At 41.8% G+C, this 230,686-nt stretch carries 223 protein-coding genes, 1 tRNA gene, 6 pseudogenes, 2 riboswitches and 4 other annotated features (2 of these 236 cut by a window edge); of the genes and pseudogenes, 59 read left to right on the forward strand and 171 right to left on the reverse strand.

Features of this window, described 5'->3' with window-relative positions:
- The 6 genes and pseudogenes from dltA to GKC25_RS12240 all read right to left on the reverse strand — a co-directional run.
- On the reverse strand, window positions 1–1,195 hold the 5' portion of the coding sequence (dltA, locus tag GKC25_RS12215; protein WP_034661718.1) for a D-alanine--poly(phosphoribitol) ligase subunit DltA. 311 nt of this gene lie to the left of the window's left edge; the window shows 1,195 of its 1,506 coding nt (coding positions 1–1,195); the start codon lies at window positions 1,193–1,195; its stop codon lies off the left edge, out of view.
- Window positions 1,196–1,209: 14 nt separating this feature from the next.
- Window positions 1,210–1,359 carry a teichoic acid D-Ala incorporation-associated protein DltX gene (locus GKC25_RS12220; protein WP_024427820.1) on the reverse strand — a complete coding sequence of 50 codons (150 nt, stop codon included), beginning with the start codon at window positions 1,357–1,359 and terminating at the stop codon, window positions 1,210–1,212.
- Between the two features lie 252 nt (window positions 1,360–1,611).
- Complete coding sequence (locus GKC25_RS12225) at window positions 1,612–2,883, reverse strand: Kelch repeat-containing protein (RefSeq protein WP_342689814.1); 1,272 nt, start codon at window positions 2,881–2,883, stop codon at window positions 1,612–1,614.
- A gap of 241 nt (window positions 2,884–3,124) precedes the next feature.
- Window positions 3,125–3,601: pseudogene (locus GKC25_RS12230) on the reverse strand (DUF4241 domain-containing protein); the annotation flags it as partial.
- A gap of 18 nt (window positions 3,602–3,619) precedes the next feature.
- Complete coding sequence (locus tag GKC25_RS12235; RefSeq protein WP_342689815.1) at window positions 3,620–3,763, reverse strand: hypothetical protein; 144 nt, start codon at window positions 3,761–3,763, stop codon at window positions 3,620–3,622.
- Window positions 3,764–4,045: 282 nt separating this feature from the next.
- On the reverse strand, window positions 4,046–4,225 hold the full coding sequence (locus GKC25_RS12240; RefSeq protein WP_342689816.1) for a hypothetical protein: 180 nt from the start codon (window positions 4,223–4,225) through the stop codon (window positions 4,046–4,048).
- Window positions 4,226–4,415: 190 nt separating this feature from the next.
- On the opposite strand from GKC25_RS12240, the gene GKC25_RS12245 reads away from it, so the two are divergent.
- The 3 genes from GKC25_RS12245 to GKC25_RS12255 all read left to right on the forward strand — a co-directional run bounded on the left by GKC25_RS12245 (window position 4,416) and on the right by GKC25_RS12255 (window position 6,615).
- Window positions 4,416–4,604, forward strand: a complete 189-nt coding sequence (locus tag GKC25_RS12245) for a hypothetical protein (protein ID WP_342689817.1) — start codon at window positions 4,416–4,418, stop codon at window positions 4,602–4,604.
- Between the two features lie 94 nt (window positions 4,605–4,698).
- A complete protein-coding gene (locus GKC25_RS12250) occupies window positions 4,699–6,255 on the forward strand; it encodes a T7SS effector LXG polymorphic toxin (protein WP_342689818.1) in 1,557 nt (518 codons plus the stop codon).
- 21 nt (window positions 6,256–6,276) lie between these two features.
- Window positions 6,277–6,615, forward strand: coding sequence for a hypothetical protein (locus GKC25_RS12255; protein ID WP_341040711.1), 339 nt, complete (start codon window positions 6,277–6,279; stop codon window positions 6,613–6,615).
- A 258-nt stretch (window positions 6,616–6,873) separates the two neighbouring features.
- On the opposite strand, the pseudogene GKC25_RS12260 reads toward GKC25_RS12255, so the two are convergent.
- The 4 genes and pseudogenes from GKC25_RS12260 to GKC25_RS12275 form a co-directional block, all read right to left on the reverse strand.
- Window positions 6,874–7,242, reverse strand: a pseudogene (locus GKC25_RS12260) (HNH endonuclease).
- Between the two features lie 145 nt (window positions 7,243–7,387).
- Complete coding sequence (locus GKC25_RS12265) at window positions 7,388–7,681, reverse strand: hypothetical protein (protein WP_342689819.1); 294 nt, start codon at window positions 7,679–7,681, stop codon at window positions 7,388–7,390.
- A 548-nt stretch (window positions 7,682–8,229) separates the two neighbouring features.
- A pseudogene (locus GKC25_RS12270) lies at window positions 8,230–8,505 on the reverse strand (ArpU family phage packaging/lysis transcriptional regulator); the annotation flags it as partial.
- Window positions 8,506–8,616: 111 nt separating this feature from the next.
- On the reverse strand, window positions 8,617–9,348 hold the full coding sequence (locus GKC25_RS12275; RefSeq protein WP_342689820.1) for a hypothetical protein: 732 nt from the start codon (window positions 9,346–9,348) through the stop codon (window positions 8,617–8,619).
- A 97-nt stretch (window positions 9,349–9,445) separates the two neighbouring features.
- On the opposite strand from GKC25_RS12275, the gene GKC25_RS12280 reads away from it, so the two are divergent.
- Window positions 9,446–9,844 carry a hypothetical protein gene (locus GKC25_RS12280; protein WP_342689821.1) on the forward strand — a complete coding sequence of 133 codons (399 nt, stop codon included), beginning with the start codon at window positions 9,446–9,448 and terminating at the stop codon, window positions 9,842–9,844.
- Window positions 9,845–10,834: 990 nt separating this feature from the next.
- Window positions 10,835–11,815, forward strand: a pseudogene (locus tag GKC25_RS12285) (SDR family oxidoreductase).
- A 734-nt stretch (window positions 11,816–12,549) separates the two neighbouring features.
- On the opposite strand, the gene GKC25_RS12290 reads toward GKC25_RS12285, so the two are convergent.
- From GKC25_RS12290 to GKC25_RS12355, 14 genes are all read right to left on the reverse strand, one after another.
- Window positions 12,550–13,260 carry a DUF2290 domain-containing protein gene (locus GKC25_RS12290; RefSeq protein ID WP_251180567.1) on the reverse strand — a complete coding sequence of 237 codons (711 nt, stop codon included), beginning with the start codon at window positions 13,258–13,260 and terminating at the stop codon, window positions 12,550–12,552.
- On the reverse strand, window positions 13,253–15,400 hold the full coding sequence (locus GKC25_RS12295) for a DEAD/DEAH box helicase (RefSeq protein WP_342689822.1): 2,148 nt from the start codon (window positions 15,398–15,400) through the stop codon (window positions 13,253–13,255). Before GKC25_RS12295 ends, GKC25_RS12290 begins: the two co-directional genes overlap by 8 nt.
- A gap of 477 nt (window positions 15,401–15,877) precedes the next feature.
- Window positions 15,878–16,090 (reverse strand): recombinase family protein, encoded by a 213-nt coding sequence (locus GKC25_RS12300; protein ID WP_251180569.1) that lies wholly within the window; start codon window positions 16,088–16,090, stop codon window positions 15,878–15,880.
- 218 nt (window positions 16,091–16,308) lie between these two features.
- Entirely contained in the window at window positions 16,309–16,752 is a 444-nt protein-coding gene (locus GKC25_RS12305) for a GIY-YIG nuclease family protein (protein ID WP_251180570.1), read from the reverse strand.
- 446 nt (window positions 16,753–17,198) lie between these two features.
- Window positions 17,199–17,272, reverse strand: a tRNA-Arg gene (locus tag GKC25_RS12310).
- A gap of 120 nt (window positions 17,273–17,392) precedes the next feature.
- Window positions 17,393–17,917, reverse strand: coding sequence for a YfcE family phosphodiesterase (locus GKC25_RS12315; RefSeq protein WP_034661730.1), 525 nt, complete (start codon window positions 17,915–17,917; stop codon window positions 17,393–17,395).
- 14 nt (window positions 17,918–17,931) lie between these two features.
- Window positions 17,932–18,534 carry an XTP/dITP diphosphatase gene (locus tag GKC25_RS12320; protein ID WP_162839366.1) on the reverse strand — a complete coding sequence of 201 codons (603 nt, stop codon included), beginning with the start codon at window positions 18,532–18,534 and terminating at the stop codon, window positions 17,932–17,934.
- A gap of 10 nt (window positions 18,535–18,544) precedes the next feature.
- Window positions 18,545–19,273: a ribonuclease PH gene (rph, locus tag GKC25_RS12325; RefSeq protein ID WP_060596912.1), complete on the reverse strand. Its 729-nt coding sequence runs from the start codon at window positions 19,271–19,273 to the stop codon at window positions 18,545–18,547.
- Between the two features lie 151 nt (window positions 19,274–19,424).
- Window positions 19,425–20,486, reverse strand: coding sequence for a GerMN domain-containing protein (locus tag GKC25_RS12330; RefSeq protein ID WP_034661739.1), 1,062 nt, complete (start codon window positions 20,484–20,486; stop codon window positions 19,425–19,427).
- A 101-nt stretch (window positions 20,487–20,587) separates the two neighbouring features.
- A complete protein-coding gene (gene racE, locus GKC25_RS12335; protein WP_309416337.1) occupies window positions 20,588–21,406 on the reverse strand; it encodes a glutamate racemase in 819 nt (272 codons plus the stop codon).
- Window positions 21,407–21,413: 7 nt separating this feature from the next.
- On the reverse strand, window positions 21,414–21,854 hold the full coding sequence (locus GKC25_RS12340; RefSeq protein ID WP_003216546.1) for a MarR family winged helix-turn-helix transcriptional regulator: 441 nt from the start codon (window positions 21,852–21,854) through the stop codon (window positions 21,414–21,416).
- 149 nt (window positions 21,855–22,003) lie between these two features.
- Entirely contained in the window at window positions 22,004–22,228 is a 225-nt protein-coding gene (gene gerE, locus GKC25_RS12345) for a spore germination transcription factor GerE (protein WP_003184172.1), read from the reverse strand.
- A 205-nt stretch (window positions 22,229–22,433) separates the two neighbouring features.
- A complete protein-coding gene (locus tag GKC25_RS12350; RefSeq protein WP_187704003.1) occupies window positions 22,434–23,750 on the reverse strand; it encodes a CitMHS family transporter in 1,317 nt (438 codons plus the stop codon).
- A gap of 153 nt (window positions 23,751–23,903) precedes the next feature.
- The gene (locus tag GKC25_RS12355) at window positions 23,904–24,764 is read right to left on the reverse strand and encodes a LysR family transcriptional regulator (protein WP_095285545.1); all 861 of its coding nucleotides are present in this window, start codon (window positions 24,762–24,764) and stop codon (window positions 23,904–23,906) included.
- 136 nt (window positions 24,765–24,900) lie between these two features.
- Between GKC25_RS12355 and GKC25_RS12360 the strand changes: the two genes are divergently transcribed.
- The gene (locus GKC25_RS12360; RefSeq protein WP_106038044.1) at window positions 24,901–26,031 is read left to right on the forward strand and encodes a 2-methylaconitate cis-trans isomerase PrpF family protein; all 1,131 of its coding nucleotides are present in this window, start codon (window positions 24,901–24,903) and stop codon (window positions 26,029–26,031) included.
- Window positions 26,032–26,058: 27 nt separating this feature from the next.
- On the opposite strand, the gene GKC25_RS12365 is transcribed toward GKC25_RS12360, so the two are convergent.
- The 5 genes from GKC25_RS12365 to GKC25_RS12385 form a co-directional block, all read right to left on the reverse strand.
- Window positions 26,059–26,778, reverse strand: coding sequence for a biotin--[acetyl-CoA-carboxylase] ligase (locus tag GKC25_RS12365; protein ID WP_034661753.1), 720 nt, complete (start codon window positions 26,776–26,778; stop codon window positions 26,059–26,061).
- Window positions 26,779–26,856: 78 nt separating this feature from the next.
- Window positions 26,857–27,318, reverse strand: a complete 462-nt coding sequence (locus GKC25_RS12370) for an acyl-CoA thioesterase (RefSeq protein ID WP_034661755.1) — start codon at window positions 27,316–27,318, stop codon at window positions 26,857–26,859.
- Window positions 27,319–27,438: 120 nt separating this feature from the next.
- Window positions 27,439–28,203, reverse strand: a complete 765-nt coding sequence (gene sdhB, locus GKC25_RS12375; RefSeq protein ID WP_024427169.1) for a succinate dehydrogenase iron-sulfur subunit — start codon at window positions 28,201–28,203, stop codon at window positions 27,439–27,441.
- A 1-nt stretch (window position 28,204) separates the two neighbouring features.
- The gene (gene sdhA, locus GKC25_RS12380; RefSeq protein ID WP_034661758.1) at window positions 28,205–29,965 is read right to left on the reverse strand and encodes a succinate dehydrogenase flavoprotein subunit; all 1,761 of its coding nucleotides are present in this window, start codon (window positions 29,963–29,965) and stop codon (window positions 28,205–28,207) included.
- A 37-nt stretch (window positions 29,966–30,002) separates the two neighbouring features.
- Window positions 30,003–30,611, reverse strand: a complete 609-nt coding sequence (locus tag GKC25_RS12385) for a succinate dehydrogenase cytochrome b558 subunit (RefSeq protein ID WP_106038046.1) — start codon at window positions 30,609–30,611, stop codon at window positions 30,003–30,005.
- A gap of 280 nt (window positions 30,612–30,891) precedes the next feature.
- On the opposite strand from GKC25_RS12385, the gene GKC25_RS12390 reads away from it, so the two are divergent.
- Window positions 30,892–31,335 (forward strand): YslB family protein, encoded by a 444-nt coding sequence (locus tag GKC25_RS12390; RefSeq protein ID WP_034661763.1) that lies wholly within the window; start codon window positions 30,892–30,894, stop codon window positions 31,333–31,335.
- A gap of 163 nt (window positions 31,336–31,498) precedes the next feature.
- Here the strand turns inward: GKC25_RS12390 and GKC25_RS12395 are convergent, their stop codons facing one another.
- The 15 genes from GKC25_RS12395 to zapA form a co-directional block, all read right to left on the reverse strand.
- Window positions 31,499–32,734 carry an aspartate kinase gene (locus GKC25_RS12395; RefSeq protein ID WP_106031208.1) on the reverse strand — a complete coding sequence of 412 codons (1,236 nt, stop codon included), beginning with the start codon at window positions 32,732–32,734 and terminating at the stop codon, window positions 31,499–31,501.
- A gap of 140 nt (window positions 32,735–32,874) precedes the next feature.
- Window positions 32,875–33,052: riboswitch (Lysine riboswitch) on the reverse strand.
- Window positions 33,053–33,115: 63 nt separating this feature from the next.
- Complete coding sequence (gene uvrC / locus GKC25_RS12400; RefSeq protein ID WP_034661768.1) at window positions 33,116–34,888, reverse strand: excinuclease ABC subunit UvrC; 1,773 nt, start codon at window positions 34,886–34,888, stop codon at window positions 33,116–33,118.
- Between the two features lie 139 nt (window positions 34,889–35,027).
- Window positions 35,028–35,342, reverse strand: a complete 315-nt coding sequence (gene trxA, locus GKC25_RS12405; RefSeq protein WP_007501629.1) for a thioredoxin — start codon at window positions 35,340–35,342, stop codon at window positions 35,028–35,030.
- Window positions 35,343–35,587: 245 nt separating this feature from the next.
- A complete protein-coding gene (locus tag GKC25_RS12410) occupies window positions 35,588–37,066 on the reverse strand; it encodes an alpha-N-arabinofuranosidase (RefSeq protein ID WP_034661770.1) in 1,479 nt (492 codons plus the stop codon).
- A gap of 75 nt (window positions 37,067–37,141) precedes the next feature.
- Window positions 37,142–38,119, reverse strand: coding sequence for an electron transfer flavoprotein subunit alpha/FixB family protein (locus tag GKC25_RS12415; RefSeq protein ID WP_034661772.1), 978 nt, complete (start codon window positions 38,117–38,119; stop codon window positions 37,142–37,144).
- Window positions 38,120–38,163: 44 nt separating this feature from the next.
- Window positions 38,164–38,937 (reverse strand): electron transfer flavoprotein subunit beta/FixA family protein, encoded by a 774-nt coding sequence (locus GKC25_RS12420; RefSeq protein ID WP_034661774.1) that lies wholly within the window; start codon window positions 38,935–38,937, stop codon window positions 38,164–38,166.
- A gap of 31 nt (window positions 38,938–38,968) precedes the next feature.
- Window positions 38,969–39,748, reverse strand: coding sequence for an enoyl-CoA hydratase (locus tag GKC25_RS12425; RefSeq protein ID WP_034661776.1), 780 nt, complete (start codon window positions 39,746–39,748; stop codon window positions 38,969–38,971).
- Window positions 39,749–39,774: 26 nt separating this feature from the next.
- Window positions 39,775–40,359, reverse strand: a complete 585-nt coding sequence (locus GKC25_RS12430; protein WP_003216590.1) for a TetR/AcrR family transcriptional regulator — start codon at window positions 40,357–40,359, stop codon at window positions 39,775–39,777.
- Window positions 40,360–40,527: 168 nt separating this feature from the next.
- A complete protein-coding gene (locus GKC25_RS12435) occupies window positions 40,528–42,249 on the reverse strand; it encodes an AMP-binding protein (protein WP_034661779.1) in 1,722 nt (573 codons plus the stop codon).
- A gap of 101 nt (window positions 42,250–42,350) precedes the next feature.
- The gene (locus tag GKC25_RS12440; protein WP_106038051.1) at window positions 42,351–42,806 is read right to left on the reverse strand and encodes an immunity 63 family protein; all 456 of its coding nucleotides are present in this window, start codon (window positions 42,804–42,806) and stop codon (window positions 42,351–42,353) included.
- Between the two features lie 162 nt (window positions 42,807–42,968).
- Complete coding sequence (locus GKC25_RS12445) at window positions 42,969–43,373, reverse strand: DUF350 domain-containing protein (protein ID WP_007501637.1); 405 nt, start codon at window positions 43,371–43,373, stop codon at window positions 42,969–42,971.
- 14 nt (window positions 43,374–43,387) lie between these two features.
- Complete coding sequence (locus tag GKC25_RS12450; RefSeq protein WP_342689974.1) at window positions 43,388–45,745, reverse strand: endonuclease MutS2; 2,358 nt, start codon at window positions 45,743–45,745, stop codon at window positions 43,388–43,390.
- A 21-nt stretch (window positions 45,746–45,766) separates the two neighbouring features.
- Complete coding sequence (polX, locus tag GKC25_RS12455; protein ID WP_066030574.1) at window positions 45,767–47,479, reverse strand: DNA polymerase/3'-5' exonuclease PolX; 1,713 nt, start codon at window positions 47,477–47,479, stop codon at window positions 45,767–45,769.
- A 114-nt stretch (window positions 47,480–47,593) separates the two neighbouring features.
- Window positions 47,594–48,127, reverse strand: coding sequence for a CvpA family protein (locus GKC25_RS12460; RefSeq protein ID WP_034661786.1), 534 nt, complete (start codon window positions 48,125–48,127; stop codon window positions 47,594–47,596).
- Window positions 48,128–48,134: 7 nt separating this feature from the next.
- A complete protein-coding gene (gene zapA, locus GKC25_RS12465) occupies window positions 48,135–48,392 on the reverse strand; it encodes a cell division protein ZapA (RefSeq protein WP_012010831.1) in 258 nt (85 codons plus the stop codon).
- 179 nt (window positions 48,393–48,571) lie between these two features.
- Here zapA and rnhC point away from each other — a divergent pair, with 179 nt between their 5' ends.
- Window positions 48,572–49,450: a ribonuclease HIII gene (gene rnhC, locus GKC25_RS12470; RefSeq protein WP_045210067.1), complete on the forward strand. Its 879-nt coding sequence runs from the start codon at window positions 48,572–48,574 to the stop codon at window positions 49,448–49,450.
- A gap of 39 nt (window positions 49,451–49,489) precedes the next feature.
- Here rnhC and pheT read toward each other — a convergent pair whose 3' ends face one another.
- From pheT to GKC25_RS12485, 3 genes are all read right to left on the reverse strand, one after another.
- Window positions 49,490–51,904, reverse strand: coding sequence for a phenylalanine--tRNA ligase subunit beta (pheT, locus tag GKC25_RS12475; protein WP_187704005.1), 2,415 nt, complete (start codon window positions 51,902–51,904; stop codon window positions 49,490–49,492).
- 15 nt (window positions 51,905–51,919) lie between these two features.
- Window positions 51,920–52,954: a phenylalanine--tRNA ligase subunit alpha gene (pheS, locus tag GKC25_RS12480; protein ID WP_187704006.1), complete on the reverse strand. Its 1,035-nt coding sequence runs from the start codon at window positions 52,952–52,954 to the stop codon at window positions 51,920–51,922.
- Window positions 52,955–53,330: 376 nt separating this feature from the next.
- Window positions 53,331–54,074, reverse strand: coding sequence for a TrmH family RNA methyltransferase (locus GKC25_RS12485; protein WP_095285553.1), 744 nt, complete (start codon window positions 54,072–54,074; stop codon window positions 53,331–53,333).
- A gap of 113 nt (window positions 54,075–54,187) precedes the next feature.
- Between GKC25_RS12485 and sspI the strand changes: the two genes are divergently transcribed.
- A complete protein-coding gene (gene sspI, locus GKC25_RS12490) occupies window positions 54,188–54,409 on the forward strand; it encodes a small acid-soluble spore protein SspI (protein WP_003216243.1) in 222 nt (73 codons plus the stop codon).
- A gap of 41 nt (window positions 54,410–54,450) precedes the next feature.
- Here the strand turns inward: sspI and cstA are convergent, their stop codons facing one another.
- Window positions 54,451–56,247 (reverse strand): carbon starvation protein CstA, encoded by a 1,797-nt coding sequence (gene cstA, locus GKC25_RS12495; protein WP_034661799.1) that lies wholly within the window; start codon window positions 56,245–56,247, stop codon window positions 54,451–54,453.
- Between the two features lie 350 nt (window positions 56,248–56,597).
- Window positions 56,598–57,686: a M42 family metallopeptidase gene (locus GKC25_RS12500; protein ID WP_034661800.1), complete on the reverse strand. Its 1,089-nt coding sequence runs from the start codon at window positions 57,684–57,686 to the stop codon at window positions 56,598–56,600.
- Window positions 57,687–57,867: 181 nt separating this feature from the next.
- Here GKC25_RS12500 and GKC25_RS12505 point away from each other — a divergent pair, with 181 nt between their 5' ends.
- Window positions 57,868–58,272 carry a hypothetical protein gene (locus GKC25_RS12505; RefSeq protein ID WP_003216690.1) on the forward strand — a complete coding sequence of 135 codons (405 nt, stop codon included), beginning with the start codon at window positions 57,868–57,870 and terminating at the stop codon, window positions 58,270–58,272.
- A 17-nt stretch (window positions 58,273–58,289) separates the two neighbouring features.
- On the opposite strand, the gene GKC25_RS12510 is transcribed toward GKC25_RS12505, so the two are convergent.
- The 8 genes from GKC25_RS12510 to GKC25_RS12545 all read right to left on the reverse strand — a co-directional run bounded on the left by GKC25_RS12510 (window position 58,290) and on the right by GKC25_RS12545 (window position 63,865).
- Window positions 58,290–58,556 carry a DUF1294 domain-containing protein gene (locus GKC25_RS12510; RefSeq protein WP_034661803.1) on the reverse strand — a complete coding sequence of 89 codons (267 nt, stop codon included), beginning with the start codon at window positions 58,554–58,556 and terminating at the stop codon, window positions 58,290–58,292.
- Between the two features lie 63 nt (window positions 58,557–58,619).
- Window positions 58,620–58,979, reverse strand: coding sequence for a 50S ribosomal protein L20 (rplT, locus tag GKC25_RS12515; RefSeq protein ID WP_003216409.1), 360 nt, complete (start codon window positions 58,977–58,979; stop codon window positions 58,620–58,622).
- A 31-nt stretch (window positions 58,980–59,010) separates the two neighbouring features.
- Window positions 59,011–59,211 carry a 50S ribosomal protein L35 gene (gene rpmI / locus GKC25_RS12520; protein ID WP_003216324.1) on the reverse strand — a complete coding sequence of 67 codons (201 nt, stop codon included), beginning with the start codon at window positions 59,209–59,211 and terminating at the stop codon, window positions 59,011–59,013.
- A 24-nt stretch (window positions 59,212–59,235) separates the two neighbouring features.
- Entirely contained in the window at window positions 59,236–59,751 is a 516-nt protein-coding gene (gene infC / locus GKC25_RS12525) for a translation initiation factor IF-3 (RefSeq protein ID WP_024425720.1), read from the reverse strand.
- A 71-nt stretch (window positions 59,752–59,822) separates the two neighbouring features.
- Window positions 59,823–59,954, reverse strand: a sequence feature (ribosomal protein L20 leader region).
- A gap of 128 nt (window positions 59,955–60,082) precedes the next feature.
- Window positions 60,083–60,778, reverse strand: a complete 696-nt coding sequence (gene lrgB / locus GKC25_RS12530) for an antiholin-like protein LrgB (RefSeq protein WP_170938410.1) — start codon at window positions 60,776–60,778, stop codon at window positions 60,083–60,085.
- 14 nt (window positions 60,779–60,792) lie between these two features.
- Complete coding sequence (lrgA, locus tag GKC25_RS12535) at window positions 60,793–61,236, reverse strand: antiholin-like murein hydrolase modulator LrgA (protein WP_034661806.1); 444 nt, start codon at window positions 61,234–61,236, stop codon at window positions 60,793–60,795.
- A gap of 137 nt (window positions 61,237–61,373) precedes the next feature.
- The gene (locus GKC25_RS12540; RefSeq protein WP_095285554.1) at window positions 61,374–62,111 is read right to left on the reverse strand and encodes a LytR/AlgR family response regulator transcription factor; all 738 of its coding nucleotides are present in this window, start codon (window positions 62,109–62,111) and stop codon (window positions 61,374–61,376) included.
- A complete protein-coding gene (locus GKC25_RS12545; RefSeq protein ID WP_095285555.1) occupies window positions 62,108–63,865 on the reverse strand; it encodes a sensor histidine kinase in 1,758 nt (585 codons plus the stop codon). The genes GKC25_RS12540 and GKC25_RS12545 overlap by 4 nt, the downstream gene beginning before the upstream one ends.
- Before the next feature lie 175 nt (window positions 63,866–64,040).
- Here GKC25_RS12545 and GKC25_RS12550 point away from each other — a divergent pair, with 175 nt between their 5' ends.
- Window positions 64,041–64,820 carry an HAD family hydrolase gene (locus GKC25_RS12550; protein WP_034661814.1) on the forward strand — a complete coding sequence of 260 codons (780 nt, stop codon included), beginning with the start codon at window positions 64,041–64,043 and terminating at the stop codon, window positions 64,818–64,820.
- A gap of 56 nt (window positions 64,821–64,876) precedes the next feature.
- On the opposite strand, the pseudogene GKC25_RS12555 reads toward GKC25_RS12550, so the two are convergent.
- The 20 genes and pseudogenes from GKC25_RS12555 to GKC25_RS12650 form a co-directional block, all read right to left on the reverse strand.
- Window positions 64,877–65,024 (reverse strand): annotated as a pseudogene (locus tag GKC25_RS12555) (methyl-accepting chemotaxis protein); the annotation flags it as partial.
- Window positions 65,025–65,145: 121 nt separating this feature from the next.
- Window positions 65,146–67,086 (reverse strand): threonine--tRNA ligase, encoded by a 1,941-nt coding sequence (gene thrS / locus GKC25_RS12560; protein WP_034661816.1) that lies wholly within the window; start codon window positions 67,084–67,086, stop codon window positions 65,146–65,148.
- A gap of 45 nt (window positions 67,087–67,131) precedes the next feature.
- Window positions 67,132–67,379 (reverse strand) — a binding site (T-box leader).
- A 43-nt stretch (window positions 67,380–67,422) separates the two neighbouring features.
- Window positions 67,423–68,292, reverse strand: coding sequence for a putative sporulation protein YtxC (gene ytxC, locus GKC25_RS12565; RefSeq protein WP_034661819.1), 870 nt, complete (start codon window positions 68,290–68,292; stop codon window positions 67,423–67,425).
- Between the two features lie 60 nt (window positions 68,293–68,352).
- Window positions 68,353–68,991 (reverse strand): TVP38/TMEM64 family protein, encoded by a 639-nt coding sequence (locus GKC25_RS12570; RefSeq protein ID WP_034661822.1) that lies wholly within the window; start codon window positions 68,989–68,991, stop codon window positions 68,353–68,355.
- A gap of 33 nt (window positions 68,992–69,024) precedes the next feature.
- Window positions 69,025–69,954, reverse strand: a complete 930-nt coding sequence (dnaI, locus tag GKC25_RS12575; RefSeq protein WP_034662053.1) for a primosomal protein DnaI — start codon at window positions 69,952–69,954, stop codon at window positions 69,025–69,027.
- Between the two features lie 17 nt (window positions 69,955–69,971).
- The gene (locus GKC25_RS12580) at window positions 69,972–71,396 is read right to left on the reverse strand and encodes a replication initiation and membrane attachment family protein (RefSeq protein WP_187704007.1); all 1,425 of its coding nucleotides are present in this window, start codon (window positions 71,394–71,396) and stop codon (window positions 69,972–69,974) included.
- Window positions 71,397–71,498: 102 nt separating this feature from the next.
- The gene (gene nrdR, locus GKC25_RS12585; RefSeq protein ID WP_003216720.1) at window positions 71,499–71,957 is read right to left on the reverse strand and encodes a transcriptional regulator NrdR; all 459 of its coding nucleotides are present in this window, start codon (window positions 71,955–71,957) and stop codon (window positions 71,499–71,501) included.
- A gap of 4 nt (window positions 71,958–71,961) precedes the next feature.
- The gene (locus GKC25_RS12590; protein WP_034661829.1) at window positions 71,962–72,348 is read right to left on the reverse strand and encodes a hypothetical protein; all 387 of its coding nucleotides are present in this window, start codon (window positions 72,346–72,348) and stop codon (window positions 71,962–71,964) included.
- A gap of 185 nt (window positions 72,349–72,533) precedes the next feature.
- The gene (speD, locus tag GKC25_RS12595) at window positions 72,534–72,914 is read right to left on the reverse strand and encodes an adenosylmethionine decarboxylase (protein ID WP_003216492.1); all 381 of its coding nucleotides are present in this window, start codon (window positions 72,912–72,914) and stop codon (window positions 72,534–72,536) included.
- A gap of 234 nt (window positions 72,915–73,148) precedes the next feature.
- The gene (locus tag GKC25_RS12600) at window positions 73,149–74,171 is read right to left on the reverse strand and encodes a glyceraldehyde-3-phosphate dehydrogenase (RefSeq protein WP_034661831.1); all 1,023 of its coding nucleotides are present in this window, start codon (window positions 74,169–74,171) and stop codon (window positions 73,149–73,151) included.
- Between the two features lie 172 nt (window positions 74,172–74,343).
- Window positions 74,344–74,949: a dephospho-CoA kinase gene (gene coaE, locus GKC25_RS12605; protein ID WP_106038058.1), complete on the reverse strand. Its 606-nt coding sequence runs from the start codon at window positions 74,947–74,949 to the stop codon at window positions 74,344–74,346.
- 14 nt (window positions 74,950–74,963) lie between these two features.
- Entirely contained in the window at window positions 74,964–75,596 is a 633-nt protein-coding gene (ytaF, locus tag GKC25_RS12610) for a sporulation membrane protein YtaF (protein WP_034661833.1), read from the reverse strand.
- Window positions 75,597–75,770: 174 nt separating this feature from the next.
- Complete coding sequence (mutM, locus tag GKC25_RS12615; RefSeq protein WP_034661834.1) at window positions 75,771–76,604, reverse strand: DNA-formamidopyrimidine glycosylase; 834 nt, start codon at window positions 76,602–76,604, stop codon at window positions 75,771–75,773.
- Window positions 76,605–76,632: 28 nt separating this feature from the next.
- A complete protein-coding gene (gene polA / locus GKC25_RS12620; RefSeq protein ID WP_060596979.1) occupies window positions 76,633–79,272 on the reverse strand; it encodes a DNA polymerase I in 2,640 nt (879 codons plus the stop codon).
- A gap of 255 nt (window positions 79,273–79,527) precedes the next feature.
- On the reverse strand, window positions 79,528–81,270 hold the full coding sequence (gene pnpS / locus GKC25_RS12625) for a two-component system histidine kinase PnpS (RefSeq protein ID WP_106038060.1): 1,743 nt from the start codon (window positions 81,268–81,270) through the stop codon (window positions 79,528–79,530).
- Window positions 81,263–81,991 (reverse strand): response regulator transcription factor, encoded by a 729-nt coding sequence (locus GKC25_RS12630; protein ID WP_066030564.1) that lies wholly within the window; start codon window positions 81,989–81,991, stop codon window positions 81,263–81,265. Before GKC25_RS12630 ends, pnpS begins: the two co-directional genes overlap by 8 nt.
- Before the next feature lie 186 nt (window positions 81,992–82,177).
- Window positions 82,178–83,116, reverse strand: coding sequence for a malate dehydrogenase (mdh, locus tag GKC25_RS12635; RefSeq protein WP_034661844.1), 939 nt, complete (start codon window positions 83,114–83,116; stop codon window positions 82,178–82,180).
- 34 nt (window positions 83,117–83,150) lie between these two features.
- Window positions 83,151–84,422, reverse strand: coding sequence for an NADP-dependent isocitrate dehydrogenase (icd, locus tag GKC25_RS12640; RefSeq protein WP_008346060.1), 1,272 nt, complete (start codon window positions 84,420–84,422; stop codon window positions 83,151–83,153).
- Between the two features lie 149 nt (window positions 84,423–84,571).
- Entirely contained in the window at window positions 84,572–85,690 is a 1,119-nt protein-coding gene (citZ, locus tag GKC25_RS12645) for a citrate synthase (RefSeq protein WP_034661848.1), read from the reverse strand.
- Window positions 85,691–86,065: 375 nt separating this feature from the next.
- A complete protein-coding gene (locus GKC25_RS12650; RefSeq protein ID WP_007501699.1) occupies window positions 86,066–86,530 on the reverse strand; it encodes a DUF441 domain-containing protein in 465 nt (154 codons plus the stop codon).
- Window positions 86,531–86,630: 100 nt separating this feature from the next.
- Between GKC25_RS12650 and ytvI the strand changes: the two genes are divergently transcribed.
- Window positions 86,631–87,749, forward strand: coding sequence for a sporulation integral membrane protein YtvI (gene ytvI, locus GKC25_RS12655; protein ID WP_034661849.1), 1,119 nt, complete (start codon window positions 86,631–86,633; stop codon window positions 87,747–87,749).
- A 25-nt stretch (window positions 87,750–87,774) separates the two neighbouring features.
- Here the strand turns inward: ytvI and GKC25_RS12660 are convergent, their stop codons facing one another.
- The 7 genes from GKC25_RS12660 to dnaE all read right to left on the reverse strand — a co-directional run bounded on the left by GKC25_RS12660 (window position 87,775) and on the right by dnaE (window position 98,207).
- Entirely contained in the window at window positions 87,775–88,164 is a 390-nt protein-coding gene (locus tag GKC25_RS12660) for an FxsA family protein (protein ID WP_034661850.1), read from the reverse strand.
- 102 nt (window positions 88,165–88,266) lie between these two features.
- Window positions 88,267–90,027 (reverse strand): pyruvate kinase, encoded by a 1,761-nt coding sequence (gene pyk, locus GKC25_RS12665; protein WP_034661851.1) that lies wholly within the window; start codon window positions 90,025–90,027, stop codon window positions 88,267–88,269.
- Window positions 90,028–90,054: 27 nt separating this feature from the next.
- The gene (gene pfkA, locus GKC25_RS12670) at window positions 90,055–91,014 is read right to left on the reverse strand and encodes a 6-phosphofructokinase (protein WP_012010865.1); all 960 of its coding nucleotides are present in this window, start codon (window positions 91,012–91,014) and stop codon (window positions 90,055–90,057) included.
- A 341-nt stretch (window positions 91,015–91,355) separates the two neighbouring features.
- Window positions 91,356–92,333 (reverse strand): acetyl-CoA carboxylase carboxyl transferase subunit alpha, encoded by a 978-nt coding sequence (accA, locus tag GKC25_RS12675; protein ID WP_034661852.1) that lies wholly within the window; start codon window positions 92,331–92,333, stop codon window positions 91,356–91,358.
- Window positions 92,318–93,193: an acetyl-CoA carboxylase, carboxyltransferase subunit beta gene (accD, locus tag GKC25_RS12680; RefSeq protein WP_034661853.1), complete on the reverse strand. Its 876-nt coding sequence runs from the start codon at window positions 93,191–93,193 to the stop codon at window positions 92,318–92,320. The genes accA and accD overlap by 16 nt, the downstream gene beginning before the upstream one ends.
- A 304-nt stretch (window positions 93,194–93,497) precedes the next feature.
- Complete coding sequence (locus GKC25_RS12685) at window positions 93,498–94,730, reverse strand: NAD(P)-dependent malic enzyme (protein WP_034661854.1); 1,233 nt, start codon at window positions 94,728–94,730, stop codon at window positions 93,498–93,500.
- 141 nt (window positions 94,731–94,871) lie between these two features.
- Window positions 94,872–98,207, reverse strand: a complete 3,336-nt coding sequence (gene dnaE / locus GKC25_RS12690; RefSeq protein WP_342689823.1) for a DNA polymerase III subunit alpha — start codon at window positions 98,205–98,207, stop codon at window positions 94,872–94,874.
- A 137-nt stretch (window positions 98,208–98,344) separates the two neighbouring features.
- Between dnaE and GKC25_RS12695 the strand changes: the two genes are divergently transcribed.
- From GKC25_RS12695 to GKC25_RS12705, 3 genes are all read left to right on the forward strand, one after another.
- Window positions 98,345–98,686 carry a YtrH family sporulation protein gene (locus tag GKC25_RS12695; protein WP_034661856.1) on the forward strand — a complete coding sequence of 114 codons (342 nt, stop codon included), beginning with the start codon at window positions 98,345–98,347 and terminating at the stop codon, window positions 98,684–98,686.
- Window positions 98,683–99,186, forward strand: coding sequence for a sporulation membrane protein YtrI (ytrI, locus tag GKC25_RS12700; protein ID WP_034661857.1), 504 nt, complete (start codon window positions 98,683–98,685; stop codon window positions 99,184–99,186). The genes GKC25_RS12695 and ytrI overlap by 4 nt, the downstream gene beginning before the upstream one ends.
- A gap of 109 nt (window positions 99,187–99,295) precedes the next feature.
- Complete coding sequence (locus tag GKC25_RS12705) at window positions 99,296–99,481, forward strand: hypothetical protein (protein ID WP_003216400.1); 186 nt, start codon at window positions 99,296–99,298, stop codon at window positions 99,479–99,481.
- 51 nt (window positions 99,482–99,532) lie between these two features.
- Here GKC25_RS12705 and GKC25_RS12710 read toward each other — a convergent pair whose 3' ends face one another.
- On the reverse strand, window positions 99,533–100,474 hold the full coding sequence (locus GKC25_RS12710) for a DHH family phosphoesterase (protein ID WP_034661858.1): 942 nt from the start codon (window positions 100,472–100,474) through the stop codon (window positions 99,533–99,535).
- A gap of 147 nt (window positions 100,475–100,621) precedes the next feature.
- Here GKC25_RS12710 and GKC25_RS12715 point away from each other — a divergent pair, with 147 nt between their 5' ends.
- A complete protein-coding gene (locus tag GKC25_RS12715) occupies window positions 100,622–100,924 on the forward strand; it encodes a YtpI family protein (protein WP_003216665.1) in 303 nt (100 codons plus the stop codon).
- A 67-nt stretch (window positions 100,925–100,991) separates the two neighbouring features.
- Here GKC25_RS12715 and GKC25_RS12720 read toward each other — a convergent pair whose 3' ends face one another.
- From GKC25_RS12720 to sppA, 13 genes are all read right to left on the reverse strand, one after another.
- Window positions 100,992–102,314, reverse strand: a complete 1,323-nt coding sequence (locus tag GKC25_RS12720) for a CBS domain-containing protein (protein WP_034661859.1) — start codon at window positions 102,312–102,314, stop codon at window positions 100,992–100,994.
- Between the two features lie 145 nt (window positions 102,315–102,459).
- Window positions 102,460–103,143 carry a metal-dependent hydrolase gene (locus GKC25_RS12725; protein WP_342689824.1) on the reverse strand — a complete coding sequence of 228 codons (684 nt, stop codon included), beginning with the start codon at window positions 103,141–103,143 and terminating at the stop codon, window positions 102,460–102,462.
- Window positions 103,144–103,209: 66 nt separating this feature from the next.
- Window positions 103,210–103,965 carry an SDR family oxidoreductase gene (locus GKC25_RS12730; RefSeq protein ID WP_008343153.1) on the reverse strand — a complete coding sequence of 252 codons (756 nt, stop codon included), beginning with the start codon at window positions 103,963–103,965 and terminating at the stop codon, window positions 103,210–103,212.
- A gap of 177 nt (window positions 103,966–104,142) precedes the next feature.
- Window positions 104,143–105,516, reverse strand: coding sequence for an argininosuccinate lyase (gene argH, locus GKC25_RS12735; protein ID WP_187704010.1), 1,374 nt, complete (start codon window positions 105,514–105,516; stop codon window positions 104,143–104,145).
- On the reverse strand, window positions 105,513–106,724 hold the full coding sequence (locus GKC25_RS12740; protein WP_034661867.1) for an argininosuccinate synthase: 1,212 nt from the start codon (window positions 106,722–106,724) through the stop codon (window positions 105,513–105,515). The genes argH and GKC25_RS12740 overlap by 4 nt, the downstream gene beginning before the upstream one ends.
- A 174-nt stretch (window positions 106,725–106,898) precedes the next feature.
- Window positions 106,899–107,414 (reverse strand): MogA/MoaB family molybdenum cofactor biosynthesis protein, encoded by a 516-nt coding sequence (locus tag GKC25_RS12745; RefSeq protein WP_034661870.1) that lies wholly within the window; start codon window positions 107,412–107,414, stop codon window positions 106,899–106,901.
- Between the two features lie 106 nt (window positions 107,415–107,520).
- Window positions 107,521–108,705 (reverse strand): acetate kinase, encoded by a 1,185-nt coding sequence (locus GKC25_RS12750; RefSeq protein ID WP_034661872.1) that lies wholly within the window; start codon window positions 108,703–108,705, stop codon window positions 107,521–107,523.
- Window positions 108,706–108,934: 229 nt separating this feature from the next.
- The gene (locus GKC25_RS12755; RefSeq protein ID WP_034661875.1) at window positions 108,935–109,909 is read right to left on the reverse strand and encodes a class I SAM-dependent methyltransferase; all 975 of its coding nucleotides are present in this window, start codon (window positions 109,907–109,909) and stop codon (window positions 108,935–108,937) included.
- An 88-nt stretch (window positions 109,910–109,997) separates the two neighbouring features.
- Window positions 109,998–110,498, reverse strand: a complete 501-nt coding sequence (tpx, locus tag GKC25_RS12760) for a thiol peroxidase (protein WP_187704011.1) — start codon at window positions 110,496–110,498, stop codon at window positions 109,998–110,000.
- Window positions 110,499–110,610: 112 nt separating this feature from the next.
- Window positions 110,611–111,063, reverse strand: coding sequence for a GerW family sporulation protein (ytfJ, locus tag GKC25_RS12765; RefSeq protein WP_003216488.1), 453 nt, complete (start codon window positions 111,061–111,063; stop codon window positions 110,611–110,613).
- Window positions 111,064–111,077: 14 nt separating this feature from the next.
- Window positions 111,078–111,767, reverse strand: a complete 690-nt coding sequence (locus GKC25_RS12770) for a DUF2953 domain-containing protein (protein ID WP_223249898.1) — start codon at window positions 111,765–111,767, stop codon at window positions 111,078–111,080.
- Window positions 111,768–111,882: 115 nt separating this feature from the next.
- Window positions 111,883–112,404, reverse strand: a complete 522-nt coding sequence (locus tag GKC25_RS12775) for an RDD family protein (protein ID WP_095285568.1) — start codon at window positions 112,402–112,404, stop codon at window positions 111,883–111,885.
- Between the two features lie 14 nt (window positions 112,405–112,418).
- Window positions 112,419–113,420, reverse strand: a complete 1,002-nt coding sequence (gene sppA, locus GKC25_RS12780; protein WP_060596993.1) for a signal peptide peptidase SppA — start codon at window positions 113,418–113,420, stop codon at window positions 112,419–112,421.
- 445 nt (window positions 113,421–113,865) lie between these two features.
- Here sppA and GKC25_RS12785 point away from each other — a divergent pair, with 445 nt between their 5' ends.
- From GKC25_RS12785 to GKC25_RS12830, 10 genes are all read left to right on the forward strand, one after another.
- Window positions 113,866–114,669: an NAD kinase gene (locus GKC25_RS12785; RefSeq protein ID WP_003216672.1), complete on the forward strand. Its 804-nt coding sequence runs from the start codon at window positions 113,866–113,868 to the stop codon at window positions 114,667–114,669.
- 99 nt (window positions 114,670–114,768) lie between these two features.
- Window positions 114,769–116,211 carry a DEAD/DEAH box helicase gene (locus tag GKC25_RS12790; protein ID WP_342689825.1) on the forward strand — a complete coding sequence of 481 codons (1,443 nt, stop codon included), beginning with the start codon at window positions 114,769–114,771 and terminating at the stop codon, window positions 116,209–116,211.
- 189 nt (window positions 116,212–116,400) lie between these two features.
- Window positions 116,401–117,450, forward strand: coding sequence for a fatty acid desaturase (locus GKC25_RS12795; RefSeq protein ID WP_095285570.1), 1,050 nt, complete (start codon window positions 116,401–116,403; stop codon window positions 117,448–117,450).
- Window positions 117,451–117,566: 116 nt separating this feature from the next.
- Window positions 117,567–118,703, forward strand: a complete 1,137-nt coding sequence (locus GKC25_RS12800; protein WP_106042652.1) for a sensor histidine kinase — start codon at window positions 117,567–117,569, stop codon at window positions 118,701–118,703.
- On the forward strand, window positions 118,700–119,299 hold the full coding sequence (locus GKC25_RS12805) for a response regulator transcription factor (RefSeq protein ID WP_034661892.1): 600 nt from the start codon (window positions 118,700–118,702) through the stop codon (window positions 119,297–119,299). Before GKC25_RS12800 ends, GKC25_RS12805 begins: the two co-directional genes overlap by 4 nt.
- A 198-nt stretch (window positions 119,300–119,497) precedes the next feature.
- A complete protein-coding gene (locus GKC25_RS12810) occupies window positions 119,498–120,418 on the forward strand; it encodes an iron-hydroxamate ABC transporter substrate-binding protein (RefSeq protein WP_034661895.1) in 921 nt (306 codons plus the stop codon).
- Between the two features lie 110 nt (window positions 120,419–120,528).
- A complete protein-coding gene (locus tag GKC25_RS12815) occupies window positions 120,529–121,218 on the forward strand; it encodes a response regulator transcription factor (RefSeq protein WP_034662059.1) in 690 nt (229 codons plus the stop codon).
- The gene (locus tag GKC25_RS12820; RefSeq protein ID WP_034661897.1) at window positions 121,218–122,222 is read left to right on the forward strand and encodes a sensor histidine kinase; all 1,005 of its coding nucleotides are present in this window, start codon (window positions 121,218–121,220) and stop codon (window positions 122,220–122,222) included. Before GKC25_RS12815 ends, GKC25_RS12820 begins: the two co-directional genes overlap by 1 nt.
- A gap of 106 nt (window positions 122,223–122,328) precedes the next feature.
- Entirely contained in the window at window positions 122,329–123,090 is a 762-nt protein-coding gene (locus GKC25_RS12825) for an ABC transporter ATP-binding protein (protein WP_012010889.1), read from the forward strand.
- Window positions 123,080–125,017, forward strand: coding sequence for an ABC transporter permease (locus GKC25_RS12830; protein WP_309416349.1), 1,938 nt, complete (start codon window positions 123,080–123,082; stop codon window positions 125,015–125,017). The genes GKC25_RS12825 and GKC25_RS12830 overlap by 11 nt, the downstream gene beginning before the upstream one ends.
- Before the next feature lie 40 nt (window positions 125,018–125,057).
- Here GKC25_RS12830 and GKC25_RS12835 read toward each other — a convergent pair whose 3' ends face one another.
- Window positions 125,058–126,410, reverse strand: a complete 1,353-nt coding sequence (locus GKC25_RS12835; RefSeq protein WP_187704014.1) for an amidohydrolase family protein — start codon at window positions 126,408–126,410, stop codon at window positions 125,058–125,060.
- A gap of 104 nt (window positions 126,411–126,514) precedes the next feature.
- Window positions 126,515–127,102 (reverse strand): NAD(P)H-dependent oxidoreductase, encoded by a 588-nt coding sequence (locus GKC25_RS12840; RefSeq protein ID WP_268495828.1) that lies wholly within the window; start codon window positions 127,100–127,102, stop codon window positions 126,515–126,517.
- Window positions 127,103–127,219: 117 nt separating this feature from the next.
- Between GKC25_RS12840 and GKC25_RS12845 the strand changes: the two genes are divergently transcribed.
- Window positions 127,220–127,666, forward strand: a complete 447-nt coding sequence (locus tag GKC25_RS12845) for a MarR family winged helix-turn-helix transcriptional regulator (protein ID WP_034661910.1) — start codon at window positions 127,220–127,222, stop codon at window positions 127,664–127,666.
- A gap of 33 nt (window positions 127,667–127,699) precedes the next feature.
- Here GKC25_RS12845 and GKC25_RS12850 read toward each other — a convergent pair whose 3' ends face one another.
- From GKC25_RS12850 to GKC25_RS12885, 8 genes and pseudogenes are all read right to left on the reverse strand, one after another.
- Window positions 127,700–127,876 carry a hypothetical protein gene (locus GKC25_RS12850; RefSeq protein ID WP_162839365.1) on the reverse strand — a complete coding sequence of 59 codons (177 nt, stop codon included), beginning with the start codon at window positions 127,874–127,876 and terminating at the stop codon, window positions 127,700–127,702.
- 16 nt (window positions 127,877–127,892) lie between these two features.
- Window positions 127,893–128,144, reverse strand: a complete 252-nt coding sequence (locus GKC25_RS12855; protein WP_268495831.1) for a hypothetical protein — start codon at window positions 128,142–128,144, stop codon at window positions 127,893–127,895.
- Window positions 128,145–128,185: 41 nt separating this feature from the next.
- Window positions 128,186–128,644: a hypothetical protein gene (locus tag GKC25_RS12860; RefSeq protein ID WP_268495832.1), complete on the reverse strand. Its 459-nt coding sequence runs from the start codon at window positions 128,642–128,644 to the stop codon at window positions 128,186–128,188.
- Between the two features lie 253 nt (window positions 128,645–128,897).
- Window positions 128,898–129,519, reverse strand: a pseudogene (locus GKC25_RS12865) (LysE/ArgO family amino acid transporter).
- Window positions 129,520–129,650: 131 nt separating this feature from the next.
- Window positions 129,651–131,231 (reverse strand): acyl-CoA synthetase MbcS, encoded by a 1,581-nt coding sequence (gene mbcS / locus GKC25_RS12870; RefSeq protein ID WP_034661915.1) that lies wholly within the window; start codon window positions 131,229–131,231, stop codon window positions 129,651–129,653.
- Window positions 131,232–131,456: 225 nt separating this feature from the next.
- A complete protein-coding gene (locus tag GKC25_RS12875; protein WP_024424829.1) occupies window positions 131,457–131,669 on the reverse strand; it encodes an alpha/beta-type small acid-soluble spore protein in 213 nt (70 codons plus the stop codon).
- 89 nt (window positions 131,670–131,758) lie between these two features.
- On the reverse strand, window positions 131,759–132,964 hold the full coding sequence (thiI, locus tag GKC25_RS12880; protein WP_034661917.1) for a tRNA uracil 4-sulfurtransferase ThiI: 1,206 nt from the start codon (window positions 132,962–132,964) through the stop codon (window positions 131,759–131,761).
- 4 nt (window positions 132,965–132,968) lie between these two features.
- Entirely contained in the window at window positions 132,969–134,111 is a 1,143-nt protein-coding gene (locus GKC25_RS12885) for a cysteine desulfurase family protein (protein ID WP_034661920.1), read from the reverse strand.
- Window positions 134,112–134,311: 200 nt separating this feature from the next.
- Here GKC25_RS12885 and brnQ (GKC25_RS12890) point away from each other — a divergent pair, with 200 nt between their 5' ends.
- Together brnQ (GKC25_RS12890) and brnQ (GKC25_RS12895) are read left to right on the forward strand one after the other, a co-directional pair.
- On the forward strand, window positions 134,312–135,655 hold the full coding sequence (gene brnQ, locus GKC25_RS12890; RefSeq protein ID WP_034661923.1) for a branched-chain amino acid transport system II carrier protein: 1,344 nt from the start codon (window positions 134,312–134,314) through the stop codon (window positions 135,653–135,655).
- Window positions 135,656–135,865: 210 nt separating this feature from the next.
- On the forward strand, window positions 135,866–137,209 hold the full coding sequence (gene brnQ, locus GKC25_RS12895) for a branched-chain amino acid transport system II carrier protein (protein WP_106038067.1): 1,344 nt from the start codon (window positions 135,866–135,868) through the stop codon (window positions 137,207–137,209).
- 40 nt (window positions 137,210–137,249) lie between these two features.
- Here the strand turns inward: brnQ (GKC25_RS12895) and ezrA are convergent, their stop codons facing one another.
- Window positions 137,250–138,953 carry a septation ring formation regulator EzrA gene (gene ezrA / locus GKC25_RS12900; RefSeq protein WP_034661928.1) on the reverse strand — a complete coding sequence of 568 codons (1,704 nt, stop codon included), beginning with the start codon at window positions 138,951–138,953 and terminating at the stop codon, window positions 137,250–137,252.
- A gap of 340 nt (window positions 138,954–139,293) precedes the next feature.
- Here ezrA and hisJ point away from each other — a divergent pair, with 340 nt between their 5' ends.
- Window positions 139,294–140,109 (forward strand): histidinol-phosphatase HisJ, encoded by an 816-nt coding sequence (gene hisJ / locus GKC25_RS12905; protein WP_034661931.1) that lies wholly within the window; start codon window positions 139,294–139,296, stop codon window positions 140,107–140,109.
- Here the strand turns inward: hisJ and refZ are convergent.
- Window positions 140,079–140,744 (reverse strand): forespore capture DNA-binding protein RefZ, encoded by a 666-nt coding sequence (refZ, locus tag GKC25_RS12910; RefSeq protein WP_034661934.1) that lies wholly within the window; start codon window positions 140,742–140,744, stop codon window positions 140,079–140,081. The two genes, hisJ and refZ, sit on opposite strands and share 31 nt — an antisense overlap.
- A 126-nt stretch (window positions 140,745–140,870) precedes the next feature.
- On the opposite strand from refZ, the gene GKC25_RS12915 reads away from it, so the two are divergent.
- Window positions 140,871–141,368 carry a GAF domain-containing protein gene (locus GKC25_RS12915; RefSeq protein WP_342689826.1) on the forward strand — a complete coding sequence of 166 codons (498 nt, stop codon included), beginning with the start codon at window positions 140,871–140,873 and terminating at the stop codon, window positions 141,366–141,368.
- 299 nt (window positions 141,369–141,667) lie between these two features.
- A complete protein-coding gene (rpsD, locus tag GKC25_RS12920) occupies window positions 141,668–142,270 on the forward strand; it encodes a 30S ribosomal protein S4 (RefSeq protein WP_034661940.1) in 603 nt (200 codons plus the stop codon).
- A gap of 234 nt (window positions 142,271–142,504) precedes the next feature.
- On the opposite strand, the gene GKC25_RS12925 is transcribed toward rpsD, so the two are convergent.
- The 6 genes from GKC25_RS12925 to acsA all read right to left on the reverse strand — a co-directional run bounded on the left by GKC25_RS12925 (window position 142,505) and on the right by acsA (window position 149,852).
- A complete protein-coding gene (locus tag GKC25_RS12925) occupies window positions 142,505–144,364 on the reverse strand; it encodes a beta strand repeat-containing protein (RefSeq protein ID WP_342689827.1) in 1,860 nt (619 codons plus the stop codon).
- Between the two features lie 300 nt (window positions 144,365–144,664).
- Window positions 144,665–145,228, reverse strand: a complete 564-nt coding sequence (locus GKC25_RS12930) for a cysteine hydrolase family protein (RefSeq protein ID WP_187704020.1) — start codon at window positions 145,226–145,228, stop codon at window positions 144,665–144,667.
- Between the two features lie 71 nt (window positions 145,229–145,299).
- Window positions 145,300–145,509 carry a hypothetical protein gene (locus GKC25_RS12935; RefSeq protein ID WP_034665533.1) on the reverse strand — a complete coding sequence of 70 codons (210 nt, stop codon included), beginning with the start codon at window positions 145,507–145,509 and terminating at the stop codon, window positions 145,300–145,302.
- A gap of 100 nt (window positions 145,510–145,609) precedes the next feature.
- Window positions 145,610–146,197 carry an esterase/lipase family protein gene (locus tag GKC25_RS12940; protein ID WP_370876317.1) on the reverse strand — a complete coding sequence of 196 codons (588 nt, stop codon included), beginning with the start codon at window positions 146,195–146,197 and terminating at the stop codon, window positions 145,610–145,612.
- A gap of 310 nt (window positions 146,198–146,507) precedes the next feature.
- Window positions 146,508–147,776: a tyrosine--tRNA ligase gene (tyrS, locus tag GKC25_RS12945; protein ID WP_034665529.1), complete on the reverse strand. Its 1,269-nt coding sequence runs from the start codon at window positions 147,774–147,776 to the stop codon at window positions 146,508–146,510.
- A 53-nt stretch (window positions 147,777–147,829) separates the two neighbouring features.
- Window positions 147,830–148,068 (reverse strand) — a binding site (T-box leader).
- Window positions 148,069–148,127: 59 nt separating this feature from the next.
- Window positions 148,128–149,852, reverse strand: coding sequence for an acetate--CoA ligase (acsA, locus tag GKC25_RS12950; RefSeq protein ID WP_034665526.1), 1,725 nt, complete (start codon window positions 149,850–149,852; stop codon window positions 148,128–148,130).
- A 155-nt stretch (window positions 149,853–150,007) separates the two neighbouring features.
- Between acsA and GKC25_RS12955 the strand changes: the two genes are divergently transcribed.
- Genes GKC25_RS12955 through GKC25_RS12965 form a run of 3 tightly spaced genes read left to right on the forward strand, consistent with a single transcriptional unit; the run spans window position 150,008 to window position 152,478 of the window.
- Window positions 150,008–150,640 (forward strand): GNAT family N-acetyltransferase, encoded by a 633-nt coding sequence (locus GKC25_RS12955; RefSeq protein ID WP_034665523.1) that lies wholly within the window; start codon window positions 150,008–150,010, stop codon window positions 150,638–150,640.
- Between the two features lie 39 nt (window positions 150,641–150,679).
- Window positions 150,680–151,321 (forward strand): CBS and ACT domain-containing protein, encoded by a 642-nt coding sequence (locus GKC25_RS12960; protein ID WP_034665520.1) that lies wholly within the window; start codon window positions 150,680–150,682, stop codon window positions 151,319–151,321.
- A complete protein-coding gene (locus GKC25_RS12965; RefSeq protein ID WP_066030541.1) occupies window positions 151,318–152,478 on the forward strand; it encodes an acetoin utilization protein AcuC in 1,161 nt (386 codons plus the stop codon). The genes GKC25_RS12960 and GKC25_RS12965 overlap by 4 nt, the downstream gene beginning before the upstream one ends.
- Window positions 152,479–152,520: 42 nt before the next feature.
- Here GKC25_RS12965 and ccpA read toward each other — a convergent pair whose 3' ends face one another.
- From ccpA to GKC25_RS13020, 11 genes are all read right to left on the reverse strand, one after another.
- A complete protein-coding gene (ccpA, locus tag GKC25_RS12970; RefSeq protein WP_034665514.1) occupies window positions 152,521–153,522 on the reverse strand; it encodes a catabolite control protein A in 1,002 nt (333 codons plus the stop codon).
- A gap of 451 nt (window positions 153,523–153,973) precedes the next feature.
- On the reverse strand, window positions 153,974–155,050 hold the full coding sequence (locus GKC25_RS12975; protein WP_003217626.1) for a bifunctional 3-deoxy-7-phosphoheptulonate synthase/chorismate mutase: 1,077 nt from the start codon (window positions 155,048–155,050) through the stop codon (window positions 153,974–153,976).
- A 217-nt stretch (window positions 155,051–155,267) separates the two neighbouring features.
- Window positions 155,268–155,591: a bacillithiol system redox-active protein YtxJ gene (gene ytxJ, locus GKC25_RS12980; protein WP_034665511.1), complete on the reverse strand. Its 324-nt coding sequence runs from the start codon at window positions 155,589–155,591 to the stop codon at window positions 155,268–155,270.
- Window positions 155,592–155,624: 33 nt separating this feature from the next.
- Window positions 155,625–156,095 carry a YtxH domain-containing protein gene (locus GKC25_RS12985; protein WP_034665507.1) on the reverse strand — a complete coding sequence of 157 codons (471 nt, stop codon included), beginning with the start codon at window positions 156,093–156,095 and terminating at the stop codon, window positions 155,625–155,627.
- A gap of 26 nt (window positions 156,096–156,121) precedes the next feature.
- Window positions 156,122–156,541, reverse strand: coding sequence for a DUF948 domain-containing protein (locus GKC25_RS12990; RefSeq protein WP_187704021.1), 420 nt, complete (start codon window positions 156,539–156,541; stop codon window positions 156,122–156,124).
- Between the two features lie 225 nt (window positions 156,542–156,766).
- The gene (murC, locus tag GKC25_RS12995) at window positions 156,767–158,065 is read right to left on the reverse strand and encodes a UDP-N-acetylmuramate--L-alanine ligase (protein ID WP_034665503.1); all 1,299 of its coding nucleotides are present in this window, start codon (window positions 158,063–158,065) and stop codon (window positions 156,767–156,769) included.
- 303 nt (window positions 158,066–158,368) lie between these two features.
- The gene (locus GKC25_RS13000) at window positions 158,369–161,116 is read right to left on the reverse strand and encodes a DNA translocase FtsK (protein WP_342689828.1); all 2,748 of its coding nucleotides are present in this window, start codon (window positions 161,114–161,116) and stop codon (window positions 158,369–158,371) included.
- Between the two features lie 196 nt (window positions 161,117–161,312).
- Entirely contained in the window at window positions 161,313–161,918 is a 606-nt protein-coding gene (gene ytpR, locus GKC25_RS13005) for a YtpR family tRNA-binding protein (protein WP_034665498.1), read from the reverse strand.
- 16 nt (window positions 161,919–161,934) lie between these two features.
- On the reverse strand, window positions 161,935–162,747 hold the full coding sequence (locus GKC25_RS13010; RefSeq protein ID WP_080869489.1) for a DUF1444 domain-containing protein: 813 nt from the start codon (window positions 162,745–162,747) through the stop codon (window positions 161,935–161,937).
- 19 nt (window positions 162,748–162,766) lie between these two features.
- Window positions 162,767–163,087: a thioredoxin family protein gene (locus GKC25_RS13015; protein ID WP_034665496.1), complete on the reverse strand. Its 321-nt coding sequence runs from the start codon at window positions 163,085–163,087 to the stop codon at window positions 162,767–162,769.
- On the reverse strand, window positions 163,074–164,102 hold the full coding sequence (locus tag GKC25_RS13020) for a PTS transporter subunit IIC (RefSeq protein WP_034665493.1): 1,029 nt from the start codon (window positions 164,100–164,102) through the stop codon (window positions 163,074–163,076). The genes GKC25_RS13015 and GKC25_RS13020 overlap by 14 nt, the downstream gene beginning before the upstream one ends.
- Window positions 164,103–164,302: 200 nt before the next feature.
- On the opposite strand from GKC25_RS13020, the gene GKC25_RS13025 reads away from it, so the two are divergent.
- Complete coding sequence (locus GKC25_RS13025; RefSeq protein WP_034665492.1) at window positions 164,303–164,749, forward strand: YtoQ family protein; 447 nt, start codon at window positions 164,303–164,305, stop codon at window positions 164,747–164,749.
- 129 nt (window positions 164,750–164,878) lie between these two features.
- Here the strand turns inward: GKC25_RS13025 and GKC25_RS13030 are convergent, their stop codons facing one another.
- Complete coding sequence (locus GKC25_RS13030) at window positions 164,879–165,952, reverse strand: M42 family metallopeptidase (protein ID WP_034665489.1); 1,074 nt, start codon at window positions 165,950–165,952, stop codon at window positions 164,879–164,881.
- 199 nt (window positions 165,953–166,151) lie between these two features.
- Between GKC25_RS13030 and GKC25_RS13035 the strand changes: the two genes are divergently transcribed.
- Window positions 166,152–166,466, forward strand: a complete 315-nt coding sequence (locus GKC25_RS13035) for a PepSY domain-containing protein (protein ID WP_003217759.1) — start codon at window positions 166,152–166,154, stop codon at window positions 166,464–166,466.
- A 43-nt stretch (window positions 166,467–166,509) separates the two neighbouring features.
- Here the strand turns inward: GKC25_RS13035 and GKC25_RS13040 are convergent, their stop codons facing one another.
- The 3 genes from GKC25_RS13040 to trmB form a co-directional block, all read right to left on the reverse strand.
- The gene (locus tag GKC25_RS13040) at window positions 166,510–168,207 is read right to left on the reverse strand and encodes an NAD-dependent malic enzyme (RefSeq protein ID WP_106038073.1); all 1,698 of its coding nucleotides are present in this window, start codon (window positions 168,205–168,207) and stop codon (window positions 166,510–166,512) included.
- 73 nt (window positions 168,208–168,280) lie between these two features.
- A complete protein-coding gene (locus tag GKC25_RS13045) occupies window positions 168,281–169,129 on the reverse strand; it encodes a YtnP family quorum-quenching lactonase (protein WP_034665483.1) in 849 nt (282 codons plus the stop codon).
- Window positions 169,130–169,245: 116 nt separating this feature from the next.
- Entirely contained in the window at window positions 169,246–169,887 is a 642-nt protein-coding gene (gene trmB / locus GKC25_RS13050) for a tRNA (guanosine(46)-N7)-methyltransferase TrmB (RefSeq protein ID WP_187704024.1), read from the reverse strand.
- A gap of 188 nt (window positions 169,888–170,075) precedes the next feature.
- On the opposite strand from trmB, the gene GKC25_RS13055 reads away from it, so the two are divergent.
- Window positions 170,076–170,351 carry a YtzH-like family protein gene (locus tag GKC25_RS13055; protein WP_095286138.1) on the forward strand — a complete coding sequence of 92 codons (276 nt, stop codon included), beginning with the start codon at window positions 170,076–170,078 and terminating at the stop codon, window positions 170,349–170,351.
- On the opposite strand, the gene GKC25_RS13060 is transcribed toward GKC25_RS13055, so the two are convergent.
- The 4 genes from GKC25_RS13060 to thpR form a co-directional block, all read right to left on the reverse strand.
- Complete coding sequence (locus tag GKC25_RS13060) at window positions 170,348–171,148, reverse strand: phosphotransferase family protein (protein ID WP_170938436.1); 801 nt, start codon at window positions 171,146–171,148, stop codon at window positions 170,348–170,350. The two genes, GKC25_RS13055 and GKC25_RS13060, sit on opposite strands and share 4 nt — an antisense overlap.
- A 283-nt stretch (window positions 171,149–171,431) precedes the next feature.
- Window positions 171,432–172,361, reverse strand: a complete 930-nt coding sequence (locus GKC25_RS13065; RefSeq protein WP_034665473.1) for a YegS/Rv2252/BmrU family lipid kinase — start codon at window positions 172,359–172,361, stop codon at window positions 171,432–171,434.
- A 48-nt stretch (window positions 172,362–172,409) separates the two neighbouring features.
- Window positions 172,410–173,345: a hypothetical protein gene (locus GKC25_RS13070; RefSeq protein WP_034665469.1), complete on the reverse strand. Its 936-nt coding sequence runs from the start codon at window positions 173,343–173,345 to the stop codon at window positions 172,410–172,412.
- Between the two features lie 25 nt (window positions 173,346–173,370).
- Window positions 173,371–173,922 carry an RNA 2',3'-cyclic phosphodiesterase gene (gene thpR / locus GKC25_RS13075; protein ID WP_342689829.1) on the reverse strand — a complete coding sequence of 184 codons (552 nt, stop codon included), beginning with the start codon at window positions 173,920–173,922 and terminating at the stop codon, window positions 173,371–173,373.
- Between the two features lie 94 nt (window positions 173,923–174,016).
- On the opposite strand from thpR, the gene cysK reads away from it, so the two are divergent.
- The gene (gene cysK / locus GKC25_RS13080; RefSeq protein ID WP_425389364.1) at window positions 174,017–174,946 is read left to right on the forward strand and encodes a cysteine synthase A; all 930 of its coding nucleotides are present in this window, start codon (window positions 174,017–174,019) and stop codon (window positions 174,944–174,946) included.
- 48 nt (window positions 174,947–174,994) lie between these two features.
- On the opposite strand, the gene GKC25_RS13085 is transcribed toward cysK, so the two are convergent.
- The gene (locus GKC25_RS13085) at window positions 174,995–175,621 is read right to left on the reverse strand and encodes a Type 1 glutamine amidotransferase-like domain-containing protein (protein WP_034665461.1); all 627 of its coding nucleotides are present in this window, start codon (window positions 175,619–175,621) and stop codon (window positions 174,995–174,997) included.
- Window positions 175,622–175,644: 23 nt separating this feature from the next.
- On the reverse strand, window positions 175,645–177,045 hold the full coding sequence (gene pepV, locus GKC25_RS13090; protein WP_034665458.1) for a dipeptidase PepV: 1,401 nt from the start codon (window positions 177,043–177,045) through the stop codon (window positions 175,645–175,647).
- A gap of 94 nt (window positions 177,046–177,139) precedes the next feature.
- Here pepV and GKC25_RS13095 point away from each other — a divergent pair, with 94 nt between their 5' ends.
- Both GKC25_RS13095 and GKC25_RS13100 read left to right on the forward strand, forming a co-directional pair.
- On the forward strand, window positions 177,140–178,438 hold the full coding sequence (locus tag GKC25_RS13095) for an NCS2 family permease (protein WP_034665455.1): 1,299 nt from the start codon (window positions 177,140–177,142) through the stop codon (window positions 178,436–178,438).
- A 371-nt stretch (window positions 178,439–178,809) separates the two neighbouring features.
- The gene (locus tag GKC25_RS13100) at window positions 178,810–179,031 is read left to right on the forward strand and encodes a DeoR family transcriptional regulator (RefSeq protein ID WP_008356419.1); all 222 of its coding nucleotides are present in this window, start codon (window positions 178,810–178,812) and stop codon (window positions 179,029–179,031) included.
- Window positions 179,032–179,301: 270 nt separating this feature from the next.
- Here GKC25_RS13100 and GKC25_RS13105 read toward each other — a convergent pair whose 3' ends face one another.
- A complete protein-coding gene (locus GKC25_RS13105) occupies window positions 179,302–180,018 on the reverse strand; it encodes a pseudouridine synthase (protein ID WP_034665452.1) in 717 nt (238 codons plus the stop codon).
- Window positions 180,019–180,034: 16 nt separating this feature from the next.
- Window positions 180,035–181,657 carry a putative polysaccharide biosynthesis protein gene (locus GKC25_RS13110; RefSeq protein WP_034665449.1) on the reverse strand — a complete coding sequence of 541 codons (1,623 nt, stop codon included), beginning with the start codon at window positions 181,655–181,657 and terminating at the stop codon, window positions 180,035–180,037.
- Between the two features lie 175 nt (window positions 181,658–181,832).
- On the opposite strand from GKC25_RS13110, the gene GKC25_RS13115 reads away from it, so the two are divergent.
- From GKC25_RS13115 to GKC25_RS13130, 4 genes are all read left to right on the forward strand, one after another.
- Window positions 181,833–183,104 (forward strand): NAD(P)/FAD-dependent oxidoreductase, encoded by a 1,272-nt coding sequence (locus GKC25_RS13115; RefSeq protein WP_106031158.1) that lies wholly within the window; start codon window positions 181,833–181,835, stop codon window positions 183,102–183,104.
- The gene (locus tag GKC25_RS13120) at window positions 183,101–183,298 is read left to right on the forward strand and encodes a hypothetical protein (RefSeq protein ID WP_034665444.1); all 198 of its coding nucleotides are present in this window, start codon (window positions 183,101–183,103) and stop codon (window positions 183,296–183,298) included. Before GKC25_RS13115 ends, GKC25_RS13120 begins: the two co-directional genes overlap by 4 nt.
- 140 nt (window positions 183,299–183,438) lie before the next feature.
- Complete coding sequence (opuD, locus tag GKC25_RS13125) at window positions 183,439–184,971, forward strand: glycine betaine transporter OpuD (protein WP_034665441.1); 1,533 nt, start codon at window positions 183,439–183,441, stop codon at window positions 184,969–184,971.
- A 124-nt stretch (window positions 184,972–185,095) separates the two neighbouring features.
- Window positions 185,096–185,620, forward strand: a complete 525-nt coding sequence (locus tag GKC25_RS13130; RefSeq protein ID WP_187704028.1) for a CbrC family protein — start codon at window positions 185,096–185,098, stop codon at window positions 185,618–185,620.
- 44 nt (window positions 185,621–185,664) lie between these two features.
- On the opposite strand, the gene GKC25_RS13135 is transcribed toward GKC25_RS13130, so the two are convergent.
- The 7 genes from GKC25_RS13135 to GKC25_RS13165 all read right to left on the reverse strand — a co-directional run bounded on the left by GKC25_RS13135 (window position 185,665) and on the right by GKC25_RS13165 (window position 190,949).
- The gene (locus tag GKC25_RS13135; RefSeq protein ID WP_034665546.1) at window positions 185,665–185,847 is read right to left on the reverse strand and encodes a sporulation protein Cse60; all 183 of its coding nucleotides are present in this window, start codon (window positions 185,845–185,847) and stop codon (window positions 185,665–185,667) included.
- A gap of 103 nt (window positions 185,848–185,950) precedes the next feature.
- Window positions 185,951–186,262: a rhodanese-like domain-containing protein gene (locus GKC25_RS13140; protein WP_003217560.1), complete on the reverse strand. Its 312-nt coding sequence runs from the start codon at window positions 186,260–186,262 to the stop codon at window positions 185,951–185,953.
- A 54-nt stretch (window positions 186,263–186,316) separates the two neighbouring features.
- Window positions 186,317–187,000 (reverse strand): YesL family protein, encoded by a 684-nt coding sequence (locus tag GKC25_RS13145; protein ID WP_095286132.1) that lies wholly within the window; start codon window positions 186,998–187,000, stop codon window positions 186,317–186,319.
- A gap of 21 nt (window positions 187,001–187,021) precedes the next feature.
- Window positions 187,022–188,314, reverse strand: a complete 1,293-nt coding sequence (locus GKC25_RS13150; protein WP_187704029.1) for a Gfo/Idh/MocA family protein — start codon at window positions 188,312–188,314, stop codon at window positions 187,022–187,024.
- Window positions 188,315–188,331: 17 nt separating this feature from the next.
- Window positions 188,332–188,856 (reverse strand): lipoprotein YteS, encoded by a 525-nt coding sequence (locus GKC25_RS13155; protein WP_187704030.1) that lies wholly within the window; start codon window positions 188,854–188,856, stop codon window positions 188,332–188,334.
- Complete coding sequence (locus tag GKC25_RS13160; RefSeq protein ID WP_187704031.1) at window positions 188,853–189,965, reverse strand: glycoside hydrolase family 88/105 protein; 1,113 nt, start codon at window positions 189,963–189,965, stop codon at window positions 188,853–188,855. Before GKC25_RS13160 ends, GKC25_RS13155 begins: the two co-directional genes overlap by 4 nt.
- An 18-nt stretch (window positions 189,966–189,983) precedes the next feature.
- Window positions 189,984–190,949, reverse strand: coding sequence for an ABC transporter permease (locus GKC25_RS13165; RefSeq protein ID WP_187704032.1), 966 nt, complete (start codon window positions 190,947–190,949; stop codon window positions 189,984–189,986).
- A gap of 235 nt (window positions 190,950–191,184) precedes the next feature.
- Between GKC25_RS13165 and GKC25_RS13170 the strand changes: the two genes are divergently transcribed.
- Window positions 191,185–193,485, forward strand: a complete 2,301-nt coding sequence (locus tag GKC25_RS13170; RefSeq protein ID WP_187704033.1) for a helix-turn-helix domain-containing protein — start codon at window positions 191,185–191,187, stop codon at window positions 193,483–193,485.
- 37 nt (window positions 193,486–193,522) lie between these two features.
- Here GKC25_RS13170 and GKC25_RS13175 read toward each other — a convergent pair whose 3' ends face one another.
- On the reverse strand, window positions 193,523–193,894 hold the full coding sequence (locus GKC25_RS13175) for a winged helix-turn-helix transcriptional regulator (protein ID WP_003217763.1): 372 nt from the start codon (window positions 193,892–193,894) through the stop codon (window positions 193,523–193,525).
- A gap of 157 nt (window positions 193,895–194,051) precedes the next feature.
- On the opposite strand from GKC25_RS13175, the gene GKC25_RS13180 reads away from it, so the two are divergent.
- Both GKC25_RS13180 and GKC25_RS13185 read left to right on the forward strand, forming a co-directional pair.
- Window positions 194,052–195,239 carry an MFS transporter gene (locus GKC25_RS13180; RefSeq protein WP_034665544.1) on the forward strand — a complete coding sequence of 396 codons (1,188 nt, stop codon included), beginning with the start codon at window positions 194,052–194,054 and terminating at the stop codon, window positions 195,237–195,239.
- Between the two features lie 13 nt (window positions 195,240–195,252).
- Complete coding sequence (locus tag GKC25_RS13185) at window positions 195,253–196,092, forward strand: aldo/keto reductase (protein ID WP_187704034.1); 840 nt, start codon at window positions 195,253–195,255, stop codon at window positions 196,090–196,092.
- Between the two features lie 45 nt (window positions 196,093–196,137).
- Here GKC25_RS13185 and GKC25_RS13190 read toward each other — a convergent pair whose 3' ends face one another.
- The 6 genes from GKC25_RS13190 to GKC25_RS13215 form a co-directional block, all read right to left on the reverse strand.
- Window positions 196,138–197,637, reverse strand: coding sequence for an extracellular solute-binding protein (locus GKC25_RS13190; RefSeq protein ID WP_034665414.1), 1,500 nt, complete (start codon window positions 197,635–197,637; stop codon window positions 196,138–196,140).
- Window positions 197,638–197,662: 25 nt separating this feature from the next.
- Window positions 197,663–198,523, reverse strand: a complete 861-nt coding sequence (locus GKC25_RS13195) for a carbohydrate ABC transporter permease (protein WP_087976618.1) — start codon at window positions 198,521–198,523, stop codon at window positions 197,663–197,665.
- Window positions 198,524–198,742: 219 nt separating this feature from the next.
- Complete coding sequence (locus tag GKC25_RS13200; protein ID WP_187704035.1) at window positions 198,743–199,495, reverse strand: NAD-dependent epimerase/dehydratase family protein; 753 nt, start codon at window positions 199,493–199,495, stop codon at window positions 198,743–198,745.
- Between the two features lie 46 nt (window positions 199,496–199,541).
- Window positions 199,542–200,444: a dienelactone hydrolase family protein gene (locus GKC25_RS13205; RefSeq protein WP_034665408.1), complete on the reverse strand. Its 903-nt coding sequence runs from the start codon at window positions 200,442–200,444 to the stop codon at window positions 199,542–199,544.
- 130 nt (window positions 200,445–200,574) lie between these two features.
- On the reverse strand, window positions 200,575–202,989 hold the full coding sequence (gene leuS, locus GKC25_RS13210; protein ID WP_034665405.1) for a leucine--tRNA ligase: 2,415 nt from the start codon (window positions 202,987–202,989) through the stop codon (window positions 200,575–200,577).
- A gap of 97 nt (window positions 202,990–203,086) precedes the next feature.
- Window positions 203,087–203,308: a binding site (T-box leader), on the reverse strand.
- A gap of 103 nt (window positions 203,309–203,411) precedes the next feature.
- Window positions 203,412–203,741, reverse strand: a complete 330-nt coding sequence (locus tag GKC25_RS13215) for a DUF4257 domain-containing protein (RefSeq protein WP_223249904.1) — start codon at window positions 203,739–203,741, stop codon at window positions 203,412–203,414.
- 426 nt (window positions 203,742–204,167) lie between these two features.
- On the opposite strand from GKC25_RS13215, the gene GKC25_RS13220 reads away from it, so the two are divergent.
- Both GKC25_RS13220 and GKC25_RS13225 read left to right on the forward strand, forming a co-directional pair.
- On the forward strand, window positions 204,168–204,971 hold the full coding sequence (locus GKC25_RS13220; RefSeq protein ID WP_034665400.1) for a PAS domain-containing protein: 804 nt from the start codon (window positions 204,168–204,170) through the stop codon (window positions 204,969–204,971).
- An 84-nt stretch (window positions 204,972–205,055) separates the two neighbouring features.
- A complete protein-coding gene (locus GKC25_RS13225; RefSeq protein ID WP_034665397.1) occupies window positions 205,056–205,757 on the forward strand; it encodes a coiled-coil domain-containing protein in 702 nt (233 codons plus the stop codon).
- A 62-nt stretch (window positions 205,758–205,819) separates the two neighbouring features.
- Here the strand turns inward: GKC25_RS13225 and GKC25_RS13230 are convergent, their stop codons facing one another.
- The 7 genes from GKC25_RS13230 to GKC25_RS13260 all read right to left on the reverse strand — a co-directional run bounded on the left by GKC25_RS13230 (window position 205,820) and on the right by GKC25_RS13260 (window position 210,695).
- A complete protein-coding gene (locus GKC25_RS13230; RefSeq protein ID WP_034665395.1) occupies window positions 205,820–207,130 on the reverse strand; it encodes an ABC transporter permease in 1,311 nt (436 codons plus the stop codon).
- Window positions 207,120–207,818 carry an ABC transporter ATP-binding protein gene (locus GKC25_RS13235; protein WP_187704036.1) on the reverse strand — a complete coding sequence of 233 codons (699 nt, stop codon included), beginning with the start codon at window positions 207,816–207,818 and terminating at the stop codon, window positions 207,120–207,122. Before GKC25_RS13235 ends, GKC25_RS13230 begins: the two co-directional genes overlap by 11 nt.
- A gap of 21 nt (window positions 207,819–207,839) precedes the next feature.
- On the reverse strand, window positions 207,840–208,823 hold the full coding sequence (locus tag GKC25_RS13240; RefSeq protein WP_034665391.1) for an ABC transporter ATP-binding protein: 984 nt from the start codon (window positions 208,821–208,823) through the stop codon (window positions 207,840–207,842).
- Window positions 208,817–209,695: an ATP-binding cassette domain-containing protein gene (locus tag GKC25_RS13245; RefSeq protein WP_003217564.1), complete on the reverse strand. Its 879-nt coding sequence runs from the start codon at window positions 209,693–209,695 to the stop codon at window positions 208,817–208,819. Before GKC25_RS13245 ends, GKC25_RS13240 begins: the two co-directional genes overlap by 7 nt.
- Window positions 209,688–210,080 carry a GntR family transcriptional regulator gene (locus GKC25_RS13250; RefSeq protein ID WP_034665384.1) on the reverse strand — a complete coding sequence of 131 codons (393 nt, stop codon included), beginning with the start codon at window positions 210,078–210,080 and terminating at the stop codon, window positions 209,688–209,690. Before GKC25_RS13250 ends, GKC25_RS13245 begins: the two co-directional genes overlap by 8 nt.
- A gap of 17 nt (window positions 210,081–210,097) precedes the next feature.
- The gene (locus GKC25_RS13255; RefSeq protein ID WP_034665379.1) at window positions 210,098–210,277 is read right to left on the reverse strand and encodes a hypothetical protein; all 180 of its coding nucleotides are present in this window, start codon (window positions 210,275–210,277) and stop codon (window positions 210,098–210,100) included.
- A 142-nt stretch (window positions 210,278–210,419) separates the two neighbouring features.
- Window positions 210,420–210,695: a YtzC family protein gene (locus GKC25_RS13260; protein WP_034665376.1), complete on the reverse strand. Its 276-nt coding sequence runs from the start codon at window positions 210,693–210,695 to the stop codon at window positions 210,420–210,422.
- A 152-nt stretch (window positions 210,696–210,847) separates the two neighbouring features.
- Here GKC25_RS13260 and GKC25_RS13265 point away from each other — a divergent pair, with 152 nt between their 5' ends.
- Together GKC25_RS13265 and GKC25_RS13270 are read left to right on the forward strand one after the other, a co-directional pair.
- Window positions 210,848–211,813 carry a TIGR01212 family radical SAM protein gene (locus GKC25_RS13265; RefSeq protein WP_003217704.1) on the forward strand — a complete coding sequence of 322 codons (966 nt, stop codon included), beginning with the start codon at window positions 210,848–210,850 and terminating at the stop codon, window positions 211,811–211,813.
- Complete coding sequence (locus GKC25_RS13270) at window positions 211,810–212,385, forward strand: tRNA (mnm(5)s(2)U34)-methyltransferase (RefSeq protein WP_095286127.1); 576 nt, start codon at window positions 211,810–211,812, stop codon at window positions 212,383–212,385. Before GKC25_RS13265 ends, GKC25_RS13270 begins: the two co-directional genes overlap by 4 nt.
- Before the next feature lie 215 nt (window positions 212,386–212,600).
- Here GKC25_RS13270 and GKC25_RS13275 read toward each other — a convergent pair whose 3' ends face one another.
- Together GKC25_RS13275 and GKC25_RS13280 are read right to left on the reverse strand one after the other, a co-directional pair.
- On the reverse strand, window positions 212,601–213,680 hold the full coding sequence (locus GKC25_RS13275) for a tetraprenyl-beta-curcumene synthase family protein (protein WP_034665369.1): 1,080 nt from the start codon (window positions 213,678–213,680) through the stop codon (window positions 212,601–212,603).
- A 30-nt stretch (window positions 213,681–213,710) separates the two neighbouring features.
- Window positions 213,711–214,490 carry an alpha/beta hydrolase gene (locus tag GKC25_RS13280; RefSeq protein ID WP_034665364.1) on the reverse strand — a complete coding sequence of 260 codons (780 nt, stop codon included), beginning with the start codon at window positions 214,488–214,490 and terminating at the stop codon, window positions 213,711–213,713.
- A 45-nt stretch (window positions 214,491–214,535) separates the two neighbouring features.
- Here GKC25_RS13280 and GKC25_RS13285 point away from each other — a divergent pair, with 45 nt between their 5' ends.
- Window positions 214,536–215,051 (forward strand): gamma carbonic anhydrase family protein, encoded by a 516-nt coding sequence (locus tag GKC25_RS13285; protein ID WP_034665361.1) that lies wholly within the window; start codon window positions 214,536–214,538, stop codon window positions 215,049–215,051.
- Between the two features lie 142 nt (window positions 215,052–215,193).
- Here GKC25_RS13285 and asnB read toward each other — a convergent pair whose 3' ends face one another.
- Together asnB and metK are read right to left on the reverse strand one after the other, a co-directional pair.
- On the reverse strand, window positions 215,194–217,092 hold the full coding sequence (gene asnB / locus GKC25_RS13290; protein WP_066030514.1) for an asparagine synthase (glutamine-hydrolyzing): 1,899 nt from the start codon (window positions 217,090–217,092) through the stop codon (window positions 215,194–215,196).
- Window positions 217,093–217,241: 149 nt separating this feature from the next.
- Window positions 217,242–218,444, reverse strand: coding sequence for a methionine adenosyltransferase (gene metK, locus GKC25_RS13295; RefSeq protein WP_034665356.1), 1,203 nt, complete (start codon window positions 218,442–218,444; stop codon window positions 217,242–217,244).
- Between the two features lie 195 nt (window positions 218,445–218,639).
- Window positions 218,640–218,774, reverse strand: a riboswitch (SAM riboswitch).
- Between the two features lie 228 nt (window positions 218,775–219,002).
- Between metK and pckA the strand changes: the two genes are divergently transcribed.
- Window positions 219,003–220,589 carry a phosphoenolpyruvate carboxykinase (ATP) gene (gene pckA / locus GKC25_RS13300; protein ID WP_012010978.1) on the forward strand — a complete coding sequence of 529 codons (1,587 nt, stop codon included), beginning with the start codon at window positions 219,003–219,005 and terminating at the stop codon, window positions 220,587–220,589.
- Window positions 220,590–220,634: 45 nt separating this feature from the next.
- On the opposite strand, the gene GKC25_RS13305 is transcribed toward pckA, so the two are convergent.
- Genes GKC25_RS13305 through GKC25_RS13330 form a run of 6 tightly spaced genes read right to left on the reverse strand, consistent with a single transcriptional unit; the run spans window position 220,635 to window position 225,771 of the window.
- Window positions 220,635–220,877, reverse strand: a complete 243-nt coding sequence (locus GKC25_RS13305; RefSeq protein WP_003217584.1) for a DUF2584 domain-containing protein — start codon at window positions 220,875–220,877, stop codon at window positions 220,635–220,637.
- A 39-nt stretch (window positions 220,878–220,916) separates the two neighbouring features.
- Window positions 220,917–221,711 (reverse strand): alpha/beta hydrolase family protein, encoded by a 795-nt coding sequence (locus GKC25_RS13310; protein ID WP_034665354.1) that lies wholly within the window; start codon window positions 221,709–221,711, stop codon window positions 220,917–220,919.
- Between the two features lie 26 nt (window positions 221,712–221,737).
- Window positions 221,738–223,219, reverse strand: coding sequence for a phytoene desaturase family protein (locus GKC25_RS13315; protein WP_095286125.1), 1,482 nt, complete (start codon window positions 223,217–223,219; stop codon window positions 221,738–221,740).
- Window positions 223,216–224,343: a glycosyltransferase gene (locus GKC25_RS13320; protein ID WP_034665351.1), complete on the reverse strand. Its 1,128-nt coding sequence runs from the start codon at window positions 224,341–224,343 to the stop codon at window positions 223,216–223,218. Before GKC25_RS13320 ends, GKC25_RS13315 begins: the two co-directional genes overlap by 4 nt.
- Window positions 224,328–225,074: a lysophospholipid acyltransferase family protein gene (locus GKC25_RS13325; protein ID WP_106038087.1), complete on the reverse strand. Its 747-nt coding sequence runs from the start codon at window positions 225,072–225,074 to the stop codon at window positions 224,328–224,330. The genes GKC25_RS13320 and GKC25_RS13325 overlap by 16 nt, the downstream gene beginning before the upstream one ends.
- Complete coding sequence (locus tag GKC25_RS13330) at window positions 225,043–225,771, reverse strand: carotenoid biosynthesis protein (RefSeq protein ID WP_106038088.1); 729 nt, start codon at window positions 225,769–225,771, stop codon at window positions 225,043–225,045. Before GKC25_RS13330 ends, GKC25_RS13325 begins: the two co-directional genes overlap by 32 nt.
- A 173-nt stretch (window positions 225,772–225,944) precedes the next feature.
- Here GKC25_RS13330 and GKC25_RS13335 point away from each other — a divergent pair, with 173 nt between their 5' ends.
- Genes GKC25_RS13335 through GKC25_RS13345 form a run of 3 tightly spaced genes read left to right on the forward strand, consistent with a single transcriptional unit; the run spans window position 225,945 to window position 228,513 of the window.
- Window positions 225,945–226,946 carry an ABC transporter substrate-binding protein gene (locus GKC25_RS13335; RefSeq protein WP_187704038.1) on the forward strand — a complete coding sequence of 334 codons (1,002 nt, stop codon included), beginning with the start codon at window positions 225,945–225,947 and terminating at the stop codon, window positions 226,944–226,946.
- A gap of 15 nt (window positions 226,947–226,961) precedes the next feature.
- A complete protein-coding gene (locus GKC25_RS13340; protein ID WP_034665342.1) occupies window positions 226,962–227,732 on the forward strand; it encodes an ABC transporter ATP-binding protein in 771 nt (256 codons plus the stop codon).
- Between the two features lie 34 nt (window positions 227,733–227,766).
- Window positions 227,767–228,513 carry an ABC transporter permease gene (locus GKC25_RS13345; RefSeq protein ID WP_370876318.1) on the forward strand — a complete coding sequence of 249 codons (747 nt, stop codon included), beginning with the start codon at window positions 227,767–227,769 and terminating at the stop codon, window positions 228,511–228,513.
- Between the two features lie 33 nt (window positions 228,514–228,546).
- Here the strand turns inward: GKC25_RS13345 and ytkD are convergent, their stop codons facing one another.
- A complete protein-coding gene (gene ytkD, locus GKC25_RS13350) occupies window positions 228,547–229,023 on the reverse strand; it encodes an RNA deprotection pyrophosphohydrolase (RefSeq protein ID WP_034665337.1) in 477 nt (158 codons plus the stop codon).
- Window positions 229,024–229,271: 248 nt separating this feature from the next.
- Between ytkD and GKC25_RS13355 the strand changes: the two genes are divergently transcribed.
- Together GKC25_RS13355 and GKC25_RS13360 are read left to right on the forward strand one after the other, a co-directional pair.
- Window positions 229,272–229,925 carry a TerD family protein gene (locus tag GKC25_RS13355; protein WP_034665334.1) on the forward strand — a complete coding sequence of 218 codons (654 nt, stop codon included), beginning with the start codon at window positions 229,272–229,274 and terminating at the stop codon, window positions 229,923–229,925.
- Window positions 229,926–229,947: 22 nt separating this feature from the next.
- Window positions 229,948–230,686, forward strand: partial view of an AIM24 family protein gene (locus GKC25_RS13360; RefSeq protein ID WP_034665541.1) — the 5' portion only. It continues 53 nt past the right edge of the window; the window shows 739 of its 792 coding nt (coding positions 1–739); its start codon is at window positions 229,948–229,950; its stop codon lies beyond the right edge, outside the window.

The following is a 230,686-nucleotide window of genomic DNA, read 5'->3' on the forward strand; positions in this document are numbered from 1 at the left end:
TTTGATAGTCCAGACGGCCGTGGCATGTAATCAAACCATCCTGTGCCACACCTGCATCACCTGTACGGTAAGCAGGGCGTCCTTCGTATTCAAAGAACACTTTATCTGTTAAGGCTTGTTCACCTAAGTAGCCTCTCGTGACGCTTGGCCCTACGATGACAATTTCCCCTTTTTCACCATCAGGAAGGGTCTTGCCTTCTTCATCTAAAATGACGATATCTGTATCCGGTTTGGCGTAGCCGACTGGTAAAGAATCGTGCTGATCAAGAATCGCCTGCGTGACTTCAATCGATGTGATCGCAACAGTTGCTTCAGTCGGACCATACGTATTAAAGACCTGCGCCTTTGGAAAACGCTCAAGGAGCGCACTTGCTACAGATACAGGAAGTGCCTCTCCGCAGAACAAGAAGACTTTCAGCTCTGGTAAAAGCTCCCCTGTAAAGGAAGGATCCATTAAGCACATTTGCACAAAGGAAGGTGTTGATGTCCACACTTCAACGTCAGATTGACCGAGTGCTGCAAACATATCCTTCGGCTTATTCACTAGATCTTTCACTAAACAGTAAAGCGTACCGCCTGATTGAAGCGCTGGATACAAATCCATCACTGATAAGTCAAAAGAAAACGGTGCTTGATTTAAGAAGGTGCGCCCCCCGCCAATTGGGAAGTCTCGGCACATCCACTCTGTAAAGCTTTCTAAATTATTGGCTGTTACCTGAACGCCTTTCGGTTTTCCGGTACTGCCAGACGTATAAATGATGTAAAAGACATCATCATGTTGAACCCACTGCGAGGATGGCGGCGCTTCTTTTTCAAGTGCTAAAAGCGATGCCGCACTTTTCACCTCAATGTGTTCTTCTACATCTAATACATTCTGCTCATTTGCACAAATCAACAGGCTGGCTTTTGAGCTTTCAATAATTGAGACGATACGCTCGGCAGGTATTGAGATGTCGACCGGAATATAAGGTCTGCCTGATTTCACACTGCCTAAGAAAGAAATCAGCATCTCTGGCTCCATATGACCGTATACAATGACAGGTGCACTGCCATTTGCGACAGAATCGATCGCACCAGCCATTTGGTCTGATAAATGCCAAAGCTCATCATATGTGATCGAAGCATGTTGAGAAACAAATGCTGGCTGTGTCGGTTTCGTTTGTTGATATTCATGAATCGTGTGTAATAGTTTCATAGTCTAATCTCCAATTAAAAATCGTTGTAAATGAATGATCCCGTATTTGCTGTATGGAATCCGTAAATAAAGAACAATAATAGCAAAATAAGTAAGTAAAAACTTGTATATCCTATCCATTTTACAGACTTATTTTCTGATAGTTTTTTGAATAGCATATTGATAACCTCTTTTCTTTTGACACTTATAGAGACGCATGAATCATTAAAAGAGTTTCATATCAAAACATAAAAATTTTAAGAAATACTAAAAAAATGTCGAACCTTGGAACGTCTCTTTTGAGCAAAGCTGTCTTATTGTAACAAAGATTTAATACATTTGAAATGAAATCCGATCTTAAATTTGCCTTAAAATTGCTGAAAGCTGTTGAACTAACGCAAAAGCCACCTAGTCGGACTAGATGGCTTCGATTTCAATTACTTCTTATATTTATTGATTTCGAACATGAGAATGTTTTTAAACACCACATAATCCTTTTTACTTTCAAATGGACCTTTGTTATTGTCATGCTCGTCAATTTCATAAAAACCTGGTCCTTCTCCAGCGTCACGCTTTTTGTACCAGGATAGGAAGGCGTTGACTTCTTTCATGGAGAGGTCATACTCTTTTTGCAAACCATTGACCATTGTGATGATGAGTAGTGCATCGCCGTCTTCATTTGTTGCATCGTCTTTAGGCGGTGTGGTTGGTTCTGGGTCTTTGTCGCCAGGTGGTTCGGTCTCAGTGTTTTTTAGACTCTTTAACGAGATAGATAAATTAGTTTTGAAATTTGCTCTAGCGTTAGTAGGAGCACTTGAACTTTGTTCAACTCCTCCAATTACATAGAGTGTATCATCAACAAGTGCTGATACATGTCCCATTCGATAAGGTGCAGAAGTGTTAGGTATAGTTTTCGATTTCATAGCTTCTATATCAAAGAGTGTAACTCTAGAAGTTCCACCTGTTCTTATAATATAATCCTCAAAATTTAATGCATCATGATAAGGTGCAATTGCTCCCGATCCTAAAACTGTCCACTGATCTAATAATGGATCGTACTCAAACGTTTTTGGACCTATTAATTCTGATCCAGCTAAAACATAGAGTTTATTTTTTATAACCACAGCATTTCCAGCAGTAGCCTCATTGGTGAATTTTTTCTTTTTTGTCCATTCCTTTGTTTTTGTATCGTAACTAAATGTATTATTGTACTTCTCTGGCTTTAACGAACTATTATAACCAACAACATAGATTTTATTATCTATAACACCAGCGTATAAATTATATGCAGATATCTTCAATTCAAATGGAAGGTCTTCTGAATTCTCCCATGTATCCGTTTTGATATTATAAACTTCTACGCTATTCGTGGATCCTTGTTCTGTTCTACCACCCATTACATATATACGTTCATCTACTATTACACTGGCAGCACCCATACGGCCTGTTTTCATACCAGCTTTTTCTGACCATTTATCTAGTTTCGGATCATATACATAAGTAGTATTAGAATATGCCTTACTTGGACCCGTTCCACCTATTACATAGATTTTCCCATCATATACTTCACTTACAGCTCCTACTCTGGCATCTGACAACTCTGCCCGTTCTTTCCATTCAAGCGTATCTGTATTTTCCGCTTTTATCGATTGTGATGGATAACATAATACTGACAACAACAAAGTGAAAATAAAAATCCATTTTTTCAATATAACCACACTCCTTCAATTTGTTTACATAACAAATATCGGATAGTTATTTATTTTTTTCATGTTTTTGTTACTTATATATATTTATTAGTTATTTACTGTTTCCACAATGCGCCTATAAATTTCTAAAATCAGACTTCCGCATTAGAATTATTTCATATTAATATTAATTAATTGCAGGCATTACTTATATTTTTCTATTTCCCCATTAAAAAAACCATGATGATTCATAGGTTTCTTCTCAGTCCATTATTAGAAAATCCCTCACAAGGCAAGCCGATTCTCCGTTTTCATCTAGTCCCCAAAAGCTTGGGTACATCCCGTCACCGAAGCCTGTTGTAAACATGGCAATGTACACCTTGTCATGAAAACGGGTGACGAGCCAGTCCCATGTGTGCTTGTAGTTTTGCTCAAGCGCTTCTGCAAATTCCTCATAAAGATAAAAATCATTGTCCTCTTTATATCGCTTATCCTCATAAGCTTGGAGATATAGTGCTAACTCCGCATCCATAAAGCAGCCCATACCCGTATTTACTCCGTAGCCGAAGAACTCGCCTTCTTTCAATTGATTAAGTTCTTGCCCTATTCTTGTAGCAAGCTCCCAGTCTATTGCTAGCTCGTTTGTAAACTTGATCATTGCATAGGCTACTCGTTCGTCTCCGCTTTCCAACCGCTTAACTACAAGTATAATAGGATATTTTCCTAGAGTAACCTTCCTCGTAAAAGATTGGTCCCCTTATAAAACAAAAGGATCACAGGCAACGATATGACCGCTCGTGATCTCGATATAGCCTAACTGTTTAGCAAATAATTGATCACCCTCTTGATTGCTTGTCTCTCCATTGCTATATAGCAGGTGTGTTGGATTGATGTTGTACAAGTAATCATTCCTTTCATTATTTTTCTGAAGCGTTTGGAATTATATACTTTTCCCCCATTTAATCCGTCAATAAAAAGCTGCAACGAGATAAGCTTCATCTCCTTTCTCGTCGATAATACAAGTTCCTACTTAAAACTCGATTCATCTTCTCCTTCTACTATACACCTTACTTTTTTTAGTTGGAGAAAGAATATTCTCTCTTTTGAACATTTACTGCTTTGCAATGTCTTTTTCATTAGGAAGGTTAATTAAAAAACACCCTTCCAATGGAGGGCTGTGCTTTTAACTATTTTCTTTTGTGTATTTCTTAATCAATGCTTCGCTAATTCTGCTTACGATATAGATCGCAACCGCTAAAATCAGCATCAACGGAAACATGCTTAAACGATCGTCTGCAACATATACAATGATCCCCACAATGATAGCCACCACGATTGCCGTTAAAAAATGCTTCACCGCCATTTCACCCCTTTGTATAAATCATATACATTTTATTACACAAAAGGTTTAATTGAAATGATTTCCATAAAATCAGCAAGTTTCGTTTGTCCGCTCTTAAAGTAGATTGCTCCCCCTTATGTTGTTCGCACAATCTCCATATGTTAAAATCAACTAAAATATCTATTTAATGGATCAATCAGGAGGTCATTAAGTGTCACAGCAAAGCACGCCATCCAAAATGTTATTAATTACTTTACCCGGCGCTATTATTGCCCTTGTGATGATCTTAGGGAAAATTGATACACCTGTAACAAATATTTTATTTTATCTTGTGGCTTTTAGTGTGATGGGTTTAGTTGTTTCAAGCTTAGTAAAAGACTACAGAAAAAAGAAAAATTAACTCCTCATCTTGGGAGCTGTCGTTTATGCAGCTCCCTTTCTTTATGTGGAAGCTTAATTGCTACGAGTACTAACAGAAAGTAAAGGAGAACGGAATGAAAACCCTTGATGTCTTTGAGTTGAAGAATGGAATTGACCAAACGCTGAACAAGTTGAAGCAGCAATTACATAATGTGAAGTCCCTAGAAAAACAAATCAACCAAATCATCTCCTTAGATAGCGCATTAAAGGGAGAAGCTGGACAAGCTATAAAAGATTTTTATATGGAGTGTCACATTCCCTTTTTGCAATTCTTTCAGATCGTCATTGAAGAATACAGCGGTGCGCTAAAAAAGACAAAACAGGCACTTCATGCTTTTGAATCAAACCCGAATGGTTTTATCTCTCAATCATTCATTGAACACGAGCTTGACCAAGGGTTAAAAAAAGCCGAACGGACTATTTCTGATATTGTATCCGATGTGAATCAAGCCCTCAGCAGGGTCAGCCATATTGAGCATTTGCCTCATGTAGATGAATCTGCTTTTCAACAAAGCTATCAAAAAGCATGGCTTGAGACGTCCAAAACCATTGGACTACTTCATGCATTTGACAGAGAACAAACAAGTGCTCTAAATGAAACAAATAGTTCCCTTCACACAATGAAGCAATACATAGATACTTTAAGCAAGATGTTCACTGGCCCGAAAATTGAAATTACCAGTTATCAAAAAGGCTCTATCTTCAAAAATGGAAAAGAAGAAAAAATCAGCAGCAACATCAGCGGATTGAATGAAAAAATAGACAACCCTAAAGAAAACCCAATGATGATCATGCTGAACAAGCTGAATGATAAAGAGCAATCGAATGTGGATACTCTTGTGAAGAAGAAACCGTCTAATAAAATCAATCAAAACGCCGTGTTCGTAAATGGAAAAGTATATAATACAAATGAAAAGATTGACTTCGCAAATGCCAAAACAGTTGAAGTTATTCGAGATGGAATGCTATATCGGTTACGAATATCGGATCAAAACAAAGTGAATATTGAAAGCATCACAAAGATTTCTGACTTGAAAACGGGAGAACAAACCTCAAACATCTTAAATACAGCGGTTGAATTTACAGGAATAAATGATGCCATTCGAGCCATCACAGGGAGAGACCCTGTAACAGGTGACAAAGTCGCTGACATGGACCGTTTAGTATCAAGCTTGTACATGATACCCGGAGCTAAAATCGCTAAAGTTGGAAAATACGTACTTAAAATAATGAAAGGAGAGAAAGTAGCCAAGAAGATTTTCAAAACACCTTCCTTCGGCAAACATTCCGTACCAAAAGGTCCGTATCGTGAAGTAAATGGTTTCCCTGTAAAAGTAAAACCAGGCTCTCAAGAAAAACATATTCCTGATGCAACTAACTATAAACAGGAGATAGCTAATGGTAAAACAAAGAGTATCTTCTTTGGAGATAATAAAAAAGCACAAAAATTGCTTGATAAACATGCAGGTACTGGTGATATGTTAAAAACAAAAAATAAAGAAAGAGTGGATTTTGGTCAAGTCATAGGAAAGCATTACAATACAGAGACCAATAAGTATGAAGAGACTACAAGAGGTATTATACATTATAGTAAAAACGGCGCTCACATCGTGCCTTCACAACCATCATAAATATGAGAAAAGAGGATTGACATGGAACCTGATTCTTTATTTAAAACATTATCAAAATACAAAAATAGAGACCTTACATTGGAATATGAAAATGGATTAAGGCTAATCGGTAGAACTGATACATTTTTTGAAACTGATAACGGTCTAGAAGATGATGACATCAATTATAAAGAATATTACGCTACAGTCTTTCAAGTAAATAAGATTTTATCTCCTCCCCTTAATAATGAAAAAGACAGTTTATATACTTGGTTAATTGAGGGAAACACTTTGTTTGAGATTTCTCTTTATGAAGATACACCACGTGCAGTTTATATGGCAGACGGTCAAAAAATATGGGAATTGGCCAGTGATGAATAACAATGAAAAGCCCTCTATATCGGAAGGGCTTTTCATTTACTTCTGCTTTATTCCAACATAAGTCTTGGTAAGTAAGAAGGAGCTTTAGCTTTTCATCTGATGCCTTAATTTCCTGCTCTCTTCTTTTAGTAGGATGTGTACTCAGCTTTACACCCTGGACATACAAGAAGATGTCGTTTAATGTCACGTCCGATTTTCATAATCCTAGAACAGAACTTGATTATAAAGATAGTTCTGCATTGATCACATGTGCATTTTTTATAATCCATTTCCAAACCCTCCATCTTCTTTATCGGTCTTCCTACCGTGACAGGACGCACACAGCGGCTGCCAGTTAGAAGAATCCCAAAATAGTTTTTTATCTCCCTTATGCGGTTTGATATGGTCCACTACTGTAGCAGCAATCCGTTTACCTTGTAACATACAAGACTGACACAAAGGATGCTTTGTAAGATATCCTTCACGCGCCTTACGCCATCGGCTGTTATACCCACGACGTGATGATATGATTCACGGTATTGATCATAGAATGGCTTTGTACGCTTGGGGGTTGTCCTTTTCACAGTAGTCTAACCAAATAAGAATTGGACAGTTTGGTTCATTGCAGGGCTTTAACGATGTTTGCATTTGACACCCTCCCCTTCATATAAAAAAGACCTTTCTTTTAAGATAAGGTCTTCTTTATTTTAGTTAGAATCAAGTTAAATATTTAATAGTCTAATCATTTTGATATTCTACATAATGTCTTACAACAAATGATTCAGCTGAAATATTAAAACTCGCGAAAATATTTCCATGTTGTTGATTTTGAAAAATATTTCTTTTTTCTTTGAAAAAATCGAGATCGTACCAATTGATAAATTTTAAGACCTCTTCTAAGAGTGAATTGCCAATCATATGGTTTTGGATCCATTTTTAATTGTTCATCTGATTCTTTTAATGCTTGAACACATTTTTGAACATCATCTTCTTTTGAAAATTCAATTTCTACTTTTGTCATAGCCAATGGAATTCTATCAGTTTCTGTTCCAGGTAACACCAAAACTAATTCACTTTTATTTTCCATGTATAATCACTCCTTTGATATAACTATCACCTATTTATGGAATTCGTATACACGTTAAATAATCAAGTTAATATAAAGACAATAATAAAAGCACCCCGCAGGGTGCTCCTTAATCTAGTATAAAATTTCACCATCATCTTCATCAAAAGCAGATTCAGGGATAACTTCAAAGGAAGATATAGAACCAGCATTGATAAATATGGATCTTTTTTTGTCTAGCTGCAAAAAAGTTGTGTCTAAAGTTGATCCTCTCTCGTATCTCGTAGCTTTTCTTTAAAACTGAAAGGAAATCCGAAGGATCATTAAATATGGATCAACCGCTTTTCGAAGCGTCTTGTTTATTTTGATTCTTTTTTCTTACCTGTTTTTTCTTCTCTTAGCGACACATATTGCTTTCTTACATTTTTCACTCTCAATTGCAGCAGCTCGGATATACGCAGGCCTAGATTGATTCCGCCACAAACAGCAGCAAGTTCCTTTTGTTCCGCTCTCCAAGATATTTCTTTATATAATAGATCTGATCAATTCCATTATTGGCTGAACAAAATTCATGATTTATCCCCCTGCTTGTACACTTCTTCACTCAAAGCAAAGGCCAGTCTATAATATGCTTTATTTTTAACACGATAATAATTCCTTTGGCTGAGGCTAGATCATAACTAAGATACGTCACTCCTTTTGCGTAAGACGATTAATTGCACGCTGAATCCTTGATCGTTGAATGAAACTGGAACTTGGTGATGCAATAGAATAAGTTGTTGTGACTTTACGAGAAAGACTTCTGATGTTTGGAGGCTTAACATTTTGTATTTCTTTGTCAATCTGCAAAATGAATGTCTAGGCTACTTGTCTACTCCTTTCAGTCAAATAAAAAACGACTCGACGATCACCACTATAAAGGGTTGATTAGTGTCTGCAAACTCTTAATCTTGAACCTATTCTTTTTCTATATGCAATGTCTTTCCATATAAATCTTCCTTTTTGAGAAGCATAGTTCTTTGACATGAAATATAATCTCTATGATCTCCCACTAAAAATGAACTCTTATCTATTAGATGGATTAAGTACCATTTGTTTTTCTCATTATCTTCCCAATAAAGAACCCTATTTGTATACCAATTTAAAAATATTGAAACAGGCTTCATTATTAAAGGTACTGGCAATGTTAGAATAAATAACATTAATCCTATGACTAGAACCTCTTTGTATGACTGGTGGTCAAAATCAATCGCTAGAACCATATTATAAAATGTAAAATAAAAACATAGAAAACATGCAATAAACAAAATAATAACAAGAGATTTTAACCATTTATTTGATGTTATTGACTTCGAAACACTGGTTTCTTTATTTGTATAAGTTGAAACAATAAGCAACAATAAAAACTCCCCTAAATACAACAAAAAAATCATAAAATCCCCATTTATTTTTATCGACACAAATGTTGCTCCAATATATAGAATGATTGTACAAAATAATGTATGGATAATGTACTTACCAGTTTTAAAAATAAATAATTTTTCTTTAGAAAAAAACTTCTTTTCAAGAATACCTGCTGAAATAAATGAAATTGGTTTAATGCTTTTAAAAAGAAAAAAAATTGCAACTACAATACTTGGAACCTTATAATATTCTTTTATTACTTTGAGGACTTCATTGATATCCATTTAAATTCTCCTTTTTATTTTTAAATATGGGAGGATAGACAAAAAATATGTCAAATTATAGTTATTGTACCAAATAATTAAGAGAGAGGGTTATCGTATGAAAAGAATTCTTGTCGTAGCATTAACAGCAATTCTGTTTTTTTCAATACCGTTTGTAGCATCAACTCAAGCAGCAACTCTTGTTAGTTTATCAGCAAAAAAATCTGACAATGCCGCAAAAGAAATTGAATTCACCGGAAATGGTAAGTATATGAAATTCACATGTACTTATTCAGGAAGTACGTCTAAAGATAATATAGATGCTTTATGTGAAGTTAGAAGGAATGCTACACCATCTAATTCAGTACAAAGATTTTATGTTGGCGGATCAAAAGGCAATAAATCTGAGAGTACCGACGTTTGGCTAGACAAAGGTGTGAAATATTCTATCTATGTAAACGTAGAGACTCATGCTCCTTCCAATGCATCAGTTACTGGAGTCATAAAAGATCGCTAAAATAGATAACACCTATATGGCCTTCTTTGTCCAAACAATAGAGGAAAAAAATAAAAAAGCCAGAAACATTGTCTTATCAACGTTTCTGGCTTTTAACAGTTTTAAATCATATACGTCTCAGAAGAGATTCAAACTCCCGACCGACGGCTTAGAAGGCCGTTACTCTATCCTGCTTTAAACCTATTGATATCCACATCCATTAGCCATGTATAACGATCACTTTTCGAACTTAGACCGTATCCTCATTTACTATATTAATCAAGGGTGTTAAGGATTTCTCTACCTAGTGTAAAGAACCTTCAAATAGTTTAAACCGATTTAGGAAAAAGATCCAATGCAGTTTGGTCTGGATGTGGTCCAAACAGTTTGAAGTTTATTTGCTTGCAGCCTGGCTTAATCTTCAGCAACTTCCTGCCTTCATGCTCTTATCCAATGTGAAATATTCATTCAATTCGTAACTACTTCCTTCAATTAAAGCTTTCACAATTTTATTTTCGATATCCTTACGCATTTGTTTTCCAATCCGAGCAGGATTATATAAGCCAGGAACTGATGAAGTAACTCCAGGAGCATAGTCGGAAACTTCAAAAGTTTCTTTACCAATAAGAGAAAGGGAAACCAATACTGCGGCATTAGCTTTACATATTTAAAAAGTGGAGTCTGACCACCTACTTTGAAAATCTCATGAATAAAATTGGGATACCTAACAGGACCTGTAAAATACTCTTCTCCTCCTTCGCCTTCATACATTTCTCAACTTCCGATAAATTGGTATGCAATTTTTATTACTTCCCAACCTTGATTGCTGACGTAATACGTTGAATTACTTGTTTTTGAACATGTTCAATACCTTGAAATTCCAACCTACTTATGAAAGCTCTCTGAAACCCTTCAAATAACTCCTTCACAAGTTTATTCATTATTAATACTTGGATTAGCAGTAAACAACATAAACATTTAAAGGGAATTTGTACATTTGGAGGGAATTAAATGACACAAGAATCTGATGAGCGTAAGTTGCAACAAATAAAACAAATGCAACAGATGTTTTTAGAGAAAATGAAAACTCAACCTTATCCCATGTACCCTAATTACGGAAAAATCACACGCTATGAAGAAATCCCAATTAATTTACCTGAACAACGTCAACTTCGTCATCCTGGTGTAGAAGGTTTAATGGTACAACTTCCAATTATTGAAAATACAAATTACAAAGGGAGTGGTAAGTTAGCGGGAAAAGTTGCTCTTATTACATGAGGGGATAGTGGTATTGGTGCAGCCGTAGCCATTGCCTTCGCAAAGGAAAGTGCTGACGTTGCGATTGCATACTTAGATGAACACGAAGATGCTAATAGAACAAAAGCAAGAATCGAAGAACTCGGACAACGTTGTTTATTGATGCCAGGAGACTTGCGAGATAAACAACAATGTATCACCATTGTAGAGAAAACAGTAAAAACCTTCGGACGTCTAGATGTTCTATGTAACCACGTTGGTATCCAATTTCAACAACCAAGCCTTCTTGACATTACAGACGAACAATTCGATGACACCTTTAAAGTCAACATATACTCACATTTTTACGCAACCAGAGCAGCTCTTCCTTACTTAAAACCAGGCAGTTCTATTATCGGTACTTCTTCAGTCGTAACGTATGTAGGCGAGCAACAAATGATTGATTATACAGCCACAAAAGGGGCAATTGTTGGTTGGACACGTGCTTTGTCTAAAAATGTTGTAAAACAAGGAATTCGTGTAAACGCTGTTGCTCCAGGTCGAATCTGGACGCCACTCATTGCAGCAAGCTTCTCGTCAGACCAAGTGGGAGTATATGGAGCATTTAACCCAATGGAACGAGTTGCGCATCCATTTGAACTCGCACCAACATTTGTTTATCTCGCTTCTGATGATTCACGTTTTGTTACAGGTCAAGTGCTGCATGTTGACGGTGGGGAATCCACACATTCCTAATATAAGGAGGTCATTGGATTGAGATATGAATTTAACCCAGAAGTAGAGTTATTACTTGTGAATCATTCAATGGAAAAAGTCACTATGGTTTATATGGAGGATTCATGGCTAATGCCTGAAATTGGACGTAGACCGCCTTATTATTGCTACCCAAATTACGAACTGAATTATCCAGTAATTTAAATCAATCGCAGACAAAAAAACTTCCGAAACAACGACGGAAGTTTTTTCTTTATTTCAGAACGGGTAAATGGGCAAATGAGTAAAGGGTGGTTACTTTTCATAAAATCACAGTTTTATTAATCGTTGTGTAATGATGACTGACCGGCCCCTCTAGTAGCCCATTTACATCAACTTTAAATCTAATCGTCCTTTTCTTTTGATCACAACAAAAAACCTCCTATACCTTATACTGACCGTTTAACTATACAATATAGGAGGTTGATTTGACGGGTTTTAGCACCCGATTTAATTACGTCCCAGGAGAGATTCGAACTCCCGACCGACGGCTTAGAAGGCCACTATGGATTTCGCCACCAGCGCCCTATATATCGCTATTTGTTTACGTTCATGTGTAACGGTCACTTTCCAAACTTTGACCGATTGACTTAATTTCCACTATATTTGCTTACGTTAAATCCCCAATTTCTAATAAGAATCATAGACATATTAATTATAGCTTTAACAATAATCAACCAACTTTCTATGAATTTAAAACCCACGTAATACAAAGGCTAAACAAGATGTAAATCGCTTACTTCATCTTGTTTAAAATAATTGGAATCTAAACTTATACATGTTCTCTTAACACTAAGGTATTCTTGCAAATAATTATCATTAACCATGGCTTTTTTCCACTTCTTATAGTAGATATGTCTGACAACAAAGCCCATAAAAGCTTGTGGTGATAAAATCATTTTTATTGGAATTCTTATTTGATTTTCATGACCAATATGCAAATGAGAAGCAGGATGTGTTATACCTAAATACTGATCTGGACTATAGTCATATCTTATAGGAGTTACGCTATTTGAGATTTTTGCTTCCCCAATTAGTTGCTCGTAGTCCCTATAAAAAGGCTTTTCATCAGAGGGATATAGCAAATAATCACCATCAACGAATCCAAATTCCTCCATAAATTCTTCGTAAGTTATAATATCTCTCGATGATTGGTAGTACGCATACCTAATAGCACCCGTATAATCTTTGGAAAACTGAAATAGAGAATAATCATCTAGTATAATATCGTAATCCCCGTTTTCTAGAGCAGTCCTATGAATTTTATCATAATCTTTTTCTTGTGAAATCCTAAAGAAATCTTCTGAGAATTTATTAGGAGCAAGATTATCTGTTGGAAACATTGTATTCGTTGTGAATTCGATATTTGCCTTTTTTAAAAGCTTCTTTCCCCTTGAAATCCCATCCACTATTGCTCCGTTATTCATCTTTACCCCTTCTTTTTCTCATTATCTCTATAAGGTCATCTACATCTATTCCAAGTTTATCAGCTTCTTTACTGAACAAATCAGAAATTTTATCTATTTGCTTTGATTCTGTTGCATTAATTTCTGCTAAATCACGTTTAATTGCTTTCTCACTCTTATGCACAAATTTAAAGTACGGGAAGTTGGATTTTGCCTCTTCAATCTCACTAATAAGCATATCCATATTATCACCAGTTCCCGTCACCCTCAACCAAGCCTTCGCTCTAGTAAAAGCTGTAAATATCTTATTTCTTGTTGTACGAAGTAGCCTATTTTTCCCGAAAGTATCACATCCAATTACATATACTACAGGCGCTTCATTACCTTTAGCCCTATATACACTAGATAATGTAATCCTATTATCATCTTGGAATCCCTTTTGATAAGAATTTGATGATAAGTTATTCGTGTAGATATCTTGTTCAGCTAAAATTTCACTTATAGTTGAAAAGTAACTCTTAGCATAACGGTCATCTAAACTAATAACAACTATATCATCTGGTCTTAACTTATCAACTTGAATATTTTGAACTATCTCCCTACAAACCCATTCAATTTCGTCATCCATGGATGAAGCTTTATAATATTTTATGATCTCTTCAATATTCTGCTTTGTTGAAATAGAGAGTGGGCTGTTTTCCTCAGGTCGAAGAACATGCATCTCCTCCCCATCAATACACTCACCTTTGACCACCTCGTAACCTACATCATTCCAATGCTCATTGTTTTCTAATGTTTGAACAAGGGCAGGACCATAAAACCCGAAGCCTAGCGCATGTGCTATCACTAAAATCTCTCTGGGGTTACGATATGATTTTGGTAGTACTATATCATTTTTCATCTCTGGATGAGCAGCTTGTAAGGAAGCTAAATCGATTCCCTCCGCTCCGTATTTATTTTTAAAGATTTGTTCAGCATCCTGTCTCTTTACATCGAATATATTTTGCAAATCGTCATATGCCCAAACTATACAATCATCCTTAACAATTTCACGGCAGATTTGATAAAAAGAATCTGGAAAGTCTTGCGCCTCGTCCATCAGAACATAATCATACTTAACCTTCAATTTTCCTTGTTTTACTTCAAGTAAATTTTTACAAACATTATCAAAGGCATCCCCTTGCATTCTTGAAGCATCACCGTAGGATAACGGGTGGACTTGATTATCTCTGCAAGCCTCATAGTAAACTCCCCTTATATTCACTCCACCCCAAGAGTGTAATATATGGATCTTATCCATAAAATCTGGGTCTTCAGTGCTGTATTGTCGATAAAATCGGGTAATAAGTAACTTAACATAATCATATAAACTTTTGGTAAAGAAAGTATAAAGTATTCTCTTTTCTGGGTATTTTAAGTGGAGCAAAGCTGCTTTCATTGCTAGTATTATTGTTTTACCCGAACCAGCTAAACCTCTTATCCTTTGGGGACCATGCAGATGAGATAATGCAGCGTATTTTTGCCTCTTATCGAACTTAGCAATTTCTTTCTCTAATTCTTCCAATATTTTAGCCTTACTATTTAAACTATCCTCTTCAATATCTCTTTCCTTAGGCTTTATTATACCTTTTGATCCTTCTAAGACGGATAACACTATTTCAATTTTTTCATCTGAGAAGCCTTCATCCTCTAAATCAATAAACATCTTTTCAAATTGGCTAGTATTGGTAACAACTATACTGTCTATCTCATCCTGTATCGACTCATCAAACAATTCCCCATAATTAGGAATATATATAAGTGTATTCAGATTGAAGTTTAGACTAGTTCTGGATTTTTTTAATACCTTTTCCTTTATCAACTTCGAAAAAGTAAGTGAGTGAATATGTGAAATTTCCTCATCCAGCTTAATTACCTCTGACCCTTCCAGACTACGCTGAGTTCTTGAATCTGTCTGAATGAGAATGATGCCGTATAACTGACTAATTAACATAAAACTCGGATACCTTAAATCATCATCTATCTCCCTAAATAGTGGATAATTATAGTATAATTTTGCATTATCCAACTTATACTTTGCAGCATTAGACTCTAAATGATTCAATAGAAGCTTTGCCGCCTCATCACTATAAAACTCTTCTGCTGTAATATTTACTTCCATTATATAACCAACCTCTCTTCACTAGGGAAATGTACACGTAATTACTTCACTGTACTTAACATTAAAGTTAGTTTCACCTTTAGTCAAATAGTTATTAAGCATTTTCCTCTAACATGATACATCAAAAAAGTCATTTTCAAACAAACAATTGGAATAATTTCGAATCTCCAACAACTTTAGATCTCAAAATTATTACATTTGTGAAACATGTAATATGGAATGCAAATGACAACAAGTCAATATTCAATTGTATGTTATTTACTCATTTTTACATTCCGTTTTACTTCCTCTTATTTATATCCTTTTCAATTATATTTTTCACCCTTACTTTTGTCACATTTGAGTTCATTCAATAAACTTGAATTATACGAGTCGTGTGGATAAGGGTACATCTGGTCTATCTCGGCTATGAACTCAGTAAAAATGTGGAAATATCCTCCCCTTAACTAACTTGTTGATGTTCCTTAATTAACTTATCTAATGTTGGTCTTGATATATCCAATTCTTTAGCAAGCTGAGTCTTCGATACTTCTGCATATACCGTTTATAATGCTGGCCGAAGTCGGGGATGGATACTTCTTTTCTTCCTTTGTACTTTCCTTCCGCTTTTGCTATGGCAATACCTTCACGCTGTCTTTCGAGCATATTTTCACGTTCAAAATCATTAATGACACTAATCATCTTTAACATTAGTCTACCTGTTGCCTCTAACCACTCAGAATCGATATTACTACACTTCATTCTAAACCTGTGAATAATTTAAAAAGGCTCTGGCAACCATTTAAGGTGCTTCAGAGCCATCCCCTTCTTTTTCCGTTTTTACGTAATTAATCGACATAGTTGAAAGGTCAATTTCATCTTTGTTATAGGTTAATTTGCACTGCATTAACTTTTCATTTATTTTTTCACTACCTATTTCTAGCCCATCTTCCTTTTGCCGTATCCCAATTATCAAGTTCAGCTTTATTATATAGCTTTTCTTTTTCGCTATAAGTTTGGAGCCAACTTTTTTCAAACCTATGTAATTGTGATTTATTACAATATGTTAATATTTTAAATACAAGGCTATCCTTTCCGTATTTTTTAAAATCTTCATTTATTTCTGGATAACTATGCTTTCCTGATTTTATAGAGGAAGCATGGGATTTCAACCTGCCAAAAATATGATGTGAGCTACCTACATAAAATCGGTTAGTTTTAATGTTCTGAAATACATATATACCTATTAAATCTTGCGTATCGAATCTATATTTTTCTTTTCCTAACTCCCACACATCATCAAACGATAACGGTTGATTTAAATGTTTCAATTCCCATTCAGTATAATTTTTTCTCGTTGTTTTCATTCCCATTTTCCTTACTCCTTGTTCTATAAATAGTGATGTCATAATAAAAAATAAAAAATTTCTCAAATGAAACCTATCTTTTTTTTCTTTTAACCCTTTTAATTGTATCATAGCTTTCTTGCACTAAACTGGCTCATTAGTTAAGTACATTCTTTCACAATCCAATAAAGCTTATTGTGACAAACAGAATAGAACATTGTTTATTCTTATTAAAATCACAGTTTTATTAATCGTTGTGTAATGATGACTGACTGACCGCCCTTCGAGTAACCCATTTACATCAATTTTAACATCTAATCGTTCTTTTCTTTTGATCACAACAAAAAACCTCCTATACCGAAAGTGATATAAGCCAATAACAGGTGTAATTACTTACGTGACCGTTATACTGACCGTTTCACTATATGATATAGAAGGTTGATTTGACGGGCTTTAGCACCCGATTTATTATACGTCCCAGGAGAGATTCGAACTCCCGACCGACGGCTTAGAAGGCCGTTGCTCTATCCTGCTGAGCTACTGGGACATGTTGTTATGTAGTGTGCTGTGGTGTATTACCTCAGCGACAAGATTCATTATATTACTATTGTTCTTTAAAGTCAACGGTTTTTCGAAAGTTTTTTCATAAGGGGCAAATGCTGCACCCTTATGAAATACCTTCCAATGTGACAGTATTTTCGAGATCTTGTATGACCTGACCTTCGTCCGTGAAAAACTGTACGTTCGCTTCGCTTCCATCTAGTGTCAGTATAGCATAGCTGCGCTCTTTACGCATTCTTGGCAGGTGCACGCTGCCCGGGTTAATAAGCAGTTTTCCTCTTAGCAGCTCACTGCCTGGGATGTGCGAGTGGCCAAAGCAGATAATGTCTGCGCCTAGCTCTTCTGCACGGTAGTAGACTTGAAGCAAGGATTGTTTGATGCCATGCAGATGTCCGTGAGTGAGAAATAGTTTTCCGCCTCCATCAAGTGGGAGCAGGAGCTCTTCTTCAAAATCGCCCAAAAAGTCACAATTTCCTTTGACGACTTTGTATCCTTCGAGTGCTGGGTGGTTCGTTTCGAGTTCTGAATCTCCGCAGTGAATCATCATGTCGACTTCAGCCGCATGCCGTTTGGCAATGGTTTGAAGTTCGTCTGTGAGTCCATGACTGTCACTCATGATGAGTATCTTCATGGCTTCATTCCCCCTTATTCATTTGCGTCTAGCAGTGATGAAAGCTTTTGAAGCGCGACCGCTCGATGGCTGATTTTGTTTTTCTCCTCTGGTGATAATTCGGCCATCGTCTGATCTTTGTCTTTGACGATGAAAATTGGGTCATATCCGAAGCCGTTTTCGCCGATTGGTTCCTTTGCGATGAAGCCTTCTACTGATCCTTCTACCGTCTTTGTTTCTTTGCCCGGTATGCTGACAGCAAGGGCACATCTGAATCTAGCTGTGCGGTCTTCTTTTTCAATGCCTTGAAGTTCGCTCAGCACTTTTTCCACATTCTCAGCATCGTCTTTATGCTCACCAGCGTATCTCGCTGAATATACGCCAGGTTTTCCGCCAAGATAGTCAATCGACAAACCGGAATCGTCTGCAATGACCATTTCACCTGCTTTGGCTTGAATCGCCTCTGCTTTGATAATGGCATTTTCTTCGAAGGTTTGTCCTGTTTCTTCAATCTCTTCAGTAAAGCCAATGTCTGCTAGTGTTTTGACCGTGAATCCTTTTGGCTCAAGAATGGCTTTGAATTCTTTCGCTTTGCCCGCATTGTGCGTTGCAATGATGGCTGTTTTCATCCTGATCAAACCCTTCTTTTTATTCGATGACTTCTCCTGTAACCGCTTTTTGCTTTTCGATTAATTCTTTGATGCCCTTTTCGGCTAAATCAAGCAGTCCGTTTAGCTGTTCTCTTGAGAATGTCGCTTCTTCGCCTGTCCCTTGAAGTTCAACAAAGCGTCCAGCACCTGTCATGATGACATTCATATCTACTTCAGCTGAAGAATCTTCTTCATAATTTAAATCTAACAGAAGACCTTGCTGAGAATCAATTCCGACGGATATCGCCGCTAAATAATCAGTGATCGGGTTTTCTTTGATAACTCCTTCTGCTCGAAGCTTCTGAATCGCAAGTGTCATGGCGACAAAAGCACCTGTAATGGATGCTGTGCGTGTTCCGCCGTCTGCTTGAATGACATCACAGTCAATCCAAATCGTGCGTTCGCCAAGCTTTTCTAAGTCAACGACTGCGCGGAGTGCTCGTCCAATTAAGCGCTGAATCTCCATTGTACGTCCTGTAACTTTTCCTTTAGAAGATTCTCTCATCGTTCTTTGTGCGGTTGCTCTTGGAAGCATGCTATATTCTGCTGTAATCCAGCCTTTTCCTTCTCCTCTTAAAAAAGGAGGTACACGGTCTTCGATGGATGCGTTACAAATCACCTTCGTATTTCCCGATGAGATTAAGACAGAGCCTTCTGGATGCTTAATGTAGCCTGCCTCTATTTCAACTTTTCTTAATTCGTCATATTGTCTTTCATCTAATCTCATGATTTACCTCCATTACGATATACATTCCGCGCGGGTGCCAGCGGGGTTCTCCTACTAACTTTGACAACCTAGGCTCGTTCTAATCGCTTGGAATAAAAAAGAGGCAGCGAATATGCATGCCTCTTTTTCTCCATTATATCAATGTGTGCCGTTAAAAACTACCTGTATTCACTTGTTCTGGTCTTGAAACCGGCTTTGTCAGCTCTGCTCCTTTTTCGTTCACAAGCTCAGCCTTGCCGTTTACCTTAACCGATACGCTTTTGACGTCCGGCAGCTCTGTTAATGTGAGCACAATGCTATCAAGAACTTTTTGTGAAATGACCTTTTTCTTTTCATCTGCACTGCCAAAAATGGATTCGTTGAAATCAAGTGTCACATGTCCGTCTTTTACTTTCGGGACATCATTCAGCTTTACATCTTGATCAAAGTCTGTGAGCAAATGGCTTTTTTTGCTTGGTCCAGAGACGAGCTCATCAATGGCTGCTGTAATCGGATCATCCTCGTCTTTTGGCGCTCTTTTGGTCACAGGAACATAGTACGTCTGTTCATCAGATTCAGCTAAGTAGTAAACCGTCACTGGCTTTGTCGATGTCATATCAGCGGCAGCCTCGTGCTGAATATTTATACCGTCTTCTCTGCTTAAATCATCGGAGATCGGTGTACCGTTCACAGGCATTTCTTTTAGTTCATGTCCATTCATTTTCAATTTGACTTTGGCGACAGAATCAAACTGCGTTAACGTCCAAGTGACAGATTGCAGGATGCGCTGTTCGTCTTCTTTTTTATAGTTTTTAAATTCATTTGAAAAATCCACTACGGCCGTTCCGTCTTTAATGTCGACAGATACGCTCGTGTCGGCCGGCAAAACAGCTCGGAACCCATTTGGCATGAGGTTAGAAATCGGTCCTCCGTCCACGAGATATTCAAGGGTTTGTTTGGCACTTCCTTCGTTTTTCGGCAGCGGAATGGATTGAGAGACGACATACCCGTTTTTATCAATTAAATATAATTCTCTCATGACTGTATCTGCCTTCTTCTCTTCTTTTCCTTCTTTGGCTGTTTGTTTATCTTCTTTATTTTCTTTCACATATGTGACGTTTTGTGGCGGGTCAATCTCTGTTTTCGCTTGGTCTGTTTGAAACAATCCGCATCCTGACAAAAGCATGGCTGACGCGATACACGTCACAGCTGCTGTAGATCCTTTTTTCAGCATACTTCACCCTCCTCTAGTAGTTTGTACTACTATGTATACGAGCTCCTCATGTGGATTAGACCCTTTTCATAAAAAAATAACCCACCTCAAGAAGAAGCGGGTTATTGCTGATAGATGTGTTCAAGTGATACGGTTTCGACCTTCCCTGGGAGGTAGCCAAACCAGTCACGAGCGATGTTTTCAAAATTTTGCTGCTGCCCTGTTGTATAAAATGTATGAACAGGTGCTTCTTGAGAAGTGTTTAACAGCCCTTTATACGAAAGAATCGTACTGGCTTCTCTAGCTGTCTCATCCCCTGATGAAATAATGCTCACATCACTGCCCATAAAGCGCTGAATCGGCTCTTTTAAAATCGGATAGTGCGTGCAGCCAAGAATGAGCGTATCAATTCCTGTTTCTTTCATCGGTTCAAGGGAATCTTTCACCACTTCATCTGCTGTCTGATCTAAAAACGTACCGCTTTCCACAAATGGGACAAGCAGCGGACATGCCAGACTTTGAACCGCTAGTCCTGCTTTTAGGGATAGCAGTGCTTCTTTGTATGCCTCGCTTTTGATCGTATTGGCTGTACCAATGACACCAATCTGCTGATTGTTTGTCACCTTGATGGCTGTACGGGCGCCGGGCTGAATCACGCCAATGACCGGAATATCAAGCGTTGCTTTGATTTCATCAAGGGCAATTGCCGTCGCTGTGTTGCATGCGATGACGAGCATTTTAATATGATGATGTCTTAATAAGTAGTGTGCCATTTCCCAAGTATATTGAAGAACCTCTTCTTCTTTCCGCGGGCCATACGGACACCGTTTTGTATCGCCTACGTAAATGATCTTTTCTTTTGGCAGTTGTCTCATGATTTCCTTTGCAACGGTTAAACCGCCGACGCCGGAATCAATCACGCCGATTGGTTGATCCAACAAAATCGCCTCATTTTCTTTTCATTTGCTGCTGTAGTTTCGTTAAGGATTGGTTGAAAACGATGGCTTCTTCTTCTGAGAAAGCCCCTAGAAGTTCACTGACGTATTCTTGGCGTTTGACAATCACTTCTTGAATGATCCGCTCGCCTTCAGGTAATAAATGAATGCGAACCACGCGGCGGTCAGAAGGATCTTTTACTCGTTCAACAAGTTCACTTTTCTCCATTCGATCAATTAAGTCGGTGGTTGTGCTGCAAGCCAAATACATCTTTTGTGATAGCTCACCTATTGTCATATCTCCGAATTCATAAAGCCACTGAAGCCCTACAAATTGAGGAGGTGTAATCGTATATTGATTCAGGATTTCTCTGCCTTTTTGCTTAATAATTGCAGCAATATGGCGCAATGATTTTTCAATTTCTGCTACATGGTCGAACTCATTCGTTTCCATTTCATTGATACCTCACTATAGCATCTCACTTTGATTAAAACGTACATTCCTATTTTCCTCGTTTTTCAAAGAAAATGCAAGAAGAGACTCATGGAAACCATATAGAAATAACCGGCTCCTTCCCGATATGGAAGGAAAACCGGCTGACTTTAGAGCTCTAGCTCACCCATACGCAGAAGCTCGACTACGGCCTGTGAACGGCCTTTGACTCCTAGCTTTTGCATGGCATTCGAAATATGATTTCGAACAGTCTTTTCGCTAATAAAAAGCTCGCTTGCAATTTCTTTAGTTGTTTTATCTTGGACGAGCAATTCGAATACTTCTCTTTCTCTTTTGGTTAATAGCGGCTTGGATTGAAACTCTTTCTCCTTCAAGTATTGTAACCCTCCTTGCTAAGGTGAGAGCTCTAGTCTCTATAGAATGGGATTCTGTATAGTCGAGATATCATATGCCGAGTGCCCGAGGTAGGTGACGTTAAAATCGAGAATTCCCGCATATGAGCGTCCAATTTGTGCGCTTTTATCAGCACAAAAAAGGACGAGTCTCCTACCCGAGACATCGTCCTTTTCATACACGTATTTAAAAGATAGAAATGGCTCCTGTTAACAAAGCGATCAATGTTGTAAAAAGGGCTGTTAACACAGTCCACAGCAGTGCGTATTTTTGCAAATCGCCAATATCTTTGTTCAGCATACTGACAAGAAGCAGCGTTGAAGCCACAAGAGGGCTCAGCAGGTGAACAGGCTGTCCTATGATAGAAGCGCGCGCAATTTCCACCGGATCAATTCCGTAAGCTGCACCTGCTTCTGCCAAGATTGGCAGCACCCCGAAATAATAAGCATCATTAGAAAGAACAAATGTAAATGGCATACTCGTTAAAGCCACAATGAGCGGAAAAAATGAACTGTAAGAATCCGGAATTAAGTAAATCACCAAGTTGGCAATCGACTCCACCATTTTTGTCCCCGAAAAAATTCCTGTGAAAATTCCTGCTGCAAACACAAGGGTAATGACCGTTAAGGCATTTCCTGCATGCGATAAAATTCTCTCGCGCTGATCTTCAACCTTTGGATAGTTGATCATGAGAGCGATGACAAATCCAATTAAAAAGAGAACTGGAATCGGTACGATATCTAAAACAAGTGTCGCCATCACCGCAATCGTCAAGAAGAAGTTAATCCAAATGAGGTTGGGTCTTTTCATGTCTTCTACTCCATCTTCGATTGACGCTGCCAATTCAGGGGAGATCGAGGCCTCTTCTTTGTACTGAATCTCTGCAACCCCAATTCGTTTCCGCTCTTTTTTCCCAAGCACATACGCAGTAAAAAGAATAAAAAGACCGCCTCCAACCATTGTTGGAAGTAATGGAATAAAAAATTCACCAGCATCTAATCCAAGCGCCGCGATGGCACGGGTTGCCGGACCGCCCCAAGGCGTCATTCCGCTCATAATTCCTAAAGACAATAATGAAATCGTTCCTAAAATTAATGGGTTCATCCCAATTCTTAAGAAAAGTGGCAGCATTGCTGATACGGTAATCATATACGTTGTTGTTCCATCACCATCTAATGCAACAAGCATAGACAAAATTGCTACCCCAAAAGCAATTTTGACAGGATCACCTTTCACAATACGTAAAATGAGTTTAATCAGTGGATCAAACAGCCCAGCATCCAGCATGACACCAAAGAATAAAATCGCAAATAACAATAAAGCAGCTGATGGTGCAACAGTTTTAAGTCCATCAAGCATCATGTCCCCTAATCCGCGGTTAAAACCACCGATCAATGCAAATATGATAGGTACAACGGTTAGAGCCACCACCGGATGCATACGTTTTGTCATAATGAGAAATGTAAATGTCAAGACCATCAAGATCCCTAAAATAGCTAGCACTTTATATCCCTCCATCCTCTTCTTCACATGATCTGCAAGCGCCCCTTTGCACTTGCAACCTACATGTTAGCGCTTTCTATTTCAAGGATATAATAGCTTTTTTTATAATGAAAATATCGATTTTTTCGTATATTCAATAAATTTCTTTTATAATTAACCTTGCTGATTTCTTAAAAACTCAATGAATGCTTTCACAACAGATAAATGAAGGGAGTCTGGCTGGTACATAAGCCATGTATCTCTTAAAACGGGCTGTCCATCTTTATAGGAAAGACCTTTTACAAATAGCTCATCACTTGGTCTGAGGCAAATTTCTGGGACAATGGCATAACCTAAACCATGCTTGACCATCTCTTTTGATGTATCCTGGCGGTCTGTCTCCATCGTCACAAGTGGAGGCATGGTGAACGTTTCCTGCCACCATCTGTTAATCAATCGTTTTAATGAACTATCTGTATGATAGTCAATGAGCGGCAGCTTTGGGAGGTCTTTCAGCTGGATTTCTGATTTTGAAATGATACAAAGCCGCTCTTTATCGAGCAAAAACCGCTCTCCATTCCAGTCGTAATCCCCTCTTAAAATCCCTAAATGGACACTTGATGTGCCTAATAAGTCCATGACTTTTGTGCTCCAGCCTGTATTCACCATAAATTGAACATGTGGATACTGCTTAGAAAATTCTTTTAAAATTTCTGGCAGTTTATACTGGGCAAAGTTACTTGAGACCCCTAACCGAATTGTTCCTTTGACCTTTTTTTGCATATTGAGCATGCCATCTTTCGTTTGCTGGAGCTGTTTGAGCATGTCATTTGCGTATTTAGCCAAGTACTCGCCCTCTGATGTAAATTCAATTCCTCGTTTTCTTTTAAAGAAAAGCTTCATATCAAACTCCTCTTCAAGCTGTTTCAATCGATAGCTTAAGGCAGGCTGAGAGACAAATAATTTTTCTGCCGCTTTTGTGATGTTCTTTTCTTCATAGAGCACCTTTAGAAACCGCCAATCTTTTTCATCCATTATATTCCCTCCTTTTTTACTAATTATAAAATATTTTTATTGATTATTCTCAAAATAATGTATTTAACTTATTTCTTATTATACTTTACCATTTTGATTAGATAAACAGTTCATTAAAAAATTGAGGGTGAGAGCAATGAGAAAAGTTCCAATCACAATCATGCGAGGCGGTACAAGCAAAGGGGTATTCATTCAAGCAAATGACGCACCCTATGAACACGATGAGCTCGAGGCATTTCTATTAGACATTATGGGCAGTCCTGACCGGCTGCAGGTCGATGGGATCGGCGGCGGTAATTCTTTAACAAGCAAAGTGGCCATTATTGATAAAGCCACACGCCCAGATGTGGATGTGAACTATACGTTTGCACAGGTCAGCATCAATGAGAGATATGTCGACTTTAAAGGAAACTGCGGGAATATCTCATCAGCGGTTGGACCATACGCCATCATTAAAGGACTTGTTCAAGCGGTTGAGCCCATTACGACTGTACGTATCCTCAATACCAACACAAATAAAGTGATTACAGCAGAGGTCGAAGTCGAAAATGGAGAAGTAAAATTTGAAGGACAGGCAGAAATTCCAGGAGTAAAAGGGACAGGTTCTCCCATTTATTTATCTTTTGAAAATCCTGAAGGCGCAGTCACAGGTAAAACTTTTCCGACTGGAAACAAAATTGATACGATTCAAACAAAGTTTGGTGAGATTCCCATCTCGATCGTTGACATTGCAAATCCAATTGCCTTTATTCGTGCCAAAGATATTCAATTAAAAGGAACTGAATTGCCTGAGGAGTTTACAGACGAATTACTGGATGATTTAGAAGAGATTCGTTCCATCGCTGCTGAAATGTGTCACTTTGCGCCAAAAGACATGGCGACATTACAGTCTCCAGCCGTTCCAAAGCTTGCGCTCATTAGCGAGCCTGCTGATTATGTAGATACAAATGGAATCTTGAGAAGAGCAGCCGATATGGACATCATCGTTCGTATGCTATCGATGCAAAGACCGCACCAAGCACTTGCCATTACCGGCTCTGTCTGCGTATCAGCCAGCTGTTTTATGGAACAAACGCTTCCTGCACAGCTTTATCATGGACAACATGATACGCTTCGAATTGGGCATCCTGCTGGGATTATGCAAACGGACATTGACGTGTCTCAAAATAGAGTCAAAGTCATTCGAACCGCGAGAGAAATTCTAGACGGGGTTGTCTTTACGAAACAAGACTATATCGTGCAGCCTCATATTAAAAGAGAAGCCTAAAGCAGACGAGAACATCGTCTGCTTTTTTTAATGTTGAAGCGGGGCATCAATATCTCCAGCAGAATGAGCTTTTATCTGCCCTTTCTCATCTTTTAACTGGAGATGACCGTAGCGGTTGACCCCGCAGCAAATGCCTTCTTCCCAAGTTTGTTTTTCACGATCTAACGAAATGCGAAGGGGCTTGTTGAGACGATATAACCGTTTGTTATAGAGGGCAGTGAGTGCTTCAAACCCTTCATTCTGCCAGCGTGAATGGTATTTTTCAAAAGCCGCTGCCAGTTCTTTCACTAGCTGATCGGCTTTCACCTCTGTCAGCTCTGATAAGCAAATGGTTTTGTACGGGACATGCTCCGGCTTTGTCTCTACATTGATGCCAACACCGATATAAATGGAACTGCGGTCTGCTTCAATTAATGTGCCGGATACCTTTGCTTCATTAATGAGAATATCATTAGGCCATTTGATCGCCAGCTGATCCTCTGCTCTCATGAGTGGTTTCAGAACATCATAGATTGCTAGTGCTGTCAGCGGGGCGATCGTTGACTGGGTGGAGAGTTCTGCTGGCGGTAAGACTGTCATGGTCACCGCCACATTCCCTAAAGGTGTTTCCCACGGCCTGCCGAGTCTGCCTCTTCCTGCTGTCTGCTGGCGTGCATAGACAGCAAATGAGGGCTTTTCTCCTTGCTGCATGAGCCTTTTCGCTTCATTATTTGTACTATCAATGGTGTCATATTGAAAAATCTTCATGTGTTCTCCTCTTGTTTCTTCTTGATATGATGCTTTTATTATAACAAAATGAAGCGTGCATGTTGATGAGCCAGCATGTTACTCATTTCGCTGCGCCTGAAACGTCTCTTTTTCTTCCTCTGTAAACGGGACAGATGCGCCTGTGTCTTTACTAATTTGCACCATGGTGACTGAGCCTGTAAAGCAAGGTTCCTGCTGCTCATTTTCTCCTAAATAATGAAGGATGAGTGAGCTTGATCCGACCTTTTCCGGCTTGACATACACACGAAGCCTCTCCCCAATCTCTACCTGCTTGATGTAATCACATTGCAGGTTTGCGACGACTGTCATGGTCTCCCTCACACGTTTCATCCGTTTATCAACAATTCCCGTCTTTTGAAAAAAGGCAATTCGTGCCTCTTCAAAATACACAAAAGGGGTGACATTGTTCATATGGCCAAACATATCCGTTTCTGAAAAACGAACGGTGGTTTCGACATAAAATCGAAAGGATGCCCTCCACTCTTCAAACGGTTCTTCAATATATGACGGCAGTCTCACTTGATCATCTCCTTATTTGGAAACAAACGCCTCTCCCGTATTGGAAGAGGCGTTTGTTTATATGTTGCATCCAGCCCCTTAAACACTCATCATGATTGGCAAAGAGGACTGAATGTGATGTTATTCTGCGTGATCGCTTCCGAAGAAGTTACGGAATGCTTGTAAAGTTGTATCTCGGTTAAGTGCTGCAATTGACGTTGTCAGCGGGATTCCTTTCGGACAAGCCTGCACACAGTTTTGGGAGTTCCCGCAGTTCGCAAGACCGCCGTCCCCCATAATTTCTTCTAGACGGTCAGACTTATTCATCGCACCTGTCGGATGTGCGTTAAATAAACGGACTTGTGAAAGCGGTGCAGGGCCCATAAAGGAAGACTTATCATTCACGTTTGGACAAGCTTCAAGGCAGACACCACATGTCATACATTTAGAAAGCTCATACGCCCATTGACGTTTTTTCTCAGGCATTCTTGGTCCAGGACCGAGATCATATGTGCCATCGATCGGTACCCATGCTTTCACCTTTTTCAAGGAATTGAACATCCGGCTTCTATCAACCTGCAAGTCTCTCACAACCGGGAATGTCTTCATCGGCTGAAGACGAATCGGCTGATCTAACTGATCGATGAGTGCTGTACATGACTGGCGCGGTTTTCCATTAATGACCATAGAACAAGCTCCGCACACCTCTTCAAGACAGTTCATATCCCAGTTGATCGCCGTTGTTTTTTCCCCTTGTTTATTGACCGGGTTCCGTCTAATTTCCATGAGTGCGGAAATGACGTTCATATTTGGACGGTAAGGGATTTCGAATTCCTCATCATAAGACTTTCCATCTGCTGTATCTTGACGTGTGATAATGAAATGAATCGTGTTTTTTTCACTCATCTTATTTCTCCACCTTTTTCTTCGAGTAATCTCGTTTACGAGGTGCAATTAACGATACATCGACGTCCTCATAGTGGAATGCAGGCTTTTGATTTTTTCCTTTGAACGTAGCCATCGTTGTTTTTAGGAATTCTTCATCGTTTCTCTCTGGGAATTCCGGTTTGTAGTGTGCGCCTCGGCTTTCATTCCGGTTGTATGCCCCAATCGTAATGACTCTTGCCAGCTGAAGCATGTTGTCAAGCTGACGTGTGAAGGCAGCGCCTTGGTTGCTCCATGAAGCTGTATCGTTGATGTTAATCTGCTTGTAGCGCTCCATTAATTCTTCGATCTTCTGATCTGTTTTTAAGAGTTTGTCATTGTAACGAACCACTGTGACGTTATCCGTCATCCATTCTCCAAGCTCTTTATGAAGCACGTATGCATTTTCTGTTCCGTCCATGCTGAGGATGTTGTCCCATTTCTCCTGCTCTTTCTTCACAGCGCTGTCAAATGTTGCAGAAGATAGGTCTTCCGCAGATTTTTCAAGGCCGTTAATGTACTTGACCGCATTTGGTCCAGCGACCATCCCGCCGTAAATCGCAGAAAGCAGTGAGTTTGCACCAAGTCTGTTTCCGCCGTGCATAGAGTAATCACATTCTCCGGCAGCGAATAGACCTTTGATATTCGTCATTTGATCATAATCAACCCATAATCCGCCCATTGAATAATGAACAGCAGGGAAAATTTTCATTGGGAGCTTACGCGGGTCATCACCCATGAACTTTTCATAGATTTCAATGATGCCGCCAAGTTTAATATCAAGTTCTTTTGGATCTTTATGAGAAAGATCGAGGTATACCATGTTCTCTCCGTTGATGCCAAGCTTTTGTTCGACACATACGTCGAAGATTTCACGCGTTGCGATATCACGCGGTACAAGGTTCCCGTATGCTGGGTATTTCTCTTCAAGGAAGTACCAAGGCTTCCCGTCTTTATATGTCCAAACACGTCCGCCTTCACCACGAGCCGATTCACTCATGAGACGAAGCTTGTCATCTCCAGGGATCGCTGTTGGGTGAATTTGAATGAATTCTCCATTTGCGTAATGAGCACCTTGCTGATAGACGATGGATGCAGCAGATCCAGTGTTGATCATCGAGTTCGTTGATTTACCGAACACAATTCCAGGACCACCAGTTGCCATGATTACTGCATCTGAACGGAAGGATTCAATTTCCATTGTCGTCAAGTTCTGCGCGACTATGCCTCGGCATACTTCCTCGTCATCTAACACAGCGCCAAGGAATTCCCAGCCTTCATATTTCGTGACAAGCCCTGCTACTTCATAGCGGCGAACCTGCTCATCTAGTGCATATAATAGCTGCTGACCTGTTGTAGCTCCAGCAAATGCTGTACGGTGGTGCTGTGTTCCCCCGAAGCGGCGGAAGTCCAGTAATCCCTCTGGTGTTCTGTTAAACATGACACCCATCCGATCAAGTAAGTGGATAATGGACGGCGCTGCTTCACACATTGCCTTTACTGGCGGCTGGTTGGCTAAGAAATCTCCGCCATACACCGTGTCATCAAAATGCTCATAAGGTGAATCCCCTTCACCTTTTGTATTGACCGCTCCGTTGATTCCGCCCTGTGCACATACAGAATGCGAACGTTTCACAGGTACGATTGAAAATAGTTTAACAGCTGTTCCCGCTTCTGCTGCTTTGATAGTTGCCATGAGACCAGCTAAGCCGCCTCCGACAACGATGATGCTAGAATTACTCATTGTAGCCCCTCTCCCTCTTCTACTAATCTATTTCCTCTTAAACAAAAGCGAAAATTGCTCTTAGCCCTACATATGAAAGCGCTATAAATATACCTAATGTCACATATGTGGAGATTCTTTGTGAGCGTGGTGAAACAGTAATTCCCCAGCTGACAGCAAATGACCACAAGCCATTAGCAAAGTGGAAAATAGTAGATAAAACGCCGACAATATAGAAGCCTAGCATAAATGGAGAGCTTAAAATATTCGCCATCATGTCATAGTTCACTTCAGCTCCAAGCTGAGCTTGAATTCGTGTTTCCCATACGTGCCAAGTGACAAAAATTAATGTGATGATACCTGAAATCCTTTGCAGTCTGAACAACCAGTTTCTTAAGTAACTGAAGCGAGACGTGTTGTTTTGTGCCGTAAAGGCTATGTACACCCCATAAACAGCATGATAGATCAGTGGTAAGAAAATCACGAACAGCTCAAGTGCATATCTGAATGGAAGCTGTTCCATAAAGTGTGCAGCTTTGTTAAACGCCTCTGGTCCACTCGTCGCAAAGTGGTTCACCACTAAATGCTGAATTAAAAATAGACCGACCGGAATGACGCCAAGCAAAGAATGCAATCTCCGATAAAAAAATTCTTTGTTCCCCGACATTACTTTACCCCCTAGTAAAAAGTGCAATTGCTGAAAATTGTCTTACCCCCGCTTCTTTCAATTGTAAGCACTTTATTCAAATTTATTGACAATTTCATTTTACTCCTATGTCAAAAAAGCGTCAAGAAACCGCGTACATAAATTAAAATTTTCCGAAATTTAAAAGTTTTAAATCAAAATTCGTTTTACTACAATAAGAATTTCTTAGACTTCAGGGAAAACTCTGTCATCATATGCTTACATAAGCTATAATAAATTGTTGAAAGAGGGGAGCCGTACAATGAATAAATTCGAATCTAACTTAGAACAGCTAAAAGAAATTGAAGTCAATGGATTTGCCTACGAGCTGATACGCGAAGTTCTGCTGCCTGATATTTTGGGTCAGGATCATTCATCTATGATGTATTTTGCGGGTAAACTGCTTGCTCGTAAATTTCCTCAAGAGTCATGGGAGAAGATCCCCGAATTTTTCCATGATGCCGGATGGGGAACGCTCACGATGGTCCATTCGAAAAAACAGGAAATTGAGTTTGAGCTCGAAGGTCCACTTGTATCAAATCGAATCACCTATCAAAAGGAGCCATGCTTTCAGATGGAAGCGGGTTTTATTGCTGAACAAATTCAGCTTCTCAACGAGCACGTGGCTGAATCTTATGAACAAGTGAAAAAGCGTGCTGATAAAGTCATTTTAACCGTTAAATGGGATTTAAGAGACCCTAGCTAACACTCTTTATGAAAGGCGCGGACTTCAGGTCACGCCTTTTTGTAGTCTTCTTCTATCATAGCATACTTAGTGAATGGGTTTACGCACGTTTTCCTTTCTGGTATGCGGCGCTTTCCATTAAAAAAGAGGTGCACTCTTTCATGAGATACACCTCCCTGCCTTTTTAAGAGTGAGCAGCTGCACTCACCTTTGATAAATCAAACGCATCATGCAGCGCTTCAACTGCTTTGACCATATCATCTCGGCCAACCACTGTTGAGACTTTGATTTCAGACGTACTGACCATTTTCACTTGTATGTCTTTTTCCGCTAACACAGCGAACATTTCAGCGGCTACGCCTGGATTTGAAACCATACCAGATCCAACGATAGATACTTTGGCTAATTTACTTTCTGTCTCGATCTGCTCGTAGCCAAGCGCTCCTTTATACTCTTCTAATACTTCAACTGTTTTGGACAAATCATCCGTTTTCACAGAGAAAGAGATGGACGTCTGATTGGTGCTTGTGACGGACTGAATGATGATATCGACATTGATATTTTGCTTCGCAAGCGTCGTAAAGATGGTCGACAATGTGGTGAGGCCGCTTGAAAGACCGCACACCGTCACGCGTGTAATCTGATCCTCAAATGCAATGCCTCTGACGACTAAATTTTGTTCCATGGATGATTCCTCCTCGATTAACGTACCCGATTCATTTTCAATACTAGAACGGACTTCTAGTGGGACTTGATAATTTTTTGCAAATTCAACAGCTCTCGGATGCAAGACGCCAGCTCCTAAATTAGCCAGTTCGAGCATCTCATCGTATGAAATACCTGCAAGTTTCCGCGCGGATGGTACATAACGCGGATCTGTCGTAAACACTCCTGGTACATCTGTGTAAATATCACATTTATCAGCCTTTAATGCGGCAGCAAGTGCCACAGCCGTTGTATCTGATCCACCGCGTCCAAGTGTTGTGATATGTAAGTCATCTGCAATTCCTTGGAAGCCAGCTACAACAACGACTTTTCCCGCACTTAATTCCTCTTTTATTCTTGATTCATCAATATCCACGATTCTTGCGTTACCATGTACTTGCTCTGTTTTCATACCAGCCTGCCAGCCTGTAAAGGAAATGGCATCATAGCCTTTTGCTTGCAGCGCCATCGTTAATAAGGAAATGGTCACTTGCTCTCCAGTTGCGAGCAGCATATCCATTTCTCTTTTGCTTGGATGATCTGTGAGTTCTTTCGCTAGGTCTACTAGAACATCCGTAGATTTGCCCATTGCCGACACAACCACAACCACATCATGTCCGGCCTCGCGTTCAGCGATGACTCTCTCTGCGGCATTGCGAATTTTTTCTGTTGATCCAACGGACGTTCCGCCAAATTTTTGTACAATTAGTCCCATGTCTACCACCCTTTTTCAAAAGATCACGTGTGAGAGAAGAGGCAAGAAGCGGCTTTGGAGACTGCCTGCTCACTGCAAATAAAAAAGCAATGAGAGAACAGATCTCCCATTGCTTTAAAATCATCATTAAACGATGCAAACAATGAGATAGCCCTCCAAGAAATATATTCTTGACAGCCCTACATTTCTTCAATGTACAGCCAGCGAATAAAATGAGTGGATTTTATTCACTTCGGCGACGCTCCCCTTTCAGCCCTCTTCCTAGATCCCATCGATCTCTGAAGGCTTACTCTTGAAGTTCGCACCTCTATCTTCAACAAACAACACGTTCATTTATTAAATTTAGTCACAATCTTAACAGACTTTTGGAAAAAGTACAATCTATTTTTTTAATGCTTCCATTAAAAGTTCGGCCGTCTGTTTCGGGATGCCAGCCTCCTGAAAGTCTTGGATAGAGGCTTCTTTCATCTTTTTCACAGAGCCAAAATGTTTGAGAAGCTGTTTTTTACGCTTTTCTCCGATACCTGGTACATCGTCTAAAATAGATTGAAATGCATTTTTTCCGCGCAGCTGCCGGTGAAAGCTAATAGCGAACCGGTGCACTTCATCTTGAATGCGCTGCAATAAATAGAAGGCCTGGCTATTCCGCTCCAGCGCAACAATTTCAAGTGTATCTCCCATCATGAGATTCGAAGTTCTGTGTTTTTCATCTTTCACAAGACCTGCCACTGGGACAGACAGATTCAATTCATTTTCAAGCACATCTATCGCTGCATTGATCTGTCCCTTTCCTCCGTCAATTAAAATTAAATCTGGCAGCGGCAGCTCATCCTTTAACACGCGGGTATATCGCCTTCTAATGACTTCACGCATAGATGCATAATCATCTGGCCCTGTGACGGTTTTAATTTTGTATTTTCGGTATTCCTTTTTATACGGCTTCCCGTCCTGAAAGACGACCATGGCAGAAACCGGGTCTGCACCTTGAATATTCGAGTTATCAAATGCTTCAATCCGGTACGGCATATAAATATTTAGTGCATCCCCAAGCTGCTTCACCGCACCAATGGACCGCTCTTCATCACGCTCAATGAGTGAAAATTTTTCTTTTAAGGCGATTTTGGCATTTTGATGGGCAAGTAAAAGCAAATCCTTTTTCTTTCCTTTTTTCGGCTGATGAACGTTCGTCTCGAGCAATTGTTCAATCATCTCTTGATCTACGCTGTCTGGCACCAAAATTTCCTTCGGCAGAAAGTGATTGTTCTTTGCATAAAATTGCCCCATAAACGTGAGGAACTCTTCCTCAGGATCTTGATACATAGGAAACAGGCTGACATCGCGTTCAATCAATTTCCCCTGCCTGATGAAGAAGACCTGGACACACATCCAGCCCTTGTCATAGGCATATGCAAAGACATCTCGATCTGATAAATCACTCATCGTCATTTTCTGCTTTTCCATCGTTGAGTCGATGTAAGCGATTTGGTCTCTCAGTTCTTTTGCCCGTTCAAACTCTAATTGTTCGGCGGCTTCCTGCATCTTTTCGTTTAGTTCTTTTTTGATTTGCTGATGCCCTCCGTTTAGAAACCTTGTGATTTCGTCCACGAGCTGCTTATTCGTTTCTTCAGAAATGTCATATACGCACGGCGCGAGACATTGTCCAAGATGATAATATAGACAGACGCGATCAGGAAGGGTTGCACATTTTCTCAGTGGATATAAACGGTCGAGCAGCTTCTTCGTTTCTCTGGCTGCTTGTACGTTCGGGTATGGTCCGAAATATTTCCCTTTGTCCTTTTTCACATTGCGGGTGACGATCAGCTTAGGATGCCGTTCATTCGTAATTTTAATAAAAGGATACGTTTTGTCATCCTTAAGCATGACGTTGTATTTTGGGTCGTATTTTTTGATTAAGTTCAGCTCTAAAATGAGTGCCTCGATATTAGAAGAGGTGACAATGTATTCAAAGTCCTCAATTTCACTGACAAGCCGCTGCGTTTTGGCGTCATGAGATCCCGTGAAATAAGAGCGCACTCTATTTTTTAAGACCTTTGCCTTTCCCACATAAATGACTGTATTTTGTCGATCTTTCATTAAGTAGCAGCCTGGTTGATCTGGCAAGACCGATAGCTTTTCTTTGATCAGTTTGTTCATATTTTCATCCGTCCTTGTTTTCCTCTTTCACTCCTTCTAGTGTATCACGAACATTTGTTTTATACCATGTTGAAAGAAAAGCGGCTCTCGTCTTTACGAGAACCGCTTCATTGAGTATGCCGCTCAGGCATAGACAGGTTTATAGATGTTTGTTGACAAGTTCAGCAAGTGCTTCTTTTGGTTTGAAACCAACAGATGTTTCTACCACTTCACCGTCTTTTAAAACAAGAAGTGTTGGGATACTCATCACGCCGTATTTACCAGCAGTTTCTTGGTTATCGTCTACATCAATTTTTACAATTTTCATTTTGTCGCCCATTTCTTGATCAAGTTCTTCAAGAACTGGAGCAATCATTTTACATGGTCCGCACCATGGTGCCCAAAAGTCCGCAAGAACAACACCTTCTGCAGTTTCTTGTGAAAATGTTGCGTCAGTCGCTTTTACGATTGCCATTATTCATTCCTCCAATGTAAATTATGCTTTTTAGTATAGCATCTACCAATGTGACTTGCGAATGAAATGCTTACGAATCATTTTTTATGAAATGAATTAAAAAACAAACCGTACAATCGCACCAATGACAACAATTGCACCGATAATCATGAGAATCGTTCTAAGCATATAAATAACTCCCTTTCCGCTTCATTTACAATGTATGATGCCCCAACATCCTGCTCATCAAACATCTAAATATGCGATCAAGCCAGATCGACCGTGATCATCACCACCGACATTGGCGGCAGATCTATGGTTAATTCACCGGGTTTTACAGCAAATTGCTGAAACTCTGCTGGCTGGACAGCATGAGGATCATCAAATGTGTTGTGCGCATTCATGCGGTCCGCTGTCAGCACGCGGCCCGTGACTTTCGTTTGAGCATCCAAACCTTCAATGGCAAGGGATACTTCGTTTTGTTCATGCGGATTCAGGTGACAGAAGCTAATATGCATCTTATCTGACGAACGCGAAGCTGACACACTAACCTGAGGTATTTTTTCTCCTCTGCGTTCATAAGGCGTTGACACAAACTCCACTTCAAGTGCTTCTTCCTCTTGATGCACTTGAAACATGTGAAACACATGATACGTTGGCGTCAGGAGCATCTTTTCGTCTTCCGTTAACACCATTGCTTGCAGAACATTGACCGTCTGGGCAATATTCGCCATATGAATCCGCTGGCAATGACGATGAAATATATGAAAATGAAGGGCACAAACAAGGGCGTCTCTTAGTGTGTTTTGCTGATACAAAAACCCAGGATTTGTCCCTGGCTCTGGGTCATACCATGTTCCCCATTCATCAATAATCATCCCGATTCGCTTGTCTGGGTCATAACGATCCATGATCTCTCCATGATCCACGACAAGCCGTTCCATCTCATAGGCTTTTTTCAACGTGATAAACCATTCATCCTCATCAAATTCAGTCGCTGACCCTTTTTTCTCCCACGTACCAGGTACAGTGTAGTAATGCAAACTGAGTCCATCCATCCAAGGTGCGGCCCGCTCCATTAATATTTTTGTCCAATTCACGTCATTTGAATTTGCGCCGCACGCGATTTTGTATATCGTCTGACCCGCAAACTCTCTCACATACGTTTGATAACGTTTATATAAATCTGCATAGTATTCAGGCGTCATATTTCCGCCGCAGCCCCAGCTTTCGTTGCCTACACCAACATAGGTCAGCTTCCAAGGTTCTTGTTTTCCATTTTGAATACGCCAATCAGACATAGGTGTTCCCTTTGGAAATGTGATGTACTCGACCCATTCTGCTAATTCTTGAACAGACCCGCTTCCCACATTCCCGCAAATATAAGGCTCACATTCAAGCAGCTCACACAGCTTCATAAATTCATGCGTACCAAATGCATTGGATTCAACCGTGCCGCCCCAATGAGTGTTCACCATCGGCTTTCGTTCACTGAGATCACCTACACCATTTGCCCAATGATACTCGTCTGCGAAGCAGCCGCCTGGCCACCTAAGCACCGGAATATGTAATGCTTGAAGGGCCTTTAGCACATCGGTACGAATTCCCTCAATATGATCAATCGATGAATCTTTTCCTACCCAAATCCCGTCATAAATCCCTCTTCCTAAATGCTCTTGAAAGTGTCCATAGATGTGTTTAGAAATACGTCCGATCACGTCATTGACTTTTACTGTCCCCTTCACTTGTCAACCGCTCCTTTGTTTATTGATTACATACAAAAAAACCCAGAATACCTAGGCATTCTGAGTGTATGAGCGTTACGAGTGGATATTCATCTTTTTTAACTCTTCATTCAAAAGCGGTACCACTTCAAACAAATCACCGACGATTCCATAATCGGCAATTTTGAAGATCTCGGCTTCTGGGTCTTTGTTAATCGCAACAATGACTTTACTGTTAGACATTCCGGCTAAATGCTGAATCGCCCCTGATATCCCGCACGCAATATAGAGATCAGGTGTGACGACCTTACCTGTTTGCCCAATTTGCAGGGCATAATCACAGTAGTCTGCATCACAGGCGCCACGCGAAGCACCGACTGCTGCGCCCAGCGTTTCGGCGAGTTCATTCAGTGGTTCAAACCCTTCCTTGCTCTTGACCCCGCGTCCCCCGGCGACGATGACCTTTGCTTCAGATAAATCTACACCTTCTGACGTTTTTTTAATGACTTCCTTCACAATCGTTCGCAGGTTCTGAATATCGACAGAAACCGGTGTAATTTCTCCGCTTCGTGAGGCATCCCGCTCAAGAGGTGCCACGTTGTTTGGCCGTATGGTCGCCAAAAGCAGACGATCTGTTGAAATCACTTTTTCGAAGGCTTTACCAGAGTAAATCGGTCTAGTGAAAACGAGGTGTTCTCCGGTAACGCTTACATCAATCGCATCTGAAATTAGGCCAGTCTGCAAGCGTGCAGCTATTTTCGGCGACAAGTCTTTTCCGATAGACGTATGGCCAAAGAGTACGGCATCTGGGTCAACCTGATCTAATATCGCTTGAAGCGCCTGCGCAAAACCATCTGACGTATAGTATGAAAGGTGCGGATGCTCCACAATCATGACATGATCCGCTCCATAGTAAAGCAGTTCATCCGCTTGGTCTTTGACGTCATCCCCTATTAACACGCCAATGACTTCACCGCCATCTGCCACTTGATGAGCGGCAGCAATGGCTTCAAATGTCACATTTCTTAATTTACCGTCACGACTTTCTCCAAGTACAACAACTTTTTTACTCATCTTTCAAGTTCCCCCTTGTTCTCGTGATATCGTAAAGTGGATAGTTAGATGACCTTTGCTTCGTTTCTTAGTAGATCTGTCAGTTCTTTGACTTGATCCTGAAGCTCACCGCTGAGCACCTTGCCACCCTCTTTTTTCTCCGGTAAGAAACGTTCAATTGTTTTGATTTTATATGACACATCGTCTTCATCAAGATCTAAATCATCCAGTTCCACTTCTTCTAAAGGCTTTTTCTTTGCCTTCATAATGCCTGGTAATGATGGATAGCGAGGCTCATTGAGTCCTTGCTGGGCAGTGACGACAAGCGGGAGCTCGGCAGAAATCACTTCCACATCACCTTCTGCATCTCGTTCAATCGAAGCAGAGCCGCCGTCAATTTGAATACTTGTAATCGTTGTGACATATGAAAAACCAAGTAATTCAGCAAGACGCGGGGCAACCTGTCCAGAGCCCCCGTCAATTGCCACATTCCCTGCTAAGATTAAGGAAGCCTCTTTGTCTTTTAAATAGTGGTAAAGAATCGTAGAAGCTGAATATTGATCCCACTCTTCTAAGTCGTCTTCCACATTTAATAAAACGGCTTGATCGCAGCCCATAGCGAGCGCTGTTCTCAGCTGCTTCTCCGCATCCTCACTGCCAACTGTCACAACGGTCACTTCTCCCCCGTGCTCGTCACGAAGCTGGATGGCTTCTTCTATGGCGTACTCGTCATAAGGATTAATAATGAACTCTGCTCCATCTTCTTGAATTGCACCAGACTGAATGGAAATCTTCTCTTCCGTGTCAAACGTACGCTTCATCAAAACAAATATATTCATCCATTTCTCCCCCTTGTTTCGTTTGAATCCCTTATTCCCCTTTAAAGTTCGGTTTGCGCTTTTCGATAAAGGCTTGGATGCCTTCTTTGGCGTCATTCGATTGGAAAATTTCACCGAACTTTTTGGCTTCCAGCTTCATTCCGCCATCATATGAATACAATTTTGTTGCGTTCAATAAATCCAGCACATACTCGAGTGATTTTGGGCTTTTCGTTGCAAATTTTGCCGCAAGTGTTTTGGCTTCTTCAAGCGCCTCTTCCTCTGTTTCTGCCAGCTTTGAAACAAGTCCGCAGGCGAATGCTTCTTCACCTGTAATCGGTTCAGCTGTACCCATCATTTCCAGAGCTTTAGCCGAACCAACATAGCGCGGCAGGCGCTGCGTGCCGCCGAATCCTGGAATGATGCCGAGGTTTAGTTCCGGCAGTCCAAGCTTCGCATCTTTTGTTGCGATTCGGATATCACAAGACATTGCAAGCTCAAGGCCCCCGCCTAATGCAGCTCCGTGAATCGAGGCAATGACTGGTTTTGGACATTGCTCAATCCGTTCAAAGACCTGCTGCCCTCTGTCTGCAAGGCTTGAATAGTCAGACTCTTCCTGTAACGTCGTAAATTCCTTAATATCAGCACCTGCTGAGAAAAATCTTCCTTCCCCGTGGATCACAATGGCTCTTACTTCTTCATTCTGTTCGAGCTGATCAAACATGTCATTAAGCTCGGTGAGAAGTTGAGAAGATAAGGCGTTTGCTGGTGGATGCTGAATCGTGATGAGCGCTGTTTGCCTTTCATGATGTAAGCTAAGTATCTTTTCCATGTCAATCATCCTTTTTCACATTGTCTTTAAGATTGATGAATTCCGTTTAAGAGTAGATCACGTACGTTTTCTGCGAGTGCAGGAAGATCATACTTTTGATCATTCATGACCCATGTTGTCGCGGTTTCATCAATCGTCCCAAATACCATTTGTCTCGCTAAGCGGACATCTAGATTTTGTCTGAATTCTCCTGTTTTCTTTCCTTCTGCTAAAATCGACTCGAGCATATTTAAATACCCTTTCAGCACCTCATTGATTTTTTGCCGCAGCTCAAGGTTTGACTGCCTAAGTTCAAGCTGTGTCACAAGAGCCAAATGATGATTTTGCGCAAGCATACGAAAATGCTCCTCAATCAGCAGTAAAAGCTTTTCTTTCGCCGACGGTTTCTTTTGAATATCTGTTTCCATTCGTTCGATGAATTGTCCCATTTTTTCTTTGAACAATGAGATCAAAATATCCTCTTTATTTTTGAAATAAAGATAAATGGTTCCGTCTGCTACCCCTGCTTGTTTCGCAATCTTTGAAACTTGTGATTGATGATAGCCGTTCTCTGCAATCACCACAACTGCTGCATCAATAATTTGCATGTACTTCGGTCTTTTCTGCTTCAATGTGCTTCGTCCCTTTCTAAATTGAATGAGTATTCATTCATAACTTTATGTTAAAAAGAAACGGGCGATTTGTCAAGTGATCTTCTTCTTTCTTTTCCACCTTTAGCATAACAGAGCAGGCGGTCAACATTCAAATCATCCGGCCGGTGGACCGGATGATGCAGACCGTTATGTTTTCGGTTGATCGGCAGGCGTTTCAGATGAAGAAGCGTGCTTTCTTTTTTCTTCTTCAATTAATACTCTGCGCAAAATCTTCCCGACGGCTGTTTTAGGCAGTGATTCTTTAAATTCATACACGCGTGGTACTTTAAATGAGGCAATTCTCGTCCTGACAAAGCGATCAAGTTCGTCCTCTGTTAAGTAGGCATCCTTTTTCGGCACAATAAATGCTTTCACTGTTTCTCCTCTGTACGGATCTGGAATACCTGCGACGACGACTTCTTGTACAAGCTCATGCTCATAAAGGGCTTCTTCGACCTCTCTTGGGTAAATATTATATCCGCTCGCAATGATGACATCTTTTTTCCGGTCGACGATATAGAAAAAACCGTCCTCATCCATATACCCTATATCTCCGGTGAAAAACCAGCCATCTCGTAATACAGCCGCTGTCTCGTCTGGCTGATTCCAGTATCCCTTCATGATCTGCGGCCCTTTGACAATGATTTCTCCATGCTCATATGGTTCTTTGAGGCCTCCAGTTTCCTCGCAATAAATACCGGCATCTGTATTAGGCCACGGACAGCCAATGCTGCCTGTTTTGTTCGCTCCCCATAAAAAGTTAGCATGGGTGACGGGTGAGGTTTCTGAAAGACCATACCCTTCCACTAAGCGTCCTCCTGTTAATTTTTCAAAGCTTTGTTTGACTTCTACAGGAAGTGCCGCTGAGCCGCTTAGACATGCAGTGATGGACGACAGGTCATACTTTTCAATGTTCGGATGATGCAGCAAGGCGATATACATTGTTGGTGCGCCTGGAAATAGCGTCGGTTTCTGTTTTTCAATGGTTTTGAGGGTATCTGCGACATCAAAGCGTGGAAGAAGAATCAATTGATGCCCTTCTTTGACAGCAAGGTTTAAGACGGTCGTCATTCCGTATACATGAAAAAACGGAATGATGCCAAGGATGCGTTCTTTCCCCCTGGTCGTTTTGTACATCCAGGAAGCGCACATTTCAGTATTCGCTAAAATATTTTCATGTGTGAGCATGACCCCTTTTGGTAAACCGGTCGTTCCGCCTGTATATTGCAAAACAGCGACATCCTCTTTCGGCTCAAAGGCAAGTGCGGGAATTTGCTGTTCACCTGCCGATTCTTTCGTGATCTGCGAGAAGTGATGAATGGTGTCATTTTTCTCCACTTGGATGACCATTTTATTTTTTCTTCTTTGCACAATAGGAAACAGTATGTTTTTCGGGAATGGTAAATAATCTTGTAGTTTGGTAATGATTAAGTGTTCTATACTTGTCAGCGCTTTCATTTTATAAGCCTTTGGATACAACAGATCTAGCGTGATCAGCACTTTGGCGCCGCTGTCCTCCATTTGATATTCCAGTTCTTTCTCCGTATAAAGCGGGTTTGTTTGAACAACGATGCCGCCTGCTATTAAAACAGCATAATAAGAAATGACCGATTGAGGGCAGTTCGGCAGCATGATCGCTACTCTGTCGCCTTTTTTTACGCCAATTTTCATCAGATGACTGGCTAGTTTCAATACGTCTTTTTGCAGCTGTTCATAGGTGATGTTCTTTCCTAGAAAATGAATGGCTGTATGCTCAGGTGCAGCCTCTGCGGAACTGAATAAGTAAGATTGTAATGTTTCATTTGGGATGGTGAGTTCGTGGGGAATTTGATTCGGGTAATGCAGAAGCCAACGTTTATCTGACTGCATAAAAACCCTCCTTCCTGAACTTTCGTACTATTTTATTATAGCAAACTTTTCCTTAGGACAGTTTGCTTTTTTCTAATAGAGCTTGGTTCAATTGCACACTTTTACTTTTTCGCCGGTGTTTCTATAGAGGCTCTTTTTCCTTCATGATGCCACTGTTCATATAAACCGCCGATTGCACGAAATGACTTGTTGACTCTTTCCACGATCTGTTGATGGATACTAGGGTCATTCGGTAAATGCGTCTGGATGTTGTCGACTTGATGCTTCCTCATCATGTCAATGTAAACCGTGAGAAAAATGGTGTCTTCTAAAATCCAGTAAATAACTTCATCCGCCACTTTTGTTCTTTTATGCAGCATTTTCATCCCTCGTTCATATTGAATGAGGATATAACCACTCGAATCGATCTGAATATAGGGACTCAAATCATCAAAAAATCCTGACGTTTGAAATGGACGTGCAATATACGGTTCGTATATGTCTCTTGGAAGGGATGTCATTTGAAGACAAGTATCAATGCGCTTGATTAGTTCGCCTTTTTGCAGAATGTGCTTCATATCATTCGCCGCCTTTGATGAGATAAAAGCTGCCAAGGGGTTCCCTGACAGCTCTCTAACGTTGTTTTCTTCATTTCACAGGAACAGATAAACGGCACCAATGACCGCAAAAGTGCAGGCAACTACGATTAATACTTTTGCTAGCTTTTCCATGTCGTCTCCTTAAATGCCGGCTGCTACTACGTAAGACAGCCCAACTGAAATGATGAGTGAAATAAACCCGACCGCTCTATTATCATTTTCAATCTCTTTGTCTACTTTAAATCGCGGTGTTAAAAATTCAAAAATGAAATAGCTGACAAGCAGCATCACAAAGCCGTATACGCCCCATCCAACCATTTGAAGAAGGGAATTGTGCTGTGCGATGGAATGCTGAAACACATTCGCAATCCCAAAGATCTTCCCGCCTGTTGCCATAGCAACAGCTAAGTTCCCCCGCTGGATCTCTTCCCAGTTTTTATAGGAGGTGACGAGTTCAAAAATGGTTAGAAATAAGACGAGACATAGGACGGCCACGCTGTAATAGGCGGCAATTTCCACAAGTTCATTTTCCCAAAAGGCTTTCATGCGTTTTCTCCTTTTTACTTTAATTCGACGATGGTGACGCCTGATCCTCCCTCACCTTGTTCGCCAAAACGAGCATTTTTCACACTTCGGTGCTGTTTCAGTAATTCCTGAACCCCTTTTCTGAGGGCGCCAGTTCCTTTTCCATGAATAATCGACACGCGCGGATAACCAGCTAATACAGCATCATCTAAATATTTTTCGACTCTGCTTAAGGCATTTTCATAACGCTCTCCTCTTAAATCGAGCTCAAGCGAGACATGATAATCTTTCCCTTTGACTGCCGTGATGGCTTTTTCTTGCTTAAATTCAGGTGCTGATTTGATAAATTCCATGTCTTTTTCTTTTACTTTCATTTTCAGAATGCCCATTTGGACACTCCATTCTTTGTCACCTGTTTGTTCAAGCAGCGTTCCTTTTTGCCCGAAGGTGAGCACTTTGACTTCGTCGCCTGACTTCAGCTGTCTTACTGCTTTTTTCGCTGGCTCTGGCTTTTTCTTCCGGTCAAACTCAGGTACCGCTTCTTCAAGACGCTTTCTCGCATCGATGAGTTCATGCTCTTTGAATGAGCGGTGTTCACTTTTTATCGAACGGAGCTCTTGAATGATATCTTCTGCTTCTTTTGATGCTTGTTCAATTTTCTCTTTCGCTTTATGTTCAGCTTCTTCAAGCAGTTTGTCCTTTTGCTCATTCCATTCAAGAATTTGTCTTTGCAATTCTTTATGAAGCTTTTCTGCTTCTTTTCTATAGACTTCTGTCTCATGCAGTTCTTCTTCTGCTTGTTTCTTGCTATCTTCTAATGACGCAATCATTTGGTCTACTTCATTATGCTCTGCATGCATATCTGCTTTTGCCCGGTCTATGAGGTGGTCAGGCAAACCAAGACGTTTGGAAATTTCAAATGCGTTACTTCGTCCAGGCACACCGATGAGCAGGCGGTACGCTGGTGATAAAGTTTCAATGTCAAACTCCACGCTTGCATTCGTGACGCCTTCCCGGTTATACCCATATGCCTTCAGCTCGGGATAATGAGTCGTTGCGATGACGCGTGCATTAGTTTGATGCACTTCATCTAAAATGCTCATCGCAAGTGCCGCACCTTCAGCTGGGTCTGTTCCTGCCCCTAATTCATCAAATAACACGAGTGAGTTAGATGTCAAATGCTTTAAGATATCTACAATATTGACCATATGAGATGAGAACGTACTCAAGCTTTGTTCAATGGACTGTTCGTCTCCAATATCAGCAAAGACTTGGTCGAACACAGCCACTTCAGAGCCTTCTTCAACTGGAATATGGAGGCCCGCCTGTGTCATCAGCGTCAGAAGACCCAGCGTTTTTAAAGTAACTGTCTTCCCCCCTGTATTTGGTCCAGTGATCACGATCGTTGAAAAATCTTTGCCGAGCTCAATATCATTTGCGACAACTTGATCCCGAGGCAATAGAGGATGTCTTGCTCGTTTTAAATAGATCTCTCCTTGATCATTCACAGCAGGCTTTGTGGCTTTTTCTGCCTTTGCATATTTAGCTTTAGCAAAAATAAAATCTAGCGTCTGCAGCTCCTTTACATTGTGAAGCAGTTCCCCAATGTGCTCTGACACGCTCTCTGTCAGCATTTGGAGGATCTTTTCAACCTCTTGCTTCTCTTTTAAACGGGTTTGCTGCAAGGTGTTATTTACATCCACGACCACTTGCGGCTCAATAAAAAGTGTTGCCCCAGATGATGATTGGTCATGAACAATTCCGCCGTAATTCGAGCGGTACTCTTGTTTCACCGGAATAACAAACCGATCATTACGAATGGTGACAATTGTGTCTGACAGCATTTTCGAAGCCGATTGTGAACGAATCATCGATTCTAATTTATCACGAACCTTTGATTCTAGTGAGCGTAATTGAATGCGCAATGAACGAAGTGCAGGGGTTGCATGATCAAGCACTTCTCCATTATCACCAATACAGCTTTCGATTTCTTTTCTGATTTCAGGCAGTAATATCAGCGTCTCAGCATATGTATGAAGGCGCGGTATGTCTACTCCATCTTCATACATGGACGTGAGAAAGTGCTTCATATTTTTCACCGCATATAATAGTCCTGCGATTTCCATCAGCTCAGATGGGCTTAATGTACTGCCGATTTCTGCCCGTTTCACTGCGCGTCTAATATCCGTTAACCCGCCAAATGGCGCAGACCCCTTTAAGCGAATCACATCTTGTGCTTCTGCTACCTCTTCCAGCAAATGCTGAATGGTTTCTATATCCGTCAGAGGTGTTAAATCCTGCGCTCTTTCTTTTCCTAATGTGGATGCGGTATAGGACATCACTTTTTCTTTTACTTTATGAAATTCTAATGATGCTAACACTTTTTGTTGCAGCATGGTCCAGCCTCCTAACGACTACCTGTCACGCGTTAAAAACTTTTTGATCTCGTTTAGAGTAAAAGTATTCACGACATTTGCTTTTGGTGTCCAGCCTTTTCTTGCAGCTGTTACACCGACTTCCATATGTTCCAGCATGGCGATGTTGTGCGCATCTGTATTGATCATGATGTTCACACCCGCTTCATTTGCTTTCATTAAATGCTCTGTTTTCAAATCAAGTCTTGACGGATTACTGTTGAGCTCAAGTGCAGTGCCCGTTTTCTTCGCAAGCTCTATGAGCTGATCTATATTTAGGGCATAGCCATCCCGTCTGCCGATCAAACGGCCTGTTGGATGTGCAATTAAATCGACATGCTGATTTCGCAAGGCATTTTCAAGGCGTTCCATAATGACTTCCTCCGGCTGAGAGAAGCTAGAATGAATAGACGCAATGACAAAATCCATGTCTTTTAAAAAGTCATCATCATAATCTAACGATCCATCCGGCAGGATATCCATTTCGACCCCTTTGAAAATGTGAAAATGCTCGAATTCCTGATTAAGCTTGTCAATTTCTTTAGCTTGCAGACGCAAACGTTCTTTTGTTAAACCGTTGGCTACTTTTAAATATTGCGAGTGGTCTGTAATGGCCATGTATTCATAGCCTTTTGCGATACATGCTTCCGCCATTTCACGAATAGAGAATGCTCCGTCACTCCATGTCGAGTGCATATGAAGGTCGCCTTTGATATCTTTCAGTTCTACAAACTGCATACTTTCTTTATACGTATCAATCTCCGCTCCGGTTTCACGAATTTCTGGCGGAATGAGCGGAAGTTGAAAATGCGCATAAAAAGCGCTCTCGTCTTCAAACGTTTTCACTTCTCCAGTTTCAATCGTTTCCACACCATATTCGCTAATGCGCTCTCCGCGTTCCTTCGCAAGCTGACGCATTCGAATATTGTGATCTTTTGAGCCAGTGAAATGGTGCAGCGTAGTCGCGAATTGGTCTGATGTCACAAGCCGGAAGTCCACACTGATCTCAAAATCAAGGGCAAGAATGACAGATACCTTCGTATCACCGCTTGCGATGACATCTTTCACATCATCAAGTGCAACGAGCTGCTCTCTTACTTGCTCAGGATCATCTGTCGCAATGATATAATCTAAATCTTTCACAGTTTCACGTGCACGTCTTAAACTGCCAGCTCTTGAAAAACGGATGATACCTTTCGTCTCTTCAAGCGCATGATCAATCCGCTCTGCCACATCTAATGCAAAGCCAATTGGCAGTCGTTCCGGCTGCTTTCCCGCTTCCTCAAGAGCCGCGAGAATCTTTTCTTCTGTTTTTTTGCCAAAGCCAGCAAGTGCTTGTACCTTTTCCGCTTCGCATGCTTCTCTTAGCGACTGTGCATCGTGGACGCCAAGCTCTTGGTAAAGCTTAGCGATCTTCTTCCCGCCAAGTCCTGGTAATTTTAAGAGCGGGACAAGTCCTTCAGGCACTTCCTTTTTTAATTGTTCCAGTGTTTCTGATTGTCCTTTTTCGATATACTCAGTGATCACAGCAAAGGTTCCTTTACCAATGCCGGGTAATGCTAATAGATCATCTATTTGAGAAAGGCTGCGGTCATCTTGTTCCAGTGCCGCTGCTGCTTTACGAAAGGCAGAAATCTTAAAAGGATTATCTCCTTTCAGCTCCATATATACTGCAATTGTTTCAAGAAGTTTGATAATATCTTTTTTATTCATCTCTCATCCTCCAGCCGCTTTGGCATCTTCCTTTATAAATATACAAACTTTTCCTTCATCCTACAACTTTCTGTCATGGAATGAGAAAAAACTTCTCCAAGATAGGAGAAGTTTTTAAACTCCATACGTCGTCCATAAGTCTTTGACAAGACTGGACAGATAAGGGGTGTTGCCTACGATCACATCTGCTAATATGGATTTGCTCATCATTGTTTGCAGTGCATCGACTGGAAGTAATGCAGCGACAAACAAGAGAATAAACACAAATAGATAGGTTTCAAGAAATCCTAAAACACCGCCAAGCAGTTTGTTGACCTGCTTAATCACAGGTATACTCGCAATGGTTGTGAGCAATCCGCCAATGATGGCGAGCAGGATTTTGGTCAAGATAAACAGAATGATAAACGCAATGGTATTATAATAAGCTGTTTCTAGATTCCCACTAAAGAAAGCGAGCTGCGCTTGACCGCCGCTAAAATTAGGCGCTGGAATCCACGTAAGCTGTGGTGCAAGTGACTGATAAAACATGGAAGCCACTAAGATAGAAACAACAAAGCTGATCAATTTAATCAATTGAAGAATAAACCCACGTTTTAGACCGACAAGCGTTCCCATAAGAAGCAAAAACAAAATGATGATATCGATCACGGTAATTTCATTCCTTTTCTTTAAGCTGAATCTCTAGTTTTTCGTATTGCTCTTTTAATTTCAAGTAGTCGTGGACGACATTGACTGCTGTCAGTACAGCTAATTTGTTTATATCAAGGTATGGATTTTTTTCATTTATTTCTCTCATTTTATCATCAACAATTGAAGCAACGTGTCGCATATGCATCTTCGTTTCTTGACCGATGATCGTATAGGACTGTCCGTAAATCTCAACTGTTGTTTTCGTTTTACCGCCGTCAGACAACGTTTCTCCTCCATTCCACGAGAATCCTAGTCTCTATCATAACATGTTTAGACATTGAATGGAAAGACGAGCCCTTCCCTGTTATGGTACACTTTAGAAATCAATGATATCAAGGTAAAAAGGAGTTAACCACTGTGCCCCAATCCGTCTTAAAAGCAACATCAGAAGACCTTAAAAAGATGAAGAGCGCGTATGCGCACCACTTAACTGATACTTTACCACCAGGCGCCCTTTTTCAAGCAAAGGTTCCTGGCTGTACGATTACAGCCTATCGATCTGGAAAAGTGCTGTTTCAAGGACAAAAGGCAGAAGCTGAAGCCAGTCAATTCAGCCATTTAAAAGCAGCTGATACGAAAAGTCAAAAAGCACCTGCTGTCACAAAATACAGTCCGCCGTCAGGAATTGCTTCTATGTCCGTCATCGGTTCAGATGAAGTAGGAACAGGTGATTATTTTGGACCGATGACGGTCTGTGCCGCCTATGTTGATGCCAGCCAGCTTGCTCTCATGAAAGAGCTTGGCGTAAAAGACTCAAAAGGTCTAAAGGACCCGCAGATTATCAATATTGCCAAAGATCTCATCAAAACCATTCCGTTCAGCCTTCTCGTGCTCCGAAATGAAAAGTACAATGCGATGCAGGAAAAGGGCATGAGTCAAGGAAAAATGAAGGCGCTGCTTCATAACCAAGTCATTACCTCTGTGCTAGAAAAACTAGACGGGAAGCAGCCCGAAGCCATTTTGATTGACCAATTTGCAGAACCGGGCATTTATTTCAAGCATCTTGCAGGGAAAAAAATCATTCGGGAGCGGACGTACTTTAGCACAAAAGCAGAAGGCATTCATTTGTCAGTTGCTGCGGCTTCCATTATTGCAAGGTACGCCTTTTTAATTGAAATGGATAAGTTGTCAAAAGCAGCAGGCTTTGACATTCCAAAAGGAGCCGGTCCTCATGTGGACAAGGCGGCAGCGAAGCTCATCAAGCTGCACGGCGAAGATGCTTTACGTCAATTTACAAAGCTGCATTTTGCCAACACACAAAAAGCGAAAAAATGGTTATAAAAAAGAGCTAAGGCCCATAAGGCCATAGCTCTTTTTTCTTTAACCGCGCAAGACGGCTTGATACGTATCTTCTAATGCTTTCAATACTTTTGTATGAACAGCCGTCACTTCTTCCTCTGTCAATGTTTGCTCCGGATTTAAATATTGGAGAGAGAATGCAACGGATTTTTTGCCTTCTTCCATATGTTCACCCTCATACACATCAAAGACGGATAGGTCTGTCAATAAATCCCCGCCTGCCTCATAGATGACCCGCTCCAGCTGTCCGCTTGAGATATGCTGATCTACAACAAGTGCAATATCTCTTGTCACAGCAGGGAATCTCGGAATCGCTGTATATTTCATATCCTTCGATTCAGACGTCATCACATCTGTTAAATCAAACTCGAAGACATATGTTTCTTTTAAATCTAATTCTTTTTCAATGACTGGATGCAGTGCAGCAACAAACCCAATGACTTTTCCATTTAAATGAACTTCTGCTGTACGACCTGGATGAAGATCCTCACGCTCTGCTTGAACATATGTGATTTGGTCTGATACACCAAGCTTTTCAAATAGACCTTCTGCAATTCCTTTTGCTACATAAAAATCGACGGCTTTTTTCTCGCCCTGCCAAAGATTTTTATGCCATAAGCCTGTCAGCGCACCAGCGACATGCTCTTTTTCCACTGGTTTTTCTCCTTCAGCTTCTGCTAAGAACACAGAACCCGTTTCATAAAAGCCAAAGGAATCAGCTTGTCTTGCCAAGTTATATGCAACAGAATCAAGTAAGTTTGGCAGTAGACTTTGTCTGAGCACACTTCGTTCTTCACTCATTGGCAGGGAAAGTCTCGTTTTATAAGCTGGATTCAGTGCAAAAGCTGTAGACTTATGCTGATTTGTCAATGAATACGTGATCGCTTGAGAAAGACCTGCGCCTTCTAAGAAACGTCTGACCTTCCTGCGCTTCACTTGGTACGGCGTGAGACCGCCAACTGTACCAGCTGTCGCAGGCAGTGTAGACGGAATATTATCATAGCCGTATAATCTGGCAACTTCTTCAATGAGGTCTTCTTCAATCGTGATATCCATTCTACGAGAAGGAACCGTTACGACAAGAACGTCATTTGATTCGCCCACTGTAAAACCAAGTTTGTTGAAAATTTGCATCATATCTTCTTTTGAAATGCTCATGCCAAGCACCTTATTCACACGCTCAGTTGATACGTGGATGACATTCATACTTGCTTCAAGGTGGTTTTCCTCCACAGTCCCGCTTAGCACTTCACCACCTGCATAGAGACTGATCAATTGCGCTGCTCTTTCGGCTGCAGGTTTTGTACGCTGCGGGTCAAGTCCTTTTTCAAATCGTGTGCTTGATTCACTGCGAAGCCCTAAGTCTCTAGATGCTTGACGGACCGTTTGACCGTTGAAATATGCCGCTTCTAAAAGAATCGTTGTCGTCTCATCACGCACCTCAGATTCAAGACCGCCCATGACGCCTGCTACAGCGTGCGCTTTCGTCCCATTAGTGATCACTAGATGCTTTGATGACAATGTACGTTCTTGTTCATCCAGTGTTTGAATGATTTCGCTATCAGACGCTTTACGTACGACCACCTGCTTTGAACCAAAGCGGTCATAATCAAATGCATGAAGCGGCTGACCGTATTCAAGCAGTACAAAGTTTGTAATATCGACGACGTTGTTAATTGGTCGAATGCCTGCATTCATCAATCTTGTTTGAATCCAAAGCGGTGCTGGTCCAACCTTTACATTTTTAATGATCTTCGCTGCATAAAGTGGATTTGCTTCTTGATCCTCAATTTTCACAGAGATATAGTCTGCTGCTTTTTCTGAAGAGGTGTCATGTGCTGTATCAGGAAGTTTGATGTCTCTCCCTAAAATGGCTGCAACCTCATAGGCCACACCGAGCATATTCAGGGCATCCGCACGGTTTGGTGTTAAACCAAGCTCAAGTACCGCATCGTCTAATTGAAGTGCCTGAAGAGCATCATCTCCGGGTTTGACGTCATTTGGGAAAACAAAAATGCCTTCTGCATATTCCTTTGGTACGAGTTTGCTTTCTACGCCTAATTCTTGCAGAGAACAAATCATGCCATGAGACTCTTCGCCACGCAGCTTTGCTTTTTTAATTTTAAAGTTCCCTGGAAGGACTGCGCCAACCGTTGCGACGGCCACATATTGTCCTTTATCCACATTCGGAGCCCCGCAAATAATTTGCACTGGAGCGTCTTCGCCGATATCAACAAGACATTTGTTTAATTTATCCGCATTTGGGTGCTGTTCACGCTCAATGACATGTCCAACGACAACCCCTTTGATGCCTTCTCCTTTATATTCAACGGCTTCCACTTCAATTCCGCTTCTTGTGATCTTTTCTGCTAATTCATCCGGCTGAATGCCTTCTAAATCGACATAGTCTTCTAACCATTTATATGAAACAAACATGTTGATTTCCTCCTCTTAGTCCTGCTTGAATTGCTTTGTGAATCTAATATCATTTGTGTAGAAATGGCGAATATCATCAATGCCGTATTTTAGCATCGCAATACGTTCAACACCCATTCCAAAAGCAAAGCCTTGGTAAGTTTCTGGATCAAATCCGCTCATTCTCAGGACATTTGGATGAACCATCCCTGCTCCTAAAATCTCAATCCAGCCTGTTCCTTTACATACTGAACAGCCCTTTCCGCCGCATTTAAAGCAAGACACATCCACTTCGACAGATGGTTCTGTGAATGGGAAAAAGCTTGGACGCAGTCTAATTTCACGATCTTCACCAAACATTTTTCTTGCGACTATCTCAAGCGTTCCTTTTAGATCACTCATGCTAATATTGTGATCGACAACAAGCCCTTCAATCTGCATGAATTGATGTGAATGAGTTGCGTCATCACTGTCTCGTCTATATACTTTCCCAGGGCAGATGATCTTCACAGGACCTTGTCCTTTATATTTTTCGAGTGTACGTGCTTGAACTGGTGACGTTTGTGTTCTCATCAGTGTATCCTCGGTAATATAGAAGCTGTCCTGCATATCACGTGCTGGATGCTCCTTTGGAAGATTCAGCGCTTCAAAGTTATAATAATCCGTTTCCACCTCAGGACCTTCCTCAACGGTATAGCCCATACCAATAAATAAATCTTCAATATCTTCCACAACAATCGTTAATGGATGTCTTGCCCCCATTTTGATTGGACTTGCTGGCAATGTAACATCGATCGTTTGAGACGCAAGTTTCTTCTTCACTTCTTCTTTTTCCAGCTGCTCATTTTTTTCAGCAATAGCACCAGCAATCTGCTCTCTTACTTCGTTTGCGAGTGCGCCCATTTTCGGTCTTTCTTCTGCGGAGAGCTTGCCCATTCCACGAAGCACCTCTGTGATCGGGCCTTTTTTCCCTAAATATTGAACACGAATATCATTAACTTCTTTGAGCGAGCTAGCTGCTTCAACCTTCGCTATCGCCTCTGTTTCAAGCTGTTTTAACGTTTCTTGCATGAGTGTAATCCTCCTTTTGATATACAAAACCGCCTGGATAAACGGCTGTTTGATCGTTTGAAGACAATAAAAAAACCCGTCCCTCTAAAAAAGAAGGGACGAGTTGTGGTCGCGGTACCACCCTTGTTGAGCACAAATGCATGTGCGAATAAGCTTCATTGACATAACGGAATCAAACGAATCCGGTTCACCTTTACGCAAAGCTTGCGGTCCCGGTGACAACTCCAGAGGTGAATTCCTGTTTCAGCATTCCTTAAATGCACTTTCAGTCTACGATGCATTCTCCCTTTAAGGCCGCTTCTTGAAACAATCTTCCTCTATCATGGTTTTTAAAATATTATTTTCATTATAGTGAAAATAAGCGCATGTTGCAACACTATCCACGCAAATGATAGACGAGAACTGCCGCTGCAACAGCCACATTTAATGATTCTGCCTGACCATACATCGGCACATATAAATTCTGGTCTGTCATTTGCAGAATCTCTTGGTCAATACCTGCTCCTTCATTGCCAACAATTAATGCAAAAGGACCTTCTGCCGTTACGCTTCTATACGCTTTCGCATTTTTCAAGGCGCTTCCGTATACAGGTATGCCTTGCTCCTTACATGCTTGTATTGCCTGCTGAAGGGTTTGCTTTAAAATTGGCAGGTGGAAATGCGATCCTTGTGCTGAACGGAGCGTTTTTCCGTTAAACGCATCGACTGTTCCATCACCTAAGATCACAGCATCAAGACCAGCGGCATCTGCTGTCCGAATGAGTGTGCCTAAATTTCCTGGATCCTGTACTGCATCTAACAGAAGAAGTCGTTCATACTTCTTTTCTTCAAATACAGGAACTGTACAAACCGCCGCGATGTGCTGAGGCGTTTCCGTTTCGGTCATGGCAGAAAAGGCTTCTTCGCTCAGTTCATAAAGTTCAATGTCAGGATCGATATGAGAAGGAAGCTTATCAGGCGATGTGACCATTAATTCTTTCACAACTCCGCTCTTCAATGCTTCTTCGACTAAGTGTATTCCCTCAACGAGAAACAGCCCCGTTTTCGTACGTTCTTTTTTCGCATGGAGCTTTTTCCACTGTTTAATGTTTGTGTTTTTAGCTGATTCTATATATTTCAAGTGATTTTAACTCCTTTAAATATCATGAATTTATTATATCTCATGCACACTACATAATAAACCTGTCTTTGAGACAGAATAGGGCTATTACCATCAAAAAAGGAGTGTGGGCAATGGATTTTAATTTAAGAGGCGCAGTCATTCAAAACATCACTGGCCATAATCAAGAGCAGCTTGAACATACGATTTTAGATGCCATTCAAAGCGGCGAGGAAAAAATGCTGCCAGGCCTTGGCGTGTTGTTCGAGGTGCTATGGCAAGAAGCATCAGAAAACGAGAAGAACGAGATCCTCGAGACACTAGAGCAAGGCTTAAAGCCTCATCAGCAGCAATAAAAGAAGCCGGTTTGCTTATCATAGCAAACCGGCTTTTTCATTTAGCCAGTGATCGGTGTTTCCATCCGAAGCGCTGGATCACGCCAAATTTCGACCCATTTTTTAATCGCAAACACAATGATCACAAATCCTAAGATCAGCATGATAATTGACAGCACCGCATTCAGCACGCTGTAACCTGATGCCTCAGGATTAAGATATACATTTGCTACCATCCAATAGCCTGCATAATTCACTGTCACATATAAGTAAGCAAGTGGAATTAAACAAGTCAGCATATACCGCCTTTTATCTGCAATTTTTAATACAACGGTTGCTCCGATGATTAAGCCGACTGATGCCATTAACTGGTTCGATACACCAAACAATGCCCAAATAGACCCGATGTCTCCAGAGTAAAGCAAGTATCCCCACATAAAACAAGCAAGCGCACTTGCAAACACCGACCCAGGTACCCAGTCATTTCGTTTAAGCGGTTTATATGCTTCGCCAAAGAAGTCTTGAATCAAATATCGCGCCACACGCGTTCCAGCATCAATAGCGGTTAAAATAAAGACAGCTTCAAACATAATGACGAATTGGAAAAAATAAGACGCTAAATGACTAAAGAACGGAATTCCCGTAAAGATATACGCCATCCCTACAGCTAGTGTCACAGCTCCACCCGTTCTTCCTTCTAAATCAAGACCAATTTCCTTACTCAGCTGCGGAAGGTTCTCGACACTCACCCCGAGCGTTCGGAACACTTCTGGCGTACTGTTAATCGCAAAATAATCTCCTGGATGAAGAGCCGTAGCGGCAATTAACGCCATAATGCCAACTAGACATTCTACTAGCATTGCACCAAACGCGACAGGCTTCATATCGCTCCAGCGGTCAAGCATCTTAGGTGTAGTCCCTGACCCAACAAATGCGTGGAAACCAGATATGGCACCGCAAGCAATCGTAATCGAAATAAAAGGCCAGACAGGACCAGCTAAAACAGGACCTCCTCCATTCACAAACTCCGTAAAGGCTGGGAATTGAATCGTTGGATTGACGACAAAGATTCCGGCAATCAATGCGATAAAAACACCTATTTTCATAAAGCTGCTTAAATAGTCCCTCGGTGCGAGCAGCAGCCAAACCGGCAATGCCGCAGCAAAAAAAGCATAGATCGGCAGGGCAAGAGCAAGCGTTTTTGTATCAAGTGTTAAAAGATCACCAAGTGCCGTTCCTTGAATATTCGGCCCAAGGAATACACCAACCATCAGCAAAATAAATCCCGCAGTTGTGGCAAGTTTTAAATTGCCTGTCTTTTTATAATAAAGACCAACCCCCATCGCAATTGGAATCGTGATTCCGACTGCAAATGTTCCCCAAGGGTTACGTTCTAATGCATGAAGCACAACCATAGACAGCCCTGCCATTGTGATCGTAATGATAAACAGCATCGCAAGCCCTGTACAAAATCCTGCTACAGGTCCTAGCTCTTCCTTTGCTACCTCTGATAATGATTTCCCCTTTTTTCGCATCGACGCAAATAAGACGACAAGATCATGTACAGCTCCGCCAATCACTGCGCCAATTAACAGCCAAAGGAGACCCGGTAAATACCCAAATTGTGCGGCTAAAATCGGACCCACTAACGGACCGGCCGCTGCAATCGCAGCAAAGTGATGCCCAAATGTGACCCATTTATTGGTTGGCACATAATCTTTCCCGTCCTCTAATGTGTGAGCCGGTGTAGGATGATCGTCTGTCACCTTTAATACCTTGACCATCATAAATGTGCCATAAAGACGATAGGCAATCGCTAAAATACACATAGATCCTATGACAATTGTAACCGCATTCATTTAACCATCCCCTTCGCACAAACAATTTGTTACAAATATAACATAAATTGATTGATTTTTCTTTCTTTTAAAACCAAGTTGACAAATAAGAATAATATGTTTATTCTTAAGTTAGCTTCACCTACTTCCATAAACTCTCTTTTGACAGGGCGTTCTTTAGGCTCTGTCCTTTTTATTGCTTTCATCTTACAAAAATAAAAGCCAGATCACATGTGCCTTATTCACTAGAATATTTTTTCTTCTTCTGTTAAAAACAGTTCTTTTGACGTAATCAAAAAACAACGTTCATTTCCTGGGAAATTCAATGGAATAAAAAAGCCTTTCCCCTATACTGAGGAAAGGCTTACCTATTAAGAACCGTACGTGATCTGCTCAACCGTTTTTTGATCAAGTCTTTTGATCACTTCTGTTAAAAGCTTCACTGCATTTTCATAATCATCCCGGTGAATCATCGCTGCATGGGTATGAATATATCTGCTTGGTATACCGATAGATAGTGATGGCACGCCATGACCTGTTAAATGGATACCGCCAGCATCTGTCCCACCGCCAGGCATTGAGTCATATTGATAAGGAATGTTCAATTCATCCGCTGTTTGGACAACAAAATCCCGAAGCCCTTTATGGGATACCATCGAAGCATCAAATACAACAATCGTTGGTCCTTTGCCAAGCTTGCTTGTTGCTTCTTTTTCAGTGATGCCTGGCGTGTCTCCTGCTACACCAACATCAATGGCAAATCCAATATCAGGCTGGATCGTAGCCGCTGCTGTTTTTGCACCACGCAGGCCAACCTCCTCTTGTACAGTTGCAACACTGTAAGCAATATTCTCATGCTGAGCATTGTGTAAGTTCTTCATGACATCAATCGCTACTGCACAGCCGATACGGTTGTCCCATGCCTTTGCAAGGAGCATTTTTTCATCATTCATCACTGTAAACTCAAAATAAGGAACGATTTGATCTCCAGGCAGCACGCCCCATTCCATTGCCTGTTCTTTGCTTGATGCACCAATATCAATAAACATATCTGTAATCTCAATCGATTTTTTTCGAGCTTCAGGTGACAAGACGTGCGGCGGCTTTGAGCCAATCACACCTGTGATGTCTCCCTTTTTCGTTACAATGGTGACACGCTGCGCGAGCATGACCTGTGACCACCAGCCGCCGACTGTTTGGAAGCGAATGTAGCCTTTGTCATCAATTTTTGTCACCATGAATCCTACTTCATCTAAGTGACCAGCGAGCATAATTTTAGGTCCGTTTGCGTTTCCTTCCTTCTTAGCGATTAAGCTGCCAAGGCGGTCACTAGAGACTTCATCTGCATATGATTCTATGTATGTCTGCATGACTTTTTTGACATCACGTTCATTTCCTGGAATCCCTTTTGCATCCGTTAGGTCTTTCAGCATAGTTAATGTTTGATCTAGCTTTGTCATTCCATTTATCCTCCTTTATCTTCATGGTGCATTCTTATTATACAAAACCTCTTTCGTTCAATACGATCTTTTTATGAATATTTTTTCGTTTAACGAAATATTTTTTTAAAAAAAGTTGAAACCTTTTGGGCTTTTCATTCGTAGTACATCAGATAACGGTATATTGGAGGTGCATCCTGTCATGTTTGTAATCCTCATTAGACTTGCTCTTGTTGCACTGCTTGTCTACATCTTCTACATGGCGGTAAAATTCTTCTCAAATCCGAGAAGAAAGCTGAAACAAGCACAATTAAAAGAAGGCTTTTATTTTATGGACGAACAGCAAAATGCGCGCAAAAATTTTAATTTCGTCTATAAAGGTGTCTTGTTTGAAGGGGAGAAGCATGTTCCTTCTAAGGATCATCCTCTGTTTGTCCACTCCATTTACGTTTGGACGGAGTCACCCGAGAAGCTAAGTGAATTTACATTAGAAGACTTTGAAAAATTGGAGGAAAACATTATCGAACGTTATCCTCAAACAAAAATTGATTGGGATCAGCCCATTAAAAAAATCAAACAAAAAAAAGGAGCAGACACGCCGTCTTGATGGCGTCTGCTCCTTTTTTAGATGAACTTTATATATCCTAATATGATCAACTGCACCATGATTAACACCGGCATGCCCATTTGAAAGGCAGGATGCTTTGTTTTATGACGGAAATACTGCATCCCTAGATACGATCCAGCAGCCCCAAAAAGCACGGCAGCACTCCATAAGTGCGCCTCTGAAATTCTCCATTTATGCGCTTTTGCCCGGCGCTTGTCCTCTCCCATGAGAAAAAAACCATAGCCATTTACCAAGATCAGCAGTAGAATCAGCGCGATATTCATTCATTTCACCTCACATGATGAGCAAAAAAGATCACCCCTCGACGGAATGATCTTTTATATGACTTACTTGTCTAGTTGTGCTTTTGCAGCATCAGCAAGCTGATTGAATGCACTTAGGTCATTCACAGCAAGGTCAGCAAGCATTTTGCGGTTTACTTCGATACCAGAAAGCTTTAGGCCATGCATTAAACGGCTGTAAGAAAGACCGTTCATACGAGCTGCAGCATTGATACGAGTGATCCATAGTTTACGGAAGTCACGTTTTTTCTGACGACGGTCACGGAAAGCGTAGTTTCCAGATTTCATCACCTGTTGGTTTGCTACTTTGTATAATCTATGTTTTGAACCGAAATAACCTTTTGCTAATTTAAGAACCTTTTTACGACGCTGACGCGACACAGTTCCGCCTTTTACTCTTGGCATTGTAATTCCCTCCTATGATTCCTATTCCAAATTACTTGATGTTTGCAAGTTGTTGTTTGATACGTTTGAAATCTCCAGCACTTACGATTGCGCTCTTACGCAATTTACGTTTTTGCTTTGTAGATTTGTTAGCGAACAAGTGACTTGTGTACGCATGAGAACGTTTAAGTTTACCAGAACCTGTTTTTTTGAAACGTTTAGCAGATCCGCGGTGAGTTTTCATTTTTGGCATTGGATGTTTCCTCCCTCTGTTACTTTACTTTTCGACTTTTGGTGCAAGCATGAGGAACATGCTGCGTCCGTCCATCTTAGGTTTTGTTTCTACTGTTGCTACTTCAGCGCAAGCTTCAGAGAAACGGTCTAACACGCGCTGTCCGATTTCTTTATGCGTAATCGCACGGCCTTTAAAGCGGATAGAAGCTTTCACTTTATCTCCCTTTTCAAGGAATTTGATTGCATTACGGAGCTTCGTGTTAAAATCATGTTCATCGATTGTCGGGCTCAACCGAACTTCTTTTAAGCTAATGATTTTTTGATTCTTACGTGCCTCTTTTTCCTTCTTCTGCTGTTCGAATCGGAACTTACCGTAGTCCATGATTCGGCAAACAGGTGGTTTTGCATTTGCAGCAACTAACACAAGGTCAAGATTGGCTTTCGCAGCAATTTCCAGAGCTTCCTGGCGGGTTTTAATCCCCAGCTGATCGCCATTTTGTCCGATCAAACGAACTTCACGCGCACGAATACCTTCATTAACTAATTGATCTTTGCTAATAGTGAGCCACCTCCATGAGATTTTGAATTGAGTTCACAATTCATTTTGACCATTTCGTTGTATGTTTTACAGGCAAACAAAAAGTGTGGGCATATAAAACACCCACACTGCGAACATTTGCATGAAAAAATAAATGTACGGTCAACCTGTCAACTACAAACACGTGTCAATCAGGTGAGAAGCGGGTGCTTCTGCTTGTGATATCTATTCAATTCGTTAATTATTCTACACAATTTTCATTTGTCCGTCAAGTAACCGAACTCTTGAAACAACTTTTTCATTTTAGCACGATAAAACGAATTGGGCAAGGCTTTTTCAAACAATGACACCATCAAAGTATGAATTGCATAAAGATTGGGATGACAATGACGGTCACAACTCCTACGACCACAACGGCGATACTTGCCATGGCCGCTTCCACTTCTCCCATCTCAATCCCAACAGAGACGCCAAGCGCATGTCCTGATGTACCGAGTGCAAGCCCTTTTGCCACTGGATTTTTAATTCGAAACCATTTTAAGAAGAAAGCACCTAGTGCATACACAATGACTGCATTAAATATGACCGCAAAGGCTGTGATATCTGCGATTCCGCCAATATCCTTTGCAATCGGAAGAGCAATCGCTGTCGTCGCTGCTTGCGGAAGCATACTTTTCATCACAGCCATATCAAGATGAATCCCTTTTGCTACGACATACACGATCGTAATGGAACAAAGTGACCCTACAAAAATAGCGGATAAAATCTGCCACCAATATTTTTTAAGCAATGCGCGCTGCTTATAAAGCGGAATGGCGAAAGCAATGGTCGCAGGCTCTAAGAAAAACTTGATAATCTTGCCGCCCTCATTATAATCTGCATAGGAAAAACCGCCAATTTTTAAAAATAAAATGCCTAACACCATCGCCACAAAAAGTGGTGTGAATAAGAAGAAGCCTTTTGATTTTTTAAATAAGAATGTACCGATTCCAAAGGCGACTAATGAGACGACTATACCAAAATAAGGACTCATCGTACTTGTACCCATCCTGCATACCTCCTTTAATGCGTACTTGAAGCTGGTTTATTTGAATGAGAAGGAGTCGATTTGCTCTCCTTTGTCTCTTTACGTTTCTGTGGTTTTTCTGATAATTGCATGAGAAGCTGCGTGAATAGCCCTGTCGCTGCAAGTAACATAATGGTTGCAATGATAATGACACCGACAACTTGCACACCTACTTCTTGCATGACACCTAGTGATTGAATAACCGAGATACCAGAGGGAACAAATAGAAAGCTAATGAGCCCTGTCAATGATGTACCTAATTGCTCCACCTGCTCCAGTTTGACGATTTTCGTTGTCAGCAAAACAAATAATAGAACCAGACCAATCACAGATGCGGGCATCGGAATTGGTAAATACATTGAAATGAGATTAGAAACGAACATTACGGTTGCAAAGATAAATGCTTGAGATAGAAATCCATATACTTTAGTGGCACTCATGCCCCTTCACCTCTTTCTTCGACTGCCCTCAGTATACGGCATGAAATAAACGAATGAAGCGTTTACAATCAAACTCGCCGGATTCAATGAATGAAATGCAGAAAACGAGTATTGAAATACAAACAAAAAAAGCCGTCCTACTCTAGCAGGAGCGACTTCTTAAGTTCTTTGGCATATGTACGGCTGACAGGAATGATCGACCCGTCTGTCATATGCAGGTTATACGTCGAATTAAACCATGGCTGTACTTCTTTCATATGAGAGGTGTTCACGATATAGCTTCGATGAACCCTCATAAAGTAAGCCTCAGGCAGTTTCTTTTCAATGACCACAAGCGGTTCTGTGACCTCATACATGTGATCCTTTGTTTTCACGACCTTTTTCCCCTCACTGAGCCCTACATACATGATCTCTTCAACTTGCAGGATGACAATTGAGTCATCGACTGAGATGGCTAATTTTTGCTGATGGGGTATTTTCTCATCTGACAGCTGATGGTCATGCATCTCAACAGATTTCCACTTTTTAAACTTTTGGATCGTTTGCAAAAGCCGCTCTTCATCAAATGGTTTCGTTAAGTAATCAAGCGCACTTACCTCAAACGCCTTCAGCGCATATTGATCAAAGGCTGTCGCAAATACGATCGCTGGTGGATCAGACATCCGGTTGAGCCTTTTGGCAATATCAAATCCATTTTCACCTGATAAATCAATGTCTAAAAAGAGCAGGTCCGGCTTATGATCCACCATCCGGTCAAAAGCAGATTCTATATTTTCTGCTTCCTCTATTTGAACATCCTCTTTCGTTCTGCGTAATAAATATTTTAATTCGTCTCTTGCTAACACTTCATCATCTACGATTAATACGTTTATCAACGAAAATCATCCTTTTTTACATAGTCCATTGGAATGCGAAATGAGATGTCAGTGCCTTGGCCGCTATGAATGGCTAGAGCGGCTTGTCTGCCAAAAATCCCTCTTAACCGCTGATCTAAATTAAAAAGAGCCGTACCTGTTCCTTCTTTGGATTCAACAGGCGCTTTTAATAGCTGAGCCATCTTGTCATTCTCGATTCCTTGTCCATTATCCGTCACTTTCATATAAACATGCCCATCTTTCATCAAAGCAGAAACGACGACTTCACAACTCGTTTGATGTTTAGGAAAAGCGTGTCTCACTGCGTTTTCAACAAGCACCTGAAGCACAAATGGAGGAATCATCACCTGCTCCAGCTCCTTTTCAATTTGAAAGGCCACATGGTATTTATTTGGAAACCTCGCTTGTTCAAGCGACAAATATGCTTCTACATGCTGAATTTCTTTATGCAGCGGAATCAGCAGCTGGCGGGCGCCTTGCAAATTAGACCGGAAATAAATACTCAGCTGCAGCAGCAGCTTCCTTGCCATCTCTACATTCGTTCTGCACAAAACAGAGATGGTATTAATGGCGTTAAATAAAAAGTGCGGATTCACTTGCGCTTGAAGCGCTTTGATCTCTGCATCTTTTAGCAGGCGGCTTTGGGTTTCTGCCTCTCCAAGTTCAAGCTGTGTGGAGAACAGCATCGCCAAGCCTTCTGCAAGCTCCTCTTCCACCCTGCTTAATCCGACCGGAGAATTGAAATACATTTTTAACGTTCCGATCGTTTGACCATTGGAGGTGAGGGGCAGCACAATCGCTGCTTGAAGCGGGCAATGAGTGACTGAACAATTGATTTCGTCTTTCGAATGCGCCTTCATAATTTTGCCGCTCAACAATACTTGTTTCGACAGTCCTGTAATCAGGCTTTTCGATGGAATATGATGATCCGTCCCGTCTCCGACATGAGCTAAAATCTTTTCTGTATCTGTTAAGGAAACCGCATCTGTTTCTGTTAGTCGATGAATGATCTCCGCCACACTTTTACAGGACTGTTCATTTAAGCCTTGCCGGAAAAAAGGCAGCGTTTGATCGGCGATCGAAAATACACGGTGTGTCTGCATCGCCTTTGCCTGCTCTTCTTGCCGAATGACTGACTGTAAAATCGATAAAAAGATAAAGCTGCCAATTCCATTCACAAAAATCATCGGCAAGGCAATGATACTCACAAGCCCCCAAGCATCAGCCAATGGCCTTGCAAATAGAAGGATAATAATCATCTGCAAGGATTCCATTGCCACACCAAAAAGTGCGGCTTGGCGAGGTGTCACCATTCGATTCTTCCGTTTAAATCTGCTGCCGACATAGCCTGCAATCACACCGGCTAAAATCGAAGAAATCGCACAGCTGAGTGCCGTGCTCCCTCCGAGTGAATAGCGATGAATTCCAGCTAAAAGCCCTGCACCAATGCCAACAAACGGCCCTCCTATCAATCCGCCCATTTCGATCCCCATGATTCTCGTATTGGCGATCGAGCTTGATGAGCCAAGATGATAGGAAAACTCATGATTCATGACCATCTGCTGCTGGATTTCAATTCCTGTGTAATTGCTGATAATACTAAAAGAAGCAAAAATAAAGACAAGGACCGCCTTTTTTCGAAACCCTTCATTATGAAGCAATAGATTGCGAAAGCCCTTCACATGGGCAAGCACAAACCCTAAAATAACGATGATCCCCACACGCTCGATCATCATAATAATTAAATGAAGCAAACCGGCCACCTCAATTGATGTATGTATTATTTACTGTCTTTCTATTCTATCATGTGCGGTCAATGTTCAATTATCTCTCAAATCTTTTCTTTATTGCCCTCATCTTCTATTGTAAAATGAACATGAGCCGTCACTTGCAATTGAAGGTAACACATACATAACAAGGGAGAAGATCATGAAAGCCGTATTTTTCGATTTAGATGATACTTTGCTTTGGGATGAAAAAAGCATTCACACAACTTTTCAGGAAACATGCCGCGAAGCGGAAAAGAAATATGGACTGAATCCAGCAACATTTGAACAGATTGTACGTGAAGAAGCAAGAAAGCTGTACTCTTCCTATGAAACATATGATTATACTGTCATGATCGGAATTAATCCTTTCGAAGGACTGTGGTCAAATTTTAGTGAACCGATTAGCGAAGGCTTTCAAAAGCTGAATGCCCTTGCACCAGAGTATCGCAAGAACGCTTGGACAAATGGCTTAAAAGAAGCAGGAATTGACGATGAGGCATTTGGACAATATTTGGCTGATTTCTTTGCAGCCGAGCGGAGAAAACGTCCATTTGTCTATGAAGAAACGTACCCTGTTTTAGACCGCCTGAAAGGCAGCTATGAATTGCTCCTTTTAACAAACGGAGATCCTAGTCTTCAAAAGGAAAAACTGGCAGGTGTTCCTGAGCTTGCACCTTATTTTAATGAAATTGTGATTTCAGGAGATTACGGGAAAGGCAAACCTGACCCTGGCATCTTTGAGCACTGCCTTCAGCTGTTAAATCTAACAAAAGACGATGTGATCATGGTTGGAGACAATCCAAAAACAGATATTCTTGGGGCATCTCGCGTTGGTATTCAAACCGTTTGGATCAATCGACATGGCAAGAAAAATGAAACAGATGTAACGCCAGATTATGAAATCAAAGACTTACATGAATTGTTTGATATATTAAAATAGAACAAAAGAGAAAACACCCTTCTCCTGACGAGTTTGGGTGTTTTTGTGTTTTCAAACTACACAATGGCGGCTAGACTTTGCGCTTGCTTGTCTAAGCTGCGGGCTGCTTCTCCTAACTACATTCATAAATTCCTCGCTTGCCTGCTTTACAAGATCGCGATTTGTAAACACCGTTGTCTTGGCCCGGCTCGTTCCGCTGCTGACCATACTTTCGTACTTTCCAAACGTATCATTCAAGAAACTGGATCACCAGTGGGAAATTTTTCCCCATAAGAAAAAGCCAATGATCTCAAGAGAAAGATCACTGACTGCTTCATTGGAAGTATTATTTTTTCGCTTCTGCTACTGCATGTTTCACAAAGGCTTCAAGATCCATTGTTTCTGAATCTTGCTCTCCGTATTTTCTTACATTGACAGCGCCATTTTCTGCTTCTTGATCTCCGACGACTAGCATGTACGGGATCTTTTGCATTTGCGCTTCTCTAATTTTGTATCCAATCTTTTCATCACGGCTGTCAAGCTCTACACGAAGGCCTTCAAGCTGCAAACGTTCTTGCACTTTTTTCGCATAGTCTAAATGGACAGACGGTGAAACCGGGATGACTTGGAATTGTACAGGTGCCAGCCATGTTGGAAGGGCTCCTTTGTATTCTTCAATTAAGAAGGCAACAAAGCGCTCCATTGTAGAGACAACACCTCTATGAATCACGACCGGACGATGATGCTTGCCATCTTCTCCGATATAGGTGAGATCGAAACGCTCTGGTAGTAAGAAGTCAAGCTGTACAGTAGACAATGTCTCTTCTTTTCCAAGAGCTGTCTTGACCTGTACATCAAGCTTCGGACCATAAAATGCCGCTTCTCCTTCTGCTTCATAATAATCATGACCAAGCTCGTCCATTGCATCCTTTAGCATCGATTGCGCTTTATTCCACATCGCATCATCGTCGAAATACTTCTCAGTATCTTCTGGATCACGGTAAGATAAGCGGAATGTGTAGTCATTCAAGCCAAAGTCTTGATACACTTCTTCAATTAAGCGAACTGTACGAATGAACTCTTCTTTGATTTGATCTGGACGAACAAAGATATGTGCATCGTTTAATGTCATCCCGCGAACACGCTGAAGGCCGGATAAAGCACCTGACATTTCATAGCGGTGCATTGTACCAAGCTCTGCAATACGAATTGGCAATTCACGATAGCTATGCGGCTCGTTTTTGTAAATCATCATATGGTGCGGACAGTTCATAGGACGAAGAACAAGATCTTCGTTATCCATTTCCATCACTGGGAACATGTCTTCTTGATAATGCGCCCAGTGCCCTGAAGTTTTATACAATTCGACATTCGCAAGAACTGGTGTATACACATGCTCATAACCAAGACGTACTTCTTTATCGACAATGTAACGCTCAATAACACGGCGGATCGTTGCGCCTTTTGGCAGCCAAAGCGGTAGACCTTGACCTACCTTTTGAGAGTTCGCAAACAGTTTCAGCTCTTTTCCTAGTTTACGGTGATCGCGTTCTTTCGCTTCTTCAAGCAGGCGTAAGTGCTCATTTAAATCTTCTTTGCTGAAGAAAGCTGTACCGTAAATACGCTGAAGCATTTGATTGTTGCTGTCACCTCTCCAGTATGCACCTGCAAGGCTTAACAGCTTAAACTCTTTGATTTTCCCTGTTGATGGCAAGTGAATGCCGCGGCAGAGGTCAAAGAATTCACCCTGCTCATAAATCGTCACGGCTTCACCTTCTGGAATCGCCTCTAACAGCTCAAGCTTCAATTGATCACCAATCGCTTCAAAGCGTTTTTTCGCTTCTTCTCTTGTTACTTCAATTCGCTCAATTGGCAAATTGCTGTTAATGATTTTTTTCATTTCTTTTTCAATCTTAGGTAAGTCTTCAGGTGTGATGGCAACATCGATGTCGACATCATAGTAGAAACCATTTTCGATCACAGGACCTACGCCAAACTGGACATGATGCTCTTTTCCATAAAGACGTTTGATCGCCTGTGCTAGCAAATGTGCTGTGCTGTGGCGCATAATGTCGAGTGCTTCTTCACTTTTATCTGTGATGATCTCGATTGTTCCACTTTCTAATAGCGGCGTACGCAGATCTATTTCTTTGCCGTTCAATTTACCGGCAAGCGCTTTTTTCTTTAGGCCCGGGCTAATTGATGCCGCGATGTCTTCTGTTGTAGCTGTTTTGTCAAACTCCTTGACTGCTCCATCTGGAAATGTAAGTTGAATTTGTTCTGACATCTCTGGTCACTCCTTTTTTTGGCAATATAAAAACCCCGCCCCCTGGAAAGGGACGAGGTTGAATAAACGGAATCGTGGTTCCACCCTTTTTCCCGTATTTGCAGCTTACGTTTTCATAAGCAAACACGGCTTGTGGTTCGATAACGGGAATTCCCGTCAGCCATTACTAAAAAGTTCACAGCTGATGTTCAAAGGTGGTAAAGCAAATGGACCTCTGCTAGGAAGCTTTCAGCCGCGGCTTCCCTCTCTTTAAGCGGGTGTTCATTTGTTCATGTCCTTATCAATACGGTCTCTGTATGAAGTTACACCGTATTATAAAACGTTTTTTCGTGAAAATCAAGAAAGCTTTTCACTTTTCTGTTCCAAATGGTCATGTACAAATTGAACATTCTGTTCTTGAAATGAATGAGCCGGGAATACCTCGACCCTTTCTTGAAAAATATTTTGAATGGTCTGCACCATCGAGTGACCCGTATCATTTGTAAATAGGTCAATCTTTTGCGGCGCTATGGATACGAGTGGTGCAATCAGCTGCGAATCAATATACATTGGATGCTCTCTTACAAACTGTCTGTCTATGTATTGTTTTTGATCACGCTCAGAAGCGTACCGAAATTCCCAAATCATCAGGCGGTCCTGATGCACAACATGTACTTTTTCGAGCTTAGGTTCTCTTGCCATCACATAGTCTCGAAGGGATTGAATGAAGTTTTGATATTCTTGTTCCATTTTGTATTCTTCAATGGAGACTTCAACATAGTTCTTCAGCCTCCTGTCATACTCTGACAGTCTAAATGTCATAAATGAACCAATTGAAAAAATACCTTGCTGTAAAGAAATGGTCTCAAGCTCCTTTGTTAACAGGGCTTCTCTTGACGGTTCTTGATGAATGCCGGGAATATCATCTAAATCCCCGTTCATAATACTGTGGGCGATTGAAAGAATTTGGTGCTGCTCTTCAGGATCTTTAAATAAATAGGTGTTTTCAAGGATGCTGCGCATGCGCTCATTTTCTTTGCATTCCAAAAAAAAGTGAACCAGTAATGGCCGCACAATGGGCTCAAGTCCTTCTTCTGATTCCTTCGCCTCTATGAGAAGCCGGTCTTTCCCTTGTTGAATTGACATGTGATGCCGACTGTCCAAGTGTTCAGCAAGATGTAAAAAAGCGGCGGTATCATATTCATCTTCAAAGATTATTTCAAGCATGTTTGTCCCCCCTAACGACATCTGTTACATATATATGGGGAAAACATAAAAAATAGACGCCTAAAATAAATCAGGCATCTTTCTTTTTAAAATGAGCGGAACGGAGATAAAGATCAGATAAATCAAACAAACGATCACTAAGGCGGCATAATTGCCGCTGACAAAGCTTGAGCCAAGGACATTTAATGCAACTGTACCCGGTATTAAGCCTAAAAAAGTAGCTGCCGTGAATGCACGATAATTCGCACGTGAAACTGCTGCCGCATAGCTGACAAAGTCAAAATGGATCGGGGCAATACGCAATAACAAAATATAAAGAAACCCATGCTCCTGAATGCGGGATGTCACCGCTCTCAGCTTCCGGCTGCTTGATTCTCTGCCTTTCTTTTTTGCACGAAAGGTTGTGGCAAGCAGGAAGGAGCCTGTTGCTCCGGCGGTAGCACCAACGAGGGCATAAATCGTCCCAAGAACACTGCCGAATGCTAAACCTGCTGCCAGCGAAAAGACCGTAAGTGGGACGAGAACAAACGGGCGAAAAAGAGATAAGAACAGAAAAACAAAGGGAGCCAGCAGCCCAAATTGAAGCACCCAATTCTTCACATCTTTCGGCGCCAGCTGAAGGTGCTGTTTGTTCAGCCACCAAAGTAAAGCAGCGAGACCTGCAATCACGAGAAAAAGCAGCCATTTTCTTTTGTTCATTTCATTTGCTCCTCCTTCAGGTGATAGACGCTTTTATAAATGACGGCGGTTTTCTCCTTCGAGCAAGACTGCCTCTGCTAAATAAAGAATCCGTTCCATTAAACGAGCGGCTTTGACCTCTTCTTTTTCCCCGCGCTGTGAGTACGTAAAGTGGTGTTTCAGTTCACTTGGTGAGAAATTAGAAGAGAAGAAAGTCGGCAGCTGCTCTGCCATACGGTATTGTAAGATCGTTCCGAGCAGTTCATCTCGAACCCAGCTTGTCATCGACTCTGCCCCAATATCATCAAGCATTAAAATAGGGGTGGATTTGACCATGTTCAGCTTTGCTTCCAGTGTATGATCGGCTAACGAATTTTTTAACTCTCTCACAAATTCAGGCACGTACACTAGGAGAGATGGGTATTCCTTCTCCGCTAGCTGCTGCGCAATGGCTGCCAGAATATACGTTTTTCCTACTCCAAACTTTCCGTGTAAATATAAACCCTTCCCTTTGCCCGTCTCATCATAGCTTTGCAGGAATTGACCTACTTTTTGAATGACTTCCTGTCTTCCCACAACGTTCAGATCAGTGAACGTCGCTTGAAGAACATTTTGCGGAATGTACATGCTTTTCATAAGCTCTTGCTGTTTTTTCTGTCTATCGAGCCGCAGCTTGACTGGGCAGGGGGAATATTCAATATCAATACTCTGACCTTTGATCACAAGCTTCGGGTGATACCCGTCTAAAATCGCATTGACGTTCTCTTCATCTAAGCAATATGAACAACCCTTCGACTGCTGCACATATTCAAAAAGCCGGTTCAAACTACGATTGATCATGTCTTCGTGTATTTCTTCTTGATGCTCCTGTAAAAAGGCTCTTACATCTTCATCAGATAACACACTCTCTTTAATCTGATTGTATCTCACACGAAAATCTACTCGTCCTTTTAACTGTTCAAATGAACGACCGATCGGTTTCATCCCCATCTCACCTCACCTTAATGTGCATTGTACTTTTTCATATTTTTAAACTGATCTAACAGTTTTTCTTTTTCTCGTTCGAGGTCTTCTGTCGACAGACTGTCTAATTGTTCTTTTGCCGGCTGTTCTTTCGTTTCAGTTTCTTTCATCCAGTCAGGAAGCTTCTCTTCTCGGACAACTTTCCCTGATCCATATGTGCTGCGCTGCTTTTTCTGCTGCGCCCACTCTGTCATTTGCTTGTTCTCTTCTTTGGCAATTTTCATGGCTGCCGCTACGGTTTTAATTTTCTTTCTCACCCAATGAGCGGCGATTTTTTGCATATATGTTTTCGACAGCTTCATATCTGTTTTCAGTAATGTATAGTAGATCAAAACGTTCATGACACCTGGCTCTAGCTGCTGCTCGAGCATAATATCTTCGACAATTCTTAAGTCGGCATACGTTGGCTCAATGCCGTCAGCCATATCTTTTAGCAGCTCCCTAGGCGAAATATGATCGAGCTTTTCAATCAATTTCGCATCTGGCGTATCTGCCACTGGCGCCTTTGAAGCATCTTGACGCAAGTGTCTCGGCTGTTTTTGATCAATGAGTTTTGGCTGCTCGCCTCTGTATTCAATTTGGTACCAGTCTCTTGCGGCTTTTCTCAGCTCTTCTGTTGAGATCATTTGATCCGAACCGCAGGCACCTGCTACAATATTTTGCATTTGAAGCGGGGTGATGCCGTATACAACGGCTAACTTCTTAATGGTTTCTTTCACCTGCTTTGTCAAAGCCTTTCTTGGAATCATCATATCAGACATGCCCGCTAGCAATAGATCGAAATCAAAGGAATCGTCTGAGAGCGGAGCCGGCTGACTCGATCCAACGGTCACATATTCATAGCCCTGATCAAGTGACGACGCCTGATTGATTTCTTCTGTCATCCTTCGTTCACCTGGCTGCAATACGTGAAAGACTTCTTCAAACGACCGCGAGATGTTCTTTGCCTCTGCAGGAACACCTGGATAAGAAAAATAATCACGAAGCTGCTTATATTTTGCTTTCTCTACACGATGGTACAGCAGGACATTCAGCATACCATCCTGGAAAAACTCATCTGGTCTTAGCGGCGGCACAAGCTCATATGTAAACAGTCTGCCTTCTTCCGTTTCCTGTTCATATGTGCGGAGTAAACCAATCGCTTCAAGCTTTAAACGTTCCTCAAAAATATCATTTAAATTCGTTTGCAGCATGACCATGAGCTGCCGATGAGGTGCGGGTTTCCCCCACATACGATTTTGTTCCAGCTCTCCCCACAGCGTCATATATAAGCTGAAAGCGGACATGCCTATAAGCGGCTGATATAAAAGAGTAATGAGCTGTCTATCGATGTCACCGAGCAATGAAGCGCTTTTGACGACATACGGATCGACGGCTAGCACTTCCTTCCAATGCTCTGTCATATGCTGATCCTCCCCATGAATTGCAATTGTTTCTATTGTACACCCTTTTTGCGTTTTACGCTTTACGCAGGAAAAAGAGCGTGAAGAATCTTCAGCTCTTTTTTAGCGTTCTTTCTTTAATAAATCTTTTAATTCATCAATAAAGACGTTGATATCTTTAAACTGCCGGTAAACTGAGGCAAACCTGACGTAAGACACTTCATCAATTTTTGCCAGCTCGTCCATCACCATTTCACCTACAAGCTCGCTTTTCACTTCTGACATGCCTTGATTACGCAGTTCTTTTTCGATATTAAAGCAGACATCCTCCAGCTGCTTTAAAGCAACAGGACGCTTTTCACACGCTTTAATGAGTCCTCTCAGCATCTTTTCGCGGCTGAATTCTTCTCGAATCCCTTCTTTTTTCACCACAATCAGCGGTAATTCTTCTAATTTCTCAAACGTCGTAAAGCGATACTGGCAGCTTTCGCACTCTCTTCTACGACGGATGGATTTCCCTTCATCTACTGGTCTTGAATCAAGCACCCTTGTGCCAAGGTGCTGACATGTGGGACATTTCATTTCATCAGCTCCGATCTATTCTTGGAAGTTGTTTGTCTAGTTCATCATAAAGAGACAAAACGGCCTTCTGACTATAACCAAAATCTGTTGGCAGGACCGTTTCTGTTGTCACATTAAAATCGACAGCTGTTTCAAAAGGACGAATTGAAATGACAGTCGCTACGAGAAAGGCTTTTTTCGGCATTCTGATGTTTGCGCTGATTTCACCTCGTTCTGCTGAAACAGATGTCACTTGATAGGAATCGTTTCGGGAAAGCATGGCTTCCACCGCTTGAAAAACTTGTGCATTCGTCGTTTTGTAGTAATGGCTTTTCAGTTCTGACACTGGATGCTCGTCAGATGTTTCTGTATGGTTTGACATGAACCGTTTGAACTTTTGTCCTAAAGTCATATACGTATCCCCTTTGCCATAATGCCTCTTCTTTATTTTATAAAAAAAACCTTTGTTTTCCTAGAACAAAAGTATAGACAAGTTGGGGAATGTTGGATTTTGTATATCAAACAAATATAAAAAGGAGCATAACACAAAGGCATTTCAATGCTTTTGGCCAGCTCCCATTGCAATCTTTTTTATGTTTACAGTGCTTTGGCTTGTGCCTGTTTCACTTGTACAGGTCCCATGCCTCGAGGAATTTCGATGTTTTCTCTTGTTTCGGCACCTAATTCATCTCCGATATGATCTGCTGCGATATTCGGATCTAGGTCGCCGCAAGTATAAACATCTATGCTCGCATAACCATGTTCAGGAAAGCTGTGAATTGTCAGATGAGATTCAGAAATAATGACAACTCCACTTACTCCTTGAGGTGCAAATTTGTGAAAAGCAACCTCTCTTACTTCAGCTCCTGATTTCAAAGCTGCGTTTACAAACGTTTTTTCAATAAAATCCATGTCGTTCAGTTTATCACAGTCGCATCCCCATAGCTCGGAGATAACGTGACGTCCGATTGTTTCCATCATGGACCCCCCTTAAACAAGAATGAAAGAGTGAAGTTCTAAGCAGCCGGACCGGACATATACCACGGGGGAAAGTTAGTCCAAAGAGGTCCTAACCCTTTAAGTATACCCGAATGAGTCTGCGAACAAGAAGTTCACGAAAAATAGTATACTTTGTTTAGACCCATTTTGCAAGCTGTGTTTTTAGTGGGATTTTCTCTCATTTCTTGAAAAGGGACGTTCGTCTTCTTCATTTCAAACAGCAGAAAGCTCTTTCATCTGCGAACCGACAAACTTCACAAGATCCACCACTCTGCATGAATAACCCCATTCATTGTCATACCATGCAAGAACTTTTACTTTTCTATCCTCCATCACCATCGTTGTCAGTCCATCCACGACAGCTGAATAAGGGTTCGTGTTAAAGTCTGTAGAAACAAGCGGCTCATCCGTGTAATCTAAAATACCGGATAGAGAAGTTTTTGATGCATTTGAGAAGGCTGCATTTACTTCTTCTGCTGTGACATCTTTTTTCAAGTCGACGACAAGATCAACCATCGATACATTGGAAACTGGCACGCGCAGTGCAAGTCCATGCAATTTCCCTTTCATGTGCGGCAGCACTAAAGAAAGCGCTTTAGCGGCACCCGTCGTAGTTGGAATGATGGACTGGGCACACGCTCTTGCCCGGCGCAAATCCTTATGCGGGTTGTCGATATTTTTTTGATCATTTGTATACGCATGAACCGTTGTCATTAAGCCGTTGTCGATGCCGAATTCATCATCTAACAATTTAACAACTGGTGCTAAACAGTTTGTTGTACAAGATGCGTTTGAAATAATGACGTGCTTTTCAGGATCAAGATCATCTTCATTGACACCCATCACAATTGTAATGTCTTCATTTTTACCTGGAGCTGTGAGTATGACCTTTTTCGCTCCGGCATCTATATGGCCCATCGCTTGTTCTTTTGAATTAAATTTCCCTGTTGCTTCTATGACGATATCAATCCCAAGCTCTCCCCATGGAAGCTGCTTTGGGTCTCTGTCATTGAGCAAAAGCACTCTTTTCCCATTTACAATCAGTGCGTCATCTTCTGCTGTCACATCGCATTCGTAACGTCCATGATTTGTGTCATATTTAATTAAATGTGCTAGCGTTTCGGCAGGATAGCTTGCGTTCACCGCTACAATTTGAATTTGATCATCAAGCATTGCTTTTCTGAAGACCATGCGTCCAATTCTGCCAAACCCATTGATCGCTGCTTTTACCTTCATGAACAGGTCACTCCTCTATTATGTGTTATACTCAATAAATTTATTTATGAAATTAGTATATCACATTAGAATGTAATTGCCAGTATATAAACGTATATTTTCTAAAAAGGGCTGTTCTTTTCAAAGGAAATAAGAATAAAGCATAAAAAAAGAAGAGTACGTGTATGTACTCTTACTTATCTGTATGTTCCCATTCATTTAATATGTTCTGCAATTGCTTTCTGATAAAAGCGAGATCTTGTGTGTTTTCTATCACGCGGTCTGCTTTTTTACATTTCTCTCCAAGGGGCTGCTGAGAGTGAATCCGATTCAGCGCTTCTTCCTCACTGAGGTCGTTTCGATTCATGAGTCGTGATAGCTGCAATTCAGGTGTTGTATACACCACAATGATCCGGTCGACAAGACTTTCCAGCTGACTTTCAAATAAAAGCGGGATATCAAGGACAACGAATGTTTCTTGGCTGTTGATCCCTTCATCTCGCTGCCTGAGCATTTCCTTTCGCACTTCTGGATGAACGATCGCATTCAGCTGCTTTCGTTTCTCTTCATTAGAAAAAATAATGGCTCCCAGCTCCTGCCGGTTCAGCTCTCCATTTGGCAGGAGGACACCCTCACCAAAGGTTTGAACGATATGATGAAGGGCGGATGTTCCTTTGGAGACCGCTTCTTTTGCAATCACATCTGCGTCCACAACCCGAATGCCCTGCTCTTTTATCATCTGCGAGACTGTGCTTTTTCCGCTAGCAATCCCGCCTGTTAATCCAATGACAAGCGTCAATTGATTTCCTCCTTTTACAGCTTCCAAACCCCAATTAATATGAGCAGAAGCCCTGGTAAGCATGCGAGTTTATTGATCCAGCGCCAATTTGCCAAGTAATGACCGGCACGCAGCCCGATACACACAAAAAGTGAGCTCATCACTGCCACCGTGATACTCATAACAATTGGAGAAAAGCCAAGAATCGCTGCGCCAATCCCTGCGCCAAATGCATCAATGGATAAAGCAATTCCAAGAAGTACCGCTTCCATTCCATTAATCGTCCCAGATCGGTCAATATCTGCACTTGTCGGCTTTCTTAAAATGTGAATGACAAGCCCAAGCGATTGTACTTCCACATTGAGCAATGTCTTTTCATGAAGAAGCAAATCACGCTCTTTCGCTGGTTTGTAAAATTGATACAGGACCCAAAGGCCAATGGCAATTAAAATGCCTCCCCCCAGTTTATCGGTCACTGAGACAGGGAGAAATGTCGTCAGCAGGCTGCCAATCAGCATAGAAATGAGCAGCACAATCCCTGAGCAGCATGCAATAATGACGATGGCTTTAAATGGGATCCTCATTTTGCGAAGCCCATACGTAAAGCCTACAGAAAAGCTGTCGATGCTGACTGCAATAGCTAAAAACAGGAGCGAAATCGAAATCATACCTGAACTCTTCCTTTCTGTTCATGCAACGATGATCAAGAGTCTCTAGGCGTCCTTAGACTCTTCTTCACTATATGAAGAGCAGGTGGGCTGTGTGTCAGTCTACACCTTGCTGAAAAATGAATGTTTTTTATCGTATGCATAGCAAAAAGGAAGCATGCTCATGGCTAAACTTTATTGAGGACGTTTTTGGCAGGTCACACAAAAGTGCGTGCCGCGCCCTCCGACCACTGTTTTCTCGATGATGCTTCCGCATGTTTGGCAAGGCTCTCCCCGCCGGTCATATACAAGAAGCTGCAGCTGAAATGTTCCAATATCTCCTTGTGAGTTGATATAAGAACGAATCGTGCTTCCTCCCGCATCTACCGCTACTTGAAGCGTATCGATGATCTGTTTGTGAAGCACTTTGCAGGATTTCAGGCTGAGCTGATTCGCTTTCGTTTCTGGATGAATACCTGATTTAAACAGGACCTCATCTACGTAAATGTTACCAAGTCCTACGACAATCTTTTGATCAAGCAGTGCTGTTTTAACCACGCGGGTTGTTTTTTTCAATTGCTCCCATAAATACTCAGGAGTGAACTGTTCATCAAATGGTTCATATCCCAGCTGAGAAAGCGGGAGTTCCTTTTCCTCTTCACCCGGCTGAAATAAATGCATCGTGCCAAATTTACGCACATCATGGTACCGAAGCTCAGTACCATCTGTAAACGTAAAGACGACGTGTACGTGTTTATCATAAGGCTCATGCGCTTCATGTACACGGTATTTCCCTTCCATCCTTAAATGGGAGACCATCACATAATGGTCTAAATGAAAGAGGAGGAACTTTCCTCTTCTTTCAATGGTTTGTATGGTTTCTCCTACCATTCTTCTTGCGAACTCTTCCGGCTCCCCAGGACGTTTGATGATGTTTGGCCATTTGATATCGACCGTTTCAATCGTTTTTCCTTCGACTAACCGCTTGAGAGTGCGCCGGACGGTTTCAACTTCTGGTAATTCCGGCATGCTCCTCGCTCCTTTTTCTCTCTATTATTTATTTCGCATCGTACCAAGATGGACCTGAAGCAAAATCAACTTTTAGCGGCACATCAAGCTGAAGTGCGTTTTCCATGACTTCAGGAACAATCTTTTCAAGGATGGCGATTTCTTCTTTCGGCGCTTCGAAGATCAATTCATCGTGCACCTGTAATAAAAGATTTGCCTGCAGGTTTTCTTCTTTGAGCCTTCGCGCCATATCAATCATCGCTTTTTTAATAATATCAGCTGCACTGCCTTGGATCGGTGTGTTCATGGCTGTTCGTTCTGCAAAGCTTTTGATATTAAAATTACGGCTTGTGATATCCGGGATATACCGTCTGCGTTTGAGAAGCGTCGTGACGTAGCCTTTTTGTTTCGCTTCTTGGACGATTTCTTCCATATAGGTTTTCACGCCTTTAAAGCTTGTTAAATAGCGTTCGATAAAAGCGGCTGCTTCTTTTCTTGTGATCCCAAGGTTTTGAGAAAGTCCATAATCGCTGATTCCATATACAATACCGAAGTTTACAGCCTTGGCTTGTCTTCTCATAGCGGAAGTCACTTCTTCTTCTGAGACATGGAACACGTCCATCGCTGTTTTCGTGTGAATGTCCATGTCTTGCGTAAACGCTTCGATCAAATTCTCATCTTGTGAAATATGAGCGAGCACACGCAGCTCGATTTGTGAATAGTCTGCTGCAAACATGAGCCAGCCTTCTTTTGAAGGAACGAATGCTTGACGAATTTTCCGTCCTTCTTCTAAACGAATCGGGATGTTTTGAAGATTCGGATCTGTTGAGCTTAATCTTCCTGTTTGCGTGAGTGCTTGATTAAATCTTGTATGCACTTTATGTGTATCCTTGCGCGTAACTTTCATTAACCCTTCTACATAGGTCGATTGCAGCTTTCCAATTTGTCTGTAGTGCAGAATGGACCGAATGATTTCATGCTTATCTTCAAGCTTTTCAAGCACATCTGCAGACGTCGAGTAGCCTGTTTTTGTCTTCTTGATAATCGGCAGACCTAATTTTTCAAATAGGATGACGCCAAGCTGTTTAGGAGAATTGATGTTAAACGTTTCTCCTGCTAAGCGGTGAATGGTTTCTTCATATTCTTTGAGTTTTTTCGTTAATTCTTCACCCATTTTCTCTAGGCGCTCTATATCTACCTTTACTCCAAGAGATTCCATTTCACCTAAGATGAGAGCAAGTGGCAGCTCTAAATCTTCATACAGTTCGTGCTGATCATTTTTTTCTAATGCTTCAAGTGTTAAATCATGCAAGGCTGAGATCGCCGCTGCTTTTCGTCCAAGATGTTCTTTCAGTTCATCTTCAGGTGGAATCGCCTGCTTTGCTCCTTTTCCGTATACTTTTTCATCAGAAAGAGCGATATTCAGACCATATTCCTTCGCTACACTCGCGACGTCCTCATATGATTTCTGCGGGTTGACGACATAGGAAGCGAGCAGAACATCATTATCGACACCTTTTAGATCGACATCATGCCATCTCAGGGCGACAACTGCTCTTTTTGAATCAAAGACCCATTTTTTCTTTGTTTCATCCTGTACCCATTCTTTAAATGCTTCTGATTGAAGCGCATCTTCTTTCGTGATAAAAAACGCACCATTTTCATTATGGATCGCAAAACCGATCAAATCCGCTTCGTGATAATTATCTCCAAGCTGTTCTACCACAAGGGCTGCATGATCTGTCAGCATGTCGTCCGTTACAGCTGTCATTTTTTTCACTTCTAATGCATCTACTTCGACCTGTTCATCTGTTTCTGGTGCTTCTCCTAGACGCTCTAGCAGCGTTTGAAAGCCCAGTTCTTTATAAAGAGAGATCACTTGATCCATGTGAGGGCCTTCATATGCCAAATCTTTGCTTGACACATCAATAGGTGCTTCTACAAGAATCGTCGCCAGCTCTTTACTCATGACTGCTTGTTCTTTATATTCTTCAAGTTTTTCTTTTAGCTTTTTCCCGCTCACTTCATCAATATGTTCAAGCAGGTTCTCAACTGTTTCAAACTGCTTTAACAATTTAATCGCTGTTTTTTCGCCTACACCTGGGACGCCTGGGATATTATCTGAGGAATCTCCCATCAGCCCTTTCATATCAATGATTTGATCTGGTCGCAGGCCATATTTTTCTTCAATATGAGCAGGTGTGTAATATTCTACTTCTGTGATGCCTTTTTTCGTAATAGCCACTGTCGTATGATCTGTTGAGAGCTGTGTTAAGTCCTTATCTCCTGAGAAGATTTTGACTTCAAAGCCGTCTTTTTCTGCCTCGACAGCCAATGTACCGATAATATCATCTGCTTCATATTGAGGAAGCTCGTACCTTTTCACCTGATAGGCATCTAATAGTTCACGGATGAACGGCATTTGTTCTGATAGCTCTGGCGGAGTTTTTTGTCTTCCGCCTTTATATTCTTTAAATGTCTCGTGGCGGAACGTTGTTTTTCCCGCATCAAATGCGACGAGCATATGGGTAGGCTTCTCGTCCTCCAGCATCTTCATTAAGATCATCGCAAATCCATAAATAGCATTTGTATGTACGCCTTTATCATTTGATAATAGCGGCAAAGCAAAGAAGGCTCGATATGCGAGGCTGTTTCCATCCACTAACACTAATTTCTTTTTGTCTGTCATGTTTTAATCCTCCATCGGCTGAGCCATCTCAGCCGTCTCTTTCACACATTGTATCTTCATTTTATCAAAGTTTATTTTGAAAAGAAAATAGTCGAGCCTGCATAAAAAAGGGACGAAAACAACAAGTGTTTTCGTCCTTCCAAAATTGGCTCCTTGGATGAAGGGGTTCCTATTCATCCTATCAATGAATGTTTAACAAAACATGAATTCATTGTAAAGATCATGTAAATTTTAACGTGACTTTCCTTTTTTTCTCTAAGTCGATTTCAGACTCACTGTAAAAGTCGTCCCTTTACCTTGTTTGCTGTGGACAGAAATCGTTCCTTCATGCGCTTCCACAAGGTGTTTGACAATGGCAAGACCAAGACCTGTACCGCCTGAATTCCTGCTTCTATCTTTATCAATTCGATAAAATCTCTCAAATATTCTTGGAATCTCGCTTTTCTTCATGCCGATTCCTGTATCTGCTACATCAAATTCATAGGCACCTTTCCGCGGTCTTGCTGAGATGGTAACACTTCCTCCCTCTGGTGTATAGGTCAGGGCATTATTGACGAGATTGAGGAAGATTTGCTTTAACCTTAGCGGGTCTGCCATGACATAGACCGGTTCTTTTGGGACACGCACATGTAGTTGAATGCCTTTTTCTGTAGCCTTTTGACTTAACAGCACTTGAATCTCTTGGATGATTTCTGTCGCATTGGCTTCTTGAATATTCAGCTTGAATTGCTGCTGCTCAATTTTAGAAAGATCAAGTAAGTCTTGAATCAATGTTTCTAGACGGACACTCTCTTTTAAAATGATAGAAAGGAATTCTGTCAGTGCTTCTTTGTCATCAATTGCGCCATCAAGAAGGGTTTCAGAAAATCCTTTAATCGATGTAATCGGTGTTTTTAACTCATGAGACACATTGGCAACAAAGTCTTTTCGCATCTGCTCCAGCTGCTTCGTTTCTGTCACGTCATGAAACACGAGGACAATTCCTTTCCATTCATCGTCTGTACTTAAAATGGGTACACCATCCACTTGGAAGTAGCGGCGTTCAATGTCAACGGCTAGACGTAAAAACTTCCGCACCTTCGTTTCTGTCATGAAAATTTCGTCAATTAATTCGATAATCTCTTCATGTGTAAACGCTTCGTGATACAGCTTGTGCATGTAAATGTGCTTTTGTACCTTAAACTGCTTGCGGAAGGTTCGATTGACTAGGTGGATATAACCCATCTTATCAATCAAAATAATCCCCGCTCCAATATTTTCAATGACCGTTTGCAGCCGGTCTCTCTGCATTTCACCGGCACTTGTCATTTCTTGAAGACTTCCTGCCAAACGCTTCATGGAAGTATTCAGTTCACTTGTTTCAATCATCAACTCTTCATAGTTATTCGTATCATAGTTCCCGCGTTCCAGCTGTTTGGCTACCTTTGTAGCATAATCAATTGGTTTCACATATTTCATCGACATGCGGTACCCAAAGAAAACGATGATGATAATCGCCGAGCCAAGACAAAAGGCTAATGCAAGCCAGAGCTGGCCGTCAATTTCATTTAAAGGCTCGTATGACGCATGGAGAAATAAATAACCCGCTGGTTCGTTTTGTTTCAGGATCGGGACAGCATAATGAAACAGCGCATCCTTCTCATCGTCAATGACGACCCCTTTTGTTTGGAGACGTTCATTGTTCAGCGTGTTTCGAATGATGGCCCTTTGTTCTGCTTGACCCGTTGTATGTATGATATTCCCCTTCAGGTCCACAATCGACGCATTCATATCAAAATGCTGCTTTGCCTGATGGAGGACCTCCTTGTTTTGCTTCGCCTTCAGATCGTCACCATTCATGGAAGACATTAGGAAGCTCGATTCCTTTTCCATTCGTTCCGTTAATTTGGTTTCATAGAAAACATGGAACATGTGGTCCAAGAAAAGACCAAGTGCCACAAACACAATAAAAAGGAGAAAAATGAGTCCCGAAAACAGACGGGTTCTAATTTTACTCATTTGACTTTGGCTCCTCCAATTTGTAGCCTAAGCCGCGAATCGTTTTAATGTATGTTGGTTTTTTCGTGTTCTTTTCAATTTTGTCCCGCAAGTGGCTAATATGGACATCCACAATACGAGTGTCACCTGCAAAGTCATAATTCCAAACGGCACTTAACAATAAATCACGCGTGAGGACACGTCCTTTATGCTTCGCCAAATAAAGCAGCAGTTCAAACTCTTTTGGTGTGAGCTCTAGACGTTCTTCCTGGAAATAGACTTCGTAGTGTTCTGGTAAAATGCGCAGTTCACCAATTTTGATTTGGTCTGCAATGATCTCTTCCTTCTCCTCTTGCGTGGGGGCAGGCTGAGATTGCTGTGCTCTTCTCAAGATGGCTTTTACCCGAGCACCCACTTCTCTAGGACTGAATGGCTTTGTCATGTAATCATCGGCTCCAAGCTCAAGGCCTAGCACCTTATCAAATTCATCGTCCTTTGCTGTCAGCATTAAAATAGGGAACATCATTTTTTGAATTCTCAGTTGTTTGCACACTTCAATGCCGTCCATCTTCGGAAGCATTAAATCTAATACAATGAGATCAGGCTGTTCACTTGCTGCTTTTTCAAGCGCTTCTTCCCCGTCTCTTGCTGTGACGACATCATAGCCCGCTCTTTCAAGGTTATAGCTTAGAAGTGTTACAATCGATTCTTCATCATCCACAACTAATATTTTTTTATTCATGTTGTGCCTCCAATTAGTGATTTCCCCTGCATCCGTTTTTTGTATCTTATGTGAAAAGCGAGAAGTCATGCTTTCTCTTTCATTTTAACGAAAGCTTAACAAGAGGACAATTTAAAATTTCGACAAGATTTGTTTTGTAAACAAAAAGAAGACTCCTCATGAGAGAAGCCTTCTTTTTTATTCATATTAAGACAATACTTTCATGACATTCTTAACAGATTCAACAGAACGGTCAAGCTGACTTCTTTCTTCTTCTGTCAGCTCAAGCTCGATGATCTTCTCAAGACCGTTGCCACCTACGATTGTTGGTACACCTAGGTAAATGCCTTCGTAGCCATATTCACCTTCAAGGTAAGCAATCGTCGGCATGACGCGGCGCTGATCTTTAAGGATCGCCTCAACCATTTCGACTAGTGAAGCAGCAGGAGCATAATATGCACTACCGTTACCTAATAGGTTCACGATTTCGCCGCCGCCTTTTCTTGTTCTTTCAACAATTGCATCAATTCGATCTTTTGGAATCAATGTTTCAAGCGGGATACCGCCTGCATAAGAGTAACGAACAAGAGGAACCATGTCATCGCCATGTCCACCAAGTACAAAGCCCGTCACATCTTTAACAGATAGGTTTAATTCTTGAGCAACAAACGTACGGAAACGTGCTGTATCAAGAATGCCCGATTGTCCAATGACTTTTTCTTTTGGTAATCCTGATTCTTTATAAACTGCATACGTCATTGCATCAACAGGGTTTGTTAACACAACAATGATGGCTTCTGGAGAATATTTAACGATTTCGCGTGTCACACTGCGCATGATTTTTTCATTTGTTGACACGAGATCGTCACGGCTCATTCCCGGCTTTCTTGCAATTCCCGCCGTAATGACCACGACATCAGAACCGGCTGTATCTTCGTAGTTAGAAGTTCCTGTAATGTTTGCATCGAAGCCTTGAACAGGACTTGCTTCCAGCATATCAAGTGCTTTCCCTTTTGTTGGGTTCTCAAGCTGCGGGATATCGACTAATACGACGTCCGCTAATTCTTTTTGAGCCGTTAGAAATGCTGTAGTTGCTCCAGTAAAGCCTGCTCCGATGACAGATACTTTTTTACGCTTGTTTGCCATTTCCTTTTTCCCCTTTAACTTTAAAGTTTAAGAATCAAGACAAGTTTTTGATGAGCTCGTCAGCAAACTCAGAACATTTCACTTCTGTTGCGCCATCCATTAATCTAGCAAAATCGTAAGTGACGACTTTTGATGCAATTGTTTTTTCAACAGATTGAATCACTAGATCAGCTGCTTCCTGCCAGCCAAGGTGCTCAAGTAAAAGCACGCCTGATAGAAGAACAGAAGATGGATTCACTTTATCAAGACCAGCATATTTAGGTGCTGTTCCGTGAGTCGCTTCAAAAATAGCGTGTCCTGTTTCGTAGTTGATGTTCGCACCTGGTGCGATACCAATTCCACCAACTTGTGCTGCAAGAGCATCAGAGATGTAATCTCCGTTTAAGTTCATTGTTGCCACAACATCGAACTCAGCTGGACGAGTTAGGATTTGTTGAAGGAAAATATCTGCAATGCTGTCTTTGACAATAATTTTGCCAGCAGCTTCTGCTTCACTTTGCGCTTTGTTTGCCGCATCTTTTCCATCTTGTTCTACAATACGATCATATTGTGCCCATGTAAAGACCTTGTCGCCAAACTCTTTTTCAGCCACTTCGTAGCCCCAGTTTTTGAAGGCACCTTCTGTAAATTTCATGATGTTTCCTTTGTGAACAAGCGTCACAGACTTACGGCCTTGGTCGATTGCATATTGGATAGCCGCTCTGACAAGGCGAGAAGTTCCTTCTTCAGAAACTGGCTTGATTCCGATACCTGACGTTTCTGGGAAACGGATTTTGTTTACACCTAATTCATTTTTCAAGAAGTCAATTAACTTCTTCACTTCGTCTGATCCTTTTGCATACTCGATGCCAGCATAGATATCTTCTGTGTTCTCACGGAAGATGACCATATCTGTGTCTTCTGGACGTTTCACAGGAGACGGTACGCCTTGGAACCAGCGAACTGGACGTAAGCATGTGAATAGATCAAGCTCTTGTCTAAGTGCCACGTTTAATGAACGGATTCCTCCGCCGATTGGTGTTGTCAGTGGTCCTTTGATCGCGATTAAGTATTCACGAATGTCTTCAAGTGTTTGCTCAGGAAGCCATTCTCCAGTTTTATTGTAAGCTTTCTCACCTGCATATACTTCTTTCCAAGTGATTTGCTTTTCACCTTTATATGCTTTTTCTACAGCTGCTTCAAGTACTCTTGATGCTGCTTTCCAAATGTCAGGACCGATTCCGTCCCCTTCGATAAACGGGATAATTGGATTATTTGGTACATTCAATACGCCGCCAGTAACTGTAATTTTTTCGCCTTGTGACAATGATATTACCTCCCAGGTTATGTAGTGAATATTTGAAACTTCTTGGCTTGATGTCTGCAAGCGAAGAAGTTTTTCACGTGATTCGTTTTTTGTTGATATAGAGGCTGATTGGCCTTCCTGAGGATCAGCCCCCGCTTATTCTATAAACATTAGTCTCTTTCACTGATCGGAACAAAGGTTTGAAGATCAGGTCCAATGTAGTCAGCTCTTGGACGGATGAGACGGTTGTTGTCATACTGCTCTAGAATGTGAGCAATCCATCCAGAGAATCGGCTGATCACGAAAATTGGTGTAAATAAGTCATGATCAATCCCAAGACTGTGATATACAGATGCAGAATAAAAATCAACATTTGGTGGAAGATTTTTCTCTGATGTCACGATTTCCTCTGCGCGAACAGACATTTCATACCATTTCGGCTCGCCAGTGAGGTTTGTTAAACGCTGGCTCATTTCTTTTAGATGCTTTGCACGCGGGTCACCTTGACGGTATACGCGGTGGCCAAAGCCCATAATTTTTTCTTTCTTCTCTAGCTTACCATGAATATAGGAATCTACGTTTTCAACTTCGCCAATTTCTGAAAGCATCTTCATCACGCCTTCGTTGGCTCCGCCATGAAGTGGCCCTTTCAGCGCACCGATAGCCGCTGTTACACCAGAGTAGATATCTGATAGTGTAGCAACACATACACGTGCTGTAAATGTCGATGCGTTTAATTCATGATCCGCATGTAGAATGAGTGCCTTATCAATTGCCTCAATTTCTACTGGTGACGGCTCTTCGCCATTTAGCATATACAAGAAGTTCGCAGCATAGCTGTATTCTTCTTTTGGCTGTACAGGCTCAAGTCCCTTTCGAATGCGTGAAAACGTAGCGACTAGTCCAGAAATTTTCGCCTGTAAACGAATGGCTTTTCTGTAATTCGCTTCTTTGTCCATAATCTCTGATTCGTCATCGAGTAAACCTAGTAAGGATACCGCTGTACGAATCGCAGACATTGGATGAACCCCGTCCAGCGAATACGATTTAAAGTGCTCAATGATTTCTTGCGGAATGTGAGCATTTTCATTGAGCTGCTGTTTTAACTCACTCAGCTCTTGCTCATTCGGCAGCTTTAAGTGCCATAACAGGTAGACAATTTCTTCGAATGTAGCTTTTTCAGTTAAATCATCGATATTGTACCCTACATAAGTAAGAGTATCATCAATAATTGAGCTTACGGATGAAGTTGTTGCCACAATACCTTCAAGACCTCTTGTTGCTGTCATGTTCAATCTCCCCTTTTTAAAAAGATTCCCCTTCGTTGCAGAATTCTCGCTTTTTGAAAGCGCTATCCAATCCGAATAAGACGGCAGGTTCAGAAAAGAAAATGCTTACATTTACCTATACGGTTAGAGCGCTTTTAGCCTCATATCTCTTGTGTGATCAATGAGTTCAAAATTAAGCCTATTCCCATTATAAACAATAATCAGACATTTGTTAAATGTTTAACTATAATTTTTTTTGATATTTTTTTTTCCAGTCTTCCATATAAGGCATGGAATAAAGGGATTTTGCTTCTTTTATTATATTTAATTATGTTTTTTTGCAAAAGCTCACGCAAGAAAAAAATAAAAAAGAAAGTGGCATGAACCACTCTCTTTTCAACCGCTGAAAAATTTCACAGCCTGCATCGCCAAATAAGCAATTCCTGCTCCGATCAGCGGACCGACAGCTACACCTTTAAATAAGCTGACTGCCAAAATTGTCCCGAACACAAGCGCTGCCGTGATATGCGGATCATTTTCGAGTAGCACAATACCGTTTTTTGCGATTAATGCTACTAATATACCCGCCCCAAGTGCAATCCAAGCATAAGAAGATTTCATGGCTTCTCCAAGCTGCTTAAATCCAATGTCACCTGTTGCAATAGGAACAAGCACAGCAATTGTAATGACGGTGACACCCCAATTGATGCCTTTTGATTGGAGAACCGGGAAAATTTTTTGATCCAAACCAATCAGCTTAATCGCAATCAGCACAGAAACCGCTAAAATTAATGAATTGTTCTTTGCAATAAGTGCAATAACGAGTAAAAGAACCAAAAATAAATTTGCTTGAGTAAACATACGCCGCCCCTTCCTTTCTTTTTATTGCGACCTTTTCATATTACTAATCTTTTTGAATAAAATGAAGTATCGGACATGCTTGTTTTTTGGAGGGGATTGTGTGAATCACACCTATATGGCCATTTTTCTGCGAAGTTTGATGATGATCAGCATTGCTGTATTTGCGGTTGTCTTTTTATATCAGTCTTTTCCTTTTTTATATCCTTTTTGGATTGCACTTATTGTATCCTGCCTGATTCATCCTGCCGTATGCAAAATAGAAGAGATCACCGGAATGCCGAGAGGAATTGTAGTAGTCATTGTACTATTGCTCTTTTTAGTGGCAGCAGCCGGTTTCATCACACTCTTAGTAGCAGAAATTATTTCAGGAAGTGCTTATTTAGCAAAGGTTCTGCCTGGACACCTTGATCAAATGATTGGTATTGTCGAACGGTTTTTTACAGATAAGATTCTGCCTTTGTACCATGATGTCACCGCCCAATTTAATACGCTTCAAGCAGGTCAAAAGGAATCGATTTTAGGACAAATCCAAGCGCTAGGCGATGAAGCTGCCGCAAAAATAGGGACTTTTCTTTCAAAAACGCTCGAGCTTATCCCGGCTTTTTTAGGTCTTTTGCCTGATGCAGCCGCAACCCTTTTGTTTTCTGCACTGGCGACTTTTTTTATCACGAAAGATTGGTTTACGTTAAAAAAATATGGCTCTCGTATCTTTCCCGCAAAATGGAGGCAGCATACACGCGCCATTTTATCTGAAATCAAAAAAGCCATTACCGGTTTTATGAAGGCGCAGCTTCTGCTTGTTGCTATGACCATCGGCCTCGTCGTCATTGGGCTGATCATCTTAAAAGTCGAGCATGCCTTTGTCATTGCTTTATGTATTGGGTTTGTCGATTTACTTCCTTATATCGGGAGCGGTACTGTTTTTCTGCCTTGGATCATTTACTCCGCTATGACAGGAAACCTTTCACTCGCTATCGGGCTCGGCATTTTGTATATTGTCGTGCTCATTCAAAGACAAATTTCAGAGCCAAAAGTCTTAAGCAAGTCCATTGGGCTTAATCCTTTAGCAACGCTTGTGGCATTATTTGTCGGGTTAAAATGCTTTGGTTTTCTTGGACTTGTCATTGGTCCTGCTTCCCTTGTCGTGTGGCAGGCATTTCGTAATGCAGGTGTTTTTAGAGATATCTATCAATACATTCGGTACGGCATGCAAAAGTAAAAGAGACCTTGAGCTCAAGGTCTCTTTAGCGAATAATCGTATAGCGATTGCGATTAGACATGTTTCTAAGCCAGCGTTCAAAGAGCGGCTTGATTTGCTTTCTCGTCATCGGAATGAGTAGCAGCGCACCAATGATATCCGATAAGAAGCCGGGAATGAGCAGCAGCAGGCCGCCAATCAGAATGCAAAAACCATCGACAATCGTTACCCCTGGCATTTTGCCATATTGTAAATCTCTCTGCACTTTTTGAAAAGCTTCGATTCCTTGCTTTCTTGCAAAATAAGCACCTAGTGCACTCGTGAGTACGATCATCAGCATCGTTGGCAAAATGCCAATGATTTTACTTGATATTAAAAACAAACTGATTTCCAATGCAGGGAACAGAATCAATAATAGTAGCAAATATTTTTTCAACCATATCACCTCATGGGGTATCTTTCATCGAAAGCTGTTTTACTTTTTTTAGTGTAACATAAAAAAAGAGAGGAGTCAGATAACTCCCCTCGTGTGTATGATTTAAAGGACGCTTGCACGGCCTTTGTAGATCGCTCCGCGTGCCGGATCTACTGTGATCTCTTCGCCTTCTTTTAGCAGTGTTGTTGCGCTGTCAAGACCCACAATCACTGGAATACCAAGGCTGAGTCCAACGACTGCTGCATGGCTTGTTAAGCCGCCTTCTTCAGTGATCAAGGCAGATGCTTTTTCTAAAGCACCCATCATATCACGGTCTGTACAGTTTGCGACAAGAATCGCCCCATCGTACATTTTTTCGTCTGCTTCTTTTCCGCTTTGTGCAATGACAACCGGTCCAAATGCAGATTTACGGCCAATTCCTTGACCTTTCGCAATGATGTCACCAACAACATATACTTTCATTAAGTTCGTTGTACCTGTTTCACCAACTGGCACACCAGCTGTAATGACGATTAAATCGCCATGTCTCACATAGCCCGTTTCAATCGACTTCTCGACTGCATTCTCAAGCATTTCATCAGTAGACGTCGTTTTTGATCCGCTCTTTGCAAATACACCGAATACGAGAGACAGCTTTCTTGCTACTGATTCGTTTGCTGTGACCGCTACGATTGGTGCTTTTGGTCTATATTTTGAAATCATTCTCGCAGTATGACCGCTTTCCGTAGGTGTCACAATCGCTGCCACGTCAAGCTTCATCGCTGTATGTGCAACAGATTGACCGATGGCATCTGTAATGCTGACTTCTACTTCTTCGCTTCTGCGAGAAAGAATTGCTTTATAGTTGAGTGCATCTTCTGAACGTGATGCAATGTTATGCATCGTTTGTACAGCTTCCACTGGATATGTTCCTGCTGCTGTTTCACCAGAAAGCATAATCGCATCTGTGCCATCAAAAATGGCATTTGCCACGTCACTTGCTTCCGCACGAGTTGGACGAGGATTACGCTGCATGCTATCAAGCATTTGGGTAGCTGTGATGACAGGTTTGCCTAAACGATTGCATTTTTTGATCAGCATTTTTTGAACAAGCGGTACTTCTTCTGCCGGGATCTCTACACCAAGATCTCCACGCGCAACCATCAAACCATCTGATACCTCAAGGATTTCATCGATGTTATCAACACCCTCTTGGTTTTCAATCTTAGGAATGATTTGAATGTCAGCCGCATTATTCTTTTCAAGAAGCTCACGAATTTCAAGCACATCAGAAGCTCGTCTAACAAAAGAAGCAGCGATGAAATCGACGCCTTGTTCAATTCCGAACAGAATATCATTGGCATCCTTTTCTGTAATACCTGGCAGGTTCACACTTACACCTGGTACGTTTACACCTTTTTTGTTTTTGAGCGTGCCTGTATTCATGACCTTTGTGACGATTTCTTTGCGGTCCATGTTAATTTCTTTCACTTCTAAACCAATAAGACCATCATCTAATAGAATCGTTGAGCCCACTTCTACATCATCAATTAAATCTTCATACGTCACACTAATTTTTTCCGTATTTCCAACAATGTCTTCCATACTCACGATAAGATCTGCACCAGCGACTAGCTCAATTGAGCCGTTTTCAACTGTACGTGTACGGATCTCTGGACCTTTTGTATCAAGAAGGATCGCAATGTCCTTGCCTAATGTTTTACCTGCTTTACGAATGTTTTCAATGCGTGCACCATGCTCTTCAAAATCTCCATGAGAGAAGTTTAGTCTGGCTACATTCATTCCTGCTTCAATCAATTCAGTCAGCTTTTCAATGGTTTCACTTGCTGGACCGATTGTACAAACGATTTTTGTCTTTCTCATTACTGTTCCTCCTAAGGTCTTCTCGTTTTATATAGAGAGCTCTTGTGAAAGTCGGTACATATTTTGATCGACTGTATGTTTTTTATCTAAGATATCTAAAATATCGTGATGAACGAGTTCGTTGCTTTGAATGCCCACACAGCGACCGCCTTTTCCTTCAAGAAGAAGTTCTACTGCGTATGCTCCTAAACGGCTTGCCAGTACTCGGTCAAATGCGCTTGGAGAACCTCCGCGCTGAATATGTCCTAAGACAGATACACGGGTTTCAAGGCTTGTCTCCTCTTCAATCCGCTTACCAAATTCAACACCGCTGCCTACGCCTTCTGCGACGATAATGATACTGTGCTTCTTGCCGCGCTCGTGCCCTCTTCTTAACCTCGCAATAATTTCATCCATGTCATAGTCTGCTTCAGGAATCAAAATAGATTCGGCTCCGCCTGCAAGACCTGACCAAAGAGCAATATCACCAGCATGTCTTCCCATTACTTCCACTACGTATGTACGTTCATGAGATGTGGCTGTATCACGAATTTTATCAATGGCGTCAATGACTGTATTCAGTGCTGTATCAAAGCCAATAGTGAAATCAGTACCTGGGATATCGTTGTCGATTGTACCCGGGACACCTACACATGGAAAACCGAGCTCAGTTAATTTCTTCGCTCCCATGAATGAACCGTCTCCGCCGATCACAACAAGTCCTTCAATACCGAATTTTTTTAAGTTCTCAATGCCTTTTTCACGACCTTCAACTGTCTTGAATTCAGGGCATCTTGCCGTGTAAAGTTTTGTTCCTCCACGATGAATGATATCGCCAACTGAACCTATTTCAAGTTTCTCAATTTTACCGTTAATTAGACCTGAATATCCATTATAAATACCGTAAACTTCAACATTATGGTAAATCGCTTTCCTTACAACTGCGCGCACAGCTGCATTCATTCCTGGGGAATCCCCACCGCTCGTTAAAACTCCTATACGCTTCATCTTTTTCACCTCAGAGACCATATATGAATTAAACATACCATTTCCACTGCTTGAAAACAATCATGAGCAAAACCGGATGTTTTCAATACGTATTTCTAAAACCGTACTTATTATACAATTAAATAAACCGTTTTTAAACAAAAGTTAAGAAAGTCATGAAAGCAATTCTTTCAAAACCGAGGAAGATCGATCCTTCTAAAGCTTATCATATCAAGGTTTTCAGACGTTTCAAATTTTATGAAAACAAAAGAAAATTATTTTCAAATAGCGCTTACATGAGGACGGTTTTCATGAAAAAGGATGAAAAAAATAAACGCCAGCCAAAAAGGCTGTACGTTTATTTAGTTTACCCCAATATATTGATTTTCAACCGATACTTTCCCGATTGCTTTGTATTTTTGATATCTTTGTTCGACTAGTTCTTCAGGTGTTAGTTTGAGCAAAGATGTAAGTGACTGTTTTAATGTTTTTTTAATGTAGGCTGCTTGTTGTTTCACGTCTCGATGTGCTCCACCTTGCACTTCTTTAATAACATCATCTATAATATCTAATTCTTTTAGGTCTGGAGCGGTAATTTTCATTGTCTCTGCAGCTTTTTTCGCAAGTGATGAGTCCTTCCAGAGCAGTGCTGCTGCACCTTCAGGTGAAATCACTGAATACGTTGAATTCTCTAGCATGTATAGGTGGTTTCCTACGCCTAAGCCTAGTGCGCCGCCACTTCCGCCTTCTCCGATGACAATACAGACAACCGGTACACGAAGTCCTGCCATTTCGAATAGGTTTTTCGCAATTGCTTCACTTTGTCCGCGTTCTTCAGCTGCTTTCCCAGGATAAGCTCCTTTTGTATCAATAAAGCAAATGATCGGGCGATTAAATTTATCTGCTTGTTTCATCAAGCGCAGCGCTTTACGGTAGCCTTCTGGATGAGGCATTCCGAAATTACGGCGCAAGTTTTCTTTTGTGTCTTTTCCGCGCTGATGGCCAATGACTGTGACAGGAAGCCCTTTAAACGTGGCGATTCCTCCAACAATAGCTTCATCATCACCATAGAAACGGTCACCATGACATTCGAAAAAGTTGTCAAACAGCTCTTGAATGTAATCGAGAGTTGTTGGACGCATCGCATGACGAGCAATTTGCACTCTGTCCCACGGCTTTAAATTTGTATAAATGTCTGCTTCAAGCTTGCTCAGACGTGTTTCAAGGCGCTCAATTTCTGCACTTAAATCCATTTCTGAGTTTTGTGTGAACTTTTTCAGTTCATCAATTTTCGCTCGAAGTTCAATGACAGGTTTTTCAAATTCTAGTTCTCCAGCCACTCTCGTTCACCTCCTGTGCTGTGTAATGCTAAGATTCGGCCTAGTGTTTCTTTCATCTCTGCACGATGAATGACAGCATCCAGCTGTCCATGCTTCATTAAAAATTCAGCCGTTTGGAAGTCCTCTGGCAGGTCTTCACGGATTGTTTGTTCAATGATTCTACGGCCTGCAAACCCAATTAAAGCACCAGGTTCTGCAAAGTTGTAATCACCAAGAGACGCGAAACTAGCTGATACACCGCCAGTTGTCGGGTTGGTCATCACAGAGATAATCAAACCTTGGTCCTCGCTGAACAGTTTTAATGCTGAGCTTGTTTTTGCCATCTGCATGAGACTGAGGATCCCCTCTTGCATTCTCGCTCCGCCCGATGCAGTAAAGATGATAAATGGCACCTTGTCCGCTTTTGCTTTCTCAATCGCCAGTGTGATCTTCTCACCAACAACCGAGCCCATGCTGCCCATACGGAACGTGGCATCCATGACAGCGATCACAGCACGCTGGCCTTCAATTTCACCTTGACCTGTGACAATGGCTTCATTCAAAGACGTTTTTTCTCTGTCTTTCTCAAGCTTTTCTTCGTAGCCTGGGAATCCGAGCGGGTTTTCTGAGATCAGATGCCCGTTAAATTCTTCAAATGTGCCTTCGTCTACAAGGCTATCAATACGCTGCTTTGCATTCATTTGCAAATGTCTGCCGCAATTCATGCAAACACGTAAATTTTTATCTAATTCTTTGGTGAGCATTATTTTTTTACATTGCGGACATTTGGTCATGATGCCTTCAGGCACATCTTGGCTTGCCTGTTCAGAGGGTACAGATGCATATTTTTTCTTTTTACTGAAAATATTTTTGATTGACAAATGACTACCTCCCTTTTTGAAGGGTTTTTTCTTTACACGCACATCCACTATTATAGGACATGTCATAACTGTACCGAAACTATTGTACTTTTTTTGTCAAACGCTGTCATCCTTCATTCAATTTTTTCAATGGGGAATTGATGAGAAATGAGTATGTGTTTGGGGCGCTGAGCAGTTGATATATGTGAATTGTGAACGTCTACAAAAAAATATCATTCCGGATGAAAAAATTTTCGCGTAAGAGAGGAAATGGTGCACGTCTTTCCTCCAATTTCAGAAAGAACGTGCACACTTTTCCAATTGATTATTCGCCGATAATCGTTAATTTTCTTGTTTTTTCAGCGACTGCTTCTGGATCGACTTTGATTCTTGCAACGCCAGTTTCCATTGCTGCTTTTGCTACCGCTTTTGCTACCGCTGGTGCTACACGTGCATCAAATGGTTCAGGGATGACGTATTCAGCTGACAATTTCTCATCTGAAACAAGAGAAGCAATCGCTTCAACGGCTGCAATTTTCATTTCTTCGTTAATGTGAGTTGCACGTACATCTAATGCTCCGCGGAAAATTCCTGGGAATGCCAGTACGTTGTTCACTTGGTTCGGGAAGTCAGAACGGCCAGTTCCTACAACACTTGCACCTGCTGCATGTGCATCTTCTGGCATGATCTCTGGATTTGGATTCGCCATAGCGAAGATGACAGGATCTTTTGCCATTTTTCCAACCATTTCTTTTGTTAAAGCGCCTGCTACTGAAACCCCGATAAAGACGTCTGCGCCTTCAATGACTTCTTCTAATGAACCTTCTTTACGGTCTTGGTTCGTGAATTTAGCGACTTCATTTTTCACTGTATTCATACCGTTCGGGCGGCCTTCGTAAATTGCGCCTTTTGTATCGCACATGATGATATCACGTACACCGAAATGATATAGAAGCTTGATAATCGCAATTCCCGCTGCTCCAGCGCCGTTTGCCACCACTTTGATGGAGGACATTGATTTTCCAGACAGTTTCAGGGCATTTACAAGTCCTGCTACTGTGACAATCGCTGTTCCGTGCTGATCATCGTGGAACACTGGAATGTTTGTCTCTTTTTTCAAGCGCTCTTCGATAATGAAGCAGTTTGGAGCTGCAATATCTTCAAGGTTGACACCGCCAAACGTTGGCTCAAGAAGCTTTACTGTTTCAACGATTTTGTCTACATCGTTTGTCGCAAGCGCGATTGGGAAGGCATCAACGCCCGCGAAGCTTTTGAATAATACAGCTTTTCCTTCCATTACTGGTAGAGATGCTTCTGCCCCAATATTACCAAGCCCTAAAACAGCGCTTCCGTCTGTGACAACAGCGACCATATTGCCTTTCATTGTATAATCATACACTTTGCTTGTGTCGTCATAAATATCTTTACATGGTTCTGCAACACCAGGTGAGTAAGCCAAGCTCAAGTCTTTTGCATTTTTCACTTGTACTTTTGATTTTGATTCGAGTTTGCCTTGATTCTCTTTGTGCATATGTAATGCTTCTTCTCTTAATGACATGTGATGAACACTCCTTCAAGTGGAAAATGATTTAATGAATTGCTAAGTTGATAAGCACATACTGGCAGTTTTAAATACACAGAATCTTTAAAATGATAACACAATAGGTGAATTTGTAAAACATATTCAGGTGATTTGTCATCATTTAATCACAACGTTTTGTTCACCAAGCAGCTCTTTTAACTGGAAAATCACAGCATGATCTGCATGAACCTTGTATGCATCTGGAAGTCTCACTGTCTTTTTTTGCTTCTCATAATACAAATAGACATCTGCTTCTCCGCTGTGCATCGAGATCACCCGCTTTACTTGCTCTAGCAGTTCCTGCGTATGGTTTTCTTCTTTCACCCGAATGTAGACAGACTCTTTTCTTTGTGTGCCCATCTCTTCAAGCAGAACGGCTTCTTGCACGATGATTTGGCTGCTGTCATTTCTGACATCTATTCTGCCTTCAACATAAAGCATGGCGCCCTCCTCAAGTAAGGGGGACAGCTTTCTAAATTGCTCTGGAAAGACGACGCCTTCCATTTCTCCCGTTTCATCCCCAAATGTGACAAATGCCATCGATTGTCCATTTTTTGTCCGAATCGATTTCACTTTTGTCAAAAGACCACCCATTGAGACCTTTCGCTTTATATAGGAAGAAAGTCTGATGATTTCCACTGCACCATTCTCTCTTAAGCGATCTCGGTACGTTTGTACAGGATGATTTGATAAATATAACCCAAGTGCCTCCTTTTCAAATTGCAGGAGATCGACAAGCGGCAGTTCTTCTATCTCCGCATATTTTGGCTTAATGGAGAAGGTTGTATCCCCCAGAAAGTCCAGTTGATCATCTGGATTTAAAAATGACACGTGGTCTAATGCAATATCTATTGATGCCAATAACGAAGCACGATTTGGATAAAGCTCATCCATCGCCCCTGAAAAAATGAGCGCTTCAATCGTTTTTCGGTTGACACTCTTTGCTGATACTCTTGCGCAAAAATCAAATAAATCTTCAAACGGCTTTTCCTGTCTTGCCCTGTATATATCCTTTACAGCTGACACTCCGACATTTTTGATCGCTCTTAAGCTGTAGCGGATCTCCCCTTTTTCAACCGTAAATGGAAATTCACTCTTATTAATAGAAGGCTTCAACACAGATATCCCTTTTTCCTTTGCCTCATAGAAATATTGAGCGACTTTGTCTTCATTTCCAATCACACTCGTTAAAAGTCCGCACATAAAATATAACGGATAATGCGCTTTTAAGTAAGCAAGCTGAAAGCCAATCATGCTATATGCAACAGCATGGCTTCTATTAAAACCATAGTTTGCAAATTTGACGATTAAGTCATAAACGTCATTTGCAATGTTAACAGGATACTCCTTTTTTAGGCATCCTTCAACAAAATGGCTTCGCTCTTCATCAAGGACCTTTTTATCCTTCTTCGAAACTGCTCTTCTTAATAGATCTGCCTCGCCCAGCTGAAAGCCTGCCATCTTCGCCGCAATCAGCATGATTTGCTCCTGATAGACGATGACCCCATATGTGTCCTTTAAAATGTCATACAAATCAGGATGCGGATAAGAGACCTTGACTCTGCCGTGCTTTCGGTCGATAAAGAGCGGGATATTCTCCATTGGACCTGGACGGTAGAGGGCATTGACCGCCACGATGTCTTCTAAACTAGAGGGCTTCAGGCGTCTCAGCACCTGACGCATTCCTTGTGATTCAAGCTGGAAAATCCCAGTTGTATCTCCCGCTGATAACAATTCAAATGTTTTCTGATCTTCATATGAAATGTCACTAAAGCTAATGTGGACGTTTTCCTGTCTTTCAATCTGGTTTTTAATGGATTCAATTAAGGTTAAGTTTCTTAGTCCTAAGAAATCCATCTTTAAAAGTCCGAGATCTTCTAAATAATTCATCGCATACTGCGTTAAATACACACCATCATGGCCGTCTTGAATCGGAACGACCTCTGTCAGCGGCTCCTCGCTCAGCACAACGCCGGCTGCATGTGTCGAGGTATGTCTTGGCAAGCCTTCAACCTTTAAAGCGGTTTGAAAGACCTTTCGAAGCTCCTCGGATTGCTGGAGCATCGTTTTTAATTCAGGGGATGCAGTCACCGCTTCTTTCAGCGTCGTTCCTGGCTTTGACGGAATCAGCTTTGCAAGACGGTCCGCTGCCTTTGAATCAATCCCCATTACACGTCCAACATCTCTTAAGGCCGCCTTTGCTGCAAGTGTTCCAAACGTGACAATTTGTGCCACATGCATGTCTCCGTATTTGTCTTTTACATAAGAAATGATTTCATCTCTTCTCGTATCGGGGAAATCAATATCAATATCTGGCATACTGATTCGCTCAGGATTTAAGAAACGCTCAAACAACAGACCGTGACGGAGCGGATCAACATCTGTAATAAACAATACATACGCAACAAGTGACCCTGCTGCCGATCCACGTCCTGGCCCTGTGACAATGCCTTGATCATGGGCATACTTCATAAAATCCCACACGATGAGAAAATAATCACTGAAATTCATTTTTTGGATAATGCTCAGTTCGTACTCAAGTCTTTTCACATACGTATCATTTGAAGCAATCTTTCTTTGCTTCATCCCTTCTGCGCACACTCTGCGTAAAAACTGATCTGCTGTTGATTGATCAGGAGTCGGATAGGAAGGGAGTTTTGTCTGCCCAAGATTTAAATCGACTTCACAGCGGTCTGCGATCTCCACCGTTCTTGTCAGCAGCTCCTCATCTTGCGCATACCATTCCTTCATTTCTTCAAGGGTTCTGAAATGCTTTTCTCCTCGGTCTTCCTCAATCTCTGACAGCTGCTGCCCTGCTTTAATGGCTTTTAAACACGTATAGGCGGTTTTGTCTTCTCGATTGATATAGTGGACATCTCCCGTCGCAACAAGAGGAATCTCCGCACTTTTTGAGACGTCCCTGAGTTTACCGGCAAACGATTCGTCTTGCTGAAATGGCTGAAGTGCGATGTACACATGTCCCTCACCGAAAATATCTTTCAATTGTTTCGCCGCATCATGCGCTTCTTCTATCTGATCATGCTGAAGCAGCGTTTCAATGTAGCCAGAAGCGCCCGGCGTAATGGCAATGAGCCCGCGGTGATAGCTTTTCAGCCATTTTTCTTTCAGTCCAGCTTTTGATTTTGATTTCAGCACACTGCTGATTTTGATCAAGTTTTGATAGCCTTCATTGTTTTTGGCAAGGAGTACCAAGGGATAAGCCTCTGTCTCTTGTTCATCTATGAAGACAGAAGCTGTTAAACCGATGACCGGCTTGATGCCATGTTTTTTACATTCCTTATAAAATTCAACCGTTCCATACATCACATGGTCATCGGTAAGAGCGAGCGCCTTGCAGCCAAGTTCTTTCGCTTTCAGCACGAGCTCCTTTACTTTTGCCGCACTGCTTAATAAGCTGTATCCACTGTGGACCTGAAGATGAACATAAGACATGCTTAATCCACTCCTTTCGTCTAAAGTCATTCTTTCATTATAAAACGCGATGCGGTGAGAAACAAATGTTCTTTCTTTTCTGTCCGTTCATACTTGTCCCGCACACACCATATATTGAATAGAGTGAGGTGGACACAATGGATGTGAAGGAAGCTTTTATTCCGAATTTTATTAGCTGTTATTTTATTGCTCTTGGGGTCATTTTGGGCGGTGCCATCATAGGTGGTGTTGGTGCTTATTTATCTGGTCAGCCGCCTTTATCCATTATTACGAGTCTTGCCAACCGTTTAAAGATTTGGGCGCTTGTCGCAGCTATCGGTGGAACTTTTGATGCCGTTTATAGCTTTGAAAGAGGCATTTTCGAAGGGAACACGCGTGATATTTTCAAGCAGATTTTATTAATTGTCTCTGCCATGGGCGGTGCGCAAACAGGTTATCTCATTATTACGTGGCTCACACAGGAGCATGTGTCATCATGAGGGTGCCGGAGCTGTACAAACGTCCAGGCTGGCAGCGTTTTTTTGCAGGGATGATGTTTGGCGCGATTGTGAGCTGGCTCATTTTCCTCTTTACATACGGAACCTTTCAGGAAAAGCAGGTGACACAGCTTAGAAGCCAGCAGCACCATATGGACAGTCTGAAAGAACAAATCACACTCTATCGGGAAGATTTGCATAAGTTAAATGAGGATAATAAACAGCGGCTGCTGATCCAAAGCGTAGATGTCCATCTCGTCAATCGTGAGCAATATAAAATCCCAGAGCCAGATACGCTGAAATTTGAAGATCAGGTCAAAGAGGATATCTCAGAGGTCATTACAAAGGATATTGAAAGTGTCTATAAAACAAAGGAATTATTAAAACGGACAGTGGAAAACAAAGAATATACCATTCGGGAAAAGGCATACCGCGCCAAAGTGACAGAGCTGACGATTTATACGAAGCTTTCACTTGAAGTGCGCATTTCATTTGCTGAATAAATGATCATGTGGAATTTTTATGAATTTCTGCCCTCAATGATCGCTTTTCCCTCATTATTTTTATACACTAAAAGTAGAACGAGATCTAAAACAGAAAGAGGTGAGGACAATGGAGGTTTACAGCTATCGTCAAATGGCACGAGACAAAGCAAGCCGGATCAAGGACGGTATGTGCGCTTATGCTGAGACAGAAATGATGGCTCATTTAATTAAAAAAGAATTAAAGCATCAAAATCTCCAAGCCTATGAAGATTCAACTGACATCGGCTGCTGGTTTATCCCTGTATGCAAGTAACCCTTTTCTCCCTGACAAAAAAAGAGAGAGGGGACTTGAAGCCCCCCTCTCTCATGATGATGATTTACATACTTCTTCTAAATCACGCAAAATCTCATCTGCCACGGCCCAATCATAAATAGACGCACCAGCTGCAAGCGGGTGGCCGCCGCCATGATATTTTTTCGCAATGGTATTAATGACGACCCCTTTAGAACGGAATCTGACACGAATCTGATCGTTTTCTTCCACAAAAAAGACCCAAGCTTTAATTCCTGCAATATTGCCTAGTGTCCCAACAAGCTGTGAGGCTTGCTGCGCTGTTGTTTGGAACGATTCCAAAATATCGCGCTTAATGAAAACAGAGGCGACCCCATTCTCTGACAAAGAAATATGTTGAAAAATATAGCCATTTAATTTCACGACATTCAAGTCCGTCTCATACAATTGATTGAAAAGGTCTGAAGATGAAAATGGATATTCAATAAGCTCTCCAGCATATTTGAGCGTCTTTTTCGTCGTGTTTGGGAAAAGGAAGCGGCCTGTGTCTCCTACAATGCCGGCATAAATGAGTTCAGCCGCCTTTGTATTCAGCTGATATCCTTCTTCTTTCCCCTCTAAATACAATTCATAAATCATTTCGCTCACAGAGCTTGCCTCTGTATCCACCCAAAGCAAATCACCATACGGATCTTCATTTGGATGATGGTCAATTTTCATCAGCTTATCGCCCATTGAATAGCGCTGATCGTCAATTCTTGCTTGATTGGCTGTATCACAGACAATGACAAGGGCATCTTTGTACACGTCATCCGGAACCTCATCAAGTTCATACAAAAATGAAAGGGATGGCTCCGGGGTTCCTGTCGCATAAATATTTTTTTCTGGATAGGTGGCACGCAAGATTTCCGTAAGGCCGCACTGCGATCCATACGCATCAGGATCTGGTCTTACATGTCTATGAATGATGATGGTGTCATATAATGATATGGTTCTAATCAGTTCTTTTTTCATAAAAACTCCTTCTTATCCGATACTCTTTTTATTATTAAATCATAATCTATCCTGACGGAAAAGTGAGGAATAGACAATTTATTCTAGTAAGCAAGCCTATTTACGTTTAAAATAGGGTTGTAACCACTTACAATGGAGGCTTGGCACATGCTTGTTTTGATTGTGTTTATTATTTGTTCTGCCATGTTTTATTTATACTACAAAGCAAAGAATGTCCGTACGAACCGCCCAGTCGAAAAGAAATTCTGGTCGGCTAAATCCAGTATGGCACTTGGCTGCTTTGTCCTGCTCTTCGGTGTGAATCAATTATTTTTAAACCGCTCGTCACTCGCATTTGTCATTGGATTTATTTTTGTTGCTGTCGGTATCGGCAGTACGTGGGCTGGATATAAAGCCTACAAGCATTACCTTCCGCTCTTTTTAAAGGAAGGCGAAAAAGATCACGCATAATAAGAGAGAAGGGCTAAAATGATGTTTATTTTAGCCCTTTGTCATTTTCGTCATCGCCCTTTTACGATTATCCTCTCTCCATCAGCTGCACCATCAGCATCGCTTTCCCTACGATATTCGATTGATGATATACCTCCACTTCCAGCTTTCCAAACTTGCGGCCTACTTCTAAAATATTCGGCTTGATCTGTATCGTGGATTCCATTTGAACCGGTTTTAAGAAGTAGACAGAGAGACTTTCGACAATCAGCTCCCCTTTTTTATGAGACTTTAAGAAGCGGTTGGCGGATTCAATTAAAATTTGCGTGAACACTCCATATGAAATGTTTCCGAGCTGGTTTGTCATTTGGGGTGTGACCTCATATTGATACACCGCATTTGCCTTTGGCTTATCTGTATCGGTATCTTTAAACCCTCTTGAGACAACATCATCCAGTTTTTCGCCGACCTGCGGCTGCTTTTGAATCATTTGAAGCGCCTTCAGCACATCCTGACGACTGATCATCCCAATTAGTTTCGCATAATCATCTACGACTGGCAGCACCTCAATGCCTTCCCATACCATCATTTGAGCAGCAGAGGCGACAGAGGTTTTTCCAATGACTGTCAGTGGATTTTTCGTCATCACCTTTTCAATCGGTGTAGAGCGGTCATGCCCCGCGATATCCTTTGAGGTGAGGATTCCGTGAATTTTCATTTGGTCGTCTGCGACCGGAAAACGGCCATGGCCAGTTTCATAATTCTTTTCATACCATTTTTCAAGCTTATCCTCTGGTGATAAATACACCGTTCGTTCGATCGGCGTTAAAATATCTTCCACAAGCACAATCTCTTTTTTTATTAGTTGGTCATAAATGGCTCGGTTTATGAGAGCTGCTACGGTAAATGTATCGTAGCTTGTCGATAAGATCGGCAGCTCAAGCTCATCTGCGAGCTGAATGATTTCATCATCTGTTGAGAAGCCGCCCGTGACCAGCACAGCTGCTCCTGCCTCTAATGCTTGTCTGTGTGCATTGATCCGGTTTCCGACAATCAGCAGGTTTCCAGCTGCCGTGTAGCGCATCATCGCATCAAGCTCCATCGCACCGATGACAAATTTGTTTAATGTTTTATGTAAGCCCGTTCGTCCTCCAAGCACCTGTCCGTCAATGACATTGACCACTTCCGCATATGTCAGTTTTTCAATATTTTCTTTTTTCTTCTGTTCAATCCGAATGGTACCAACTCGTTCAATCGTACTGACGAATCCTTTATTTTCAGCATCCTTGATGGCCCGGTAAGCGGTCCCTTCACTCACTTTCATTTCTTTCGCAATACGCCGGACAGAAATTTTCTCTCCAACATCTAATGAATCAATATACGATAAAATTTGTTCATGCTTTGTCGCCAATCCCGTTCACCCTTTTTATTTTCAGCGTTTTCATCTATGTTTCATTATAAGGGCAGGAGGCTTTTAATAGCAATTTGTCTTTTTCAGCACGATACACGTAAACAAAAAAAGCCGGCATTGGAATGCCGGCTTTTTGCTAGGATGATTAAATCTCAATCGATTCTCCGCTGTTTAACACATGACCAACGCCGCCATGCAGGCTGTCTGCAAATGCATGCGGGTCCTGCTCAATCGGCGGGAATGTGCTGTAGTGAATCGGCACGACCTGCTTCGCCCGAAGCCATTCGGCTGCGATTCTTGCATCGTCCGGCCCCATCGTGAAGTTATCACCGATCGGAAGGAATGCAAGCTCAATATGATTCAGCTCACCGATCAGCTTCATATCTGAAAAGAGCGCAGTGTCTCCAGCATGATAAATCGTTTTGCCCTCTGCGGTAAATAAAATACCTGATGGCATGCCTGTATACGTAATCGTTTTTGCATCTTCATCAATGACAGCTGAACCATGGAACGCTTGCGTGAGCTTGACTTTACCAAATTCAAACTCACGTCCGCCGCCGATATGAAGCGGGTGCGTTTTCATCCCTTGCCAGCTTAAATAAACGGCAAGTTCGTTTGGCGCGACAACGAGCGCGTCATTGTTTTTAGCGATTTCAATGGTGTCACCGAGGTGATCTCCATGCCCATGTGTCAGTAAAATGACATCCGCTTTGACATCTTGCGGCTTGATATCTGTGTGTTTATTTCCATTCAAAAATGGATCAATCCAAATATGGTATCCGTTTGTTTCAATGTGTACGACTGAATGTCCGTGATATGTAGCTTTCATGTGAGTATATCCACCTTTCGAATTTGATCTCACTTCATCTATTCCCTGTATAAAAAGCTGGAAAACTTAATGTCTGTGAATGACGTTAAGACCACCTGTTGCTTCAATAACGGTCCCTGTAATCAGGTCTGAGCGGTCATCGCATAAAAATGAAATGATGCGCCCTATATCCTCTCCAGTACCAGACCTGCCAATAGGCGTTTCATCGTCTTTGATCTGGCGTGCTTCTTCTATTGTGGATTCTTTCATGTCTCCAACGATTTTGCCTGGGCAAACCATATTGGCTGTGATGCCGTTTTCGGCTTCTTCAATCGCAATGGTTTTCGTCAATGACGCAAGCCCCACTTTTGCCGCTCCGAAGGCTGATCTGTGCATCCAGCCTGGTGCATGGTCTGCTCCTTGGAAGCCATACGTGATAATGCGGCCAAAGCCTTGTTTTCTCATCATGGGGATGACCATTCGGAACAAATGGAACACTGCGGATAGGTTGCCTTCCATCATTTGATACCATTCATCTTCAGAGTAATCCGCTAGTTTCTTACGTTCAAAAATATAAGGTCCAGCATTATTAATCAAGGCATCAATCCGCCCAAATCGCTCTGCTGCCAGCTCTACCATGTTTTTTAAATCTTCTTTGTTTGTCACATCTCCTTGGACAAATTGAAGCTTTTCTTCGTATTCCTGCAGTTCTTCTTTCATCTGCCGGACAGCTTCATCATCACTTCGATAATTCACTGTCACAGAATACCCCATATTCAGTAAAGACTCGGTTACTTTCCTGCCAAGTCCTTTAGAACCCGCTGTTATTAATGCGTGTCGCACACAATCTCCTCCTAAAGCAAAGGTTGCAAGTTCACATGTTTCTTATCTTTACTTTACTACAAACCAGCATCTGGCGCACTTATGAACCCTTTCTGCTATCATGTTCTCCAAGGAAGAGGATTCTCCTTTCTGACAGCAAAAAAACCATCCGCATCATACGAATGGTTTTTTGACTTGTTACGCTAGGCAGGCTTTTGCTTTTTCTAAAGCGAGCTGAATTTGTTTAAATCCAGTTCCACCTGCACTTGTTCTTTTTTCAACAGCAACATACGGATCAAGAACGGTGTAAATGTCTTGTTCAAAGAGATCGCTTGCTTCTGTAAATGTTTCAAACGGAAGATCACTTAAGTAGATGCCTTTTTGAATGCACGTATACACAAGCTTGCCAACGATTTCGTGTGCTTCACGGAATGGCATGCCTTTTTTCGCTAGGTAGTCTGCCACTTCGGTCGCATTTGAGAAATCTTCTTTTGTTGCCTTTTTCATGACATCCTCGTTCACCGTCATGGTTTGAATCATGCCTGTGAAGATTTGCAGGCTGCCAGCAATGGTTTTTACTGTATCAAACATGCCTTCTTTATCTTCTTGCAGGTCTTTGTTATACGTAAGCGGCAAACCTTTCATAATGGTGAGAAGTCCCATCAGATTGCCATACACACGGCCTGTTTTCCCGCGGATCAATTCTGCCATATCCGGGTTTTTCTTTTGCGGCATCATGCTGCTGCCTGTTGCATATGTGTCATCAAGCTCAATGAATTTGAATTCTTGAGAGCACCATAAAATGATTTCCTCACAAAGACGTGAGAGGTGCATCATCACAAGGCTGCTATTAGACAAAAACTCTAAAATGAAATCCCGATCACTCACGCCATCAAGGCTGTTTTCGTAAATATGATCAAAGCCAAGCAGCTCCGCTGTATATTCACGATCAATCGGAAATGTCGTTCCTGCTAGCGCTCCGCATCCAAGTGGAGACACGTTAATTCGCTTCAACGAATCTTGAAAACGCGCTTTGTCACGTTCAAGCATCCAGAAATAGGCGAGCATATGATGAGCAAAGGAAATAGGCTGTGCACGCTGCAAGTGCGTATATCCTGGAAAAATCGTTTCAATGTGCTGTTCTGCTTTCTCTACAAGCACCTTTTGAAAAGAAGAGATCAGTTCAATGATATGCTCTACTTGATTATTCAAATATAAATGCATATCGGTTGCGACCTGATCATTCCGGCTTCTCGCTGTGTGCAATTTGCCGCCAAGCGGACCAATCTCATCAATGAGCATTTTTTCAAGGTTTAAATGGATGTCCTCATAATCCACTGAGAATTCCAATTCATCTGCCTCTGCCTTTTTCATGAGCGTATTCAGTCCATCTTTGATGGCAGCGGACTCGTCATCGCCCAGGATACCGCATGTATTCAGCATACTTGCATGAGCAAGGGAGCCGGTCAGATCTTCTTTGACTAATTGTTTGTCGAAATGAATGGACGCGCCAAACTCATCGACCCATTTTTCTGGTGTTTTTTGAAATCGGCCTCCCCAAAGCTTTTTCATGCTTTAACCTGCTCCTTTTTATTCACGATGCTGTTTACTTTTGTTGGTAAGCCCCAAAGATTAATAAATCCTACCGCAGCATCATGATCGAATTCATCTGCTTTTGTGTATGTCGCTAGATTTTCATCATAAAGTGAATATGGTGATTTACGTCCTTCTACAATGGCATGGCCTTTAAATAGTTTCACACGTACAACACCTGTTACGTTCTGTTGTGTTTCTTGTAAGAATGCATCTAGTGCTTCTTTAAGCGGTGAGAACCATAAGCCGTTGTATATTAATTCAGCCATTTTTTGTTCAACGATTGGCTTAAAGTGAGCGACTTCTTTCACTAGTGTTAAATCTTCAAGCTCTTTATGTGCTTTTAGAAGTGTGACAGCACCTGGGCACTCATACACTTCACGAGATTTGATGCCCACAAGACGGTTTTCAACGTGATCAATTCTGCCAACGCCATGCTGACCAGCGACTTCATTTAAATGAAGGATGAGATCAGATAATGAATACTGGATACCGTCAATGGCTGTTGGTTTTCCTTTTTCAAACGTGATTTCGATGGTCTTAGGTGTGTCAGGTGTTTTTTCAAGTGGAGTCGTTAGATCATATGCTCCTTCTGGCGGTGCAGCCCAAGGATCTTCTAAAATGCCGCACTCGTTACTTCTGCCCCAAAGGTTTTGGTCGATTGAATATGGGCTGTCTAAGTTAATCGGAATTGGAATACCGTGCTTTTGTGCATAATCGATTTCTTCATCACGGGACCATTTCCACTCACGCACTGGTGCAAGAACTTCTAGGTCTGGATTCAACGCTTTAATGGATACTTCAAAACGGACTTGGTCGTTTCCTTTTCCAGTACATCCGTGAGCAACCGCTACTGCATTTTCTTTCTCTGCGACTTCTACCAATTTTTTTGCAATAAGTGGACGAGATAGTGCAGATACAAGCGGATATTTTCCCTCATACATGGTGTGTGCTTGTAAGGCAGTCAGTGCAAATTCCTCTGCGAATTCTTCTTTTGCGTCAATCATGTAAGATTGAACCGCTCCGACTTGAAGTGCTTTTTGTTGAACGAATGCTAAGTCTTTTCCTTCACCTACATCCAGGCAGCAAGCAACGACTTCGTACCCTTGCTCTTGTAACCATTTAACTGCAACAGAGGTATCAAGACCTCCGGAATATGCTAATACGACTTTTTTATTTTGTGACATGATTGAAAAGCTCCTCTCGCTTGTTTTGATTCTGTGAATGTTTTTTTGCATAAAAATAAGTTTTTATTTATAAACATGCATTTAGTATGTATACACTGTAACAAGGAAAAATTGTTTTTTCAACCCCTTTATGAAAAAAACTCCGCCAAATTTTCTTGGCCGAGTCATTTTGGGCTATTTTTGATCCTTTTCAAGCTCTCGTAAGACGTGAGGAAGCTCTGGAATCATGAGTTTTGTCATGGCTAAACGAACAGCTCCAGTAGAGCCTGGTGTGGCAAAGACGGCTTTCTGGTTGACGACCCCTGCCGTTGCCCGGGACAAGATAGCGGCTGAACCGATGTCTTCTGTATAGCTCAGCATGCGGAAGATTTCGCCAAAGCCAGGCAGCTCCTTGGAGAAAAGTGGGGTGATCGCTTCAATGGTGACATCCCTTGCGGCAATCCCTGTCCCCCCGTTTAATAAGACGGCATCTATTTTCGGTTCGCTTGTTCCCTCTAGCACAGCGTCTTGGATCGCTCCAATGTCATCTTTTACAATATCGTATGCAAGAATGAGATGTCCCTGTTCTCTAAGCAAATCAATCATCAGGCGGCCGCTTTTATCTGTTTCTTTCGTTCTTGTATCACTGACTGTAATGACTTTTACATAAAGCCTCTCTTTCGCCTCACGTTTATGTTCTGTCACGCTCATTTTTCACACCGCTCCCTTTTGCTTCGTATTGGACAACATTATAGCATGCTGCTTTTAACAGAAAAAAGCTCTTTTCCTTATTGGAAAAGAGCTTCTTCATTTTTGATTACGCTAAGCGCATAACGTCTCTTGCAATCATTACTTCTTCGTTCGTTGGGATGACGATCACTTTTACAGGAGAGTGCGGGTAGCTGATGAATGCTTCTTCGCCTCTCATGTTGTTAAGAGAAGGATCCCAGTAAACGCCCATGAATTCTAGACCACGAAGTACACGTGCTCTTACTTCTGAACTGTTTTCACCGATTCCAGCTGTGAAGATGATCGCATCTACACCATTCATTCTCGCTGCATAAGAACCGATGTATTTATGAATACGGCTTGCAAAAATATCAAGAGCTACTTCTGCACGGTCGTTTCCTTCTTCTGTTGCTTCTTCGATATCACGAAGGTCACTTGATAGACCAGACACACCTAAAAGACCACTCTTCTTATTCAAAGTAGAAAGTACTTCTTCAGCTGTATGTCCTGTTTTCTCCATAATAAATGGAATAAGGGCAGGGTCAATGTTACCTGAACGTGTACCCATTGCAACACCTGCAAGCGGTGTGAAGCCCATTGAAGTATCGATTGATTTTCCGCCTTCAACTGCTGCGATACTTGCACCATTTCCAAGGTGGCAAGAGATCAAACGAAGCTCTTCAAGAGGACGGCCTAATAGCTCTGCTGCACGCTCTGTTACGAACTTATGGCTTGTCCCGTGGAATCCGTATTTACGAATACCAAAGTTTTTGTAGTAGTCGTACGGAAGGCTGTATAGGTAAGACTGCTCTGGCATTGTTTGGTGGAAGGCTGTATCGAACACAGCAATCGCTGGTACGTCAGGCAGAATTTGTTTGAATGCTTTGATTCCTACAACGTTTGCAGGGTTGTGCAGTGGTGCTAGCTCTGAAAGCTGATCAATGTCATTGATGACTTCATCAGTTAAAAGAACAGAGTCGCTGAATTTCTCTCCGCCGTGAACAACGCGGTGTCCTACGCCATCAATTTCATTAAAGTCTTTGATGATGTTAAATTCAATTAGTTTTTCAAGCAGCATTTTGACCGCTACTGCATGATCTGGAATATCTGTGATTTCTGTTTTCTTTTCTCCATCTACAGAAATCGTGAAGATACTGTTGTCCATTCCGATTCTTTCAACAAGGCCTTTTGTTAAAACGGTTTCTTCTGGCATGTCGAACAATTGGAATTTAAGAGATGAGCTTCCTGCGTTGATTGCAATAATTTTAGACATTCCTGTCGCTCCTTTTACTCAGTTGTTATATAAGGTTTCACGTTTTTTCCGGTGCTATATTCAACCTGTTTGACGGGTCTTTTATAGTTTAACGATAAGTCCGAAAAATATCTGACTTTTTCATTTAAACATTGAAAACTTTGCATTTCAAGTGCACCTTCAAACTGTTACCGCTTACATCGATAAGTCGTTATTTTCTGAATAATAAAATAGCCAGACATCACTCTGGCTATTCTTTCGTTTCTTTTTCTTCAATAAACCATTGATCTAATTTTCTCATCACACCCACCATGGCTTCCTTCTGTGAAAAAGACGGCAGATTGGCAAAGAGCATCCGTTTTGGTGCTTCCAAGCCTTCCTTTTTCTTTTGCATCACAAACAAGCTTTTGGCGTGCTTTTTGTCCTTGAACATGGAGACCGGGAGCTGAATTAACGCATTCATATATGCATGATCTTTGATAAAATCCTTTAATTGCACGCTTTCTTTTCCTTCAAACAAATCGTTTGGAATGATGAAGAATAAGAAGCCGCCTTCTTTCGTATAACGAAGGCTTTGTTCAATGAATAAATAATGGGCAAAGGCATGTCCTTCTTTTGCCTTCAAATCATAGTCTGCTGCACGCTCATCATTTGGGTAATAACCGACTGGCAGACTGCATACAGTGACATCTACTGGTGAGATCAAAAGCGGCTCAAGGCTGTCTTGATGGAAAAGCTCGACTTCCTTCTCTTCCAAGTTTGCCTGTGCCCATGCAATTTTAATGAGTACATCATCAATTTCAGACGCAAAGCCGCGCTTTGTTTCTGCAGTGAGATTGTTTAAGACAGCAAGCAGTAAGTTCCCTGTTCCCGCTGCTGGATCAAAGACAACAAGCTCTTTTTGTCCTTCTAAAAATTTATTCACCAAATAGCTGACAAACAGCCCGATCGTATCTGGGGTCATCTGACGATTTGGATGGGAAATATCCTTTTGTCCTTTCAATACGGCGAGCTGAAACGCTTTACGAATCTGCTCATGATCATAAGAAGCAAAATCTGCTTTCTCTATTAAATCCTTTAGTAAACCGTCTCGATCATTTGCTTGGAAAAAGGCTTCTCCTGCTTCAGCCAATGCTTCAATATAGGAAATGCTTTGGTCCTTTTTTAATCGAATAGAAGCTGTATCGAGCAGCTCGAAAATCGTACTTACTTGATCTTTCTGCAATGCTTTTCTCTCCTCGCTTTGTTAAAAGCTATATCTCCTCATTGAAAAGAGCCCCAGGATGAAGCCGGAGCTCTTGTCGATGCTGCTTTTATAACAGTGATTTTGCAGCTTCAATGGCTTTTTCATAATTTGGGTGATTCGTTGCTTCACTTACGTATTCAGTGTAAATCACTTTTCCGCTCGGGTCTAATACGAAGACTGCGCGCGCCAATAAACGCAATTCTTTCATATATACTCCGAATGCTTCACCAAATGACATATCTCTATGATCAGATAATGTTTCGACATTTTCAATTCCGTTTGCTCCGCACCAGCGTGCTTGTGCAAATGGAAGGTCTGCACTAATTGTATAGATATTGACCGGACCTAAACCGGCTGCCTCTTCATTGAAACGTCTTGTTTGTGCGTCACACACACCTGTATCAATAGAAGGAATCACTGAGATGATCGTCACTTTTCCTGTTAAATCTGAAAGTGAAACTTCCCCTAGTGAGTTCGTTAATACCGTGAAATCTGGAGCCTGCTCGCCTACTTTCACTTCATTTCCTACAAGCGTGACAGAACTCCCTTTAAATGTGATCGATGCCAAAACAATTCCTCCCTTATCAAATGTATGGTTCTATCATAGTAGAGAAAGCAAAAAACTGCAAAGCCTAATCGTCACTTTTGAAAAAAAAGTTAACTGCAGCGCAGCTAACTTTTTAAAGGTCTATGTCATCTAGTTTTCGTTCTTTATGACGGTTCTCCCGTTCATCCTTCTTAAACATGTGCTGAAGACGTTCAATTGCTTGAGGAGCAGAATCCAATATTTTATCAAGCAGATGTGTATGTTCATCCAAATGAAGCATTCGAACGCCGTTTGTTCCGACAATTAAGAAGGCGATTGGTGTAATAGACACACCTCCGCCGCTTCCTCCGCCAAATGGGAGTCTCGGTTCTTTTCGTTCTTGATCATCAGAACGTTTTTCTTTCTTTTGGTTCCCGTTAAATTCACTGCCGCCGGCTGCAAATCCAAAACCAACCTTCGACACAGTAAGAATGACACTGCCGTCAGGGGTTTCGACTGGATCGCCGATGATCGTATTCACGTCTATCATTTCTTTTAAGTTTTCCATCGCTGTCTTCATAAGACCTTGGATTGGATGATCTGCCATTTTCGGGTTCCTCCTTAAACAGATGATTCATTCTTCGTTGCTTGAAGAGAGGCATTTTTTCTCGCCTTTCTTCCTTTTAACCAATGGACAAGTAATCGAATGGCTGCAAGCATAGCATGTCCAATACGAAAATAAGCTATACATGTAAACTGGGTTTGTGACACATTATGCTGAAAGGCAGGAATGACTTCATATACCGGTTTATGCTTAAAGGTGAGATGCTCCTGCATAAAGGCAAGCAGTGCTCCTTTGACTGACCACACACCGCCGGCTGCTACACCTGTTAAAGCGGCGTCATGAAAGCCGATCCATGTTGACCAGTGAAACGATACAATTCTGATGTGAATGAAGAATTTACGCATGATCCGGTTTAAATCGACGATCTCTTTTGTGATGCGCTCCATTTGATGAAGGATTTGCTTCATATCACGTTTTCCCACTTTTTGATGTATGGATTCTTTTTCGTGACTAGGGGTTTTGGCGCTCGCCATCTTCTTTTCACGTATATCAATCGTTTGATCTTCTGGATTGACCCTCACCATCGGAATGTCTTTTTTGAGTCTGATGATTCCATATAAGGTGATGATCTTCAGTGCAAGGTGGTCATTGTCATTTGCATGTGAATAATCCAGTGAAATGGTCACTTTCATGAAGATCAATAAGATCCCAAGGAACAAAAAAGCTGCGATCCAAACGTAAAGCACTGTGCTCACTTCCTCCATAACAAATGATGCTTCTCTACGATTATGGCTCTCAATCTGGATTTTATACCCAATCATGAAAAAAGAGTTTGACCGGTACCCGGCCAAACTCCTCTGATTATACGTTTGCTTCTGTTTTTTCATATAGGTGTTCATGGACGACCACCGTATCGGCAAAGTAATCATGAACCCCTTGCTTTTTCGGTGTGAACCCAACAATAGCATAGAGAACAAAAAGCGTATTAATATAGCGTCCCACAATCTCTCTAAAGAAAATGACATCCCATGCCAGTTTCTTCTCAGGCTGAAGTGAGACCACTTTTATCCCAAACACCATTTTCCCAAGCGTTTGTTGAAAGATTTTCGTCATGATGGCGAAATAAAGCAGAAATACAATCGTCGTTGTGACGGAGAATGGAGAAAACCATCCTCCTCCTTTGGACCAGCCAAACAGACTAAAGATTGGAGAAACCGTCAAATGGTTGACACCCCAGACGACGAGCCAATCAAGAATAAACGCCCAAAACCTAATCCAAAAGCCTGCAAACGCCTGTGCTTCAATCACTGCACGTTTCGCAAGAGCCGGATTCGATTCTTCTTGGCTGCGGCTTTCGGTTACTTCATCGAATGTAGAATCCATCTATGATCCCTCCTTTATTTTGAATAGAGATACATCGGTTTAGACCCGTTTGAGCCAGCCAGTGTTTCTTTTAGATTGAGAAAATCAATTTCACTTTTAAAGAGTTTGCTTGCGCTCATATTGAAGAGAGAGTTCCAGCCAAAGCTTTGAGAATAGCTGATCACTGTCGCTCCTTTTAACCCTTTTTCATTTTTCTTCATTGCTTTGATTGCATCTTCATAATATCCTAGCTCATCGACTAATCCGTTCGATTTCGCCTGCGTTCCGTCATAGACCCGGCCGTCAGCAATTTTCTTGACGTCCTGTTTTGACATGCCGCGTCCTTCAGAGATGACTTTGACAAACCCTTCATACGAGTTATCAACCATGCTTTGCATGATGTCGCGCTCATCTTTTGTCATATCACGATTTGGTGACATGATGTCTTTAAATTTTCCGCTCTTAATTGTTTCGTATTTAATACCTAAATTATCTGCCAGCTTTGAATAGTTCAAGCTTTGCATGATCACACCTAACGATCCTGTTAATGTTTCAGGTGAAGCAAAGATTTTCTTGGCTGGAGTTGATACGTAGTAACCGCCAGAAGCTGCCATTGAGCCCATGGAGACGTAAATCGGCTTCTTCGCTTTTTTCACTTCTTCTAATTTTTTATGTATTTCCGCACTTTCATAGACACCGCCGCCAGGAGAGTTGACGCGCAGCAGTACACCTTTTACTGAAGCATCATCTTTCGCTTTTTCTAGTTCCTTGAGGAATGCACGATGATCATAACCTTCTCCGCCTAACAGACTTGATGCGCCGCCATTATCTTGAATGGTTCCATTAATCTCAAGAACCGCAATTTTTCCAGCACCGCTTCCATCCTCTAGTACCTTTTCTTCTATTTCATCCCCAAATTGATAGCTCATTTTATTGTCATTGAAGTTTTCGAACAAGGCCATCGTGACACTTATCACAATTGAAAATCCGAAAACACCTAGTGCAATGATTAACGCTACCCATCTTTTCGCATTCATCTTTTTCTCCTCCTTTTTGTCTCTCTTCATTGATACGAATATTCATATGAAATGTTTCACAGGAATTGTGGTTTTTTTACATTTCATTTCATCATATGATAGCACCTCTCTTCATTCACGATCAACTTTACATCGTCTCCTTTGAGATGCGCATGACGAAAAATTGGCTTTTTTATCCTCCCTCTGCACCTAATAGGCTAGTTCTACACCACAACGAAACACCTAAACCACTCTTTCATGAGAAAGAAGCTATTCAATTATGCTCAAATCCTGCCCTTTTCGAATCCCTTACATTGGCTCATTTCTAAAAACGAATGCCATCATCATGCAGGTTTTTCTAATGTTTTTACTTTCATATGAAAAAAGTGTAAAATGTGAGCAAGGGTTCACATGTAAGCCCTTTATTATTGGAAAACTATTTTTGACAACAAAGGGGAGAACGTCAATGACAGACAATCGTCGCAATGTATTTTTCTTTTACAAAAAAGATCATGAATTGGATGGACACATTTCTTCTCTGGAGAAGCTCGCTACCGATCAAGGCTTTCAAGTCGTCAAGCGTGCAGAGGATGCCCATATTATTGCTTCAATTGGCGGGGATGGCACATTTCTTCAAGCAGTCCGCAAAACGAATTTCCGGGATGACTGCTTGTATGTAGGGGTATCAAAAACAGAGAATTCGCATCTATACTGCGATTTTTCATTAGAGCATTTTGATAAAATGATTGATGCCATGAACACTGAACAGATTGAAGTGAGAAAATATCCGATCATCGATGTAAGCGTTGACAGTACCAATCAGTTCCATTGCTTAAATGAACTGTCGATCCGCTCAAGCATTATTAAAACATTTGTGATCGATGTGTATATAGATGATTTCCACTTTGAAACATTTAGAGGAGACGGAATGATTATTTCTACTCCGACCGGCTCAACAGCCTACAATAAATCGGTAAACGGCGCCGTGGTTGATCCGATGCTCCCTTGTATGCAAGTCACAGAGCTTGCATCGCTAAACAACAACTCGTACCGTACACTGGGTGCTCCTTTCATCTTAAGCAGTGACCGCAAGCTAACGCTGAAGGTTGTGCAGGACGGAAACGACCATCCAATTATCGGGCTTGATAACGAAGCGCTTGGCACGAAACACGTCAAACAAATTGACATCGGCCTTTCAGGAAAAGTCATTAAAACAGTGAAATTAAAAGACAACTCCTACTGGGAAAAAGTAAAACGCAGATTCCTTTAATCAAAAGCTCCTTTATGGGGCTTTTTTTCATGTCTTTTCATTCACGGTCATGGTTATGGTATGATGTCACAAGTATGAATGTACGAAAAGGAGAACACGATGACATTACAACAATTTGATCAATATCCATTAAGCAATGAATTAAAACAAGCGCTAAAAGCACTTCACTTCCATACACCTACACCTGTTCAGCACGAGACATTATCCGTTGCTTTTTCAAAGCAGGATCTGATCGTCAAATCTCAAACTGACAGCGGGAAGACCGCAGCCTATGGTTTGCCGATTTGTGAAATGGTCGATTGGGCTGAAAATAAACCTCAAGCCCTCATCCTCGTTCCAACACGAGAACTCGCCATGCAGGTCAAACAGGATCTCACAAGCCTTGGACGATTGAAACGAATCAAAGCCGCAGCCATTTATGGAAAAGCCCCTTTTCAAGTCCAAAAAGTAGAGCTTGCACAAAAAAACCATATTGTGTGCGGAACACCAGGACGAGTCTTGGATCACCTTGAGAAAGGTACTCTTTCATTAGAAAACCTCAAATTTTTCGTGTTAGATGAAGCGGATGAAATGCTGAACATGGGATTTATTGATCAAGTCTCTTCTATTATTCAGTATCTGCCGCCAAAGCGCATGTCAATGCTGTTTTCAGCGACCATGTCTGATGAGATGAAGAAATTGAGCGATCAGTTTTTACAATCACCAAAAGTGATTGAAATCGCACGTGCGGAAACGTCTGTACAACAAATCACCCACACCGTGATTGAAACGGAAGAAGAAGCAAAATTCTCCCTTCTTCAGCGTACGATCGTCATTGAAAATCCAGATAGCTGCATTATTTTCTGTAATACACAGGACCGAGTGAATGAACTCACAATGAAGCTGGACGAATGGGATGTGCCTTGTGACAAAATTCATGGAGGCATGAGACAGGAAGACCGCTTCGCTGTCATGGATGAATTCAAAAACGGTGAGTTCCGTTATTTGATCGCAACCGATATAGCAGCCCGGGGCATTGATGTCAGTGATATGACACATGTGATTCATTACGATCTGCCCTATGAAAAAGAGCGCTATATTCACCGAACAGGAAGAACTGGCAGAGCGGGGAAAAGCGGGAAAACCATTGCGTTTATGACCAAAAACGCAAAGCCTCTGATTGATGAATTAAAGCGGGAAGCAGGTATTGATTTCCAGACGCAGCCTTATCCAACAAAGGAAGACGCAGAGCAGCATGTAGAAAGCTTTGAAGAAAAGATTGAAACACCGATTCAAAAGGAAAATAAACAGGCAGGCGTTGAGAAGGATATTATGAAGCTTTATTTTAACGGCGGGAAGAAAAAGAAACTGCGGGCTGTTGATTTCGTTGGGACCATTGCCAAAATAGAAGGCGTTGCCTTCGATGACATTGGGATTATTACCATTCAAGACACGAAAACATATGTCGATATTTTAAACGGCAAAGGCCCTCTTGTGCTGAATGCCATGCGCCATACAACCATTAAAGGCAAGCAGTTAAAAGTTCATGAAGCACGTTCATAAAAAGTGAAGGCTAAGCGCCTTTACTTTTTTATTTAAAATAAAATAAGCTTACAAACCCTGATACCGTCAGCCTTTCCGGCGTCCAACATGACAAATGTCATATCGAATACATGATGGGTGCTACTATGAGCATGACACCTTTCCTTCTATACTTTGAAGTAGAAAGAAACGGAAAGGACTTGAACGTTCATGACGACTTCAACAAACACACAGCAGCAAGCCACTTTAAGAAAACAAGTTGGCCAATTCTCTGGTGCTAATTCTAAAAAAAGTATCATGCAGCTCTTTAATACATTTATTCCATTTTTGGGGCTTTGGTTTCTTGCCTATTATAGCCTGAACATCTCCTACCTTTTAACCCTCTTCTTTGCGGTTATTGCAGCTGGTTTTTTAGTACGTGTCTTTATTATTTTTCACGACTGCTGCCACCAATCCTTTTTCAAACAGAAGCAGCTGAATCACTTGTTCGGTTTCTTAACAGGTGTACTCACCCTTTTCCCTTATCTTCAATGGCAAAGAGATCATTCGATTCACCATGCCACAAGCAGTAATTTAGACAAACGAGGTACTGGTGACATTTGGCTCCTGACAGTCAAAGAATATCAAGAAGCATCAGTATGGACGAAATTTCGCTACAGATTTTATCGTAATCCTTTTGTGATGTTTATTTTGGGACCGATCTTTGTTTTCCTGTTTAAAAACCGTTTCAACGTCAAAAATGCTCGTAAAAAAGAGCGCTGGAATACGTATTTCACAAACATATCAATTGTTTTATTGGCAGGAGCGACCTATCTCCTTTTTGGCTGGCAAGGTTTGTTACTTGTCCAAGGTCCAATCTTCCTGATTTCTGGATCAATCGGTGTATGGCTGTTTTATGTGCAGCATACGTTTGAGGATTCTTACTTTGAAGCAGATGAACATTGGAATTATGTGCAGGCAGCAGTAGAAGGCAGTTCTTTTTACAAATTGCCAAAACTCCTTCAGTGGTTAACAGGCAATATCGGTTATCACCATGTCCATCATTTAAGCCCGAGGGTACCGAATTATCATTTGGAGCATGCACATGAGCATAGTGAGCCGCTTCAAAATGTTCCAACCATCACTTTAAAAACAAGTATCGAGTCAATGAAATTTAGACTTTGGGATGAAGAAACCAAAGCATTTGTTACCTTTAAAGAAGCACGTCAGACTAGAAGCACACCTGTCATCAAAGGAGACATTCTCAAGAAGAATGCGTAAACGACGCAAGCTCTTTCTTACAATAGAAGGAGCTTGTTGGTATTTGCAGGATGCGATAACGTGTTGAATTTGATAAAGTAAGGAAAAAGAACGAAAACGGAAAAGGTGGCACACGGATGAAAAAACAGTTTAAAATTCAAAAATTGCATGGGATTTCTCCCTATATATGGGCCATTTTTTTCATCCTGCCCTTCTATTTTATCTTTAAGACCCCATCGACTTTAAGCATTGTGATCGGTATCATTTTAAACGTCGTCTTTTTTGCCGTCTATCGTTTTGCCTTTGTCTCAAAAGGCTGGGCTTTATATGTATTCGGTCTTCTATTGATTGCGATTTCTACTGGCTATGTGATGCTCTACAGCTACATTTATTTCGCTTTTTGCATCGCCTATTTCAATGGGCATATTAAAAGAAAAGTACCCTTTTATATCTTATACTATATTCATCTAGGGAGCGCTGCTATTGCGGTGAACTTTAGCTTGATTTTAAAAAAGGGATGGTTTCTCACACAAATTCCTTTTGTTGTGATCACACTCATTAGTGCCATTCTCCTCCCTCTCAGCATTCGAAGCAGGAAAGAACGTGAACGGCTTGAAGAGAAATTAGAAAATGCCAATGAACGGATCGCCGATCTTGTGAAGCTTGAAGAAAGGCAGCGCATTGCACGTGATCTGCATGACACCCTTGGACAAAAGCTTTCTCTTATCGGTTTAAAAAGTGATCTTGCCCGCAAACTCATCTATAAAGATCCTGAACAGGCTCGTGCCGAGCTCAAAAGCGTCCAGCAGACAGCCAGAACGTCTCTGAATGAAGTGCGGAAGATTGTTTCCTCCATGAAGGGCATACGAATCAAAGATGAACTGTCGAACATACAGCAAATTCTCGAAGCAGCCGGAATTGAATTGATCTATGATGAAAAGGAAGCGCCAAAACACATCTCTCTTCTTAACGAAAACATTGTGAGCATGTGCATCAAAGAGGCAGTGACAAATGTCGTCAAACATAGTAATGCGACCATCTGTAAAATCACCATTCATCAAAAATCAAAGGAAGCCATCATCACCGTCGAGGATGATGGGACATTTAAAGGAGATCATCCCTCCTCTCAAACGAAGGGACATGGCCTTTTAGGGATTAGAGAACGATTGGAATTTGCAAATGGACGCCTTCACCTTGAGACAAAAGATGGGACGAAGCTGATCATGAGCATTCCAAATGATTCAGCAGCAAAAGAAAAGGAGGGAATGAAATGATCAACATCTTTATCGCAGAGGATCAGCAAATGCTGCTTGGTGCGCTCGGTTCACTTCTTGATTTAGAAGACGATATGAAGGTAGTTGGGAAAGGAACGAATGGCCAGGATGCCATCGATTTTGCCCAAAAGCACCCTGTTGATATTTGCTTAATGGATATTGAAATGCCAGGGAAATCCGGACTTGATGCAGCAGAAGAGCTCAAAGGGACAGATGTGAAAATCATCATTTTAACGACCTTTGCCCGCTCTGGTTATTTCCAAAGAGCGCTCAAAGCTGGCGTCAGCGGCTATATGCTTAAAGACAGCCCAAGCGAAGATCTGGCAAGTGCCATTCGGAGCGTGATGAAAGGGAAAAAGGTGTACGCCCCTGAATTAATGGAAGACTTATATAGTGACGAAAATCCTTTAACAGAACGAGAGAAATCGGTCCTAGAACTCGTCGCAGACGGCAAAAACACAAAAGAAATTGCTAAGGAACTCAGCATTAAAAGCGGCACTGTCCGGAACTACATTTCCATTATTTTAGATAAGCTAGAAGTGAAAAACCGCATTGAAGCCATTACACGCTCAAAAGAAAAAGGCTGGTTTAAATAAGAAAAAAGATCAGGACACATGTGCCTTGATCTTTTTTTCTACCAAAAATCCCCCTCTATTTTTTATCACCAACTATCAAAATGCAATTGACAACAGACCGCACTCCTATGATATGATATCCAAGTGATAATAATTATCATTATCACTCGTACAATCAAATACCCGGCTTATGTGCCGATTTCAAAGGAGTCTACATTCATGAAGAAAATATTGTTCCCTCTGATGCTCATCTTTGTACTTGCGTTGAGCGCATGTGGCAATAGCAGCAGCTCTTCCTCAAATAAAGGAAATCAATCAACATCATCAGACAAGATTACATATCAATCTGAAAATGGCCCTGTGAAACTGCCAGCGCATCCAAAACGTGTCGTTGTACTCGGTTCTTACACGGGTAATGTCATGTCACTAGGTGTGAACCTAGTCGGCGTCGACTCTTGGTCAAAAAAGAACCCTCGCTTCCAAAAGGAATTGAAAGATGTGGAAGAAGTGTCGGATGCCAATGTCGAAAAAATCATGAAGCTAAAGCCCGATGTCATCATTGGCTTAAGCAATACAAAAAATGTAGAAAAACTAAAAAAAATCGCGCCAACAGTCTTGTTTACGTATAACAAAGTCGATTACCTTCAGCAGCATATTGAAATTGGAAAAGTATTAAACAAAGAAAAAGAAGCCAAAGCATGGGTAAAAGATTTTAAAGAACGCGCAGCTGAAGCTGGGAAAGAAATCAAAGCGAAAATCGGTGAGGATGCGACGGTTTCTGTGTTTGAAAGCGGCACAAAAGATCTTTACGTGTTTGGAGATGCATGGGGCCGCGGCACAGAAATCCTCTACCAAGAAATGAAACTAAAAATGCCTGAAAAAGTGAAAGAAAAAGCATTAAAAGCTGGCTACTATGCGGTTTCACAAGAAGTGATTCCTGAATTTGCTGGAGACTATATGATCATAAGTAAAAACAGCGAAATGGACAATTCCTATCAAAACAGTGAAATCTACAAGTCCATCCCTGCTGTGAAAAAACATCGTGTGTATGAGGCAAATGCAGAAGAATTCTATTTTAATGATCCGCTCACGCTCGACTATCAACTATCATTCTTTAAAAAGCACTTTTTAGGTAAATAAACTGAAGCAAGGGAACCCTTCCCTTGCTTTTTTCTTGTCTGCTTCTAGCGGCAGCGCTTTTTTTCCGCTACAATTACATACAAGCGAATACAAAAAGTGTGGTGCTGGTTTTGTTTAAAATTTTACTGATTGAGGACGATACAACCCTCTTCCAAGAAATCAAAGAACGTCTAGTTAACTGGTCCTATGATGTTTATGGGATTCACGATTTTCAACAGGTCATGCAGGAATTCACTTCTGTTCAGCCTGATCTCGTCATTATTGATATACAGCTCCCAAAATACGATGGCTTTCATTGGTGCCGGATGATTCGGCATCATTCAAATGTACCTATTATCTTCCTCTCCTCTCGTGACCACCCTGCTGATATGGTCATGTCGATGCAGCTCGGTGCCGATGATTTTGTACAAAAGCCCTTTCACTTTGACGTGCTCATTGCCAAAGTCAGTGCTGTTCTTCGCAGGGTGCATGATTATAATGCAGAACCTGCCAGCTTAAAGGTATGGTGCGGGGCTGCCATTGACCTAGAAAAAAACACCGTCACAAATGACCATGGTGAAGTGGAATTAACGAAAAATGAACTATTTATTCTTAAGGAATTGATTCAGCATAAAAATCATATTGTCAGCCGTGAATCACTCATTCAAGCATTGTGGGAGGATGAACGGTTTGTCAGTGACAACACACTGACCGTAAACGTCAATCGCCTAAGAAAAAAACTAGATGAGATCTCCCTTGGCACCTACATTGAGACAAAAGTGGGTCAAGGCTATCTTGCAAAGGAAAAGGATGATCACTGATGCTGCAAGCATTTTTAAAAGAACGAAGAAGCTGGATCCTGTTCTTTCTTAGTTTGCAGCTCCTCATTCTGTTTGTTGCTTATTTGGATACGACCATTCCAATGGCGTCTCTTTTTTATATTGTGTTATTATCTACGTTTTTCATGATCGTCTTTCTCTTTTTCCGATATCGTAAAGAAACGGCGTATTATGAGCGGCTGAAAGAATGGGATGATCATATTGATCATCAAATGCGGCTCACTCCATCTTCCCCATTTGAACAGCTTGTACATGATGCGACGTCAGAGCAAATTGCCCGCTATCGGCAAATGGCAGCAGAACAGCAAATCGCCCTTGAAGAAGAGAAGGATGAATTGCTCTCATGGATACATGAAATGAAAACACCTCTCACAGCGATGCACTTAATGATTGACCGCTTAACAGAGCAGCCGCTGAAATCGAATATGACGTATGAATGGCTCAGAATTCATTTATTACTCGATGCCCAGCTGCACCAAAGCAGAATACGTCATATCGAAAATGATTTATTTATTGAACAGCTTGACCTGCAAAGCATCTTAGCGAAGGAAATCAAAGCGCTCCAATCATGGTGCATGCAAAAAGGAATCGGCTTTGAACTCACGCTAGAAGAACGTCACGTATTAAGTGATACAAAATGGTTATCCTTTATGATCAGACAGGTGCTCACAAATGCAGTTAAGTACAGTCATTCGTCCGATATTGCCATTGAAAGCAAGCGAATGAATGACCAAGTGATGCTGACGATCTCAGATCAAGGCAGAGGGATAGACCCAAGAGACCTGCCGCGTATTTTTGAAAAGGGTTTTACCTCAACAAGACATCACAATGACACCGCCTCAACAGGAATGGGGCTTTATTTAACGAAAAAAGGAGCAGACGCTCTTCATATCAAGATCGAGGTCAACTCCACGATAGATCAAGGCACAACCTTCACCTTTATTTTTCCGAAAAAGAATGATTTTGTGCATATTGCGAGCATGTGACAACAATGTCACATGCTCGTCTGTTTTGTTCGCCAAATCGAAGGAAATCCGGCGGGCTTCTTTTTATACTAGAGGTATCAATTAAATAGAAAAAGGGGATCGACAAATGAACATTTTAGAAGCTCGCAAAATATATAAAAGCTACGGAAATAAATTCAACAAACAAGAGGTGCTGAGCGGCATTGATTTGACCATTGAAGCCGGAGAATTTGTCAGCATTATGGGGCCATCAGGCTCGGGGAAAACAACCCTTCTAAACGTATTGTCCTCTATCGATCATGTATCCAGCGGATCGATTCGTATCGCAGATGCTGAGATGACACAGATGAAGGATCAGCAGCTCGCAGAATTCAGAAAAAAGCAGCTTGGCTTTGTTTTTCAGGATTATAACTTACTTGATACACTCACGGTCAAAGAGAACATCCTCTTGCCATTATCCATCTCCAAAACGCCGAAAAAAGAAGCTTTTGAACGTTTTCAACAGCTCGCGGAGGACATGGGCATCTATGAACTAAGAGACAAATATCCGAATGAACTCTCTGGTGGGCAAAAGCAGCGGACATCAGCGGTTCGCGCCTTCATTCATGAGCCGAGTCTTATTTTCGCGGATGAACCTACCGGAGCGCTTGATTCCAAATCTGCATCTGATCTACTCAATAAGCTGCAAGATTTCAATCGCAAACGAAAAGCGACCATAGTCATGGTGACACATGATCCTGTCGCAGCCAGCTATTCAAGACGTGTCATTTTTATCAAGGACGGACAGATCTATACTCAGTTGAATAAAGGTGCTTTAGAGAGAAAGATGTTTTTCGAGGATATTATGAAAACGCAAGGTGTCTTAGGCGGTGTGAAGCATGAACATTAATCAGCTCGTCTTCCGTAACCTGAAGAAAAATTTGAAGAATTACTATTTATATGTGTTTGCTCTCGTGTTTAGTGTGGCGCTCTACTTTTCTTTTGTCACCTTGCAGTACTCACCAGCACTTGATGATGTAAAAGGGTCCATTAAAGGCGGTGCGTCGATTAAAGCCGCTTCGGTACTGCTCATTGCCATTGTTGGGATCTTCCTGTTATATGCGAACAGCATTTTTATTAAACGCCGAGGGAAAGAAATAGGTCTCCTGCAGCTCATTGGCATGACGAAACAAAAAATTGCCAAACTGCTCAATGCAGAAAATTTCATCCTATATGTGTTCTCAATGGCTGTTGGTATCATAGCTGGATTTATCGGTTCAAAGCTCATGCTGATGGTGCTATTTAAAGTAACAGGCGTTAATGCCATCGCCCATCTGCATTTTTCAGGCATGGCCCTTCTGCAAACGCTCATTGTCTTTTTCATCATCTATGGATTAATTATGCTAAGAAATAGACGGTTTATTAGTAAACAGACAATTTTATCTTTGTTTAGAACCACGTCTTCTACAGAGCAGCGTGTGAAAAAGATCTCTGTGTTTGAAATCATCATTGGGGTTTTCGGTATTGTCTTGATCAGCTCAGGCTATTATATTTCTTCTCAGCTTTTTAGCGGCTCATATACGTCCATGCTTGAGTTATTTTCAGCCATGATTTATATTCTAGCCTCTGTCATTATCGGTACCTTTCTCTTTTATAAAGGCTCTGTTTCTTTCATTGCCAATATTGTACGTAAAAGAAAAAATGGCTATCTCGCCATTCATGAAGTCCTGTCTTTGTCATCTATTATGTTTCGATTAAAATCAAATGCACTGCTTTTAACGATTATTACAACCGTATCTGCACTTGCCATCGGGTTGTTATCTTTAAGCTACATTTCCTATTACTCAGCAGAAAAAACGGCTGAACAACAGATTCCATCACATTTTGTCATGGGCTCAGAGAAAGAAGCCAATACCTTCACTCGTGCACTTTCTGACAAACATATTGCGTATGAAAAAAAGCAGTTCAAGGTCATTCAAGCGGATTTTGATGCACATAAGATCATGAATTCGGAATTAGAAAGTTTGAATAAGAATCCAAGAGTCTTGACACTGCCTGTGATCAGTGAGAAAAATGCACCTAATATTCATGTAGAAAACAACGAAGTCATCTTAAGCGGCTACAGTGATTTATTGAAGAAATTCATGCCGATTCAAAGCTCAGGTGATGTGAAACTTCTCATCAAGAAGCCGCTTGATTTAAAAGTCATTGATATGAAGAAAGATTACATCATCTCTTACAAATTCACTTTTGGCGGTCTGCCTGTTGCCGTCGTCAGTCAAAATGTCTTTGAGAAGCTTGACCAGCAGAAAGATCCTAAACTGCAGCTTGAGAATAATCAATATAACGCGGTCAATATAAAAGATGATAAAAACCTTGAACAAGCCAATGATGTGTTTACATCTTTAAAACTAGGTGACGACAGCATGTCTCAATTAGCTTCAGCTCAGCAGCAAAAGCAAACAATGGGACTGATGATGTTTGTGGTTGGATTTTTAGGTCTAAGCTTCCTTGTGACATCAGGCTGTATTTTATACTTCAAACAGATGAATGAAAGTGAAGAAGAACAAAGCTCGTACACGATCTTACGTAAGCTTGGCTTTACAGAGAAAGATCTATTAAAAGGCATTCGACTCAAACAGCTATTTAACTTTGGGATTCCGCTCATCATCGGATTGCTGCACAGCTACTTTGCAGTTCAGTCTGGCTGGTTTTTATTCGGCGGTGAACTGTGGACACCAATGCTCATCGTCATGTCGATTTATACGGTTTTATATTCTGTCTTCGGATTCCTATCTGTCCAGTATTACAAAAAGGTCATTAAAGAATCCTTGTAATGAATTCCCCATAGGCCGCTGCCTATGGGGATATGTTTGTTTATGATGGAGTTGATTCAAACTTGTGCGATAGAATATGATCTCTTGCCGCATAAGCTTTGCGTTTGACCTCTTCTAGGTTCACACCAACAAGCTTTCCGCTTCGTTTCACTGCTTTTCCAGCCACATAGACAGAATCAACATTTGAAGGATGTGCCGTTTGGACAACCGCTCCAGCCGGATCTGTCATCGGCAGAAGATTCATGCTTGTCCGGTCGATCAGGATGAAATCAGCTTCTTTTCCAGGTGTGAGTGAGCCAATTTTATGATCAAGCTGTAATGCACGAGCCCCATTGATCGTTGCAGCTTCAAGCATTTGATGAGCAGAAATCCCAAGTTCAGGTCCTGGCATGATTCCCTCCATCAGCAATGATTGATTTTGAAGCGCGCGCTCTGCCTGAAGTCCGAATTTCATTTGAGCAAACAAATCTCCGCCTGTCGCTGTTACCACATCTACACCGAGCGTTGGAAGAACACCTTGTTCAATCGCAAGTCCTGTTACAGGATAACCGTGACCCATCATCATCTCAATTTCAGGTGTAATAGATATGGAGCTTCCGCTGTCTGCCAGCATCTTCATTTGATCCGCATCGATTGCATTGATATGCACCATGTTGAGGTCAGGTCCGAGTAACCCTGCTTTGTGAAGCCGCTCAATCGAACGATCCTCCGCTCCCCAATTCCCAAAGCCAATGTGCATACTGCATAAAGCATCTAGAGACCGGGCTGTTTCAATTTCAAATACTGAAGTCTCCCATGAGGAAAACTCTGGTCCACGAATCGCAAGCCCCATCGTCAAGAGCTGATCTGATGATTGAAAATGCGCTTTTTTCACGCGTGCTGCGTCCTCCATATTGGTGAGCGTGCTCTCCCTATCCCAATACTCAGCATCTCCAGAAGAGCCAAAAGCAAAAACAGCTCGAATGCCTGCATCTTTTAATCCTCCGATGAGCTCTTCTGTATGATCCATTGAATTGATCATCGTCCAGTCTAAAAATGTGGTCACTCCTGCATCTAATGCCTCTAATGCTCCTAAATAATTTGCGATTCGATCATCGGATGGGCGTCTCATCGCACCATAGTTACCATAATAGATTTTGCTCAAATATGTCTGCAAAGACCAATCTGTGCCTATGCCTCTGATGACAGACTGCCACACATGACGATGTGTATCCACAAGCCCTGGCATGATCACCATATCGGACGCATCGACAATGTCAGCATCATTTGCTTCAATTAAAGGTCCGACCTCTAAAATGTGTGTCCCTTCAATTAATAAATCTCCCTTTTCTAAAAAACCTAAAGTTGGATCAAGTGTTAAAATCGCTGCATCTTTAAACAATGTTTTCTTCATCCATATCCCCCTTTTCAAATGACGAGGAAGAGTTCCCCCACCCTCACTGTCATTTTAAAACATAAAAGGATCGAATTAGAAGAAAAGTGACTTCACCAACTGTTTTATGAGCTGATTTTTTTGAAATAGTTGTAGATACGTTTTAATTTGGCCTCATGTTTCCCTTTTGGGCTTTCCATCATGCCGAACTCAAAAAACTTCACAGGTTTGATTCCGACATATTGTAAGAGGGCTCTTTTCATTAACATCTTGTGTGCATTTTGCAAAAAGAATAAAGGGTAGTTGGTTGGCCCTTGCATTGTCGATACACAAACAGCACTTTTTCCTTTTAACAGTCCTTCTGGAAGCAGCCCGCCTGTTTGACGGTAAGCAAAAGTCGCAGCAAACATGCGGTCAATAAAGCCAAGCAGCATGGCTGGCGGCCGCCCCCACCAAATGGGATAAACGAACACGATTTTATCTGCCCATTTGATCTTTTCCTGATACACCCGAATGTCAGGGTCCTTATGCATATCACGCCTTTTTTTCTCTTCATTAAAAATCAGCACAGGATCAAATTCTTCTTTGTATAAATCGATGATTTCCACTTCATGAACAAGTGAATTTTCTTCACTGCCTTTCATTATTTCTTTTAAAAAAGCACCATTTAAACTATTGTGATGAGGGTGAGTATAAATAATGAGTAGATTCATGTGTTGCCTCCTTTTGTTATCATTTGATAACTAAATGATATACCCCTCTTAATTAGTTGTCAAATGATAATTGTTTTTTGATAATAATTTTGGTATGTTACATAGGAGGTGATAAACATGAAGCATCCCCATTTCTTCAAGGAATTCGTAGCATTTGCTTCTACTTTTTCAGAGCTGAAGCACGCCCTGATGAGCAAAGTCAAACCAGTTGACCTAACGACCTTACAATACTTAATTCTAGAGCAGCTAGCTGTCAGCGAACCGCTTACGCCTAGTGAAATTGCCGACTGTCAGCACATGTCTCTTCCAAATGTCAGCAGAGAACTAAAAAAACTGCACGAGAAACAATTCATTGCTAGAGAAGAAGACCGTGATGACAAACGAAAACATGTCATTAAGCTGTCTGACAAAGGCCGTGCTTGTATGAACGAAGTCTTCCAGCATATCGAAGGGATGCTATTAGACAGCCTATCTTCCACAGATACAGAACAAATGGATGACATCGTACAAGCTCTCCGCCTATTAAATCAAACGATTTTCAAAAAAGGACCTAAAAAAGCATGAGCGTATCGCTCATGCAAAGGATTTTTTATTTTATTAATCAAGAGATGCTAAAAAATACGTAATGAGACCGACAATGGGAATGATCGGGATCATGAATTTCAATGTGGTACTGGTATTCTTATATAAATTCCATAGCAACACTGGTATACCAAATGTCAACGTATCAAAAACAGCAAGAACTATTCCCTTGCGCTGTTCTTTATGAGCCATTCTAAAAACCCCCCATTTACCAAACTTTTTTCACACAATAACCGGCTAATCCTGCAGATATTCCTCCATTAATCACTGCGCATGCTATACAGCTAGCAGGTCCCGTTAAACAAATATAATAACACGCTCCTAAAACCATTGAACGTAGCGGAAGAGATTCATTCGGGCCGCTTTGCTTTTTTAAGCAGTTCCAAAACTTGTTCCAACTAAAACTCGTTTGAATTTCTGAATCATCTGCCTGGAAAATTTTTTTATTTAATTCCATCATATCTTGCTTTGCACCATTTTCACCATAGGTAAAAGATCCTTTTAAAAACCCCCTTTTTGGTTGATATGGAACTTATTTTTCAATTTTCCATTTTGGAAGAAATATGAGTGCAAATTTCCTTTCTCATCGTATTCTGCAAGTTGAATATAGTAAGCTTTTATTTGGCTCAATGAAACTGAAATGAAGGAAACATTGTCTAACAGCTGATTATCTGACTTCTTCTTTTTAAGATAAAAGTAAACAACATCCGTTTCAGCAGCGTTCAGATGAACCGCTGCACTTTCTCCATTTAATAGATAACCTTTCTTTTGGGCTAATTCTTTTGCCTTTAAAAATTGAGAGCTTTTTTTTGCCTTTTTTATGAGTTTTTCTTCTGTTTTAACATTTTGTATCTTTTTAAAAGGCTCCTCCTCCTTTATGGTAATAGCTTTTCCTACAGGAAATTGTCCGAATAAAAGTGCTATAAACAATAGCACACAAAACATTTTTCTTAACTTCATCATATATCCTCCTTTAGCAAATTTCATAAAAATTATAACCTCTAAAGGAAAATAATGTAATAAACATTTTTGCCAATAAAACCCACTAGTGGTAATGTATCATATATCCTATTTCTTATCATTTCCTATAGGCAATTGAATGTGATCTTCCTCTTGCGATGATAGTGACACTGGCTGAGGAGCCTTTCCAATACACAAAAAAAGCGCCGGACCTTACCTTCCAAGCGCTTCTTTGCTTTATCCTCTATGTATTTTATACAATCAATTGATACGCAATGTATAACGCGACAAGCCAGATCATGACCGCTGAAGCTTTATTGATACGGTTCATCCACTCGCCGTTTGTATCTAACTTCCCTAGCATCTTCCCTAAAAAAGCGTGCCCAATAAACCATAACCAGGACACGATGATACAGGCGAGTGTAAATGCCAGTTTTTCTGCCCCGCTATATTGAAGCGAATTTGTTCCAATCACACCAATTGTATCAAGAATGGCGTGGGGATTTAAAAGTGAAACTGAACAGGCAAAGAGAATTTGTTTTCTCGCAGGCATAAATTCCTGCTTCTCTTTAGCATCTGTTGATGAGCTTGTGTTCCACACGGACCATCCCATATAAACTAAAAAACAAAATCCAATGATATAAAGACCGATTTGCAGTACAGGAATGGTGAACACCACAACAGAAACCCCAATGACAGCTAATGCAATTAATAGTGTGTCACAAAGAGCAGCAGTGATAACGACAGGTAAGGCCTGATATAGGATATAATCGCGGCTGAAGCGCTCCTTGCTGAAACACAAATACATTTTGTGCGCCCAATGGTAAAATGAGACCAAAGGCAAGCACAATTCCATGAATGATGGCAATGAACATCTTCTAACATTCTCCTTTTCCAGCAATTCTTACACATTTTATCATAGAACATCATGACCGCTTCCAGCGGATTTGATTTTCCGTAAAAAAAAGCGCTGGATGCTTCCATCCAAACGCTTTTCGTTTATTCATCATGATCCTTTTCGTGCAAGCTCTCTTTCTCTCAGCTCGACACGGCGGATTTTCGCTGACGGTGTTTTTGGCAGTTCGTCAATGAATTCAATTTCTCTTGGGTATTTGTAAGGTGCTGTTGTGTTTTTCACATGTGTCTGCAGCTCTTTGATCAGCTCATCACTTTGTGCTGATCCATCACGCAGGACGACATATGCCTTCACAATTGATCCTCTGATTTCATCTGGACTAGCCACAACCGCACATTCTTTGACTGCTGGGTGTTTAATCAGTGCATCTTCTACTTCAAACGGCCCAATGGTATAGCCTGAGCTGACGATGATATCATCTCTGCGGCTTTCAAACCAGAAGTACCCATCTTCGTCTTTTTTCGCGCGGTCACCGGTAATAAAGTAATTTCCGCGGCGCTGCGCTTTTGTACGCTCTTCATCTTTGTAGTATTCCTTAAATAGCGCCGGCGTTTCGAGATGGACCGCAATGTCACCAACTTCTCCAGGAGCGCATACGCTGCCGTCCTCATCAATGATCTCGACTTCGTTGCCAGGTGTTGGTTTTCCCATACTGCCTGGCTTGATGTCCATTCCTTTTAGCACCCCTACGAGCAGTGTGCTTTCTGTTTGGCCATAGCCATCTCGTACTTCTATATCGAAATGCTTTTTGAATGTATCAATGACTTCACGGTTCAACGGCTCTCCCGCAGAAACGGCACTATGCAGCTTTGGCAGCTCGTACTGACTCAAGTCATCTACTTTCGCCATAAAACGATATTCTGTCGGGGTACAGCATAGGACATTGATTTCATTTTTTTGAAGCAGCTCTAAATACGTATTTGGATTGAATTTCCCTCCGTATACAAAGCCTTCTGCTCCACTTCCTAACACTGATAAGAGAGGGCTCCACACCCATTTTTGCCAGCCTGGTCCTGCTGTCGCCCATACTTTATCTCCCTCATTAATAGAGAGCCATGCTTTGGCAGCTGTGCGTAAATGTGCATACGCCCATCCGTGTGTATGAACAACCCCTTTTGGATGACCTGTCGTACCAGATGTATAGGATAAGAACGCCATGTCTGTACGTGTTGTTGGAGCCATTTGCAGCTCACTTGATTGTTGATCCTTTTGCGCTAGAATATTTGTCCAGCCATAATCGTTTTCACCGATTGAGAATGTTTTAAATTCGTTTGGCTGATTGGTTCCGTCGAACGATTGAATGAATGAAGAGTAAACAATCGCTCCCTTTGCTTCTGCATGTTCAATTCGGTAATCTAAATCTTTTGCACGCAGCATTTCTGAACAAGGAATGACGACCATTCCTGTTTTCAAAATTGCTAAATAAATGCTGTATGCCTCTAGCATGCGCGGCACCATCACAATGATTTTATCGCCTTTTTTAAAGCCTGCATTTAATAATACATGACCAATTTTATTTGCTTCTTCCACTAAAGCTGCATACGTCACATGCGCTTCGTGGCCATTTCCATCCTGCCAGTGCAGGGCCATTTTCTCCTTGTCATGACTGAACGCTTCAATCTCACTGACTAAGTTATATTGTTCTGGTGCAATTAAGTCTTCTCTTTTCATGGTACAGCTCCTTTTAGCCTCTTTCTATGAAACGAAACATGTTTCAATTTACCTATTCTAACACTCATAACTGAAAAATGCTTGAATTAGGACCTACTCCTAGTATTATGCCATAATTTTTTTCATTCGTCTTCTTTTTTAGAAATATTCAAACTATTTTTATGTACAAAAAGAAAAGAGCGGGAATGATCCCGCTCCTAAGCCATAACTTTTTAATTGTGTGTCTTAGAAAGATCCGCCACCCATATGTTGTTGAGCGTAAGATACAAGACGCTTAGTGATTTCTCCACCAACTGATCCGTTAGCGCGAGATGTTGTTTCTGCACCAAGGTTTACACCGAATTCAGAAGCGATTTCGTACTTCATTTGGTCGATTGCTTGTGCAGCGCCTGGTACTAGTAATTGGTTAGAACTGCTTTGTCTGTTTTGTTGAGCCATGTGTTCTCACCTCCTTGTGAATATAGAATGTGTAGAAACACATGACTTCATGCGGTTGATTTTATGGTAATTATTATGAAATTTTTGTTTTAGAATAAATCAGCGAATTCGTCTGCCGCTTTCTTCTCATTTGTGACGATGATCGTTTCCATTTGATCCACTGCCTCGTCGAGCATCGGCTCGAAATCAGCAAAGCTTTCGTAGCGTTCTACTTTCTCAAGCTTTGGTTTTGTTTTAGGAGATGGCGGCGTAAAGATCGTGCAGCAATCCTCGAAAGGCTGAATACTTGTCTCGTAAGTGCCAATTCGTCTCGCTTCATCAATAATGTCATTTTTATCAACAGCAATGAGCGGTCGAATGATTGGTGTATTGGTCACATGGTTAATCGCATACATGCTTTCCAGTGTCTGACTTGCGACTTGTCCAAGGCTTTCACCCGTAATAATCGCAAGAGCATCACGCTTCGCTCTTATTTTATCAGCTATTTTCAGCATCATTCTTCTTGTTGATGTCATCGTATAGTTTTCAGGTACTTGTTTGTGAATCAGCTCTTGAATTTTTGTAAAAGGAACGATGTGAAGCTTCACTTCGCCTCCGTATGCTGCTAAGCATTCTGTAAGATCAATGACCTTTTGCTTGGCACGTTCACTTGTATATGGGGGACTAAAGAAATGTACAGCCTCAATTTGAATCCCGCGTTTCATCGCTTGATAGCCGGCAACTGGGCTGTCAAAGCCGCCTGAAAGCATGAGCATCGCTCTTCCGCTTGAACCAACCGGCAGGCCGCCTGCACCCTTGACATCTTTAAATGTAATATACGTCGCATGTTCTCTTATTTCAATGCGCAAATGTACATCCGGCTGTTTGACATTGACCGTTAAGTTTTCCGTATTCTTCAGCACATGCCCGCCAATTTCGCGGTTCATTTCATTTGAATCAAGTTCAAACTGTTTATAAGAGCGTTTCGTTGAGACCTTAAATGTATTTCCTTGTTCATATACTTCCTGTACCGCTGTGAGTGACGCTTCTTTGATGGCATCGAGATTTGTCTCACATTTCACCGCAAGACTAAAGCTTTGAATGCCAAATACACCTTTAAGCTGTTCTGAAATCGGTTCAGGGTCTTCTCCGTTCAGCATGATCGTGATGCGGTCTCTGTCAGATGCGTACTTTAATGCATCAAAATCTTTTAATACAAATCGGATATGCTGTCTTAGTTTTTCAATAAATTTCTTTCTATTCTTCCCTTTTGTTGAGATCTCACCAAAACGGACTAAAATATGATCATATTTCATGTTGTTATCTCATTCCTTTTAATTTTTTCACACTTTGTGCGATCGTTGTGATGATATGCGGCGCTAGCTCTGGTCCTTGGCCATATGTCAAACTGATTCTCATACTGCTTTTGGCCGCTTCTTCCGGTTTCCCCATCGCTAGCAGAACACGGCTTGGCTCTTTTTTCTTGGCTGAGCAGGCAGAGGTTGTCGAGACATACATGCCTTCTTTTTCAAGCATATGGAGAAGAACCTCGATTTGAATACCTGGCACTGAAAAATTCACAATGTGCGGCGCACTTTGTGTCAGCGGTGTGTTGATGACAATACCTTCTATTTCTCCAAGCTGTTTTTGCAGCTGCGTTTTTAAATTCAGCATTTCATCATGGTGCTTTTCAAGCTGTTCAAATGATTGTTTCATGGCTTTTGCTAAGCTGACAGCACCAGCAGGGTTTTCAGTACCTGACCGTAGTCCTAATTCCTGCTCTCCTCCTGTGATGAAAGGGGCAAGCACAACATCTTTTTTTAAAAAGAGCGCTCCTGTCCCTTTTAAGCCATGAATTTTGTGGCCAGATATCGTCAAAAGATCCACATCCAGCTGTTTATTAAGTGCTACTCTGCACATTCCCTGGACCCCGTCGACATGAAAAAGGGCATTTTCGGCATGCTCACGAATGATGCCAGCAGCTTCTTCAATCGGCTGGATGGCACCCGTTTCGTTATTGACATGCATCATGCTGACCAGTACCGTATCAGGGCGTAGCACTTCTTTTAAATGATTCATATCAGCATGGCCATGCTCATTTACTTGAATATAGGAGATATCAAAACCAAATAAAGCCTTCAGCTGTTCAAACGATTCGATGACAGAGGGGTGTTCAATTGCTGTTGCCACAATATGTTTCCCCCGGTTCATTTTGGCTAGAGCTGCTCCTTTAATGGCAATGTTATTTGCTTCTGTTGCGCCAGAAGTGAAAATAATCTCATATTGTTTCAATCCTGTATAGTGAAGCATTTGTTTTCTCGTTTCACTTAGCAGCCGGCTGGCATCAATTCCGAGCTGATGAAGCGAAGACGGATTACCAAAAAAACGCTCACTCACTTGCTGATATACTTGTAAAACCTCTGGATAAGGCTTGGTTGTTGCACTATTATCAAGATAGATCATATTGTAACTCCTTACAAAAAGCTTAAAAAATAAATGCATTTATATGTTACCATAATGAAGTCAGACAGAGAATTTTCTGAAAATGGCAGTTGACAACTTTTCATTTTCACTATATCATCCATAGTGCAATTGTCACACGACCATCCGAATTGTCAGAATATTTTAATTTGACACACTACACTGATTAAGGAGGAACTATTTTGAAAAATAGTTTAAGTATAAAAGAGACGCTAGCCATTGGTCTAATGCTTTTTGCATTATTCTTTGGCGCAGGAAATATGATTTTCCCACCTGTTCTTGGACAATATGCGGGTGAGAATGTATGGCTTGCCATCGGTGGATTTTTACTCACAGGAGTAGGTCTTCCACTTCTAGGGGTGATTGCAGTCGCCCTTACAGGTACCGGTGCAAAAGGCCTTGCGGATAAAGCGCACCCAAAATTCGGGACCATCTTCACCGTTATTCTGTATTTATCCATCGGACCATTTTTCGCTATTCCGCGAACTGGTACGGTTTCATACGAGATAGGATTAGCTCCATTTCTGTCAGGGGCACAGTCCACTTCATGGGTACCACTATTCATCTTTACCGTTATGTTTTTCACTATTTCATACCTGCTTGCTTTAAATCCTTCAAAGCTGGTTGATCGAATTGGTAAAATTTTGACACCGATCTTATTAACTGTTATTGCCATTATTGTCATTAAAGCCATTGCTACGCCAATGGGAATGATCGGTGCTCCTGATGCAACATATGAAGCAAACCCGCTCTTCACTGGATTTTTAGAAGGCTATAAAACAATGGATGCTCTTGCTTCTATCGTATTTGGGATCGTCGTGGTGACAGCTGTTAAGGAAAGAGGCATCACGGAGCGTAAATCTCTTGCAGCGGCTTGTATTAAAGCAGGACTCGTGGCAGCTGTTGGGCTGGCATTGGTGTACATTTCACTTGCTTATGTGGGTGCTTCAAGTCCCGATGCGACGGGAATGGTTGGAGCAAATGACGGCGGCAAACTGCTTTCACTTTCTGCCAACTTTTTATTCGGTTCTGCTGGAAACATTGTACTTGGCGCAGCCATTTTATTCGCTTGTTTAACGACTAGTGTTGGACTTATTTCATCCTGTGGGGAATATTTTTCAAAGCTCTTCCCTAGCCTTTCTTATCGCACAGTCGTTCTAATTGTTTCTTTATTTAGTACACTGGTTGCAAACCTTGGTTTGGCACAAATTATCTCTCTATCTGTTCCAGTTCTTGTGACAATCTATCCACTGGCAATTGTTATTATTTTATTGTCATTCCTTGATCGCTGGATTAACGGTAGACGAGTCATTTATATCGTATCCCTCATCTTTACTGGTTTCTTTGCCATCATTGATGGATTATTAGCTGCCAAAATGAATCTCGGTGACTTGCCTGACATCTTGGGTTCAATCGTACCGTTTTACAATTTAGGCATTGGCTGGATCGTACCAGCCATTATCGGTGCTGTGGTTGGTTTACTTATTTCGATGTTTACCAGCCCGCCCAAACAGCTCGCCTCATAGTCATAAACCGAAACATCCCCTTCTTCATTGGAAGGGGATGTTTTTTATTGTTCTCCATATACTAAAATAGAAAAATTCATGACTTTTGTACGAAAACACATGTTGACATCAGGCGTACATCCTTTATAATTAGTGAATGTTAATGATGAACGGTTACTTAGCAACTAATTAACAGAATATTTCAACATAACAATGGAGGCTTTAAATGCAATGAAAGCAACTTTGTCGACGAAAGATACAGTTATTATCGGTTTTATGTTATTTGCTCTATTCTTCGGCGCCGGAAATATGATTTATCCACCAGAGCTTGGGCAATATGCTGGGCAAAATGTGTGGAAAGCAATGGGCGGATTTTTATTAACAGGTGTCGGTTTACCTCTTCTAGGGATTATTGCGATCGCTTTAACAGGTCGAGATGCGAAAGGATTAGCTGATAAAGCTCACCCAGCTTTTGGAACAGCGTTTACCGTCATTTTATATTTATCTATTGGGCCGCTTTTCGCTATTCCTCGTACAGGAACGGTTTCATATGAAATTGGTGCATTACCCTTTTTAGCAGGTGTACCAGCTTGGCTCTCACTTCTTTTATTCACACTTGTCTTTTTTGGTATTACATATTATCTTGCTCTAAATCCAACGAAGATTGTGGATCGTGTAGGGAAAGTGTTAACACCAATTAAATTTACGATTATTTTTATTATTATTGTCAAAGCCATTTTAACGCCGATGGGCGCCGTTGGCACACCTGATGTATCCTATAGCAGCGGATCATTTTTCAAAGGATTTCTAGAGGGCTATAAAACAATGGATGCTCTTGCTTCTATTGTGTTTGGGGTTGTTGTCATCAATGCCATTAAAGGACGCGGTGTGACAAGTAAAAAGGCACTGACTTCTGCTTGTATCAAAGCGGGTCTGATTGCAGCTTGCGGATTAACATTTGTTTATCTATCTCTTGCTTATTTAGGCGCTTCAAGTACACACGCCATTGGTTTTGTTGGAGATGGCAGTAAAATCTTGGCTCAGTCTTCTCAATTCCTATTTGGCAGTTTAGGAAATATTGTGTTGGGTGCCGCGATTACGGTTGCTTGTTTAACAACAAGTATCGGTCTCGTTACATCATGCGGAGAGTATTTCTCAAATTTATTACCTAAACTTTCTTATAAAATGGTCGTTACACTAGTGACATTATTCAGTTTTATCATTTCAAATTTTGGACTTGCTCATATTATCGCTTTCTCTGTACCAGTTTTAACTGCCATTTACCCGCTAGCGATTGTCATCATTGTGTTATCGCTGGCAGATAAATGGCTTGGTCAAAGAAGACCTGTTTATGTCCTTACTCTGATTTTAACTGGCTGCGTCAGTTTGTTTGACGGCTTAGTAGCAGCGAAACTCCCGATTGGACCAGTGGAGGAACTCTTTCAAACGATATTACCTTTATATGACCTTGGTATTGGCTGGGTTGTTCCTGCTATTTTCGGAGTGGTCATTGGGTTCGTTCTTTCTCTTTTCACTTCTTCTGCTTCCCAAAAGCGGGAGAAACAAGCATCTTAACAGAAAAAAGCTGAAGTCCTGTAAATGGACTTCAGCTTTTTTATTGGTGCTGATACTCTTTTTCTTGCTGAGCTAACAGCTTTTGGACAGCTCCGGGTGATGTTTTTTCAACAGCCGCAGCTGCTATATCAAATGATCCGTTGTAATCGTAAGCGTAAAATCTTCGTTCCGCCTCTTTTAGTTGTTCTGAAAGAATGTGGTTTTGGCTTCTAAAACGATTGCCGTATTGAATGATTCGTTCAATTTGATCCACTTTACTGAGCATTTCTTCTGTCTCATCCACAACATTTCTGACTGTGTCAGAGGCTTCTTTTAATTGTTGATTCACTGCCGGCATGTTGAGCGGCAGGTTTTCCAGCTGCTCATGCACTTGCTGGATCATCTCCTGCGCTTTTTCAGCCCGCTCTTTCATCTCAGCAGGTACACCTGGGATATTGCTTTTATGCAGCTGGCGGACTGTATCTGTCAGCATGGTTTTGAGCTCAGCCAGTGTTTCTCTCGCTTGTAATTCTTCTTTTCTTAATGATTGTAGATGACCTTTAAATGTGTCATGCAATGCTTTTGCATCATCGATAAACGTCTCCAGCTGATTGATTTCATCCATTAATAATGAATATGCCACGTGGTCACGATCAAGCTTCTCGCGGATTTGTTTCATCAGCTTTTCAATTTCTTCTAAACGTTTTTCGAATGCTTTCTGTTGATCGAGCTCTCCTGCTGTCAGCTTGTAGCTTTCTTTCACAAGAGCCGTTTCTGCCTTTGTTTGTGTGTGATCTTGTTCGATCTTCTCGAATGCTTCTGTGAGCTCAGGCATTTTGCTTTTGATTTCCTGACCTGCTTCTACTTCCGCCTCCAGCTGATCATACAGCGTCTCAATCGCATCATTGATCATTTGCAGAATGCTTGATGCCTCTTCTAAATTGAGTTCATCAATGAGCAATTTTTCCGCTCTCGCAAGCTGTTTGTTTAAAGTCTCCAGCTCTTTCGTGATCTGGATATGCTCCAGCTTGTAGCCTTTTTCTGTCATTTCTTGATATCCGTCTTTCAGCTTCGTCAGCTGACCTGGTACGGTCTGTTTGCAGTCTGCAATAAGCTTTGGTACATCATTGATATATAGCTGAAGCTGGTCGAGTCTGCGGTCTTGCTCAAGCAAAATCTTTCTTGCTTTCATGTAGTTTCCGTTTTCTGTTTCTTCCTCGTACTGCTTGATCCCTTCCCAGGCCTCATCTAAGTCCTGCTCCATTTTGTCATATAGGGTGCCATATAAATGGCTGTACGCAAGCAGATTTTTTCGAACCGTTTGATATTGCTCTTTGACCTTTTCAATGTCCTTGCGATTTTGCTCCTCGCTTGTGACAAGGTCTGCAATTTCTTTTAAAATGTCTTCAATGTTCGAATCAGCAGCACTCAGCAAGTCCTCAATATGCGTAAGAACCTGCTTGGCTTTGGAGAATCGATATTTATCAGAATACTCTTCTGCATCATATAATAGCTCCTCTACCTTTGGAAGATGGGCTGTGACGATATCGTCCCACTCTGCACGCCATCTTTCAAAAAATTGCTCTGTTTCTCCGGTCATTTTTAAATGTTTGATTTTTGAAATTTCTTCTACAATTGATCTGTTTAAAATTTCAATTTTCCATGCTTCCAATCGGTCAATCTCTTTATATATATTTTTTCGCAGGAAATAACCGACTGAAAACAAAGCAAGCAAAATGACAATTAAACCGATGATAAACTCCATAATGAGCCCCCTTGTTGTGATCTAAGTGATGTCAGGGTAAAAGTGTCCCGAGTAGACCTGAGAACCCTTTCGTGTCCGCTTTGCATTTGTCTTTTTATAAACAGGATCGTATGTTTTCCAATACCATCCATTCACGGTTTTATGTATGTTTTTCAAGAAAGTATTTGAGCGCTTTCTATCATTTGATCACACGTATCCATGTGACCTGCTTTTATGTATGCGGAAGCTGTCGTTTTCATTGTTATTATGATACCATGTAACCAGCATTTTTGGTCATGATTTTTCATTATTTTCGCTGATAAACATCACGTTTTTCAAAATATCGACAAGAGGTGACGACATGCTGAAGCAGGATGCACATCTACATACACCGTTTTGCCCGCACGGCTCGCTTGATTCATTTCATTCTTATATTGAAAAAGCCATCAAAAAGGGATTTGATTCCATAACCTTTACCGAGCATGCCCCTCTGCCTCCATCGTTTCGAGATCCAACACCAGAGCAGGATAGTGCCATGAAGCTCCAAGAACTTGACTCGTATATAACGAAATTAGATCAGCTGAAACAGGAATACAAAGGCCAATTAATAGTAAAAACTGGGCTTGAGGTTGACTATATCAAAGAGTATGAAGAGGAAACAAGTGCCTTTTTAGACTGCTACGGTCCAGAACTAGACGATAGCATTTTATCTGTTCACTTTCTTCCTGCTGGCGATGATTATATTTGCCTTGATTTTGACGAGCATGCCTTCAAGCAGCTAATAAGCGCCTATGGCAGCATCGAACAGGTCTATCAAAGCTACTATGACCAAATTCATTCTTCTATTCTATCATCTTTAGGTCGCTATAAGCCAAAGAGAATCGGTCATATCACCCTTGTGCAGAAATTCAAACAGCTTTTCCCATTTGAGATGACACCTGAACTTTGTCAAAAGGTCACCCTTTGTCTTGAAGAAACGGCAAAAAAAGGCATGTCCTTAGATTTTAATACATCAGGTCTTCGTAAAACATATGCCAGAAGTATCTATTTAGATCAATGGATGATTGATCTTGCAAAACAGAAAAAAATTCCGCTCATATTCGGGTCTGATGCCCATCAAGCGGAAGATCTCGGATATGCTTATGATCAATTCGAAGACATCATGAGTTTTAAGTGAGAATCTAATGCCGGCTTTTTTGGTTCTAGTAAATGATGAAGCGAGCGGCTTAGTTCCTTAAAATACATTTGATAGAAATATGGCTCATTTGGATTCAAATAAAGCACCTCTGTTAAATATTGCGGCTGTAAATAGGGCATCATGAGTAGTGATTTCAGTTGAATCATAAACGATGAGAGTGAGAGCTGCTCACAAATCACATGGGTGTTTTTCCCTTTTTCAATGATGAGCTGAAACAAATATTTTTCTTTTGTTAAATAGGTCGACATAATTTCTCTAATGAGCGTCGAATCAATCGTCACCTCTCGATAAACAAAACGGGTTAATTGACGGTGTTCGTGCTGATAAGATAAAATATCAAAAACCACATGAAGTAAACATTCTTTTGCGTGACGAGTTTCCATGTGATGGATATGTGATTCAATCATGTGAATATAGCCTTCATAAAAATCGGATACAAGCTGCTCAAGCAGCCCTCCTTTTCCTTGAAAGTAATAAGATATGTGGGCAACGTTGACGTTTGCTTCCTTCGCAATCTCACGGACAGAGGTTCCAGAAAATCCTTTTTGGTTAAAAAGTCTGATGGAAGCTTCAATAATACGGTCTTTTGTTTGCACGGTTGTTGATGTTTTCATCCGCTCACCCCTCTTCATGTGTACATACTTCAAGATGAAGGCGGAAGTTCCTTTTACAATTGCTCGACAAATCCCACATGCGAGACGCAAGTTATGTATTTTTGAGATAGAAAGTAGGAGATTTTCATGTTTCATGTCGAAAAACAGTCTGGCGATCCATCAAAAGACTATCAATTGCTTGTTAAACAGGTTGAAGCCATTACAGATGGTGAGCCTGATCTGATTGCCAATTTGGCAAATGCTGCGGCGCTATTGTACCATTCACTCCCAGAGGTCAATTGGGCTGGATTTTATTTGGCTAAAGGGGGCGAGCTTGTGCTCGGACCGTTTAACGGACTGCCTGCATGTGTGCGAATCCCGTCTGGAAAAGGCGTTTGCGGTACTGCGTTTGCAACAGGTGAAGTCCAGCGTATCACTGATGTGCATGCATTCCCTGGACATATCGCATGTGATGCAGCATCGCAATCTGAAATTGTCGTTCCGCTCAAGGTAAATGGACAGATCATTGGGGTACTCGACATTGACAGCCCCGTGAAAGACCGTTTCAGTGAAATAGATGAAACCTACTTAATTCAATTTACCGAGGTGCTCCAAAAGGCGTTATCCATCTCTACAGATGCGTAATCTTGCAAAAAAGCAGGCACATTGTCTGCTTTTTTATTTTCTTCGCATGATGTGAAGCGTCACGTCTGCCTCTAAATAGGTTGACTTCTCCTATCCAGCGTCATATAATAGAATTTGTGTGAAATATGGCAGCCTTTTTGTTCGGCTTTTTTGTATCATTTTGTTCCTTCTATTTGAAGGTGCATCTTGTAACTCCCTGCTGCTGGAGCGAGGATGCATGAAAACATAATGACGGAAAAGACAAAGAACAGACGGTTTTTATTTTTCACAAATAAAAACAAATAAGGAGGAGTCACATTATGGCTCGCTATACAGGTCCAAGTTGGAAGATTTCCCGCCGTTTAGGCATTTCATTAAGCGGAACAGGTAAGGAACTTGAAAAACGCCCTTACGCTCCAGGCCCACATGGTCCAGGACAACGCAAAAAACTATCTGAATACGGTTTACAATTACAAGAGAAGCAAAAGCTTCGTCACATGTACGGTGTCAATGAACGTCAATTCCGTACACTATTTGACAAAGCTGCTAAACTTCCTGGTAAACAAGGTGAAAACTTCATGATTCTTCTTGAAACTCGCCTTGACAACCTAGTATACCGTCTTGGCCTTGCTCGTACTCGCCGCCAAGCTCGTCAGCTAGTCAACCATGGTCACATCCTTGTTGATGGAAGCCGTGTAGACATCCCATCTTTCTCTGTGAAACCAGGTCAAACGATTGCTCTTCGTGAGAAATCTCAAAACCTTGCAGTTGTGAAAGAATCAGTTGAAGTAAACAACTTCGTTCCTGAATATCTTTCTTTCGATGCTGAAAAGCTTGAAGGAACTTTCACTCGTCTTCCAGAGCGTTCTGAATTAGCACCTGAAATCAGCGAACAACTAATCGTTGAGTTCTACTCTCGTTAATTTCATTACTCTCTTAAAGAGAAATCAAACAAACCCTAGAGACCTTGATTGTTCAAGGTGGTCTAGGGTTTTTTGTTTGTATTCTCGTATGAACAAATGAATTTAAAACATATAATGGGAAACAGACTATGCACAAGACGAGCACCGGGCAAGACTTCCAAGAAACGGCTGAAAAAGATATTCAAATGAAAAGGTCCTTTTGAGTGCTTCTATAAGCATCTCTAAACATTTAAGTTAGTCTAATTTTTTAATAACAATAGAAGCGTTCACGTTTGTTTGAGTCCCTCCTGCTAGGGTTTGAAGAGTAACTGCTGCTGCGGAAGTATGGTTTACAAGAGTAAGCGTGTCACCCGCTGCTAGAGCGAGGATTGCCTGGCCGTTATTCTGTTGAGTACCAGCTCCTGACCCATAAACTGTGTTCGTCACAGGAGCTCCATTTACAAATAGGGTGAATTGATTTGGCTCTACGCCAGAAACTGAAAAAGTAACCTCATAGTTTCCTGGATTGGTCACTATAATTTGAGAAGTTCCAGGGGCATGTGTAATACCAGGAGTAGTAATTCCAGTTGAGTCAAAAATCACCGGGGCTTCTAAAGCTACTGTTTGAGCACTTAGATTGTATACATATGCAAATTCAGCTAGCCCTGCACCTGTGACTCCCGTGGCTCCTGTTGGACCGGTCGCTCCGGTATCTCCTGTAGCCCCTGTCGGACCAGTGGCTCCGATATCTCCCGTGGCACCCGTTGGACCAGTGGCTCCGATATCTCCCGTGGCTCCTGTTGGACCGATTGCTCCCGTCGCTCCGGTATCTCCTGTAGCCCCTGTCGGACCAGTGGCTCCGATATCTCCCGTGGCTCCCGTGGCTCCTGTTGGACCGATCGCTCCCGTATCTCCTGTAGCACCTGTCGGACCAGTGGCTCCGATATCTCCCGTGGCTCCCGTGGCTCCGGTGGCTCCGATATCTCCCGTGGCTCCTGTTGGACCGATCGCTCCCGTCGCTCCGGTATCTCCTGTGGCACCTGTTGGACCGATTGCTCCGGTATTTCCTGTGGCTCCTGTTGGACCAGTGGCTCCGATATCTCCCGTGGCTCCTGTTGGACCGATTGCTCCCGTATCTCCTGTAGCCCCTGTTGGACCGATCGCTCCCGTCGCTCCGGTATCTCCTGTGGCACCTGTTGGACCAGTGGCTCCGATATCTCCCGTGGCTCCTGTTGGACCGATTGCTCCCGTATCTCCTGTGGCACCTGTTGGACCAGTGGCTCCGATATCTCCCGTGGCTCCTGTTGGACCGATTGCTCCCGTATCTCCTGTAGCCCCTGTTGGACCGATCGCTCCCGTCGCTCCGGTATCTCCTGTGGCACCTGTTGGACCAGTGGCTCCGATATCTCCCGTGGCTCCTGTTGGACCGATTGCTCCCGTATCTCCTGTAGCCCCTGTTGGACCGATCGCTCCCGTCGCTCCGGTATCTCCTGTGGCACCTGTTGGACCAGTGGCTCCGATATCTCCAGTGACACCCGTTGGACCAGTGGCTCCGATATCTCCCGTGGCACCCGTTGCTCCAGTGGCTCCGATATCTCCCGTGGCTCCTGTAGCCCCTGTTGGACCGATTGCTCCGGTATCTCCTGTGGCTCCTGTTGGACCAGTGGCTCCGATATCTCCCGTGGCTCCTGTTGGACCAGTGGCTCCGATATCTCCCGTGGCTCCTGTAGCCCCTGTTGGACCGATTGCTCCGGTATCTCCTGTGGCTCCTGTTGGACCAGTGGCTCCGATATCTCCCGTGGCTCCTGTTGGACCAGTGGCTCCGATATCTCCCGTGGCTCCTGTAGCCCCTGTTGGACCGATTGCTCCGGTATCTCCTGTGGCTCCTGTTGGACCAGTGGCTCCAGTGGCTCCTGTAGCTCCGGTGGCTTCTGCGGCCCCTGTAGGTCCAGTGGCTCCTGTAACTCCTGTAGCTCCTGTAGCTCCTCGAATCCCTCGTAATCCCCGTAATCCTCGTCGCCCTACAATTACTTTTGTTTCACAAATGATGCAACAGTTTGATTTTGATAGTTTCTGTTTACAATAAGGGCATTTTTTATACTTATCACAACCCATCAGTTGTTCATCTCCTTTATCATTATTCATATGTTACATCTGTAAATAGGTGCAGATAAGTAAAACGTACAAAGAATAAAGATAAGCGTAGAATAAATATAAATTTCTATAGTATTCCAAAAGTCTTTTGGTTGTGAAAATTTGATTGTATTTTGCGCTAAACTTTTTCATGATGACTAGCCTGTCTCAAGAAGCTATCCAAAACTATATAATCTATCATGAAAAAAATCCCCTAGAATTCCAGAGGATTTTTTTGTTCCATGGTTCACTCAAGTATTATTAAGCGTATAGCGATATCTTTTATTTTACCATCCAATTACTAATCAATTGATCTGTTGTCATGACAGTAGCAAATTCATCATGCAATGTAGCAAGTGATAGCCGATGAATCATTTCGGGATCATAATATGTACCGTTTTGATCTGTTAGTCCAAAGGCAGCAGATGCATCAGAAATGAGATATGTATCAAAGCCTAGATTGCCGCTCATTCTTGTTGTTGTAGATACGCAGTGCGGTGTTGTTAATCCTGCGATTACAACAGTGTCGATCTCGTTTGATCTTAGTTGTTCCTCCAAGTTTGTGCCAATAAAGCTGCTGTTGACTTTCTTTCGTATCACCGTTTCTTCCTCTAGCGGTTTGGCGATATCTTTGAAAAGATGCCCTTCATTTGCCGGATGAAATAAGGAGTCCGGCTTGTCAGATGTATGCTGAATATGAATCACTGTCCAGCCTTTCTCTCTCCAAAACGTCAATAAACGACTGATATTTTTCTCTGCATCTAGATTATTTCGTTCTCCCCATTTTTCATGCTCGAACGCCTTCTGTACATCCACAATGAGCAAAGCCTTTTGATTCTTTTGCACAAACGCCCACCTCCGTAGATTCTCATTTACTACATGTAGTGTAAGGAATGGTGATCCATTTGTACATGCTTTTAATGATGTTTTGCCTGTTTTTGCATCAAAAAAACAAACCACACACTGGCAACGATGTAATAGATACCAATGATTGATGTACAGTTGGACATCACCTCGCCTATTTGAACTGATTTAACAAACTTCATCCAGATGAAATAAATGAGGAGAAATGAGCACGGATAATAGAGGAAATATCCTAAAAAATATTGCTTGAGTTTTTGTGTCATCATTTTACCTCCATTATAACCTTCTTTCATCATCTAGCAGCTGTCATATGTCCGATGACATCAAAAAAAGACAGCACAAGTCGCTGTCTTTTTTCATTTTTTAATTCGTATTCTGTCCCCCGCCATTCAGTCCTTCTTTGATATAGCCTTTGACTTGGCTTGAAGCTAATAGACCGATGTGACCAACGCCGTGAATGAGGACGTTTCTTGCGCCAATTAAACGCGAGAGGCTGTTGACGACGATAAGATCGGCTGAGCTATAGACAGAGGTGTAAAGGATTTTTTGATTTGGATCGGTGCCTGGTAATGCTCTGAGTGAAACGAGTCCGTTCGCTCCACCAAGTGTAACGACGTTTTCTATTTTATCGCCGCCGTCTAGATTCTTAATATAGTATAACGTGTTCGCTCCGCCCATACTATGAGCCACAATATCAACTTTTTTGGCACCTGTTTTGGCTAGCACATCTTTGACGAATCTGGATAGACGCGGACCATTGTTGCGGTTATTACCTGTTTTGTCTATGAAATCGATAGCAAATAATTGGTTTCGATCCCATCCTTGTGATACCAAGTAACTTTTAATCGAAGCAAAGTTATAAGACGCACCGCCCATGCCATGTACCATCACAACCGGATTATGCTCAGCCGCTCTGATCTCTTTTGGCTGGATGAAGGCCATTGAACCCATCACCAATGCAAGCACAACAAGAATTTGCAAACTCCTTTTCTTAAAACGAATCACTTTCATTCCCCCTTATTCATCTTATTCGACTCTATTTTATACAAGAAAAATATGTAAAAAAAGTGAACAAGGCACTGTTTGTTCAATCAATTTATAGAAAATAAATAATGAAAAAGCACCTTTGACTCTCTCAACGCCAATGCCAAAAGACTAGACAAAGTCTCTTTGAACAGTCTATTAGACTCTTCAAAGAGCACTCATCTCTCATTTTGCATAAAAAAAGCAGCCGGTTATCGCAGCCGGCTGCACATCGTTCTTATTTGTAATTCACAAGGAAGTATTTCTTTTTCCCTCTTCTTAAGACGGTAAATTGGTTTTCAATTCGATCTTCAGCTGAAAGGACGTAGTCTTTATCGGTTTGTCTCTCTCCGTTGATGGAAACTGCACCATTTGTGATGTCTTCACGTGCTTGACGTTTTGATGGAGACAGCTTTGATTCAACAAGGACATCGACAAGTGTTAATTCTTCTGTGCTGCTTTTCTCCATTGATGGAACATCTTTAAAGCCTACTTTGACTTCTTCGGCTGAAAGAGATTTGATCTCGCCTTTGAATAGCGCATTTGAGATGTTGACAGCCTGTTCTAGTGATTCACGTCCATGTACAAGTGTTGTGACTTCCTCTGCTAGACGGCGCTGTGCTTCACGCTTTTCAGGTGCTGTTTGTACTTTTTCTTCGTACGATGCGATCTCTTCTTTCGATAAGAACGTAAAGTATTTTAAGTATTTCACGACGTCACGGTCATCTGTGTTGATCCAGAATTGGTAGAACTCATATGGAGACGTTTTTTCTTTATCTAACCAGATGGCGCCGCCTTCTGTTTTACCGAACTTCGTGCCATCTGCTTTAGTGACAAGCGGCATCGTTAGACCGAATGCTTTTGCCCCTTCTGCTTCAGACTTACGAATCAGCTCAAGTCCAGATGTGATATTTCCCCACTGGTCACTTCCGCCAATTTGCAGCTTACAGTTTTCATTTCTGTAAAGGTTTAAGAAGTCTAAAGATTGCAGGATGACGTAGCTGAACTCTGTGTACGAAATTCCTGTCTCGATACGCGAGCTGACGATATCTTTTGCCAGCATGAAGTTCACACCGAAGTTCTTTCCAATATCACGAAGGAACGTGATGACATTCATCTGGCTGATCCAGTCGTAGTTATTCACGATTACGGCTGGGTTCTCGTCTGCTTCAAAATCAAGAAATTGCGACAGCTGTCCTTTGATTTTATCTGACCACTGCTCTACGATTTCTGCTGGGTTTAGTGAACGTTCTGCTTTTTTGAAGCTAGGATCGCCGATCAGTCCAGTCGCGCCGCCAACAAGAGCAATCGGGTGATGGCCCGCTTCCTGGAATCTGCGTAATGTTAAAATTGGCAATAGATGACCAATGTGCAAGCTGTCAGCTGTCGGATCAAAGCCGGAGTAAAGCTTGATTTTTTCTTCTGCTAATAATTTTGTTAAACCTTCTTCATCTGTTTGCTGCTGAATTAATCCTCTGAACGATAACTCTTCCATCAATTGACTCATATCCAATTCTCCTTTTTTTACAATTCAACATAAAAAACGCCCCTTCGAATGAACGAAGGGACGATATATATCGCGGTACCACCCTGCTTAAAAGACAACAAATCACGTCTTTTCACTTACACTGATAACGGACAGATCCGTTCTTTCACTAATCAGGGCAGCATGCATGCTCCTTTTCGTAAAAGCGGTTCGTGAGGGTAATTCGAATATCTCTTTGTACCGACTCGCACCAGCCGTCAGCTCTCTTGGACAGGGAAAGATAATTCTACTGAATCTCAGTCAAAACCTTTACATATTCAACTAATGTCATTTTAAACATACTTTTGGTATCAAGTCAACTGATGAAAAAAATTAATCTTCCATTGTCGATAGGTCGCCAGCCGGTAAATTCAGTTCCCACGCCTTTAGCACACGTCTCATAATTTTTCCGCTTCGCGTTTTAGGTAGTTTGTCTTTAAACTCGATTTCTCTCGGTGCCGCATGTGCAGCGAGTCCTTTTTTCACAAACGTACGAATTTCTTCTTTCAGCTCATCTGTCGGCTCATAACCGCTTCTGAGCGCAATGAATGCTTTAATAATTTCACCGCGGACTGGATCTGGTTTTCCAATGACACCAGCCTCTGCAATGGCCGGATGTTCGACCAGCTTACTTTCCACCTCAAAAGGACCAACCCGCTCTCCTGATGTCATGATCACATCATCGACACGTCCCTGGAACCAAAAGTATCCGTCTTCGTCCATATAAGCTGAATCTCCTGAAACATACCAATCTCCCGGCATAAAGTAAGATTCATATTTTTCAGGATTGTTCCAGATCGTATGCATCATAGACGGCCAGCCTTTTTTGATGGCGAGGTTGCCCATCCGGTATGGCGGGAGTTCATTTCCGGCATTATCGACAATCGCAGCTTCTACGCCTGGAATCGGTTTCCCCATTGAACCTGGTTTGATGTCCATGCATGGATAATTACAAATCAGCTGTGCACCGGTTTCAGTCATCCACCAAGTGTCATGAATTCGTTTACCAAATACAGCGTCTCCCCATCGGATGACTTCTGGATTTAGAGGCTCACCTACACTTAACACATGACGGAGCGAGCTGAGATCATATTTTTGAATAAGGTCATCTCCTGCTCCCATCAGCATTCTAAAGGCAGTCGGAGCACTGTACCAAACGGTCACACCTAGTGATTCAATGGTTTCATACCACGTATCAGGGTTAAACCTGCCGCCTAAAATGACATTCGTCGCCCCATTTAACCACGGTGAAAAAATGCCGTACACTGTGCCTGTTACCCAGCCTGGGTCAGCTGTACACCAGTAGACGTCGTCTTCTTTCAGATCAAGCACCCATTTACCGGTCTGGTCTTGCTGCACCATTGCGCCATGGACATGCAGCACACCTTTTGGCGTACCTGTGGACCCTGACGTGTAATGAAGCAGAAAGCCGTCTTTTTCATCCATCCATTCAATCTCAAGGTCCTTTGCTGCCTGCTCAAACGCCTCTTCGTAATGGATTGTCCGAACGCCATCGACGTCTTCCTTTTCACCGCCGACAATGATGACGGATTCAAGCTTCGGAAGCTCTGCAAACGGAATGCGTTCAAGCAGATCCGGCGTTGTCACAATGACCTTCGCCTCACTATTTTCTAAACGGTCTTTGACCGCTCCTTCCATAAATGCCTCAAATAACGGACCAACGATCGCACCAATTTTGACTGCGCCAAGCAGAAGAAAATAGAGCTCAGGTGATCTTGGCATAAAGATAAATACGCGATCCCCTTTTTGCACATGCGCCTTTTCTCTGAATAGATTTCCCGCTTTATTTGTGTTGATTTTCATATCCCTGAACGTATACTTTTCATCACGCTGTGAATCTTTGTAGTGAAGCGCCACCTTGTTCTTACGAAACGAGTCCGCATGTCTGTCAATCGCTTCATAGGCTGCATTTATGTTTCCTGTTTCATACCACGAGAAGTTTTTTCTTGCTTCCTCCCATGAAAATTCTTTGTATGCCTGCTCATAATCATTTAAATGATAGTCCCCTTTTACTGATGGCAGCGTTTCCAATTTCATCAAACAGTCCCCCTTTGCATACGTTTACAATGACCATTATAGTATAGATGACTTTTTTTCTCAATTTTTAAAAAACTTATGGTGAAACCGTTTTAATTCTTGCAAGTTTTAAGATAAAATAGAGACGACTCACTAGAATTTGAGGCGGTGGATACGTGGAGCATCCTAAAACTTATTATTCAAAAACCATTGAGCAAGAAACAGGTTCCATCCTTATTGAAGGTCCGGTACCTGCACCAGAGCTTGCGAACTATACCTTTCATGAAGGACTGACGGCATTTCGCACGCCTGAGGAACAGAAACAAGCACTTGTTGAAATAGCAGACCTTCCAGAAGGACGTATTATCATTGCAAGAATGGATGAGCTTGTCGTAGGCTATGTCACGTATTTGTATCCTGATCCGCTTGAGCGCTGGTCAGAGGGTAAAATGGACAATTTAATCGAGCTTGGCGCGATTGAGGTCGCTCCTCCATTTAGAGGCTGCTCACTTGGCAAGCATTTACTTGATGTGAGCATGATGGATGAGCAAATGGAGAATTATATCATCATTACAACTGAATATTACTGGCATTGGGATTTAAAGGGGACAAAGAAAAACGTGTGGGAGTACCGCAAAATGATGGAGAAAATGATGAACGCAGGCGGTCTTGTCTGGTTTGCAACAGACGAGCCAGAGATCAGCTCACATCCAGCCAATTGTTTAATGGCCAGAATCGGGAAAAATGTGAATCCTGATTCGATTGAGCGTTTCGATCGTCTTCGCTTCCATCAACGCTTTATGTATTAACGTTCAATTCGTTTTTTTGGCAAAGGGGATTGGTAAACAATGATGATTGAACAAATTATGGAGCGTGATGTGATCACGCTGCGAAAAACCGATACGATTGAAGAAGCCATTCAAAAAATGAGTGCACATCACATTCGGCATATTCCGATCGTATCTGATCAAGGTTCTGTCATTGGGATGGTGACAGACCGGGATATTAAAAATGCCAGTCCAAGTATATTTGAAACAGAAAAAAGGCAGCTCTTTATTCAGCGTCCTGTTGAAGAGATCATGGTATTAGAGACGATCACTGCTCATCCGCTTGATTTCGTTGAAGAGATTTCAAGTGTCTTTTTTGAACACGGAATTGGCTGCCTTCCAGTGGTGAGACGAGGCAAGCTCGTAGGCATTATCACAAAGACTGATTTGCTTCGTACGTTTGTCAGACTGACAGGTGCAGATCAGCCTGGGTCACACTTAGAGGTTGAAGTGGACCAGATGACAGAAGGCCTCGCAGACATTACGGCCATTTTAAAGGAGCAGCATATTCAAATGCTGAGTGTGCTCGTGTATCCGCATGCAAATGAAGCCTCTAAAGTGCTCGTATTCCGCCTTCAAACCATTCATGCAGATCATGTGACGAAGCTGATTCGTGCAAAAGGCTATAAGGTGCTGTGGCCAATGGAGCAGACGATCAAATGAAGGAAGCGACCTTTGTTTTTTCACCCTCTTTTCAAACGTACCAATTTCACCAAGACCATCCCTTCAATCAGCTTCGTGTCTACTTAACATATGATCTTCTTCAAAAAATGAAGGCGTTAACAGATGATGAGATCGTCGCACCGCGTATGGCGACACTGGAGGAATTAAAGCTCGTCCATACAGCCGATTATATTCAAGCTGTGCAGCGGGCTAGTGAAGGAAAGCTCTCTACAGCAGAGGGTGAACGCTACGGCCTTGGCACGGAGGATACACCGATGTTTGCAGGTATGCATGAGGCAGCTTCTCTCCTTGTTGGCGGGACATTAACAGCCGTTGACCAAGTAATGATGGGACACTCGCAGCATGCACTCAATCTTGGCGGCGGACTTCACCACGGGTTTAAAGGACGTGCATCTGGCTTTTGTATATATAATGACAGCTCCGTGGCAATACAATATATTCAAAAGACATATGGTGCAAGAATTTTATATATTGATACAGATGCCCATCATGGAGATGGTGTACAATTCAGCTTCTATGACGACCCAGAGGTCTGTACGGTCTCTATTCATGAAACGGGGCGCTACTTGTTCCCTGGAACTGGACAAGTACAGGAAAGAGGTCACGATAAAGGCTATGGCTACGCCTATAATATTCCGCTTGATGCATTTACAGAAGACGAATCGTTCCTCGAAGCATACCGAACAGCAGTGACTGAAATTGCTGCTTTTTTTAAACCAGATGTGATTTTGACGCAAAACGGCGCGGATGCACACTACTATGATCCGTTAACCCATTTATCTGCCACCATGAAAATATATGAGGAAATTCCTAGACTTGCCCATGAGTTAGCGCATCAATATTGTGATGGCAAATGGATTGCTGTTGGCGGAGGGGGATATGATATTTGGCGTGTCGTTCCAAGGGCATGGAGCCGGATTTGGCTTGAGATGAAAGGCATCACACCGCCGGCTGAACTGCCTCAGGACTGGGTTCAGGCTTGGCATAAACAATCGCCTGTCAGCCTGCCATCGACATGGGGGGACCCTGACGATTTATATCCACCGATCCCAAGAAAAGCAGAAATCACAGAAAAGAATGCTCAAACTGTAGAAAAAGCACTTATGCCTGTAAGAAGAGAAAAGAAAAATGCATAAGAAAAGCAGGCATTCACTAATGTGTAAGCCTGCTTTTTCGTTTTATTTTGTTGATTGTCTTTCTTCAATTCTGTGCGGAAGCTCAACAATTTGATCGTCCACTTGTTCTTTGTTCATCAGCTTTGTCAGCAGTCTCATTGCGACAGCGCCAATATCATAGGTCGGCTGAACAACTGTTGTCAGCTGAGGACGCACCATGAGAGAAAGTCTCGTGTTATCAAAGCCAATCACTTCTAAGTCCTCAGGAATCGATACGCCTCTATCTTGTGCTCCGTGAATGACACCTAGCGCCATTTCATCGGTAGCCGCAATAACAGCTGTCGGCTTGTCAGACTGCTCAAGTAAATGAGCAAGTGATTCAATTCCAGAATCATAGGAGTAATCGCCTTCAGCGACGAGCGCATCGTCAAATGCGATGCCCGCTTCTTCAAGCGCACGCTTATAACCTGCAAGCTTTCTCATAGAGTTAATCGGTTCTGACATTGGGCCAGATACGAAGGCAATTCGCTTATGTCCTTTCTCAACTAAAAGCTGAACTGAATCATAAATCGCTTGCTCGTAGTTGATATTGACAGATGGTGTTTGAGCCTGCTCTTCAACAGATGCTGCAAGAACAATTGGCACAGGAGAGCGCTTAAATTCTTCAACAAGCACATCTGTGATGTTTCCGCCCATAAAGACAATCCCATCTACTTGTTTACCTAGCATTGTATTTAATAGATGAAGCTCTTTATCGGTATTTTGATCTGAGTTGCTTAAAATGATGTTGTACTTATACATCGTGGCGATATCTTCAATTCCGCGAGCAAGCTCCGAATAGAAGATACTAGAAATATCAGGGATGATCACCCCAACTGTTGTAGTTTTTTTACTTGCAAGGCCTCGTGCCACAGCATTCGGACGGTAGCCAAGACGATCAATCGCTTCAAGTACCTTTTTTCTTGTTGTTGGTTTTACATTCGGATTACCATTCACTACGCGTGATACCGTTGCCATACTTACATTTGCTTCTCTTGCTACATCATATATTGTAACATTATTCACATAAATCACTCCTTCAAATACACTTCATATCTATAGCATTCACCAATTGGATAGAGACATGTCAGATACGAGGAAAATAATATCCTATTTGTCATTAAAACGATGAAAAGAGACACATAATTTTTCAATCTACATCAAAATGACATTCTTTTATGAAATTATACACGTTTTTTCACCATATGAAAACGTTCCCTTTCTTTTTATAACTAAATTAAACAAACTTTAATGAGCTTGTTACCTGTAAATTGAATCATATTTCATGAAAAATCGTCGAGAACGTCAGCTATGACAATGATCTTAGCAGATTCTATCGAATTTTAAAAATGAAAACATTGTGAACAAGCACTTTTGAGGCTTGTAATGTGCTCTTTTCCTTTCATTCCCAATCTCCATCATATTTTATCCATAGAAAAACCGCCGGGCAGTTATCCGGCGGCTTTTCTATCTATGATTACGCGTGAATGTTAACAAGTGGTCTTAACGCATCTAACCATTTTTCGAATTGAGGAATGTCCATTTGCTGCGCTGAGTCAGATAGAGCAACAGATGGATCTGGGTGCACTTCTGCCATAACACCGTCTGCTCCAATCGCAAGAGCTGCTTTCGCTGTTGGAAGGAGAAGATCTCTACGTCCAGTTGAGTGCGTCACATCAACGAAGACTGGTAAATGTGTCTCTTGTTTCAAGATTGGCACAGCAGAGATATCTAGTGTATTTCTTGTCGCTGTTTCGTATGTGCGGATACCGCGCTCGCAAAGGATGATTTGGTCATTTCCTTGGGCGATGATGTATTCAGCTGCATTGATGAATTCTGAAATTGTCGCTGCAAGACCACGCTTTAAAAGAACTGGTTTCTTCACAGATCCGGCTGCTTTTAATAGCTCAAAGTTTTGCATGTTTCGTGCACCAATTTGGATGACATCGATATGCTCAATCGCTTCTTCAATATGAGCAGGATTGACGATTTCACTAATGACAGCAAGACCGTATTCATCCGCTACACGCTTTAGAATTTTTAGACCGTCTACACCAAGTCCTTGGAAATCGTATGGACTTGTGCGAGGTTTAAATGCACCTCCGCGAAGTAGTTTTAGTCCTTGCTGTTTCGCTGCTGCCGCAACTTCTGCGACTTGCTCGTAGCTTTCAACAGCACATGGTCCAACGATGAAGCGCTGTTTCCCATCACCGATCGCTTCTCCATTGATGTTCACGATTGTATTTTCCGATTTTTTCTTACGAGAAACAAGAAGTGCTTTGCTGTGGTCATCTTCTTGAAGCTCTAGACCTGCTTTGAAAATCTCTTTGAAAATATGCTGAATCGTTGAGTTTTCGAACGGTCCATCATTTGCTTCAAGAATTTGGTTCAGCATTGTGCGCTCTCTGACAGGATCATAACGGTTGACACCTTGCGCTTCTTTCGCCTTTCCAATTTCTTTTACTATGCTTCCTCTTTCATTGATCAGTTTTAAGATTTGAAGATTTAGTTCATCTGCCTGCTGTCTCAATTGTTCTAGTTCATTGTTGCTCATTTTTGTCATCCTTTCCTCTGCCTGTTCTCGCTTTTTATTTTTTCATTCTCTCATGATAGGGTTTATTATAAACAAAGATTTCGGAATTGTCACGAAAATTTTCTTTATTACCCAAACGCTTTTAAGCGATAAAGTATTATGTGTAAGATTATAGCATACTTTTAGTTGAAGTAAACCTTTTTTTATAAAAAAACGTCAGCAATTGCTGACGTTTCTTCTACAGATTATGTTCAAGCGCTTCTTTTGTAATGCTTGAGTGAGATGCATGCCACTTCACTTTTCCACCGCTAAAGACGAGTGCCTGGGGACTTTCATGCTTTACCCCCGACTTTTCAGTCACATAGGATGAAAGCTCTCTTGTGTTTTGGATTTGCAAGAAATAAGTAGGCACGTCTTCATGTGCAGACGCAAATGCTTCAAACTCTTGAAAAGCCGCTTGACTGATCGGACATGTCAAACTGTGCTTAAAAAAGACAAACGTCCCATCTTGATTCGTTAGTTGATCAAACTGTTCTTCTGTTTCAATGAGTTGTTTTGACATGATGTTCTCCTTCTTCACTCCGAGCAGTGAGAGTTAGCCTTTAGTCGATTGTTCTACTTTTTCTTTGACATCTTTGATGCCATCTTCAATTTCTGATTTCGCTTCTTGTGCTCGTACTTTTGCTTCGTCTGCTACATCTGAAGCTTCATTTGCTAGGTCAGCTGCTGCATCTTCTGCTTCACTTTTCACATGATTAGCTTTTCCAGCTGCACGCTCTTTTATGTCTTTCACTTTGTCTAAAATCTGGTTTGACTGTTCTGCTACCAGTTGGGACAATTCAGACGTTTTATCTTTCGCAATCGTCACATATTCAGTGCCTCTTTCTTTTGCATCTGTTGTGAGGCGATCTGTTTTTTCTTTTAAAACATTCGCTTGGGTGTTCAAATCATCGCGAAGCTCTTTCCCTGACTTCGGTGCTAAAAATAAGGCTGTTGTTGCACCAACAATTCCACCAATAAGTGTTCCGATCAAAAAGTCTTTGCTATTGATTCCGTCTTTGCTCATGATTATTCCTCCTATGCGAAAATGGTTTATTTTTGGTGCTTTCGTTGTTTCCATTTTTTATAAATTTCAAGTGCTGCGTTACTCCAGCTTACCACATCCGTGACTTTTTCTTGATTTCGTTCAACGGATGAAGAAACTGCACCAGCTGCCTGCTTTATGCTTGTATTAAATTGGTTGATCGAGCCGCCAATTCCCTGCACCGCATCCACAACTGTGTTGAGTTTTGCCGATTTGTCTTGAATATCTTCAGCAAGCTGATTCGTCTTATGTAGCAACTGTGTCGTCTCTGTGGTGATCCCTTGCATCTGACCTTCAAGACCTTCTAAAGTTGATGCAACATTCTTTAATGTCAGCTGTAAGGATTTTAATGTTTTGGACAAATGGATGACAAGAATGAGGAAAGCAATTGCGATCAGTGCAACGCTTAGATATAGAATAATAATCATCTGATACCTCCTTTGCTGCGGGCATATGCAATTCATTACCCTCTCGTTGTATCATTCAAACATCGCCTAGAATGACCGATTGAATAATAATTCTACACTTATTCGCTGATTCCTGTCCACAGCGAACGAAAAAAAGCGGCAGATGTTGACACATTTAGCCCCTTTGTCACATTTTATTCAAAATAAAAAAAGTGCCGACCAAAACGGCACTTTTCCTTTAAGCATTTATACAGCGACTTTCTCATAAGCACGCAGATATTTTTGAATGTCTCCTGCTCCCATAAAGATCAGAATCCCATCTTCGTGCGCTTTCAGCACAGATGTATCTTCTTCCGCAATCAATTGGGCCTGCGGGATTTTTTCTCGTAAATCTTCGATACTCAGCTTCCCAATGTTTTCACGGGCTGAACCGAAAATATCGCATAGGTATACATAGTCCGCTTTTTTCAGACTGTCAGCAAATTCACTTAAGAATTGCTGTGTACGTGTGAAGGTATGCGGCTGGAAGACAGCGACAATATCACGGTCTGGATATTTTTGACGTGCTGCTTCAATGGTGACTTCAATCTCCGTTGGGTGATGGGCATAGTCGTCAATTAAAACCTGCTCACCGACCACTTTTTCATTAAAGCGGCGTTTCACCCCGCCAAATGTCATTAGTGCCCCTTTGATGAGCTCTACATCAATGGCTTCATAGTGACATAATGCAATCACAGCTAATGAATTGAGGACATTATGATTTCCGTAGGCAGGAATGTAGAAGGTATCATAAAACGTATTGCGTACAAATACATCAAATGTAGTGCCTTCCGTGTTTTTCACAACATTGCGTGCTTGGAAATCATTTTCTTCATTGAAACCGTAGTACACAACAGGTACCTTCGCTTGAATCTTGGGCAGATGCTCATCATCACCGCAAGCGATAATGGCTTTTTTCACTTGAAGCGCCATGTTTTGAAATGCATCAAACACGTCGTCAATGTCCGAGAAATAATCAGGATGATCAAAATCAATATTGGTCATGATCGCATAGTCTGGATGATAGCTAAGGAAGTGTCTGCGGTATTCGCATGCTTCAAATACAAAATACTCGCTGTTTTCTTTCCCCATACCAGATCCATCACCGATTAAGTATGAAGTTGGTTTCGCTGATTGCATCACATGGGCAAGCAGTCCTGTTGTCGACGTTTTACCATGAGCACCAGTAATCGCAACGTTTGTGAATGAATCCATGTATTCTCCAAGGAATTTATGGTAACGAATGACAGGAATCCCTTCAGAAAGGGCACGTTCAATCTCAGGGTGCGTATCAGGAAATGCATTACCTGCAATCACGGTCATCCCTGGCTGAATATTATCTGGGTCAAATGGAAGAATTTTAATATTTCGTTCTTCTAATGCTTTTTGTGTAAAGATATGTTTTTCGATATCCGATCCTTGGACAGTATACCCAGTATCATGAAGAATTTGGGCCAGTGGACTCATACCTGTCCCTTTTATTCCAACAAAATGATAAACAGTCATAATTGTACCTCCAACAAACGTCTATCTGACTTACAGTATATGACGCTCATTTCAATTTGCAACTTGTGATTTTCGCCTCTAGCGGCTCACAGATCGCAGCTCCAAATAAAGATTTTTTTCCGATCTTCCTATTCTAATCAATATTAACTATGATTAGTATCCGACAACTTTCCTATTTCTAACACCTGCTTTCGCTCATTTTACATAAAAAAGCGTTCTGACAGGCATACGAAAAGCGTCCAATTACAAAATTGCACCTATGTGCTATCATACCATGTTTATAAAAAAAATGAAGTGGTTTGTTTAGATCAGCTGTTCTAAGTCACTCAGTGTCATGAGGACTTCCCTTGGCTTACTGCCTTTTGCACCAGAGATCATGCCCTCGCGTTCCATCATGTCGATCAATCTGGCTGCACGATTGTAGCCAATTCTAAATCTTCGCTGCAAACTCGATGTACTAGCGCTATTCTGCTCAATCGCAAAACGGCAGGCATCCATAAACAATTCGTCTTCATCTGTAATCGCAGAGCCTTGGAGCATTAATTCCTCCTGTTCGAAAAGGAACACTGGCTTACGCTGTTTTCTTACATGTGCCACTACTTGATCAATCTCACGGTCTGATACAAAGTTCCCTTGCAGCCTCGTCGGCTTGCCGGAGCCATTTTCTAAGAAAAGCATGTCTCCTTTTCCGAGAAGCTTTTCTGCACCTGCCATGTCAATGATCGTTCTAGAATCTACCTGACTTGAGACAGAGAAAGCAATTCTTGTTGGGATATTGGCTTTAATGAGTCCTGTGATGACATCAACAGAAGGTCTTTGTGTCGCAATCAATAAATGAATGCCGCATGCTCTTGCTTTTTGTGCGATTCGGCAAATGCTTTCTTCGACTTCATTTGGTGCGACCATCATTAAATCAGCGAGCTCATCGATCACAACGACAAGATAAGGCAGTTTTTCACCCATTTGTTTTTCTTTGACAAGCTCATTGAATCGTTTAATTTCTCTCACGCCAGAGTGCGCAAACAGTTCGTAGCGCCTTTCCATTTCATCCACTACCCATTTCAGAGCGGCTGTCGCTGTCTTGGCATCGGTGATGACAGGACTCACGAGATGCGGAATGTGATTATATGGCGCTAATTCAACCATTTTAGGGTCGATTAAGAGCATTTTTACTTCATCTGGTGACGCTTTAAACATTAAGCTCACTAAAATGGTATTGATACAGACACTTTTTCCTGACCCTGTTGCTCCAGCAATTAAGCCATGCGGCATTTTTTGCAGATCAACCACAACAGGCTGGCCAGATATATCTAATCCGAGTGCTGCTGTTAAAGGTGATGGATTTTCTCTAAATGCACTGCTTCTGATCATCTCTCGTAAGAAAACCATTTTACTGTGAAGGTTCGGCACTTCGATCCCGATCGTGTTCTTACCTGGAATCGGTGCTTCGATTCGAATATCTTTTGCGGACAAACTGAGTTTAATATCATCTGATAGGTTCGTGATTTTGTTCACTTTGACACCTGGTTCTGGATGTACTTCAAACCTTGTCACAGAAGGGCCTTGCGTGACATGAACCACACTTGCTCTGACATTGAAATTTTTCAGCGTGGCATTGAGCAGCTCTGCCCGCTCTTTCACCCATGTCCCGTCCTCTTCTTTTTGAGCTGGAGGTACGTCTAAAAGGGCGAGACTTGGAAAAACATACCCTTGTGCATCTGCTGCTTTCTTTTGCCCTTGCACACGCTGATCACTTTTTAACATCATGACGTTAAAAGGTACCGTTGAGGTTTGTCCGCTTGTACGTTGCGTCTGCGGAGCTGCTTGTTTCGGTTTTTCTTCCATCACTTCATGCACTTGTTCTTGCTTTTCTTGCTGCTCTATGACAGGTTCTGCTGGTTCAGTAGCGGTCTCATCGTCTGCTACTTGTTCTATTGGCATCATTTGATCTTCTACTATTTCAGCTTCTTCCAACAATTGGTCTTCTTGCAGATCATGCTTGGCGACTGGCTCAGCTTCTTCCAATGCTGCCGCTGGCACTTCTTCTTGATGATCTTCTATGGAATCAGCTTCTATTTCCGCGACCGGTTCTGCTGTGATGTCTTCTGTTACCTCAACTTCTTCTGCCGGCATGTCTACTTCCATTTCAATTGCGGGATGTGTGTCTTCTGCTGTTTCGAATGTAAACGGTTCTATTTCCTCCGTATGATCTACAAACTGATGTACCGGCTCGCCTTTTATTTCTTCGTCATCGCTTGAGACATCCTGTTCCGGCTCAGCCTCTACCGGCTGTTCTTGATAAGCTTCGGCCTCCTGATTATGTAAGTCAGCTTCAATATGGTCTTGAGGCTCAGAAAAGGCTGGCTCTTTTTCCTCTGTTTGAATGAAAGGCTCGTCATTTAAACGCTCCATCGTCGATTGAACGTGATCCTGATAAGCGAGTTCCTCTTGCAAAGTGAGCGGGGTCACGTCTGTTTGCATGTCCACTTTTTCTTCTGCTGGGGTTGAAACCGTTTCTTCCATACGATTTTCTTTCCGTATTGACGGAATGTTCATTTGCTGTCTGACATTTCGTACACGCTCTGCCTCTTCTGATAACAGGGTGACACGCTGCGCTGTTTCTGCTGCTTTCATTTGAACAGGAGATGATTCTTCTTTCGCTTCTGTTCGTTTTGGACGCATATCCTGATGATAGCCATAGATCGGTGATGGAATTTGCTCTGTTTTGAATGGCTTTTTATTGATGTCAGGCTGCACCGTTTGTTTTGGCTCATAGGTCTTCTGCTTAGCCTTTGGCTTGCTTGGCTTTGCGCGTCTTCTTTCCTGCTTCACTCCGTCACGCAGAGGTTCATCTGGAACGAGCGGAAAGCGGAAGTTGCCTTTCGGATATTCATAATAGACTTTTGTATCTTCAATTTTCTTATATTCTTTATGCTGTTCAAAAACTGGCTGGGCTGGTGCAGCTGGACCTTCCTCAGGTCTCACAGCTTTTTCTTCTTTCTTTTCTTCTCCTAAAAATACACTAAAAAATTTATCTAACCAACTCATCATTTATCACTCACTTTAACTCCCCTTACGTTTTCTTGGGCGATTTTTAGTATACCATTGCTTTTTCATGCAGAAAAGCGAGAAAAGTGCTGCTCTTTGCTATTTGTGCTGTCTGTAGATGAAAAAAAGTCACTAAGTACGTACTTAGTGACTTTTGGTATAACACATTCTTCGCTCCTATATGCCCGTTTATGGGAGGTTACGCTTTAAAGGGTTCGCCAGCTTGGTGGCTTCCCTCTAGAACAAGAATCCCTTTTTCAGCAGGCGCGTCTGGAAGATCTAGTTCTTTTGCTGAACAAATCATTCCGCTTGATGGAACACCTCTTAGCTCAGCATCTTTAATGACCAAACCGCTTGGCATCACCGCACCAACCTTCGCAACCACGACATATTGCCCTTGATCAACATTTGGTGCACCACACACGATTTGTAATGTTTCATCGCCAACATCTACTTGGCAAATGTTTAATTTATCTGCATTCGGATGCTTTTCTTTTTCCTTCACATAACCGACAACAAATTTTGGTGATAGATCTACAGTCAACGTTTCACTTACACCGTTGCGGTTTAAAATTTCGTTGATATCTTGAACAAGTGTTTCAGATAGCGGTACAGATCCGTTTTCTTCAATTTTCATGTAAGTGGATGCGTTGAAGATATTAAAACCTGTTGTTTCTTTTGTTTCTTGATTGAAGATTCTTACGACATCTCCAAACGTCTCATGACCTACTTCTTCTCTCGTCACATCTTTCAATGAAATAAGGAGTGTGTCGCCTACACCTTCTGCATTATAAAAAACGTTCATTCTTCAAAATTCCCTTCTACTGCTGTTTTGGTCTGCTTTTAGCAAGAATAAAGATCGGTTCAAGCTTGCCCTCGTCATATAAAAATGACAATGCGGTAATCGGAACCGTGCCGCTGGCGAAGAAACTCATCGACATCTGTCCTAAAATATCATAGCCTGATTCATTGCGAACATCTGCAATGATGAATACATCTTGATGGGGAACAGAAATGGCCATCTGTCCTTCTATTTTTTGCGCGTATTCTTGTAAAATCGATTCATTTAAAAGTCTGCTGGCATCATATCCGTCATTCGCACGGAAGAAATAAAACCGATTGCCTGCAACTTCATCCATTTTCACCACAGTTTCAAGTGAGCGGACATTGAAGCTTGCAGTTTCCCTAATTCGCTCTTTTGTCCAGTTTTCCTTTTGAAGCATTTTCTCATCAATTAATCTGTAGGTGCTTCCAAGGTCAAGTGCGTAGAAGATTCTCGTTTCAGCTGTATGCTCATCAAAAACTAGAGGAATGCCATCACTTGATGCCTCAGGAAAGGAAGTGGAACGAATGACAGGATAGATCTGCTTTTCTTTTCCTGAGATGTGCTGCGCTTCGCCTTTCATGGCACTTAGCGCCTCTTTCACATAGTAAACGATCTCATCTAATGTTTCATCAGGCTTTACTTCCCACTTTGCAATGATTGGCGGGAGCTCTAGTGTAATACCTTTACTTGTTTGTTTATCTTCAATACGAAGCGTATCTTTTTCTCGGTCAAACTGGTGTGACCAGCTGTCATTTGTCAGACGGCTTTTGAGTTCGTTCGCAAGCTGTCTTGATGTCATTTTTGTCATGATTTAGACTCTCCTTTCATTATTTAGAAAGAGAATCTGTTAAAAATGCTTCAATCTCTTCCTTCGTCTTACGATCCTTGCTGACAAAGCGGTTAACCTCTTGTCCATTTTTAAAAACTAAAAAGCTTGGAATGCCGTAAATTTCCCACTCTGCGCAAGTGTCAATGAACTGATCTCTATCCACATAGAAGTACTCAAATTCTGGGTAGTTTGCTTCAAGCTCTGGCAAGAATGGTTCGATAAAGGTGCAGTCCGGGCACCAGTCAGCTGAAAATAGCAATACTGTTAAGTCTTCTTGAATCACTTTTTGTAATTCTTCGTTTGATTCAATTTTTTTCATGTTTCATTCCTCCAGTTTGTATGGTTAAATCTCCGAATTGTATATAGCCTTTCTTTCTCATCCATTCTGATACTACCAAACTAATCACTGCCGGGCCAACGATATGCAAAAGAGCGATCGCCAGAAAAACGGATGGATGAAATCCCATAACGGTCAGTGTCATGAGCTGTCCAACGAGGCCGCTCGTTCCCATACCTGCCCCTGCCGCATTATTGACCATCCCAAAGCCAATAATACCAATTGGCGCGAGAATGAGGCCCGCAATCGTCGGCGGAATAAGGATAAGGGGATTTTTCACAATGTTCGGCAGCTGCAATTTTGACGTGCCAATGCCGACAGCAGCAAGACCGCCAAAACGATTTTCTCTAAAGCCTGCAGCGGCAAAGCCGACCATTTGAGCGCAGCAGCCAATCGTTGCAGCACCAGCCGCTGTTCCGCTTAAGTCAAGCATGAGCGCAAGCGCCGCACTTGAAATCGGTGAGCTGAGGGCAAGTCCAACAATGGTCGCTACTAGCATGCCCATGATGAGCGGACTTTGGTCAGTCCCCCACATGATGAGTCTGCCAAGCCCTGTCATCATGGCTTCAATCCCAGGACCGATCAAAGCGGCGGTGAAAAAGCCAGTAATAATGGTGACAAGCGGCGTTAAAATAATATCAATTCTTGTCTCACCACTGACCAGCTTGCCGAGTTCCACACCAATTAATGCTGTGACAAAGCTTCCAGCAGGTCCACCAAGCTCTGCTCCTGCAGCACCTGAGACAACACTTGCAAAAATGATCAAAGGAGATGCATGTAAGCGATACGCAACGGCTACACCGATTGCTGGTCCCATGAGCCCCATCGCAAGTGTTCCCATTTTGATGATGAGCGGAAGTGATAACAGACCGCCTGCTGTTTTTAAAATCAGCCCTACCACTAATGTAGCAAATAGACCTAAAGCCATATAAGAGAGTGCATCAATGAAATACACTTTTGGCGAAAGGGAGATCCCCTTTCTTTTCAAATAAGTCATCAACGTCGTCTTCCTGCTTTCTCATAGGAAAGACGAAGAGGCCTGTCCTTCCCATTATATGTAGTATTCTTACGATGAAAAATAGTCTCTACCATGAATATCATAATCATATTTTTTTTGCTTTATCAAGCACTTCTTGTGTAACATGAAAAGAAACAGGGCAAACCTTTACTAAGTTTGTACAAAAGGAGGAGATCGTTATGCAATTAACCGTCTATTTAGCAGGAGAAATTCATAGCCAGTGGCGTGATGAAATCAAGGAGAAAAGCCAATCGTTGAAACTGCCGGTGACGTTTGTTGGTCCAATGGAGAATCATGACCGCTCAGATCACATTGGTGAGGACATTTTAGGTGAGCAGCCGAATGCCATTTTCAAAGATGATGCGGCTTCTGATTTGAACAATTTCCGTACTGAGATCTTATTAAACAAGGCAGACGTCGTCATTGCTCGCTTTGGTGAGAAATATAAACAGTGGAACACGGCAATGGATGCATCTGCTGCCATCGCAAAAGGAAAACCTCTCATTTTGATCCGCCCAAAAGAACTGCACCATCCGTTAAAGGAACTATCAAACAAAGCGAATATCACTGTAGAAACCGTGAACCAAGCGATCAAGTCGTTATCTTACGTGTTTGAACAGCAATAAAAAAGGTGAAACTGCAACCTTTTTTCCTCTTTTCGAAACCTTTGCAGACCTGGCAATGAATGCGAGGTTTTGTCTACATATACACACTAAAGGCTGCTCTCATGAAAGAGGCAGCCTTTTCTATTACATTTACACCTGTTGATAAATAGAATCCACTGTACTTTGATCACAGTTTTTCACAAGGCGGACAATTAATTCTTTTGCCGCTGCGTAATCATCCACATGCAATACTGAATGACTTGTATGAATGTAGCGAGCGCAAACCCCAATGACAGCAGAAGGCACGCCTTGGTTTGACACATGCACACGCCCAGCGTCCGTACCACCCGGTGATACGAAGTATTGGTATGGAATGCTGTTTGACTCAGCAGTATCGAGCACAAATTCTCTCATCCCGCGGTGCGTAATCATTGTTCGATCAAAAATACGCAGAAGTGCACCTTTCCCAAGCTGGCCGAATTGGGTTTTGTCACCTGTCACATCGTTTGCAGGACTTGCATCTAAAGCAAAGAACAGATCCGGCTGAATCATATTGGCAGCTACCTCTGCCCCTCTAAGCCCTACTTCTTCTTGAACCGTTGCACCTGAATACAGGTGACATGAAAGGGGTTCGTCTTTTATTTCTTTTAATAACTCAATCGCAAGTCCGCAGCCATAGCGGTTATCCCAAGCCTTCGCTAAAATCTTTTTGGGATTCGCCATTGGGGTAAAGACTGTTGCAGGCACGATTTGCTGTCCTGGGCGAACGCCAAGCTCTTTTGCCTCTTCTTCACTGTCTGCACCAATATCAATCAGCATGTCTGATGGTTTCACAGGTTTGCTTTTTTGTTCTGGCGTGAGAAGATGAGGTGGTGTACTAGAGACGACACCAGGAATTGGCCCGTGATCGGTATGAACGTCCACACGCTGCGCCAGCATGACTTGACTCCACCAGCCGCCGAGTGTTTGGAAACGAATCATCCCATTTTTCGTGATGGATGAAACCATGAATCCCACTTCATCCATATGACCAGCCACCATAATTTTAGGTGCGTTCTCCGGCCCCTTGCGTACGCCAAACACACCGCCAAGACGATCCTGAATGAGTTCATCAGAATATTTCTCAAGTTCCTTTTTCATAAAAGCACGCACATGGTGCTCATTACCTGGAGTTCCCTGTAATTCTGTTAAATTTCGGAAAAGCGACAATGTTTCTTCATTCATTCTACGGTTTACCTCGTTTCTATGTAATGACCATATATATTCCTATAAAAATAACACTCACTTTATACTATAAGAATTCTTTCGGTTTTCCAAGTATCTCTCCAGAAATTTTGAATATGCTTTCAAGTATTCGGATTCCTTAACATCAATGGACAAGTTTTGTATAATGGAAAAAACAGCAATACGGAGGTGCAGCACGTTGAAGTTAAAACATGTTCTGATTGGTGCGAGTATTGGCGTAGCCGCTGCAATTGTTGCAAAGAAAGTATTTTTCCCTACGTATATCTCGTCTGAAAAAGCATTAAAAATTGTGAAATCTGCTTTTAAACAGCGCGGCCCGATTGATGGCTCTTGGATTTATACTGTACCAGAACCGTATACCGTAAATGGTGAAACGATTGATGTGTACAAATCTGGCATTACTCGCTCAGCCTTTGGCGAGCTTGAACAGTACGAAGTCATGATTGATGCCAAAACAGGCATGATCGTTGATGTCATTGATTCTGTGGCTTGATAAAGAAAGCTTCGCAAAGGCGTGTCCTTGCGAAGCTTCTTTTTTATATGGCTTTGATTTTTTTGTACACAGGATGCCACATGGCGTCCTGTACAGCCTGAATGAGATCCTCAGGCGTTTCCTCTGCAATTCCTTCATCGATCGCTGCTTGCGCCACACGGACAGCCACTGTCGCTGAAACAGTTCGAAGCTGATCCACACTTGGCAGCATCGCTGCACCCGGCTTTCCGACATTGACCATGCTGGCAATCGCTTCAGCACTCGCAACAAACATGCTGTCTGTTATAAGGCGGGCTTTAGACACAATCGTTCCAAGACCAAGCCCTGGGAACACAAGTGCATTATTCGCCTGACCAATTTCATATGTCACGCCGCCATATTCGACAGGATCAAATGGGCTTCCCGTTGTCACAAGGGCGCGTCCTTCTGTCCACTCGATGAGATCTTCAGGCTTTGCTTCTGAAAGAGGTGTTGGGTTCGACATCGGTAAAATGGCTGGGCGCTCCACGTGTGACGCCATTTCTTTCACAATTTCCTCTGTAAATGCTCCTCCTACCGTCGAGGTGCCAATTAAGATGGTTGGTTTCGCCTGTTTGACGACCTCTAATAAATCAATGGAATGCTTAGGACCGTTACGAGCATAATCCTTTACTTCGTCAGAACGTCTTGCATATGGCTTTTGAAATGGCTGAATGTCAGGCGAATCATCTGTAAGCAATCCTCTTTTATCAATACACCAGAAATGATCATATGAATCCTCTTCTTTGACACCGTCTCTTACGAGAGCATCACGGATCTGCTCCGCTATGCCAATCCCTGCCGTACCCGCTCCGAAAATGACGATTCGGTGATCTTTCAGCGGAACCTTCGAAGCTTTTGCACATGCCAGAACCGCAGCAAGTGAAACAGCTCCAGTACCTTGAATGTCATCATTAAATGTACAAATACGTTCCTTATATTTTTCCAATATGGCTCGGGCATTTTTTGTCCCAAAGTCTTCCCAGTGAAGGAGTGCATTTGGAAAAGTTGCGCGGGCAAGCTCTACATATTGATCAATGAACTGATCATAACGTTCTCCTCGAACGCGAGAATGCTGATTTCCAACATAAAGCGGATCATTCAAGAGACTTTCCTGGTTCGTCCCGGCATCAAGCACAACGGCCAGCACGCGGCTAGGATCAATGCCTGCTGCGGCTGTATAAACAGCAAGTTTCCCGACTGAAATGGCAATACCGCCAACACCCCAGTCTCCAATACCTAAAATGCCTTCTGCATCTGTCGCAACGATTAAGTCAATTGATTCATCAACACCGTAAGAGGCAAAAATCTCTTCCATGCCTTCCAAATCATCAATCGATAAATAAAGCCCCCTTGGCTTTCGATACTCGTGGCTATAACGCTGAATGGCTGTTCCAACAGTCGGCGTGTAGACAATCGGCAGCATCTCCGCCAAGTGCTCATTTAGTAATTTGTAAAAAAGCACTTCGTTTCTGTCATGAAGTGATGTTAAATACACATTTTTCCCCAGTTCATCCGGCTGTGCCTTGAACTGCTCATATGCACGCTTTGCCTGATCCTCTAATGTTAAAACCTTAGGCGGTAGAAATCCCTTTAAACCAAGCTCTTCCCGCTCTTCCTTAGTAAATGCAACCCCTTTGTTTAAATAAGGGACGGACATGACTTCCATCCCTCTTAATGGTGTTTCAATGACATCACCATGTACACGATAAAATTGGTTCACCTGCACTCTTCCTTTCACAAGTTCATTTTGTCGTTATTTTGTGTGAAAGGCGAAAAAACATGCAGATGATCTTTTATCTTCCTGTTTCTCTTTTAACTTCATGTGTGATTTGCCCGTCTTCATCCCACTTTACAGCGCGGTAAATCGCATCATGATAAAACAAGTACCACGCATTTTTTTCTTCTGCAAATGCCTGCCATTTTTGCTTAGCTGGAATCGAAGTCATTGGGTAATCATCATAAGCCAAGACCCATAATGGATTTTTATGAGCGTGTGTTGGCATGATATCAGCCAAATGAATCGCTGTTTCGCCCTGACTTGTGAGCGTTAAGATGCTATGGCCATTGCTATGACCGCCTGTATGATGCAGCCCAATGCCTTTTGTTACTTCGATGCTTTCTTCAAATGGCACCACTTGATTTGCTATAGGCTCCCAGTTTTCTTTCCAATATGTATTTCTTGAGCGGATGTTAGGCGCCCTCATTTCATCCCATTCGATTTTGGATGTGATGATTTTTGCCTGCGGAAAAACAGACACGAGCTCTTCTCCCTCACGTTTTGTCAGCCCGCTTGCATGATCGAAGTGAAGGTGTGTCATTAAAACGTAATCAATATCAGCTGGTTGCAGGCCGAGTGCCGCTAGCGATTGTTCCAATTTCGTCTCTTCTGTTACGCCGTAATTGCGTTTTTGTTTATCTGTCAGCTTCCCTGATCCGATGCCGGAATCCACTAATAAATGAAGACCATTCCACCGAATGAGGATCGGATCACACCGCAGTTCAATTTGATTGCGATCGTTCACCGGGTATTTTTTTGACCATAACGGCTTTGGCACTACACCGAACATCGCACCGCCGTCCATGTGTGTATCTCCCCCATTTAACCAGAACAGTTCCATGTCACCTATTTTCATTGTCTCCATTGCTGTCATCCCTCCTTTTTCTATCGTAGCAAATACAGCTGAAAATCGCATGCATCAATCTTTTCATGAAAAAAGCTGACTGCAATTTTTCTTTGCAGCCAGCTTGATGTCACTTGTTATTCTGGAAATTTTACTTCTGATCGATAGATGGGTTGTCCCATAGACGAGAATTTCTCTTCGTATTCAGTCATCACATTTCCTTCTAATCCGTCCTTATGCAAATCTAGACTGACATACGTTAAAAGAAGGCCATATGCAGAAAAACTCTTTAAGGAATATTCAAATAATCCGCGGTTATCTGTTTTGAAATGCAATTCACCACCTGGACGGAGAATATGTTCATATCGCTCTAAAAAGGCCTTAAACGTTAATCTGCGCTTTTCATGCCTTGCTTTTGGCCACGGATCAGAGAAATTCAAATACACCCGGTCAATTTCATTTTCCGCAAACACATCTGTCAGCGTTTCAGCATTAATGTTCAAAAGCTTTACATTTTCAACATCTGTCTCTTTGATTTTATCTACTGCTGTCACAATGACACTTTTAAATAATTCAATGCCAATATAGTTGATATCAGGATGAAGCTTGCCCATTCCAGCGATAAAGCTCCCTTTTCCTGTCCCAACTTCGATATGGATTGGATGATCATTTCCAAACAGCTCATGCCATTTCCCTTTATATTGCTCGGGGCTAGCTAAGGCAATATGAGCATTTTCAGCTAAGTAATCATCAGCCCATGGTTTATGTCGCATTCTCAATTTGATACACCTCTATTTTCTTTACATTTTATCAAGATACCATGAAACATAAAGACCCGCAAGACAGCATCTTTATGCGCATATGAAAAAGACCAGCCCTTCGCTTGAGCTGGTCTGCCGCATGTATAAATTGGGCGCTGAATGCACAGTTTAACCACATAAATGACACGCAGAAAAGGAGCATACGTATGGGATTAAACCGTCAACATCAGCTTCAATTAATCAAAGATATTTTAACCGATCACCAGTTGGATTGCTGCGGGACTGTTGCAGAATATGAACAGGTGGGACGTGTGATTCAATTAATGCTGGCAAAAGAAGACCTTGATGCCGACATTCGTCAATTATTAACAGATATTTATGATTACAGCCAAAAGGGCACTTCTGTCAGTTCAATTGATGCACATATCGAGGAGCATCAATCGCATTTGTCAGAGTGGGTCGAGAATATTCCTATGTCTTAATGGATGTTTAACCGCTTTAAGAGTGCGCTCAGCTCCGCTTGCACTTCTTGCTGCGCTTTTTCATTTCCTTTTCTTTTATGCCACACGACAAACGATACGGTTTCAGCGAGGACGTACCAATCCATGCGTTTTCGCAAATTGTCCGTCAGCGGGGCACCGTACATCGAGAGCCAGCTTTCCCAGTTCTCTTCTTCAACATAATGGTATAAAAGTGGTCCAAGATCAATGGCTGGGTCAGCAATCATCGCCCCATCCCAATCGATCAAGTAAAGCTGATTTTCATCTGTCAGCAGCCAATTATTATGATTGAGGTCACAATGACACACGACCTTGTCCTCAAATTGGACTGCCTCCACATGCTTCTCTAAGTACTGGATGGCACGTGTAATGTCTTGTGAATCGATTTGCTCTTTTAATATGGACTGTTTTAAATGCTTCAAAATGGATTCTGGGTGTAGAGCGTGCTTCTCTAATCTTTTCAGCATATCAAGCAATTCTTTAGATGTATGAATTTTTCTTAGCTGCTCTGCTACAGGACGGTCATTCATGTCCTTTGGCTTCAGCTCTCTGCCGCTCAGCCAGTGCTGCGCAGTGATGACATCCCCATTTTCCATTCGTTTTGTCCAGACAAGCTTCGGCACAATGCCTTCAGCTGACAAAACCGCAAGAAACGGTGACGTATTGCGTTTTAAAAATAGCTTTTGGTCATTGTGTGTTGCGAAGTACGCATCTCCCGTAGCGCCTCCAGCAGGAGAGATGTGCCATTCGCTACCTAATATTTGTCCCAACCAGTTCATATCAATTTTCAACCCATCATTTCTTAAAATATTTTAAATCTTGCTTTTTTAGTCGACAAAATTCAGCCGATTGAAGATCAATTGGCTGTTTCTTTTTTATTTATATGATCATAAAAACAAAAAGGACAGCTATTGAGAATGAGATGCTAAACAATAGCCGTCCTATAGATTTTATCGTTACCTTCTTATACTCGTCAAGCAAAACTAGAAAATCAGGACAAGAACCTTATGAAAAGGAAGGCTTTTTTCATGGTTTTTGACTAGGGCATTCACGAGAAGCCATTTAAGCACGTAATTTTAAGGAGCGCTCACTCGCCTTCACAAAGACAGGCGTTGCGCCGATCACTTCTCCATCTGCATGAAATAAGATTTTTGCATCTGCCTCCAAGTACGCTTCCTCGTGCTGATACAGGGTAACGCCCTTCATTCCAAGATGCTTTCGAAACACCATCGCACTTAAAAACAAGAGCACTTTGAATGGATTCAAATCCGTGACAACGATCGTTTGAAAGCCTGGCTGCCTCGCGCTCACTTCCGGTGCTGCTTCCAGCCCGCCTCCGTAATAGGGGTGATTGCATACAATCACAAACCATACTTGGCGAAAGACCTTCTTCTCATTTTCAATAAACAGCGCAAGGTCAAACGGCTTAAAGGACCATAAAGAATGGAGAAATGACAGCGGGTAGATGATAAACCCAAGCCCCAGCCGTTTCAGCCACTTTTTTCCTCTGAAATGCACTGTTTTCCTTAGCACATGCGCATCAAACCCAGCACCGATATGATTGAGAAAGAGAACGGATTGCGGGCTTTCTGCATGATCTTGAAAGGAGCCGAGAGAAAATGTTTTGGTGAGCATTCTCTTTTGCTTTCTCACTTCTTTTAGGACATCTTGACGATGGATGCCGAGGCCCTTCGCCGCATCATTCCAATGACCGGCGGGAACAAAGCTTAACTGCACATGATCCATTTCCTTTAAGCCATTCAGGACTTCATGAATGGTGCCGTCACCGCCAATGACAATCAGGCGCTTCAGCCTGTCATCTTGCATGGCGCTAATTTGTCTTGCCAATACTTCTGCATGACCTTCATGCTGGGTGAGAAACGATCGATAAGAGATCTCCACCTTTTGTAATTCTTTCTCTATGCTCCTCCATGTACGAAGTCCTTTTCCATGTCCTGCTGCTGGATTAACGATAAAGTACCATTCATTCATATATTAGCTCCACTCAGGTCTCATTTTTCGTGACCTTCCATTATGCCTTTAATCGAGCCATTCCTGCCTTCTTTTGCTGTCTGATTCACCATAAGCAAGCAATGCCTTTGTCGCCTTAAATTGCTGATGCTTTGTCGGCGCGGTATTTTTCCGCTGCTTTTCAAACCAATCTTCCGCCTTCTTCTTATCGACAACCTCCATCCCGTATGGAACTTCCGGTAAGTCAATATAAGAGGTTCTGCTGATCAGGATTTTTTTCACAGGAAGATCGACACCGCTTTGCTGTAAGATCTTTGACACGACGGTGCCAGAGCGCAGAAGGCTTGCGCAAGGATTCAAAACGGACTGAACAGCTTTCCCATTCGCCCGCTTTTCCCAAAAACGTTCCTTCGTTCCGATATATACGCTGTCAGGCTCTGCCTCTAAGAAGGATAAACAAATCACTTCCAGCGGCGTAATAAGTACTGAACATAATTCCATCTCTGCTTTTTGAATGAGCAGCACCGGCTTATACATCACAAAATATGAATCCGGAAGCTGCCTAGCAAGCATACGCAGCTTTTCATCATACCGAATATGATGGGAGACGGTTGAAATGTGGGAAATCGTCGAGCTCGCCCATTTTAATTGAACATCGTATAGATGATCCTTAAAAAAATGAATGAGCTTCGTTTCATCGGTAGGAACGTTTGTAAAGACACCTTGCTCTATATCTGTCGGCTCGTTAAAAAGACTCAGGTCCCGTTCCTTTTTCATATCGGCTTCTTTTTGCTTTCTTTTTAAGGAGAATTTCTTTCTCTTTTCTTCCTCTTGTTCAGGCACTTGTTCAGAGATTTGGTCAAATGAATGCTGCGCCTCCTGTTTTGAAGCCTTTTTTAACTCGTCCCACCTTTGCTTTTTCAATCGAATGAATTGATTGATGTAGTGATGCGGGTCTTGTTCATATCGTGATATATAATCTTGAATTTTGATAATTTGCGCCATCTGCTGCTCACTCCAACTTTTAGAATCATTTATGTAGTGCAAATTGTTTGATTGCGTGATAACGCGGGGTTTCTTTCGGACGTATTTCAAATAGAGTCATACAAGAAACCTCTATCACGTATGGCTCTTTGCGTAAAGGCGCTTGTTCTGCAAAAGAGTGAGCCGCGTTCCATTTTCGCGCAATCGTCATATGCGGATGAAACGGTCTCTTTTCAACAGGATGTCCTGCTGACAATACGGCTTCTTTCACCTTTTCTCTTAATTGCATGAGCGGTTCACTTTCATTAGGTTTTGCAAAAAAGACTCTCGGGCGCTCCTTCATGCCAAACTGTCCTACCTCATTCAGCTCTAGTGAAAATGCAGCGGCTTCATTTGAAAGGATATCAAGCAGCTCGATGATCTTTTTTAAACGCTCATCTGGAATGGCACCTAAAAAGATCAGGGTCACATGATAATCATCTGGTGCTGTCCACTTTTGAAAGGATAGTCCGCTCCTTATATCCATGTCTTTTTTGATTTGATGCGCAAGTTGTTCAGGGATGTGAATCCCTATAAAATAATGACGGTTTTCTGCCACAATATCACCTGTCCTTTTTTAACAAACTTTACGAATCCCCATTGATGATAGTATAACTAAAGAAATGCAGAATGAGAAGAAAGGGTGTCACATGATGAAGGTTGCACAAAATATAGCTGAGCTGATTGGCGATACACCACTTGTTAAATTACAGCGGCTTCAGCCAGGCAATGCGGCAGCTGTTTATTTAAAGCTGGAATCATTTAATCCTAGCGGCAGTGTGAAGGACCGCGCTGCTTACAATATGATCGTCGAGGCTGAAAGGCAAGGAAAGCTTACAAAAGGAGCGACCATTATTGAACCAACGAGTGGGAATACAGGGATTGGTTTAGCCATGAACGCAGCAGCAAGAGGCTATAAAGCAATCCTTGTCATGCCAGATACGATGACAAAGGAAAGAATCAATATTTTGAAGGCTTATGGGGCGCAGGTCGTTTTAACCCCAGGAGAAGAAAAAATGCCAGGCTGTATTCGCAAGGCAGAGGAACTGGCGTCTCAAATTCCTCATAGCTTTATCCCGATGCAATTTGATAATGGGGCGAACCCAGATGCACATAGAGGCACAACGGCTGTTGAAATCATGGAAGCTGTAAAACAACTTGGAAAGCCCCTTGGAGCCTTTGTCGCAACAGCAGGAACTGGCGGAACCATTACAGGCACCGGAGAGGAATTAAAGAAGGCATTCCCTCATTTGACCATACGTGTGGCAGAGCCAAAGGGATCTCCAGTCTTATCTGGCGGGAAACCTGGCAAACATAAACTTGTTGGCACAAGCCCAGGATTTATTCCCCATATTTTAAACGAGCATGTCTATGATGAGATCGTGCAAGTAAGCGATGAGGATGCGTACACAATCACACGTCAGCTTGCCCGGCTTGAAGGAATTTTAGTTGGTCCATCATCTGGTGCAGCCTGCTATGCTGCGATTGAAACAGCCAAGCAACTGCCGGCAGAACAAATCGTGATCTGTATGACAGCAGATACAGGCGAACGATACTTATCAAGTGATGTTTTTCAAGATTAAAAAAGGAACAGGGTCATGAATCCCTGTTCCTTTTTCTTCGTTTCAAGGTTAGGACGATTTGTCGGACTTCACCTCAGCCTGCTCCCCTGTGATGAGTAAAGCCTGCTCATCAGTAAGCGGGCATAAATCAAGCGTCTGCTCAAACTGTTCCATGATTTGCTGCGCAGCCTCGCCTAAATAGGTATTGTACATATGCGGTACCGGATAGTAGCTTATCTCATTGAATCCTTGACATGATGAAAGTTCTGCTGCCTTCTGCCGATCATCCATCACGGAGATATATTCAATGCTTGGTGCCATGATGATACTCCCTGCGGACTCTCCGATGTACAGCTTGCCTTTATTGATTTCTTCTTTCAGCACGTCATCAAGACGATGCTTTCTTAATTCCTGCAGCAAATAGAAGGTGTTGCCTCCTGATACGTACATCACATCATTTTGTTCAATCATCTTTGTGATTTCTTCAGTAGACTGCTCAGCTATCTGAACGGTCTCTAGATGCATACCTAGTTGATGAAAGGCTTCTTTCGCTGCCTCCACATAGTGCGTGACTTCTTCCACAGCACTGGCTGTTGGAAAAAATGTCACGCGTTTTCCTTTTAATGATTCACCCGCAAAGTCAGATAAGAGAGAATAGCTGTCTTTGAATGAAGAGCATAAGAACATTTTTTTCACTGTGAATCCCCTCTTCTCTTTTTCTATTTTGCCAATTCATACATGGCTTGTGCATATAGAGCGGTTGCTCTTAGTAGATCATCGATTTCGATATATTCATCCTTCTGGTGTGCGCAATCTGGTCTGCCAGGGAATAGAGGACCAAAGGCAACGCCCGCTTCTAAAGATCTCGCATACGTTCCTCCACCAATCGCAATCAGATTAGCTGGATCTCCCGTTTGTTCCTCATATACCCGCTGCAATGTTTTCACAAGCGGATGATCTTTTGAGACGTGATGCGGAGGACTGTCGTCAAATTTCAGAAGGGTGGCCCCTTTGATGCCTTCGATCCCTTTTTTAACGTCCTTGCCGTCTGCTGTCACTGGATAGCGGACATTTAATCCTAGCTTCGCTTCCTCGTTTTGTTTATAGCGGATCGTTCCAACATTTAAAGTCAAATCTCCGCTAATCTCATCTTTACAAGCAATCCCCAGCTTTTTCCCTCTTGTATCCTGATCAAATAAAGCGTTGATTTGGGAGGTAAAAGCAAGCCCGTCTTCATCTAACTCTTGTCCACATAGGAAATTGGCCATATGAATGCCCGCATTGATGCCATGCGCCGGCTCCATGGCATGAACTGATTCACCTTTTAATGTGAGATGCAGTCCGTCCGCTGCATTCTTTACCTCACCTGATAAATGATTGTGAGCAAGATAAGCTTCAAAAGCTGTTTTTAATGATTCATCATCGTGATCTTGTGCAGCTGTCACAGTGGCAGCTGCCTCATCCGGCACCATATTCAGCCGCATACCCGATGTGAATTGCTTGAGCGTATAGCGCTGATGATTTTCTGTATGTTGATATGTAAATGACACGATGGCATCAATGATCCCTTTTTCAGCATGAATAATCGGAAAATCGGCATCTGGCGCAAATCCAATTTGCGGCATCGCCTCATGCTTGAAATAATGGTCCACACAGCGCCAATCACTTTCTTCATCCGTTCCAATGATCATTCGAATCTTTTTTGACAGCTTCATCCCTGTATCTTTTATCATCTTTAGCGCGTAGAAAGCCGCCATGGTTGGACCTTTATCATCAATGGCCCCTCGTGCAAATATTTTATTTTCTCTTATGTCCGCTGAAAATGGCGGGGTTGTCCAGCCGTCACCAGCAGGCACAACGTCCACATGGCATAGCACACCTACAATGTCTTCGCCTTCTCCATATTCAATATGACCTGCATAGCCATCGACATTCTTGACTGTGAATCCTTCGTCTTCCCCTTTTTTCAGCATATACTGAAGGGCCTGATCGACTTTTTCACCAAATGGCTTTCCTTTTTTTCCACCTTCTTCATCAAGGACGCTTTCAATTTGCAAAAAAGATTGTGTGTCCTTAATTAAGTCGTCTTTTTTTCGTATCACTTCAGCTTCCCAATTCATTTTTCCATTCCTCCTTGAAAAAAGGTTGCAATCCATCCTTAAAACGAATATTATATTAATTGTTTTGTAATAATGTTCGTAAATGGAGGATTTTATGTTTCAGTTAAAAGAAAACCAAACCAACATAAAGAGAGAATTAATCGCTGGTATGACGACATTCTTTACCATGGTATATATTGTTGCCGTTAACCCAGGAATTCTTTCAAAAGCAGGCATTCCTTTTGACCAAGTCTTTACTGCAACAATTATCGCTGCTGTCGTCGGTACGCTCTGGATGGCACTATTTGCAAACTATCCGATTGCTATTGCACCAGGCATGGGGCTGAATGTCTATTTCACCTTTACAGTTGTCGGTGGTGGCGGCATCAGCTATCAAACAGCGTTCAGTGCGGTATTTGTTGCTGGTATACTCTTTATTATTTTATCGTTAACATCCCTTAGAAAACAACTGATTCAAGCCATTCCAGATAATTTAAAGTACGGCATTACAGCAGGAATCGGGCTTTTCATTGCATTTATCGGCCTCCGTCAGTCTGGGATTATCGCAGCTGACCCTGAAAATCTAGTGAAGCTTGGCAACTTAAACTCGCCTGTTGTCATATTAACGCTTGTCGGCTTAATGATCTCTGTTATTTTAATGGTTCTTCAAATAAATGGCGCTCTGTTTATCGGCATGTTAGCGACGACACTGATTGCGCTCGTAACAGGCCAGCTTCATTTCCCTAAAATGCTGATGGACATCCCTGCACTACCCGAAGGCATGCTGATTACAAATCCATTCGCTGCTTTTGGCGATGTATTCTCTCATCATTTATATGCTGTCGTCTTCTCCTTCTTACTAGTGACGATTTTTGATACAACGGGCACAATGATCGGAGTGGCTGAACAAGCAGGACTCATGAAAAAAGGCCAGCTGCCAAAGGTACGCAGAGCTCTGCTCGCTGACTCTGCTGCAACGACGATAGGTTCTATGTTTGGGACAAGCCCAACAACAGCTTATATTGAATCATCATCTGGGGTTGCTGCTGGCGGAAGAACTGGACTAACGTCTTTAACGGTCGCTGCACTGTTTATTGTGGCATTGTTTTTCGGCCCGCTCGTTCAAGCCATTTCTTCTTTACCATCCATCACATCACCTGTTCTCATCATTGTCGGGTGCTTGATGATGAACTCAGTGTCACGCATTCGCTGGAACGAGCTAGACGAAGCATTCCCTGCTTTTCTTGTGATCCTTTCCATGCCGCTGACATCTAGTATTTCTACAGGAATTTCACTTGGATTTATCTCATATCCCCTTGTGAAACTGGCAAAAGGGAAATGGAGAGAAGTACATGTACTTGTTCTCATCTTTGCCATTTTATTTTTCATTCAGCTCTTTTTCTTAGAAGGATAACAGAAACAAAAAAGGCACATTCTAACAAGGGATGTGTCTTTTTGAGATGAGTGAATTTTTTATTTTGTAAATTTTCTGTGTTTATTTTTTGGATGTTTGAATGTGACGGTATGCTCCATACCCCTTACGCCTATTGGGTTGTAACCGAATTCAAAACATGGTATATACCATGTTTCGATTCATGAAGACAAGTTAAAAAACACGTAAAGTTGACTTTTTGGTGGAACTAGATGCATAATAACGTGTATAATAGAATAAAACATTAAGAAACACGAACATTTACCATTGTTGCATGTCCTTATTTCGCAGTTTTAGTGTAGTAAGTTGTGGTTAGTCAAGTCCATCCGATCTTATTGATAGGGAGTGGTTTTTTGAAACCTTCAACAAACCGTATGATGACTCGAATTAAATCAGTTTATATGTTCATTCAAGAGAAAGGTCTTGTGACGACACAAGAGCTGGTTGATGAATTCGGGATCACACCTAGAACCATTCAAAGAGACTTAAACGTGCTTGCCTATAACGATCTTGTTCATAGTCCAAGCAGAGGCAAATGGGAAACAACGAGAAAAAAAGTGAAAATATCATCTTAAGCTTATAATGAACTGTCCATATAACAAAAAGAACCGGCGATATGCCGGTTCTTCAGATTGTTGACAAAGGGCTAAAATGATCTTCATTTTAGCCTTTTGTCTTCTTTTCAGCGTGATAGAAAACCTTTGCAGTCTAGGAAGGACGAGTACCGGAGCGGAGCGAATTTGACATTCGTGAGCACCGGAGCGCAGACCTGACACCGAATGCGAGGGTTTGTCTACACGCTGAAAGAACCGGCGATATGCCGGTTCTTTTCTTTTATTCTACATTTATGGTCGATTGATTAAGCTGTCTAATTCTTCATCCGTCAATTCACGGTACTCCCCAGGCGCTAGATCTTCATCTAAAGAGACAGCCCCCATCGAGAGTCTTTTTAAAAAAATGACTTCATTTCCCACTGCTTGCGCCATCAGCTTCACTTGATGGTACTTTCCTTCAGTAATCGTTAAACGGATGCGTGTATCTTCGTTTTCATTCGCATCTACTTCTACCTTCGCCGGCTTCGTGCGGTAATCATCTAAAATGACAACGCCCTCTTCAAGACGCTTGATGTCTTGATCTCCTAATGGGTATTTCAAATGAACTTCGTACGTTTTTGGCACATGCTTTTTTGGAGAAAGTAATTGATGAGCAAGCTGTCCATCATTTGTGAGGAGGAGAAGACCGACTGTATCCTTATCCAGTCTCCCCACAGGAAATGGCTCCCTTGCGATATCCTCCGGCTCTAGTAAATCGACGACCGTTTCATCCCGCAGATCTTCAGTTGCTGAGATGACCCCGTCCGGTTTGTTCATCATTAAGTAAATGAATTCTTTATACTCTACACGCTCTCCGTGTACGAGCACTTCATCATTCGATGGATCAACATGATCTTTCACCTGCTTCGCCACTTCTCCATTCACTGTGACCGCCCGTGCCTTGACCAGCTTCTTCACATCTTTTCTTGAACCAAAGCCGCTGCTAGCAAGCAATTTATCAAGCCTCATGAATATCCACCTCTTCTTAACTCTTTTTTCTTAAAAATTTCGGCATACGGCTGCCGAGTACACGCTCAAGTAATCCTACCTTATAAGACAAGAACAGATACACACCGCCGCCAGTGATCATTGAAATCAAAATGACGATACCCGCTTGTACAATTCCACCCTCATACGAAATCACTTGGCTCACAAGCTGACAAGTCACATACGCCACAACAGCCATAATCGCCGTTAAAATACCAATGAGAATAAATCGTTTGAAAATCCTGCGGAACGAGTAGCCGGCATGGCGCTTAATCATGATAAACATATACAAGATGGACGCGCTATAGCCTAACGCAGTCGCAAGCACAGAACCATTTCCTTGCAGCCAGCTGATTAGCGGAATGTTCAGAACCGTTTTAATAATGATCCCTAACAACAGACTGACAATGGCGAATTTTTGTTTGTTAATTCCCTGCAAAATTGCTGCATTAATGGTGAATAAGGAAAACAATAACGCAACAGGTGCATACCAGAACAAAATTGACATCCCAATCTCAGGATGAACGGACGGATAGAAAAACCAATAAACCGGTCCAGCCAATGCCGAGATACCAAATGAAGCAGGCAGTACGAAAAATAAAATGACCTGCATCGTCTGATCAATTTGTCTATTGAGAAGCTTGTAGTTACGAGCTGTAAATGATTCCGTAATCGTCGGGATTAAGGTTAAGCCAAACGCTGTTGCAAGCGACACAGGAATCATCACGAGCTTCGGTAAATATAACGTCACGATAGACAATACCGCTGTACTAATATCCTGATGTCCTGATGCAATCATAGCTCTGTTAATGGTGTTTGTATCAATATAAGAATAAATTGGAATCGCAAGTCCAACAAACACATACGGTGCCGCATAGCTAAACAGCTCTGTAAACATTTGTTTATAAGATAAGTCAGAGGAAGCACCTGTATTCGGCTGCATAGATAAGAGCCGGTCCTTGCGCTTCAGCCAATATAAATAAAGCGTGAATAAACCCCCAAATGCGCCGATAAGTGCTGCAAATGTGGCATATCCGACAGCGATGACAAGCCCGCCGTCAAGCACTTTTAAAATAATAAACGTTGCAGTTAATAGGAAGATGATTCTGACAAGCTGCTCAATCACTTGGGAAACAGCTGTCGGTCCCATCATGGAATGTCCTTGGAAGAACCCCCGCACAAGACTCATAATAGGTACAACCAAAAGACCTAAACTGACCATCCGAATCACATATACCACTTGATCGACAGTCAAACCGCCTGTTTCATTCGATCCGCCAAGCTGAATCTTGGCAAAAATCGGTGCGGTCAAATATAAAATAGAAAAGGCGATAATCCCGGTGACAAGCATGACCGACATACCCGCCCTGAACATTTTCCTTGTTGTCTCATAATCGCCGATTGCATTATATTTAGAAACAAATTTTGATACCGCTGTTGGAAAACCAAGCGTAGCAATACTTAAAAAGATCGTATACTGATTGTATCCATATTGAAATAGCGCTCCACCAGTAGCTCCAACCATTGCGCTAAATGGAATTAAGTAAATCATACCAAGAATACGAGAGAGATAAGTCCCTATCGTTAAAACCAACGTACCACGAAGCAGTTTATTAGACATGCGCTTAACCACCATTTTTCTAATGAATATTCAACTTAACTATTTTACCACATCATTTCGACGCACAGGTAACAAATCCAATACAGAAGGCACAAAACCAATCAATTCATATTTCAGCCTTCCCCAATTTTCGTTATAATAGATGAATGACTGAAAGTAGAAAGAGGAATGTAACATGAAACATTATGATGTCATTGTCATTGGCGGTGGACCTTCTGGACTGATGGCCGCGATTGCATCAGCAGAGCACGGAGCGACTGTTCTGTTAATTGACAAAGGAAACAAACTTGGCAGGAAGCTCGCCATTTCTGGCGGTGGACGCTGTAACGTCACCAACCGCCTTCCAGTAGAAGAAATCATCAAGCATATTCCCGGAAACGGCCGTTTTTTATATAGTGCATTTTCTGAGTTCAATAACGAGGATATTATTTCGTTTTTTGAAAACCTCGGCATTGAACTTAAAGAAGAAGACCATGGACGTATGTTCCCTGTCTCAAACAAAGCACAATCTGTTGTGGATGCCCTTTTAGACAGGCTCCGCAACCTCAATGTCACCATTCGAACGAATGAAAAGATTAAAACAGTTCTGTATCAAGACGGACAAGCAGCTGGAATTGTTACAAATAATGATGAAAAAATTTCAAGTAACGCCGTTGTCATTGCTGTTGGCGGAAAAAGTGTGCCGCATACTGGTTCTACTGGTGACGGCTATGCATGGGCAGAAGCCGCTGGTCATACGATTACAGAGCTCTTCCCAACAGAAGTACCGGTCACATCAGATGAGCGCTTTATTAAAGAAAAAGTGCTACAAGGTCTTTCTTTAAGAAGTGTGGCTGTCAGTGTTTTAAATAAAAAGGGGAAACCCGTCGTCACACATGTCATGGATATGATTTTTACTCACTTTGGCTTATCCGGCCCAGCTGTTCTTAGATGCAGCGGATTTGTTGTGAAAGAATTGAAAAAACAGCCGACTGTTCGTCTGCAAATAGACTTATATCCGAAGCTTAATGACGAGGAGCTGTTTCAAAAGCTTCATCGAGACCTAAAAGATGAACCCAAAAAAGCCATAAAAAATGTCCTGAAGTCTTGGATGCAAGAACGCTATTTATTGTTTCTGTTAGAACGGAACGGCATAGATCCGCAAGACACATTTTCTGGTCTTGCTAAGGACAAACTGCGCGCATTCGTAAATGATTGCAAACACTTTATCGTTCATGCGAACGGCACTCTTTCCTTAGACAAAGCGTTTGTCACAGGAGGCGGCGTTTCTGTGAAAGAAATTGAACCGAAGAAAATGGCGTCTAAAAAAATGCCCGGTCTTTATTTCTGCGGAGAAATTTTAGACATTCACGGTTATACAGGCGGATACAATATCACGTCAGCACTTGTGACAGGCAGGCTTGCCGGTATGAATGCTGCACTCGAAGCAAAGGAGAGATTTTCATGATGAGACGTGCACTTCCAATTATCCTAGCGGTTGTGATTAGTTTGACAGCCGCTGTTTTCTTGAAGCTATCAATTACCCCGTTAAAAGTCGCCATTGTTTTGGCGTTTACCATCTTCGCTGTTTGTTTAAAAGAATACGTCTACCGTCTTCGTAAACGAATTGAAGAAAAATCATCTTCACATATCGATAGTTGATTAATGGAAGCAAAACATGTTACGGTAAAGTAGAGGTCGAGTGAGAAGCTCGCCTCTTTTTGTTTGAAATTAGTTGAGTTAGGGGATATTAAGCAAAATCCTCTGCTTAAACGTGTAGAACAACAGGAGAGTGAGATGGTGTGAAAAACGTATCAAGTGTATTTTGGATTGTGATTGCGATCACATTTGTTGCCGTTATATGGGGAGCTTTTTCTCCAGAAACACTGCAAAATGTCACTGATCAAATTCAAACATACATTACAAATGACTTTGGCTGGTATTACTTGTTAGTGGTGTCACTGCTCGTCGGCTTTTGTCTATTCTTTATCTTTAGCCCAATCGGTAAGATTACACTAGGAAAACCAGGGGAAGAGCCTGAATTCGGCCTATTTTCTTGGTTTGCGATGCTATTTAGTGCCGGTATGGGAATTGGTCTTGTTTTTTACGGAGCAGCTGAACCGATCAGCCACTATGCCATACAGTCACCAACAGGTGAGACTGAAACGGCGCAGGCCTTCCGAGATTCCCTTCGATATACATTTTTCCATTGGGGGCTTCATGCATGGGCTATTTATGCCATTGTTGCACTTTGTATTGCTTACTTTAAATTTAGAAAAGATGCACCTGGCTTAATCAGTGCAACGTTGCAGCCAGTTTTAGGAAATAAAACGAATGGATGGATCGGAAAAACCATCGATTGTATTGCGGTATTTGCAACTGTAGTTGGTGTTGCGACAAGCCTAGGATTAGGTGCGGCACAAATAAACGGTGGATTGAATTACCTGTTTCAAATTCCGAATGCTTTTAGCACACAATTGATCATTATCATGATTGTGACAGTGCTTTTCCTTGCATCTGCTCTAAGCGGGATTGGAAAAGGCATTAAATATTTAAGTAATATCAACATGGTATTGGCAGCTGTTCTGATGTTTTTCTTACTTTTGGTAGGTCCAACTGTTTTTATCTTAAATTCATTTACTGACTCGATTGGGCAATACTTATCTAACATCGTTCAAATGAGCTTCCGTCTATCTCCAAATGATCCTGAGAAGAGAGAATGGATTAATGGATGGACAATCTTTTATTGGGCATGGTGGATATCTTGGGCACCATTTGTCGGAATCTTTATTGCAAGGGTGTCACGCGGACGAACGATTCGAGAATTTTTAGTAGGTGTCTTAGTGGCTCCTTCTATCCTGGTATTCCTATGGTTCTCGATTTTCGGTGTATCTGCGATGGATTTACAGCAAAAGAATATTGTCGATGTTGCAGGTCTTTCAACAGAAACAATGCTTTTCGGTGTACTAAATGAATATCCGCTGGCGATGATCACATCGATTCTAGCACTTATTTTAATCGCTATATTCTTTATTACATCGGCTGATTCAGCTACATTTGTGCTTGGAATGCAGACAACCTACGGATCATTGAACCCTTCTGGCGGTGTCAAAGTTAGCTGGGGTATCATCCAATCTTCTGTTGCTGCCGTGCTTTTATTTTCAGGGGGACTTGAAGCCCTGCAAAATACAGCCAAGCTCGCAGCCTTGCCGTTTTCCGTTGTCATTATTTTGATGATTGTCTCACTGTACAAGTCACTGAATGATGAACGAAGAGCCATCAAGCAAGCCAATAAAGTCAGTAAACCACGAAGTCCAAGAGTAAAAAAAGCATAATCTCAAGCGAAAAAAGCCGTTCCTCATAAGAACGGCTTTTTTATATATACAATTTAAGATTGTTGCAAGCATGAGGATTCCTGTAAAATAATGATGAAATCATTTCTACATAATGGAGGTTTATATGACGCTGCCTACATTCAAGTACAACCCAGATCCAGTTTCGTTAAACGTGATCAAAAAAGAGCCTACGACATGTCCTGTTTGTGAAATAGAAAGAGAATATGTGTATCATGGTCCATTTTATTCTGTTGAAGATGTGAAAGGAATTTGCCCTTGGTGCATTAAAGATGGATCAGCCGCTAAAAAATACGATGGCATCTTTCAAGACGATGTAAGCTGTGATGACGTCGATCAAGAGGAATTTATAGATGAACTGATCTATAGAACACCAGGCTATCGCGGCTGGCAGCAGGAATATTGGTTAAGCCATTGCGGAGATTTTTGCGCAATCGTCCAGTATGTCGGATGGAAAGAGATAGAACATTTAGAGGAAGAACTCACAGAAGATATCGAAGACATTTGCAGCGGCGGAGGATTAACGAAAGAGAACCTAAAACAATGGCTCGTCAACGGCGGAGACTTGCAGGGCTACCTCTTTCAATGTGTTCACTGCAAAACGCATCGTTTATATATTGACGCTAGCTAATCAAACAAAAAGGGCCCTTCAAACAGGTCCTTTTTTGATGCCGTCTATTTTTTATATAAAATGAGTGCAGAAAAACAGTAGAGCTGTTCTCCTCCCTGCTCACAGATCACCGCTACATCGTACTTGATATCAATAATTTGGTCGTCATCCATTCCTTTTAAAAAAAGATTGATTTCGCTCTGCAAATCTTTTTCGTGTTCTTCATCAAATACAGCTACCTTTAGCACATATGCCACTCTCCCTTCTCTCGCTACTCTATCTTTATGCATATAAGGGCGGGCATATGAACAAAAAAGCCTTTCATCTCAAAGATGAAAGGTCGGACTTCTTTTACAGCTTCGGTTTTGTTTCTCCTGTCCAAGCAAGCATTCCGCCAACGACATTGGTCGCTTGATAGCCTTGGTCTTCTAGGAAATAGCAGACATTTTCACTACGTTTTCCGGAGCGGCAAATAATATAATATTCCTGCGTTTGATCGAATGCATCCAGTTTCTCAGGAATATCTCCCATTCGAATGTGGACAGCTTCTGGAATCATTCCTTCTGCTACTTCCTCGTCCTCACGCACATCAACAAGCTGAATGGCTTCTTCTTGCTCTAGCTTTTGTTTTAATTCTTCTATTGAGATTTCTTTTACTGACACGACGCTCATCTCTCCTTTTAATCACGGTGACACCATTATAGCAAATGATACACATCACTGTGTATTCACCCGCTTCGATTGAAGGAAAGACGACAGCTGTTTCTTCACTTCGGCTGTCTGCTGCTCACTTTCAAACTCTACCTTTTTGAATACTTGATAGGCCAGCCACATGTGGCCATAGGCGAGTATACTCACACTAAAGAACGGCACGATTCCCGGCAAATAAGCAAAGAGAACAAACAGCAGAGCCGAGAAAACGAGCATACAGAGTGTATATTGCAAATATGAGATACCAAGCAAAAGAGAGAATTTCAGATAGAGACGTTTTTTCCAATCATAATGAGCCAGCAGCGGAAAAATATAAAACAAGCTTACAACAAATAGAAAACCAAAGATATAAATGGCAAAACGAAGCACATGCAAAAACCAGCTCGTTGGATAAATATACGCAAGGTCTACATATATAATCGTCCCTATGATAAATAACGTCACTCCAATCAAGTTAGAGCGTACAAACTCCTCACGGTACACCTTCCAAAAAGTGCGGAAAACGCTGACTTGCTCATGCCCTTGTATCCACTTTCTCATCACCGAAAATAACGCAGTGGTCGCAGGCATCAATCCAAAGATCCCAAGCCCCAGCATGGTGAACAGCAGCCACAGCAAATTCGTATAGGCAAGTCTCATCACCCACTCACACATTCGAAGCATTCTGCTCATTGAACCATCATGATCCATCTCTTTCCCCTCCTCTCTTTCTTATAACACCGTCTCTTTATGAAGCAACTCTTCTATGTCAATTGGACGTTTCTCTGAAACAGACCGCCACATGCCTTCCCCAAGTGCAATCGAATAAGCACCAGCCTCTGCTCCTGCTGATATGTCATAGTGAATTAAAGGATCTTTTCCTATAAATAAATCGGCCAGAAGCAGAGGGTCTCCGCCGCCATGTCCCCCTGGCTGTTTCACGACTTCAATTGTCTCTTTTGCCCCAAACATCGGATAATAAGAAATCGTCTGTTCTGGGAATTGAAAAGGAATTCTTGATGGCACATGAAACTCATTTGTTTCAATACGTCCCTTTGTCCCATTAATGGCAAGCCGGTATCCTTCATATGGCGCTGAGAATTGAATTGAATAGCTGAGCAGAGCCCCTTGGTCATATGCCACTGATGCCACATATGTATCCTCAATGTCAATTTCCTGATCAAAAATACAGGCGTCTGGGCGATAATTTGAGTACTGCTGAGACTGCTCCTTACTGGATTCGATATGGTCGTCCTCGACCTTTGAGCGTTCTACCCGCGGATTCCACCTTGCTTCATAATGACATGTATCCTTCACATGACATGTTCCGCAATATCTGTTTTCTCCCCCCTGCAAGGGATTCCAAGGACTTTCATTTCCGTAATAGTTCAGCGCCCCATAGGCAAATACTTGCTTCGGCTTTTGATTGATCCACCAATTGACCAAATCAAAATGATGCGTCGATTTATGAATGGATAGTCCGCCAGAGAATTGCCTCGTTCGGTTCCACCTTTTGAAGTAACTAGCACCATGATACGTATCAATAAGCCAGCTCAGTTCAACAGATGTGACCCTTCCAATCTTTCCTTCTAAAATGAGTTCTTTGACCTTTCGATGAAATGGATTGTAGCGATAATTAAAAGTGACTGTGACCTTCCCTTTACTTTTCTTTTCTTTTTCCATCACTTTTTTGGCGTCTTTTGCTGTTGTGACCATTGGCTTTTCAGTGATGACATCGAGATCATGGTCAAGTGCTTGCAAGATATATGTGACATGTGTGTCATCCCGGCCTGCCACAATGACGATATCTGGCTTTGCTTCCTTCACCATTTGATCAAATGCCTCTTCATGAAAAAACGAGACGCCTCGCAGTGATGGAAAACGCTCCTGACAAAGTGTATACCGATGATGATCTATATCTAGAAGCCCTGTAATCTTGTAATGCTCATTGAAATCCTCTGTGAGCGGTTTAATAAACATATTGAACGCACGATGACTGAGTCCGCAAACCACGACCCGTTTCACAGGCTCCACCCCTTTTTCTATCGATTTTCACGAAATTGTTTCATGAGAGACAGCGCCTCATTGGACTTGTCAGCATACACGGGAATAAAAGCGACCATATCTCGGTGTAATTGAAAGGTATAGCCATTTAGCTTTTTCGTGCCTTTATTGACTTGAACCGCATAATCGACCGTTTTCCCTGTCTTTTTGTCCTCGACCGTATATGGCCCTGCCGCTTGATCATCTATGCCCATTTCTTCAAGCAGCTGAAAGCTTTCAGGATCATCATATGTTCTAAACATTTCTTCTGGGACAAGCATGATGTCCCCCTCTTTTGCGGTAATTTCAACAAGAAGCTTTTCAGGAATCGCCGGAAAGATGTGGACGCTATAAGTTTCATGTTCCGTCTGAAAAGCCTTCTCGACTAATTGATCCTTCATCCCCTTTGACATGTCAGAAAAAATCAGAACATCAATACCGTTTGTTTTCCCTTGGCAGGCTGACAAACAAAGGGCAGCGATGAAGCTGAGGAGCCATACCGCACCACTTTTTCGCCTCTTCATGCCTTCTGAAAAACAGACAGCTTCTCTAGCTCAGTTAACGCCATAATAAAAGCGCCTGCCCCGTGCAAGTCATTTGTGCTTCGCTCTCTTTCAACGTAGTAATCATAAAATCCAGCAGATGTTCCGATACAAATATCATTGATGGTAAAATCACCGTTTTCTGTCTCAGCCGTCTTATGATGAATTAAGCCTTGGTATGCTTTCACCACATGATCGACATAACGGAGGCTGACATACCCTTCATTCATGGCTTTTGACATGGCATACATGAATAAACACGATCCTGAGCTTTCAAGCCAATTGTCGCTATGAGTACCTTTATCAATGATTTGATGCCAAAGACCTGTGTCTTGATCCTGGTACTTGGCTACACTTTCCAGCATGTCTGTCAGCGTTTCCTTCCAAACCTTTCGTCCCTCATGCTCTTCTGGCAGATCCTCGATCATATCTGCTAATGCAAGGACATACCAGCCAAACGATCTTGCCCAAAACTCGGGGGAACAGCCTGTTTTTTGATCAGCCCATGGCATCACTTTTCGTTCGTCCCACGCGTGATAGTACAGACCTGTTTTTTCATCTTTTGTATGCTTTCTCATGAGATACTCTTGATGGATCACCATATCCACCAGTTCCTCTTCACCTCTCAGCTTTGCATACTTTAAGGCAAAAGGTCCTCCCATGTAGAGACCATCCAACCACATTTGATAGGCATAATTGTCTTTATGCCAAAACCCGCCCTCAGATGTGCGATTCAATGTACGGTAAAGCCCCCGAAGCTTCTCCGCTGCCAGCACATACCGCTTCTCTCCCGTCCGTTCGTAAAGAGGGAATAAAATGAGCCCTGCTTGGATCGCATCAAGCTCATCTCTGCGAAATAACAGGTTTCCATACTCATCAATGAGCGAATCTGCGTAGCTTTTCACATAATTGAAATACGTCTCGTTCTTCGTTGCCTCATATAGCTTCATCACACCGCAAAGAAAAACGCCTTGATGATAATGCCATCTTCCAGCTGGAGGCAGCTCAATTGGTGTATGCGCTTTCATAATTGTTTGTGCTAATTTCTCTGCATGCTCAAGTGGTGATCCCTTTTCAGTCGATAATGTCATTCTTCTTCATCTCCCTTTTTAGTAAATACCTTCTTCCCCGAATTTCTTCGCTAAACGGTTCGCCAGCATGACCAAAATGAGTCCAACGGCTGCTTTAAATAGACCAACAGCGGTACTATAGCTGAATTGTCCTTGCTTAAGACCAGCTGTATAGACGTACGTATCAAAGATTTCTGCTACTTCCCGGTTCGTTGCATTGAGTAATAAGTAGACATGCTCAAAGCCAAGCTCTAATGTGTCACCAATTTTCAAAATAAGCAGAACGACAATCACACTTTTAATGGCAGGAAGAGTGATGTGCCACATTTGTCTCAGTCTGCCGGCTCCATCCATTTTTGCTGCTTCATATAGCTGCGGATCTACCGCTGTAATCGCCGCAAGGTAAATGATCGTCGACCAGCCTGCTTCCCGCCAGATCACCTGTAAAATGTACATGGGTCTGAACCATTCCTGACTAAGGAGGAAGTTAATCTTTTCCCCTCCAAAGAAAGCAATCAATTCATTGATTAACCCGCCATCTACTGTTAACAAAACAAAAGATAAGGACACGACAATCACCCATGACATGAAGTGAGGAATGTATATCATCGTCTGGACAAATTTCTTAAACAATGCCAATCTGACCTCGTTTAAAAGCAGGGCCAATAAGATCGGAATCGGAAAGAAAATCACGACATTCATGGCAAATAAAATCAGTGTATTTTTTAATAAGATGAAAAATGTTGGTTCTGTAAACAATCGAATAAAGTGTTTGAAGCCAACCCACTCACTCCCAAGAATACCGAGAAACGGCTGGTAATCTTGAAAGGCAATGATAAGCCCCCACATCGGCACATATTTAAAGACAAGAAAATAAATGAGCCCTGGCAAAATCATTACATACAAAAACTTTTGACTAATCAATTGATTAAGTAAGCGCTTTCTCCTTTCTTTTTTCAAAGCTGCCGCAGGCATACCCTTGGCAGTGACATCCTCTGTTTTCATAGATAAAGCCTCCCCTCATGCTGATTGATGCATGTGTTAACTGTATCTTAAGGATGAAAAATCCGTCTACAATCATATCATCAGATCATATTTACTTAGGGGAAGCTACTCAAAACGTTACATAAAACATAAGAAAATGATCCTAATCTCAGAAAATGATTATTGACAAACCTACCAAATTTTTGGATTAATAAATTAAGGGGAAAAGATTGTTCCGTTTGAAATGGGGGGTTTTATGAAAAGAAGGCAGTATAAATTTTATTACAAGCTTGTGACGTTTTTTTTCATGCTTAGTACAATTCCTGTCATCATTGTCGGTATTTTTTCTTATCAGCATTCGCAAAAAACCGCACTCGAAAATATCTCAAATGAAAAGCTGGACAGCGTCAAACAAACGCAATCCAATATTGAGCATATTTTAAAAACAGTGGATCATTCTCTCACTCACTATGTCAGTTCGCCGCCTCTCCTTCAAACACTGGCAGAACCTTTAAATCCAGACCAATTCCAGCTTTATAATCAAGTACAGCAGGAACTAAACTACCTGCAAACCTTTGACACCGCTCTTTCCAATATTACACTCGTGAGTAAAATGGAAGACTGGTACATGAACAATTCGGGACTTTATCATGTCACAAGCGGAGACCAAGAGAAAGCGCTCACCTCTTACCTCAATATACCGAGTCATTCCAGCTGGGCACTTGAAGAGAATAATCCACTTGTTGCGACAAAAGAAGGAAAGTCCTCCTTTTGCAAATACAATGTGAACTTAATCAAACAACTCCCTATGAACAGTGTCCAGAAAAAAGGGATCGCTGTCGCCAGCATTCCGAGCTGCACGATTGCTGACAATATGCCTGACTTCTCTCAATCTGACAGTATGTTTGTCATTGATACAAACGGAAAAGTGCTGCTACATAACCGCAAAGAACAAATTGGTGAATCCTTGAAGAATCAAGAGCTCGTCAAGCATGTCCTATCACGTGAAGAACGATCAGGTCAATTTAACATGAAGATCGAGGAACTAGACTATCAAATTACGTTTCAAAAATCAGACTATAACGAATGGACGTACCTATCCTTTGTTTCCATTCCAGAACTCAAGGCACAAACGAAATCAATTGGGTGGATCACTTTTATTATCTGCTTTATTTTGTTAGCGCTTTCATTACTATTTTCATGGTTTGGGTCCAGACATTTTTATAAACCAATCCGCTTGTTATATGAGTCCTTTGCACGCAATGAATCCTTTTTGCAAAAACAGCCTTTTCAAAATGAATTTGAGTTGATTGAGTCGAGTATTAAACAAATGAAGGATCAAAACAATGATTTAGAGGAACGTATTGAGCAGCAAGTCACGCACCTTCAGCAATACTTTATGGTGCGGCTATTGCTCGGTAAGCTGACAGAAGAAGAGATTAACAACCGGTTCCAAAGTTTGGGATTCCCTCAGGGCTGGTCTCATTTATCCATGCTTGTGACCCAAATCGATACGTTAAAAGGAACACCTTATGAAAAAAAGGATGCTGACTTGCTGTTATTTGCCATCAATGGACTGATCGAGCAGATGATTCCGCAAGATGAGCACCTTCAGCCAACGGTTGTCAATCAGCATCAAACGACGATTATCCTGAATCACTCAAAGTCAGATGAAGAGTTTACTGAATATTTAAATCAATTAGCGGAAACTATTCAGCAGCGCATCGAGGAAGAGCTTGGTTTATCGATCAGCATCGGGATCAGCCGCCAGTTTAAGGAGCTCACGATGGCGAAACAGGCTTACATTGAAGGAAAAGAAGCCTTAAAATACAGGCTCAAAGCAGAGAAAAAATCCATTATCTTATATGAACATATTCAGCAAGGAAAAACGTTTAAAACCCATTTTCCAAAACAGCTGCAGCATGATTTATTCGATGCGATGAAAGCAGGTGATCAAGGCAAGGCGGATCATTATTTACATGTGCTCCTGCAATCCATTTTCTCTAAAAATGCAGGACCGCATGAATACCATATCGCTCTCGCCCGTTTTTTAAACAATTTGATTGAGCTGATGCATTTGCTTGGCATTGAATTATTTGAGGTCGAAGACAACAAAATGCTGTATGATACGATTTTTGAATTTAAAACCTTTGAAGATACCGAAGCATGGCTGAAACATGAGATCATTCGGCCGATTATTGACCAGCTAGGTGCACGTGAGGACTCACAATACAAAAACATCTCAGAGAAAATCATTCATATCATTCATCAAGAATTCGACTCAGATCTTACATTGGATGAAATCGCCACACGCCTGCATTACAACCCCAATTATTTAAGCAGTATTTTTAGAAAGGAAATGGATATCTCCTTTAGTGAATATCTCTCGTCCTACAGACACCATGTCGCCAAAAACTGGCTCGTGGAAACCGATATGTCCGTCAAAGAAATTTCGGAAAAACTGAAATATAAAAATCCGCAAAACTTCATCCGTTCCTTCAAAAAACTAGAAGGCACGACCCCTGGCAAATACCGCGACCACAAAAAAGGCACATAAGACAAAAAGTCCCGCTCGCACAGGAAGCGGGACTTTTTTATTTAAATTGTTCATTTAAAATGCTGTCTTCCAGCACTGAAAGCGGCTCTCCGTACACACGTTCAATATGAGCTGCTCCCCAATCACAAAGCGCATTCAGAATTCTTTCGAGCGACTGTCCGTATTCACTTAATTCATATTCCACTTTAGGCGGTACTTGCTCATACACAATTCGGTTAATCACCCCATCACTTTCAAGCTCTCTCAGCTGTTGTGTAAGCATTTTTTGTGTGATGTTTGGCATGAGCCGCTTCAATTCACTCGTGCGTTTTTTTCCATGTGTTAAATGACATAAAATCACGCACTTCCACTTCCCGCCAATGACCTCAAGGGTCGCTTCCACTGAGATATTATATTTTTTCTTTTCCATCAAATCCTCACTCCTCTTTGTGCGAACAGGCACTTTTTAGTACCTATATTACAAAAAAGTACGTACTTTTTTTTTCGTCATCTATGTTAGATAATAACTCTTGCCGATCGGCTTCGTCTATCAAAATGTCATCATAGAAGGATGTGAACACTTATTCATGAAGAAAAAGCAAAACCACTTTGCCCTTCTCGCACTAGCCATTAGTGCTTTTGCTATAGGAACCACTGAGTTCATTAGTGTCGGTCTTTTGCCGATGATTTCAGAGGACTTTGGAGTGAGCGTCAGCCAGGCGGGCTGGACCGTCTCTTTATATGCACTTGGTGTGACATTCGGCGCGCCTATTTTGACTTCTCTGACTTCAACGATGAAAAGAAAGACATTGCTATTGCTCATTATGCTCGTCTTTTTGATTGGAAATACACTAGCCACGATTGCTCCGACTTTTTCAGTGCTATTAATCGGACGGGTCATTTCAGCCTTATCCCATGGAATCTTTATGTCCATCGGCTCTACGATTGCTGCAAGCCTTGTAGTGAAAGAAAAACGGGCAAGTGCGATTGCCTTTATGTTCACTGGATTAACAGTTGCTACTGTGACGGGCGTGCCATTTGGGACATTTCTTGGCCATGAGCTCGGCTGGCGGACGTCATTTGGTGTGATTGTCATCATTGGTCTGATCGCACTGATATCCAACTATTTTCTTGTTCCATCTCAATTAAAGCAAGGCGTGAAAACATCATTTAAGGATCAAGCTGTCTTATTAAAAACAAAAAGAATCTTGCTTCTATTTGTCATTACAGCAACAGGATACGGAGGAACCTTTGTCGTCTTTACGTATTTATCCCCTCTCTTACAGCATGTGACAGGTCTTGCGCCTGGGGCGGTGGCCTTGATCCTGCTTTTATACGGGATCACGATCGCAGCCGGAAATGTCATTGGCGGAAAGGCTGCTAATGAGCAGCCAATGAAAGCACTGATTTACATGTTTATCATCCAAAGCATCATTTTGTTTACCCTTAGCTTGACTGCTGGATTCACGGTGCTAGGCATTGGAACCGTCATGCTGATGGGACTGTTTGCTTTCATGAATGTTCCTGGATTGCAAGTAGCTGTCGTTGACTTTGCAGAAAGATACACACCAGGAGCAGTCGACGTCGCTTCCGCTATGAATATCGCTGCCTTTAATGCCGGTATCGCCATCGGCTCATTTTTAGGCGGCATCGTGACAGATACTCTTGGGCTTGTGCATACAGGCTGGGTCGGCGGCATCATGGTCCTTATCGCAGCAATTCTCACGATGATTAGTTTTCGAATGGAACAACAAGAACAAAATCAAACCATCTAAAGGAGTTTTCAATATGAACCATTTACAAAGTACAAAAACATTAAACAATGGGATCCACATGCCAGGATTTGGTCTTGGTGTATTCAAGGTTGAAGATGGCGCAGAATTAATAGACGCCGTCAAAACAGCCATTCAATTAGGCTATCGCAGTATTGATACAGCGGCTATTTATGGCAATGAGGAAGGGGTTGGACGAGGCATACAAATTGGTCTAGCAGAAACAGGACTTCGCCGCGAAGACCTCTTTGTGACATCAAAAGTGTGGAATGCCGATTTAGGATATGAATCCACCCTACAAGCATATGAGGAAAGCTTGAAAAAACTTCAGCTTGACTACCTTGATCTATATTTAATCCATTGGCCGGTTGAAGGAAAATATAAAGACGCTTGGCGTGCGCTTGAAACCTTGTATCGTGAAGGAAAGGTCAGAGCCATTGGTGTGAGCAACTTCCAGCCGCATCATCTAGACGAACTATTAAAAGATGCAGACATCATACCAGCTATTAATCAAGTGGAGTTTCACCCAAAACTGACGCAGGAAACACTCTTTACGTATTTGAACACACATGGCATTCAAATGGAAGCTTGGTCACCGCTAATGCAGGGGGAACTGCTTCATCATCCGGTGATCAAAGAGCTCTCGGACACATACGGCAAAACACCTGCTCAAATTATTTTGCGCTGGGATGTGCAAAAAGGCGTCATCACCATTCCAAAATCAACGAAAGCCCATCGTTTAAAAGAAAATGCAGACATATTTGATTTTGCCTTATCTGATGAGGATATGAAGCGCCTTTCTGACTTAAATGAAAACAAACGTATCGGTCCAGACCCAGACAACTTTGACTTTTAATAAAAACACCCCCGCTTTTTAACTGTGCGGGGGTGTTTATGTTGATCATTTTGATTTTTTAAAGGAAGCTTCATATTCTTCTATGATTTTATGACCACCGTTTGATTTCCACTTCTCTACATCTTTCTTAAATTGATCTTCACTGATGTCTCCAAGAATGAACTTATAAGTCGCATCATCGATGATTTTTTTCAATTCGTTTCCTCGCTCTGAGGCTGTTTCTGAATACAGGCTTTCAGCAGGATTGGCGACGATGATGTTTTGATTGTCTTCTTCTAGCTCTTCATATTTTGTACGAACCGCATCTCCTTTATTTTTCAAGTAACGTTTATCAATTCCTACTAGACTGACAAGCGGCTGTACGTCTGTCTGCCAGCTTTTCACTTGGCTTTCTTCTCTGACAAATGTATTCCCTTCTTCTTTCTTATAATGCTCGCCATCTATACCGTACGTCATGAAACCATATACATCTTCTTCTGCAATGCGATCAAAGAAGGCCAAAATCCGTTTTAATTCTGCCTCTGATTTCACGCTTGTTTTAGGGAATGCAAAGATGCCATTATGACCACCTGATGCCCACACACGTTCTTTGCCATCTGGGCCTTTGATTCGGTTGATGATATCTACTTCCATGTTTTTATCTGTCGCGTCATCTCTCAAGTTCACTGCGTCTACCATATTCCCAACATAGATCCCTGCTTTTCCTTGTGAGAATAATTCCTGCTGCTGTGTTTTGCTTGTAACAGGGAAGTCTTTGTTGATATAGCCATTGTCACGCAGTTTCTTCATGTATTTCATTGTATTCATGTACTCATCTGTCATGAAGTCTGGCGTGAATTTGCCATTTTCTTCTTTCCAGTCTGTCGGCATTCCCTCATATGAACCGAGTGTTTTAAATGCCCCATAAATCAAATCGTTCCGATCCGTAAAGCCAATTGTATCCGCTTTTCCGTTTTGATTCGGATCTTTTTCAGTAAAAGCTTTAGCTACCTCATAAAGATCATCCAATGTTTTTGGTGTATCCAAATTTAAATTTTCAAGCCAATCCTTTCGAATGACAATTCCTTGTCTTGAAAGTGGTCTCTCTCTATAAATGCCATAAAGCTTACCGTCTATAGAGGCGTTTTTATTAATCAGTTCGTTCATCTTACTTAAATTTGGATAATCCTTTAAATACGGACCGACTTCCCAGAACATGCCTGATCTGAACGCATTAATAGCAGACGAATTCTTAATGTCTTGAATCGTGACAATCTGCGGCAGATTCCCTGCGGCAAGTGCGGAATTTAAACGGTCTTCCTTCACGGCATCAGGCACCCATGTAATATCAAGCTCTGTATTTGTGAGCTTCTCAATCTCTTTTATGACGGAATCCTTCGGCGGCTGCTGATGATACAAAATAGCCATCCAGGTCAGCTTTACCTTTTTATCTAAATCAACCTTTTCATCTGATGAACTTGTGCCTTTGCTTGAACATGCGGATAGAATACCGCTTGCTGCAAATAACAGGACAAACGCAATCAACCATAATTTCTTTCTCCCCATAAGATCCCTCCGTTGTTCCATCTTTTTAACCTTTTACAGAACCTAGTAATGCCCCTTTGTTAAAATGCTTTTGAATAAATGGATAGACAAGCAGAACTGGAATGGTCGCTACCACAATGACAGCCATTTTAATCGTTTGGTCTGGCGGTGGTGTGGATGATCCCATATCCGACATATCTCCCTGCATTCCGCTTGAGACAATGACAATCTGCCTTAGCAGCACCTGAATCGGCCATTTCACTGAATCATTTAAATACAGGATGGCGGTCATGTACGTATTCCAATACGTCACGGCATAAAAAAGTGAAATGGTCGCAATAGCTGGCAAAGAAAGTGGCAGCACAATTTTAAAGAAAATCCCTAAATCGTTACAGCCATCCATCTTCGCTGATTCCTCAAGGCTTGCCGGGATGTTTTGAAAGAAGTTTTTCAAAATGATCAAATTGAACGCATTGATCGCAACCGGTAGAATAAGTGACCAATAGGTATCAAGCAGACCAAGTGTTTTCACCACAATAAACGTCGGAATCATACCTCCACTAAACAACATCGTGAAGACAACGAGAAACATCAATGTTCTCCGGCCTTTTAGCTCCTGACGAGACAGCCCATATGCCATGAGTGAGGACAAAAACATGCTGACAGCTGTTCCAACGAGCGTCACAAGAATGGACACAATGAGGCTACGATACACAATATCCGTAGAGAAAATATATCGATAGGCCTCTAAAGAAAACGTGGTCGGGAACAAGATAAACTTCTTCGTGATGACCTCTTCTACTGTAGCAAAAGAGGCTGCAATGACATGGATGAACGGAAGCACACATATTAATGCGAACATGAGTAGAAAAGAGTAATTAAATAAGTTGAACAATCGGCCTTTAATAGAACGATCTATGTTCATCACGCCCTTTCTTTGAAAGCGTTATCATTTCGTCCGAAAATAAGCTGCAGCCTGTGACGATATCGTGATTAAAATGTAACAAACGGGGGAAGAAAGCGTCTATAATCATCTTGACAGACCAACTGGATGGATCATGTCAATCGTGCTTTTATGCTCATGAAACAAAAGAATAAGATCATCAGCTAATGACATGATTATGCCCTATGCCTGATCATTTTCTTCTAGGATTTCCGTCGTATTCACATCAGGTCTGTAGCCTAACTCCTGCTTTATTTTTTCCGTAGACCAGGGCTTTTCTTCGTTTTCTGATACGGCATAATATGTCCCAAAGGGGACGGTCGTTTCAATCGCTGCCTTTGTCATCCCTATAAGATCTTCATGTGACAGAAGTGTTCGTTTCGTTCTTCGTTTCTTGTGTAATGCCTCCATCTCATCCGTTACAACCGTTCCAATCCGTAAATTGATAACAGACATCCCCGTTTGATCGTGGAACAAACGGCCTAGCTGTTCTGAAGCAAATTTTAAAATACCATAGACATTTTTAGTCGCTGGCACATCGTCTGTTGTAATATTTCGCCCTAGTAAGGAGCGGCCATCCTCTTCATAACGATCGGTCACATGATTGCTGCTTGCAAAAATGACTTTTCGTATGCCGAGACGTGCAGCTGACCGAAACATATAATAGGAGCTCCTCCAAAAAATATCATTCATTTTTTCAAACTCCTCAAGATTCATCACATCATGCGTCATATCCATGTTTAAAAGGTGCATGATGACATCTGTATCTCTCGGAATCGCCTCATATAATTCCTGATCATTCGCTGCATCTGCTAAAATGGCTCCTTTTACACAACTCGTTTGATCAATGATGGTGATCTCGTACTCAGAAGAGAGCGCTTTTGTTAATATACGGCCTATCACACCGCATCCGCCAATGATCGTGATCTTTTTCATCTGTTTCCTCCTTTCTATTGACGTAGTATGTCCAAGCCTTTATGGGTTACAGCCATTTTTTCAAAAATCGAGTGGCCTCGTGACGCATAGCGGCTGTTTCAAAATGACCTGCATGAAGACCAACAAGCTGATACCGTTCTTTCAATGAAGCAGTTTGATAGGTTTGGCTCAATCCCTTTTGAATGCGTGCGACGCCTTCAGCAGGCGTGAGTGGATCAAGTTTTCCCACTAAGCTTAAATGCGGCCTTGGAAAAATCATTTCCTGAATTTCAGCTGCTGTAAAGTGCTTTGCTAAGCTTGGTACATAGTAATAATAGCCATGCCTGTCTAAATTGTTCGTTTCAATTAATGTGTGGTGATCGACCTGTGCGCAAAGATCAATACACACACTGACCCTCTCATCAAGCGCAGCAGTCCACCAGGAAAGAAGCCCTCCCATTGACATTCCAAAAACAGCTAACCGGTCCGGCAGCACATCAGATCGAGACAGCACATAATCAATCGCACACATGCTTTCATACAGCATCATGCCCCACATCACTTTTCCTGTTAAAAGCATCTCCTTAAAAATTTCACTTTCTGTTCTTCCTCTTCTCTCACCAAACCCTGCATGATCGATAGCCAGGACACTATAGCCTTTTGATGTGAACTCTTTCGCATATGAAGGCGCTTGCAAATAATGAGCACCTTTGATCAGCTCTTCCTTCCCATCCACGTAGTTCCCGCCATGAGAGTGCTGGAACAGCACAACAGGTCTTTTTTTCACCGTATCCTTTGGCTTTACAAAATAAGCGGGCACTTCCTCTACACCATGAATCGAAAGAATGAGTGTTTCGACTACATACGATTCACGTTCCTCGATCTTTAACGTATATGCCTCCACGCGATGGCGTTCTGGCATTTCTCCTAACAGACTGAGCAGTTGTTCACGTTTGCTTTCCTTTTCCATTGACGTCACTCCTCATTTTCTTGATCACCTGTTAAAATACGAGGTCGATGAAGTAATCACCTTGTTTTCGACAAAATTATGTCCCGGGAAATAAAGAACACCCACCGGTTCATACCGATGGGTGTCATCATTAGTTCGCAACAATATTGACAAGCTTCCCAGGAACCGCAATCACTTTGCGAATGGTTTTCCCTTCAAGCTGTTCTTTTACGCGTGCATCATTTTTCGCAAGCTCTTCTAACTGTTCTTTTGTTGCATCAGCAGGAACGGTTAATTTTGCTTTCACTTTTCCATTCAACTGTACGACAATTTCTACTTCATCGTCGACAAGCTTTGACTCGTCATATTGCGGCCATGCTTCATAAGAAATAGACCCTTCATGACCAAGTTTATTCCAAAGCTCTTCCGCTAAATGCGGTGCAATTGGAGAAAGAAGTTTCACAAAGCCTTCTGCATATTCTTTCGGCAGTGTATCAGCCTTGTAGGCATCATTGATAAACACCATTAATTGTGAGATCCCTGTATTGAAGCGCAGGCCTTCATAATGGTCCGTTACCTTCATCACGGTTTCATGATAGCTGCGTTCTAATGCGCCTCCAGTTTGCTCCGTCACTTTATCACTGATTGTGCCATCTTCATTTGTGAATAGACGCCATACACGATCAAGGAAACGGCGAGCACCATCAAGTCCTGTTTCAGACCAAGCGATTGATGCATCTAAAGGTCCCATGAACATTTCATAAAGTCGTAATGTATCCGCACCATGAGATTCTACGATATCATCTGGATTGACAACGTTCCCTTTTGATTTACTCATTTTTTCATTATTTTCTCCAAGAATCATTCCTTGGTTGAACAATTTCATGAAAGGTTCTTTTGTAGGAACAACACCAATATCATACAAGAACTTATGCCAGAAGCGCGCATATAGAAGATGCAGTACAGCATGTTCTGCTCCGCCGATATATACATCAACAGGAAGCCATTTCTTTAGCTTCTCAGGAGATGCAAGCTTTTCTGAGTTATGCGGGTCAATATAACGTAAGAAATACCAGCAGCTGCCTGCCCATTGCGGCATTGTATTGGTTTCACGGCGTCCTTTTTTACCTGTTACAGGATCTACAACCTCAACCCACTCTTTGATATTGGCTAAAGGTGATTCACCTGTACCACTTGGCTTAATCTCAGTGGTTTTAGGCAAAATAAGTGGAAGCTCTTCCTCTGAAACGGCTGAAGAAGTTCCGTCCTCCCAATGAATAATTGGAATTGGCTCACCCCAGTAACGCTGGCGGCTAAATAGCCAGTCCCTTAAACGATAGGTGACTTTCTTTTCGCCTTTTTGATGTTCTTCAAGCCATGCAATGGCTTTTTCAATCGCTTCTTCTTTTCCTAATCCATTGAGGAAATCAGAGTTAATGTGTTTTCCATCACCTGTGTAAGCTTCTTTTTCAATGTCTCCGCCTTCTACAACTTCCTTGATTGGAAGATCAAATGTTTTGGCGAATTCATAGTCACGCTCATCATGGGCAGGTACCGCCATAATCGCGCCTGTTCCATAAGTAGCCAGCACGTAATCTGCAATCCAGATCGGCATCTTTTCACCATTTAATGGATTGATGGCATAAGCGCCTGTGAAAATACCCGTCTTCGTTTTTGCAAGATCTGTCCGCTCTAAGTCGCTCTTTGATTGAATTTCTTTGATATATGCTTCGACTGCTTCTTTTTGAGCAGCTGTTGTAATTTTTTCAACAAGTGCATGTTCTGGTGCAAGTACCGCATATGTTGCACCAAATAATGTATCCGGACGCGTTGTGAAAACAGTAAACTGTTCGTCATGTCCTTCTACTTCGAAATGAACGTGTGCACCTTCTGAACGTCCGATCCAGTTACGCTGCATATCTTTGATGCTTTCAGGCCAATCAATGTCTTCTAAATCTTCTAACAGCCTGTCCGCATAAGCCGTAATCTTCAGCATCCATTGCTTCATCGGACGTCTTTCAACTGGATGCCCTCCGCGTTCACTTTTTCCATCAATGACTTCTTCATTTGCAAGAACTGTACCGAGCGCCGGGCACCAGTTCACTGGTACTTCATCGATATACGCCAATCCCTTTTCGTACAATTTCAAGAAAATCCATTGTGTCCATTTATAATAATTCGGATCAGTCGTGTTGATTTCTCGATCCCAATCATATGAGAATCCTAGTGATTGAATTTGGCGGCGGAAGTTATTGATGTTCTCTTCTGTAAAGACCGCTGGATCATTCCCTGTATCTAGTGCATACTGTTCTGCTGGAAGACCAAATGCGTCCCATCCCATTGGATGAAGAACATCATATCCCTGCATACGTTTCATGCGTGATAAAATATCCGTTGCTGTGTAGCCCTCAGGGTGCCCGACATGAAGCCCTGCTCCTGATGGGTATGGAAACATATCAAGCGCATAGAACTTTGGTTTATCTTCCGAGTCAGATGTGGCGAATGTTTTATGTGTCAGCCAATAATCCTGCCACTTCTTTTCAATTTCCCGATGCTGAAAACTCAATGTGAAAACCTCCTTTAATATGTACGGCTGTATCTGCTCAGATGACCACTGCAAGAATTCAGATTTTTCTAAAATCAACAAAAAACCCTCATCCCTGGAAAGGGACGAGAGATTTTTTGGTTCCCGCGGTACCACCCTTGTTAGCGTCACTTTCTGTTTGTACGCTCACTTAATATCTTTAACGCAGACATGCGACAGAAGCTTTAACGCAACTGCAACTCTGAGGCGAGTTCAGAAGCAGATTTGATTGACTTTCACCAGCCGTCAATTCTCTAAAGACAAATACTGCTTTCCTACTACTCCTCTTCACTGTTCTTATCGTAACCGTCATCTAAGTAGTATTTTATAGAATTATGATCATAAGTGCAAGCAGGTTTGTATACAATGGGAATGTACCCTAGATCAGGGTAAAGTAGAGGATATTATTCGTGTGGAGATCGGTTATGACGGTTGGAGTCTGCATCCTGTGAACGCTGTTCTCTTACAAAATCAAAGCTTCGCAGAACTGCTTCTCCTCCGTAACCTGAAATAATTGATAAGATGACCAAGTGCAGACTAGAATCGGGATTTGAGGATAAGACAAGCAGTGTAGCGGCAATCATCCCAACGAGCCAATCTTCAATAAACCCTAAATAAATAAACTTTTTTGTCATTCTGGGCTTCTCTAGCCTGCCTTTTTTCTTTACGTGACCGAGAATGCCCATGACCCCTCCAATGGCGCAAGCAATAATGACTTGTTGCAGCATTTTCATCACCTTCCTAAAGCCCTTAGAATAGTAAAGCGACTTCAGGCTGTCCAGCCCCCTGTAATGCCATTCTGCTGTTCCGTCATAATCCATGTAAAAGGTCTATTCTCTCTAACGAAGAAAAAAAGCTTGTTTCTTCCATTATATGTGAATGACCCAAAAACAATCTTGATGCATTGGAATCATTTTTGCCTAATCCATATTAACTATTTTTGTCATTTTATGAATTATGAGCAATTGATTCCTTCTTTTTCTAAAGAAAAGTCCCCTTACTTACTATATTCTAATGGAGGACAAACTATGATGACAAATTTAACAAAGCCATTGCAATCATTGAAACAGAACATATGTTATGTTACTTTAGTAAGGAATACCTTTGGTTGAAAAAACAGCCATTTGATATGTCTGCTAGTAGCAGCAAAGGAGGGTAATATGGTCAGCTCGAACATCTTCGGCTTGCAAAAACAGCTTGAACTCATAAAAAAAGCGCTAGATCATGCGCGGATCGGTGTTGTCATTACAGACCCTTCTTTAGAGGATAACCCTATCATTTATGTGAACCATGGCTTTACACACATGACTGGATACAAACCAGATGAGATTCTTGGGCGTAATTGTCGATTCCTTCAAGGAAAAGACACAGATCAAGAGCAGCTTGATTTAATACGTCATGGAATACAGAATAAAATACCTATTACCACACAGCTAAAAAATTATAAAAAAGACGGTACTTTTTTTTGGAATGAACTCAATATAGATCCTCTATACATTGAACAAGATGATAAAACATTTTTCATTGGCTTTCAAAAGGATATTACGAAACAGAAAGAATATGAACAACTCCTAGAAGATTCCTTACAGGAAGTCACCTCTCTTTCGACGCCAATCGTCCCAATCAAAAATGGTGTATCTGCTCTACCACTCATTGGAAAACTATCTGAAGAACGCTTTGATGCCATTGTTGCGAAGTTAACTTGTATATTAGATGATTCAAAGGATGATTATTTAATTGTCGATCTTTCTGGCTTAATCGATGTCGATGATTCCGTTGCAGGACGCATTTTCAAGCTGCATCATCTTCTCAGTTTAACTGGAACCGAACTGATCATCACAGGGATCAAACCGCAGCTTGCGATGAAAATGAAAGACTTGGATACAGATTTCCAGGATACGATCACATATTTGACGGTTAAGGAAGCAATCAAAGGATTAACATTAGCTGAAAACCCTGTGTAAACAGGGCTTTTTTAGTTAAACCGCCCCTAAAAATGGAAAAATGAGGTATGATAGGAGTAAATAAAGATTTAGGGGGGCTTCTAGATGATGATGTTACTCATCATAGGTCTTTTATGTGTTTGTTTCGCCATAGGATATGCCGTCAATTTCTTATTACTCAAACACCAGAACGAGCATATCTTTTCAAAGAAACTATTTTATCCTTTTTTGATCTTCGGTCTCGTCTTTTCCATTATGTCATTACCGTTTGCTGCCACAGATGCACCGAAGGCACAAGCAGATCCATCTTCAGAACAGCTGTTAAAGGATCAAAAGCAGCTCACATCTGACATAACGCGCTTAAAAGCTGATAAAGAGGAGCTTACCGCCTCTTTAGAGGACGCAACAAAGGATAAAGAAAAACTAGCTAAAAAGCTAGAAACCATCACCTCAGAAAAAGAAACAGTCAAAAAGCAAGAAAAGACCATTCAAGTGCTTGAAGAGAAAATAGACAAGCTTGCCTCGAGCAATGAAACACTCAAAAAAGAGAACAAGAAAAGCAGCAGCGATACGAAGTCTTCCACTGTTCAGCGCTCCGCTCCTAAAGATGAAGGAAAAAGTACAGGCGGTCATGAATCGCAGAAGGAAACAAAAAAAGAATCAGCAGCCTGTAACATCAAAGGAAGTGTCAATGGCATTTATCACACACCGAGCAGCAGATACTACTCTAGAACAAAAAATGTAACCGAACTATTCTGCTCCGTAGAAGAGGCAGAACGTGCAGGGTACCGGGCACCTAAGCAATAGCCATGTGTCACAAAAAAAGAACCTCCTGTCAGCCCAATCGGGTGTCTTAGGAGGTTCTTTTTTTAGATTTCTCTTCTTAATGCTGCTAATACATTCGTTTTTGTTGCTTTACGTGCTGGGTTAAGCCCTGAAAGGATCGCTACCCCTGCGCTAATCACTGTTGCTGTGATCACAAGGCTGAGCGGAATATAGGAGAAGGTGATCGAGAATTGATCGCTTGACCCTCCCTCTGACATGGACGACAAAATGGCTGGAATGATTAAATTGACGGCGAAACTAATGATATATGAGATGATAATACCGATGATCGACCCAATCACCCCAATATAAGCACTTTCCATGAGGAACATTCGCTTGATAATCGATGGATTCGCACCAATGGCTTTCATAATCCCAATCTCTTGTGTTCGCTCTGTTACTGCCATTGTCATCGTATTAAAAATACCAATTGCAGAAATAATGACTGCGATACAGCCGACAAAAATGAGTCCAATTTTGAAGACAGTAAAGAACATATCCATACCTTCGAGCTGATTCGTCACAGAGATGACTTGGTAGCCCTCATCTGTCAGCTTATTCGTGAGTGCACCGACATTGTCGAATTTATCTGCATAGACAGAGGTCATTTTCTCGACATTTCCTGCTTCAGGAGATAGATCAAGTATTTGACCAAATTCCTTTTCATACGCATTCGGAATGAGAATTTTATGATCCTGCTGCCACTCCAAATTTGGCTTTTTCATGACTCCTACTACACGGAAATCAAATGTTTTTTCTTTGACGACTTCATTTTCTTCGTTGAGTTTTGGTACCTTGATTTGAATCACTTTATTTAAAATATCTTTCGTGTAGCCTTTTGGCTCTTTTGGTTCTTCTTCACCGTTTGACGTTTGATTTAATTCTTTTTCATAGGCTTTGCGCTCTTTTTTTGTCCACAGTTGTTCTGCCATATGGTACCCAACCACAATTTCGTTTGCTGATGTTGGGACTTTCCCTCTGTCTAGTTCAAGCCCTGCTTCTTTTTCCTCTTTCATATCGGTCAGAGCAGCCTGCGTTTCACTTGAGCGGTCATCGAGCTCGACGTTTACCGATGGAACGAGAGACGTTCTTGAGACGACAGATTTCACATGATCATATTTCTTTAAATCATCTACCTTGACGGCACCTTTTTCCTTGCCTAACACTTTCACTTCTGTGATGATTTGCTGTTTCATGATTTCATCTTGCGCCGATTTTTGCAAACCAAAACCGACAGATGCTAGAACGATTAAGAAAGAGCATGCCATTGTCGTCGCAAGAATGGTCATAAACACACGCAATCTATTTTTCTTCATGTTTCTTCTAATGAATTTGACCTGATCTCTAAATTTCAATGGTCTGTTCCCCTTTCTTTAATACACCATCATGAAGCTGGAACGTTGTATCTGCGATTGAAGCGACTTCATCGTCATGTGTAATGATGACAAACGTGATTCCTTTTTCACGATTGAGCTGCTGGATAAAGGCTAGAATTTCTCCTTCGGTTTCTGAATCTAGACTGCCTGTTGGTTCATCCGCTAATATAATAGATGGATTTAAAATCAAAGCTCTTGCAATACTCACACGCTGCTGCTGCCCGCCGGACAACTCATTCGGGTAATGCCCTGCATGATGTTCGAGACCTACTCGTTTCAGCATTTCATTTACTTTCGTCTTTCGTTCAGACGGCTTCACACCTTTTAAAGTGAGCGGAAGTTCAACATTTTCATACGTCGTTAAGCTCCCGATCAATTGAAAGCTTTGAAAGATAAAACCAAAGTGATCTAAGCGGAAGTCCGCCCATTCTTTTTCATTAAAGCCGGTCACATCGGTACCATCAATGACAATTTGTCCACCCGTTGGCGTAATATATCCTGAAATTAAGTTCAATAGGGTAGATTTCCCCGAGCCACTTCGCCCCACAATACAAGCAATGTCGCCTCTTTTGATAGATAGGTCAATCCCTTTCAGCACAGGAATCTCATTCTCTCTGCCCTTTTTACCAATTTTAAACACATGATCTAACGCTTGAATCTGAATCATCTCTACTCCCCTACTCTCTGTTTATCTTTTTCGATATATTAAGAAATAACTCGTTAGTGCGCCTACAGCACCGCCGATTATCATGCCAGCGATATAACCAAACATGGAATTGTCTGAGGAGAATCCACCCCAGCCAAAACCTAAAACACCAAAAGCAATGACCATAATTTGAATAGGCCGATCCATTTTTGGGTAAAGGAAAAAACGGCCACTTCGTTCAATTGGATGTTTGATGAAGCTAAACAAACCAATGAAATAAAATAAAATCATCATGACAATTGGTACGATGAATTCTTCACCGCTGAACCAAATCGTATATTCATACTGATTAAATTCAGCTATATAAGTGATTGGAGAAATTGCCAAGATAATATGATTAAGCCACTGATCAACCCACTCCCCATTTGTTCTCAATATAAATTCTAAATGAACCAATGGTAGACCAATTAGTAAAAAAGGTAAAATGGCTGTACTGAATGCAACGATTGCTTGGGCAATTGCACTTCCTGTTAAAGTGCCTGCTGCAAAAAACAGGGCATATATCATCAAGGATGACACCAAAGCATATAAATACATACTGTTAAATCCAGGTGTCTCAACAGGTTTGATGCCTAATATAAGTAAGTAAGTTAAGGCATATGAGAATGCATGAATGAGTGCAATGATCCCGGCACCCAAGAAAAATTTTGTCTGATAGATGGTACTTCTACTAAAAGGCAAGGCTAAGGTGAAATCCATTTGCCCTTTATTTCTCTCAAAGCCAAGCTGAATTATGGCAAAAAGGATTCCCATTAACCATGAAAGAGCGAGAAAAGCATCTTTCTTAAAACTATAGGAAAAATGTGATGTATCCAAAATACATGTGGGATCCTTTAAACATGTTTGAAAGGATGAATATCCCATTAGGAGGGATAAGGGCGTCGCAAGCGCCGCAACCAGCATCACTAAAATAAATGTCAGCTCTGATTGCTTCCACTCCTTATATAATAATTGCCGCTTTACCATCTCCGTTTCCCTCCAAACTTTGCAATGAATACTTCTTCTAAATTCACAGGCAGTTCATGCCATACTTTTGGCTGCAGCGACTTCAAGTACTCTTTAGCCTCTACATCGGTTTTAAGAACAAGCGCTGTATAAAAAATGCCCGCTTGATCTAATATAGCAACGCCATTTTTCCGTATACTCAAGTTCATATCTTCTTCAAAAGCCATCTGTATTTTGACATAATCATTCTTTAACTCATCTAGATCCATGACACTTGTAAGCTGATTTCCTTCTAAAAACCCGATTCGGTTACACATACGCTCAATATCCTCTAATCGGTGCGATGTAATGAGAATCGATGTTTCACGTTCCGCTACCTCGTCGATCATGAGCTGAAGAACATCATTTCTTGTGACGGCATCAATTCCATCTGTCGGTTCATCTAACAAAATCACCGCTGGCTTGATCGCAAAGCTTAGAATTAATGACAGCTGTTTTTTTAACCCTGTCGATAGTTCACGATATTTCACTTTTTCCGGAATTTCATAGCGGTTCACAAGCTCATTGGCATATGTCACGTCAAACTTCGGATAAATATGCTTTAACAGCTGGACAAGCTGTCCGTAATTGTATCTGTCAAAGTAGGGATTTACGACTGGCATATACACAATATTTTGCTTCACTAACGGGTGGTCTTTCACAAGCACGTCTTTAAAATAAATCTCTCCTTCATCTGGAAGAAGAATTTGCTGAATCAAGCGGAGAAGTGTTGTTTTTCCTGAGCCATTCCTGCCAAGCAGACCGAAGATCTCACCTTCGCCTATTTTGAAGGAAACGTTACTGAGTACTTCACGTCCATTTAATGTCTTTGATACATTTCTAACCTCAATCAACTTGTTTTCCTCCCTCAAGACTTGAGCCGATCTCTTCTATCCATTCCTTCAGTTGTTGAATATCAATACCGGCATAATGAGCTTCTATGATGAGTTGTTTTAATTGCTCCTTCATCTCCAACACCTTCCCTTCATTCAGCTTTAACTGAGCCCCTTCTGTTACATACGTACCGCGGCCTCTTAGTGTTTCAATAATCCCTTCCCGCTCAAGCTCTTTATATGCTTTACTGACGGTGTTTGGGTTGGCGATGATAATGGTGGCGAGCTCTCTGACAGAGGGCAGTTTGTCACCAGGTTTCATTACACCTTTTAGACATAAAATTTTGAGTTGCTCAATGATTTGTTCATATAATGGCGCAGCGCTTCGTGGATCTATTTGAATCATGATGGCTCCCTCTTTCCTCATTCATGCTTTTGCAGTCCTATCGCTTGTTCATGCCCTTGCATTAAAGGGATTGAATTAGGTATCAAATCTTTTTGAACTTCAAAACCAATGAAAACGAGAACGAAAAAAAATGTACATGCTAACGCAACAGCCAGCACCATCCACTTCAAATTGATTGGTTTTTTTTCTTTTTTCATGGTTGAACACCTTTCTTCACTTTTTAAGTGTCTTTAGTGTATTAGTTGTTGTAGTACACTTAACACAATAAATACACTCAGCCAAAAAGTCAATAGCCTTTTAAAAAATAAAAAACAGATCCTTAAAAAAAGGATCTGTTCATCATTCGTTGTCGTAAGAAATACCTAAAATCATTTGATTTTGCAAGCTTTGAATTTGAACACGCGCCCTGTCTAATCGCTCTCTTTGCTGGTCATTGGCGACATCTTTTAATTTTTCTAATTCGTTCACCGCATCTTCAAGCATAAGCTGCGCCTTAGAAAATTCGTCCTCATTATAATGCTCTTGGCGTAAGTTCAAATCAAATTGCTCATTTGCAAACTCAAGGGTTTCAGTACTTTTTTGGATAAATTCATCGATCGACTGCCTTGTTGCCATCTTGCATTCCCTCCATTTCATCATTGTTCCCGCCTATTTTGCCCACGTAAAGCTTTTTCACTAAAGAAAATGTTGGACAGATTCAATTGTCCTCCTTCATGATTTTTGTTAAACTTTAAGGATGCCTATTATTACGCAAGGAGGTTACTGACTTGGATCAGCATAACCCTTTTTTATATTCAAACAGCGAAAAACGCTATCACACATGGAACTATCATTTGCGAGAGCACTTTGGTCATAAAGTATTTAAAGTGGCCTTAGACGGCGGCTTTGACTGCCCAAACCGTGATGGTACTGTAGCCCACGGAGGCTGTACATTTTGCAGTGCAGCTGGGTCTGGTGATTTTGCAGGAAACCGGGCTGATGATCTCATCACTCAATTTAACGAAATCAAAGACCGGATGCACACAAAATGGAAAGACGGAAAATATATGGCGTATTTTCAAGCGTATACAAACACACACGCCCCGCTTCCTGTTTTAAAGGAAAAATTTGAAACCGTTATGAATTTGGATGGTGTGGTTGGTTTATCTATTGCGACAAGACCTGACTGCCTGCCAGATGACGTGGTGGAGTATTTAGCCGAATTAAATGAGCGCACTTATCTCTGGGTAGAGCTTGGTCTTCAAACGGTTCATGAACGGACAGCAATGCTCATTAACCGTGCCCATGATTATGAATGCTACGTAGAAGGTGTAGAAAAACTGCGAAAACACGGAATTCGTGTCTGCTCGCATATCATCAACGGACTGCCTCTAGAAAACCGGGACATGATGATGGAAACAGCAAAAGCTGTCGCAGATTTAGATGTGCAAGGAATTAAAATTCATTTACTTCACCTTTTAAAAGGAACCCCAATGGTCAAGCAATACGAAAAAGGCAAATTGGAGTTTCTAAGCCAGGAAGAATATGTTCAGCTTGTTTGTGATCAACTGGAGATCCTGCCGCCAGAAATGATTATTCACCGCATTACAGGGGATGGCCCAATTGAATTAATGGTTGGTCCGATGTGGAGTGTAAACAAGTGGGAAGTACTAAATGCCATTAATGCTGAGCTCGAAAGACGTAACAGCTACCAAGGCAAACGTTTCGTCAGATTGGAAGAAGCAGCCAAATGATTTTGAAACGCATGCTCCCTTTTAGTAAAGAGCTGTTAGAACGGGCTTGTCAAAAAGGCGACATCGTCATTGATGCAACGATGGGAAATGGCCACGATACACGCTATTTAGCTGATCTTGTAGGAAATGATGGACAAGTTTTCGCATTCGACGTACAAGAGGAAGCCCTACAGCAGACGAGAAAAAGGCTTGGCGAGGGATATCCTTACGTTCATCTGATCCACGATGGGCATGAAAAACTGGCTCATCACCTGCCAAAGGATGTTTATGGACATATTTCTGGTGCGGTGTTTAACCTTGGATACCTGCCCGGAGGCGATAAAGCCGTCACCACTCAGGCTCATACAACCATCGAAGCCATCGAGCAGCTCCTCGACTGGCTTAAACCCGGCGGTCTGATCGTCCTTGTGATTTACCATGGACACTCCGCAGGAAAAAGAGAAAAAGAAGTACTTCTCGACTATTGCAGATCACTTCCTCATGAAGAGGTACAAGTTTTATCATATCAATACATGAATATTCAAAACGACCCGCCTTTTGTGGTCGCCATTGAAAAAAAGCTCAAATCCTAATGATTTGAGCTCAGATTATTGACAAAGGGCTAAAATGATTTTTATTTTAGCCCTTTGTCTTCTTTCAGCGTGATAGAAAACCTTTGCAGTCTAGGAAGAACGAGCACCGGAACGGAGCGAATTTGACATTCGTGAGTACCGGCGCGCAGGACTGACAAAGAATGCGAGGGTTTGTCTGCGCGCTGAAGCTCAAATCCTAATGGATTTGAGCTTTTTTATGAGGATTTCATCCAAGGCATTTTCTGATAGGTCCGGTAAGCTCTTCCGTTGATATAGAAAAAGAATGATGTTTTCCCGCTTGATTTGATCAGCCGTTTTGCCAGCTTATTCATCTCTTTTTGAGCTGTCACTTTTTCATCGGACAAATAGACTGCCAGTAACCCTCTGTTAATCAATTTGTGAAAGTTTTCGTGCGGAATGCCTTTCAGCTGCTCATCCGCTTTTTCAATAAAATGCTGAAGTCTATCCATCATCTCATGATGAGAAGCATAGTAGGAGCAAAAGTTCAGATCTCCCCCAAGCCGGTCTTCTTCTTGGTCAATTAAGTAATCAAGTAAAATGTGCAGACCTTGGATATAAGGGAAATAGCTTTCGTAAATTTGCTTCGCCTGCTTTTCTGTAAAATCCGGCTGCAGCGCATACGCCACAAGACAGAAAATCCCTAACGTTGATCCTGCACAAGCTGAAAATTCATACCATTCCATCTTAGGCAAATCCTTTTCATATTGGCGAAACCACGATTCTAGACGCGGGACCCGTTCATGAGGAACGACATGTTTATGTACTTGCAAATCACTGTAGTAATCACACAGCGTGTGTAAATATGGCTGAATGATCGGATAATGCTTAAGGCGCGTAAGCACGTCTTGGCATGTGCGGACAAGCGCATGTAAATACCCATGATCCTCTTGATCATCACGGAATTGATAGTAAGGCTTGAGCTCAGCATGAATATCAAGCGCATCTCTCATCGCTTGATGCAGCATATGAAAATCTTTTGGATCCAGCGACGTGCTGCGGTCACATAGGTTATCTAAGTAATCACTGATGGTTTGATACGCCACAATGAATTCAATACACGTTTCTTTCGCCTCACCTGCTAGGAGAGATAAAATGCCTCCGCCTTCACAGTGAAAGGTTTTACTCGATATGCTCGCTAGTGCCTGCGTTCGCAGTTCTTCATTTTCAATCATTTCTGCATGAGCCCGCCACTTTTTCAGCTCCTGATGAACAAGCGGAAAAATATCTTTATACACCTTTGTCATCAGTGCAAAAGGACGCTCTGGTACTGACAAATCAATCCACCCCCAACTTAAAGCTCACCATCAAATATATTGATCTGTAAAGGCTCTTGCTGCCTTAAACACATCTTCTCTTTCCGGTTCATTAAAAATTTCGTGATACAGTTCTTCCCATTCACGGTATGATTTATTGGTTGATTCAATGCCATTGAACCATTTGATCACCCTCGTTTTATCCACGATCTTATCATCGCCCGCCTGCATTAAAAGGAGCGGAATCGATTTAAAGACATTCGTTGGCTGCATGGCCGCATCAATATTTTTGATCAGCTCTCGGTACCAGCGAACCGACACCTTTGTTACGTAAAGAGAATCATTTGAGTCTGCCTCAATCACAGCCTGATTCCGTGTGGCTAGTTCAATCGACAGCCCTGACTCGACTTTAAAGGACGGTGCCAGCACATTTAGACCTTTTGATGCAAAATCCATTAGCTTCTTCGGTTTAAATTGCAGACCTAAACAAGGTGATGATAAAATAAGGCCATCAATCTTCGTATGGGTATACTGCTTGATCCACTCAATTGAAATGAGTCCACCCATACTGTGTCCAAGTAAAAAAGTAGGAAGCCTGAATGATTTCGCATGTTCGATCCATTCATCTATTGTATCAATGTATTCCTGAAACGAGCGAATGTGGCCGCGCGCACGTGTCGATGTCCCTTGCCCAGGGAGGTCACCCATAACGACGTGATAGCCTGCATTTCGCCACATTTCGATCAGCCATTTATATCGGCCGTGATATTCACTCGCACCATGTACAATTACAATTGTACCAACTGGTCTTTCAGCATGCCAAGTCCACAAAGTAAACACCTCACAAATGTTGTATTAAGAAAGGAAGTCGAAAAAGTGATTTATCCATATCATCAGTTTACACCTGAGATTCATGAATCGGTCTTTGTCGCAGATAACGTCACCATTACTGGTAATGTCACGATTGGAGAATATTCGAGCGTGTGGTTTCAAACCGTCATCAGAGGCGATGTCGCTCCTGTGAGAATTGGAAAAAACGTCAATATTCAAGATTTATCCTGTCTGCATCAAAGTCCTGGAAAAACACTTCTTATAGAAGATGGTGCTACCATTGGACACCAAGTCACATTACATAGCTCAATCATTCGAAAAAATGCCCTCATTGGTATGGGGTCCATCATTCTCGATGGTGCAGAAATTGGCGAAGGTGCCTTTATCGGTGCAGGTAGTCTTGTCCCTCAAGGAAAGGTTATTCCAAAAGGATCACTCGCTTTTGGCCGTCCAGCCAAGGTCGTCCGTCAGTTAACAGATGAAGATATCCAAGACATGGACAGAATCCGTAGAGAATATGTAGAAAAAGGACAATACTATCGTTCCCTTTTATCCCGTTAACATCATACGTGTATCTTCACTTTATCATGTTTTTTTCAGGATATTAAGCAATAACTATGAACCGCTTGTTATTTTACCCTTTTCCACTGCTTTCTATCATGACAAAAAAGGTTTTCAGCACAAAGCTGAAAACCTTTTTTCATTAACTAAAGATGACTTCTTTCGGTTGATGATTCAACTGCTCTGGATCAATGCTGCGCTCCACATAAATGCTGTGCCAGATCATAAAGATGAGGACGGTCCAAATCTTACGGCTATGATCTGCTTTGCCAGCACAATGCTCATTTAATAAATCAAGCACATACTCTTTGTTAATGTATTCATCTGTTTGACTGTTTTTGATGATGTCTTTCGCCCAAGCATTCATCTCATTTTTCAGCCAATGACGAATTGGCACAGGGAAACCAAGCTTTTTACGGTTTAACACATGGTCAGGCACAATGCCTTCTGCTGCTTTACGCAATAAATATTTCGTTGTGCCATCTTTTGTTTTCAGCTCTTCTGGAATTTTAGAAGCCGCTTCAAAAACGACCTTATCAAGGAATGGAACACGAAGCTCAAGAGAATTCGCCATCGTCATCTTGTCTGCTTTCAGTAAGATGTCTCCGCGCATCCACGTATGAATATCAACATATTGCATTTTGTTAATATCACTATAGCCTGCGCTTTCCTCGAAGTATGTCTTCGTTACGTCACGATACGTGATGCTTGGATCATAATGTTTTAAGAGGTTTTTCTTCACTGGCTCTTCAAAGATTTTCGCATTACCGATATAACGTTCCTCTAATGGCGTACAGCCGCGAACGATAAAGCTCTTCCCTTTCATTCCTTCTGGCATTAATCGCGCCAGACGAAGAAGAAGCTTTTTCAGCATAGATGGTACAGATTCAAATGGTTTAAGAGAAAGAGGCTCACGGTAAATATTATATCCGCCGAACAGCTCGTCCGCTCCCTCACCTGAAAGAACAACCGTCACTTGTTTCTTCGCTTCTTTTGCCACAAAATACAATGGAATCGCCGCCGGATCAGCTAAAGGATCGTCTAAATGCCAGACAATCTTCGGAAGCTCGTTCATATATTCCTCTGGAGAAATAACGGCACTGAAGTTTTGTAAGCCTAGCTTATCAGCTGTTTCCTTCGCGACATCGACTTCACTAAAGCCATCCTGCTGGAAGCCAACAGAGAATGTCTTCAGCTCAGGGTGTAATTCCTTTGCGACAGACACGATGAAGGAAGAATCAATACCACCTGATAGGAATGAACCAACAGGTACATCACTTCTCATGTGAACTTTCACAGAATCATAGATTGCATCGCGTACTTCTTCTATTAATTTCTGTTCTTGTGTTTGTTCAGGCTTGAATTGAACCTTCCAGTATGTCTTAAATTCGATCTCCTGTCCTGGGCGTAAAATAAACTGATGACCAGGCTCAACTTTGTGCACCTTTTGATCAAGTGTATTTGGCTCAGGAACGAACTGGAACGACATGTACTGCTGCAATGAAGTCTCATCAAATAAAATGTTCTCGTTCACAGCCATCAAGCTTTTGCGTTCAGACGCAAAGTACACTTGCTCATCCATTTGTGTAAAATAAAGCGGTTTGATGCCAAAAGGATCTCTCGCGCCATATAATTGCTGCGCTTCTTTATCCCAAATTAAAAATGCAAACATGCCGCGAAGTTTAGAAGCCGCCTCTTCTTTATAATGACGGTATGTGGCAAGCAGTACTTCCGTATCAGAATCTGTGCTGAACGTATAGCCCTTTTTCACAAGCTCTTCCTTCAGCTCCACATAGTTATAAATTTCTCCGTTGAAAATAATCCAATACTTTTCATCTTCATAAGAAAGCGGCTGCTTTCCGTGCTCAACATCTATAATACTTAAACGTCTAAATCCAAATCCTACATGCTCGTCATGAAAGTAACCCTCATCATCGGGACCACGGTGAACGATGAGACGATTCATTTGTTTAATTAACTCTTCCTGCTCAGTAGTTTCGGACAATGGACGGTGATTAAATACACCAACAAACCCACACATATTATTGCCTCCACGTTATGTTATTTCTTAAAAGTAGACCTATAATTAGACAGTATTTTGTCCGATTTTGTTTCACATTTTTTCACTTTTTGTAGAATTTTTTTTTAATCAAAAGGAAAACCGCTTAAAATAAGCGGTTTTCTATGTTGTTATTGTCCTAATGCTTCTTTACGAAGTGTATCGGCTTTATCCGTTTTTTCCCACGGAAGATCTAAATCATGACGGCCGAAATGTCCGTATGCAGCTGTTTGTTTATAGATCGGACGACGCAGGTCAAGCATTTTAATAATGCCAGCTGGACGAAGATCAAAGTTCGCACGAACCACTTCAATTAATTTTTCTTCAGAAGCTTTTCCTGTTCCGAATGTATCAATTGAAATCGATACAGGCTGCGCAACACCAATTGCATAAGCAAGTTGTACTTCACAAGAATCTGCAAGACCGGCAGCTACAATGTTTTTCGCTACGTAACGAGCAGCGTATGCCGCAGAACGGTCAACCTTTGTTGCGTCCTTCCCAGAGAAAGCACCGCCGCCATGACGAGCGTACCCGCCATACGTATCAACGATGATTTTACGTCCAGTTAAACCAGCATCTCCTTGAGGTCCGCCGATGACGAAACGGCCTGTTGGGTTAATAAAGTATTTTGTCTCTTCGTCAATGAGTTCGCTTGGAACCACAGGGCGGATGACATGCTCTTTTAAGTCGCTTTGAATTTGTTCAAGCGTCACTTCTGGTGCATGCTGCGTAGAAATAACCACTGTGTCAATACGAACAGGTTTATTTTGCTCATCATATTCTACTGTTACTTGTGTTTTTCCGTCTGGACGAAGATAGGCAAGTGTTTGATCCTTGCGCACTTCTGTTAAACGCAGAGATAATTTATGCGCTAGTGAAATCGGCAGCGGCATGAGCTCTTCGGTTTCGTTGTTGGCAAAACCAAACATCAATCCTTGGTCACCTGCACCGATCGCATCAATTTCTTCTTCAGTCATTGTTCCTTCACGTGCTTCAAGCGCTTTGTCTACACCTTGCGCAATATCAGCAGACTGTTCATCAATGGATGTGAGCACTGCACATGTTTCCGCATCAAAACCATATTTCGCACGTGTGTAGCCAATTTCCTTAATCGTGTCACGCACCGTCTTTGGAATATCGACATAAGTAGACGTTGTAATTTCACCGCTTACTAATACGAGACCCGTTGTAACAGAAGTTTCACAGGCAACACGTGCATTTGGATCTTTCTTTAAAATTTCATCCAAAATGCTGTCTGAAATTTGATCACAGATTTTATCCGGATGTCCTTCTGTTACTGATTCTGAAGTAAATAAACGACGATTTTGACTCATAATGGCTATTTCCTCCTGTACAAGACCACATCATCCCAAGATGAGGCCTCCAATATGATACGGAACTCGTTCCCTCTTATATTTGAAAACGTTTCTATTAGAGATGTTATTGGCAATTTGTTCATATGATATCCCAAAAATAAAAAAACCATTTCCTTCATTGCGAGGAAAGGGTCTGAGATCGCATGCCTTTCACTCTTATCGCTCAAGGTGTTCTTGTACCTTGCATCAGGTTAGCACCTTGGTTTCTCAGCATATTCATGCCTTTTTCACAAGAAACCGGTTGCTGGGCTTCATCGGGCCTGTCCCTCCACCAACTCGGGATAAGAGTATCCGTTCAATAAGATATCTTATCTCAAACCCTTGCATCATGTCAATGCTTCATCAGAATTATCTCCCCTCTTTTTTCACCTCACACTTAGCATCACCAAAAAGCATATTTTCATAGCAGAAATGAAAAAACACACACAAAAACATTTAAATAGTATAGACTATTATTATGAATGTGTTATACTAATCAAAACAAACAAATTCAACGGTAAAGGAAGGGTTTTTTTTATGAACTCAGTGGATTTAAAAGAAGATTTGCAGTCATTGCTCTCATTAGAAAATACGCACCAAAATTTATCTGTTCCGAAACTTGTTGAAAAGATTTTGGCACGTGATGAAGGCGTTTTAACATCAACAGGAGCTGTCCGCGCTACAACTGGTGCCTACACAGGACGTTCACCTAAAGATAAATTTATCGTCAAAGAAGAAAGCTCTGAACATAAAATTGATTGGGGTCAAGTCAACCAGCCGATCTCTAAAGAAGCATTTGACCGTTTATATACAAAGGTTGTGTCATACTTAAAAGAACGTGATGAACTATTCGTCTTTGAAGGATTTGCCGGCGCTGATGAAAGATACCGTATGCCAATTACAGTGGTAAACGAATTTGCATGGCACAATCTCTTTGCAAAGCAGCTATTCATCAGACCTGACGGATCAACACCTTCTTCAAACGAAAAACCATTCACCATCTTATCTGCACCGCATTTTAAAGCAGATCCTGAAACAGATGGCACAAACTCTGAAACGTTTATTATCGTTTCTTTTGAAAAACGCACCATTCTGATCGGTGGTACAGAATATGCAGGAGAGATGAAAAAGTCCATTTTCTCTGTCATGAATTACCTGCTTCCTGAGCAAGATATTTTATCCATGCACTGCTCAGCAAACGTCGGTCAAGAAGGCGATGTCGCATTATTCTTCGGCCTTTCAGGTACTGGGAAAACGACGCTTTCTGCAAGTGCAAGCCGCAAGCTGATCGGTGACGATGAACACGGCTGGTCTGGCTCAGGAGTCTTCAATATTGAGGGCGGATGCTATGCGAAATGTGTGAACTTAAGCGAAGAAAAAGAACCGCAAATCTACAAAGCCATCAGCTTCGGATCAGTTCTTGAAAATGTTGTGCTTGATGAAGAAACACGTGAAGCGGATTATGATGACACATTCTTCACTGAAAACACACGCGCTGCTTACCCAATCGAAATGATTGATAACATCGTGAAGCCAAGTATCGCAGGACACCCATCTGCCATTGTCTTCTTAACAGCTGATGCATTTGGCGTTTTACCTCCAATCAGCCGTTTAACAAAAGAACAGGCGATGTACCATTTCTTGAGCGGTTACACAAGTAAATTAGCAGGAACTGAACGCGGTGTCACATCACCAGAAACGACATTCTCTACTTGCTTCGGTTCACCGTTCTTGCCGCTTCCAGCTCACGTCTATGCTGAAATGCTTGGCAAGAAAATTGATGAGCACGGCGCAAAAGTATTCCTTGTGAATACAGGCTGGACTGGCGGAGGCTATGGTACAGGCAAACGCATGAACCTAGCGCATACAAGAGCAATGGTGCAAGCAGCGATCGAAGGCGATCTCGACAACGCCGAAATGATCACTGACGACATCTTTGGATTACACATCCCGCTTCATATTCCTGGCGTACCAGATGAAGTGCTTCAACCTTCTAAAACATGGGATGACCAAGAGGCTTATCAAGAAAAAGCACACTTCCTTGCCAATGAATTTAAAAAGAACTTCCAAAAATTCAGCCACGCAGCAAGTGACATTGAAGCCAAAGGCGGACCACTCGTATAATCAAATGACAAAAGCTGAGGGGAATCATTCCCTCAGCTTTTTTTGTTAGTTCGTTGAATGTAATGACACGAGACGGTAAGTTACCTTTGTCACATTGTCTGTCAGCTCCAGTTTTTCAACGTGTGCTGTCCCTGTTTTTTCTCCGTCTTTCGTTTTACGTACCTCAAGCGGAATATTTAATGGATAAATGCGGTACCCTTCCTTCATGAGCTCAAATACATTCTCTTCAATTCTTGTCTCTTTTCCCTTCGTGACAATCATTGTATTAAATTCAACAGGCATTCCCATATTGAAAATCCCCCTACTTTCTAAATTTCGTTATACTGCTTATTTTACCACATTTCCGCTTTTCCGGCTGTGCATCCACGTCGTCAGCCTTCTGACAATTTCCCGATTATGCTGCGGCGGGAAATAATGGTTGTATCCGTGAAAATACCAAGTCTCCACTGACTTTCCGTGCTGGCGCAGCGCATCTTCTAGTAAATACGCATGCTCAATCGATACATTCTGATCCTCTTCTCCGTGGATGATGAGAACAGGCGCTTCAATTTTGTCCACATCATTTAAAGGCGTTCTGTCCTCATAGGCCTCTGGCACCTTGTGCGGGGGACCGCCAATCACACGCTTCATCATTCTTCTCATATCCACACGCTCTTCGTAGGTGAGCTTCATATCACTGACGCCTCCCCATGTCACAAAGGAAGCCGCCTCTTGTTTCATTTCAACAGCGGTCCAAATGCCCATAATCCCTCCGCGCGAAAAACCAAAGATATGAATACGATCCTGCTTCACCTTTTTGTGGTGCTTTAACAATTGAAAGGCAGCAAAAGCATCTTTCCGGTCCTCTCCGGCAAAATCTTCGTTCCCTTCGCCTCCCTGATTTCCTCGGTAAAAGGGAGCAAATACGACAAAGCCCTGCGCTGCAAATTGCACAATCCGGCCTGGTCTCACCATCCCCACATTTTTAATGCCGCCTCGTAAATACAAAAAGCCGTCATAGAGACCTTCTCCGGCCGGTTCAGCGAGCAGTCCTTTGATCCGAAGCCCATCTGCCTCATAGGTCACTGTAAATAAGTGAATATGCGGATGGGGGGACGGAAACCTTCTTTTTTCCACAATCACTTGATTTCTCTCCTTTTCATCTGTTCTTACATCAAATGCTTCATGATCGCTTCTGCGACGAGCTGGCCTGATTTTGTCACTATCGGCGTGCCGCCGCCTGGATGACTTGTTCCTCCAACAAACCAAAGCCCTTCAATGTCCTTTGACTGATTATTGATTCGGAAGAACGCCTGCTTGAACGAGTTGGAAGACATGCCATAAATGGCGCCATGATATGCTCCTGTTTTCTGCTGCAGATCAAGCGGAGTTTGAACCGCTTCATATTCGGCAACCTCATCCATATCAAAGAGACCCTTTTCCTTTAATTTTGTTTTCAAATGCTGCCGATACGTCTCCTTTAGCATGTCCCAATCTTGCTCTTTTGTCACATAAGGCGCATTCGCCAGTACAAAAAGGTTGCTTCTTCCCGGTCCTCCGCTTAAAGCTGGTTCTGAATGACCTGAATAACATATGTAAAGCGTTGGATCCTGAGACAGTTGTTTTTTCTGAAAAATATCTTTGAATTCTTGCTCATAATTCTCTGGGAAAAACACATTGTGATGGGACAGCTGTTCATAGACTTTAGGTACACCTAATAAGAGAACAAAGCCAGATAATGACGGTTCAATATTAGCCAGCTTTTGATTTAAAAAGCTTGGGCGGTCTTTTTCATCTATGAGATGGCGGTAGACAGTCAGCGCGTCCGCCCCTGCAATGACTTGATCTGCTTCATACATCTGGTGAGCCGTCTCTACTCCTTTGATTCGCCGGTCCTTCACATGAATCTTGTTGACTTGTTCATTGAGGTGAATCTGTACGCCTAATTCCTTTGCCAAAGTCTCAAATGCTTCAACTAAACGATATGTACCGCCCTTTATTCCATAAATCCCTTTCTCCCCTTCTAAATACGCCATCATATTAAATATAGCCGGTGCCTCATAGGGAGAAGAGCCGATGTATGTAGCATACCGTCCAAACATCGCCAATGTATGCGGATGACGGAAATATTGACGCAGCAGGCGTTGAACGGTTGTAAACGGTTTGACAGAGAGAAGTGCTTTCATGAGCTTTACATCCGCCTTATCCTTCCACGTCAATAACAAACGATTTAAAAACTGCTCCTCAGCCTTTTGAAAAAACATCTTTGATTCATGTAAAAATGCACGGTATTGCTTCGCATCTTCAGGACTGAATGCTGCAATTTGAGATTCCATTTGCTCAAAATTGGGCGTAAATTCGACCGTATGTCCATCTGAAAAAACGTTTTTGGTCAGAGGAGAAATCGGATAAAATGTGACATAATCCTCCATCCGTCTATGACAGGAAGCAAACACTTCCTCGAAGTATGACTTCATTGTAATGGTACTCGGTCCTAGATCAAAAGAGTAGCCAGCTCCCTGATGGCGCTGCAATTTCCCGCCTAAAGCCGCTTCTTTTTCTAATATGGTGACCTGAACCCCGCGTGACTGTAAGCGGATCGCTGCTGATAATCCGCCAAGCCCGCCTCCGATGATGATCACTTTTTTCATTCGTACCTTCTCCCTTTCCATTCATACCCTTCTTTTTTCAGCCCGATTTTCATAGAAGCAAAGCCAATGGCGATCAAACTTAATATGCTGACCGGCAATAAAAAGGCCATTGCAGATGTTCTCCCGTTCTCGATATCAATTGCCGCTTTGATCGACACACCCAGCCCGTAGCAAAGAATGGCTAAGCATATACTGAGCACATCCAGCTGCAGCAAAGCCATCATCAAACAAATGACAGGAGCCAAATAAAGCAGAGTGTATAAACAAAAGACACTGCTTAACAAAGCAATGCTTCGATTGACACCTGGGAATAAATTTTTCCGGTAGCCTTTCCAAACCTCTTGTCCACTCTCATACATTCTCATATACACAAATGGATGAATGCTTGCAAGTGTGAACGGAAAGCCTTTTTCCTTCACCCGTCTAGCCAAGGCCATATCATCCACTAGCGAATCCTTAATCGCTTCATGCCCGCCAATGTCGTGGTAGCAATTCTTTTCAATGGCAATAAAGCCTCCATGTGCTGCGGCAAAAGCGGGGTTCCTTGAATTCCTTACCCACTTCACTGGCAGATGACAGCCTATGGTAAACATCATCATGGGAACCACAAGATGCTCAAAGAATGTACCTGTTTTTTGTTCTGGGAAGCCTGACAGCATGCCCGTATTTTGCGTGCATACCTGCTGATACACTGCTTCAATTGCCCCTCTTTTTAACCGGACATCCGCATCTAAAAATAGCAGCCAATCAGAAGCTGCTGCCTCAGCGAGCTGAGAACAGGCAAATGATTTACCTAGCCAGCCTTGCTTTAACGCCTGGCCTGACTGGACACGAATCCACGGATACGCTTCTGCAAAGCGCTCCACAATCGCTCTTGTCTGATCTGTCGAATGATCATCAAGTACAATAAGCTCTTTCGGATAAAGGCGTTGATCAACGATCGACTGAAGACAGGCTTCTATCCGCTTCTCCTCATTTCTAGCCGGAATCAGTATCGATAACGAAATGGGTTCATCTGGCGAAAAAGAAGCGGACTTTATCACGGGAAACTGCTTCATATTCCATATGGTGAACATAAACTGACAAAGCAGCAGCACACTGATCACGGTTAAGAAGAGCGCCATGTTTTCACCCACTTTTTAAAAGAATCAAACGCATCACTTGTTGACTGACTTGTCCTTGTCATCTGTTTAAATTCTTCGTTTAATGAAAAATCAGGATCAGCGATGACCTGCGCTTGATGTCGGTTTAACTGCGTTTCAAGCAGATCTCCAAGCATACGCGTCACGTCCTTGCTTCGTAGTGCCCCGCCAGATACTAAGGCATCTTCGCCGAACACAACAGAAACTGTCGGCTTTTGAAATTGATTAAATGTATACTGCAAGGTCACAGGCTTCACCACGACCTGCTCAAATTGCCTCACTAAAAAAGAAGCTCCTCCTTCCAGTTCAAGCGGCCGCATATCCTGATGCATAATTTCCCCCTGTGGAAAAAGCCATACAGCCCCGCCAGCCTGCATGTTCTCTCTTGCTGTCATCAATGCTTGTTTGACACTTTTCAGGTTCTCTTTATGAACCGGAAACGCTCCAAGCTTACGGAAAAAAGCATATTGCTTCAGCTGCTTCTCTTCCATCATCATGTAGTGATCAAGTTCAGACGCTTTTTCTGTTAAAAGAAAAATGATCAGTCCATCCCACCATGAGCTATGATTGGCGAGATAAAGAACAGGCAGCTTCTCCTTCGGGTCCACCAAGCCTTTCATCATCACACAGCGGAAATGCTTATGGAGTAAATACCGCTCAAGATAAAGTAAAAATATACGTCTAAACGATCGGCTTTTGTCGCTTTCTTTCAAATCGAACCCTTCCTTCACACAAAATGACAATGATCAGTGCTAAATAAAAAATGACATCGAGTCCGCCCTTTAATGCCAAAAGACCAAAAAAGAACACCATCGCCTGATAAATACGGCTCGTCCAGCTGAGTGCCTTTTGATCAATTGAAACAAGCGGGAAAAGAAATGAAAGTCCTGCTCCAATCATACCCCAGCTCACAAAATTCTCAAAAGGAATACCGAAAAACCCACCGCCGTCATACCACACCCAAAACTTCCGCTCAGCTGATACTGGATCTAATATGAGGTCAAGCAAGACAATCCATATCCCCGTTTCGACGGCTCGTCTCCACTTTGACTGCTGACTGGATAAAAAAAGGCTGTTTAAAAACACGCCAACCCATGCAAACGCAATGGTTAAGGGCACCCCTGCCACTAGAAAACCTAATGTCGGATAATAGTCATAGGCCCCGAATGGAAACCCCGTTGCGATACCTACCCACTCAACCGTAAATGTAAGCACCCCAACAATGGCTGCCCTTTTGATCACAAGCCCCCATGAGCCATAAATATGCCGCCCAATCTCTATGACGCAGCAGGCATACAGCACAAGAAAGATTCCATTTGCAAACTGAAGCCATGCTGGCACTTCAAAAAAGACCATTAAGATAAGACCTACTAAATACCATCCAACAAATACCCAACTCACTTTATACACGAAACCGCTCCTTTATTTCTGCCAAATTCAAGAAAGCATTCATTCCCCTAGTATAGAAAAAAAGACGCGTTCTATAAATAAACAATGCGCTTCTTATTTTCATCTAGGCACTCACCAAAAATCCCTTTTCACATACTTTAATAGTGATCTAGAACAAAGGAGGCGAATTACTCTTGAATCGTTCCATCAAAGTCAGACTGGCATTCATCGTCGTGGTCCTGCTCTTTATTCCATTTGTCGCCTGTAAAAAAGAACAAGAGCAGACCGTACAAGTAGCCGAGGTGACCCATTCGGTCTTTTATGCTCCGCTATATGTCGCCTTATCAGAGGATTTCTTCAAAGAAGAAGGCTTGGAGGTTGAACTGAAAACCACTTGGGGCGGTGATAAAACGATGACAGCTCTCTTATCAGGCGGTGCTGATATCGCCCTGACCGGGTCTGAATCCTCTATCTATGTAGAGGCTCAAGACACAAAGGACTCTGTCATGAACTTTGCACAGCTGACACAAACAGACGGCACATTTCTTGTTTCAAGGGAGGAAATAAACCAATTCTCTTGGGATCAATTAAAAGGGAAAGACTTCTTAGGACAGCGGAAAGGCGGCATGCCGCAAATGGTCGGTGAATATGTCTTGAAAAAGGAAGGCATTGATTTAAAAAAGGATCTTCGCATGATTCAAAATATTGATTTTGCCAACATTTCAGGTGCGTTCTCCTCTGGAACTGGCGATTTTGTGCAGTTATTCGAACCGACCGCTTCCTTACTTGAAAAAGAAGGTAAAGGGTACATTACCGCCTCCTTTGGAGAAGCTTCTGGCAAGGTGCCATATACTACCTTCATGGCAAAGAAGAGTTACTTAGAGGAAAACAAAGAGACAGCTGAAGCCTTCACCCGTGCCATTTACAAAGCGCAGAAATGGGTAAAAGCCAAGCAGCCGGAGGAGATCGCAAAGGCCATTCAATCTCATTTTCCTGATACAGATCTTGATGTCTTATCAACTGCCATCAAACGCTACAAACAGCAAGATTCCTATGCAACAGATCCCCTTCTGAATGAAGAGGAATGGAACAAATTGCAGGAAATCATGAAGGAGAGCGGTGAATTGCCGGAATTTATCCCGTACAAACAACTTGTCGATTCATCCATTGCAAAGAAGGTCACAGATCACAAATAGAATAGGAGGTAGCACATGTCTTTCCTTCAAATTGACCATGTGACCCACACGTACTTCTCTTTAAAAGAAAAAACAACGGCTATACAGCACATCAATATGGAGATAGACCAAGGTGAATTCATCTCATTTATTGGTCCCAGCGGCTGCGGAAAAACCACCTTGCTGTCTATCATCGCAGGCATTACGCCGCCCTCTGAAGGTCGAATTTTAATCGAAGGAAAAGAACCAAATCAAAAGGAGCATCAAATCGGCTATATGCTCCAGCAAGATTATTTGTTTCCTTGGAAAACCATCAAGGAAAATGTGATTCTCGGGTTAAAAATTGCGAAACAAGATTCACATGAGGCCACCTCAGCTGCCCTTGATTTACTGCCAAAGTTTGGACTGCATGAAGTAGAGGAAAAATATCCGAAGGAGCTGTCTGGCGGAATGAGGCAGCGTGCTGCTCTCGCCCGAACGCTTGCAGTTGATCCCGGTCTGCTTTTACTAGATGAGCCATTTTCAGCGCTAGACTACCAAACCAAACTGACATTAGAAGATCTCGTCTTTCACACATTAAAAAACTATCAAAAAACAGCAGTCCTTGTGACACATGACATCGGCGAAGCCATTGCGATGAGTGACCGCATTTTCTTATTCTCAAAGCATCCAGGCTCTATCCAGCGAATCTTTACCGTACCAGACGATATAAGGGCTCTCTCTCCTTTCGAAGCGAGACAGACCCCGCGTTTCCAAGAGCTCTTTCAAACGATTTGGAAGGAGCTGAAAACAGTTGAAACACAGTGACCTTTTACATGAAGCCTATCGCAAAAAATACCGAATGGAAAAACGTATCACACGTATCTATCAGTTCATCATATTCGCCAGCTTCTTTTCGCTTTGGGAGCTTGCCAGTCATTTCAGGCTCATCGATCCGCTGATTTTCAGTTCACCATCTGCGGTCTGCCAATTATTTGTGCAAAAAATATCAGATGGTTCTTTAGTAAATCATATGAGTATTACGTTATTTGAAACGGTGCTCGGTTTTCTACTTGGTACCTTTTGCGGCATTTTGCTCGCTGCCGCCTTATGGTGGTCCACCCGATTAGCAAACGTTCTTGATCCTTATTTAGTCATTTTAAATGCCATGCCGAAAGTTGCCCTTGCCCCCATTTTAATTGTTGCCCTTGGGCCTGGTATGATCAGCATCGTTGCGATGGGTGCGATCATTAGTGTGATTATTACAACGATCGTCATTTACACTGCCTTTCAAGAGGTCGATGAGAATTATTTAAAGGTGATGAAAACCTTTGGCGCGAAAAAAGGCGTCGTCTTTCGTGAGGTCATGTTGCCAGCCAGTATTCCAACGATGATTTCTGCCATCAAAGTCAATGTCGGTCTTTCTTGGGTTGGGGTCATTGTAGGGGAATTTCTTGTATCCTCAAAAGGGCTCGGCTACATGATCATTTACGGCTTTCAAGTCTTCAACTTTACACTCGTGTTCTTAAGTCTTTTCATTATTGCTGTGTTTGCTACCATCATGTACCAGCTTGTGGAATGGCTTGAGCGCCGTTTTCTCCAAAAATAAAAAAAGCACAGGGATGGTCTCCCTGCGCTTTTTTTAACGAATCAAACCGTTCTTTTCTAAATAAGCAAGACTTTGTCTTAGCACATCATCTTTCATAATAAAACTGAAATTCTTATTTTTTGCGATGGATCTTGGCAAGTCTGCGAAAAGAACAGGTCCTTTCGTTTCAAAATACGTGTCCTGCTTCACTAGCCTTTCAATATCAGCGAAATAAATATTCTTTACGATAACCTTTTCTCTGCCTAGCACCTGATATTGGCCAATATACGTTAATTCACGAACAACAGCACCCGTCTCTTCTTGAATCTCACGTATAGCGGCTTGGTCTGCTTCTTCATTTGGCTCAACTTTCCCTCCTGGAAACTCATAGCCCCGATCCTCATGTTCAGTGAGCAGCCATTTCCCCTGGTAACGGCAGATGGCCCAAACATGCTTTGGATGACTTGAAAAAGGCTTCTCTTCAAAGGAGAGCTTGACCGTATTATGATAATAGTCTTTAAATACATGCATGTGAAATCCCTCATATCCTGTCCTTGCTTCTTGTAAAACATCATACCACAGATCACATTTCTCTGAAGAATTTTTATCAAAAGTGAAACAAACGAGTGGTTTCATCTCGTCTGTATTTAAAATGAGGTATTGTTGATAAAACCTTTTTATCATTTCCAACTTCACCCAATTTTAATCATGAAACCTTTTATCCCTTGATGACGTAAATCAATTAGTGTTTGTCCTATCACGACGAGGAGGAAAACAGCATGAATATAACAAATGGGTCAAAACAAGAGAAAGATCAAGCGCTACCGCTCAGGAAAAATGAGAAAGAAGACGCACCTCATGAGGTGATCAAGAAACACCTCATCAAAGGACAAAAGCTAGATTTAACAAAAGACAATCCAAATATCGACCAAATTCATATCGGGCTTGGCTGGGATCTGGCTGGCCAGCCAATTGATTTAGATACGCAAGTGTTTCTCTTAAATGAAGAGGACAAGCTGTTGTCTCCAAGCCATCTGATCTATTATCATCAGCAGCAAAGCTTAGACGGGGCTGTTCGTCATCTTGGTGATCATCAATTTGGCGGCGGATATCGAGACAATGAAATGATCATTATGCAATTAAGTAGAGTCTCACCTGATATTCATAAAATCGTCGTAACAGCCACGATACATGATGCACACGAGCGCAAGCATCATTTTGGACAAGTGACCAATGCCTACGTGCATCTTACTGATCAAATCTCGCAACAAGAGATTTGTACCTTTCAATTAACAGAAGATTATTCGTATTGCACATCCATTATTTGCGCTGAACTCATAAGAGATGAGGACGAATGGAAAATCATCGCGACCGGGCAAGGAACTACGCTAGATTTAAACGACTTATGCCTCATCTATGGATTCACAGCTTGACGCAGGAAAGGAGCTGGCACCAATGGGATTTCATTTCAACACGATAGAAGAACTCACTTTACAAGCAGAAGGCAGCGGAATCTTTTTTGCGAAAAAAGGCGCAATGATTGCCGATCAAGGAACGTTTCAATACCGCAAACGACTACTCGGGACAAATAAAGGAAATATGGTCAGTCAAGTATTTAACCATATCAGCAGAAAATTGACAGGTGAAAACCTTGAGGTGATGGAAGTGAGTGGACAAGGTACTTGTTATTTGGCTGATTCCAGCGAGCACGTGACAGTGATTAATCTTGAGCCGAGCGGTCCTTGGCAGCATGTAAGTGTAGAAAGTGAAGATCTACTTGCCTTTACTGAGGAGTGTCATTACGGCGTGACACCAGTAGGCGTTGGTATTTTATCACAGAAAGGACTGTTTACATCAAAGCTCTCCTATCAAGGCCACGGAGCGCAGGTCGCCATTAAAACGAATGGAAACCCGCTCATTTTAAAAGCCCCCTGCCGTGTAGATCCTGACGCCATTGTCGCTTGGACAGGCAAAGCACCGAAGGTCAAATTAGATGTGAACTGGAAAACCTTCATTGGACAAACATCTGGTGAATCCTACTTATTTGAGTTTCAAGAACAAGACCAAATTGTCATTATCCAGCCATCTGAGCGCACATCTGGCTTACGGGTTGGTTTAGATGATAACCGCTACAAGCCTCAAAGCCAGAGCTCTTCTCATGATTTCACTAATTCACAGACATCACAGCAAGAGA

It is taken from the genome of Bacillus pumilus (assembly GCF_038738535.1).
GTDB lineage: Bacteria > Bacillota > Bacilli > Bacillales > Bacillaceae > Bacillus.

Coding starts and splice junctions, on each gene's coding strand:
- nrdR (WP_003216720.1), bottom strand. CDS start 71,957: ATGAAATGTCCCACATGTCAGCACCTTGGCACAAGGGTGCTTGATTCA.
- GKC25_RS12830 (WP_309416349.1), top strand. CDS start 123,080: ATGAACATTAATCAGCTCGTCTTCCGTAACCTGAAGAAAAATTTGAAG.
- GKC25_RS12990 (WP_187704021.1), bottom strand. CDS start 156,541: ATGATTATTATTCTATATCTAAGCGTTGCACTGATCGCAATTGCTTTC.
- GKC25_RS12435 (WP_034661779.1), bottom strand. CDS start 42,249: ATGCAGTCAGATAAACGTTGGCTTCTGCATTACCCGAATCAAATTCCC.
- GKC25_RS12975 (WP_003217626.1), bottom strand. CDS start 155,050: ATGAGCAACAATGAACTAGAACAATTGAGACAGCAGGCAGATGAACTA.
- argH (WP_187704010.1), bottom strand. CDS start 105,516: ATGAAAAAGCTTTGGGGAGGCCGATTTCAAAAAACACCAGAAAAATGG.
- GKC25_RS13250 (WP_034665384.1), bottom strand. CDS start 210,080: ATGATTCAAATAGATCCACGAAGCGCTGCGCCATTATATGAACAAATC.
- GKC25_RS12390 (WP_034661763.1), top strand. CDS start 30,892: ATGAATAAATTCGAATCTAACTTAGAACAGCTAAAAGAAATTGAAGTC.
- acsA (WP_034665526.1), bottom strand. CDS start 149,852: ATGAAATTGGAAACGCTGCCATCAGTAAAAGGGGACTATCATTTAAAT.
- GKC25_RS13170 (WP_187704033.1), top strand. CDS start 191,185: ATGAAAAGAAGGCAGTATAAATTTTATTACAAGCTTGTGACGTTTTTT.
- lrgA (WP_034661806.1), bottom strand. CDS start 61,236: ATGAGTGCCACTAAAGTATATGGATTTCTATCTCAAGCATTTATCTTT.
- GKC25_RS13025 (WP_034665492.1), top strand. CDS start 164,303: ATGCAATTAACCGTCTATTTAGCAGGAGAAATTCATAGCCAGTGGCGT.
- cstA (WP_034661799.1), bottom strand. CDS start 56,247: ATGAATGCGGTTACAATTGTCATAGGATCTATGTGTATTTTAGCGATT.
- GKC25_RS12820 (WP_034661897.1), top strand. CDS start 121,218: ATGCTGCAAGCATTTTTAAAAGAACGAAGAAGCTGGATCCTGTTCTTT.
- sdhB (WP_024427169.1), bottom strand. CDS start 28,203: ATGAGTGAAAAAAACACGATTCATTTCATTATCACACGTCAAGATACA.
- ytfJ (WP_003216488.1), bottom strand. CDS start 111,063: ATGGCAGATCATCCAATCCAAGGTCTTATGAAGACAGCGATGGAAAAC.
- pyk (WP_034661851.1), bottom strand. CDS start 90,027: ATGAGAAAGACAAAAATCGTTTGTACAATCGGTCCAGCAAGTGAAACC.
- GKC25_RS12315 (WP_034661730.1), bottom strand. CDS start 17,917: ATGAAGATACTCATCATGAGTGACAGTCATGGACTCACAGACGAACTT.
- GKC25_RS13235 (WP_187704036.1), bottom strand. CDS start 207,818: ATGATTCAGATTCAAGCGTTAGATCATGTGTTTAAAATTGGTAAAAAG.
- GKC25_RS13320 (WP_034665351.1), bottom strand. CDS start 224,343: ATGGCGCTCTTCTTAACCGTGATCAGTGTGCTGCTGCTTTGTCAGTTT.
- pheS (WP_187704006.1), bottom strand. CDS start 52,954: ATGCAAGAAACGTTAAAACAGCTTGAAACAGAGGCGATAGCGAAGGTT.
- GKC25_RS12835 (WP_187704014.1), bottom strand. CDS start 126,410: ATGAAGAAAACATTGTTTAAAGATGCAGCGATTTTAACACTTGATCCA.
- GKC25_RS12355 (WP_095285545.1), bottom strand. CDS start 24,764: ATGGATGAAAAAGATTGGCGGTTTCTAAAGGTGCTCTATGAAGAAAAG.
- GKC25_RS13240 (WP_034665391.1), bottom strand. CDS start 208,823: ATGGTAAAGCGGCAATTATTATATAAGGAGTGGAAGCAATCAGAGCTG.
- GKC25_RS12630 (WP_066030564.1), bottom strand. CDS start 81,991: ATGAATAAAAAAATATTAGTTGTGGATGATGAAGAATCGATTGTAACA.
- GKC25_RS12685 (WP_034661854.1), bottom strand. CDS start 94,730: ATGTCATTAAGAGAAGAAGCATTACATATGCACAAAGAGAATCAAGGC.
- rplT (WP_003216409.1), bottom strand. CDS start 58,979: ATGCCAAGAGTAAAAGGCGGAACTGTGTCGCGTCAGCGTCGTAAAAAG.
- mutM (WP_034661834.1), bottom strand. CDS start 76,604: ATGCCGGAATTACCAGAAGTTGAAACCGTCCGGCGCACTCTCAAGCGG.
- GKC25_RS13270 (WP_095286127.1), top strand. CDS start 211,810: ATGATTTTGAAACGCATGCTCCCTTTTAGTAAAGAGCTGTTAGAACGG.
- GKC25_RS12925 (WP_342689827.1), bottom strand. CDS start 144,364: ATGGGTTGTGATAAGTATAAAAAATGCCCTTATTGTAAACAGAAACTA.
- GKC25_RS12415 (WP_034661772.1), bottom strand. CDS start 38,119: ATGAGTAAAAAAGTTGTTGTACTTGGAGAAAGTCGTGACGGTAAATTA.
- GKC25_RS12785 (WP_003216672.1), top strand. CDS start 113,866: ATGACAGACAATCGTCGCAATGTATTTTTCTTTTACAAAAAAGATCAT.
- GKC25_RS12265 (WP_342689819.1), bottom strand. CDS start 7,681: ATGGAAAATAAAAGTGAATTAGTTTTGGTGTTACCTGGAACAGAAACT.
- ytxC (WP_034661819.1), bottom strand. CDS start 68,292: ATGCTTGAAATAATCTTTGAAGATGAATATGATACCGCCGCTTTTTTA.
- GKC25_RS12330 (WP_034661739.1), bottom strand. CDS start 20,486: ATGCTGAAAAAAGGATCTACAGCAGCTGTGACGTGTATCGCGTCAGCC.
- GKC25_RS12715 (WP_003216665.1), top strand. CDS start 100,622: ATGCTTGTTTTGATTGTGTTTATTATTTGTTCTGCCATGTTTTATTTA.
- pfkA (WP_012010865.1), bottom strand. CDS start 91,014: ATGAAGCGTATAGGAGTTTTAACGAGCGGTGGGGATTCCCCAGGAATG.
- GKC25_RS12885 (WP_034661920.1), bottom strand. CDS start 134,111: ATGATCTATCTTGATAATAGTGCAACAACCAAGCCTTATCCAGAGGTT.
- GKC25_RS12305 (WP_251180570.1), bottom strand. CDS start 16,752: ATGGGAATGAAAACAACGAGAAAAAATTATACTGAATGGGAATTGAAA.
- GKC25_RS12600 (WP_034661831.1), bottom strand. CDS start 74,171: ATGAAGGTAAAAGCAGCGATCAATGGGTTTGGCAGAATTGGACGCATG.
- GKC25_RS13175 (WP_003217763.1), bottom strand. CDS start 193,894: ATGGAAAAGAAAAAATATAATATCTCAGTGGAAGCGACCCTTGAGGTC.
- dnaI (WP_034662053.1), bottom strand. CDS start 69,954: ATGAAACCGATCGGTCGTTCATTTGAACAGTTAAAAGGACGAGTAGAT.
- GKC25_RS12570 (WP_034661822.1), bottom strand. CDS start 68,991: ATGAACAAAAGAAAATGGCTGCTTTTTCTCGTGATTGCAGGTCTCGCT.
- GKC25_RS13220 (WP_034665400.1), top strand. CDS start 204,168: ATGGTCAGCTCGAACATCTTCGGCTTGCAAAAACAGCTTGAACTCATA.
- GKC25_RS13060 (WP_170938436.1), bottom strand. CDS start 171,148: ATGAACTGGTTGGGACAAATATTAGGTAGCGAATGGCACATCTCTCCT.
- GKC25_RS12960 (WP_034665520.1), top strand. CDS start 150,680: ATGATGATTGAACAAATTATGGAGCGTGATGTGATCACGCTGCGAAAA.
- GKC25_RS12850 (WP_162839365.1), bottom strand. CDS start 127,876: ATGGCTCATAAAGAACAGCGCAAGGGAATAGTTCTTGCTGTTTTTGAT.
- GKC25_RS13225 (WP_034665397.1), top strand. CDS start 205,056: ATGATGATGTTACTCATCATAGGTCTTTTATGTGTTTGTTTCGCCATA.
- GKC25_RS12915 (WP_342689826.1), top strand. CDS start 140,871: ATGTTTCATGTCGAAAAACAGTCTGGCGATCCATCAAAAGACTATCAA.
- GKC25_RS13185 (WP_187704034.1), top strand. CDS start 195,253: ATGAACCATTTACAAAGTACAAAAACATTAAACAATGGGATCCACATG.
- mbcS (WP_034661915.1), bottom strand. CDS start 131,231: ATGAAAAGAGAAGACTTAATTGCACCAGAACAATATAACTTAGTCAGT.
- GKC25_RS12790 (WP_342689825.1), top strand. CDS start 114,769: ATGACATTACAACAATTTGATCAATATCCATTAAGCAATGAATTAAAA.
- GKC25_RS13305 (WP_003217584.1), bottom strand. CDS start 220,877: ATGGGAATGCCTGTTGAATTTAATACAATGATTGTCACGAAGGGAAAA.
- rpmI (WP_003216324.1), bottom strand. CDS start 59,211: ATGCCAAAAATGAAAACTCACCGCGGATCTGCTAAACGTTTCAAAAAA.
- GKC25_RS13030 (WP_034665489.1), bottom strand. CDS start 165,952: ATGAATGAAGAAACATTGTCGCTTTTCCGAAATTTAACAGAATTACAG.
- polX (WP_066030574.1), bottom strand. CDS start 47,479: ATGAATAAAAAAGATATTATCAAACTTCTTGAAACAATTGCAGTATAT.
- GKC25_RS12240 (WP_342689816.1), bottom strand. CDS start 4,225: ATGGCGGTGAAGCATTTTTTAACGGCAATCGTGGTGGCTATCATTGTG.
- GKC25_RS13045 (WP_034665483.1), bottom strand. CDS start 169,129: ATGGAGACAATGAAAATAGGTGACATGGAACTGTTCTGGTTAAATGGG.
- sdhA (WP_034661758.1), bottom strand. CDS start 29,965: ATGAGTAATTCTAGCATCATCGTTGTCGGAGGCGGCTTAGCTGGTCTC.
- GKC25_RS12805 (WP_034661892.1), top strand. CDS start 118,700: ATGATCAACATCTTTATCGCAGAGGATCAGCAAATGCTGCTTGGTGCG.
- pckA (WP_012010978.1), top strand. CDS start 219,003: ATGAACTCAGTGGATTTAAAAGAAGATTTGCAGTCATTGCTCTCATTA.
- GKC25_RS13095 (WP_034665455.1), top strand. CDS start 177,140: ATGTTTCAGTTAAAAGAAAACCAAACCAACATAAAGAGAGAATTAATC.
- lrgB (WP_170938410.1), bottom strand. CDS start 60,778: ATGGGTACAAGTACGATGAGTCCTTATTTTGGTATAGTCGTCTCATTA.
- GKC25_RS13205 (WP_034665408.1), bottom strand. CDS start 200,444: ATGGAAAAGGAAAGCAAACGTGAACAACTGCTCAGTCTGTTAGGAGAA.
- GKC25_RS12385 (WP_106038046.1), bottom strand. CDS start 30,611: ATGTCGGGGAACAAAGAATTTTTTTATCGGAGATTGCATTCTTTGCTT.
- GKC25_RS13010 (WP_080869489.1), bottom strand. CDS start 162,747: ATGACAAAAATGACATCAAGACAGCTTGCGAACGAACTCAAAAGCCGT.
- tyrS (WP_034665529.1), bottom strand. CDS start 147,776: ATGAGTCAATTGATGGAAGAGTTATCGTTCAGAGGATTAATTCAGCAG.
- metK (WP_034665356.1), bottom strand. CDS start 218,444: ATGAGTCAAAATCGTCGTTTATTTACTTCAGAATCAGTAACAGAAGGA.
- GKC25_RS12255 (WP_341040711.1), top strand. CDS start 6,277: ATGGAACCTGATTCTTTATTTAAAACATTATCAAAATACAAAAATAGA.
- GKC25_RS12725 (WP_342689824.1), bottom strand. CDS start 103,143: ATGAAAGCTACATATCACGGACATTCAGTCGTACACATTGAAACAAAC.
- GKC25_RS12810 (WP_034661895.1), top strand. CDS start 119,498: ATGAAGAAAATATTGTTCCCTCTGATGCTCATCTTTGTACTTGCGTTG.
- GKC25_RS13315 (WP_095286125.1), bottom strand. CDS start 223,219: ATGAAAAAAGTGATCATCATCGGAGGCGGGCTTGGCGGATTATCAGCA.
- pnpS (WP_106038060.1), bottom strand. CDS start 81,270: ATGAGTAAAATTAGAACCCGTCTGTTTTCGGGACTCATTTTTCTCCTT.
- GKC25_RS12845 (WP_034661910.1), top strand. CDS start 127,220: ATGAAGCATCCCCATTTCTTCAAGGAATTCGTAGCATTTGCTTCTACT.
- pheT (WP_187704005.1), bottom strand. CDS start 51,904: ATGTTTGTTTCATATAAATGGTTAGAAGACTATGTCGATTTAGAAGGC.
- GKC25_RS12825 (WP_012010889.1), top strand. CDS start 122,329: ATGAACATTTTAGAAGCTCGCAAAATATATAAAAGCTACGGAAATAAA.
- GKC25_RS13015 (WP_034665496.1), bottom strand. CDS start 163,087: ATGAAAAAAATTGAATCAAACGAAGAATTACAAAAAGTGATTCAAGAA.
- refZ (WP_034661934.1), bottom strand. CDS start 140,744: ATGAAAACATCAACAACCGTGCAAACAAAAGACCGTATTATTGAAGCT.
- GKC25_RS13355 (WP_034665334.1), top strand. CDS start 229,272: ATGAATATAACAAATGGGTCAAAACAAGAGAAAGATCAAGCGCTACCG.
- GKC25_RS12875 (WP_024424829.1), bottom strand. CDS start 131,669: ATGGCTCAACAAAACAGACAAAGCAGTTCTAACCAATTACTAGTACCA.
- ytaF (WP_034661833.1), bottom strand. CDS start 75,596: ATGATTTCGATTTCGCTCCTGTTTTTAGCTATTGCAGTCAGCATCGAC.
- GKC25_RS12250 (WP_342689818.1), top strand. CDS start 4,699: ATGAAAACCCTTGATGTCTTTGAGTTGAAGAATGGAATTGACCAAACG.
- sppA (WP_060596993.1), bottom strand. CDS start 113,420: ATGAATGCGAAAAGATGGGTAGCGTTAATCATTGCACTAGGTGTTTTC.
- GKC25_RS13260 (WP_034665376.1), bottom strand. CDS start 210,695: ATGGCAACAAGGCAGTCGATCGATGAATTTATCCAAAAAAGTACTGAA.
- GKC25_RS12420 (WP_034661774.1), bottom strand. CDS start 38,937: ATGAATATATTTGTTTTGATGAAGCGTACGTTTGACACGGAAGAGAAG.
- GKC25_RS13130 (WP_187704028.1), top strand. CDS start 185,096: ATGACGCTGCCTACATTCAAGTACAACCCAGATCCAGTTTCGTTAAAC.
- GKC25_RS12935 (WP_034665533.1), bottom strand. CDS start 145,509: ATGACACAAAAACTCAAGCAATATTTTTTAGGATATTTCCTCTATTAT.
- GKC25_RS13340 (WP_034665342.1), top strand. CDS start 226,962: ATGTCTTTCCTTCAAATTGACCATGTGACCCACACGTACTTCTCTTTA.
- ezrA (WP_034661928.1), bottom strand. CDS start 138,953: ATGGAGTTTATCATCGGTTTAATTGTCATTTTGCTTGCTTTGTTTTCA.
- GKC25_RS12695 (WP_034661856.1), top strand. CDS start 98,345: ATGGATGTGAAGGAAGCTTTTATTCCGAATTTTATTAGCTGTTATTTT.
- rpsD (WP_034661940.1), top strand. CDS start 141,668: ATGGCTCGCTATACAGGTCCAAGTTGGAAGATTTCCCGCCGTTTAGGC.
- GKC25_RS12800 (WP_106042652.1), top strand. CDS start 117,567: ATGAAAAAACAGTTTAAAATTCAAAAATTGCATGGGATTTCTCCCTAT.
- GKC25_RS13120 (WP_034665444.1), top strand. CDS start 183,101: ATGATGAGACGTGCACTTCCAATTATCCTAGCGGTTGTGATTAGTTTG.
- GKC25_RS13155 (WP_187704030.1), bottom strand. CDS start 188,856: ATGAAGAGGCGAAAAAGTGGTGCGGTATGGCTCCTCAGCTTCATCGCT.
- dnaE (WP_342689823.1), bottom strand. CDS start 98,207: ATGTCTTATGTTCATCTTCAGGTCCACAGTGGATACAGCTTATTAAGC.
- GKC25_RS12795 (WP_095285570.1), top strand. CDS start 116,401: ATGACGACTTCAACAAACACACAGCAGCAAGCCACTTTAAGAAAACAA.
- ytpR (WP_034665498.1), bottom strand. CDS start 161,918: ATGAACGTTTTTTATAATGCAGAAGGTGTAGGCGACACACTCCTTATT.
- GKC25_RS12965 (WP_066030541.1), top strand. CDS start 151,318: ATGAAGGAAGCGACCTTTGTTTTTTCACCCTCTTTTCAAACGTACCAA.
- GKC25_RS12745 (WP_034661870.1), bottom strand. CDS start 107,414: ATGAGCGTGACAGAACATAAACGTGAGGCGAAAGAGAGGCTTTATGTA.
- GKC25_RS12340 (WP_003216546.1), bottom strand. CDS start 21,854: ATGGAAACGAATGAGTTCGACCATGTAGCAGAAATTGAAAAATCATTG.
- cysK (WP_425389364.1), top strand. CDS start 174,017: ATGAAGGTTGCACAAAATATAGCTGAGCTGATTGGCGATACACCACTT.
- GKC25_RS12750 (WP_034661872.1), bottom strand. CDS start 108,705: ATGTCTAAAATTATTGCAATCAACGCAGGAAGCTCATCTCTTAAATTC.
- GKC25_RS13110 (WP_034665449.1), bottom strand. CDS start 181,657: ATGTCTAATAAACTGCTTCGTGGTACGTTGGTTTTAACGATAGGGACT.
- GKC25_RS13065 (WP_034665473.1), bottom strand. CDS start 172,361: ATGAATGAATGGTACTTTATCGTTAATCCAGCAGCAGGACATGGAAAA.
- GKC25_RS13055 (WP_095286138.1), top strand. CDS start 170,076: ATGGGATTAAACCGTCAACATCAGCTTCAATTAATCAAAGATATTTTA.
- brnQ (WP_106038067.1), top strand. CDS start 135,866: ATGAAAGCAACTTTGTCGACGAAAGATACAGTTATTATCGGTTTTATG.
- GKC25_RS12550 (WP_034661814.1), top strand. CDS start 64,041: ATGAAAGCCGTATTTTTCGATTTAGATGATACTTTGCTTTGGGATGAA.
- GKC25_RS12840 (WP_268495828.1), bottom strand. CDS start 127,102: ATGAATCTACTCATTATTTATACTCACCCTCATCACAATAGTTTAAAT.
- GKC25_RS13115 (WP_106031158.1), top strand. CDS start 181,833: ATGAAACATTATGATGTCATTGTCATTGGCGGTGGACCTTCTGGACTG.
- ytxJ (WP_034665511.1), bottom strand. CDS start 155,591: ATGTCAAAACAACTCATTGAAACAGAAGAACAGTTTGATCAACTAACG.
- GKC25_RS12940 (WP_370876317.1), bottom strand. CDS start 146,197: ATGGGTTCAATGGCCTTCATCCAGCCAAAAGAGATCAGAGCGGCTGAG.
- sspI (WP_003216243.1), top strand. CDS start 54,188: ATGGATTTTAATTTAAGAGGCGCAGTCATTCAAAACATCACTGGCCAT.
- GKC25_RS12505 (WP_003216690.1), top strand. CDS start 57,868: ATGTTTGTAATCCTCATTAGACTTGCTCTTGTTGCACTGCTTGTCTAC.
- GKC25_RS13000 (WP_342689828.1), bottom strand. CDS start 161,116: ATGATGAGTTGGTTAGATAAATTTTTTAGTGTATTTTTAGGAGAAGAA.
- GKC25_RS13165 (WP_187704032.1), bottom strand. CDS start 190,949: ATGAAAACAGAGGATGTCACTGCCAAGGGTATGCCTGCGGCAGCTTTG.
- GKC25_RS13215 (WP_223249904.1), bottom strand. CDS start 203,741: ATGAAAATGCTGCAACAAGTCATTATTGCTTGCGCCATTGGAGGGGTC.
- GKC25_RS12280 (WP_342689821.1), top strand. CDS start 9,446: ATGAAAAGAATTCTTGTCGTAGCATTAACAGCAATTCTGTTTTTTTCA.
- mdh (WP_034661844.1), bottom strand. CDS start 83,116: ATGGCAAACAAGCGTAAAAAAGTATCTGTCATCGGAGCAGGCTTTACT.
- GKC25_RS12985 (WP_034665507.1), bottom strand. CDS start 156,095: ATGAGCAAAGACGGAATCAATAGCAAAGACTTTTTGATCGGAACACTT.
- GKC25_RS12425 (WP_034661776.1), bottom strand. CDS start 39,748: ATGGAAAAGATACTTAGCTTACATCATGAAAGGCAAACAGCGCTCATC.
- polA (WP_060596979.1), bottom strand. CDS start 79,272: ATGACAGACAAAAAGAAATTAGTGTTAGTGGATGGAAACAGCCTCGCA.
- thrS (WP_034661816.1), bottom strand. CDS start 67,086: ATGTCAGAACAAATTCAACTTACATTTCCAGATGGAGCAGTCAAGGAG.
- GKC25_RS13255 (WP_034665379.1), bottom strand. CDS start 210,277: ATGAAAAAAGAAAAAAAACCAATCAATTTGAAGTGGATGGTGCTGGCT.
- speD (WP_003216492.1), bottom strand. CDS start 72,914: ATGGAAACAATCGGACGTCACGTTATCTCCGAGCTATGGGGATGCGAC.
- rnhC (WP_045210067.1), top strand. CDS start 48,572: ATGAAGAGCGCGTATGCGCACCACTTAACTGATACTTTACCACCAGGC.
- GKC25_RS12295 (WP_342689822.1), bottom strand. CDS start 15,400: ATGGAAGTAAATATTACAGCAGAAGAGTTTTATAGTGATGAGGCGGCA.
- GKC25_RS13070 (WP_034665469.1), bottom strand. CDS start 173,345: ATGGCGCAAATTATCAAAATTCAAGATTATATATCACGATATGAACAA.
- ytkD (WP_034665337.1), bottom strand. CDS start 229,023: ATGCATGTATTTAAAGACTATTATCATAATACGGTCAAGCTCTCCTTT.
- murC (WP_034665503.1), bottom strand. CDS start 158,065: ATGACTGTTTATCATTTTGTTGGAATAAAAGGGACAGGTATGAGTCCA.
- GKC25_RS13345 (WP_370876318.1), top strand. CDS start 227,767: ATGGAAAAACGTATCACACGTATCTATCAGTTCATCATATTCGCCAGC.
- asnB (WP_066030514.1), bottom strand. CDS start 217,092: ATGTGTGGGTTTGTTGGTGTATTTAATCACCGTCCATTGTCCGAAACT.
- GKC25_RS12275 (WP_342689820.1), bottom strand. CDS start 9,348: ATGGATATCAATGAAGTCCTCAAAGTAATAAAAGAATATTATAAGGTT.
- GKC25_RS12445 (WP_007501637.1), bottom strand. CDS start 43,373: ATGAAAGCCTTTTGGGAAAATGAACTTGTGGAAATTGCCGCCTATTAC.
- GKC25_RS12290 (WP_251180567.1), bottom strand. CDS start 13,260: ATGAATAACGGAGCAATAGTGGATGGGATTTCAAGGGGAAAGAAGCTT.
- GKC25_RS12500 (WP_034661800.1), bottom strand. CDS start 57,686: ATGACAAAGCTAGATCAAACATTAACTATGCTGAAAGACCTAACGGAT.
- GKC25_RS13200 (WP_187704035.1), bottom strand. CDS start 199,495: ATGAAAAAGATCACGATCATTGGCGGATGCGGTGTGATAGGCCGTATA.
- GKC25_RS12395 (WP_106031208.1), bottom strand. CDS start 32,734: ATGGGACTAATTGTACAAAAATTTGGCGGAACGTCCGTTGGATCAACA.
- pepV (WP_034665458.1), bottom strand. CDS start 177,045: ATGAATTGGGAAGCTGAAGTGATACGAAAAAAAGACGACTTAATTAAG.
- GKC25_RS13190 (WP_034665414.1), bottom strand. CDS start 197,637: ATGGGGAGAAAGAAATTATGGTTGATTGCGTTTGTCCTGTTATTTGCA.
- GKC25_RS12775 (WP_095285568.1), bottom strand. CDS start 112,404: ATGGATTCTACATTCGATGAAGTAACCGAAAGCCGCAGCCAAGAAGAA.
- GKC25_RS12710 (WP_034661858.1), bottom strand. CDS start 100,474: ATGAAAAAAGAACTGATTAGAACCATATCATTATATGACACCATCATC.
- GKC25_RS12740 (WP_034661867.1), bottom strand. CDS start 106,724: ATGTCACAAAATAAAAAAGTCGTATTAGCATATTCCGGAGGTCTTGAT.
- GKC25_RS12855 (WP_268495831.1), bottom strand. CDS start 128,144: ATGATGGAATTAAATAAAAAAATTTTCCAGGCAGATGATTCAGAAATT.
- GKC25_RS12365 (WP_034661753.1), bottom strand. CDS start 26,778: ATGAAGATTTTTCAATATGACACCATTGATAGTACAAATAATGAAGCG.
- GKC25_RS12510 (WP_034661803.1), bottom strand. CDS start 58,556: ATGAATATCGCGCTGATTCTACTGCTGATCTTGGTAAATGGCTATGGT.
- trxA (WP_007501629.1), bottom strand. CDS start 35,342: ATGGCAATCGTAAAAGCGACTGACGCAACATTTTCACAAGAAACTGCA.
- GKC25_RS12860 (WP_268495832.1), bottom strand. CDS start 128,644: ATGAAGTTAAGAAAAATGTTTTGTGTGCTATTGTTTATAGCACTTTTA.
- GKC25_RS12360 (WP_106038044.1), top strand. CDS start 24,901: ATGAGAAAAGTTCCAATCACAATCATGCGAGGCGGTACAAGCAAAGGG.
- GKC25_RS13145 (WP_095286132.1), bottom strand. CDS start 187,000: ATGGATCATGATGGTTCAATGAGCAGAATGCTTCGAATGTGTGAGTGG.
- citZ (WP_034661848.1), bottom strand. CDS start 85,690: ATGACAGCAACAAGAGGTCTTGAAGGTATTGTGGCAACAACTTCATCC.
- ytrI (WP_034661857.1), top strand. CDS start 98,683: ATGAGGGTGCCGGAGCTGTACAAACGTCCAGGCTGGCAGCGTTTTTTT.
- GKC25_RS13160 (WP_187704031.1), bottom strand. CDS start 189,965: ATGACATTATCGACTGAAAAGGGATCACCACTTGAGCATGCAGAGAAA.
- uvrC (WP_034661768.1), bottom strand. CDS start 34,888: ATGAACAAACTGATCAAAGAAAAGCTATCGGTCTTGCCAGATCAACCA.
- thiI (WP_034661917.1), bottom strand. CDS start 132,964: ATGAAATATGATCATATTTTAGTCCGTTTTGGTGAGATCTCAACAAAA.
- GKC25_RS12705 (WP_003216400.1), top strand. CDS start 99,296: ATGGAGGTTTACAGCTATCGTCAAATGGCACGAGACAAAGCAAGCCGG.
- GKC25_RS13180 (WP_034665544.1), top strand. CDS start 194,052: ATGAAGAAAAAGCAAAACCACTTTGCCCTTCTCGCACTAGCCATTAGT.
- GKC25_RS12440 (WP_106038051.1), bottom strand. CDS start 42,806: ATGAAGCACATTCTGCAAAAAGGCGAACTAATCAAGCGCATTGATACT.
- GKC25_RS12580 (WP_187704007.1), bottom strand. CDS start 71,396: ATGACAGAGCATTGGAAGGAAGTGCTAGCCGTCGATCCGTATGTCGTC.
- GKC25_RS12650 (WP_007501699.1), bottom strand. CDS start 86,530: ATGTTTACTCAAGCAAATTTATTTTTGGTTCTTTTACTCGTTATTGCA.
- GKC25_RS12590 (WP_034661829.1), bottom strand. CDS start 72,348: ATGACTTTAGGACAAAAGTTCAAACGGTTCATGTCAAACCATACAGAA.
- GKC25_RS13105 (WP_034665452.1), bottom strand. CDS start 180,018: ATGAGGCTTGATAAATTGCTTGCTAGCAGCGGCTTTGGTTCAAGAAAA.
- rph (WP_060596912.1), bottom strand. CDS start 19,273: ATGAGATTAGATGAAAGACAATATGACGAATTAAGAAAAGTTGAAATA.
- hisJ (WP_034661931.1), top strand. CDS start 139,294: ATGCTGAAGCAGGATGCACATCTACATACACCGTTTTGCCCGCACGGC.
- GKC25_RS12300 (WP_251180569.1), bottom strand. CDS start 16,090: ATGTTAAAGATGATTAGTGTCATTAATGATTTTGAACGTGAAAATATG.
- GKC25_RS13020 (WP_034665493.1), bottom strand. CDS start 164,102: ATGACTTATTTGAAAAGAAAGGGGATCTCCCTTTCGCCAAAAGTGTAT.